The sequence below is a fragment of the Streptomyces sp. WMMB303 genome (genome assembly GCF_029351045.1).
Classification (GTDB): domain Bacteria; phylum Actinomycetota; class Actinomycetes; order Streptomycetales; family Streptomycetaceae; genus Streptomyces.
Window position 1 is genome coordinate 4,526,607 of record NZ_JARKIN010000001.1, and the last position, 224,494, is coordinate 4,751,100.

Annotated in this window: 207 protein-coding genes and 9 pseudogenes (2 of these 216 only partly in view); 100 read left to right on the forward strand and 116 right to left on the reverse strand. The window is 72.5% G+C overall.

What is annotated here, in order from left to right; genetic code table 11:
* Positions 1–841, forward strand: the 3' portion of a protein-coding gene (gene fdhD / locus P2424_RS20100) for a formate dehydrogenase accessory sulfurtransferase FdhD (RefSeq protein WP_276477148.1). 41 nt of this gene lie to the left of the window's left edge; the window shows 841 of its 882 coding nt (coding positions 42–882); the start codon falls outside the window, past its left edge; its stop codon occupies positions 839–841.
* Positions 842–890: 49 nt separating this feature from the next.
* Here the strand turns inward: fdhD and P2424_RS20105 are convergent.
* A pseudogene (locus P2424_RS20105) lies at positions 891–1,927 on the reverse strand (bile acid:sodium symporter family protein).
* Between the two features lie 356 nt (positions 1,928–2,283).
* On the opposite strand from P2424_RS20105, the gene P2424_RS20110 reads away from it, so the two are divergent.
* Both P2424_RS20110 and P2424_RS20115 read left to right on the forward strand, forming a co-directional pair.
* Positions 2,284–4,110 (forward strand): AMP-dependent synthetase/ligase, encoded by a 1,827-nt coding sequence (locus tag P2424_RS20110; RefSeq protein WP_276477149.1) that lies wholly within the window; start codon positions 2,284–2,286, stop codon positions 4,108–4,110.
* A gap of 138 nt (positions 4,111–4,248) precedes the next feature.
* Positions 4,249–5,088 (forward strand): aldo/keto reductase, encoded by an 840-nt coding sequence (locus P2424_RS20115; protein WP_276477150.1) that lies wholly within the window; start codon positions 4,249–4,251, stop codon positions 5,086–5,088.
* A 24-nt stretch (positions 5,089–5,112) separates the two neighbouring features.
* Here the strand turns inward: P2424_RS20115 and P2424_RS20120 are convergent, their stop codons facing one another.
* Complete coding sequence (locus P2424_RS20120; RefSeq protein ID WP_346660107.1) at positions 5,113–5,508, reverse strand: 4a-hydroxytetrahydrobiopterin dehydratase; 396 nt, start codon at positions 5,506–5,508, stop codon at positions 5,113–5,115.
* Between P2424_RS20120 and P2424_RS20125 the strand changes: the two genes are divergently transcribed.
* A complete protein-coding gene (locus P2424_RS20125; RefSeq protein WP_276477151.1) occupies positions 5,507–6,334 on the forward strand; it encodes a helix-turn-helix transcriptional regulator in 828 nt (275 codons plus the stop codon). The genes P2424_RS20120 and P2424_RS20125 overlap by 2 nt on opposite strands.
* A gap of 21 nt (positions 6,335–6,355) precedes the next feature.
* A complete protein-coding gene (locus P2424_RS20130; RefSeq protein ID WP_276477152.1) occupies positions 6,356–6,664 on the forward strand; it encodes a YrhK family protein in 309 nt (102 codons plus the stop codon).
* A gap of 65 nt (positions 6,665–6,729) precedes the next feature.
* On the opposite strand, the gene P2424_RS20135 is transcribed toward P2424_RS20130, so the two are convergent.
* Entirely contained in the window at positions 6,730–7,098 is a 369-nt protein-coding gene (locus P2424_RS20135; protein ID WP_276477153.1) for a VOC family protein, read from the reverse strand.
* A 224-nt stretch (positions 7,099–7,322) separates the two neighbouring features.
* Between P2424_RS20135 and P2424_RS20140 the strand changes: the two genes are divergently transcribed.
* On the forward strand, positions 7,323–8,456 hold the full coding sequence (locus P2424_RS20140; protein ID WP_276477154.1) for an acyl-CoA desaturase: 1,134 nt from the start codon (positions 7,323–7,325) through the stop codon (positions 8,454–8,456).
* 7 nt (positions 8,457–8,463) lie between these two features.
* Here the strand turns inward: P2424_RS20140 and P2424_RS20145 are convergent, their stop codons facing one another.
* Complete coding sequence (locus P2424_RS20145; protein ID WP_276477155.1) at positions 8,464–10,629, reverse strand: phage holin family protein; 2,166 nt, start codon at positions 10,627–10,629, stop codon at positions 8,464–8,466.
* Positions 10,630–10,915: 286 nt separating this feature from the next.
* Between P2424_RS20145 and P2424_RS20150 the strand changes: the two genes are divergently transcribed.
* Both P2424_RS20150 and P2424_RS20155 read left to right on the forward strand, forming a co-directional pair.
* Positions 10,916–11,692, forward strand: coding sequence for an MBL fold metallo-hydrolase (locus P2424_RS20150; protein WP_276477156.1), 777 nt, complete (start codon positions 10,916–10,918; stop codon positions 11,690–11,692).
* Complete coding sequence (locus P2424_RS20155; RefSeq protein ID WP_276477157.1) at positions 11,689–12,354, forward strand: VTT domain-containing protein; 666 nt, start codon at positions 11,689–11,691, stop codon at positions 12,352–12,354. The genes P2424_RS20150 and P2424_RS20155 overlap by 4 nt, the downstream gene beginning before the upstream one ends.
* 49 nt (positions 12,355–12,403) lie before the next feature.
* Here P2424_RS20155 and P2424_RS20160 read toward each other — a convergent pair whose 3' ends face one another.
* Entirely contained in the window at positions 12,404–13,444 is a 1,041-nt protein-coding gene (locus P2424_RS20160; protein ID WP_276477158.1) for an MBL fold metallo-hydrolase, read from the reverse strand.
* A gap of 342 nt (positions 13,445–13,786) precedes the next feature.
* On the reverse strand, positions 13,787–15,061 hold the full coding sequence (locus P2424_RS20165; RefSeq protein ID WP_276477159.1) for an aminotransferase class I/II-fold pyridoxal phosphate-dependent enzyme: 1,275 nt from the start codon (positions 15,059–15,061) through the stop codon (positions 13,787–13,789).
* 482 nt (positions 15,062–15,543) lie between these two features.
* On the opposite strand from P2424_RS20165, the gene P2424_RS20170 reads away from it, so the two are divergent.
* The 3 genes from P2424_RS20170 to P2424_RS20180 all read left to right on the forward strand — a co-directional run bounded on the left by P2424_RS20170 (position 15,544) and on the right by P2424_RS20180 (position 17,399).
* Positions 15,544–16,071: a CBS domain-containing protein gene (locus tag P2424_RS20170; RefSeq protein WP_346660108.1), complete on the forward strand. Its 528-nt coding sequence runs from the start codon at positions 15,544–15,546 to the stop codon at positions 16,069–16,071.
* A gap of 71 nt (positions 16,072–16,142) precedes the next feature.
* Positions 16,143–16,952 (forward strand): methyltransferase domain-containing protein, encoded by an 810-nt coding sequence (locus tag P2424_RS20175; protein WP_276477160.1) that lies wholly within the window; start codon positions 16,143–16,145, stop codon positions 16,950–16,952.
* 84 nt (positions 16,953–17,036) lie between these two features.
* The gene (locus P2424_RS20180; RefSeq protein WP_276477161.1) at positions 17,037–17,399 is read left to right on the forward strand and encodes a VOC family protein; all 363 of its coding nucleotides are present in this window, start codon (positions 17,037–17,039) and stop codon (positions 17,397–17,399) included.
* A gap of 70 nt (positions 17,400–17,469) precedes the next feature.
* On the opposite strand, the gene P2424_RS20185 is transcribed toward P2424_RS20180, so the two are convergent.
* The 10 genes and pseudogenes from P2424_RS20185 to P2424_RS20230 form a co-directional block, all read right to left on the reverse strand.
* The gene (locus P2424_RS20185) at positions 17,470–19,482 is read right to left on the reverse strand and encodes a DUF5107 domain-containing protein (RefSeq protein ID WP_276477162.1); all 2,013 of its coding nucleotides are present in this window, start codon (positions 19,480–19,482) and stop codon (positions 17,470–17,472) included.
* Positions 19,483–19,605: 123 nt separating this feature from the next.
* Positions 19,606–19,722: pseudogene (locus P2424_RS20190) on the reverse strand (AraC family transcriptional regulator); the annotation flags it as partial.
* A 17-nt stretch (positions 19,723–19,739) separates the two neighbouring features.
* A complete protein-coding gene (locus P2424_RS20195; protein ID WP_276477163.1) occupies positions 19,740–20,432 on the reverse strand; it encodes a 4'-phosphopantetheinyl transferase superfamily protein in 693 nt (230 codons plus the stop codon).
* Positions 20,433–20,562: 130 nt separating this feature from the next.
* The gene (locus P2424_RS20200; RefSeq protein WP_276477164.1) at positions 20,563–21,096 is read right to left on the reverse strand and encodes a DinB family protein; all 534 of its coding nucleotides are present in this window, start codon (positions 21,094–21,096) and stop codon (positions 20,563–20,565) included.
* Positions 21,093–23,117 carry a prolyl oligopeptidase family serine peptidase gene (locus P2424_RS20205; RefSeq protein ID WP_276477165.1) on the reverse strand — a complete coding sequence of 675 codons (2,025 nt, stop codon included), beginning with the start codon at positions 23,115–23,117 and terminating at the stop codon, positions 21,093–21,095. Before P2424_RS20205 ends, P2424_RS20200 begins: the two co-directional genes overlap by 4 nt.
* 4 nt (positions 23,118–23,121) lie before the next feature.
* A complete protein-coding gene (locus tag P2424_RS20210; RefSeq protein ID WP_276477166.1) occupies positions 23,122–24,600 on the reverse strand; it encodes a M20/M25/M40 family metallo-hydrolase in 1,479 nt (492 codons plus the stop codon).
* Positions 24,593–25,426, reverse strand: a complete 834-nt coding sequence (locus P2424_RS20215; protein ID WP_276477167.1) for a M55 family metallopeptidase — start codon at positions 25,424–25,426, stop codon at positions 24,593–24,595. The genes P2424_RS20210 and P2424_RS20215 overlap by 8 nt, the downstream gene beginning before the upstream one ends.
* Before the next feature lie 74 nt (positions 25,427–25,500).
* Positions 25,501–26,196: a hypothetical protein gene (locus P2424_RS20220; protein WP_276477168.1), complete on the reverse strand. Its 696-nt coding sequence runs from the start codon at positions 26,194–26,196 to the stop codon at positions 25,501–25,503.
* 271 nt (positions 26,197–26,467) lie between these two features.
* A complete protein-coding gene (locus tag P2424_RS20225; protein WP_276477169.1) occupies positions 26,468–29,209 on the reverse strand; it encodes a DHA2 family efflux MFS transporter permease subunit in 2,742 nt (913 codons plus the stop codon).
* Between the two features lie 326 nt (positions 29,210–29,535).
* Entirely contained in the window at positions 29,536–29,988 is a 453-nt protein-coding gene (locus P2424_RS20230) for an SRPBCC family protein (RefSeq protein WP_276477170.1), read from the reverse strand.
* A gap of 172 nt (positions 29,989–30,160) precedes the next feature.
* Here P2424_RS20230 and P2424_RS20235 point away from each other — a divergent pair, with 172 nt between their 5' ends.
* Both P2424_RS20235 and P2424_RS20240 read left to right on the forward strand, forming a co-directional pair.
* Positions 30,161–31,246, forward strand: a complete 1,086-nt coding sequence (locus tag P2424_RS20235) for an Rv2578c family radical SAM protein (RefSeq protein WP_276477171.1) — start codon at positions 30,161–30,163, stop codon at positions 31,244–31,246.
* Between the two features lie 12 nt (positions 31,247–31,258).
* Positions 31,259–31,657 (forward strand): RidA family protein, encoded by a 399-nt coding sequence (locus P2424_RS20240; RefSeq protein WP_276477172.1) that lies wholly within the window; start codon positions 31,259–31,261, stop codon positions 31,655–31,657.
* Between the two features lie 116 nt (positions 31,658–31,773).
* On the opposite strand, the gene P2424_RS20245 is transcribed toward P2424_RS20240, so the two are convergent.
* Positions 31,774–32,328 carry a pyridoxamine 5'-phosphate oxidase family protein gene (locus P2424_RS20245; RefSeq protein WP_276477173.1) on the reverse strand — a complete coding sequence of 185 codons (555 nt, stop codon included), beginning with the start codon at positions 32,326–32,328 and terminating at the stop codon, positions 31,774–31,776.
* A 131-nt stretch (positions 32,329–32,459) separates the two neighbouring features.
* Here P2424_RS20245 and P2424_RS20250 point away from each other — a divergent pair, with 131 nt between their 5' ends.
* The gene (locus P2424_RS20250; protein WP_276477174.1) at positions 32,460–33,029 is read left to right on the forward strand and encodes a GNAT family N-acetyltransferase; all 570 of its coding nucleotides are present in this window, start codon (positions 32,460–32,462) and stop codon (positions 33,027–33,029) included.
* A gap of 92 nt (positions 33,030–33,121) precedes the next feature.
* Here P2424_RS20250 and P2424_RS20255 read toward each other — a convergent pair whose 3' ends face one another.
* Positions 33,122–33,706 carry a HEAT repeat domain-containing protein gene (locus P2424_RS20255; protein ID WP_276477175.1) on the reverse strand — a complete coding sequence of 195 codons (585 nt, stop codon included), beginning with the start codon at positions 33,704–33,706 and terminating at the stop codon, positions 33,122–33,124.
* Positions 33,707–34,065: 359 nt separating this feature from the next.
* Between P2424_RS20255 and P2424_RS20260 the strand changes: the two genes are divergently transcribed.
* From P2424_RS20260 to pssA, 10 genes are all read left to right on the forward strand, one after another.
* Complete coding sequence (locus P2424_RS20260; RefSeq protein WP_276477176.1) at positions 34,066–35,850, forward strand: 3-hydroxyacyl-CoA dehydrogenase; 1,785 nt, start codon at positions 34,066–34,068, stop codon at positions 35,848–35,850.
* 101 nt (positions 35,851–35,951) lie between these two features.
* Complete coding sequence (locus P2424_RS20265) at positions 35,952–36,743, forward strand: TetR family transcriptional regulator (RefSeq protein ID WP_276477177.1); 792 nt, start codon at positions 35,952–35,954, stop codon at positions 36,741–36,743.
* Positions 36,744–36,962: 219 nt separating this feature from the next.
* Positions 36,963–38,492: an amino acid permease gene (locus P2424_RS20270; protein WP_276477178.1), complete on the forward strand. Its 1,530-nt coding sequence runs from the start codon at positions 36,963–36,965 to the stop codon at positions 38,490–38,492.
* Positions 38,493–38,806: 314 nt separating this feature from the next.
* Complete coding sequence (ccrA, locus tag P2424_RS20275; RefSeq protein WP_276477179.1) at positions 38,807–40,180, forward strand: crotonyl-CoA carboxylase/reductase; 1,374 nt, start codon at positions 38,807–38,809, stop codon at positions 40,178–40,180.
* Between the two features lie 10 nt (positions 40,181–40,190).
* Positions 40,191–42,290 carry a protein meaA gene (locus tag P2424_RS20280; RefSeq protein WP_276477180.1) on the forward strand — a complete coding sequence of 700 codons (2,100 nt, stop codon included), beginning with the start codon at positions 40,191–40,193 and terminating at the stop codon, positions 42,288–42,290.
* On the forward strand, positions 42,287–43,258 hold the full coding sequence (locus P2424_RS20285; protein WP_276477181.1) for a CoA ester lyase: 972 nt from the start codon (positions 42,287–42,289) through the stop codon (positions 43,256–43,258). Before P2424_RS20280 ends, P2424_RS20285 begins: the two co-directional genes overlap by 4 nt.
* A 3-nt stretch (positions 43,259–43,261) precedes the next feature.
* Complete coding sequence (locus tag P2424_RS20290; protein ID WP_276477182.1) at positions 43,262–43,786, forward strand: MaoC family dehydratase; 525 nt, start codon at positions 43,262–43,264, stop codon at positions 43,784–43,786.
* Position 43,787: 1 nt separating this feature from the next.
* A complete protein-coding gene (locus tag P2424_RS20295) occupies positions 43,788–45,002 on the forward strand; it encodes an acyl-CoA dehydrogenase family protein (protein WP_276477183.1) in 1,215 nt (404 codons plus the stop codon).
* 170 nt (positions 45,003–45,172) lie between these two features.
* The gene (locus P2424_RS20300; protein ID WP_276477184.1) at positions 45,173–45,865 is read left to right on the forward strand and encodes a phosphatidylserine decarboxylase; all 693 of its coding nucleotides are present in this window, start codon (positions 45,173–45,175) and stop codon (positions 45,863–45,865) included.
* On the forward strand, positions 45,852–46,772 hold the full coding sequence (pssA, locus tag P2424_RS20305) for a CDP-diacylglycerol--serine O-phosphatidyltransferase (protein WP_276477185.1): 921 nt from the start codon (positions 45,852–45,854) through the stop codon (positions 46,770–46,772). Before P2424_RS20300 ends, pssA begins: the two co-directional genes overlap by 14 nt.
* Before the next feature lie 394 nt (positions 46,773–47,166).
* Here pssA and P2424_RS20310 read toward each other — a convergent pair whose 3' ends face one another.
* From P2424_RS20310 to P2424_RS20320, 3 genes are all read right to left on the reverse strand, one after another.
* Positions 47,167–48,300 (reverse strand): glycerate kinase, encoded by a 1,134-nt coding sequence (locus P2424_RS20310; RefSeq protein ID WP_276477186.1) that lies wholly within the window; start codon positions 48,298–48,300, stop codon positions 47,167–47,169.
* Between the two features lie 176 nt (positions 48,301–48,476).
* On the reverse strand, positions 48,477–49,907 hold the full coding sequence (locus P2424_RS20315) for an NAD(P)/FAD-dependent oxidoreductase (RefSeq protein WP_276477187.1): 1,431 nt from the start codon (positions 49,905–49,907) through the stop codon (positions 48,477–48,479).
* A 35-nt stretch (positions 49,908–49,942) separates the two neighbouring features.
* Positions 49,943–50,785 carry an inositol monophosphatase gene (locus P2424_RS20320; RefSeq protein ID WP_276477188.1) on the reverse strand — a complete coding sequence of 281 codons (843 nt, stop codon included), beginning with the start codon at positions 50,783–50,785 and terminating at the stop codon, positions 49,943–49,945.
* A gap of 52 nt (positions 50,786–50,837) precedes the next feature.
* Here P2424_RS20320 and P2424_RS20325 point away from each other — a divergent pair, with 52 nt between their 5' ends.
* Positions 50,838–51,605: a Sir2 family NAD-dependent protein deacetylase gene (locus P2424_RS20325; RefSeq protein WP_276477189.1), complete on the forward strand. Its 768-nt coding sequence runs from the start codon at positions 50,838–50,840 to the stop codon at positions 51,603–51,605.
* A 50-nt stretch (positions 51,606–51,655) separates the two neighbouring features.
* Here the strand turns inward: P2424_RS20325 and P2424_RS20330 are convergent, their stop codons facing one another.
* Entirely contained in the window at positions 51,656–52,348 is a 693-nt protein-coding gene (locus P2424_RS20330; protein WP_276477190.1) for a phenylalanine--tRNA ligase beta subunit-related protein, read from the reverse strand.
* Between the two features lie 249 nt (positions 52,349–52,597).
* Here P2424_RS20330 and P2424_RS20335 point away from each other — a divergent pair, with 249 nt between their 5' ends.
* From P2424_RS20335 to P2424_RS20345, 3 genes are all read left to right on the forward strand, one after another.
* Positions 52,598–53,356, forward strand: coding sequence for an SDR family oxidoreductase (locus P2424_RS20335; RefSeq protein ID WP_276479041.1), 759 nt, complete (start codon positions 52,598–52,600; stop codon positions 53,354–53,356).
* A 121-nt stretch (positions 53,357–53,477) separates the two neighbouring features.
* Complete coding sequence (locus P2424_RS20340) at positions 53,478–54,023, forward strand: hypothetical protein (protein WP_276477191.1); 546 nt, start codon at positions 53,478–53,480, stop codon at positions 54,021–54,023.
* A 64-nt stretch (positions 54,024–54,087) separates the two neighbouring features.
* Entirely contained in the window at positions 54,088–54,555 is a 468-nt protein-coding gene (locus P2424_RS20345) for a hypothetical protein (protein WP_276477192.1), read from the forward strand.
* A 167-nt stretch (positions 54,556–54,722) separates the two neighbouring features.
* On the opposite strand, the gene P2424_RS20350 is transcribed toward P2424_RS20345, so the two are convergent.
* From P2424_RS20350 to P2424_RS20360, 3 genes are all read right to left on the reverse strand, one after another.
* On the reverse strand, positions 54,723–55,268 hold the full coding sequence (locus tag P2424_RS20350) for a DUF3237 domain-containing protein (protein WP_276477193.1): 546 nt from the start codon (positions 55,266–55,268) through the stop codon (positions 54,723–54,725).
* On the reverse strand, positions 55,265–55,762 hold the full coding sequence (locus tag P2424_RS20355; RefSeq protein ID WP_276477194.1) for a nuclear transport factor 2 family protein: 498 nt from the start codon (positions 55,760–55,762) through the stop codon (positions 55,265–55,267). Before P2424_RS20355 ends, P2424_RS20350 begins: the two co-directional genes overlap by 4 nt.
* Before the next feature lie 113 nt (positions 55,763–55,875).
* The gene (locus tag P2424_RS20360; protein ID WP_276477195.1) at positions 55,876–56,730 is read right to left on the reverse strand and encodes an NAD(P)H-binding protein; all 855 of its coding nucleotides are present in this window, start codon (positions 56,728–56,730) and stop codon (positions 55,876–55,878) included.
* Between the two features lie 225 nt (positions 56,731–56,955).
* Between P2424_RS20360 and P2424_RS20365 the strand changes: the two genes are divergently transcribed.
* Positions 56,956–57,558: a thioredoxin domain-containing protein gene (locus P2424_RS20365; RefSeq protein WP_276477196.1), complete on the forward strand. Its 603-nt coding sequence runs from the start codon at positions 56,956–56,958 to the stop codon at positions 57,556–57,558.
* 61 nt (positions 57,559–57,619) lie between these two features.
* Positions 57,620–57,988 carry a GNAT family N-acetyltransferase gene (locus P2424_RS20370; protein ID WP_276477197.1) on the forward strand — a complete coding sequence of 123 codons (369 nt, stop codon included), beginning with the start codon at positions 57,620–57,622 and terminating at the stop codon, positions 57,986–57,988.
* Here the strand turns inward: P2424_RS20370 and P2424_RS20375 are convergent.
* The 4 genes and pseudogenes from P2424_RS20375 to P2424_RS20390 form a co-directional block, all read right to left on the reverse strand.
* Positions 57,955–58,965 carry a TIGR03842 family LLM class F420-dependent oxidoreductase gene (locus P2424_RS20375; protein ID WP_276477198.1) on the reverse strand — a complete coding sequence of 337 codons (1,011 nt, stop codon included), beginning with the start codon at positions 58,963–58,965 and terminating at the stop codon, positions 57,955–57,957. The two genes, P2424_RS20370 and P2424_RS20375, sit on opposite strands and share 34 nt — an antisense overlap.
* 62 nt (positions 58,966–59,027) lie before the next feature.
* Positions 59,028–60,428, reverse strand: coding sequence for a dihydropyrimidinase (hydA, locus tag P2424_RS20380; protein WP_276477199.1), 1,401 nt, complete (start codon positions 60,426–60,428; stop codon positions 59,028–59,030).
* Positions 60,429–60,571: 143 nt separating this feature from the next.
* A pseudogene (locus tag P2424_RS20385) lies at positions 60,572–60,760 on the reverse strand (aspartate aminotransferase family protein); the annotation flags it as partial.
* Positions 60,757–61,599, reverse strand: a complete 843-nt coding sequence (locus P2424_RS20390) for a nitrilase-related carbon-nitrogen hydrolase (protein ID WP_276477200.1) — start codon at positions 61,597–61,599, stop codon at positions 60,757–60,759. The pseudogene P2424_RS20385 and the gene P2424_RS20390, both read right to left, overlap by 4 nt.
* A gap of 239 nt (positions 61,600–61,838) precedes the next feature.
* Here P2424_RS20390 and P2424_RS20395 point away from each other — a divergent pair, with 239 nt between their 5' ends.
* Complete coding sequence (locus P2424_RS20395; RefSeq protein ID WP_276477201.1) at positions 61,839–63,431, forward strand: alpha/beta fold hydrolase; 1,593 nt, start codon at positions 61,839–61,841, stop codon at positions 63,429–63,431.
* Between the two features lie 30 nt (positions 63,432–63,461).
* On the opposite strand, the gene P2424_RS20400 is transcribed toward P2424_RS20395, so the two are convergent.
* Entirely contained in the window at positions 63,462–65,810 is a 2,349-nt protein-coding gene (locus P2424_RS20400) for a serine/threonine-protein kinase (protein ID WP_276477202.1), read from the reverse strand.
* A gap of 395 nt (positions 65,811–66,205) precedes the next feature.
* Positions 66,206–68,002, reverse strand: coding sequence for a gamma-glutamyltransferase (gene ggt, locus P2424_RS20405; protein ID WP_276479042.1), 1,797 nt, complete (start codon positions 68,000–68,002; stop codon positions 66,206–66,208).
* 264 nt (positions 68,003–68,266) lie between these two features.
* Between ggt and P2424_RS20410 the strand changes: the two genes are divergently transcribed.
* Positions 68,267–68,989, forward strand: coding sequence for a hypothetical protein (locus P2424_RS20410; protein WP_276477203.1), 723 nt, complete (start codon positions 68,267–68,269; stop codon positions 68,987–68,989).
* 12 nt (positions 68,990–69,001) lie between these two features.
* Here P2424_RS20410 and P2424_RS20415 read toward each other — a convergent pair.
* From P2424_RS20415 to P2424_RS20425, 3 genes and pseudogenes are all read right to left on the reverse strand, one after another.
* Positions 69,002–69,232: pseudogene (locus P2424_RS20415) on the reverse strand (amino acid ABC transporter permease); the annotation flags it as partial.
* 70 nt (positions 69,233–69,302) lie between these two features.
* Positions 69,303–69,407, reverse strand: a pseudogene (locus tag P2424_RS20420) (amino acid ABC transporter ATP-binding protein); the annotation flags it as partial.
* Between the two features lie 77 nt (positions 69,408–69,484).
* Positions 69,485–69,928 (reverse strand): DUF6278 family protein, encoded by a 444-nt coding sequence (locus P2424_RS20425; protein ID WP_276477204.1) that lies wholly within the window; start codon positions 69,926–69,928, stop codon positions 69,485–69,487.
* A gap of 177 nt (positions 69,929–70,105) precedes the next feature.
* Between P2424_RS20425 and P2424_RS20430 the strand changes: the two genes are divergently transcribed.
* Positions 70,106–71,950: an SGNH/GDSL hydrolase family protein gene (locus P2424_RS20430; RefSeq protein WP_276477205.1), complete on the forward strand. Its 1,845-nt coding sequence runs from the start codon at positions 70,106–70,108 to the stop codon at positions 71,948–71,950.
* 37 nt (positions 71,951–71,987) lie between these two features.
* Here P2424_RS20430 and P2424_RS20435 read toward each other — a convergent pair whose 3' ends face one another.
* The 6 genes from P2424_RS20435 to P2424_RS20460 form a co-directional block, all read right to left on the reverse strand.
* Positions 71,988–72,767 (reverse strand): exodeoxyribonuclease III, encoded by a 780-nt coding sequence (locus tag P2424_RS20435; RefSeq protein ID WP_019357141.1) that lies wholly within the window; start codon positions 72,765–72,767, stop codon positions 71,988–71,990.
* Positions 72,768–72,814: 47 nt separating this feature from the next.
* Positions 72,815–73,492: an MBL fold metallo-hydrolase gene (locus tag P2424_RS20440; RefSeq protein ID WP_276477206.1), complete on the reverse strand. Its 678-nt coding sequence runs from the start codon at positions 73,490–73,492 to the stop codon at positions 72,815–72,817.
* Complete coding sequence (gene pcaC / locus P2424_RS20445; RefSeq protein WP_276477207.1) at positions 73,482–74,786, reverse strand: 4-carboxymuconolactone decarboxylase; 1,305 nt, start codon at positions 74,784–74,786, stop codon at positions 73,482–73,484. The genes P2424_RS20440 and pcaC overlap by 11 nt, the downstream gene beginning before the upstream one ends.
* 177 nt (positions 74,787–74,963) lie before the next feature.
* Complete coding sequence (ligD, locus tag P2424_RS20450; RefSeq protein ID WP_276477208.1) at positions 74,964–75,866, reverse strand: non-homologous end-joining DNA ligase; 903 nt, start codon at positions 75,864–75,866, stop codon at positions 74,964–74,966.
* On the reverse strand, positions 75,863–76,870 hold the full coding sequence (ligD, locus tag P2424_RS20455; protein WP_276477209.1) for a non-homologous end-joining DNA ligase: 1,008 nt from the start codon (positions 76,868–76,870) through the stop codon (positions 75,863–75,865). Before ligD (P2424_RS20455) ends, ligD (P2424_RS20450) begins: the two co-directional genes overlap by 4 nt.
* Positions 76,867–77,259 (reverse strand): hypothetical protein, encoded by a 393-nt coding sequence (locus P2424_RS20460; RefSeq protein WP_276477210.1) that lies wholly within the window; start codon positions 77,257–77,259, stop codon positions 76,867–76,869. Before P2424_RS20460 ends, ligD (P2424_RS20455) begins: the two co-directional genes overlap by 4 nt.
* A 270-nt stretch (positions 77,260–77,529) precedes the next feature.
* On the opposite strand from P2424_RS20460, the gene P2424_RS20465 reads away from it, so the two are divergent.
* Positions 77,530–77,757 carry a hypothetical protein gene (locus P2424_RS20465; RefSeq protein ID WP_276477211.1) on the forward strand — a complete coding sequence of 76 codons (228 nt, stop codon included), beginning with the start codon at positions 77,530–77,532 and terminating at the stop codon, positions 77,755–77,757.
* A 31-nt stretch (positions 77,758–77,788) separates the two neighbouring features.
* On the opposite strand, the gene P2424_RS20470 is transcribed toward P2424_RS20465, so the two are convergent.
* The 8 genes and pseudogenes from P2424_RS20470 to P2424_RS20505 form a co-directional block, all read right to left on the reverse strand.
* On the reverse strand, positions 77,789–78,118 hold the full coding sequence (locus P2424_RS20470) for a plasmid stabilization protein (RefSeq protein WP_276477212.1): 330 nt from the start codon (positions 78,116–78,118) through the stop codon (positions 77,789–77,791).
* A 101-nt stretch (positions 78,119–78,219) separates the two neighbouring features.
* Positions 78,220–78,534 (reverse strand): annotated as a pseudogene (locus P2424_RS20475) (FAD-binding oxidoreductase); the annotation flags it as partial.
* Between the two features lie 148 nt (positions 78,535–78,682).
* Positions 78,683–79,252, reverse strand: coding sequence for a hypothetical protein (locus P2424_RS20480; RefSeq protein ID WP_276477213.1), 570 nt, complete (start codon positions 79,250–79,252; stop codon positions 78,683–78,685).
* 59 nt (positions 79,253–79,311) lie between these two features.
* Positions 79,312–80,406 (reverse strand): ROK family glucokinase, encoded by a 1,095-nt coding sequence (locus P2424_RS20485; RefSeq protein ID WP_019357145.1) that lies wholly within the window; start codon positions 80,404–80,406, stop codon positions 79,312–79,314.
* Positions 80,407–80,621: 215 nt separating this feature from the next.
* Positions 80,622–81,419 (reverse strand): ATP-binding cassette domain-containing protein, encoded by a 798-nt coding sequence (locus tag P2424_RS20490; RefSeq protein WP_276477214.1) that lies wholly within the window; start codon positions 81,417–81,419, stop codon positions 80,622–80,624.
* The gene (locus P2424_RS20495; RefSeq protein WP_276477215.1) at positions 81,416–82,519 is read right to left on the reverse strand and encodes an ABC transporter permease; all 1,104 of its coding nucleotides are present in this window, start codon (positions 82,517–82,519) and stop codon (positions 81,416–81,418) included. The genes P2424_RS20490 and P2424_RS20495 overlap by 4 nt, the downstream gene beginning before the upstream one ends.
* Positions 82,516–83,511 (reverse strand): sugar ABC transporter substrate-binding protein, encoded by a 996-nt coding sequence (locus P2424_RS20500; RefSeq protein WP_276479043.1) that lies wholly within the window; start codon positions 83,509–83,511, stop codon positions 82,516–82,518. The genes P2424_RS20495 and P2424_RS20500 overlap by 4 nt, the downstream gene beginning before the upstream one ends.
* A 232-nt stretch (positions 83,512–83,743) precedes the next feature.
* Complete coding sequence (locus P2424_RS20505; RefSeq protein WP_276479044.1) at positions 83,744–84,463, reverse strand: GntR family transcriptional regulator; 720 nt, start codon at positions 84,461–84,463, stop codon at positions 83,744–83,746.
* Between the two features lie 143 nt (positions 84,464–84,606).
* Between P2424_RS20505 and P2424_RS20510 the strand changes: the two genes are divergently transcribed.
* Positions 84,607–85,629: a Gfo/Idh/MocA family oxidoreductase gene (locus P2424_RS20510; protein ID WP_276477216.1), complete on the forward strand. Its 1,023-nt coding sequence runs from the start codon at positions 84,607–84,609 to the stop codon at positions 85,627–85,629.
* A gap of 92 nt (positions 85,630–85,721) precedes the next feature.
* On the opposite strand, the gene P2424_RS20515 is transcribed toward P2424_RS20510, so the two are convergent.
* The 4 genes from P2424_RS20515 to P2424_RS20530 form a co-directional block, all read right to left on the reverse strand.
* On the reverse strand, positions 85,722–86,216 hold the full coding sequence (locus P2424_RS20515; RefSeq protein WP_276477217.1) for a GNAT family N-acetyltransferase: 495 nt from the start codon (positions 86,214–86,216) through the stop codon (positions 85,722–85,724).
* A 110-nt stretch (positions 86,217–86,326) separates the two neighbouring features.
* Entirely contained in the window at positions 86,327–87,556 is a 1,230-nt protein-coding gene (locus P2424_RS20520) for a cytochrome P450 (protein ID WP_276477218.1), read from the reverse strand.
* A gap of 149 nt (positions 87,557–87,705) precedes the next feature.
* Positions 87,706–88,338 carry a bifunctional 4-hydroxy-2-oxoglutarate aldolase/2-dehydro-3-deoxy-phosphogluconate aldolase gene (locus P2424_RS20525; RefSeq protein WP_276477219.1) on the reverse strand — a complete coding sequence of 211 codons (633 nt, stop codon included), beginning with the start codon at positions 88,336–88,338 and terminating at the stop codon, positions 87,706–87,708.
* An 85-nt stretch (positions 88,339–88,423) separates the two neighbouring features.
* Entirely contained in the window at positions 88,424–89,353 is a 930-nt protein-coding gene (locus tag P2424_RS20530; protein ID WP_276479045.1) for a sugar kinase, read from the reverse strand.
* Between the two features lie 583 nt (positions 89,354–89,936).
* On the opposite strand from P2424_RS20530, the gene P2424_RS20535 reads away from it, so the two are divergent.
* Positions 89,937–90,464: a sigma-70 family RNA polymerase sigma factor gene (locus P2424_RS20535; RefSeq protein ID WP_276477220.1), complete on the forward strand. Its 528-nt coding sequence runs from the start codon at positions 89,937–89,939 to the stop codon at positions 90,462–90,464.
* Positions 90,461–91,168: a hypothetical protein gene (locus P2424_RS20540; protein WP_276477221.1), complete on the forward strand. Its 708-nt coding sequence runs from the start codon at positions 90,461–90,463 to the stop codon at positions 91,166–91,168. The genes P2424_RS20535 and P2424_RS20540 overlap by 4 nt, the downstream gene beginning before the upstream one ends.
* Before the next feature lie 96 nt (positions 91,169–91,264).
* Here the strand turns inward: P2424_RS20540 and P2424_RS20545 are convergent, their stop codons facing one another.
* The 3 genes from P2424_RS20545 to allB all read right to left on the reverse strand — a co-directional run bounded on the left by P2424_RS20545 (position 91,265) and on the right by allB (position 94,287).
* On the reverse strand, positions 91,265–91,690 hold the full coding sequence (locus tag P2424_RS20545; RefSeq protein WP_276477222.1) for a ribonuclease: 426 nt from the start codon (positions 91,688–91,690) through the stop codon (positions 91,265–91,267).
* A 114-nt stretch (positions 91,691–91,804) separates the two neighbouring features.
* The gene (alc, locus tag P2424_RS20550; protein ID WP_276477223.1) at positions 91,805–92,947 is read right to left on the reverse strand and encodes an allantoicase; all 1,143 of its coding nucleotides are present in this window, start codon (positions 92,945–92,947) and stop codon (positions 91,805–91,807) included.
* Entirely contained in the window at positions 92,944–94,287 is a 1,344-nt protein-coding gene (allB, locus tag P2424_RS20555) for an allantoinase AllB (RefSeq protein WP_276477224.1), read from the reverse strand. Before allB ends, alc begins: the two co-directional genes overlap by 4 nt.
* Positions 94,288–94,617: 330 nt before the next feature.
* Here allB and P2424_RS20560 point away from each other — a divergent pair, with 330 nt between their 5' ends.
* On the forward strand, positions 94,618–95,427 hold the full coding sequence (locus P2424_RS20560; protein WP_276477225.1) for an IclR family transcriptional regulator: 810 nt from the start codon (positions 94,618–94,620) through the stop codon (positions 95,425–95,427).
* A gap of 4 nt (positions 95,428–95,431) precedes the next feature.
* On the opposite strand, the gene P2424_RS20565 is transcribed toward P2424_RS20560, so the two are convergent.
* Together P2424_RS20565 and P2424_RS20570 are read right to left on the reverse strand one after the other, a co-directional pair.
* Positions 95,432–97,228 carry a serine/threonine-protein kinase gene (locus P2424_RS20565; RefSeq protein WP_276477226.1) on the reverse strand — a complete coding sequence of 599 codons (1,797 nt, stop codon included), beginning with the start codon at positions 97,226–97,228 and terminating at the stop codon, positions 95,432–95,434.
* Between the two features lie 63 nt (positions 97,229–97,291).
* Positions 97,292–97,627 carry a DUF5955 family protein gene (locus tag P2424_RS20570; RefSeq protein ID WP_276477227.1) on the reverse strand — a complete coding sequence of 112 codons (336 nt, stop codon included), beginning with the start codon at positions 97,625–97,627 and terminating at the stop codon, positions 97,292–97,294.
* Between the two features lie 210 nt (positions 97,628–97,837).
* Here P2424_RS20570 and P2424_RS20575 point away from each other — a divergent pair, with 210 nt between their 5' ends.
* Positions 97,838–98,503 (forward strand): nucleotidyltransferase family protein, encoded by a 666-nt coding sequence (locus tag P2424_RS20575; protein ID WP_276477228.1) that lies wholly within the window; start codon positions 97,838–97,840, stop codon positions 98,501–98,503.
* A gap of 326 nt (positions 98,504–98,829) precedes the next feature.
* Complete coding sequence (gene aceB, locus P2424_RS20580) at positions 98,830–100,458, forward strand: malate synthase A (RefSeq protein ID WP_276477229.1); 1,629 nt, start codon at positions 98,830–98,832, stop codon at positions 100,456–100,458.
* Between the two features lie 87 nt (positions 100,459–100,545).
* Here aceB and P2424_RS20585 read toward each other — a convergent pair whose 3' ends face one another.
* Together P2424_RS20585 and P2424_RS20590 are read right to left on the reverse strand one after the other, a co-directional pair.
* On the reverse strand, positions 100,546–101,217 hold the full coding sequence (locus P2424_RS20585; RefSeq protein WP_276477230.1) for a GPP34 family phosphoprotein: 672 nt from the start codon (positions 101,215–101,217) through the stop codon (positions 100,546–100,548).
* 74 nt (positions 101,218–101,291) lie between these two features.
* Positions 101,292–102,818, reverse strand: a complete 1,527-nt coding sequence (locus P2424_RS20590; protein ID WP_276479046.1) for a YfcC family protein — start codon at positions 102,816–102,818, stop codon at positions 101,292–101,294.
* Between the two features lie 268 nt (positions 102,819–103,086).
* Here P2424_RS20590 and P2424_RS20595 point away from each other — a divergent pair, with 268 nt between their 5' ends.
* Entirely contained in the window at positions 103,087–103,782 is a 696-nt protein-coding gene (locus tag P2424_RS20595; RefSeq protein ID WP_276477231.1) for a helix-turn-helix transcriptional regulator, read from the forward strand.
* A gap of 112 nt (positions 103,783–103,894) precedes the next feature.
* On the opposite strand, the gene P2424_RS20600 is transcribed toward P2424_RS20595, so the two are convergent.
* The 8 genes from P2424_RS20600 to P2424_RS20635 form a co-directional block, all read right to left on the reverse strand.
* On the reverse strand, positions 103,895–105,250 hold the full coding sequence (locus P2424_RS20600; RefSeq protein WP_276479047.1) for a nucleobase:cation symporter-2 family protein: 1,356 nt from the start codon (positions 105,248–105,250) through the stop codon (positions 103,895–103,897).
* Between the two features lie 355 nt (positions 105,251–105,605).
* On the reverse strand, positions 105,606–107,012 hold the full coding sequence (locus P2424_RS20605) for an 8-oxoguanine deaminase (RefSeq protein WP_276477232.1): 1,407 nt from the start codon (positions 107,010–107,012) through the stop codon (positions 105,606–105,608).
* Between the two features lie 111 nt (positions 107,013–107,123).
* A complete protein-coding gene (gene pucL / locus P2424_RS20610; protein WP_276477233.1) occupies positions 107,124–108,059 on the reverse strand; it encodes a factor-independent urate hydroxylase in 936 nt (311 codons plus the stop codon).
* 4 nt (positions 108,060–108,063) lie between these two features.
* The gene (locus tag P2424_RS20615) at positions 108,064–108,519 is read right to left on the reverse strand and encodes a hydroxyisourate hydrolase (RefSeq protein WP_276477234.1); all 456 of its coding nucleotides are present in this window, start codon (positions 108,517–108,519) and stop codon (positions 108,064–108,066) included.
* The gene (gene uraD / locus P2424_RS20620; RefSeq protein ID WP_276477235.1) at positions 108,516–109,034 is read right to left on the reverse strand and encodes a 2-oxo-4-hydroxy-4-carboxy-5-ureidoimidazoline decarboxylase; all 519 of its coding nucleotides are present in this window, start codon (positions 109,032–109,034) and stop codon (positions 108,516–108,518) included. Before uraD ends, P2424_RS20615 begins: the two co-directional genes overlap by 4 nt.
* A 196-nt stretch (positions 109,035–109,230) precedes the next feature.
* Positions 109,231–109,617: a helix-turn-helix domain-containing protein gene (locus P2424_RS20625; RefSeq protein ID WP_276477236.1), complete on the reverse strand. Its 387-nt coding sequence runs from the start codon at positions 109,615–109,617 to the stop codon at positions 109,231–109,233.
* Positions 109,617–109,871, reverse strand: a complete 255-nt coding sequence (locus tag P2424_RS20630; RefSeq protein WP_276477237.1) for a hypothetical protein — start codon at positions 109,869–109,871, stop codon at positions 109,617–109,619. Before P2424_RS20630 ends, P2424_RS20625 begins: the two co-directional genes overlap by 1 nt.
* 38 nt (positions 109,872–109,909) lie before the next feature.
* Positions 109,910–110,815, reverse strand: a complete 906-nt coding sequence (locus P2424_RS20635) for a helix-turn-helix transcriptional regulator (RefSeq protein ID WP_276477238.1) — start codon at positions 110,813–110,815, stop codon at positions 109,910–109,912.
* Positions 110,816–111,337: 522 nt separating this feature from the next.
* On the opposite strand from P2424_RS20635, the gene P2424_RS20640 reads away from it, so the two are divergent.
* The 5 genes from P2424_RS20640 (at position 111,338) to P2424_RS20660 (ending at position 117,781) form a co-directional block, all read left to right on the forward strand.
* Positions 111,338–112,153 (forward strand): TIM barrel protein, encoded by an 816-nt coding sequence (locus tag P2424_RS20640; protein ID WP_276477239.1) that lies wholly within the window; start codon positions 111,338–111,340, stop codon positions 112,151–112,153.
* 74 nt (positions 112,154–112,227) lie between these two features.
* On the forward strand, positions 112,228–113,157 hold the full coding sequence (locus P2424_RS20645) for a 2-hydroxy-3-oxopropionate reductase (RefSeq protein WP_276479048.1): 930 nt from the start codon (positions 112,228–112,230) through the stop codon (positions 113,155–113,157).
* 103 nt (positions 113,158–113,260) lie between these two features.
* A complete protein-coding gene (gcl, locus tag P2424_RS20650; protein WP_276477240.1) occupies positions 113,261–115,039 on the forward strand; it encodes a glyoxylate carboligase in 1,779 nt (592 codons plus the stop codon).
* 167 nt (positions 115,040–115,206) lie between these two features.
* Entirely contained in the window at positions 115,207–116,673 is a 1,467-nt protein-coding gene (locus tag P2424_RS20655) for a catalase (protein WP_276477241.1), read from the forward strand.
* A gap of 352 nt (positions 116,674–117,025) precedes the next feature.
* Entirely contained in the window at positions 117,026–117,781 is a 756-nt protein-coding gene (locus tag P2424_RS20660; protein ID WP_276477242.1) for a hypothetical protein, read from the forward strand.
* 52 nt (positions 117,782–117,833) lie between these two features.
* Here P2424_RS20660 and P2424_RS20665 read toward each other — a convergent pair whose 3' ends face one another.
* Positions 117,834–119,522 carry an AMP-binding protein gene (locus P2424_RS20665; RefSeq protein WP_276477243.1) on the reverse strand — a complete coding sequence of 563 codons (1,689 nt, stop codon included), beginning with the start codon at positions 119,520–119,522 and terminating at the stop codon, positions 117,834–117,836.
* Positions 119,523–119,646: 124 nt separating this feature from the next.
* On the opposite strand from P2424_RS20665, the gene P2424_RS20670 reads away from it, so the two are divergent.
* Entirely contained in the window at positions 119,647–120,672 is a 1,026-nt protein-coding gene (locus tag P2424_RS20670) for an endonuclease/exonuclease/phosphatase family protein (protein ID WP_276477244.1), read from the forward strand.
* A 25-nt stretch (positions 120,673–120,697) separates the two neighbouring features.
* Here P2424_RS20670 and P2424_RS20675 read toward each other — a convergent pair whose 3' ends face one another.
* The 5 genes from P2424_RS20675 to P2424_RS20695 all read right to left on the reverse strand — a co-directional run bounded on the left by P2424_RS20675 (position 120,698) and on the right by P2424_RS20695 (position 127,448).
* Positions 120,698–121,858: an XdhC/CoxI family protein gene (locus P2424_RS20675; RefSeq protein ID WP_276477245.1), complete on the reverse strand. Its 1,161-nt coding sequence runs from the start codon at positions 121,856–121,858 to the stop codon at positions 120,698–120,700.
* A 98-nt stretch (positions 121,859–121,956) separates the two neighbouring features.
* Positions 121,957–123,438 carry an NCS2 family permease gene (locus tag P2424_RS20680; protein WP_276477246.1) on the reverse strand — a complete coding sequence of 494 codons (1,482 nt, stop codon included), beginning with the start codon at positions 123,436–123,438 and terminating at the stop codon, positions 121,957–121,959.
* A gap of 200 nt (positions 123,439–123,638) precedes the next feature.
* On the reverse strand, positions 123,639–126,032 hold the full coding sequence (pucD, locus tag P2424_RS20685) for a xanthine dehydrogenase subunit D (RefSeq protein WP_276477248.1): 2,394 nt from the start codon (positions 126,030–126,032) through the stop codon (positions 123,639–123,641).
* 1 nt (position 126,033) lies between these two features.
* The gene (locus P2424_RS20690; protein WP_276477249.1) at positions 126,034–126,552 is read right to left on the reverse strand and encodes a (2Fe-2S)-binding protein; all 519 of its coding nucleotides are present in this window, start codon (positions 126,550–126,552) and stop codon (positions 126,034–126,036) included.
* The gene (locus P2424_RS20695) at positions 126,543–127,448 is read right to left on the reverse strand and encodes a xanthine dehydrogenase family protein subunit M (RefSeq protein WP_276477250.1); all 906 of its coding nucleotides are present in this window, start codon (positions 127,446–127,448) and stop codon (positions 126,543–126,545) included. The genes P2424_RS20690 and P2424_RS20695 overlap by 10 nt, the downstream gene beginning before the upstream one ends.
* 371 nt (positions 127,449–127,819) lie before the next feature.
* On the opposite strand from P2424_RS20695, the gene P2424_RS20700 reads away from it, so the two are divergent.
* Positions 127,820–129,556, forward strand: a complete 1,737-nt coding sequence (locus tag P2424_RS20700; RefSeq protein WP_276477251.1) for a PucR family transcriptional regulator — start codon at positions 127,820–127,822, stop codon at positions 129,554–129,556.
* A 21-nt stretch (positions 129,557–129,577) separates the two neighbouring features.
* Here the strand turns inward: P2424_RS20700 and P2424_RS20705 are convergent, their stop codons facing one another.
* The 3 genes from P2424_RS20705 to P2424_RS20715 form a co-directional block, all read right to left on the reverse strand.
* Positions 129,578–130,291: a response regulator transcription factor gene (locus P2424_RS20705; protein ID WP_276479049.1), complete on the reverse strand. Its 714-nt coding sequence runs from the start codon at positions 130,289–130,291 to the stop codon at positions 129,578–129,580.
* A gap of 85 nt (positions 130,292–130,376) precedes the next feature.
* Entirely contained in the window at positions 130,377–131,807 is a 1,431-nt protein-coding gene (locus tag P2424_RS20710) for a sensor domain-containing protein (RefSeq protein ID WP_346660109.1), read from the reverse strand.
* Positions 131,801–132,985, reverse strand: coding sequence for a glycosyltransferase family 4 protein (locus P2424_RS20715; RefSeq protein WP_276477252.1), 1,185 nt, complete (start codon positions 132,983–132,985; stop codon positions 131,801–131,803). The genes P2424_RS20710 and P2424_RS20715 overlap by 7 nt, the downstream gene beginning before the upstream one ends.
* Before the next feature lie 500 nt (positions 132,986–133,485).
* On the opposite strand from P2424_RS20715, the gene P2424_RS20720 reads away from it, so the two are divergent.
* Positions 133,486–134,304: a hypothetical protein gene (locus P2424_RS20720; RefSeq protein ID WP_276477253.1), complete on the forward strand. Its 819-nt coding sequence runs from the start codon at positions 133,486–133,488 to the stop codon at positions 134,302–134,304.
* A gap of 28 nt (positions 134,305–134,332) precedes the next feature.
* Here P2424_RS20720 and P2424_RS20725 read toward each other — a convergent pair whose 3' ends face one another.
* Complete coding sequence (locus P2424_RS20725; protein WP_276477254.1) at positions 134,333–135,151, reverse strand: GntR family transcriptional regulator; 819 nt, start codon at positions 135,149–135,151, stop codon at positions 134,333–134,335.
* A 141-nt stretch (positions 135,152–135,292) separates the two neighbouring features.
* Between P2424_RS20725 and P2424_RS20730 the strand changes: the two genes are divergently transcribed.
* Together P2424_RS20730 and P2424_RS20735 are read left to right on the forward strand one after the other, a co-directional pair.
* Entirely contained in the window at positions 135,293–136,144 is an 852-nt protein-coding gene (locus P2424_RS20730; RefSeq protein ID WP_276477255.1) for a (2Fe-2S)-binding protein, read from the forward strand.
* A gap of 209 nt (positions 136,145–136,353) precedes the next feature.
* Positions 136,354–137,472: a DUF2637 domain-containing protein gene (locus tag P2424_RS20735; RefSeq protein ID WP_276477256.1), complete on the forward strand. Its 1,119-nt coding sequence runs from the start codon at positions 136,354–136,356 to the stop codon at positions 137,470–137,472.
* Positions 137,473–137,564: 92 nt separating this feature from the next.
* Here the strand turns inward: P2424_RS20735 and P2424_RS20740 are convergent, their stop codons facing one another.
* Complete coding sequence (locus P2424_RS20740) at positions 137,565–138,809, reverse strand: MFS transporter (protein WP_276477257.1); 1,245 nt, start codon at positions 138,807–138,809, stop codon at positions 137,565–137,567.
* 106 nt (positions 138,810–138,915) lie between these two features.
* On the opposite strand from P2424_RS20740, the gene P2424_RS20745 reads away from it, so the two are divergent.
* Complete coding sequence (locus P2424_RS20745; RefSeq protein ID WP_276477258.1) at positions 138,916–139,320, forward strand: MerR family transcriptional regulator; 405 nt, start codon at positions 138,916–138,918, stop codon at positions 139,318–139,320.
* A gap of 83 nt (positions 139,321–139,403) precedes the next feature.
* On the opposite strand, the gene P2424_RS20750 is transcribed toward P2424_RS20745, so the two are convergent.
* Together P2424_RS20750 and P2424_RS20755 are read right to left on the reverse strand one after the other, a co-directional pair.
* The gene (locus P2424_RS20750) at positions 139,404–140,522 is read right to left on the reverse strand and encodes a serine hydrolase domain-containing protein (RefSeq protein WP_276477259.1); all 1,119 of its coding nucleotides are present in this window, start codon (positions 140,520–140,522) and stop codon (positions 139,404–139,406) included.
* Positions 140,523–140,676: 154 nt separating this feature from the next.
* Positions 140,677–141,180 carry a hypothetical protein gene (locus tag P2424_RS20755; protein WP_276477260.1) on the reverse strand — a complete coding sequence of 168 codons (504 nt, stop codon included), beginning with the start codon at positions 141,178–141,180 and terminating at the stop codon, positions 140,677–140,679.
* Positions 141,181–141,274: 94 nt separating this feature from the next.
* On the opposite strand from P2424_RS20755, the gene P2424_RS20760 reads away from it, so the two are divergent.
* Entirely contained in the window at positions 141,275–141,901 is a 627-nt protein-coding gene (locus tag P2424_RS20760) for a TetR/AcrR family transcriptional regulator C-terminal domain-containing protein (protein ID WP_276477261.1), read from the forward strand.
* Positions 141,902–141,986: 85 nt separating this feature from the next.
* On the opposite strand, the gene P2424_RS20765 is transcribed toward P2424_RS20760, so the two are convergent.
* Positions 141,987–143,099 carry a protein phosphatase 2C domain-containing protein gene (locus P2424_RS20765; RefSeq protein ID WP_276477262.1) on the reverse strand — a complete coding sequence of 371 codons (1,113 nt, stop codon included), beginning with the start codon at positions 143,097–143,099 and terminating at the stop codon, positions 141,987–141,989.
* 201 nt (positions 143,100–143,300) lie between these two features.
* On the opposite strand from P2424_RS20765, the gene P2424_RS20770 reads away from it, so the two are divergent.
* The 5 genes from P2424_RS20770 to P2424_RS20790 all read left to right on the forward strand — a co-directional run bounded on the left by P2424_RS20770 (position 143,301) and on the right by P2424_RS20790 (position 147,704).
* The gene (locus P2424_RS20770) at positions 143,301–143,861 is read left to right on the forward strand and encodes a nitroreductase family protein (protein WP_276477263.1); all 561 of its coding nucleotides are present in this window, start codon (positions 143,301–143,303) and stop codon (positions 143,859–143,861) included.
* 586 nt (positions 143,862–144,447) lie between these two features.
* The gene (locus tag P2424_RS20775; RefSeq protein WP_276479051.1) at positions 144,448–144,726 is read left to right on the forward strand and encodes a MerR family transcriptional regulator; all 279 of its coding nucleotides are present in this window, start codon (positions 144,448–144,450) and stop codon (positions 144,724–144,726) included.
* A 382-nt stretch (positions 144,727–145,108) separates the two neighbouring features.
* Positions 145,109–145,312: a cold-shock protein gene (locus P2424_RS20780; protein ID WP_276477264.1), complete on the forward strand. Its 204-nt coding sequence runs from the start codon at positions 145,109–145,111 to the stop codon at positions 145,310–145,312.
* 349 nt (positions 145,313–145,661) lie between these two features.
* A complete protein-coding gene (locus P2424_RS20785) occupies positions 145,662–147,119 on the forward strand; it encodes a DEAD/DEAH box helicase (protein WP_276477265.1) in 1,458 nt (485 codons plus the stop codon).
* Between the two features lie 162 nt (positions 147,120–147,281).
* Positions 147,282–147,704 (forward strand): PPOX class F420-dependent oxidoreductase, encoded by a 423-nt coding sequence (locus P2424_RS20790; RefSeq protein WP_276477266.1) that lies wholly within the window; start codon positions 147,282–147,284, stop codon positions 147,702–147,704.
* Here P2424_RS20790 and P2424_RS20795 read toward each other — a convergent pair.
* The 4 genes from P2424_RS20795 to P2424_RS20810 form a co-directional block, all read right to left on the reverse strand.
* Positions 147,679–149,199 carry an AlkA N-terminal domain-containing protein gene (locus P2424_RS20795; RefSeq protein ID WP_276477267.1) on the reverse strand — a complete coding sequence of 507 codons (1,521 nt, stop codon included), beginning with the start codon at positions 149,197–149,199 and terminating at the stop codon, positions 147,679–147,681. The two genes, P2424_RS20790 and P2424_RS20795, sit on opposite strands and share 26 nt — an antisense overlap.
* A gap of 32 nt (positions 149,200–149,231) precedes the next feature.
* A complete protein-coding gene (locus tag P2424_RS20800) occupies positions 149,232–149,864 on the reverse strand; it encodes a hypothetical protein (RefSeq protein WP_276479052.1) in 633 nt (210 codons plus the stop codon).
* A gap of 73 nt (positions 149,865–149,937) precedes the next feature.
* On the reverse strand, positions 149,938–150,993 hold the full coding sequence (gene rsgA / locus P2424_RS20805; RefSeq protein ID WP_276479053.1) for a ribosome small subunit-dependent GTPase A: 1,056 nt from the start codon (positions 150,991–150,993) through the stop codon (positions 149,938–149,940).
* A gap of 413 nt (positions 150,994–151,406) precedes the next feature.
* Positions 151,407–152,660 carry a YihY/virulence factor BrkB family protein gene (locus P2424_RS20810; protein WP_276477268.1) on the reverse strand — a complete coding sequence of 418 codons (1,254 nt, stop codon included), beginning with the start codon at positions 152,658–152,660 and terminating at the stop codon, positions 151,407–151,409.
* A gap of 17 nt (positions 152,661–152,677) precedes the next feature.
* Between P2424_RS20810 and P2424_RS20815 the strand changes: the two genes are divergently transcribed.
* The gene (locus P2424_RS20815) at positions 152,678–154,351 is read left to right on the forward strand and encodes an acyl-CoA dehydrogenase family protein (protein WP_276477269.1); all 1,674 of its coding nucleotides are present in this window, start codon (positions 152,678–152,680) and stop codon (positions 154,349–154,351) included.
* A 4-nt stretch (positions 154,352–154,355) separates the two neighbouring features.
* Here the strand turns inward: P2424_RS20815 and P2424_RS20820 are convergent, their stop codons facing one another.
* Positions 154,356–154,991: a TetR family transcriptional regulator gene (locus tag P2424_RS20820; RefSeq protein ID WP_074999979.1), complete on the reverse strand. Its 636-nt coding sequence runs from the start codon at positions 154,989–154,991 to the stop codon at positions 154,356–154,358.
* A gap of 159 nt (positions 154,992–155,150) precedes the next feature.
* Here P2424_RS20820 and P2424_RS20825 point away from each other — a divergent pair, with 159 nt between their 5' ends.
* Both P2424_RS20825 and P2424_RS20830 read left to right on the forward strand, forming a co-directional pair.
* Positions 155,151–156,119: a beta-ketoacyl-ACP synthase III gene (locus P2424_RS20825; protein ID WP_276477270.1), complete on the forward strand. Its 969-nt coding sequence runs from the start codon at positions 155,151–155,153 to the stop codon at positions 156,117–156,119.
* A 35-nt stretch (positions 156,120–156,154) separates the two neighbouring features.
* A complete protein-coding gene (locus P2424_RS20830; protein WP_276477271.1) occupies positions 156,155–156,562 on the forward strand; it encodes an NUDIX domain-containing protein in 408 nt (135 codons plus the stop codon).
* Between the two features lies 1 nt (position 156,563).
* Here the strand turns inward: P2424_RS20830 and P2424_RS20835 are convergent, their stop codons facing one another.
* Positions 156,564–157,529, reverse strand: a complete 966-nt coding sequence (locus tag P2424_RS20835) for a carbohydrate kinase (RefSeq protein WP_276477272.1) — start codon at positions 157,527–157,529, stop codon at positions 156,564–156,566.
* A gap of 59 nt (positions 157,530–157,588) precedes the next feature.
* A complete protein-coding gene (gene murJ, locus P2424_RS20840; protein ID WP_276477273.1) occupies positions 157,589–159,268 on the reverse strand; it encodes a murein biosynthesis integral membrane protein MurJ in 1,680 nt (559 codons plus the stop codon).
* A 266-nt stretch (positions 159,269–159,534) separates the two neighbouring features.
* Here murJ and P2424_RS20845 point away from each other — a divergent pair, with 266 nt between their 5' ends.
* Together P2424_RS20845 and P2424_RS20850 are read left to right on the forward strand one after the other, a co-directional pair.
* The gene (locus tag P2424_RS20845) at positions 159,535–160,518 is read left to right on the forward strand and encodes a GlxA family transcriptional regulator (RefSeq protein WP_276477274.1); all 984 of its coding nucleotides are present in this window, start codon (positions 159,535–159,537) and stop codon (positions 160,516–160,518) included.
* 131 nt (positions 160,519–160,649) lie between these two features.
* Positions 160,650–161,252, forward strand: coding sequence for an isochorismatase family protein (locus tag P2424_RS20850; RefSeq protein WP_276477275.1), 603 nt, complete (start codon positions 160,650–160,652; stop codon positions 161,250–161,252).
* Between the two features lie 43 nt (positions 161,253–161,295).
* Here the strand turns inward: P2424_RS20850 and P2424_RS20855 are convergent, their stop codons facing one another.
* The 5 genes from P2424_RS20855 to P2424_RS20875 all read right to left on the reverse strand — a co-directional run bounded on the left by P2424_RS20855 (position 161,296) and on the right by P2424_RS20875 (position 165,234).
* Complete coding sequence (locus tag P2424_RS20855; protein ID WP_276477276.1) at positions 161,296–162,414, reverse strand: metallophosphoesterase; 1,119 nt, start codon at positions 162,412–162,414, stop codon at positions 161,296–161,298.
* Positions 162,415–162,485: 71 nt separating this feature from the next.
* Positions 162,486–163,919, reverse strand: coding sequence for an MFS transporter (locus P2424_RS20860; RefSeq protein WP_276477277.1), 1,434 nt, complete (start codon positions 163,917–163,919; stop codon positions 162,486–162,488).
* The gene (locus P2424_RS20865) at positions 163,916–164,518 is read right to left on the reverse strand and encodes a TetR/AcrR family transcriptional regulator (RefSeq protein WP_276477278.1); all 603 of its coding nucleotides are present in this window, start codon (positions 164,516–164,518) and stop codon (positions 163,916–163,918) included. The genes P2424_RS20860 and P2424_RS20865 overlap by 4 nt, the downstream gene beginning before the upstream one ends.
* A gap of 33 nt (positions 164,519–164,551) precedes the next feature.
* Positions 164,552–164,995 carry an ATP-binding protein gene (locus tag P2424_RS20870; RefSeq protein WP_276477279.1) on the reverse strand — a complete coding sequence of 148 codons (444 nt, stop codon included), beginning with the start codon at positions 164,993–164,995 and terminating at the stop codon, positions 164,552–164,554.
* Complete coding sequence (locus P2424_RS20875) at positions 164,992–165,234, reverse strand: hypothetical protein (protein WP_276477280.1); 243 nt, start codon at positions 165,232–165,234, stop codon at positions 164,992–164,994. The genes P2424_RS20870 and P2424_RS20875 overlap by 4 nt, the downstream gene beginning before the upstream one ends.
* 181 nt (positions 165,235–165,415) lie before the next feature.
* On the opposite strand from P2424_RS20875, the gene P2424_RS20880 reads away from it, so the two are divergent.
* The 3 genes from P2424_RS20880 to P2424_RS20890 are packed head-to-tail and all read left to right on the forward strand — an operon-like array spanning position 165,416 to position 166,719.
* Positions 165,416–166,300 (forward strand): helix-turn-helix transcriptional regulator, encoded by an 885-nt coding sequence (locus tag P2424_RS20880; RefSeq protein WP_276477281.1) that lies wholly within the window; start codon positions 165,416–165,418, stop codon positions 166,298–166,300.
* The gene (locus P2424_RS20885) at positions 166,251–166,472 is read left to right on the forward strand and encodes a DUF397 domain-containing protein (protein WP_276477282.1); all 222 of its coding nucleotides are present in this window, start codon (positions 166,251–166,253) and stop codon (positions 166,470–166,472) included. Before P2424_RS20880 ends, P2424_RS20885 begins: the two co-directional genes overlap by 50 nt.
* A 28-nt stretch (positions 166,473–166,500) precedes the next feature.
* On the forward strand, positions 166,501–166,719 hold the full coding sequence (locus P2424_RS20890) for a DUF397 domain-containing protein (protein WP_276477283.1): 219 nt from the start codon (positions 166,501–166,503) through the stop codon (positions 166,717–166,719).
* A 276-nt stretch (positions 166,720–166,995) separates the two neighbouring features.
* On the opposite strand, the gene P2424_RS20895 is transcribed toward P2424_RS20890, so the two are convergent.
* Positions 166,996–167,379, reverse strand: a complete 384-nt coding sequence (locus P2424_RS20895) for a hypothetical protein (protein WP_276477284.1) — start codon at positions 167,377–167,379, stop codon at positions 166,996–166,998.
* A gap of 549 nt (positions 167,380–167,928) precedes the next feature.
* On the opposite strand from P2424_RS20895, the gene P2424_RS20900 reads away from it, so the two are divergent.
* The 4 genes and pseudogenes from P2424_RS20900 to P2424_RS20915 all read left to right on the forward strand — a co-directional run bounded on the left by P2424_RS20900 (position 167,929) and on the right by P2424_RS20915 (position 170,123).
* Positions 167,929–168,312, forward strand: coding sequence for a hypothetical protein (locus P2424_RS20900; protein ID WP_276477285.1), 384 nt, complete (start codon positions 167,929–167,931; stop codon positions 168,310–168,312).
* Positions 168,313–168,434: 122 nt separating this feature from the next.
* Positions 168,435–168,821, forward strand: a complete 387-nt coding sequence (locus P2424_RS20905; protein WP_276477286.1) for a hypothetical protein — start codon at positions 168,435–168,437, stop codon at positions 168,819–168,821.
* Between the two features lie 168 nt (positions 168,822–168,989).
* Positions 168,990–169,405 (forward strand): annotated as a pseudogene (locus P2424_RS20910) (transposase family protein); the annotation flags it as partial.
* 151 nt (positions 169,406–169,556) lie between these two features.
* Positions 169,557–170,123, forward strand: coding sequence for a YciI family protein (locus P2424_RS20915; RefSeq protein ID WP_276477288.1), 567 nt, complete (start codon positions 169,557–169,559; stop codon positions 170,121–170,123).
* A 13-nt stretch (positions 170,124–170,136) separates the two neighbouring features.
* Here the strand turns inward: P2424_RS20915 and P2424_RS20920 are convergent, their stop codons facing one another.
* Positions 170,137–170,469 (reverse strand): hypothetical protein, encoded by a 333-nt coding sequence (locus P2424_RS20920; RefSeq protein WP_276477289.1) that lies wholly within the window; start codon positions 170,467–170,469, stop codon positions 170,137–170,139.
* Between the two features lie 601 nt (positions 170,470–171,070).
* Between P2424_RS20920 and P2424_RS20925 the strand changes: the two genes are divergently transcribed.
* Positions 171,071–171,625 (forward strand): GNAT family N-acetyltransferase, encoded by a 555-nt coding sequence (locus P2424_RS20925; RefSeq protein WP_276477290.1) that lies wholly within the window; start codon positions 171,071–171,073, stop codon positions 171,623–171,625.
* A 70-nt stretch (positions 171,626–171,695) separates the two neighbouring features.
* Here the strand turns inward: P2424_RS20925 and P2424_RS20930 are convergent, their stop codons facing one another.
* Positions 171,696–172,199 (reverse strand): SRPBCC family protein, encoded by a 504-nt coding sequence (locus P2424_RS20930; protein WP_276477291.1) that lies wholly within the window; start codon positions 172,197–172,199, stop codon positions 171,696–171,698.
* A gap of 279 nt (positions 172,200–172,478) precedes the next feature.
* Positions 172,479–173,276, reverse strand: a complete 798-nt coding sequence (locus tag P2424_RS20935; RefSeq protein ID WP_276479054.1) for an aminotransferase class IV family protein — start codon at positions 173,274–173,276, stop codon at positions 172,479–172,481.
* A 111-nt stretch (positions 173,277–173,387) separates the two neighbouring features.
* Between P2424_RS20935 and P2424_RS20940 the strand changes: the two genes are divergently transcribed.
* Entirely contained in the window at positions 173,388–173,732 is a 345-nt protein-coding gene (locus P2424_RS20940) for a MerR family transcriptional regulator (RefSeq protein WP_276477292.1), read from the forward strand.
* Positions 173,733–173,751: 19 nt separating this feature from the next.
* Here P2424_RS20940 and P2424_RS20945 read toward each other — a convergent pair whose 3' ends face one another.
* The 3 genes from P2424_RS20945 to P2424_RS20955 all read right to left on the reverse strand — a co-directional run bounded on the left by P2424_RS20945 (position 173,752) and on the right by P2424_RS20955 (position 176,434).
* Positions 173,752–174,366 carry a dihydrofolate reductase family protein gene (locus tag P2424_RS20945; protein WP_276477293.1) on the reverse strand — a complete coding sequence of 205 codons (615 nt, stop codon included), beginning with the start codon at positions 174,364–174,366 and terminating at the stop codon, positions 173,752–173,754.
* Positions 174,367–174,455: 89 nt separating this feature from the next.
* The gene (locus tag P2424_RS20950; protein WP_276477294.1) at positions 174,456–174,914 is read right to left on the reverse strand and encodes a TIGR03618 family F420-dependent PPOX class oxidoreductase; all 459 of its coding nucleotides are present in this window, start codon (positions 174,912–174,914) and stop codon (positions 174,456–174,458) included.
* A 38-nt stretch (positions 174,915–174,952) separates the two neighbouring features.
* On the reverse strand, positions 174,953–176,434 hold the full coding sequence (locus tag P2424_RS20955; protein ID WP_276477295.1) for an MFS transporter: 1,482 nt from the start codon (positions 176,432–176,434) through the stop codon (positions 174,953–174,955).
* A 110-nt stretch (positions 176,435–176,544) separates the two neighbouring features.
* Between P2424_RS20955 and P2424_RS20960 the strand changes: the two genes are divergently transcribed.
* The 3 genes from P2424_RS20960 to P2424_RS20970 all read left to right on the forward strand — a co-directional run bounded on the left by P2424_RS20960 (position 176,545) and on the right by P2424_RS20970 (position 178,418).
* Complete coding sequence (locus P2424_RS20960; RefSeq protein WP_276477296.1) at positions 176,545–177,030, forward strand: MarR family winged helix-turn-helix transcriptional regulator; 486 nt, start codon at positions 176,545–176,547, stop codon at positions 177,028–177,030.
* A gap of 175 nt (positions 177,031–177,205) precedes the next feature.
* Complete coding sequence (locus P2424_RS20965; protein ID WP_276477297.1) at positions 177,206–177,508, forward strand: acylphosphatase; 303 nt, start codon at positions 177,206–177,208, stop codon at positions 177,506–177,508.
* Between the two features lie 25 nt (positions 177,509–177,533).
* Positions 177,534–178,418 (forward strand): Mut7-C RNAse domain-containing protein, encoded by an 885-nt coding sequence (locus P2424_RS20970; protein ID WP_276477298.1) that lies wholly within the window; start codon positions 177,534–177,536, stop codon positions 178,416–178,418.
* Between the two features lie 6 nt (positions 178,419–178,424).
* Here P2424_RS20970 and P2424_RS20975 read toward each other — a convergent pair.
* Positions 178,425–178,859 (reverse strand): annotated as a pseudogene (locus P2424_RS20975) (protein-tyrosine phosphatase family protein).
* Positions 178,860–179,772: 913 nt separating this feature from the next.
* On the opposite strand from P2424_RS20975, the gene P2424_RS20980 reads away from it, so the two are divergent.
* Genes P2424_RS20980 through P2424_RS20990 form a run of 3 tightly spaced genes read left to right on the forward strand, consistent with a single transcriptional unit; the run spans position 179,773 to position 184,894 of the window.
* A complete protein-coding gene (locus tag P2424_RS20980) occupies positions 179,773–180,171 on the forward strand; it encodes a hypothetical protein (protein WP_276477299.1) in 399 nt (132 codons plus the stop codon).
* Positions 180,172–180,195: 24 nt separating this feature from the next.
* A complete protein-coding gene (locus tag P2424_RS20985) occupies positions 180,196–184,407 on the forward strand; it encodes a DUF6531 domain-containing protein (protein WP_276477300.1) in 4,212 nt (1,403 codons plus the stop codon).
* A complete protein-coding gene (locus P2424_RS20990; RefSeq protein WP_276477301.1) occupies positions 184,400–184,894 on the forward strand; it encodes a hypothetical protein in 495 nt (164 codons plus the stop codon). The genes P2424_RS20985 and P2424_RS20990 overlap by 8 nt, the downstream gene beginning before the upstream one ends.
* Positions 184,895–185,133: 239 nt before the next feature.
* On the opposite strand, the gene P2424_RS20995 is transcribed toward P2424_RS20990, so the two are convergent.
* Positions 185,134–185,547 carry a transposase gene (locus P2424_RS20995; RefSeq protein ID WP_276477302.1) on the reverse strand — a complete coding sequence of 138 codons (414 nt, stop codon included), beginning with the start codon at positions 185,545–185,547 and terminating at the stop codon, positions 185,134–185,136.
* A gap of 65 nt (positions 185,548–185,612) precedes the next feature.
* Between P2424_RS20995 and P2424_RS21000 the strand changes: the two are divergent.
* A pseudogene (locus P2424_RS21000) lies at positions 185,613–186,342 on the forward strand (RHS repeat-associated core domain-containing protein); the annotation flags it as partial.
* Positions 186,343–186,388: 46 nt separating this feature from the next.
* Positions 186,389–186,796, forward strand: a complete 408-nt coding sequence (locus P2424_RS21005) for a hypothetical protein (RefSeq protein WP_276477303.1) — start codon at positions 186,389–186,391, stop codon at positions 186,794–186,796.
* A 66-nt stretch (positions 186,797–186,862) separates the two neighbouring features.
* On the opposite strand, the gene P2424_RS21010 is transcribed toward P2424_RS21005, so the two are convergent.
* Together P2424_RS21010 and P2424_RS21015 are read right to left on the reverse strand one after the other, a co-directional pair.
* Complete coding sequence (locus P2424_RS21010) at positions 186,863–188,122, reverse strand: IS66 family transposase (protein WP_276479055.1); 1,260 nt, start codon at positions 188,120–188,122, stop codon at positions 186,863–186,865.
* 138 nt (positions 188,123–188,260) lie between these two features.
* The gene (locus P2424_RS21015) at positions 188,261–188,923 is read right to left on the reverse strand and encodes a hypothetical protein (protein ID WP_276477304.1); all 663 of its coding nucleotides are present in this window, start codon (positions 188,921–188,923) and stop codon (positions 188,261–188,263) included.
* 367 nt (positions 188,924–189,290) lie between these two features.
* Between P2424_RS21015 and P2424_RS21020 the strand changes: the two genes are divergently transcribed.
* The gene (locus P2424_RS21020) at positions 189,291–189,818 is read left to right on the forward strand and encodes an SRPBCC family protein (RefSeq protein ID WP_276477305.1); all 528 of its coding nucleotides are present in this window, start codon (positions 189,291–189,293) and stop codon (positions 189,816–189,818) included.
* 42 nt (positions 189,819–189,860) lie between these two features.
* Here P2424_RS21020 and P2424_RS21025 read toward each other — a convergent pair whose 3' ends face one another.
* On the reverse strand, positions 189,861–190,997 hold the full coding sequence (locus P2424_RS21025) for an MFS transporter (RefSeq protein WP_276477306.1): 1,137 nt from the start codon (positions 190,995–190,997) through the stop codon (positions 189,861–189,863).
* 407 nt (positions 190,998–191,404) lie between these two features.
* On the opposite strand from P2424_RS21025, the gene P2424_RS21030 reads away from it, so the two are divergent.
* The 13 genes from P2424_RS21030 (at position 191,405) to P2424_RS21085 (ending at position 203,809) form a co-directional block, all read left to right on the forward strand.
* Positions 191,405–193,264: an ABC-ATPase domain-containing protein gene (locus tag P2424_RS21030; RefSeq protein ID WP_276477307.1), complete on the forward strand. Its 1,860-nt coding sequence runs from the start codon at positions 191,405–191,407 to the stop codon at positions 193,262–193,264.
* Positions 193,265–193,297: 33 nt separating this feature from the next.
* Positions 193,298–193,879 (forward strand): GNAT family N-acetyltransferase, encoded by a 582-nt coding sequence (locus P2424_RS21035; RefSeq protein ID WP_276477308.1) that lies wholly within the window; start codon positions 193,298–193,300, stop codon positions 193,877–193,879.
* A gap of 292 nt (positions 193,880–194,171) precedes the next feature.
* Positions 194,172–194,255 carry a putative leader peptide gene (locus tag P2424_RS31030; protein ID WP_312000843.1) on the forward strand — a complete coding sequence of 28 codons (84 nt, stop codon included), beginning with the start codon at positions 194,172–194,174 and terminating at the stop codon, positions 194,253–194,255.
* 233 nt (positions 194,256–194,488) lie between these two features.
* The gene (locus P2424_RS21040; protein WP_276477309.1) at positions 194,489–196,183 is read left to right on the forward strand and encodes a nitrite/sulfite reductase; all 1,695 of its coding nucleotides are present in this window, start codon (positions 194,489–194,491) and stop codon (positions 196,181–196,183) included.
* Positions 196,180–196,404 (forward strand): hypothetical protein, encoded by a 225-nt coding sequence (locus tag P2424_RS21045; protein ID WP_276477310.1) that lies wholly within the window; start codon positions 196,180–196,182, stop codon positions 196,402–196,404. Before P2424_RS21040 ends, P2424_RS21045 begins: the two co-directional genes overlap by 4 nt.
* Entirely contained in the window at positions 196,401–197,114 is a 714-nt protein-coding gene (locus tag P2424_RS21050) for a phosphoadenylyl-sulfate reductase (protein ID WP_276477311.1), read from the forward strand. The genes P2424_RS21045 and P2424_RS21050 overlap by 4 nt, the downstream gene beginning before the upstream one ends.
* A 62-nt stretch (positions 197,115–197,176) precedes the next feature.
* The gene (gene cysC / locus P2424_RS21055) at positions 197,177–197,719 is read left to right on the forward strand and encodes an adenylyl-sulfate kinase (RefSeq protein ID WP_276477312.1); all 543 of its coding nucleotides are present in this window, start codon (positions 197,177–197,179) and stop codon (positions 197,717–197,719) included.
* Positions 197,716–198,651 (forward strand): sulfate adenylyltransferase subunit CysD, encoded by a 936-nt coding sequence (cysD, locus tag P2424_RS21060; protein ID WP_276477313.1) that lies wholly within the window; start codon positions 197,716–197,718, stop codon positions 198,649–198,651. The genes cysC and cysD overlap by 4 nt, the downstream gene beginning before the upstream one ends.
* Positions 198,652–198,653: 2 nt before the next feature.
* Entirely contained in the window at positions 198,654–200,003 is a 1,350-nt protein-coding gene (locus P2424_RS21065; RefSeq protein WP_276477314.1) for a GTP-binding protein, read from the forward strand.
* A 176-nt stretch (positions 200,004–200,179) separates the two neighbouring features.
* Complete coding sequence (locus P2424_RS21070; protein ID WP_276477315.1) at positions 200,180–201,301, forward strand: ABC transporter substrate-binding protein; 1,122 nt, start codon at positions 200,180–200,182, stop codon at positions 201,299–201,301.
* Between the two features lie 6 nt (positions 201,302–201,307).
* A complete protein-coding gene (locus tag P2424_RS21075; RefSeq protein ID WP_276477316.1) occupies positions 201,308–202,087 on the forward strand; it encodes an ABC transporter ATP-binding protein in 780 nt (259 codons plus the stop codon).
* On the forward strand, positions 202,074–203,030 hold the full coding sequence (locus P2424_RS21080) for an ABC transporter permease (protein WP_276477317.1): 957 nt from the start codon (positions 202,074–202,076) through the stop codon (positions 203,028–203,030). Before P2424_RS21075 ends, P2424_RS21080 begins: the two co-directional genes overlap by 14 nt.
* Positions 203,030–203,809 carry a sirohydrochlorin chelatase gene (locus P2424_RS21085; protein ID WP_276477318.1) on the forward strand — a complete coding sequence of 260 codons (780 nt, stop codon included), beginning with the start codon at positions 203,030–203,032 and terminating at the stop codon, positions 203,807–203,809. Before P2424_RS21080 ends, P2424_RS21085 begins: the two co-directional genes overlap by 1 nt.
* A 164-nt stretch (positions 203,810–203,973) precedes the next feature.
* Here the strand turns inward: P2424_RS21085 and P2424_RS21090 are convergent, their stop codons facing one another.
* From P2424_RS21090 to P2424_RS21100, 3 genes are all read right to left on the reverse strand, one after another.
* Positions 203,974–205,212 (reverse strand): S8 family peptidase, encoded by a 1,239-nt coding sequence (locus tag P2424_RS21090; protein ID WP_276477319.1) that lies wholly within the window; start codon positions 205,210–205,212, stop codon positions 203,974–203,976.
* 174 nt (positions 205,213–205,386) lie between these two features.
* On the reverse strand, positions 205,387–206,718 hold the full coding sequence (locus P2424_RS21095; protein WP_276479056.1) for an SAV2148 family HEPN domain-containing protein: 1,332 nt from the start codon (positions 206,716–206,718) through the stop codon (positions 205,387–205,389).
* A gap of 349 nt (positions 206,719–207,067) precedes the next feature.
* Positions 207,068–207,964 (reverse strand): LysR family transcriptional regulator, encoded by an 897-nt coding sequence (locus tag P2424_RS21100; RefSeq protein ID WP_276477320.1) that lies wholly within the window; start codon positions 207,962–207,964, stop codon positions 207,068–207,070.
* A gap of 151 nt (positions 207,965–208,115) precedes the next feature.
* Here P2424_RS21100 and lpdA point away from each other — a divergent pair, with 151 nt between their 5' ends.
* Positions 208,116–209,543, forward strand: coding sequence for a dihydrolipoyl dehydrogenase (gene lpdA, locus P2424_RS21105; RefSeq protein ID WP_276477321.1), 1,428 nt, complete (start codon positions 208,116–208,118; stop codon positions 209,541–209,543).
* Between the two features lie 38 nt (positions 209,544–209,581).
* On the opposite strand, the gene P2424_RS21110 is transcribed toward lpdA, so the two are convergent.
* The 6 genes from P2424_RS21110 to P2424_RS21135 all read right to left on the reverse strand — a co-directional run bounded on the left by P2424_RS21110 (position 209,582) and on the right by P2424_RS21135 (position 215,335).
* The gene (locus P2424_RS21110) at positions 209,582–211,066 is read right to left on the reverse strand and encodes an MFS transporter (RefSeq protein ID WP_276479057.1); all 1,485 of its coding nucleotides are present in this window, start codon (positions 211,064–211,066) and stop codon (positions 209,582–209,584) included.
* Between the two features lie 206 nt (positions 211,067–211,272).
* A complete protein-coding gene (locus P2424_RS21115) occupies positions 211,273–211,716 on the reverse strand; it encodes a hypothetical protein (RefSeq protein WP_276477322.1) in 444 nt (147 codons plus the stop codon).
* A 164-nt stretch (positions 211,717–211,880) separates the two neighbouring features.
* Positions 211,881–212,288, reverse strand: coding sequence for a peptide-methionine (R)-S-oxide reductase MsrB (gene msrB / locus P2424_RS21120; protein WP_276477323.1), 408 nt, complete (start codon positions 212,286–212,288; stop codon positions 211,881–211,883).
* A gap of 59 nt (positions 212,289–212,347) precedes the next feature.
* Entirely contained in the window at positions 212,348–213,763 is a 1,416-nt protein-coding gene (gene murC / locus P2424_RS21125; protein WP_276477324.1) for a UDP-N-acetylmuramate--L-alanine ligase, read from the reverse strand.
* A 178-nt stretch (positions 213,764–213,941) separates the two neighbouring features.
* On the reverse strand, positions 213,942–214,412 hold the full coding sequence (locus P2424_RS21130; RefSeq protein WP_019358861.1) for a hypothetical protein: 471 nt from the start codon (positions 214,410–214,412) through the stop codon (positions 213,942–213,944).
* Positions 214,413–214,513: 101 nt separating this feature from the next.
* A complete protein-coding gene (locus P2424_RS21135; protein WP_276477325.1) occupies positions 214,514–215,335 on the reverse strand; it encodes a pyrimidine reductase family protein in 822 nt (273 codons plus the stop codon).
* Between the two features lie 72 nt (positions 215,336–215,407).
* Here P2424_RS21135 and zapE point away from each other — a divergent pair, with 72 nt between their 5' ends.
* The 4 genes from zapE (at position 215,408) to P2424_RS21155 (ending at position 220,833) form a co-directional block, all read left to right on the forward strand.
* Positions 215,408–216,520: a cell division protein ZapE gene (zapE, locus tag P2424_RS21140; protein ID WP_276477327.1), complete on the forward strand. Its 1,113-nt coding sequence runs from the start codon at positions 215,408–215,410 to the stop codon at positions 216,518–216,520.
* Positions 216,521–216,671: 151 nt separating this feature from the next.
* On the forward strand, positions 216,672–218,078 hold the full coding sequence (locus P2424_RS21145) for an alkaline phosphatase PhoX (protein ID WP_276477328.1): 1,407 nt from the start codon (positions 216,672–216,674) through the stop codon (positions 218,076–218,078).
* Positions 218,079–218,230: 152 nt separating this feature from the next.
* Positions 218,231–218,935, forward strand: coding sequence for a peptidyl-tRNA hydrolase (locus P2424_RS21150; protein WP_276477329.1), 705 nt, complete (start codon positions 218,231–218,233; stop codon positions 218,933–218,935).
* Between the two features lie 251 nt (positions 218,936–219,186).
* Complete coding sequence (locus P2424_RS21155) at positions 219,187–220,833, forward strand: alpha/beta hydrolase (RefSeq protein WP_276477330.1); 1,647 nt, start codon at positions 219,187–219,189, stop codon at positions 220,831–220,833.
* A gap of 7 nt (positions 220,834–220,840) precedes the next feature.
* Here P2424_RS21155 and hemQ read toward each other — a convergent pair whose 3' ends face one another.
* A complete protein-coding gene (gene hemQ, locus P2424_RS21160; RefSeq protein ID WP_276477331.1) occupies positions 220,841–221,557 on the reverse strand; it encodes a hydrogen peroxide-dependent heme synthase in 717 nt (238 codons plus the stop codon).
* 32 nt (positions 221,558–221,589) lie between these two features.
* Positions 221,590–223,038 carry a protoporphyrinogen oxidase gene (hemG, locus tag P2424_RS21165; RefSeq protein ID WP_276477332.1) on the reverse strand — a complete coding sequence of 483 codons (1,449 nt, stop codon included), beginning with the start codon at positions 223,036–223,038 and terminating at the stop codon, positions 221,590–221,592.
* Between the two features lie 103 nt (positions 223,039–223,141).
* Between hemG and P2424_RS21170 the strand changes: the two genes are divergently transcribed.
* Positions 223,142–224,494 carry the 5' portion of an FAD-dependent oxidoreductase gene (locus P2424_RS21170; protein WP_276477333.1) on the forward strand. Its footprint extends 60 nt past the window's final position, so 1,353 of the gene's 1,413 nt are visible here — the first part of the coding sequence; its start codon is at positions 223,142–223,144; the stop codon falls past the right edge of the window.

Sequence of the window (224,494 nt, forward strand, 5' to 3'; positions counted from 1 at the left end):
GGAGGGGGCGGTCAGCACCCGGCCGGACACCCTCGTCACCGAGGAACCCCTGGAGATCCGGCTCGGCGGCACGCCGCTGGCGGTCACCATGCGCACGCCCGGCGACGACTTCGCGCTGGCGACCGGGTTCCTGGTCAGCGAGGGAGTCGTCGCCGCGGCCGAGGACGTCGCCGGGATCTCCTACTGCGGAGACGCCCGCGACGAGGAGGGCGCCCGCACCTACAACACGGTCGATGTACGCCTCGCCCCGCACGTTCCGGCCCCCGACCTCGCCGGGCTGGAGCGCAACGTCTACACCACGTCCTCCTGCGGACTGTGCGGCAAGGCCAGCCTGGACGCGGTCCGCACCACGGCGCGCTGGGAGCTGGACCGCGCACGTCCGCACGGCATCGGCACCGGACTGCTGACCCGGCTCCCGGACCGGCTGCGCGCCGCCCAGCGGGTGTTCGACCGCACGGGCGGGCTGCACGCGGCGGCGCTGTTCTCGGCCACCGGCGAACTCCTCGACGTACGCGAGGACGTGGGACGGCACAACGCCGTGGACAAGGTGGTGGGCCACGCGGCGCGGGACGGCGCGCTTCCGCTGCGCGACGCGCTGCTGATGGTCTCGGGGCGCGCCTCGTTCGAACTGGCACAGAAGGCGGTGATGGCAGGCATCCCGGTACTGGCGGCCGTCTCGGCGCCGTCGTCCCTCGCCGTCGACCTGGCGGAGGAGGCGGGGCTGACCCTGGTCGGGTTCCTGCGCGGCTCCTCGATGAACATCTACACGGGGTCGCATCGGCTGGCGCTGCCTGACCCGTCGGCCGAGGCGGACGCCGAGGCGGCCGCGGGCGCCGGCTGAGCCGACTGCCCGTCCGCGGGATGCCGTGCCCGTGCCCAGCGGCCGCCCGTCAGCCGCGGACCGCGCTCGGGCCGGGTGCGGTGTCCCGTCCGGGTTCCGGTTCCGGAGCGAGCTCCGGGACGGCCTCCGGAGCGGACGGCTCCCGGGCCCACCGCCGCGCCAGGTAGGCGCACACCAGCAGTTGCATCTGGTGGAAGAGCATCAGCGGCAGGACGGCCACGCTCGCCTCGGCGCCGAAGAGCACGCTGGCCATGGGCAGTCCGGCGGCCAGGGATTTCTTGGAGCCCGCGAAGCAGATGGTGAGGCGGTCGGCCCGCTCGAAGCCCAGTCGGCGGGCGCCGAACCAGGTCAGCCCCAGCATGGCGGTCAGCAAGGCGGCTTCCACGCCGAGCAGGGCCGGGAGCCGGGCCGGGCTGACCGCGCTCCACACCCCCTCGGTCATGCCCTGGCTGAAGGCGGTGTAGACGACGAGCAGCACCGAGGAGCGGTCCACGTACCCCAGCGCGCGCTTGTGCCGGGCCAGGAATCCGGCCAGGCGGCGGCGGAGCAGTTGCCCCGCGAGGAAGGGCGCCAGCAGTTGGGCGGCGATGCCGAGCAGGCCGTCGGCGGAGAGTGCGGCCCGGCCGCCGATGAGCCAGGCGGCCAGCAGCGGGGTGGCGAGCATGCCGAGCAGGCTGGAGTAGGTGCCCGCGCAGATGGCGGCGGGCACGTTGCCGCGGGCCAGCGCGGTGAAGGCGATCGAGGACTGGATGGTGGAGGGGACGAGGCAGAGGAAGAGCAGTCCGTCCTGGAGCTGCGGGGTGAGTACGTAGGGGACGAGCCCGCGGGAGGCGAGGCCCACCAGCGGGAAGACGACGAAGGTGCACGCCACGACGGCCAGGTGCAGCCGCCAGTGGCGGAGCCCGTCCACCGCGCGCGGGTGGACAGCCGCGCTCCGTAGAGGAAGAAGAGCAGGCCGACGGCCCCCTTGGTGGCCCAGGTGAATCCGAGCGCCACCCCGCCGGACGCGGGCAGCAGGACGGCGACCAGCACGGTGGCCACCAGCAGCAGGATGTAGGGGTCCAGGAAGCGGGCGATGCGGCGCATGGCGACCAACATACCGATCTGCGGAATCGGTCTTCCGAAACCCCGGGTCCACAGCGGGAGGCCCGGGGGAGCACCCTGCGGGGACATCTCCGGCGTCCTCCGGGACGCCGCTCCCCCTCCGTCACACCAGCCTCCGCTGACCCGCACTTCTCGCAAACACTCCGGTTCGCTCGCGAATATTCCGTGCAGAAATCCGACGGGCCGGGAAACGGCCTTGCGGTCATCGGCGAGGAGGTCGTCGAACTGTCCTAATTGACCGACTGACCTGCATCGACACCCCTGCCGATCACGGCCCGCCATCGGATACGGTCCTGGCGCGGTGCCACCTGGTGCCGCGCAGTCGAGGAGCAGAGCCTTTGCGCGAGTTCACCGTTCCGGCCCTGACGACCACCCCCCAGGTCGGCGGAGTGGCCGATGCCGTCTTCGCGCACGCCGAGCGGACGCCCCACCTGCCGCTGCTCGCCCGCAAGGGTCGGGACGGCAGCTGGCAGGACGTACCGGCGGCACAGTTCCGGGACGAGGTCATGGCAGTCGCGAAGGGTCTGCTGGCCCAGGGCGTCCGGTTCGGCGACCGCGTGGCGCTGATGTCGCGTACGCGCTACGAGTGGACGCTGCTGGACTTCGCACTGTGGGCACTCGGAGCCCAGTCCGTGCCCGTCTACCCGACCTCCTCGGCCGAGCAGGTCGCCTGGATGCTGTACGACGCCGAGGTGACGGCTGCGGTGGTCGAGCACGAGGACCACGCGATGACCATCGGTTCGGTCGTCGACGGGCTGCCGCGGCTCAAGAAGCTGTGGCAGTTCGACTCCGGAGCGGTGCAGGAACTGATCACCGCGGGGGCGCACCTCGAGGACGAGGTCGTCCACCGGCACCGGCTCGCCCTCACCCCGGACACGGTCGCCACGATCATCTACACCTCCGGGACCACGGGCCGCCCCAAGGGCTGTGTGATCACACATGCCAACTTCATGGCCGAGACCGACAACATCATCGCCCGGTACGACCGGGTCTTCAGCGCCAAGGCGGGGGAGCAGGGCTCCCTGCTGCTGTTCCTGCCGCTGGCCCACGTCTTCGGCCGGATGGTGGAGGTGGCGGCGGTGCGGGCCGGGCTCAAGGTGGGGCACCAGCCGGAGATGACGGCGCGGGCGCTGCTGCCCGACCTGGCGGCATTCCACCCCACCTTCATCCAGGCGGTCCCGCACCTGTTCGAAAAGATCTTCGCAAGCGCCCGCCGCAAGGCCGAGTCCGAGGGGCGGCTCGGCGCGTTCGAGAAGGCCGTGGAGGTGGCCGTCCGGTACGCCGAGGCCGTCGAGCACAAGGCGTTCGGCACCGGCCCGGGCCCCGGCGCCTCGCTGCGGATGCAGCACCAGTTCTACGACAAGTTCGTCTACGCCAAGCTGCGGGAGGCCATGGGCGGTCGCTGCCGGTACGCCATGTCGGGCGGTTCGGCCATGGAACGGCGGCTGGGCCTGTTCTTCGACGGCGCCGGAATGCGGATCCTCGAGGGATACGGGCTGACCGAGACGACGGCCGCCGCCGTGGCCAACCCGCCCGAACGCCCCCGCTTCGGCACCGTCGGGCAGCCGGTGCCCGGCACCACCGTGCGGATCGCCGAGGACGGTGAGATCCTGGTCAGCGGCGGTCAGATCTTCGCCGGCTATCTGAACAACGCGCGTGCCACCCAGGACACCCTGCGCGGCGACTGGTTCGCCACCGGCGATCTGGGCGCCCTGGACGACGACGGCTACCTGACGATCACCGGCCGCAAGAAGGAGATCCTGGTGACCTCCAGCGGCAAGAGCGTCTCCCCCGGCCCGCTGGAGGACCGCGTCCGCGAGCATCCGCTCGTCGGGCAGTGCATCGTGCTGGGCAACGACCGGCCGTACGTCTCCGCGCTGCTCACGCTCGACGAGGAGGCGGTGCAGCACTGGCTCGCGATGCGCCAGAAGCCCGAGACGGACCCCGCGGACCTGCTGCGGGACGAGGACTTGGAGACCGAGATGCGCAGGGCGGTGGTCGCCGCGAACACCCAGGTGTCCCAGGCGGAGTCGATCCGCACGTTCCGTATCCTCGCGGCGCCCTTCACCGAGGAGGACGGGCTGCTGACCCCGTCGCTGAAGCTGCGGCGCGCCGCGATCGAGGCGGCCTGCGCGGTGGAGATCGAGGCGTTGTACCAGGGCTGAGCGATCCGGCCCCGAACTGAACGAAAATGTGCTCGATACGGAACAGATGTCCGGCGGTGCTCGTTGGCCACGGGGGCGGCGGAACAACCGCCGACAGCGAAGCAACGCACGCACAACACTGAACGTAAGGACCCACGCGTGAGCAACGTTCCCACCATCACGCTCAACAACGGCGTCACGATGCCGCAGCTCGGCTTCGGCGTCTGGCAGGTGCCCGCCGACGAGGCGGCCACGGCGGTGACCACGGCGCTGGAGTCCGGCTACCGCAGCATCGACACCGCGGCGGCGTACGAGAACGAGGAGGGTGTCGGCCGCGCGCTGACCGCCTCCGGCCTGCCCCGCGACGAGGTGTTCGTCACCACCAAGCTGTGGAACGCCGACCAGGGGTACGACACGACCCTGCGCGCCTTCGACGCCTCCCTCACCAAGCTCGGCCTGGACTTCGTCGATCTGTACCTGATCCACTGGCCGATGCCGGAGGTGGACAGGTACGAGGAGACCTGGCGGGCCTTCGAGAAGATCCACGCCGACGGGCGCGCCCGCGCCATCGGCGTCTCCAACTTCCAGCCGACCCACCTCAACCGGATCATCCAGCTCGGCGGGACGGTACCGGCCGTCAACCAGATCGAGCTGCACCCCCGGCTGCAGCAGTCGGTGCCGCGCGCCTTCCACGCCGACCACCACATCGCCACCGAGGCGTGGTCCCCGCTCGGCCAGGGCGGTGACCTGCTCGACGACCCGACGCTGGGCGGGATCGCCGAGCGGCACGGCAAGACCGTCGCGCAGGTGGTGCTGCGCTGGCACCTCCAGCTCGGCAACGTGGTGATCCCCAAGTCGGTCACTCCCTCCCGGGTACGGGAGAACATCGACCTCTTCGACTTCGAGCTGAGCGGCGAGGAGATGGCCCGGATCGCCGAACTCAACACCGACACCCGGATCGGCCCCGACCCGGACACCATGAACTGGACCGGCGACTGACACCCGCCGGGGCCGCCGCGGCCCTCAGCTCGCTCCGTGGCCCGGCGCGATCTCCTCGATCCGCCGGGCCAGGGCGATGTCCAGCTCGGTGATCCGCCCGCCGGCACTGTGCGTGTTGACGGTGACCGAGAGCGTGTCGTAGCCCAGCGTCAGCTCCGAATGGTGGCCGAGTTCCTCCTGCAGCGCCGCGATGTGCATCGCCATCGCCGCCGCGGGAAGGTGCCCCGGCAGGGAGTAGCTGCGCGAGACGCTGTCGCCGTCGGTCGTCCAGTGCGGAAGACCGTCCAGTGCCTGCTCGGTCTCCTCGGGGGTCAGCGGCTGGGGCGCCATGAGGGTCCCTTCCTCGATCGGCTGCGGGCCGGCCGGACGGCGGTCCGGGGCCCCAGCCTGCCACGCGGTGTCGGTTACCGTCTGGTCCATGACGCTTCTGTCCGGGACGCACTCCGACGCCCCCTCCGTCGGGACGCTGCTGCGCGGGTGGCGCGAGCGCGCGGCGCTCAGCCAACTCGAACTGGCACTGCGCGCCGACTCCTCCGCGCGCCACATCAGCTTCATCGAGACCGGGCGCACCGCGCCCAGCCGCGAGATGGTCCTCAAACTGGCGGCCACCTTGGACGTCCCGGTACGCGAACGCAACACACTGCTGCTGTCCGCCGGCTTCGCGCCGGCCTTCGCCGCGACCCCGCTGGACGACCCGGCCCTCCAGCAGGTGCGCGGCGCGCTGGAGCGGATGGTCGCCGCCTACCAGCCCTACCCCGCACTGGTGCTCGACGGCTGCTACACGGTGGTGGCCGCCAACGCCGGCCTGGCCGCACTGCTGGAAGGGGTGGCCCCGCACCTGCTGGAACCCCCGCTGAACGCCATGCGGATCACCCTGCACCCCGAGGGGCTCGCCCCCCGCATCCGCAACCTCGCCGAGTGGCGGGGTCACCTGCTGGACCAGATGAGCCGGCAACTCGCCCTGCACCGCTCCCCCGCGCTGCGGGCCCTGCACGACGAGGTGGCCGCCTATCCGCTGCCGGGCGCGGACGCCGCTGCGCCCGGCGACGCGGCGGCTCCCGTGCCCGGGGACCAGCCGCGGTTCGCGCTGCCCCTGGTCATCGAGCACGGGGGGCAGACCCTCTCGTTCCTGTCCACCATCGCCACCTTCAACACCCCGCTGGATGTGACCGTCTCCGAACTCGCCGTGGAGACCTTCCTCCCGGCCGACGCCGCGACGGCCAAGGCGCTGCACGGCACCGGGTGAGATCCGCTAGCGTTCCTGACCGTGTCTCAGAACCCCCCACACCAGCACAGAAGCGGCAATCTCACCTTGCACCTCGGCAAGGAGGAGCTGGTCGTCCGGCAGCGCTACGAGACGACCAGCATCGCCAACGACGTCCTGATCGCGGTCTGGTTCCTCATCGGCAGCATCATGTTCTTCTCATCCGAGTGGACCCGCACCGGAACCTGGTGCTTCGTGTTCGGCAGCGTGGAACTGCTGATCCGCCCGGTCATCCGGCTCACCCGGCAGCTGCACATCCAGAAGATGCGCGGCGGCACCCGCGGGATGACCGCCTCCGACCAGGACTACTGACGTTCCCGCGCGGATTCCTCGGGTGCTGATGACGGACGACCGGGCACAAGCACCGCGGAACAGGGTCACCGGGCCGGGATCGGCTGCGTGAGGTTCACCGCGTTGCCGTCGGGGTCCTTGATGTGGGCGACACGCTGTCCCCACGGCATGTCGTTGGGCCCGGTGCGTACCGAACCACCCAGCGCCTCCACCCGGCCGAGCATCTCGTCGACGTCGTCGACACCGATGCTGAGCAGGATGCGGGGGGCTGCCCCGGTCCCCGGGTCCGCCTTGGCCACCAGCCCGAGGTCGGTGTCGCCGATGCGCAGGCCGACGTAGAAGGCCGGGCCCTCTACAGGGACCCGGAAGACCTCTTCCGCACCGAACAACTGCGTGTAGAAGCCGAGCAGAACATCCTGGTCGGCGGTGAGAATCACTGGCTGGATGCTGGACATGGCACTCCTGTCGGGAACGGTTGTGTCGCTGGGCAGACCGTCCGAGGACGGAGAACTCATCGGGAGAACCGCAGCGGCCCCGGGGGACGCCCCTGAGGACCGGGCTCAGGGATGTCCCCGAGAGCGGGTGTAGCCAGGTACACCCGGCGGGGCGGGCAACCCCCGCCCCGTCAGGCGGGCTGCGCGGCTGTCGGCGGCGGCCCGCGGCCGGAAGGCTCGCAGGTATGACGACAGCGATCGACGCACCGCAGCCGCGCACCGCCCGGGACTCCGGCAGCATCGCCCCGCGGGCCGCGCGGGAAGGCTCCGGCGGAGGGCGGCAGGGCAGCGACTTCTCCCGGCTCTCGGCTCGGATCTCGGACGCCGGACTGATGGACCGCAGACCGCTCTACTACGCCGTACGCCTCACGCTCGTCGGGCTGGCGTTCGCCGCCGGGTGGGTGGCCGTGTTCGCCGTGGGCGCCTCCTGGTGGCAGCTTGCCGTCGCCGGGTACCTGGGCGTGATCTACGGCCAGCTCGCGCTGGTCGCCCACGACCTGGCGCACCGCCAGGTGTTCCGCGGCCGCCGGGCCAGCGAGGTGTTCGGCCGCCTGGTGGGCAACCTGTGCATCGGGATGTCCTACGGCTGGTGGATGAACAAGCACACCCGGCACCACGCCAATCCCAACCATGAGGAACTCGATCCGGATGTCGCACCCGACATCCTGGTCTGGTCACGGGAGCAGGCGGCCGAGGCGCGCGGGCTGCCCCGGTTCGTGGGACGGCACCAGGCGGCGCTGTTCTTCCCGCTGCTGACGCTGGAGGGCTTCAATCTGCACGTCTCCAGCTTCCGGGCACTGCGCCGGCCGCATCTCAAGCGCAGGCGGCTGGAGGGAGGTCTGCTGCTGGTGCACACCGCCTGCTATCTGGGTGCGCTGTTCTGGGCGCTGCCGGCCGGTACGGCCCTCGCGGTGCTCTTCGTCCACCACGCCGTCTTCGGCGTCTATCTGGGCAGCATCTTCGCGCCCAACCACAAGGGCATGCCCACGCTCAAGGGCGACGAGCGCCCGGACTTCCTGCGCCGCCAGGTGCTCACCTCGCGCAACGTGCGCGGCGGGCCGCTCACCGATCTGGCGCTGGGCGGTCTCAACTACCAGATCGAGCACCATCTCTTCCCGAGCATGCCGACCCCGCATCTGCGCAGGGCCCGCCCGCTCGTCCGCGACTACTGCGCCGAGCTGGGCGTCCCGTACCACGAGACGGGACTGCTCACCTCATGGCGCGAGGCGATGCGCCATCTGCGGGACGTGGGCACGCCGATCCGGCACGGCAGCGGGACCTCCGGGCAGACGGAGGACGCCGGGCAGCCCGCGGCCTGATGCGCAGTCAGCCGCCGGGTGCGGCGGGCAGCGGCTCCTGCGCGCCGGGCGGCCCGGCGGCGCCGGAGACCGGTCCGGGCCCCTCCGAGGCCGCGGCCAACTGGTCGGCGCCCGGCAGCAGGTGCGGCTGGGCCGACTCCGCCAGCCAGCGCCGCAGCACCCGGTGCACGGCCTCGGCACCGACCAGCGACCGCCCCGGCTCGACCGGAGGCGACAGCTCCAAGGGGGAGAGCAGGAACGCGTCGCTCTGCTCACCGCCCAGCCCGCCGTGCGAGCCGATCTGCTCCTCGAACGCGTGCACCGCACCGGTGGCCGGATCGAGCGCGGAGTTGACCATGATGTCCGGGGCGTGCGGGAACCGTGCCGTACGCAGCAGTGCCTGGCGCGCGCCCGCGCCGAACGGGGCCAGCGGGTCGCGGAGGCCGACCACCTCGCCGGTCTCCAGCCGGTGCTCGCATCCGCCCGCGCCCAGCGCCACCGGTCCGTGCTCGGCGCTCAGCACCACCACGAAGCCGATGCCCGGGTGTTCGGCCAGGGTGGGCAGCAGGGCCGGGCGCAGTTCCTGGATGCGCTCGCGGGTCAGCCGCCCGGGGTGCTCGGGGAAGGAGACCAGCCCCAGGTTGCCGGAGGCCAGCACGACCGGTCCGGTGTCCCGGCGCGGGGTGCGCGGCGCTTCCTGGCCGGACTCCTCGGGGCGGCGCAGGGCCGCGCGCGCCGCGGCCCGCGCCTCCGAGCCGCTGGCCGTCCGCCCGGCGCGGCGGGGCACCTGCAGCCCGCTGCCCGCCCGGATCAGGTCCTCCAGGGTCAGCCCGTACGCGTGCTCGAACGTCTCCCCGAAGCTCTGCCCGTGGTCGGAGAGCAGCACCAGCCGGTAGGGCCGCGGCGCGTGCTCGGCGACCTTGGCGATCAGCCGTACCGAACGGTCCAGCCGCCGCAGCACCTGCCGGGTGTCCCTGCCGCGCGGTCCCGAGTGGTGTGCCACCTCGTCGTAGCCGACCAGGTCGGCGTAGACCGCCGTCCGGCACCTGAGCATGTCCCCGAGTACGGCGGCCACCACCACATCCCGCTCGATGACGGTGGCGAACGCGCGGACGAACGGGTACAGCCCGCCGCGGCCCACCCGCGGCCGTTCCCGGCGCAGCAGCGCGCGGGTGGACTGGACCATCTCGCGGAGCACCTCGGCGACGAACGAGATGGCGGTGCGGGTCGCGTTGGCCGGGTCGGAGAAGTAGGCGAAGTAGCCGGCGCGGGAGCGGGTCTCCTTGCCGCGGCGGGCCGAGATCGACAGGACCAGCGCGACCTGCCGGGCGCCGCCCGTGAACAGGTTGCCGCGGCTGGCACCGTCCTGCGCGAGCAGGCCCGGGTCGCCGGTGCGCTCGACGGCACGGCGCTGGAGTTCGGCCGCGCTGGTGGGCCGGTTGCTGACCACGACCTCGCCCGTCTCCTTCTCGTACCAGCGGAACGCGGGCACGTCGGCGTTGCTGCCGTGCAGGATGCCGAGCTGACTGGCGCCGGTCTGGCTGGACCAGTCGGTGCGCCAGCGGGTGAGCCGGTGGGTGCGCCCGTACAGCGCGGCGACCGCGGGCATCAGCGGCTCGCCGCCGGGCGGCGCCTCCAGCGCCTCCCTGAGCACCGCGTGCCCGAGCCCGTCGAGTTGCAGGAAGACCGTGCCGGGAGTGCGAGGCGGCGTGCCCTGGCCCTCGCGCCGCCTTCTGCGGCCCGCGATCCGGGCCAGCCGGTGCCGGTAGCCCCGGTCGTCGCGGACCGCGAGGAGGGCGTTGGTCGCCGAGGAGGCAGCGGACATGGCGGCGGCCACGACGACGGCCATGGACGGATCGGCGCTGCCCCTGCCGTAGGGGATCAGGGACAGCGCGAGCCACAGCAGCGACCCGTTGAGGAAGAAGACGAGCAGGCCGAGTACCAGCGCCGGCACCAGCAGGAAGGCACGCACCAGCAGCGGCCATACCAGAGCGCTCAGCAGGCCGAAGACGCCTGCGCCGACGGCGGCCGTGATGCCGATGACGGTGGCGCTGTCGCCTTCGGCCGACTGCAACCGGAAATCCGGCAGCACCCCGGCGAGCACCAGCATCGTGAAGGTGCCGGCCAGCCAGACGGCTCCGACGCGGAGCGAGGCCGCGCCCAGCCTGCGCCACGGTATGCGGGGAACGCGCACGTCCGTCAGGTCACCTCCCTCACGGTTGACGGAACAACCTCCACTTTTGCACAGTCTCGTCCGGCGGCAGGAGGGCGCTCGAGGCGTGCGCGAGGCTCACACGGCGCAGCGTCCGCGCGGGGCGGCGTGGCCGGAGGGCACCGGCGACGGAAGCAGCCGGGGCCGGAGACGACAGGGCCAGGGGCACGCGGCGGGACCCGGGGCACAGGCGGGCGGTCCGGGCCCCCGACGGGCGCTTAGGCTCGTAGGGGCCGCAGCAGCCGACGAGGTCCGGGGAGGAGCGCACGTGCCGGTCGAGGTCACCTGGTGGGGACATGCCACCGCCACCGTGCGGGACTCCGGGGTCACGGTGCTGACGGACCCGTTGCTGGTACGCCGGCTCGCCCATCTGCGCCGTCGGCGCGGGGCGCTGCCGCCACCGCACGCGGCGCGGGCCGACCTGGTGCTCGTCTCCCATCTGCACGCCGACCATCTGCACCTCGGCTCGCTCGCCATGCTCGCGCCGGGCACCCGAGTGCTGGTGCCGCGCGGTGCGCTGCGGGCCGTGCCCGGTCTGCGGCGGCTGGCGCGGGTGCTGGAGCTGGTCGAAGTCGTCCCGGGCGACGAGGTCGCGGCGGGCCCGCTGACCGTCCGGGCCGTCCCCGCCGCGCACGACGGGCGGCGGCTGCCGCTGGGCCGGCACACGGCTCCCGCCCTGGGGTTCGTGGTGGCGGGCGAGGAGCGCACCTACTTCGCGGGGGACACCGGTCTGTTCGACGGGATGGCGGAAGCGGTCGGGGCCGTGGACACGGCGCTGCTGCCGGTCGGCGGCTGGGGCCCCTTCCTGGGCGAGGGTCATCTGGACGCGGGCCGCGCCACCGAGGCGCTGGCCCGGCTGCGCCCGCGCAGCGCGGTGCCGGTGCACTTCGGCACGTACTGGCCGGTGGGCATGGACGCGGTCAGGCCGCACGAGTTCCACTCCCCCGGCACCGAGTTCAAGCGGCTGGCGGCGCGGCCCGCGCCGGAGGTCGCGGTACACCTGCTGGGGCACGGGGAGAGCGTGCGGCTGGAGGCGGACAGATGACCGGTGCGCTCCCCGACGGCCTCGGCGCGGTCGTGCACACCGTCTCCGAGGCGGTGGTGCGGCCGCCCGAGTCCACCCAGCAGGCGCTGGGCTACCCCTCACTGTTCCTGCTGGTGGTGCTCGGCTCACTGGTGCCGGTCGTCCCGACGGGGGCGCTGGTCAGCGGGGCCGCCGTGGTGGCGCTCCACCAGAGCGTGCCGGTGCTCGCGCTGCTCGCCGTCTTCGGTGTCGCCTCGCTCGCCGCCTTCCTCGGCGACCTGGGGCTGTACTGGCTGGGCAGGCGCGGCGTCGGCTCCAGGAACGGCTCCCGCTGGCTGACGGCGCTGCGCGAGCGGGCCGCCCCCGAACGGCTCGCGCAGGCCGACGCCCGGCTGCGTACGCACGGGGTGACGGTGCTCGTCGTCTCCCGGCTGATCCCCGCGGGACGGATCCCCGTGATGCTCGCCTGCCTGCTGGCCCGGATGCGGATGCGCGAATTCGCCCGCGGGGACGTCCTGGCCTGCCTGGCGTGGGCCGCCGCCTACCAGCTCGTCGGCGTCGCGGGCGGCTCCCTCTTCCCCCAGCCCTGGGAGGGGATCGCGGCGGCTGTCGCACTGACCCTGCTCCTGAGCGCCGCCCCGGCGGTCTGGCGCCGGTTCCGCGGGCCACGCGCCTCGGAGTAGCCGTGCTGCGGGCCGTCCGGTGGCAGGGGGCGGCGCTTCGTCCCGGAAGCTACGCCGCCTCCAGGACCCTGGAGGCTCCCACCGGGAGATCCCACAGGTCCTCGCGGGGGCGCCCCGCCTCGGCCCAGGCCTTCCGTACCCGGGTGAGCGGCTCCAGCGGGGGCTCTCCGGAGAGCAGGAAGGTGGACCAGTGCATGGGTGCCATCCTGTGCGCGCCCACGTCCTGGCAGGCGCGCACGGCCTCCTCCGGATCGGTGTGCACGGGTCGCAGCATCCAGCGCGGATCGTAGGCGCCGATGGGCAGCAGCGCCAGATCGATACCGGCGAAGCGACGGCCGATCTCGGCGAACCAGTGCCCGTACCCGGTGTCTCCCGCGAAGTACACGCGCTGTCCCTGTGGGTCGGTCAGCATCCAGCCGCCCCACAGGGAGCGGCAGGTGTCGGTCAGGGTGCGCTTGGACCAGTGGTGGGCGGGCACGAAGTCGAAGCGCACCCGGGCCCTGCCGCTGCCCTCCGGTGCCGAGCCGTCCCGCCGTACGGGCAGCTCGGCACCCTCCCACCAGTCCAGTTCGGTGACGGTGGTGAAACCGCGCTTGCGGCACCAGGCACCCAACCCGGCCGGGACGAACAGCGGAGTGGAACGCGGCAGTCTGCGCAGGGTGGGAGCGTCGAGGTGGTCGTAGTGGTTGTGCGAGATGACGACGGCGTCGATCGTCGGCAGGTCCTGCCAGGCCACCCCGACGGGGGTGATACGGGCGGGAGTGCCGAGGATCTTCCGCGACCAGACCGGGTCGGTCAGCACTGTGAGGCCACCGATCCGCACCACCCAGCTGGCGTGCCCGGCCCAGGTGACCGACAGGCCGTCAGGCCCGGGCCCGGGAAGCGGGCCCGGTGCGAAGGGGAGCTGCGGGACCTCTTCGGCGAGGGCCGTCGCGACCGGCCGCATCGCACCCTCGCGGGCGAGCCTGGCCAGCGCCCGGACACCGGGCAGCGGCGAGGTGAGCCGGTGCGCGAAGGAGCGGGGCCAGATCCGACGGGCACCGACCGGGCGCGGCGGGGAAAGGGCGGGCGGGGGCGGCTGCAGGAGCACGTCGGTGGGACCGGACCGGGTGCTTCCCCCGGCGCAGGGCGGAGCCGCGGGCCTCTCGGCGACCGGCTGGACACCGTCCTCTCCGCCGTCTCCCCCGGTATCCGGCCGGGCGGCGGCCTCGGAGGACTCGGTCCCGGACGCGCCGGAGACACCGGACGCGTCGGATGCCCCCGCGGCGGGCGTCGCGGGGGACGGCCCCGACGGCCTCCGGGCCGGGGTTCCGGCTGACGGGGTCTGGGCCGAGGGAGCCCGGGCCGGTCCGGAGGTTTCCGAGGCGGCGGCCCCGTCCGGCCGGGGCGAGGCGGGGGAGGGCTCGGAACGCTGCCCGGTCCGTTCGGTCATCTACTGACAACTCCCATCCGTGAGGTCGACCAGCACCGACTGCACCTGTGCAAACGTCGCGGCGGCTCCCGGCCATTCCTGCGGATGCGGTCGCGCGGTCGCCCCGCTCGTCCCCGCGGCCACCGGCTCGCCCGCACCCCCGTCCTGCTCGGTGGGCCGCGCCGCACCGGGCAGGAGGTCCGTGGCCAGCCGCACCCGCAGCTCTCCCGGGTCGTCGCCGAAGCGGTGCCCGCCCCGTGCGCACGGGCCCAGCCGCCGCACCAGCTCGGCCTCCAGTCGTGCTGCGTCGGTGACACCCCGCGCGGCCAGGCGCGGCCGGAAGGGGTCGAGGTCCACGTACAGGTGGCGGCCCAGGTGCGGCGGGCGGCACACCGCACCCGTCGCGGTGACGGCCCGGTGCAGCGCGCGGGCCGACTCGCCACGCAACCGGGCCGCCTCGTCCCGTCGGGACAACAGCTCGGGAGGCTCCCGCAGGGTGGCGGCGGCCACCGCCGCGACCGGGCCGGGCAGCCCGGTGCCGAGTTCGGCCAGCAGGTGGTGCACACGTTCGCGGAACGTCCGACCGCGCTCCGTGGCGGCGAACCGGGCGATCCCCGGGAACGGTCTCGGGGGCGACTCTCCGTGGCGAGGGCCTGCCGGCGGCGCGTCGTCCATCGCGTCGAGTCCGGCGAGCACCACCACATGGTCGGCCCGGCCCGCCTCGGTGAGCATCTCGGCCGGGCTGACGACGACGGTGTCGTGCGGGTCGTGGGAGGTGTCGCGCCAGGTCTCGTCGCTGACAATCAGCAGTCCCTCGGTGACGGCGGCCTCGCACACCTCGTGCAGCAGCTCGGGCGGTGGGGCGGTGCCGGTGATGTCGTCGGCGACGGAGAGCACCAGCGTGTGCGGGACCTCTCCCGCCTCGCGGGACCTGCGGACCGCCTCCAGCAGCGCGAACGGGTCCGGGATGCCGCCGCACTCCGCGGGCACCGGAACAGTGTGCACCCTCCGGCCCAGCTGTCGCGCCTGGGCCATGTGCCAGGAGGGACACGGATGCGGAAGCAGTACGCTGCCGGGCGCCCGCAGGCCCTCGCCGCCGCCCTCGGGCGCACCGGCCGCGGCCGCCAGCACGGTGAGGAGCAGCAGCGGAGCGCCGGGGGCCACGGCGACCTGCGGAGGGTCGGTCGGCAGTCCGCGGCGGTGCCAGTACGCGCAGGCGGCCGCGCGGACGGCGGCCACGGACGGGACGGCGAGCAGCTCGGCGCACCCTCCCCCGCTCTGGTCCGTGCGCCGCATCACGTGACCTCCGCCGCTTATCGGACAACCTTTCTTGCGTACACCTTCGCAGAAGGCGGTGGCACCGGCAGCGCCGACACGTACGGTTTCGCCGGACACGGCTCGGGCGGCGCGCCGGGCCGCGGGGTCGGGACAGGGGCCACGGACCGGGACGGAGCCGACCGGCGCCGGGGCCGGATGGCGGCGGGCCGGACGACGGCGCCGGGAGCCGGACGTGCGGGCGATCCGGCCGGTACGGGTGAGAGCAGCGAGCGGCCGGCCCGGGCGGCACCCGTGCACGACGGTCCGGTAGTCGAAGCGCGCCGGGGAGTGGAAGCGCGCCCGGCGGTGGAAGCGTCGGTCGGGGCGACATCGATCCGGTCGGGCCCGGCTCCCGCCCGGTGCAGGGGTGTCGGCGGCGCGTCGGCGGGTACGCCGTTCTGTTCCACGGAGTGTGGGAGCACACGGCGCGGACGGGGCGACCCGGAGAAGAGGACAGGAACATGACGCGGTTGGTGCGAGACATCATGACGCCCGCGGCGACGACGGTGCGTCCTGACGCGTCCCTGGTGGAGGCCGCCCAGTTGATGCGCGCACAGGACATCGGGGACGTGCTGGTGGTGAAGGACAGCAGACTGCTCGGGCTGCTCACCGATCGGGACATCACCCTGCGTGCGGTGGCCGACGCGGTGGACCCGCTGAGCGTGAACTGCCTCTCGGCCTGCACTCGCGACCCCGTGACCGTCTCGCCGGACACGGAGCTGCGGACGGCGGTGGAACTGATGCGTACGCACGCGGTACGCAGACTGCCGGTAGTGGACGGCGGTCGGCCGGCCGGGATGGTCAGCATCGGCGACCTGGTGCGGGAGAGCGATCCGGAGTCGCTCCTGGCCCACATCAGCCGTGCCGTGCCGGACTCCGGACCGGAACCGGACGTCGGCGGGGCTGCGGACGAGGGCACCGGAGCACCTCGCGGTGCGGAGGTGAGGCCGCCCGCCGGGCACGAGGACAATCCGCCGCACGCCGGGTGAGCGAGCCGCCGACCGTCCATATTGCGGAATATTCTTGCTCGCGTAGCGAGACAGCGGGCTACAGTGCGCGCATGGCACACGAGACCGCCGTGTACACCCACGGCCACCACGAGTCCGTCCTGCGCTCGCACAGGTGGCGCACCGCCGCCAACTCCGCCACCTACCTCCTCGACGAGCTGCGTCCGCACCACCGGGTCCTGGACATCGGCTGCGGACCCGGCACCATCACGGCGGACCTGGCAGCGCGGGTGCCGCAGGGTTCGGTCACCGGCCTCGACGCGGCGTCCGGAATCCTGGACCAGGCTCGCGCCACCGCCCACGAACGCGGGTTGACCAACACCGCCTTCACCACCGGCGACGTGCACGCGCTCGACTTCACGACCGGCGACTTCGACGTGGTGCACGCCCACCAGACGCTGCAGCACGTGGGCGATCCGGTGGGCGCACTGCGCGAGATGCGCCGGGTGTGCGCGCCCGACGGAGTGGTGGCGGTCCGGGACGCGGACTACGGCGGCATGTTCTGGTACCCGCAGTCCCCCGGCATGGACGCCTGGCTGGACCTCTACCGGCGGGTCGCGCACGCCAACGGCGGCACCCCGGATGCCGGACGGCGGCTGCACGCATGGGCCCGTGCGGCGGGCTTCAGCGACATCACCGTCACCACGAGCACCTGGTGCTTCAGCACGCCGGACGAACGTGCCTGGTGGAGCGGGCTGTGGGCCGACCGCACCGTCGCCTCCGGCTACGCGGCACTCGCCGTCGACGGCGGCCTGGCCGACGAGGACGAACTGCGCGGGATCGCGGAGGCGTGGCGGACCTGGGGACGGGAGGAGGACGGCTGGTTCACGGTGGTGCACGGCGAGATCCTCTGCCGCGCGTGAGCGGCCGCGGCTGCGGCCGGCGGCAACTGCGCCTTCGCGCACCGCGGTTCGGCGGGTCGGGCGGTCCCGTTCTAGGGTGGTGCCATGGATATCCTGGGGACCTCGCTGCGTATCTGCGTCGACGATCTGGACGCGGCCGTGCCGGTGTACGAACGGCTGGCCAGTGCGGAGGCGATGCGCTTCCAGAACGGTCCCGTGGAGGTCGCGGCGGTCGGTCCCTTCTTCCTGATGAGCGGGCCCGAGGAGCATCTCAGCGTGCTCGCCAAGGTCAAGGCGACCCTCGCGGTGAAGGACGTGGACGACGCGCTGGCGGATCTGCACACCGTGGGGGCGCAGATCATCGCGGGACCCAAGGCCACCCCGATCGGCCGTAATCTGGTCGCCCGCCATCCGGACGGCAGCGTGTTCGAGTACGTGGACCGCAAGCAGGAAGCTGCCGAGCAGTAGCAGCACCGCGCTCCCGGTGCGGTTTTTCCACCGGGAGCGCGTGCGGCAGCCTCTCCCGCCCCTCCGGTCCCTACGGCCGCATCCGGAAGTCGTACCGGGCCGGGAGCGGATCGGAGGTGAGCGCCGCCCAGGTGTCGCTCAGCACCTCCTCGCCCTCCCGGAGGTCCTCGACCTCGAAACCGGCCTCGAAGAGCGCACGGGCACCCGCGGTGTCGCCCTGCGCCAGCAGGACCCGGGCGCGCAGCAGTCGGCAGCGGCCACGCTCCTGCTGCTGCCGGGACAGGCTCGTCAGCACCTGCTCGGCGTCCTGCGCCCGGTCCTGGGCCAGCAGCGCTTCCACCGCCTCCGCCACGAGAGCGGTGAGTGCCGCCTCGGCAAGCGGGTCGCTCGGGGCGAGCCGCCCGCGTGCGTCGTGCACGGCCGCCAGGCAGCGCTCCGCCGCACGGGCGTCGTTGCCCTCCTCCCGATCGGCGACGGCCAGGCAGCGCAACGCGAACCAGCGCGCCCCCTGCTCGAGGGACCGCTCCCAACTGCGCACCGCCTGCGAGCGGTCACCGGCGTGCCACTGCGCGACGCCCAGGTGATAGTCCACCTCGCGCCGTGAGGCGGCGCCCGCCACCGCGGAGTTCGGATCCGCGTCGGCGGACTCCAGCAGCTCGCGCCACTCCGGTGCCACCAGCGTGGGCCCCGGCGGAAGATGGTCCGGACCGCCGGGCAGTGCGCCGGTGTGCAGCAGCGCGGTCCACGGCCGCTGCTCCTCGCCCAAGGTCTCCGGCGGGAACGGCGTACCGGGCAGGGTGAAACCGCCGCGCTCCACCTCCAACGCCCCCCAGCCCGAACCCGATGCCAGCCAGCCGTCGGCCGGCCCCCCTTCAGGGGCGACGTCCGCGCAGGGCCGCCAGGCCGCGTATGCCTCCTCCACCGCCCCGCGCGGCAGCGCGCGCTCGAGCCGCTCCTCGGTGTGCGCGCGGGCCGCGGCCCAGTCCGCGCCGTGCACCGTTTCCGGATCGGTGCCGAGCGGACCGTACGCCTCCAGCCAGGCGAACTCGCCGCCCGCTTCCAGCGGCAGGTGTTCGAGCTGGGTGCGGGCCAGCCCCGCCTGGATCTCCACGTACCCGGGTGTGCCCGGCTCGGACAGCCACTCCTGCCAGCGCCTGCCGCCCGGTCCGGCACCCCAGACGAACAGCTTGCGGCCGCGCAGCAGGTCGGTCGAGGTCTGCACCAGGCCCTGCCCCGCCTCATCGAGGGCGGCGATCCACTTCCGCGAGCGTGCGGGTACCTCGTGGAAGTAGTCGGCGGGGAACCGACTGCCCAGCGGATAGGTCAGATCGACGCCCTCCCACTCGGGCACGGGTATCCGGCGCAGCGTGCGCTCGTAGGCGAAGTACCAGCTCTCCTCGGCCGGAGCGAGTACCCGCGTCCCCGGGGTCTCGGTCACCGCGATGTTGGACCACCAGTAGACCGGCACGGTGCGGTGGTGCGGGTTGCGGATCCTGGCACCGACGTAGAGGAAGTCCGACTCCTCCGGCAGCCACAGGTCGACCTGGAACGGGGTGTCCCGCAGCCGCTCCCACTCCCACAGCCGCACCATCGCACCGTCTCCGCCGGGCGCGGGCACCCGGGCCGCGTGCAGGGGTGCGCAGGAGAGCGTCGTATGGCCGGTGGCGCCGATGTTCCACTCGACGCCCCCGGAGAACCAGGCTCCGTTGAGGGCGAAGTCGGCGGGCTGGAAGACCGGGTTCGCATACAGCAGCTCCCGCCCGGTCGGCTTGTGGAACAGAGAGGCGAGGCGGCCGCCGAGGCCCGGGTGGACGGTGGCACGCAGTCGTGCGTTCTCCAGGACGATCGTCTCGAGCGCGGTCGGGGTACGCTGCCGCCCGTAGCCGTCCAGCACGCGGGTGGGCAGCACCGACCGCAGCGGGGCGTAGCCCACCTGGCGAGCCATCTCCGGCGGTAGCGCGGCGCGTTCGGGGCCGTCCAGGACATGGGCCTCGTCCCGCGGCAGCAGGGCGGGCAGCGGGTTCTCGGGACCGAGCGGCGCGGCGGGCAGGGTCCGGGTGCTGCGTCGTACGGTCGTGGCCACGGCAACCTCGCTTCTTCCATACCTCCACGGGCGCCGCCGCCTGACCGGGACCCCCCGATGACCATGGAACACGCTCCGTCGGCCACACGCCAGATCCCTTCCGCCGGCGGCACCGCGCCGCGCTCATGAGGGCCCGAAGCAGTCCCGGGGTGTGGTGCCGAGTGCGCGGCGGAACATGGCGGTGAAGGCGCTGGGGGTGGCACAGCCGACGGCACCCGCCACCGCGGTGACGGGGGTGCCCCGCACGGAGCGAGCGCTCACCCGGCCTCGTGCGCGGTGATCTGCCGCAGCGCGCTCGCGGCCGCGTAGCCGGGCGGCGCCGGAAGATCCGCGAGCCGCCACCCCGGCACCGGGGCCGGATCCTCCAGCGCGCTGACGTAGGTGATCGAGGGGTCCTCACCCAGCCCCGTCCCGGTGCCCTTCAGATACGCCTCCTTCCGGGTCCAGCAGCGCGCGAACACGGACGGCAGCGCCGCGGTGTCCGCAACCGCCGCCAGTTCGGCCTGCTCCCGGGGGTGCAGGGCGGTCATCGTCTCGCGCGCCGTCCCGGCGGTGGGGAACTCCTCGACGTCCACCCCGACAGGCACGGCCGCGAAGGCCAGCAGCACCACGTCCCCCGCGTGCGAGAGGGAGAAGTGCACCGGGTTGCCGGGGACGATCGGCCGCCCGTGCGGGCCCTCGCACACGGGGCAGTCCGCACGGGCCAACCGCACCTGCGCCGGGTCCCGACCGAGCAGCGCGCCCAACTCCCTGCGCAGCGCGAGGTGGGCGACGAGGTAGCGGTCACGGTCCGCGGGCCGGACGAAGGCTGCGGCCCGCTCCCGCTCCGCCTCGGACAGCGGCGCGAGCGCACCGGGAACCCTGGTCGCGGCGGCCTGCTCCGAGACCCGGAGCACGTGAACGGCCGGGGAGCTGGCGGGACCATCGATACCGGGTGCGACGCTCGTCATGCCGTGACCGTACCCGAACAGACGAGTGTGGCGCTGCTCCTTCGAGCTACCGAAACCCCGCCCCGGCAGCGATAACGGCCGACAGGCGGGCGGGTGCGGGCACAACTCCGCAATCCGCTCGGGAACAGCGCTACTCCCCTGTTCCGCCGCCCGCCAGCTCCACCACCACGTCGAGCTGCCCGACGTGGCGCGCGTACTCCTGGAGCAGGTGGAAGAGGATCCAGGCGAGCGTGGGTGCCTCCGCCTCGGTGGGAAAGCGGCCGCCGGCCGCCGCGCGCCGGTCGAGTTGCCCGCCGGCCGTGATCTGCCGGGAACGGTCGCACTGCGCCGAGTACGCCTCCAGCACCTCCTGGGTACTCGTCCCCTCGGGCACCTGCCAGCGGCCCGCGGCTTCGCCCGTGCCGTTGTCGCCCCAGGGGTGGGGTACCGGCTCGGCCATGAAGCCCCAGTTCAGCCAGCGCTGTTCAACGTGCTGGAGGTGCCGGACCAGCTCCAGCGGTGTCCAGCCCGAGGGGAGGCGGGCGGCGCGCAGCTCCTCCTCCGAGAGCTCGGCGGCCTTGCGGAGCAAGGTGCCGCGGTAGTAGTCGAGATACCCCTCCAGCAGGCCGTGTGGGTCGGCCAAAGTGGGGGTTGGTTCTCCTGCGGGCAGCGGCGGAATGCTCATGGCCGCAGCTCCACCGGGGTGATGTCCTCCCGCGCCAGGCCGAAGGTCTGGCAGTAGAGCGAGAGTTCGGCCTCCACCGCGCGCACGATCGTCTCGGCACGGCGGAAGCCGTGCCCCTCACCCTCGAAGGCGAGATAGGCGTGCGGGACTCCCCTCCCCTTGACCTGCTCCAAGAAGCGTTCGCACTGCACCGGCGGACAGATCACATCGTCCAGCCCTTGGAGCAGCAGGAAGGGAGCCGTCGTCCGGTCCGCGTGCTGCAAAGGGGAGCGCTCGCGGTACCGCTCCGGCACCTCGGCGAGCGGGCCGACCAGGGACTCCAGGTACTGGGACTCGAAGTCGTGCGTCTCGCCGGTGGCCCACCCCGTCAGGTCGAGGATGGGATAGGTGACGGTGCCGCAGGCGTACAGGCCCTCCGCGAGCGGGGAGGTGAGCGACGCGGCGCTGGTCCAGCCGCCCGCGCTGCCGCCCCGGATGGCGAGCCGCGCCTCATCTGCTGTGCCCTCCGCCGCGAGGGTGCGGGCCACCACGGCGCAGTCCTCGACGTCCACGATGCCCCACTGCTGCCGGAGACGGTTGCGGTATGCGCGCCCGTAGCCGGTGGAACCGCCGTAGTTGACCTCCGCCACGCCGATGCCGCGCGAGGTGAAGTAGGCGATCTCCAGATCGAGCACCAGGGGAGAGCGGCTGGTGGGTCCGCCGTGCACCCACACCACATAGGGCGGCAGTTCCCCCGCGGGTGCGGTGTGGTCGGGATGGTGCGGGGGGTGGAGGTGGGCGTGGATGTCGCGGCCGTCGGGCCCGGTGAAGGTGCGGCTCTGCGGCTCCGGATAGTAGGCCGGGTCCACCTGGTCCTCGTGGTGCGCTGCCACTACGACCGTATGGCCGGTACGGGTGTCCAGTTCGACGATCTCGTAGGAGGTCCGAGGGCTCGCCGCGATCCCGGCGACGCGGGAATCGACGACAGCGAGCGAGGGCGCCCACTCGGTCCACGGGCCGGCGGCGTCGACCAGTTCGCCCGTCTCCGCGTCCAGGACGCCCAGCCGCTGCGCGCCCCGTCCGTGCAGCGTGGCCACGAGTCCGCCGGGCAGCGGTGCGAACCAGCGCTGTCCGATCTTCCACGCGGCCCCCGCGAACTCCTCCTCGCGCGGACACAGCGGCACTCCCCGCGGTGTGGAGCCGTCCGTTTCGGCGGCCCCCGCATCCACCCGGCGGAGATTCCACCAGCCGCTCACGTCGGAGGCGATCAGCAGCGTGCCGTCGGAGGCGAACTCCGCCTGCGCCACCGACTCCTCGGGACCGCCCGCGACGGCACGCGGAGGTTCGAGGCTGCCGTCACCGCTGATCCGTGCGGTCATCACGCGGGTACCGTCCCACGGCATCGCGGGGTGGTTCCACGCCAGCCAGGCCAGGCGCTCGCCGTCCGGGGAGAGCCGCGGGCCGCCCAGGAACCGGTCGCCGTCCCCGGTCAGCTCCCGTACTCGGCCACGGTCGGCGGCGGCCGAACCGTCCAGCGGTACGGCCGCCAGTACCCTGCGCAGTTCGGTGGGGCCCTCACCGGTGAACTCCTCCAGTACGCACCACACCTCACCGCGCTCGACCAGCACCACCGGATCGCACCAGCGCAGCCCGTCCTCGGTGACGTCGGAGAGCGGGGTCAGCGGGCGGGGCGCGGCGTCGGCGGCGTCGGGCTCTACGGCGTAGAGCCGCTGGTCGGCGAAGTGGGTGAAGACGATCAGCGGCCCACCGCTGCTGCGGGCCGCACCGGCCCAGGGCAGACCGCCGTACTCGATCACCCGGTTCCGCACGTTCCAAGGTGCGGGCAGCACGCTGACCGGGGACTGCCGCCCGTCGGCAGGCAGCCGCAGCAGAGCGCGCCGGCCGCCTTCCTCGGGGCGCGGCTCGGTCCACCACAGCTCGCCGCCGACGGAACCGAGGAAATCGGGTCGCCCGTCGTGCGCGGCGACGAGTCCGGCGTCGATCGGAGAGGGCCAGGTGCCGTAGGGGGCCTGGACGGGCATGGGGTCAGCCTCCTGACGGGGTCGTGGTGTCACGGCCGGCCCTGCGGTCGTCGCCGGCCGGGTCGCCGCCGGTGGCGGAAGAGCGAGAGGGGGCGCTCGACCGCGCTGCGGTGCCGAGCAGGGTGCGGTCCAGGACACGGACGCCGAAGTGCAGCGCCTCCACGGGCACACGTTCGTCCACGCCGTGGAACAGCGCCTGGTAGTCGAAGCCTTCGGGGAGCTTGAGCGGGGTGAAGCCGTAGCCGGCGATACCGAGCCGGGAGAACTGCTTGGCGTCGGTGCCGCCGGACATGCAGTGCGGCACCGCGTGCGCGCCCGGGTCGAAGTGCTCGAGCGCCTCGGTCATGGCGGCGAACAGCGGCGTTTCCAGCGGTGCCTGGAGCGGGATCTCCCGGTGCTGGAACTGCCAGTCCACGTCGGGGCCGGTGAGCGCGTCGAGCGTGGCGTGGAACTCCTCCTCGGCGCCGGGCAGCATGCGGCCGTCCACCCGCGCGGTGGCCGTCCCCGGGATCACATTGACCTTGTAACCGGCCTCCAGCACCGTGGGGTTGGCGCTGTTGCGCACGACCGGCTCGACCAGCGCGGCGGCCGGGCCGAGTGCGGCGAGCAGCGCGTCCACCTCGGCGTCCGGCGCATCGGGGCGGAGCGGGCGCAGCCCGTGCAGTTCGGCGAGGCGGACGAGCGCCGCCCGCACCGTCGGGGTCAGCCGCACCGGCCATTCGTGCTCGCCGATGCGGTGGACGGCGGCGGCGAGCCGGCTGACGGCGTTGGCGCGGTTGACCTTGGAGCCGTGTCCCGCCCGGCCGTGCGCGGTCAGCTTGAGCCAGGCCGTGCCGCGTTCGCCGGCCGCCACGGGGTAGAGGCGCATTCCGGGACCGGCGTGGAAGGTGAAGGCGCCGGACTCGCTGATGCCTTCGGTGCAGCCCTCGAAGAGTTCGGGATGCTCCCGCACCAGGAAGTCGGAGCCGAACTCGGCGCTGTCCTCCTCGTCCGCGGTGAACGCCAGGACGATGTCGCGCGGCGGCCGCACCCCGGCCCGGGCCCAGGCGCGGGCCAGCGAGAGGGCCATGGCGTCGGCGTTCTTCATGTCGATGGCGCCACGGCCCCACACCACGCCGTCGCGGACCTCTCCGGAGAAGGGGTGCACTGTCCAGTCGGCGGGCTCGGCCGGGACCACGTCGAGGTGGCCGTGCAGCAGCAGTCCCCCGGCTGCCGGATCGGTGCCCTCGATCCTGGCCACCACGTTGGTCCGGCCGGACTTCTTCTCCAGCAGCCGGGGTTCGATTCCCGCATCGGCCAGCGCGGAGGCGACGTACTCGGCTGCCGGGCGCTCGTTGCCCTCTCCTGCGCCGTGGTTGGTGGTGTCGAGCCGGATCAGTTCGGAGGTGGCACGCACCACCTCGTCGAAGACCTGCGCGTCGAGGTGTCCGCCGTCCGCCGGAGCTGCCCTTCCGCCTTCTTCCCGTGCTGCCCGCTCAGCCATACTGTTCCTCCACTGCGGCGGAGACGACGGTCGTGACGGCCTTGAAGCAGCGGATCATGTCGTAGGCTCCGGCCGAGGTGAAGGCCACACGGCGTTCGCCGCAGCGCTCGACACCGGGCACCACGGTGGCAGCGCCCACCAGGTGTTCGGCGTCGAACTCCAGCTCCACGGTGTGCGGCTCGGGCTCCGGCGGAGTGCGGCGCCCGGCCAGCGGGAGGGCACGCCGGGCGGCATCCCGAATATCGGCCGCGGTACGGGCCGGAGGGCGGCACACCGCGGCGTACCGCGACACGTAGTCCTTGACGGCGACGCCCAGCGCGTCGGGCGCATAACCCTTGGCGTCCTCGACGGTGCGGTCGTCGCCGGTCACCAGCACGACGGGGACGCCGAACTCTGCCGCCACCAGGGTGTTGAGGCGGCCCTCGTCGGCCCGTACCCCGTCGGCCCACACGCCGGTCAGGGAGTTGGCGAGGTAGGTGTGGGCGAGGACGCCCTCGCTGCCGGCACCGGTGTGGTAGCCGATGTAGGCGATGCCGTCCACGTCGCCATGCTGGATGCCTTCGACCATCGACAACGCCTTGTGCCGACCGGTGATCATCTCGGCCCGCTCGTCCAGCTGTTCCAACAGGAGGTTGCGCATCGTCCAGTGGGCCTCGTTGATGAGTACCTCGTCAGCGCCCGCCTCGAAGAAACCCCGGACGGCGGCGTCCACGTCCGAGGTGAACATCGACCGGCAGCGCTCCCACTGCGGGGTTCCCGGCAGGACGTCCGCCGGCCAGGTGACTCCCGTTGCGCCCTCCATGTCGGCGCTGATGAGGATCTTCATGCCCGGCACGTTACGCCGTGGCCAACCGCCATGACACCCCTGTGGATAACTCCACTGGTCCACACCAGCCGATTTCACCCGGGCAGGCGAGGATCTTCCCCACATCTCCCGCTGACCTGCGCGTTCCACGCCGCGAGCGTGGGATCGTCCGGGCTCGCCGGCCGATGCACCTCCACCACGGGGCAGCCCAGTTCCCGGATCCGGGAGGCTGCCGGCGCCGCCGCCGCGCGGGCCGGACGGCCGAGGAGCCGCGGCAGTCGCGCGCCCAGCTCGGTCGCCTCCGGAAACCAGCGGTGGTGGCCGAACGACGGCACGACCCTGGCCCCCCGCAGCGCCCGCTGCCGCTGGAGCCGGGCGGTACCGGTGGCGAGCACCAACAGCCGTACGGGCGCGGGAGCGGCCAGCGGGTAGCTCCACCACAGCACGTCGGCACGGCCCCGACCGGGCACCCGAACGCGGGCCCGCCCCGCCATGGCCGCGCCGGACCCCGTCAGGTCTCCGGCCCCGTCGAGCCAGTGGTGATCACCCGCACGTGCGGAGGCGTTCAACGCGCCCGTCACCGGCAGGATGTCGGCCGCCGGGGCGCCGAGCACGTCCTTGCGGCGGTGTCCGAACAGCGCGCTCGCGCCACTGCCCCAGTGCACGACGGTGCCCCGCACGCCGATGCCGACCGCCGCGAGTGGAAGGCAGCCGCGGACGGCGACCAGGGTCTCCAGCGCGCAGGGACCGGTCCGGCGGATCCCACGGTCAGCGTCCGGCTCGCTTCCCATGAACCAGTCCTCTCTTCCGGCGGCGGCCGCTCCCGCCACGCCGGGCAGCCCTCACCACCGTAGAGCCGGACGGAAACGGCGGGAGAGGCAACGCCCGAACGGGGGACGCGACGGGGGCGCGGTCAGCGCGTCGACCACCCCGCCGACAGCCCCCGGCGCGTCGGGAAGCCGCGCCGGGGGCTGCCCGGTCGGTGGTCGCTCCGGTCTCTCCGGCCCGTCCCGTCGCTCCGATCAGGCCGAGCGCTTCCGACGGTCCGGTCACTCCGGTCTGTCAGTCCTCGTGCCCCAGTTGCAGGTCGCGTTCGGTGCGCCCGCCGCCCGCGATCTGCAGCACGGTCGCGACCGGCGGATAGCCCGCGGCCACCACCGTGTACTCGCCGGAGGCCAGGTCGACGAAGCGGAAGATACCGTCGGCGCCGGTCGTCGCGGTGTCGACGACGTTCCCCGCGGCGTCCAGCAGGGTGACCCGCGCGTCCTCCACGGGCCGCCCGCCGGAGGCCCGGACGGTGCCGCGCAGCACGGCGCCACCGGCGAGTTCGACGTCCTGCCTGGTCTCACGGGACGCCTGGACGGAGACCGGGAGGGCGGCGGGGCGGTAGACGGGAGCGCTGGCCGCCAGCGTGTACTCACCGGCGACCAGTTCGGAGATGACGTAGCCGCCCTCCCGGCTGCTGCGGGTGGTGGCGACGACCTCGCCGCGCACGTCGGTAAGGGTGACGATGGCGTCCTTGACGGGGTTGCCGTCGGCCGTGAGCACACTGCCCGCCAGCCGGCCCGCCCCGCCGAGGACCACGTCGAGGTCGACGGGGCGTTCGCCCACGCTGACGCTGACCGCCCGCGGCTGGTGCCCGCCCGCCGAGGCGATCAGTACGTAGGAGCCCTCACCTGGGGTGCTCAGCGCGTACCGCCCGTCCTCACCGGTGGCCCCCCGCCCGATCTGTCGTCCGGCGGTGTCCACCAGGGTGAGCGCCGCGCGGGGAACGGCGGTGCCGTCGTGGTGCCGCACGGCGCCGCAGACCGGAACACCGGCGGCGTAGGGCGCCGGCGCGGGCTGCGGGCCGGCGCCGTCGGGCGCGGATGCTGCGGGTGCTTCGGCGCTGCGGGCCGGAGGCACGGACGTGTGCTGGGACACCAGTGGTTTCTCCTTGAGAAAGAGGGACAGTGCCAGCCCGAGGACGAGCACCGGAACGAGGTAGAGGAAGATCCGCGGCATCGCTTCCGCGTACGCCTCGATGTAGCCGTCGCGCAGCGGTGCGGGCAGTGCGCGCACGAGTTGCGGGGTCAGGGAGTCGGGGTCGGGCAACTCGCCCTGGTCCCGGGGGAGCTTCCGGGCGAGCGCGTCCGCGAGCCGGTGGGCGAGCAGGGTGCCGAACAGGGCGGCCCCGATGCTGCCGCCGATCTGCCGGAAGTAGTTGTTGGCGCTGGTGGCCGCGCCGATGTCGGTGGCCCGAGCCGAGTTCTGCACGGCCAGCACCAGCACGGGCAGCACGAAACCGATTCCGAGACCGAGGATGCCCGACCAGATGCCGAACATCTGCCGCGAGGTGTCCGCGTCCAGCTTGGAGAGCAGCCACATCCCCTCGGCGGAGAGGGCGCAGCCCAGCACGGGGAAGACCTTGTAGTGCCCGGTGCGGGTGATGAGCTGGCCGGAGAGCAGGGAGGAGACGACGACCCCGGACATCAGCGGCAGCATCAGCAGTCCCGAGGTGGTGGCACTGACGCCCTCGACCATCTGCAGGAAGCTGGGCAGATAGCTGGCGGCGCCGAAGAGCGCGATACCGATGGCCGCGCCCACCAGACCGGTGACGTTGAAGACGGAGTCCCGGAACAGCCGAAGCGGAAGGATGGGTTCGGGCGCGTAGTGCTCGGCGACGAGGAAGAGCCCCCCGCTGACGACGGCGCCGGTGGCCAGGCCGAGGATGACGCGGTCGCCCCAGTCGTAGGTCGTGCCGCCCCAACTGGTGAGCAGGACCAGACAGGTGGAGAAGGCAGCCATCAGCAGCGCGCCGAGGATGTCGAGCCGGGGCCGCACCCGGGGCCTGGGCAGGGTGAGGGCGAGCGCGGTCACCAGGAGAGTGAGCAGGCCGACCGGGACGTTGAACCAGAAGCACCAGCGCCAGGACAGGTCGTCGGTGAACCAGCCGCCCAGCAGCGGACCGGCCACCGAGGCGAGCCCGAAGGCGGCGCCGATTAGGCCCATGTACCGGCCGCGGTCGCGGGCGGGTACGACGTCCGCGATGATCGCCTGCACCCCGATCATCAGTCCGCCGGCTCCGGTGCCCTGCACGGCGCGGTAGACGATCAGCTCCTCCATGGAACCGGACCACCCGGCGAGGGCTGAGCCGACGGTGAAGACGCCGATGGCGAAGAGGAAGAGGCCCTTGCGGCCGAAGAGGTCGCCGAGCTTGCCGTAGACGGGCAGCACGATGGTCGCGGCCAGGAGGTAGGCGGTGACGGCCCAGGACATCCGGCGCAGGCCGTCGAGTTCGCCGACGATCTTGGGGAGAGCCGTGGCCACGATGGTCTGCTCGAGCGCGGCCAGCAGCATGGCCAGCATCAGCGCCCCGAAGACGAGCCGGAGACGGCGCGGTGACAGCAGCGCGTGCGGCGGGCCGCCGTCCGGCGCCGCGGCCCCCTGGGCCACGGCTTCCTGGGCCGTGGCCCCCTGGGCCGTGGCCTCCTGGGCCGTGCTCTGCGCTGCGGCGCCCTGCGGAGCTTCCCGCGGGATCCGCTGGGTCGGGTGCGGCGCTCGGGCGTCGGCCAGGTCGCCCCCGGAGGCGGCCGCCGGCGCGGGCCGGACCGCTCCGTACCCCGGGGCGGCGGAGCCCGTCGATCCGTACTCCGCCGGCCCGGCCGACGCGGCACCTGCGCCTGCCGGGGAGGCGCCCGGGGTCGTCAGCGGGTCGGCGGGGCCCGGCGCGGGCGCCGGGACAGGCGTTGCCGCTGCCGGGGCCGCGGGCCGGCCCGGCAGCTCCACGGTGACCTCGACCGCGGCCGGAGCTGCGGCGGCCACGGGTCCGGAGTGCTGAAGTCCCCTGCCGGATACGGGGTTTCCGTCACCCCTGGTGTCGAGGGTCGCCCCGCCGGTACCGCCCATCCCACTCCCCTTGCCGCTGCTTCTGGGGGAGTATTTCTCGCATTGCACGACAAGCGCGTTCAAGTACGGTTCAGGTGCGCGTCGTGGGACGGATGGGGCTCAATTCGGTTGCCCGGGGCGCCTGTCGGGCTGCCGATCAGGGGTTTTCCTGTGACGGACCGCCGTCTGCGGCAGCGGCGCCCCCCACCGGAAACCACCCGATCCGGTGAGGCGCGCCGCGCGTGCCGAGAGGCGGCGGACGGTCAGCCGCCCTGCTCCGTCCTGGCGGCAAGCCGCTGGAGCACATCGTCGTAGATGCGGGCCAGCCCCTTGGGCGCGAAGGTCCGCTCGAAGAAGCCGCCGATGCCGCCCGCGCCGTTCCAGACGGTGGTCACCGTGACCCGGGCGGTCTTCTCCCGACTGCCGGGGGTCACCCGCCAGGTGGTCACCATCGAGGAGTTGCGGTCGGTCTCCACCAACTCGCCGTCGGCGGGCTCGGTGACGTCGAGCAGGCAGTCCCGGACGCGCTTGCTGGTCGCCTGGAGCTTCCAGTGCACGAGCGTGCCCTCGCCGTCGCCGCCCTCCCTGACCTCGTACTCGCTGAAGGGCGCGGGGAGCAGTTCGGCCCGGGTCCCGCTGTAGTCGGCGAGCGCGTCGAACACCTCGTCGGGTCCGGCCGCGATCTCCCGCTGCGTGGTCGCCTCGACCTGCGCCATGACTCCTCCTGTGACTGGACGGCCTGTGATCGGGGTGGCCAGCCAATCACCCCCGGGTCGGCTCCCCAAATCGAGCTTGACACTTTCCGTACGAACGCGTGTTCTATTCTGGAACCACGGAGAGCAACAGTGGAGCAAGAAGGACGCGACACCACCACCGAGGAGGCCGCGCATGCGCTGGGACGAGCTCAAGGACACCGACGAGCACAGCCGGGACGCGGCGCCCGCCCTCTTCGGCGCTTCCGCCGTGACGCGCCGCACCTTCGACACCCCCGAGTTCCGAGGGATGACCTTTCACGAGATCCGGGCCCGCACCCTGGTGAACAAGGTGCCCGGCGCCTCGCGCATGCCGTTCGAATGGACGGTGAACCCCTACCGCGGCTGCTCGCACGCCTGTGTCTACTGCTTCGCCCGCCGGACCCACAGCTACCTGGATCTCGACCCGGGTGAGGGCTTCGACACCCAGATCGTGGTCAAGGTGAACGCGCCCGAGCTGCTGCGCAAGGAACTGAGCAGCCCACGCTGGCGGGGCCGGCACATCGCCATGGGCACGAACGTCGACTGCTACCAGCGGGCGGAGGGGCGGTACCGGTTGATGCCGGGCATCCTCACGGCCCTGCGCGACCACGCCAACCCCTTCTCCCTGCTCACCAAGGGCACCCTCGTCCTGCGCGACCTCGACCTGCTGCGCTCGGCCGCGGCCGTCACGGACGTCGGCGTCTCGGTGTCGGTCGGATTCACCGACGAGGAGCTGTGGCGCACCGTCGAGCCGGGCACCCCGGCGCCGCAGCGGCGGCTGGATGTCGTACGACGGCTCACGGAGCACGGCATCCCGAGCGGGGTGCTGATGGCGCCGGTGATTCCCTTCCTCGGCGACTCCCCCGCACAACTGCGGACCACGGTCCGGGCCCTGGCCGCCGCCGGGGCGTCCTCCGTCACACCGCTCGCGCTGCACCTGCGGCCCGGGGCGCGCGAGTGGTTCTTCCGCTGGCTGCACCAGCACCACCCGGGGCTGGTGCGGCACTACGAGGCGCTCTACGCGGACGGTGCGTACGCACCCAAGTGGTATCAGCGCCGCATCACCCGGCAGGTGCACGAACTCGCCGCCGAGTACGGCGTGGGCCCCGCGGGCCCCGGCACCGCCCGGCGGACGGCGCCGCCCGCTCCGGCGGACGGCGGCAGCAGCAGCGGCGGCAGCGGGGACGCCCGTGAGGAGTCGGCGGCGGAAAACCGCTGCACTCAGCTCACCCTGCTCTGAGAGCATGCCGGGATGTCATCGCTCACCCACATCACCGCCCCCGAGGGCCTCGCGCCCGGGAACGGCTACAGCCATGTCGTCCTCGCGGAGGGCAAGTTCATCGCCGTCTCCGGCCAGGTGGCGCTCGACGCGGACGGCGAGGTCGTCGGTGCGGGCGACCCCGAGGCCCAGGCGGAGCAGGTGTTCGGCAATCTGCGGCGCTGCCTGGAGGCGGCCGGAGCCGGCTTCGGCGACGTCGTGAAGTTCACCTTCTTCGTGACCGACCTGGCCGTCATGCCCGCACTGCGTACCGTGCGCGACCGGCACCTCGACCCCGGGCGGCTCCCCGCGTGCAGCGCCGTGCAGGTCGCCGGCCTCGTACGGCCGGAACTGCTCATCGAGATCGAGGCGCTCGCCGTGTCCCCCGCCTGACCCTGGCCACCCCAGGCGCGGGGGCACGCCCACGCGCCGGCCGCGCAAGGACCGGGCGCCGGAGCACCGGTGGGAACGCCGGGCACAGACGCCGGGCACAGCGGGCTGCGGCGTCGTCAGCCGGCCGGATCCACACGCGGCGGGACGTCGTCGTTGCCGCGCCTGACCGTGCGCGACCGCCGCACGGGGTGCCAGGTACGGAGGACCATCTCCTCGCCCTCGATGGTGACGTGCACGACCTCCGCCACCACTGCCCGGAAGAGGTGGAACACGTCGGGCAGCTCTCCGTCCGGTGCACCGGCGGCCCAACGGGCGAGTCCGGCCGGATCCGTCACCTCCTCCGCGCGCCCGGAGACCCGGACGTCTCCCCCGCCCATTCCCGTTCCGGAACCGGGGTTGGCGAAGAGCGCGAAGCGAGTGTCCCGCCGCAGATCGAGTGCCTTCCGCGAGTTCGGCATCATCCCCAGCCACAGCTCGCCCGCCCGGAAGTCCGCTTCCAGCCCGGTCAGTCGCGGCGAGCCGTCGGCGCGCAGGGTGGCCAGGACGTGATGGCGGTACTGCCCGAACCGCCGGCGCACGGTACTCGCGAGGTCGGGCTCCACCTGTTCGAATCCAGCCCAGCTCGCACCGGGACCGGAGGGGGCTTCCGTGGCGGTGTGTGTCGTCGTCATGCGCCCACTCTGGCGAGGCAACCGGACACCTCCTGTCGGGTATCCGACGGCGGGCGGGGTGGGACGGCCGGGAAAAGGCAGTGCGGTCCCGGGGTCCGTGGGAGCACGCTCGGCACATGCATGTGCGGGAGATGACCGAGGACGATATCGAGGCCGTGGCGGAGGTGCGGGTGCGCGGCTGGCGGAGCGCGTACCGGGGGCTGGTGCCGCAGACGTATCTGGACGCGATGTCACCGGCGGCGGAGGCGGCGCGGCGGCGGCGCTTCTTCACGGCCGGCCGCGGAGTGGTGCGGAACCTGGTGGCCGCGGACGGGGCCGGAGGCGGGCAGGTCACGGGATGGGCGGCGGCCGGGCCCCGGCGCACCCATGGCGACACCCCGCGCCCCGGACCGCCCGGCGGTGACGAGGAGCTCTATGCGCTGTACGTCCACCCGGACCACATCGGCACCGGGGTGGGCCGGCTGCTCATGGCGGCGGTGCTGGAAGATGCCGCCGCGCGGGGCTGCCCGCGGATGTTCCTGTGGGTGCTGGAGGGCAACGCTCGTGCGCGCCGCTTCTACGAGCGGGCCGGCTTCGCCCCGGACGGGCACACCTCGGGGTTCGAGGTGGGAGGTGCGGAGGTCCCCGAGGTGCGCTACCTCACCGTCCTCGGCGGGGGCCGGGAGCCGGAAGCGGGGACCGGACGGCGGGACCACGGGTAGGTGTGCCGTCCGCGACAGTCCGGGCCGCCGGACACCGGGGCCGCCGGGGACACAGCCGGCCGGAGCGGGGTCCGGCCCCGGCCCGTGGCCGCTCAGCCGGGGATCCGCGCCAGAGCCGCCTTGGCGGAGGGGGACAGCCGGTGGTGCCGGGCCGCCGCTTCGAGGACGGGGATGGCGCGCCTGTCGCCCAGGGCTCCGAGGCCGACGACGCACGCCTCGGCGATCGGCCAGTAGTGCAGGGGCCCGATCAGGAGGCGCTGGAGCACGTTGATCAGGGTGGGCACCGACTCAGGGGCGCGCAGAGCCGTCAGCAGCCGGACCGGGTAGAGCGCGTAGGCGGTGCGCAGTTCGTTGGTGGCCAGGGCTGCAGCGGCTTTGGCCGTGCGGGGGTCGCGCAGCCGCTCCAGCGCCTGGGCGGCACTGGAGCAGCAGACCGGGTCCCGGTAGTTGAGCATGAAGACGAGGGTCTCGAAGGCCCTCCGGTCCCCCGCGCTGCCCAGCGCGAAGGCCGCGATCTCGCGGGCCCACAGGGGCCGTTCGCTCTCCACGAGTACGGCGGCGAGCTGGTCGCGCGCCTCCGTGCTGCGCTGCCTGGCCAACGTGACCAGGCGTGCGTACTCGACGGGCTCGGCCTCGGGCCGCACACGGTCGATCAGCGTTCGGAACGCGTCGGCCACTCCGGCTCCCCCTTCACGTGCTGAGTTCCCCAGCGGTGGAAGTGTTCCTACCCCTGGCTTTATGGTTACCCACGAGTTAAGGTGCTCATCAGAGCGGTATCCCCGCTCAGGCGGTTTGGTGACGCAGCCGCCGAGAGTGACGTCGGTTCGGCAGCGGACCCGGCACGCGCTGAAGCGCGTCGGAGCCGTACGGGCCGCCTCGTGACCGGGCCCCGGGACAGGGCCGCGCAGCGGGGCGTGACCGGTAACTCCCCTGCCCCGCGCGTACGTACGCCCGCGCGCCCGGTAGTGCACGAAACCCTCACCCTCATCACCCGTGCCCCTGCAAGGGCCAGTGTCACACCCTCTGGAGTCCCCTGATGGACCGTCCTCCCCTGCGCACGATCGCCGTCGTCGGCCTCGGCACGATGGGTACCGGCATCGCCGATATTCTCGCCCGCGCCGGGCGTGAGGTCATCGGCATCGACACGAACGAAGCAGCCGCTCGGCACGCCGTCGCCGCACTGGAGTCCTCCACGGCGCGCTCGGTGGAGCGCGAGCGGATGACGCAGAGCGAGCGCCGGGATGTACTGGCCCGGTTCCGCACCTTCACCGGCCTCGCGGCGGCTGCCGAGGCGGACCTGGTCATCGAGGTGGTGCCGGAGGACTACGACACCAAGTGCCAGGTGTTCGCCGAACTGGACACCGTCGTCAAGCCGGACACCGTCCTGGCCACCGGCACCAACGCGCTCTCCGTGACGCGGCTGGCGGCCGACTCCGACCGGCCGGAACGCGTGCTGGGGCTGCACTTCTTCAACCCGGCGCCCGCCATGAAGCTGGTGGAGATCGTCTCCTCGGTGCTCACCTCACCGCAGGCGATCACCGCGGTCACCGAGTTGGCCCGGGACCTGGGCAAGGATCCCATCGCTGTCGGTGACCGCCCCGGGTTCGTCGCCGACGGGCTGCTGTTCGGATATCTGAACCAGGCCGCCGCGATGTACGAGTCCCGCTACGCCACCCGCGAGGACATCGACTCCGCCATGCAACTGGGGTGCGGTCTGCCGATGGGCCCGTTGGCCCTCCTCGATCTGATCGGGATCGACACCGCACGCACCGTGCTGGCGGCGATGTACGAGCAGTCGCGCGACCGGCTGCACGCTCCCGCGCCGATCCTGCGGCAGTTGAGCGAGGCTGGGCTGACCGGCCGCAAGGCGGGCCGCGGCTTCTACACCTACGCGGCGCCCGGCAGCTCGGAGGTGCTGCCCGACGCGCTCACCCCCGACGCGGCGGCCGAACGCGCGCCGGGCCGCCCCGTCGCGGCGGTGGGTGTCGTGGGTTCGGGAACGATGGCCGGGGGTATCGCGGAGGTCTTCGCCAAGTCCGGCTACCCGACGGTGCTGGCGGCGCGCAGCGAGCAGAAGGCGGCGACCGCCAAGGAGCGCGTCGCCCGGTCGCTGGAGCGCTCGGTCCGCAAGGGCCGGATGACGGCCGAGGACCGGGACACCGCGCTGGCGCTGATCACCCCGGCCGGTTCGCTGGACGCGCTGGGTGAGGCCGACCTGGTGGTCGAGGCGGTGGCCGAGGACCTGGAGGTCAAGCGGCGGTTGTTCGAACGGCTGGACGCGGTCTGCAAGCAGGGGGCGGTGCTGGCCACCACCACCTCCTCGCTGCCCGTGGTGGCCTGCGCCCGCGCCACGGCCCGGCCGCAGGACGTCATGGGGATGCACTTCTTCAACCCGGCGCCGGCCATGAAGCTGGTGGAGGTGGTCAGCACGGTGCTGACCGACCCGCACGCCCACACCACCGTCCGCGAGGTGTGCCGGAAGGTCCGCAAGCACCCGGTGGACTGCGGCGACCGCGCGGGCTTCATCGTCAACGCGCTGCTCTTCCCCTACCTGAACAACGCCGTGAAGATGGTCCAGGAGCACTACGCCTCGCTGGACGACATCGACGCCGCGATGAAGCTCGGCGGGGGCTACCCGATGGGGCCCTTCGAGCTGCTGGACGTGGTGGGTCTGGACGTCTCGCTCGCGATCGAGCGGGTGCTGCACGAGGAGTTCCGCGACCCGGGGCTGGCGCCCGCACCGCTGCTGGAGCACCTGGTCGCCGCGGGCTGTCTGGGCCGGAAGACGGGGCGCGGCTTCCGCGAGTACGCACGCCGGTGACCGGCGGTATCGCCGGGTGGGGCGGGCTGTTGGAGCCGTCGGCCGGCGGCCTGCCCCACGGCCCGCCCCCCGACCCCGTCACGGCGTGTAGCGTTCACCACATGCCAGAGCCCGAGAAGAACTCCCGTACGACCGGCCAGCGTGCGAGCGGCGCCGCCACCCAGCGGCTGAGGGTGCGCCGTGAGTTGGCCGCCGCCGCCACGGAGCTCTTCGCCACGAAGGGTTACGAGGCCACCACGGTGGATGAGATCGCGGCCACCGCGGGGGTGGCGCGGCGCACGTTCTTCCGGCACTTCCGCTCCAAGGAAGAGGCGATCTTCCCGGACCACGACGACACCCTCGTGCGCGCGCAGGCCGTGCTGGAGGCCGCGCCCGCGCACGAGCATCCGCTGGACACGGTGTGCCGGGGCATCAAGGAAGTCATGAAGATGTACGCCGCCTCCCCCAAGGGCAGTGTCGAGCGGTACAAGCTCACCCGCGAGGTGCCCGCGCTGCGGGAGCGGGAGATCGCCTCGGTGGCGCGCTACGAGCGGCTGTTCACCCGCTATCTGCTGGGCCATTTCGACGAGGAGGCGCACCGCGACGGCGTCAGCGGCTACGACGAGCCGCTGCTCGCGGAGGTGGCCGCCTCGGCGGTGGTCACCGCGCACAACCATGTGCTGCGGCGCTGGCTGCGCTCGGGCGCCGAGGGTGACGTGATGACGCAGCTCGATCATGCCTTCGCGATCGTACGGCGGACGTTCGGCACCGGTTTCGGCGCGCACCGCCCGTCCGGCGAGCAGCCCGCGGCCTCCGTGGCGCGGCGGGACGAGGTGCTGGTGACCGTCGCGCGCACGGACGCACCCCTCGGGGAGATCATGTCCACCATCGAACGCGCGCTCTCCGGGGACTGACCGCCCGCCCCGCCCCGCGGACCCGGGGCGGCTGCGGGCCGGGCGTCGGGCCGGGCGTCGCCCGCGGAGAGGTTCCGCACCGCCTCCGCACGCCCGGTCGTCCGGCCCCGGCCCGCGGGCGAGGGAGTCGGGTGAATTGCGCCCGCGCACCGCCGCGCGTACCCGCCGCCGGGCCGCCGGGTGGAAACCATGGCGCGAAGGCGACGTGGAGGTGCGGCAGTGTCGGTGGCGCCGGGCGGGAAGAAGAACCCAAGGCAGTGGTTGCGGACCAAGTCCGTCGAAGAGTCGATCATCGACACGGACGACCCCGAGCAGGGGCTGCCCCGCTCGCTGTCGGCGCGCGACCTGACGGTCTTCGGCGTCGGTGTGATCATCGGCACCGGTATTTTCGTGCTGACGGGCCAGGTCGCCAGGACGACGTCCGGTCCGGCGGTGGCCCTCTCCTTCGCCGCGGCCGGGGTGGTGTGCACCCTCGCCGCGCTGTGCTACGCGGAGTTCGCCTCCACCGTGCCGGTGGCCGGTTCGGCCTACACCTTCGCGTACGCCTCGCTGGGTGAACTGCCCGCCTGGATCATCGGCTGGGACCTGGTGCTGGAACTGGCACTGGGCTGCGCGGTGGTGGCGGTCGGCTGGTCCGGCTACGTGCGGTCGCTGCTGGACAGCATCGGCTGGCAGCTTCCCGGCTGGCTCTCGGGCACCAGCGCCACCGGCGGCTTCGGCTTCGACCTGCTGGCCTGCGGCCTGGTACTGCTGCTGACGGGCATCCTGGTGGTGGGCATGAAGCTGTCGGCCCGGGTCACCTCCACCGTCGTGGCGATCAAGGTGGGGGTGGTGCTGCTGGTGATCGTCGCCGGGGCGTTCTTCGTCACGGCCGAGAACTACGATCCCTTCATCCCGCCCGCGCAGGGAACCGCTGACTCCACCTCCGGGTTCGCGGCACCGCTGATCCAGGTGATGTCCGGCTACGCGCCCACCACGTTCGGCGTGATGGGGATCTTCACCGGCGCCGCCGTCGTCTTCTTCGCGTTCATCGGATTCGACGTGGTGGCCACGACGGCCGAGGAGACCCGCAATCCGCAGCGCGACATGCCGCGCGGCATCCTGGGCTCGCTGATCGTCTGCACGGTGCTGTACATCGCGGTCTCGATCGTGGTCACCGGGATGCGCAAGTACACCGAGCTGACCGTGGACGCTCCGCTGGCCGACGCGTTCAAGGCCGTCGGCGAGCCGTTCTGGGCGGGGCTGATCAGTTTCGGTGCGGCGGTGGGGCTGACGACGGTGTGCATGATCCTGCTGCTGGGCCAGTCCCGGGTGTTCTTCGCGATGAGCCGGGACCGGCTGCTGCCGCCGCTGTTCGCCCGGGTGCACCCGCGATTCGGCACGCCCTACCGGTCGACGGTGCTGCTGGGGGTGCTCGTCGCCGTCGTGGCGGGTTTCGTCAGTCTCACGGAGCTGGCCGAGCTGGTGAACATCGGGACGCTCTTCGCGTTCGTGGTCGTGGCGATCGGGGTGATCATTCTGCGGCGCACCAGGCCGGATCTGCCGCGTGCCTTCCGCACGCCGCTGGTGCCGGCGCTGCCGATCGCCTCGGTACTGACCTCGCTGTGGCTGATGCTGAACCTGCCGTCGGAGACCTGGGCCCGGTTCGCCGCGTGGATGGCACTGGGGGCCGTGCTCTACGCGGGATACGGGCGGCGCCGCAGCCGGGTGCGGCGGGGGGACGAGCCGTCGGCGCACCAGGTGCCCTGACCTGCGAGGCAGGCCTATTTGATCGATCATCGCTCAGATGAGAACGATCCACGCCATGTGAGAATTCACGGCACGCGGTGTCTTGTGTGCTGGCACTGGGTGTCATACGTTGGCAGTAGTCCGGGCGCTGTCCCCGCGGCCGAAACCGTGTGCCCCGGACCGCTCGGCGTCACGAGCGACCGCGCGCACCCTCGCGCACCAGCAACAGCCGAACCGACGGCACTGCCTCATCACCGACGTCCCCCGACGGGGTTCCTCCGGCCGCAGCCGGAGGCGTCCCCACGCCACGCTCCACGCTTCGCCGGAGGCATACCGTGAACCAGATCCTCGACGCGATCCTCGCGTCCGACACCTCGCCGGACGACTTCGCCGCCCTGCCGCTGCCCGAGTCCTACCGGGCCGTGACCGTCCACAAGGACGAGGCCGGGATGTTCGAAGGGCTGGAGGCCCGGGACAAGGATCCGCGCAAGTCGCTGCACCTCGACGAGGTGCCCGTGCCCGAACTGGGCCCGGGCGAGGCCCTGGTGGCCGTGATGGCCTCCTCGGTCAACTACAACTCGGTCTGGACCTCGATCTTCGAGCCGCTGTCCACCTTCGGGTTCCTGGAGCGCTACGGCCGCGTCTCCCCGCTGGCGAAGCGGCACGACCTGCCGTACCACATCATCGGCTCCGACCTGGCGGGCGTCGTGCTGCGCACCGGCGTGGGGGTCAACTCCTGGAAGCCCGGCGACGAGGTGGTCGCACACTGCCTCTCCGTCGAACTGGAGTCGGCCGACGGCCACAACGACACGATGCTCGACCCGCAGCAGCGGATCTGGGGCTTCGAGACCAACTTCGGCGGGCTCGCCGAGATCGCGCTGGTCAAGTCCAACCAGCTGATGCCCAAGCCGGCCCACCTGAGCTGGGAGGAGGCAGCGGCCCCCGGCCTGGTCAACTCCACCGCCTACCGGCAGCTCGTCTCCCGCAACGGCGCCGGGATGAAGCAGGGCGACAACGTCCTCATCTGGGGTGCCAGCGGTGGACTGGGCTCGTACGCCACCCAGTTCGCGCTGGCCGGCGGGGCGAACCCGATCTGCGTGGTCTCCAGCGAGGACAAGGCCGAGATCTGCCGGCGGATGGGCGCCGAGGCCATCATCGACCGCAAGGCGGAGGACTACCGGTTCTGGAAGGACGAGCACAACCAGGACCCCAAGGAGTGGAAGCGGTTCGGCAAGCGCATCCGGGAACTGACCGGCGGCGAGGACGTGGACATCGTCTTCGAGCACCCGGGGCGGGAGACCTTCGGCGCGAGTGTCTACGTCACCCGCAAGGGCGGCACCATCGTCACCTGCGCCTCCACCTCCGGCTACGAGCACAGCTACGACAACCGGTACCTGTGGATGTCGCTGAAGCGGATCATCGGCTCGCACTTCGCCAACTACCGCGAGGCGTGGGAGGCCAACCGGCTGATAGCCAAGGGCAAGATCCACCCCACGCTCTCGAAGAGCTACCCGCTGGAGGAGACCGGGCAGGCGGCCTACGACGTGCACCGCAACCTGCACCAGGGCAAGGTCGGTGTCCTCGCGCTGGCGCCCGAGGAGGGACTGGGTGTGCGCGACCACGAGAAGCGGGCCCGGCACCTGGACGCCATCAACACCTTCCGCGACGCCGAAGGCGGGCGGACCGACGGGCACAGCCGGAACGCGTGAGGCCCCCGCGATGACTGATGAACGGGAGCCCAGGAAGCGCGACCGGCCCTGGCTGATGCGGACCTACGCCGGGCACTCCACGGCCGAGGCGTCCAACGAGCTGTACCGGCGCAACCTCGCCAAGGGCCAGACCGGGCTGTCCGTCGCCTTCGACCTGCCCACCCAGACCGGATACGACCCCGACCACGTGCTCGCCCGCGGCGAGGTCGGCCGGGTCGGGGTCCCGGTCTCCCACCTGGGCGACATGCGCAGGCTCTTCGACGGCATCCCGCTGGAGAAGACCAACACCTCCATGACCATCAACGCCACCGCCATGTGGCTGCTGGCGCTCTACCAGGTGGTCGCGGAGGAGCAGGGCGCCGACGTGTCGCAGCTCCAGGGCACCACGCAGAACGACATCGTCAAGGAATACCTCTCCCGCGGGACGCACGTCTTCCCGCCGGTGCCGTCGCTGCGGCTGACCACCGACATGATCGCCTACACGGTCGCCCGGCTGCCCAAATGGAACCCGGTCAACATCTGCAGCTACCACCTGCAGGAGGCCGGTGCCACGCCGGTGCAGGAGATCTCCTACGCGATGGCGACGGCGATCGCGGTGCTGGACGCGGTACGGGACAGCGGGCAGGTGCCGGCCGAGGAGTTCGGGCGGGTCGTGGCACGGATCTCGTTCTTCGTGAACGCGGGCGTCCGGTTCGTCGAGGAGATGTGCAAGATGCGGGCCTTCACCCGCATCTGGGACCGCGTCACCAGCGAGCGCTACGGCATCACCGACCCCAAGCAGCGCCGCTTCCGATACGGGGTGCAGGTCAACTCGCTGGGGCTGACCGAGGCGCAGCCGGAGAACAACGTCCAGCGCATCGTGCTGGAGATGCTGGCCGTGACCCTCTCCAAGGACGCTCGCGCCCGCGCCGTGCAGTTGCCCGCCTGGAACGAGGCACTGGGCCTGCCCCGCCCCTGGGATCAGCAGTGGTCGCTGCGGGTCCAGCAGGTGCTGGCGCACGAGAGCGACCTGCTGGAGTACGACGACATCTTCGCCGGCTCGCACGTGATCGAGGCCGAGGTGGACAGCCTGGTCGAGCAGTCACTGGCCGAGATGGCCCGGATCGAGGAGATGGGCGGGGCGATGGCCGCCGTCGAGTCCGGCTACCTCAAGTCGCAGCTCGTCGCCTCGCACGCGGAGCGCCGCGCCCGGATCGAGTCGGGCGAGGAGAAGATCGTCGGCGTCAACTGCTACGAGGCCACGGAGCCTAGCCCGCTCACCGCGGACCTGGACACCGCCATCCTGACGGTGGACCCGGCCGGCGAGGCGGCGACCGTGGAGGCCGTCAAGCACTGGCGGGAGACCCGGGACGAGCCGTTCTGGCGCGAGGGGGCCCGGGAGCCCGGCCTGCACCCCAGCGCGGAGCAGGCCCTCGCCGCCCTGCGGGAGGCCGCTGCCGGTGACACCAACCTGATGGAGGCGACCCTGGAGTGCGCTCGCGCCGGGGTCACCACCGGGGAGTGGGCGGGCGCTCTGCGCGAGGTGTTCGGCGAGTTCCGGGCACCGACCGGGGTGAGTTCGGCGCCGGTGGCGGTGAGCGCCGAGGAGGGCTCGGAACTGGCAGCGGTACGGCGGAACGCGGCGGACACCGCTGCGGAGCTGGGGGTCGGCAAGCTGCGGCTGCTGGTGGGCAAGCCCGGTCTGGACGGCCACAGCAACGGCGCCGAGCAGATCGCCGTACGGGCCCGGGACGCGGGCTTCGAGGTGGTCTACCAAGGCATCAGGCTCACGCCGGAGGAGATCGTCGCGGCGGCCCTCGCCGAGGACGTGCACTGCGTGGGCCTGTCCATCCTCTCCGGCTCGCACGCCGAACTGGTGCCGGACGTGCTGGAGCGGATGCGGAAGGCGGGCGCGGCCGATGTCCCCGTGGTCGTGGGCGGGATCATCCCGTCGGCGGACGCGCGGACGCTGCGCGAGGCGGGGGTCGCCGCCGTCTTCACCCCGAAGGACTTCGGGATCACCGGGATCATCGGCCGTATCGTCGACGAGATCCGCAGTCAGCACAAGCTCCCGACGCGCGACCAGCGCAGTGAGCGCGATCAGCGAGAACCACTGGAGGTCACCTCGTGAACAGCGACAACCGGCAGCGAGCGCTCCGCCCGCGCCGTTCCTGCCTGGCGGTGCCGGGCAGCAACCCGCGGTTCCTGGAGAAGGCCCAGGGCCTCCCCGCCGACCAGGTCTTCCTGGACCTGGAGGACGCCTGTGCCCCGCTGGCCAAGCCGGAGGCGCGGCACACCATCGTGAAGTTCCTCAACGAGGGCGACTGGAGCGGCAAGACCCGCGTCGTGCGGGTCAACGACTGGACCACGGAGTGGACCTACCGCGACGTGGTGACCGTCGTGGAGGGCGCCGGCGCGAACCTGGACTGCGTGATGCTGCCCAAGGTGCAGGACGCGGCGCAGGTGCGGGCGCTGGACATGCTGCTGACGCAGATCGAGAAGACGGTCGGCCTGGAGGTCGGCGGGATCGGCATCGAGGCGCAGATCGAGAACGCCAAGGGCCTGGTGAACGTCGACGAGATCGCCGCGGCCTCGCCGCGGATGGAGACCATCGTCTTCGGGCCGGCCGACTTCATGGCGTCCATCAACATGAAGTCGCTGGTCGTGGGCGAGCAGCCGCCCGGCTATCCGGCCGACGCCTACCACTACATCCTGATGCGGATCCTGATGGCGGCCCGCACCCACGACCTCCAGGCGATCGACGGGCCCTACCTGCAGATCCGCGACGTGGACGGCTACCGGGAGGTGGCCCGGCGGGCCGCGGCACTGGGCTTCGACGGCAAGTGGGTGCTGCACCCGGGCCAGGTCGAGGCGTCCAACGAGATCTTCTCGCCCTCCCAGGAGGACTACGACCACGCGGAGATGATCCTGGACGCGTACGAATACTGCACCTCCGAGGCCGGTGGCAAGAAGGGCTCGGCGATGCTCGGCGACGAGATGATCGACGAGGCCAGCCGCAAGATGGCGCTGGTCATCTCCGGCAAGGGCCGCGCGGCCGGCATGCGGCGCACCACTTCCTTCACCCCTCCGGAGGGCTGAGCCATGCAGTTCGGACGCACCTACGAGGAATTCACGGTCGGCGACGTCTACAAGCACTGGCCGGGCAAGACGGTCACCGAGTACGACGACCACATGTTCTGCCTGCTGACCATGAACCACCACCCGCTGCACCTGGACAGCCACTACGCCGAGTCGACCACCGACTTCGGCCGGAACGTGGTGGTGGGCAACTACATCTACTCGCTGCTGCTGGGGATGTCGGTACCGGACGTGTCGGGGAAGGCCATCGCCAACCTGGAGATCGAGTCGCTCAGGCACGTGGCTCCGACCTTCCACGGCGACACGGTCTACGGCGAGACGACGGTGCTGGACAAGACGCCGTCCAGGTCGAAGAACGACCGCGGGATCGTGCACGTCGAGACCAGGGGCTACAAGCAGGACGGCACCCTGGTCTGCGTCTTCCGGCGCAAGGTGATGGTGCCCACCGAGACGTACGTCAAGGAGCGCGGCGGGGAGCAGCCGGGCCGCCCCGAGCTGCGGGAGCCGGCGCCGAAGGGCGGTAGGTGAGATGGGCCGGCTGGCGCAGACCGAGGGTCTGACGGAGATACAGCGGGAGATCCTCTCGACGGTGCGCAGCTTCGTCGACAAGGAGATCCTGCCCGTCGCCACGGAGCTGGAGCACAAGGACGAGTACCCCACCGAGATCGTGGAGGGGCTCAAGGAGCTGGGGATCTTCGGTCTGATGATCCCCGAGGAGTACGGCGGGCTGGGTGAGTCGCTGCTCACCTACGCGCTGTGCGTCGAGGAGATCGCCCGCGGCTGGATGAGCGTGTCGGGCATCATCAACACGCACTTCATCGTGGCCTACATGCTCAAGCAGCACGGGACGCAGGAGCAGAAGGACCACTTCCTGCCGAGGATGGCCACCGGTGAGATCCGCGGCGCCTTCTCGATGTCGGAGCCGGGGCTGGGCTCGGATGTCTCGGCCATCACCTCGAAGGGGTCGCCCGCAGCGGACGGTTCCGGGGACTTCCTGCTGAACGGCCAGAAGATGTGGCTGACCAACGGGGGCTCCGCCACCCTGGTGGCGGTGCTGTGCCGGACGGACGAGGGCCATCCGGAGGGAACCGCTCCACACAAGTCGATGACGACGTTCCTGGTGGAGAAGGAGCCCGGTTTCGGCCAGGTCAAGCCCGGGCTCACCATCCCCGGCAAGATCGACAAAATGGGCTACAAAGGCGTCGACACCACCGAGCTGGTCATGGACGACCTGCGCGTTCCGGCCGACCGCGTGCTCGGCGGCGCGACCGGGCGCGGCTTCTACCAGATGATGGACGGGGTGGAGGTCGGCCGGGTGAATGTGGCGGCGCGTGGCTGCGGCGTCGCACAGCGTGCGTTCGAGCTCGGTATCGACTACGCACAGCAGCGCCATACGTTTGGGAAGCCCATCGCCGGGCATCAGGCCATTCAGTTCAAACTCGCCGACATGGCCACGAAGGTCGAGGCGGCACACGCCCTGATGGTGGGCGCCGCGCGCAAGAAGGACTCCGGCCAACGCAACGACCTGGAAGCGGGAATGGCGAAATATCTCGCCTCCGAGTACTGCAAGGAGGTCGTGGAGGACGCCTTCCGTATCCACGGCGGGTACGGTTTCAGCAAGGAATACGAGATCGAGCGACTCTACCGGGAGGCGCCGATGCTCCTGATCGGCGAAGGAACCGCGGAGATCCAGAAAATGATCGTGGGTCGACGGCTCCTGGAGGAGTATCGCAGCCAGGGCTGAATGTCCTTTTCGGGGTGTTTTCTTGACTTTCAAGATCACACCCCGAACCGGGACATCGGCCACGGACTGGCTGGCCGGCTTGCCCAGTTGCCATCAGAAACCGATAGCATCCCGGGAAAGCCGCCGTCCCCCTGTCACCTACGCGGCTCCCTCCGCTACGAAGGTCATTCATGCCCCACAGCCCAACCACCACACCCAGCGGCTCTCCCTCGTCCGGCCCGGACGGCTCCGGCACCCCCGGCGGACCCGGGGTCCGCCTCGCGCGCGGTGCGTCGCCGTGGCTCGCGCCGACCGTCGCGACGGCGGCACTCAGCCTGGTACGCGCCCGCAGGTCGAAGCGCGCCGCGCTGGTCGCCGTACCCGCGACGGCGCTCGCCGCCGGGATGCTGTGGTTCTTCCGGGACCCGGAGCGGGAGATCGGCCAGGGCCGGGTGATCTCCCCGGCCGACGGCGTGGTGCAGAGCATCATGCCGTGGCAGGACGGCCGTACCCGCGTCGCCATCTTCATGAGCCCGCTGAACGTCCACGTCAACCGCGCGCCGCTGGCGGGCACGGTGACGTCCGTCGAGCACATCCCCGGCGGCTTCGTTCCGGCGTTCAACAAGGAGAGCGAGAACAACGAGCGCGTCGTCTGGCACTTCGAGACCGAGCTGGGCGACATCGAGATGGTCCAGATCGCCGGCGCCGTAGCCCGGCGGATCGTTCCGTACGTGCCCAGTGGTGCCAAGGTCGAGCAGGGTGAGCGCCTCGGGCTGATCAGGTTCGGCTCCCGCGTGGACGTCTACCTTCCCAAGGGTGTCGAGACGGCCGTGGAGGTCGGTCAGACCACGACAGCGGGGGTGACTCGCCTTGACCGTGATTGATCCCGACGCCCAGGCCGCCTGGGGCCCCGGAGCCGAGCGCTCCACGGACCGCGACGGCTACCCGCGCTACGCCGAGTACGCCGAATACGCCGACGAGGACTACGCGGACGACGCCGACGACGAGATGCCGCTGTCGACCCGGCTGTCCATCGCGGACACCCTCACGCTGGGCAACGCGACCTGCGGCTTCATGGCGGTGTACTTCACCACCACCGGCGTCCTCATCCCGCATCTGACGGGCAGCGAGGACGGCGGCATGGCCCGGCACAGCGCCGCCACCGCCGTGGTCCTGATGCTGATGGCCGCCGTCTTCGACCTGTTCGACGGCCTGGTCGCGCGCAAGCTGCGCAGCTCGGCCATGGGCGCCGAGCTGGACAACCTCTCCGACCTGATCAGCTTCGGACTGGCACCGGCCTACTTCGTCGCCGTCTGGGGCATGGTGGCCAACGACGCGCACCAGCGGATCTCCGTGGTCGCCGCGATCGTGGTCCTGCTGGCGGTGGTGCTGCGGCTTGCCCGGTTCTCCTGCGTGCCCATGCGGAACGGAATGTTCCAGGGCATGCCGGGGCCGTTCGGCGCTCTCACCGTCGTCTCCGTGGTGCTGCTGGAGCTGCCCTTCGTCCCGACGGCGCTCGGCATCCTGGGGGTCGCCTGGCTGATGGTCAGCCGCGTCGAGTACCCCAAGCCACGAGGCAGGCTCGCGGTGGCCATGCTGTGCTGGATCGTCCTGAGCATGGGGCTGCTGGCCTCCTGGGCGTTCGACGCGCCCGGGGGCGAGCTGCTCCTGCAGACCGGCTGCGCCCTCCAGGTCGTTCTCGGCGCGGTGATTCCGCTGTTCGCCACGGCCCGCCGGGTCAACGCCTTCCGCGACAACCGCCGCGAAGCGCGGGCCGCCGCGCAGGGCTGACCGGCTGCCGCCGGGGGCTGACAGGGCCCCTTCCCCAGGGACGACGCCCGTGAGGGGCCCGCCAGAAGTGGCGGGCCCCTCACGCGTGTGCCGGGCCCTTCCGGCCTCCCCGGGTCTTTCCGGCCCACCCGCGCCCCTCCGGCTTCCCTCCAGGCTCTTCGGGCACCGTCCCGTCGGCTGCGGGGGCCTGGCACCGGCCCGGCCGGGCTTCCGCGCCCCCGAGGGCCCCGTGCGCGCCCGCAGGCCGGCAGGGGGGCGCTACGGCGCCGTACCGGCGCCGACGTCCGCCCAGGAGGCTGCCGGCGGCCTTCGGCGACCTCCCGACGGGGCACCGACAGTGGTCCGGGCACTCCCCAAAACGCTGCCGCCGCCCGGCGCCGGCCCGGGGCCGGTGCTACAGGCGGTCGGCCGCGAGGCGTTCGCCGAGGGTCTCCAGCAGGGGACCGGCCTCGGCGATGCAGCGCTCGACGTCGGACTCGAGATCCGTGAGCGCGTACGCCTTCTCGATTCCGGCGGCGGCCAGCTCCTTCTTCCCGATGGCGACCCGGCCGCAGACGGCGACCACCGGCTTCCCCGCGTCGCGGGCCGCCGCGGCGACGCCGGCGGGTGCCTTCCCGTGCAGCGTCTGCTCGTCCAGCGAGCCCTCCCCCGTGACCACCAGGGAGGCACGCCCAATGGCGGCCTCGACGCCGAGCTCCTCCATCAGGATCTCGATGCCGGGCCGGAACCGGGCACGCAGCCCGACGAGCGCGCCGAACCCGATGCCGCCCGCGGCTCCGGCCCCGGGCGAGGCGGCGGCCTCCTGCTCGCCGAGGGTCTCGGCGAGGTGGGCGAGTGCGGCGTCCAGCAGCTTCACGTCCTCGTCGGTGGCGCCCTTCTGCGGGCCGTAGACCGCTGCGGCGCCCTTCGGGCCGGTCAGCGGGTTGTCGACGTCGCTGGCCAGAACGACCTCGACGTTCTTCAGCCGCGGATCCATTCCGGACAGGTCGGCGGAGACGAGTTCGCGCAGCCCTCCGCCGCCCCACGGGATGGAGTCGCCGTCCTGGTCGAGCAGCCGGGCCCCCAGCGCGTCGAGCATCCCGGCACCGCCGTCGGTGGTCGCGGAGCCGCCGACGCCGAAGATGATCGTGGTCGCGCCCGCCTCGATGGCGGCCAGCAGCAGCTCACCGGCGCCGTAGGTGGTGGCCGTCAGCGGTACGAAGACCCCGGGCGGCAGGTGCTGGAGCCCGGCCGCCTCGGCCATCTCCACGACCGCGGTGCCCTCGCGGAGCGCGAAGGCGGCCGTGACGGAGGCGCCGAGGGGCCCGGTCACCTCGACCTCGTGGCGGGCGAAGCCGTTGGCGACCGCCGCCGCGACGGTGCCGTCGCCGCCGTCGGCCACGGGCAGAGCCTCGACGTCCACCTCCGGGCGCGCTTTCCGGATGCCCGCCGTGAGATGCTCTGCGACCTCGACGGCCGTCAGCGATCCCTTGAACTTGTCCGCGGCGATCAGCACGCGCGCCGATGTGGTTCGCGCCGTCGTTGTCATGGTTCTGCCCCTGGGTCTCTCTGTTGTTCGAACAGGCAGTCGCGCCTTGGGGACCCTATCTTTCCGACGCCTCTCCCGACCATGGCGCCATGGCCGCAGGGGCGCGTCCCCTCCGCCGCGCACGCGCCGCACCGCACCCTACGCGCCGCGCGGCCGGTCGCCGTACGGTCCCCGGCTCACCGCTCCCGGCGGAGGCGGCGCCACACGGCGCGGGCGGCGTGATGGCCCGCCATCCCGTGCACCCCGGGGCCGGGCGGCGCCGCGGAGGAGCACAGATAGACGGACGGGTGCGCGGTCTCGTACGGGACACGCTTGAGCTTGGGCCGGATCAACAGCCGCAGTCCGGCGGCCGACCCGCAGGAGATGTCACCGCCGACGTAGTTGGCGTTGCGGGCGGCGAGCTGCGGCGGCCCGGCGGCGGCCCGGGCCAGCACCCGGTCGCGGAACCCCGGCGCGAAGCGCTCGATCTGGCGTTCCACTGCCTCGGTCGCGTCCCCCTGCCAGTTGTTGGGCAGATGGCCGTACGCCCAGAAGACGTGCTTGCCCTCGGGGGCCCGGGTGGGGTCGGTCAGGCTGGGCTGGGCGGTGATCAGGAAGGGCCGCTCGGGGGCGCGGCCGCGCACCACGGCGTCGCGCAGCGCGGTGTCGATGTCCCCCAGGGTCGGCCCGATGTGCACCGTCCCGGCCCGGGCCGCGTCCGGAGAAGTCCACGGGACGGGCCCGTCCAGGGCGTAGTCGAGCTTGAAGACGCCGGCGCCGTAGCGGACCGAGTCGTAGGCGCTGCCCAGTCCGGCGATCCGGGCGAGCGCGGTCGGCGAGGTGTCGAAGACGTAGGCGCGGGCGGGCGGCAGCTCGTCCAGGCGCTTGACCTCGGTGCCGGTGTGGATGGTGCCCCCCAGCGCCCGCAGGTATCCGGCCAGCGCGTCGGAGATCGCCTGCGAGCCGCCGCGCGGGAACGGCCAGCCGACCGCGTGCGCGGCGAGCGCGAAGACCAGGGCGGGAGCTGTCATGAACAGGTTGCTCAGGGGTGCGATGACGTGGCCGGCCATGCCCGCCAGCAGCGCCCGCGCCTTCTCGTCCCGGAAGCGGGCCCTGGCCCAGGTGACCGGCTGCAGCCCGGTCAGCCCGAACCGCACGAGCTGGAGCGGATCGGTGGGGAAGCGGCCGTTGAAGGCGGAGCCGTAGCCGAGGAAGTCCTCCGCCAGGCTGTCCCACCGGCCGAGGTAGGGCCCGACCAGGCGACGGTAGGCGCCCGCGTCGCGCGGGCCGAGGGAGGCCGCCGTCTCCCCCACCGACCGGGCCAGCACGGCGGCGGTACCGTCCGGGAACGGGTGTGCCAGCGGGAGTTCGGGATGCAGCCACTCCAGCCCGTACCGCTTCAGTGGCATCGAGCCGAAGGCGGGTGACCCGGCGCCGGTGGGGTGGACGGCCGAGCAGGGGTCGTGCCGGAAGCCCGGCAGCGTCAGCTCCTCGGTACGGGCGCCGCCGCCGACGGTGCCGCCCGCTTCGAACACCTCGACCCGGAAGCCGCGCCGGGCCAGTTCCACGGCTGCCGTCAGCCCGTTGGGGCCGGCTCCCACGACCACCGCGTCCCGGATCGATGGCACTTGCGGCTCCCCTCGCCCGGCTCGCCGGACCCCGGTCAGCGGGGTCGGCTCCGGTGGTCCTCGCTCTTTTCCCGCAGGAGCTCCACCATACGCCGGGTCGTGTCCGCGTCACGCGCGGCGGTGAACGGCAGCGCGTTGCCGCCCGCGAGGCGGAAGGGCACGCCCTCGACGGTGCTGCCGGCGCCCCCCGCCTCGGCCACCATCAGCAGCCCCGGGGCGTGGTCCCAGGCGGCCTCCCAGGTGTAGGCGACGGCGTCCAGCCGGCCGCGGGCGATGGCGAGGTACTCCAGCCCCGCCGAGCCGGTGGACCGCACCTGCAGTCCAGCGGTGTGCAGTCCGCGCAGCGAGCGCTCCTGCCACTCGTCCGTGTAGTCCGGATGCGAGACGGCGACGCGCAGCGGGGCCCCCGCTCGGGGGGAACCGGCGTACAGCGGCTCCCCGTTGAGCAGCGCCCCGCCGCCGCGCCGCACCGTGGCGGTCAGGCCGAGGGCCGGCGCCTGAATCCATCCCGCGAGGGTCTCACCGTGGTGGGCGAGCGCGACCATGGTGCAGAAGCCCTCCCCGCCCGCGACGAACTGGCGCGTGCCGTCGACGGGGTCGATGATCCACACCGGATCCGGGCCGGAGAGCGCCCTGTAGGAGGCCGGGTCGGCGTGCACGCCCTCCTCCCCGACCACCGCGGAGCCGGGCAGCAACCGGCGCAGTGCGTCGCCCAGTTGCCGCTCCGCCTCCCGGTCGGCGACCGTGACCAGATCGTGGCTGCCGGTCTTGGTGGTGATCTCGTGCTCGGCGAGTTTCCGCCAGCGCGGCACGACCTGCGCGTCCACGGCCTCGCGGACCGCCCGTTCCACCGCTGTCGTCAGCTCGTCGTCGATCACCCCACCATGGAAGCACGCGTCCGCCGGTGCGGAGGCGAACTAGGCTGGCCGCATGGCCGAACGTGACAGAACGCCACGGGACGGGGAGCCCGCGGGCGGCACACCGCTGGTGGCGATCCTCAGCGGCGCCGGGATCTCCACCGACTCCGGCATCCCCGACTACCGCGGGCCGCAGGGGGTGTGGCGCACCGATCCGGAGGCCGAGAAGCTGGTCACCTACGACTCCTACATGGGGGACTCCGACATCCGGCGCCGCTCATGGCGGATGCGTGGCGAGAGCCCGGTGTGGGAGGCCGTCCCCAACGCGGCGCACGAGGCGGTGGCCGGGCTGGAGCGCTCCGGCACCCCGGTGCGGGTCATCACCCAGAACGTCGACGGACTCCACCAGGCCGCGGGCGTTCCGGACCGCAAGGTGCTGGAGCTGCACGGGAACGCCCGTACGGTGCTGTGCACGGCGTGCGGAGCCCGCTCGGCCATGGCGCGGGCGCTGGAGCGGGTCGCGGCGGGCGACCCGGACCCGTTGTGTGAGGTGTGCGGGGGCGTGCTCAAGTCCGCGACGGTGATGTTCGGCCAGCAGCTCGACGGGGAGGTGCTGGCCGAGGCGGTGGCGGTGGCCCGGGCCTGCGACGTCTTCCTCGCCGTGGGCACCAGTCTCCAGGTGCAGCCCGCCGCGTCCCTGGCCGGTCTGGCCGCCGAGCACGGGGCCCGGCTCGTCATCGTGAACGCCGAGCCCACGCCCTACGACCCGCTCGCGGACGAGGTGGTGCGGGAGCCGATCGGCACCGCTCTGCCCCGGCTGCTCTCCGCGCTGCAACGCTGAGGCGGACCCGCCGCGCCCCTGCGCGCTGGGGGCCGGGGCGCGGTCGGGGCTCAGGCCGCGCGCAGCAGCCTGGACGCGGTCACCGCTCCCGGCGCGGCGGCGCACAGCGCGTCGGTCAGAGCGCGGCCCGCCTCCCGCAGCGCGGTGTCGTCCATCGCGCCGAGGGCGTCGAGGAGGAAGACGGCGCGGGTGGTCCCGGTCGTCAGCCGGGTGCGGACGCACTGCCGCCAGTTCCAGCGCCGGCAGGTGACACCCTCGTCGTCGCGCCAGATCACTTCCCCGGCCCGCGGGTACTCCGTCACCGGCTCGCCGCCCGACATCAGCTCGAAGGGCTCGGTGCCCTCGGCGCGGGTGAGCCGGAGGGGCCCCGCGTAGCGGTCCAGGTCCTCGCCGCCGAGCGGGACGACGTGCGCCACGGAGACCGCGTTGTAGATGTCCGTGAGCCGGTCGATGCGGGGCAGGCCCTCGGGGGCGCGCCGCAGCAGCGCGTCGACGCTGGGCCGGGTGCGCTTGGGCTTGGCACCGAAGGCCCGGAACGCCTCCCGCCACGCCTCCGTGTGCGGGTGCAGATCAGGATCGCAGGCCGTCGCCTCGGCTTTGGCGAGGAGTTCCTCGCTGACGGCGTCGCTCGGCCCGGGGACCAGCCCCTCCGCGACGATCAGCAGGGCGCGGTAGTCGGGGCGCAGGGCGCCGACCGACGGGTCGATCCGGGCGGCCGCCAGCCAGTCCTCGGTCATGCTCATCTCTGCGTCGCTCCTCGTTCTCGCCGTTCTCGCCGTTCCCGGCGTTCCCGGCGTTCCCGCCGTGCCCGGCGCCTTGGCCGCCCGGGGCCGGGATGCGCGAGCGGCACGACTGGTTCAGTCTACCGTACTACGCAGTGCATCATACGTGACTCGCAAGGTGGCGTCCGAAGAGCGCCAGCATCGCGGAGGACACCGCACCAGGATCGAGTCATGTCAACCGGAGCAACACTCGACGGACGGGAAGAATCCATGCACAGCAGCGTCTCGGACAAGCCCCTCGACGGCAGGGCCGCCCTCGTCACCGGCGGCAGCCGCGGCATCGGAGCGGCCGTGGCCCTGCGCCTGGCGGCAGACGGCGCGGACGTGGCGCTGACCTACGAGGCGAACGCCGAGCGGGCCCGCGACGTGGCCACGCGGATCGAGGAACTCGGCGGCCGGGCCTGGGCGGTGCGCGCCTCGCTGGACGACGCGGACTCGGTACGGGCGGCCGCGGACGGGGCGGTTGAGACGTTCGGACGGCTGGACATCCTCGTGAACAACGCGGGGACCGGCAGCCAGGGAGAGCTCGGTTCGGTGCCGGTCGGGGAGGTGGACCGGGTGCTGGCGGCCAACGTCCGGGGCGCCTACCTCGTGGCACAGGCGGCAGCCTCCCGGATGGCCGACGGCGGCCGGATCGTCAACGTCGGGAGCTGCGTCTCGGCGCACGTGCCCTTCCCCGGGATGGCGCTCTACGCCATGAGCAAGGCGGCCGTCACCGGGCTCACCAAGGGCCTGGCCCGCGAGCTGGCACCGCGCGGCATCACCGTCAACCAGGTGTCGCCGGGCCCGGTCGACACCGACTTGAACCCCGCGGACGGCGAGAGCGCCGCGGCGCAGGCCGCCCTCACCCTGCTGGGCCGGTACGGAACGCCGGAGGAGATCGCCGACTCGGTGGCCCACCTCGTCGGCGACGGCGCCCGCTACGTCACCGGCGCTGTGCTCGCGGTGGACGGCGGTTTCGCCGCCTGAAGCGGCGGGGGCCGTCCGCGCGGACGGCCCCCGCCGAGTGGCCGCTCCCTTCGGCACATGGTGCGCTGGTCCCGCGGCCTGCTGCGGGCCGCGCGACCGCGGGGCGACCGGAGGAGCCTTCATGCGGAAGACCAGCAGGACAGCCGTGTACGCCGGGACCGCCGTGCTGTGCGCCGCCGCGCTCGGCGGCTGCTCGGACGACGGCGGCGGGGACGGCGGCTCCTCGCCCTCCCCCTCGGCCTCGAAGAAGGCGGGGACTGTCCAGGTGCGCTCCACCGACCTGGGCAGAATCCTGGCCGACGGCTCCGGCCGCACCCTCTACCTGTTCGAGGCCGACAAGTCGCGCAAGTCGACCTGCGAGGGGAGCTGCGCAGCGGCGTGGCCCCCGGTCGTGGTCGAGGGGAAGGACGAGCCGGGCGCGGGGGACGGTGCCGAGAAGGGACTGCTGGGCACCACCGAGCGGAAGGACGGCAGTCGGCAGGTCACCTACGACGGCCATCCGCTCTACCGCTACCAGGGGGATGACAAGCCCGGGGACACCGCCGGGCAGGGGCTCGACCAGTTCGGCGCCGAGTGGTTCGTGCTCGACCCGTCCGGCAGGAAGATCACCGACGGCAAGAAGAAGAAGCCCTCCGAGAAGCCGCGGAAGAGCGACGGCGGGTACTGACGCGAGCGGGTGCCCCGCACGTCCGACGGCAGGCGCACGCGCGGACGGCAGGAGAGGAGCGGCCATGACCACGCAGAGACCCACGCCTCCACCGGCACCCCACGGAGGGGCGTACCGCATCGTCCAGGGCGGCGCCCGGGTGCTGTCGGCGGGCGGGCTGGTGGTGAACGCCTACATCCACGCCGCCCTCGCCGACCAGTACGACGCGGTGGGCGCGACCATCAGCCAGGGCGACCTCTTCCGCGTCGAGGCCGGGCTGGCGTCGCTCGCCGCGCTGCTGGTCCTGGTGTGGTGGCGGATCCCCTCCGACGCGTTCGCCTGGCTGGTCTCCGCCGGCGGGTTGGCGCTGCTGCTCGTCTACCTCTACATCGATGTGGGGAAGCTGGGGCCGTTCCCGAACATGTACGACCCGGTCTGGTTCGACGACAGGAGACTCGCCGCCGTGGCCCAGGGCATCACGCTCGTGATGTCCACGTTCCTGCTGGTCAGTCACACGCGCCACGCGCGACGACTGGTCACCGACGTAGGCTGAGCGGCCGGGCGCGGACGGTCGGCGGTGGCGGCCGGAGGGCCACGTGGAAGCGGCCCGCGCCGAGGAGTCCGCCCCCGGCCAGGTACGGCAGCGAGGGACGGACCGCCAGGGCGCCCTGAGGGATGCCGCGCCCCCGTCCGCAGGGCGGCCCTGCCGCAGGAGGCCCGCTACAGCACCTCGGAGACCCGGTAGGCGACCCCACCCTCGACGAAGCGCCCCGAGCCGATGCCGACGGTGCCGTTGAGCCAGGCGTAACGCTCGGCCCCGGTCTCGAAGAGCGGGTTGGTCCGGAAGTAGTAGCCGGCCGGGTCGACACGGTGCCGTCCGGCGGGGTCGCCCAGCGCGTCGCGTACGGCGGGCGGCGTGACCAGGCGGCCCCCGTAGGACATGTGCAGCAGCGCCCCGTCGTGGGTGCGCAGGGTCAGCCGGACGTCCAGGGTCATCGTTCCGTCCGGGCCGAACAGCGCCCAGTCGCCGCCCCCGGGCAGCACCTCGCCGTACAACCGGGGGCCGCGGAAGGCGCCTCCGGCGGCCCCGAAGAGGACCCGACGGCCGTACGGGCCCCGTCCGACGGACAGCGCGGGGTCCAGATCGACGACCAGATCGAAGAGGTGCGCGGTGCGGAACCCGTCCGCGTACCGGGCACCCTCCGCGGACTGCGCGTGCGGGCCGGTGGCCGGAACGGGGGCGGCGGGGTCCGGGCTCCGGTTCATGCCACGCTCCGCTCGGCCTCGCCGACTCCGGGCGCTCCGGGGCCTTCGGGGGCTCCGGGGAAGAGCGTGCGCCGGACGGCATCCGTGGAGACCCCGCACCCGGCGCAGAGCACCGACAGGTCGAAGAAGAACCGCTCGCTCGCGATGAGATCGTCCCGGAAGGTGAACCGGATGAACACCGGCAGCACGGCGCGGTTGCCGTCGGGACGCACCCCGAACCGGTCTCCGGTCATCGTCAGCCGCGCGGTCCCCCAGCAGACGAGCGATTCCCCGTCGCTCGCCGAGCCCTCCAGCGTGACGTCGTAGTCGGGGAACGAGGCGAAGAACCTCCGCAGCGCCTTCTCGTTCGCGGCCGGGCCCCGGGCGGTGGTTCCGAACGCCGGGACTTCCAGCAGGATGTCGGGGTGGAAGAGCCGCACCGCCGCGGACACGTCCTGCCTGCTCTTGGCGACGGCCAAGGCCTGCGCCAGCTCCACCATGCGCCGCTTGTGCACGGGTGCCTCCTTCGGATCGAACTAAAAGTACGATCGTTCGCACTCTTTGGCAACCGTGTCGTCACGCCGGATCGCGGCGCGTCCCGCCGCCAAGCGGCGCGGTGCACTCGGTCTCAGCGGAAGTCGGCGGCGTGGTCCGCGACCCAGCGGCGGAAGTCCCGAGGCGGGCGGCCCAACAGTGCGGCGGCTCCGGGGGCGACCGTCTCGGGCCGGGTCTCCATCGCCTCGTGCGCGTCGAGGATGCCGTCCGCGTAGGACTCCGGCAGCCCCGCCGCGACGAGATCGGCACGGGCCTCCTCACGGGTGATCTTCTCGACCGGTACGGAGCGGCCGAGCACCTCGCCGATGAGGGCGATCTGTTCGGCCTGGGTGAGCAGTTCGGGCCCCGTCAGCTCGGGTGCCGCCCCGACCAGGTCGTCGGTCAGCAGCGCGCGGACCGCGGCGGCGGCGATGTCGGCCTCGTGCACCAGCGTGCGGGCCGCTTGCGGCGAGGCGGTGCGCACGGGTGCCCCGGCGCGGATCTGCGGGGCCCACATCAGGGTGTTGCCCGCGAAACCGCCGGGCCGCAGCAGCGTCCACTCCGCCCCGGAGGCGCGCACGAGACGCTCCAGCGCCGCATGGGTGCCGAGGATGTCCTCGGCGGGCTCGACCGTGTCGTCCTGCGGAACACCGCGGGTGGAGAGGTAGACGATCCGGCGGGTGTGCGCGGCCAGGGCGCCGACCACCTCGGCCGCACCGCGCGGACCGGCCAACGGCCACATGAGGAAGACGCCGGCCACCTCCTCTCCCGCGAGGGCACGGGGCAGGCCCGCGGGGCCGGCCAGATCGCCGCGCACGGCTTCGACGCCGTCCGGGAGGCGGGCGGCGGCCGGGTCGCGGACGAGGGCGCGCACCCCGGCCCCTCGGGCCGCGAGCTGCGCCGCCACCTGTCCGCCGACCTTGCCTGTCGCTCCGATGACCAGATACACGCGCTTCTCCTTCGTGGCTGCGGACGGATGCCCCGGCCGCGGACGGATGTCCGGATGCACCCCGGTCCAGTGGAACCGGGATGCCGGAAGGGCTCCAGCCTGCAAGCTGAAGTGAGGTTCAAGTCAATGCGAGGCGGCGTCACCCGGGCCGCGCGACGGCCCGGAGCCCACTCCGATGGGCGCTCCTCCATTGCCGGGCGCGGCCGGTACGGCGAGGCTGGACGCATGATCCCGGCGAACACGATCGGCGTAGGCGGCACGACGGTGGTCTACGGGACCGGTCCTGAGACTCCCGAGCCCGGACCGCCGGTGCTGGACCTGTACCTGGATCTGCGCTGCCCGTACTGCGCCCGCACGGAGAACACGCTGGGCGGCACGCTGCAGCAACTCGCCGACGACGGCGAAGTGGTGCTGCACCACCACTTCGGCACGTTCCTCGACGACCAGCTCGGCGGACGGGGCTCGCACCACGCGCTGGCAGCCGCGGGGGCCGCGGCCGATGTGGGCCAGGCCCAGTTCCTGGGGTATCTGCGCACCCTCTTCCGCAACCAGCCGCACGAGAGCCACGACGGATTCGCCGAGGACCGGACGCTGCTCGGCCTGGCCAACGACGTACCCGGGCTGCGCCGCCACACGTTCGACGACGCGGTGCTGGAGGGCGCGTACCGCGTGTGGGCCAGGCGGGTCAGCCGCGTCTTCGACGAGAGCGGCGTCGCGGCCACCCCGACCGTGCTCTTCCGCGGGGAGCCCGTCGCCGTGCTCGACGACCGGGGGCAGGCCGTGCCTCCGGAACGGTTCCTGGCACAGATCCACCACACCGCCGAGTGACGGCGCGCGGCCGGACCGCCGGGCAGGAAGCCGCCGGGACCGCCGGGAAGAACGAGGAGGGATGGCCGTGGACGAGCAGTTCGAGATCTCCGACAACACCGCCGAGGGCCGCTTCGAGGCCCGGATCGACGGCGCCCTCGCGGGCGTCGCACAGTACCTCCGCGCTCCCGGCGTGCTCGCGGTGACACACACCGAGGTCGAGCCCGCCTACGAGGGCCGGGGGGTGGGCGGCGCTCTCGCGCACCACGTCCTGGAGTCCGCGCAGGAAGCGGGCGAGAAGGTGGCGCCGGTCTGCCCGTTCGTGGCGAACTACATCCGCAGGCATCCCGACTACCAACCGCTGGTCTACGAGAAGCAGCAGGACAGCGCCGGGCTCCCGGGGACCGGTTCCGCACCTCAGTCGAACTCCGGGACGACCGAGGCGCCGTAGGCGTCGACGGTCGCCTCCTTCGCGTCATGCATGGCGTAGAGAGCGAACTGGTCCACCCCCAGCTCCGCGAGCTCCCGCAGCCGCGCCAGTTGCGCGGAGACGGGGCCCAGCAGACAGAACCGGTCGACGATCCCGTCGGGCACGAACGCGGTGTCGGGGTTGCCGGCCCGCCCGTGGTGCGCGTAGTCGTATCCGTCCCGCTCCTTGATGTAGGAGGTGAGCGCCTCGGGCACGGCGCCGGAGTGCTCGCCGTAGCGGGCGACGAGGTCGGCGACATGGTTGCCGACCATGCCGCCGAACCAGCGGCACTGCTCCCGGGCGTGCGCGAGCGCTTCCGGGGTGTCCTCGCACACGTAGGCGGGCGCGGCCACGCAGACGGTGACCTCCGCCGGATCGCGGCCCGCGCCCGCGGCCGCCTCCCTCACCGCGCGCACCATCCAGGCGGTCAGCAGCGGGTCGGCGAGTTGGAGGATGAATCCGTCCGCCTCCCGTCCCGCCAGGGCCAGCGCTTTGGGCCCGTAGGCGGCCATCCACACCGGGAGCCGGCCGCCCACCACCCACGGCAGCCGCAGCGGGGTGCCGTCCACCACGGTCTCGCGGCCCTCGGCCAGTTCACGGATGGTCCGCATGGCCTCACCCAGCCGAGCCAGGGTGGTGGGCGCGTGTCCGGCGACCCGCATCGCCGAGTCGCCCCGCCCGATGCCGCACACGGTGCGGTTGCCGTACATCTCGTTGAGGGTGGCGAAGGTGGAGGCGGTGACCTCCCAGGAGCGGGTGCCCGGATTGGTGACCATGGGCCCGACGGTGAGCCGGTCCGTCTCCGCCAGAATCCTGCTGTGGATGACGTACGGCTCCTGCCACAGCACCGGCGAGTCGAAGGTCCAGCCGTAGCGGAACCCGTTGCGCTCGGCGCGCCGCATCAGCCCGACGGTCGCGGCGCCGGGGGGATCCGTCTGGAGGACGATGCCGAAATCCATGCAGTTTCCCTCAGTTCGACGTGGTGACGCCGCGGCTGCGGCGGATGGGCGGGTCGGCGCCGTCAGCCGAGGAACTGGCAGGTCCCGCGCGGGACGTACCGGCCGTGCCCGGCCCTGCCCGTGTACGTGCCCCGCTCCAGCACGGTCTCGCCGCGGGAGAGGACCGTCTCGACGCGGCCGGTGAGCCGCTTGCCCTCGTAGGCGGAGTAGTCGACGTTCATGTGATGCGTCGCGGCGGAGAGGGTCTGCTCGGCGTACGGGTCGTAGATGACGACGTCGGCGTCCGCGCCGGGGGCCAGCGTCCCTTTCCTGGGGTGCAGCCCGAACATCCGCGCCGGAGTGGCGCAGGCGAGGTCGATCCAGCGGCGCCGGGTGAGGTGCCCCTCGACCACCGCCTGGTGGAGCAGGTCCATCCGGTGCTCCACCCCGGGCATCCCGTTGGGGATCCTGGAGAAGTCGCCGCGGCCGAGCTCCTTCTGGCCCGTGAAGCAGAACGGGCAGTGGTCGGTGGAGACGACCTGGAGATCGTTCGTCCGCAGCCCCCGCCACAGCGCCGCCTGGTGCTCGCGCGGCCGCAGCGGGGTGCTGCACACGTACTTGGCGCCGCCGAAGTCGGGCTCGGCGAGGTTGTCGGTGCTCAGGTAGAGGTACTGCGGACAGGTCTCGCCGAAGACCGGAAGGTCCTTGCCGCGGGCGATGGCCAGTTGCTCGACGGCTTCCGCGGCGGACACGTGCACGACGTAGAGCGGCGCCCCGGCGACCCGGGCCAACTGGATGGCCCGGTGGGTGGCCTCTGCCTCCAGCAGCGCCTTGCGGACCTCCCCGTGGTGGCGCGGGTCGGTGCGGCCCGCGGCGAGGGCCTGCTCGACCAGGACGTCGATGGCGATGCCGTTCTCGGCGTGCATCATCGTCAGGCCGCCGTTGTCCGCGGTGCGCTGCATGGCGCGGAGGATCTGGCCGTCGTCGCTGTAGAAGACGCCGGGGTAGGCCATGAACATCTTGAAGGAGGTCACACCCTCCTCGACGAGGGTGTCCATCTCCCGGAGCGTGCCGTCGTCGACGTCGGAGAGGATCATGTGGAAGCCGTAGTCGACGGCGCACCGCCCGTCGGCCTTGCCGTGCCAGCGGTCCAGCCCCTCGCGGAGCGCCTGGCCCTTGGTCTGCACGGCGAAGTCGACGATGGTCGTGGTGCCGCCCCAGGCGGCGGCCCGGGTACCGGTCTCGAAGTCGTCGCTGGAGAAGGTTCCGCCGAAGGGGAAGTCCATGTGGGTGTGGGCGTCCACACCGCCCGGGATGACGTACTTGCCGGTGGCGTCCAGGGTCCGGTCGGCGGTGAACGCCGCGGCGGCTGCGCTGTTGCGGGCGGCGAGGGCGGCGACCCGGCCGTCCTGGACGAGGAGGTCGGCCTGCGTCTCCTCGGCGTCGGTGACGACGAGGCCGCCCTTGATCAGGGTCGAGGTCATGCGGTCTGCCCTCCTGCCAGTGCGGACTCGGCGGTGCGCAGCCGCTCCAGCAGCAGTCCGCCGACCCGCCGCGCGTTGCCCTGGAGGTCGTGGTCGAGGAGGTGGGTGAGGTTGGCGTCGGCGGCGGCCGTCGTCACGCGACTGCCGCCGAAGAAGTCGGGACAGCGGCGTCCTTCGGCATCCCACACATGGCGGCCCTCGCCGTGGGTGATCTCCAGCGGCTCGGCGTAGTGGAGGGCCGGCCAGTCGGGCAGCACGGCCCGGTGGCGGGCGAGCAGTGCGCGGTGGGCGCCGGATTCCGCGGCGGCCGGGGCCGCTTCCCCGCGGCTCACGGCTGCACCAGGCCCTGGTAGGCGTCCGGCCGCCGGTCGCGGTAGAAGGCCCACTGTCGGCGCACCTCGTCGATCAGGCCCAGGTCCAGGTCGCGGACCAGCAGCTCCTCCTCCTTGTCGGAGGCGACGTCACCGACGAACCGGCCGCGCGGGTCGACGAAGTAGCTCGTGCCGTAGAAGTCGTTCTCGCCCAGTTCCTCGGTGCCCACGCGGTTGATGGCGGCGATGAAGTACTCGTTGGCCACGGCGGCCGCCGGCTGCTCGAGCTGCCACAGGTAGGCCGACAGTCCGCGGGAGGTGGCCGAGGGGTTGTAGACGAGCTGCGCACCGGCCAGGCCGAGCGCACGCCAGCCCTCGGGGAAGTGCCGGTCGTAGCAGATGTAGACGCCGACCTTGCCGACCGCTGTGTCGAACACCGGCCAACCGAGGTTGCCGGGGCGGAAGTAGTACTTTTCCCAGAATCCCTCGACCTGCGGGATGTGGTGCTTGCGGTAGGTACCCAGCACGGTGCCGTCGGCGTCGATGACGGCGGCGGTGTTGTAGTGGAAGCCGGAGCCGTCGGTCTCGAAGACGGGCGAGACGATCACCATGCCGGTCTCCCGCGCCAGCCGGCACATCCGTCGGGTGGTGGGCCCGTCCGGGACCGGCTCGGCCCAGCGGTAGTGCTCGGGGTCCTGGACCTGGCAGAAGTAGGGCGCGTTGAAGACCTCCTGGAAGCCGATGATCCGCGCGCCCCGGCGAGCGGCCTCCCGGGCATGCTCCTCGTGCTTGGCGATCATCGACTCGGTGTCGCCTGTCCAGGTCGCCTGCACGAGTGCGGCGCGTACGAGGTCGGGCATGAGCAGCTCCTTCACGAGGTGTTCTCTCGGGGCGGCAGCCTGTTCGACACGCGTAGATATACGTGAGATTGAGACCGTAAGCCCCCTCTGCCCGCCCGACAAGAACCCGTACGGGGCGGCGTGCACCCCGCCTCTATACCCGTCCGTAACCTACTGACGGGTTACCCCCGGTAGCCCAACCCGCCTACTCTCCAGTCACTTTCCCCCACCCGGGTCGCCGACGACATCTGGAGCAGTGCATGCGCCCCTCCCCCACCTCCGTGCGTACCGCCTCAGCCCTCCTCGCCGGAACGCTCGCCGCCACCGGTCTGGCCGCCGCCCCCACCGCCGCCGCACAGCCGGCGCGGACCCCGGCAACCGCCTCCCTGCCGGACTTCGTCGACATCGAGGGCGCCGGCGGCATCACCCTCAAGGCGAACGTGCTCCTCCCCGCGGGCGCCTCCGCCGACAGCACCCGGCAGTACCCGCTGATCGTGCTGCCCACCAGTTGGGCCACCCCGCAGATCGAGTACTTCGCCCAGGCCCGCAAGCTCGCCGACTCCGGCTATGTCGTGGTCACCTACAACTCACGCGGCTTCTGGCAGTCCGGCGGCCGGATCGAGACCGGCGGGCCGAAGGACATCGCGGACGCCTCCCGCGTCATCGACTGGGCGCTGGCCCACACCCCGGCCGACGAGGACCGCGTCGGCATGGGCGGAGTCTCCTACGGTGCCGGCATCAGCCTGCTGGCGGCCGGCCACGACCCGCGGATCAAGGCGGTCACCGCACTCAGCGGCTGGGCCGACCTGATCGGCGCCATCTACAGCGGCCGCACCCAGCACCTCCAGGCGGCCGGGCTGCTCGGCGCCTCGGGCGAACTCACCGGCCGCCCCAGCGCCGAACTGCGGGAGATCCTCAAGAACTTCCTCTCCTCCGACCTGGACAAGGAGGACGAGATGATCGCGTGGGGCGAGAAGCGCTCACCCGCGACCTACCTCGACCAGATCAACGACAACGGTGCCGCCATCATGCTCGGCAACGCCTGGAACGACTCGATCTTCCCGCCCAACCAGTACGCCGACTTCTACGAGAAGCTGCGCGGACCCAAGCGGCTGGAGTTCCGCCCCGGCGACCACGCCACGGCCGAGGCGACCGGTCTGCTCGGGCTTCCCAACGACACCTGGTCGCACGCCCGCCGCTGGTTCGACCGCTATCTGAAGGGCGAGCACAACGGCATCGCCACCGAGGCCCCCGTACAGCTCAAGTCCCGCTCCGGCGGCGGCTACGAGGGCTTCGGAAGCTGGCGGGAGGTCTCCACCGGCAGCCGCACCGTCCCGCTGGACAGGACGAAGAAGTTGGCCACGGGCAAGGACTCCGGCGCCAACGGCGGCACGGTCCTGCTCACCGGCGTCCTCGACCAGTTCCTCAAGCTGCCGCCCCTGGTGTACGTACCGCTGCTGCCGCGCTCCCGGGCCGCCGTATGGCAGTCGGAGCGCTACCCGGAGAAGACCGCGGTGCGCGGAACGGCGACCCTGCACACGACGGTGACCAGCACCGAGGCGAACGGCACCGCCTACGCCTACCTCTACGACGTCGGCCCGCTGGGCACCGGCAGGCTGATCACCCATGCCCCCTTCACGTTCCACGACCGCACTCCCGGACAGCCGTTCCCGGTGGATCTGGAGCTGTTCTCCACCGCGTACGACGTCCCACGGGGCCACCGGCTCACCGTCGTCGTCGACACCGTCGACCCGCTGTACGCCGAGTACAACCCGGACGGCGCCCGGCTGGAGTTCACCTCACCCGCGCACGACCCCTCGCGGCTGACGGTGCCGACGGGAGGTGGGCGCTGACCTTCCGGGCCGGGCCCGGCCGCGGGGGCCTCAGTCCGAGCCGGCCCGGCGGTAGACGCGCCCCGCCCCGTCGGGCTCCCCCACCGGTGAGACCCGGATCGCGTCGCCGCCGACCGCGGTGATCCGCAGCGACTCGACCGACGCCGCGCACCCCGGTGCCGAGGCCCCGTCCACCCGGTCCGGCCCGTACGTCAGGGTCTCTCCCTCCGCACCGCCGAGGGTGTTCTCCCACACGCAGGACACGCCCGCGTGCTCCCCGGTCAGCCGGAGGGTGGCGGTCCCGACCCGGCCGCGGCGCAGGGTGAGGGTACGTTCCTCGCCCTGCTCCGTGGTTCCCTGCCACTCGCCCGCCATGCTGCGGGGCACGGGGGCCGCGGCGTCGCCCACCTTGCGCAGCTTCGCCGAGAGCGACCCGCTCGGATAGATCCAGGAGAGGGTGCCGTCGGCGCGCAGCCGCAGCGTCTGCTCCTGATAGGGGGAGCAGGTCCTGGACGCGGGATGGCTGCCGGTGATCCGGCTGGTGATCCGCAGCCCCGTGTCGGCGCCCTCGAAGGCCACCAGCGTCGCCTCGCCCTCGCACATCATGTCGGCACGGATGTTGACGGTCTTGGCCACGACCTCGCCCTGCTCGCCCTGCCGGATCTCGAACCGCCGGGTGATCGTGGAGCCGTCGGCGTCCTGGACGCTGCCCTGCCAGGCGCCCAGATACCCCCTGGGCAGCGCGCCGTCCGGAGCCGGGCTGCCGATGTCCTCGGGCGACGGAGTCCGCGACCCGTCGCCGGGGGACGCCTTCACCGCTGGATCCGGTTGCTGCCGTGCGGCATCCCCGCCGTTGTCGTACACGCGCAGCGCGACGAAGGTGCCGAGACCGGACACCAGCGCCAGCACCACACCGAGCGCCCCCAGCAGCATGCCGCGCCGGTGCGCGCGTTCGGGCCGGGCCGCGGCCGGGCCGTGCACGGTGTACCCCGGCGTGGCGGGCCGGCCGGGCCCGGGGGGCTCGCCACCGTGCGGAGGATGTGGGCCGGCGGGCGCGGTCGGCGGTCCCGTGACGGTCAACATGCCGTGCATCTGCGCCTCGCCGGGCGCCGGGGGCGGCGCCCCGGCCCCGGACGCGGTCTCGCCGCCCTCGGCGGCCGCTCCCCCGGCGCCGGACGCCGCGGGGTCGCCGGAAGCGGGGGTGTCACCGGGAGCGGGGGCCGCTGCGAAGTCGGTACCCGCCGGATCGGACGGAGTGACGGCGGTGGCCGGAGAGCCGGTCGCCGCAGTGGCCGCCGCCTCGGCACCGGCCGGATCGGGGCCGTCGGTCCCCGTGGCGCGCTCCTTCGGCTGCGGAGCGTCCGGCGCGGCCGGGGGCGGTGACTCCGGTGACTCCGGGTGTCCGGCGCCGGGAGCGGGCGGGACGGCGGGCGCCTCGGCGACCCGGGCCGCCGCTGCCCGGGCGCCGGGCACCTCCGCGTCCAGCAGACGTGCCGCGTGCCGGCCCAACCGGGCCACCAGGCCGGCCGGGAGCCAGGGTTCGGCGGTCTCCGCACCGGACGTACCGGGGCCCGGCTCGTCCTCGGGGTCCGCAGTCCGGTCCAGGATCTCCGACAGCCCCGGCCGCTGCGCGGCGGGCTTGGCCAGGCAGTCGGCGACCAGACCTCGCAGTTCCCCGGGAACGCCCGCCAGGTCGGGCTCCTCCTGGGTGATCCGGTACAACTGCACGTGCCCGGCGGCTCCGTCGCCCCCGAAGGGGGTGCGTCCCGTCGCGGCGAAGGCGAGCACCGAGCCGAGCGAGAAGATGTCGCTGCTCCCGGTCACCCGGTCACCGCGCACCTGCTCGGGGGACATGAACCCGGGCGAGCCGACGACGGCGCCCGTCCGCGTCAGATGCGCGTCCGCCACGGTCTCCAGTGCCCGCGCGATACCGAAGTCGATGACGCGCGGGCCGTCGATGGTGACCAGGATGTTCGAGGGCTTCACGTCGCGGTGTACCAGCCCCGCTTCGTGGACGGCACCGAGCGCGCGGGCGAGCCGGTTGGCCAGGATGCGGAGGGTGCGCGCGGGCAGCGGCGTCCCCCGGTCCGCGACGGCCTCGTAGAGGGTGATGCCCGGTATGTAGCCGGTGGCGACCCAGGGCGGGTCCGCCTCGGTGTCCGCGTCCAGTACCGGCGCCGTCCACTCGCCGCCGACCCGGCGCGCGGCACCGACCTCCTGCTCGAAGCGGTGCCGGAACTCGGCGTGTCCGGCCAGCTCCGGCCGGACCAGCTTGACGGCGACCGTACGGCCGCGCGGGGACTGGGCGAGGTAGACGCTGCCCATCCCGCCTTCGCCGAGCCGTCCCAGCAGCCGGTACTGGCCGATGCGTTCAGGATCGTCCGCACGCAGGGACCTCATGCCCTCTCCCCCGGTCCGTTCGGCCGCGACGGGCCGTCACACAGCTTTGCAGAGCGATCGTACGGCCTGTGATCAGGCGACAACCACGCACGGTGCACACCGATCCGTCCCGGTTCGGCGCCTCGGGGCCGCGGGCCGGGCCGCCTCCGCGTGGTGCACCTACCGGGCTCGTACGGTCGGCGTAGGGGATTCGGAGCGGAGGACGTACGCGCACCGGGCGGCAGCAGCCGAACGGGCCGCCGCACGCGAGGCGTTCGGCGGCCGGTCGCGGGCCCGCCCCTTCCCGGAGCGGGTGGTGCGGCCGATCCCGGCGGCGGCCGGGCGACCGCGCGGCTGGGGCCCGGCGGGCGGGGCGGCCTCGCGGCCCCGCCCGCCGCCGGGTCCATGCCGCTCCGTCAGTGCCGTGCGGGGTGTACGACCATCGCGGAACCGCCGCCGCGGCGCGCCGGCTCGGCCGCCGCGCGCCAGCGCCCCGTCCCGGGCAGCCGTCGCACCCCGGTGACGGCGCCGATCTCCGCCGTCTCCTCGAACGAGTGCCCGAGCGCGGCCAGTCGGCGGCGTACCGGGCTGTCCATCAGCGCGGGCTCGGCGACGGTCTTCGCCGTGTTCCGCTGGCTGGCCCGCGGCGCGGCGATCGCGTCGACGAGCGGCATCCCGCGGTCCAAATGATTGGTGAGGGTCTGCAGCACCGTCGTGATGATCGTCGAGCCGCCCGGCGAGCCCAGCGCCAGCACCGGCTCGCCGTGCCGCAGGACGACGGTCGGCGACATCGAGGAGCGCGGACGCTTCCCCGGGCCGGGCAGGTTCGGATCGTGCACCCCGGGAGCGCTGGGCACGAACGAGAAGTCGGTCAGCTCGTTGTTGAGCAGGAACCCCCGGCCGGGCACGGTGATGCCGCTGCCGCCGGTCTGCTCGATGGTGAGGGTGTAGGCGACGACGTTGCCCCACTTGTCGGCGACGGTCAGATGAGTGGTGTTCTCCCCCTCGTAGGTGGTGGGCGCCGCCTGGTCGGCGTCCCCGCGCTCGCAGGACTCCGGCCGGCGCGGGTCGCCCGGCGCCACCGGGCTGCGGAGGGCCGCGGCGTCGTCGATCAGGCACTCCCGTGCGTCCGCGAACCGCTGCGAGGTCAGTCCCCGGGTCGGCACGTCCTCCTGGGCCGGGTCGCCCACCCAGCGGCCCCGGTCGGCGAAGGCGATCCGGCTCGCCTCCAGATAGCGGTGCAGATACGCCTTCTCGCCGAGGGAGCCCAGATCGCTGCGTTCGAGGATGTTGAGCGCCTCGGCGACGGTGGTGCCACCGGAAGAGGAAGGCGCCATGCCGTACACGTCCAGGCCGCGGTAGGCGGTCCGGGTCGGGCGCTGGGAGAGCACCCGGTAGGCGCGCAGGTCCTCGGCCGTCAGATCGCCGGGCCGCACGGTGCGGTCCGTGCCCTCGGCCACGGGCGGCTTGCGCACCGCCTGCACCAGGTCGCGGCCGATTCCGCCGCGGTAGAGCGCGTCGGTGCCCTCGCGGGAGAGCTCCCGGTAGGTGCGGGCGAGATCGGGGTTCCGCAGCCGGGAGCCGACCTCGGGCAGTTCACCGCCGGGCAGGAACAGGTCGGCGGTCGCCGGGAAGTCGCGGAAGCGGTCCTCGTTCTGCGCGGTCTGGTCGCGGAAGGTCCGGTCGACCGTGAAGCCCCGCCGCGCCAGTTCGGTCGCCGGGCGCAGCGCCTGGGCGAGCGACTTGGTGCCGTAGGCGCGCAGCGCCTTCTCCCAGGTGGCGGCGGTGCCCGGGGTGCCGACGCCGAGTCCGCTGGTGACGGCCTGGTCGAACGGCAGGGGTTCGCCGTCCTCGGTGAACAGGTTCCGGTCCGCGCTGCGGGGCGCCGTCTCACGACCGTCGAGGGTGTGCACCCTGCGGGTGGCGGCGTCGTAGTACACGAAGTACCCGCCGCCCCCGATGCCCGCCGAGTACGGCTCGGTCACCCCGAGCGCCGCGGCCGTGGCCACCGCCGCGTCCGCCGCGTTGCCGCCGTGCTTGAGTACCCTGATGCCCGCCGCCGAGGCGTCGGCGTCCACGCTGGAGACGGCGCCGCCGTAGCCGGTCGCCACCGGCGACTTGCCGGGCGGGTGACCGTGCCCGGCCGGGTGCCGGTCGGGCTGGGCCGGCGCCGCACCCAGCAGGCCGGCCACCACGGCGCCGGTGCCGAGCATCGCGGCCAGACGGCGCGCCGTACGGCGGGGGGCGGGTACGGCCGCGGTGTACCCGCCCGGGCGGACGGGTGGGCCGTCGTCGGGGCGCGGCGGGTGGCCGGCGGGAGAGGGCGTCATGCGGGCCTCCTTGAGGCGTACTCCGGGGAACGCGCGTGATCCGCGCAGCGTAATGCGGTCGACTCGGCTGCGTCAGCACCCCGCGGCGAGCCGCCGGACGGCCACCCGGCCGGACTCCGCCGTTCCGAGGGCCTACGCTGCGCCCCCATGGACGAGAACCTGAGAGAGATCGCACTCGGACTGATCGCCGCCGCCCTCACGGCAGCCGCGGGGTGGCTGGCCCGCAGCTCCCTGTGGCGCCGCAGACTCCACCGCAGGCAGCGCTTCTTCGGCATGCCGGAGAACTCCTCCTGCCTGCTCGTGGTCAACCGGGACCCGGGGGTGGAGGAGTGGAAAGTGGCGCCCGACGACGTGTTCGCGCTGCTGGAGCTGTCCGGCATCATCAAGGACTGCGGTGCCCGGGCGGACATCGTCGGGCACGACACGACCCGTCAGGGGTTCGGTGAACGCACCGAGTTCTGTCTGGGCGGCCCGGCCTCCAACCGGCGGACCGCCGCGCATCTGCAGTCGCTGCTGCCGGGCGTCTCGGTGGTCATGGAGGGCGAGGCGCCGGGGGTCTTCGCCATCGGCAGCGAGCGCTACCGGGCGGAGAAAGGGGCGGTCGAGCATGTGCTGCTGGCCCGGCTGACCGGGAATCAGGACGAGCCCGGGGCACGGCCTGTCTTCCTCATATGCGGACAGCGGCCCGTCGACAACCAGGCCGCCGCCCGGTATCTGGTGCGCCACCATGCCAAGCTCGCCCGCAAGCACGGCCGCAACGGCACCTTCTGCCTGCTGCTGAAGGTGGTCAACTCGCGGGCTTACGGGCCGGATGTGGTCGAACTGGTCGCCGACGTGACCCGCGCGGCGACGGCGCCGGCGGCGGAGTGAGGCGGGCGGTGCTCACGGTTCGGAGCCGGGCATGGTGGGGGCGGCTTCGGCAGGAGCCACCGGAACGGCCTCGTTCTTGACGTTGCCGCGCTCGCGCCGTGCGACCCAGTCGACGAACCAGGACAGCAGCATGCACAGCCCGATGTCGAGATCACGACCACGACGGGGATGAACAGCATGGTGGAGTCCATGTTTCTGGCTGACGATCGCCGGCAGCATGGCCCGCACCGCCTGCGGCACCAGGACATGGCCGCGCAGCTGGACTGGCACACCATGCCGACTTCGCTGCGGAGCCGGGCCGGCTCCCGGCCCCGATGACGACGACCCCGCCGCGGCCGACGCTCAGGTCGATGTCCCTGAGCGGGTGCTGCATGCCGTAATGCTTGTTGACCTCGCGCAGCTCGATCACCAGTTCCATAGGAAACAGAACCTATCGGGCCGAATGGGTCATCACCGGGATGACACGCAGCACGGCGATATACCGGTCGGCTCGCGTCAGTCCTCGCTGACCTCGGCGTATGCCTGGGACAACTCCGGCGAGCCCGTCTCTGCCCAGTTGGTGCCCTCCTCCAGCACGTCCGCCTCCCGTCCGGACGGCAGCCGCACCACCGGCTGCCCGTTCGGCCACCGCACCCAACGGGCTCCCGGCACCGAGCGCACCATCACGGTCCCGAGGTAGAGCCCGGCGTCCGTGCCGAGCCAGGGGGTGACCTCGGGGTCCTCGCGCCAGTGCGGCAGTAGTTGGTCCAGCGCGGCCAAGGACTCCACCGTGTCGTCGAGTTCGACACCCGCCCCGCGTGCCTGCTCACGCAGGAGTTCGCATTCGGAGAGGAGCTGCGTCGCGTCTTCCGGGTCGTCCGTCAGCCGGCGGCTCGATGCGACCGCCCCTTCGGCATCCGGGTGGGGCTTGCGCCAGTTGTCCAGAAAGGGGAAGTGCATGCGCATCAGCGTGGCATCCTCGCGCCCGTGGGCACTATAGGCGCGCTGGGTGCGAAGTCCGGCCGGTTTGGGCCGCCGGACACCTTGACGCCGCGTCAGGGCCTCTCTAACTTCACCCCGCCTCGGTGGAATCCGGGGTGCACGCACCGCAGCAGAAGTCCCACGAGAGGGCATCACGTGCGCAGACGTACCTGGACCCGATCCCTCACCGTCCTGGTGACCGCCGTGGCCGCGACGGCACCCACCCTGGTGGCGACGGCCACCGCGCAGCAGAGCACCCGGCAGACGGCGCCCGCCGACCCCGGCGCCGAACGGCCGCTCCCCCTGGAACGCCTCTACGACAACCGTGCGGTCAGCGACGACACCGCACCGGACGCCGCCGACTTCGACGGCGCCGGACGCTCCCTCTCCGCACAGGACCTCAAGGCCGCGGGCTGGGGCCCCGGCGCCCGGCTGAACCTGGACGCGGCCGGGCTCCGCTGGCCGGACCGGGCCCCCGGCCGCCCCGACAACGTACGCGCCGACGGACAGCGGGTCCGGGTCGGCGGCCGGGGCGAAGCGCTCACGTTCCTGGTGGCCGCCACCTCGCCGAACGGCCCGGCGGACGCCGCGGGCGGCCAGGGCACCGTCCGGTACCGGGACGGCTCCCGCAGCAGCTACACGCTCACCGCGGGCGACTGGCGCGGCGGCACGCTGGCCACCAAGGCCGTCGCACTGCCCCATCTCAACACCCGGCAGGGCGGGCAGGTCGCGGAGAAGGCCCGGCTCTACGCGGTCACCGTCCCCCTGGAGCGCGGCCGCACAGTGGGTTCGGTCACCCTGCCCCGGGACCCCGGCGCCGACGCCGACCTGCACGTCTTCGACCTCGCCGTGCGGCCGGAGGCCACCGGATGGACGGGAAGCTGGTCCGCCGGCACCGGCGGCTACACCGGCACCGGTGAGTGGCGGGACCGGACACTGCGGCTGGTCGTGCACACCTCGGCAGGTGGCCCCCGGGCACGGATCCGCCTGGAGAACACCTTCGCCGCGCAGCCCGTCCGGATCGGGCACGCCTCGATCGCGGTGCAGAAGAACGGCGCCGCCGCGCACCGGCGTCCGACGCCGCTCACCTTCGACGGCGGTCGTCCCGGCACCCGGATCCCGGCCGGGACCCGCGCCGTCAGCGACCCCGTGGGCTTCGACGTACCCTCCGACACCAATCTGCTGGTGAGCATCCATCTGCCCGGCCCGGTGTCCGCGGCGCCGGTGCACAGCAAGGCGCAGCAGCGGTCGTACCTGAGCGAGGACGGCAGCGGCGACCGCACCGGCGAGACCGGGGGGTCGGCCTTCACCGGCTCGCTGTCCATGTGGCCGTTCCTGACCGGGGTCGACGTGCGGGGCGGCCCCGGCTCCGTCGTCACCCTCGGGGACTCCATCACGGACGGCGTCCGCTCCACGGAGGGGGCCAACCGGCGCTGGCCGGACGTGCTGGCCGGGCGGCTGCTGGCGCAGAGCAGGGTGCCGCGGCTCGGGGTGCTCAACGAGGGCATCTCCGCCAACCGCATCGTCACCGACCGCTATCCCGGCGACGGCGTCAGCAGCGACACCGCGGGGGTGAGCGCGCAGCACCGGCTGGAGCGGGACGTACTGGCCCAGACCAACGTGCGGACGGTGGTGCTCTTCGAAGGCATCAACGATGTGCGCTGGGGCGCCTCGGCCGAGCAGGTGATCGCGGGGATGAGGGCGATCGCCGCGCGGGCGGCCGAGCGCGGGAAGCGGGTCGTGGTGGCGACGATCACGCCGTGCGAGGGCTACCACGACTGCACGGCCGAGGTGGAGGCCAAGCGGGCGAAGGTCAACGCCTTCATCCGGGACAACGGCGGCCGGTTCGACGCCGTGCTGGACTTCGACAAGGTGGTGCGGGACCCCTCCCGCCCGGAGCGGATGGCGCCCAAGTACGACTCGGGCGACCATCTGCACCCCGGTGACGCGGGGCTGCGCGCCCTCGGCGAATCGGTCGACCTGCGGCTGCTCGCCGGCTGAACCGCACCGCCGGGCCCCGGCCGGGAAGCGCGGGGCGTCACACCTCCAGGTCGACCACCACCGGAGCGTGGTCGGAGGCGCCCTTGCCCTTCCTGGCCTCCCGGTCGACGTAGGCGTCCGAGACCGCCGTGGTGAACGCCTCGTTCCCGTAGACGAGGTCGATCCGCATGCCGCGGTTCTTCGGGAAGCAGAGCTGCCGGTAGTCCCAGTAGGTGAACGGCACGTCGTACTTCAGCGGACGCGGGTGGACGTCCGAGACGCCCGCCGCCTCCAGGGCGGCGAGCGCCTCCCGCTCCCGGGCGGTCACATGGGTGGCGCCCTCGAACTCGGCGATGTCCCAGACGTCCTCGTCGGTGGGCGCGATGTTGAAGTCGCCCAGCACCGCGAACGGCGTCGCGGCCGAGGCGAACTTCTCCGCCGCGTCCCGCAGGGCCGCCAGCCACTCCAGCTTGTACTCGTAGTGCGGGTGCCCCACCTCGCGCCCGTTGGGTACGTACAGGGACCACACGCGCACCCCGCCGCAGGTGGCCGCGGCGGCGCGGGCCTCGACGGCGCCTTCCCACGCGGGCGCACCGGGCAGGCCCAGCGCCGGGTCCTCGATACCCACGCGGGAGAGGACGGCGACGCCGTTCCAGCGGCCCTGCGCGCTGACGACCGACTCGTAGCCGAGCGCGCGCAGCTCCTGCTGCGGGAAGGCGTCGTCGGACACCTTGAGCTCCTGCAGGCAGAGCACGTCGGGCTGGGCGGACTCCAGCCACTGCGTCAGGCGGGGCAGTCTGGCCGTTATCGAGTTGACGTTCCAGGTGGCAATTCGCATGCGGACTCCGTCGGGGTCACGGGGGTCGTCCCCCGGCAGAATGCAGGCTACCGCGCCAGTCGGACACTCTCGCCGGGCCGAAGCTGGGTGTGCGCCGCGCCACCCGTTCCGGGGCCGCCCTCGCCGAGCATCCGGCCGAAGAAGGCCAGCCCGAGGTCGCCGAGCAGGCCGTCGTGCACGTCGTAGACCTGTGCGGGGCTGACGGTGCGCACGTAGTCCAGCACCTCGGCGTACTTGTTCCAGGGCGCGTACACCGGCAGCAGCAGCGTTTTGACGGGCCGCTCGGGGACGGTGAGCGCGTCGCCGGGGTGGAAGACGAGGCCGTCGACGACGAAGCCGATGTTGGTGATCCGCGGGATGTCGGGGTGGATGACCGCGTGCAGCTCCCCGTGCACCTCGACCTCGAATCCGGCCGCCTCGAACGTGTCACCGTGGCCCACGGTGTGGACGCGGCCCGGAAAGGCGCCGGAGAGCTGGTCTGCGACGCTGCGCAGTGTCCAGATCTCCGCCTCCGGGTTGGCCTCCATGGCGGCGCGCAGCCGCAGCTCGTCGAAGTGGTCGGGGTGCTCGTGCGTGACGAGCAGCGCGTCCGCGCCCAGCCCGGCCTCCTGCTCGCTGAAGCCGCCCGGGTCGATGACGAGGGTGCGGCCGTCCTTCTCCAGCCGGACGCTGGCGTGGCCCTGCTTGGTGAGCTTCAGCGGGGTGTCGTTGGCATCAGTTCCCATGGGGCGCATTCTCCTCCGGCGGCTGCCGGTGGTCCTCCGGGGTGGTCTCCTCCCGGATCACCCGCTGGGCGACGGCGAAGGCCGAGTTGGCCGCGGGCACCCCGCAGTAGACCGCGATCTGCAGCAGCACCTCCTTGATCTCGGCGGGGGTCAGCCCGTTGCGCAGCGCGGCCCGGATGTGGAAGGCCAACTCCTCCAGATGGCCGCGGGCCACCAGCGCGGTCAGGGTGATCACCGAGCGGGTGCGCCGGTCGACCCCCGTACGGGTCCACACCTCGCCCCAGGCGTACCGCGTGACGAAGTTCTGGAAGTCCTCGGTGAAGTCGTCGGCCCGCTCCAGGGAGCGGTCCACATGGGCGTCGCCGAGCACCTCGCGGCGCACCTTCATCCCCGCGTCGTAGGCGTCGGTGCGCAGCGCGGCCGCGGCTCCTGACTCCAGTTCGGCGACCGCGGACGCCTGCGGCGGTACGGGGCTGATGACGGGTGCCGGAGCGGGCGGACCGGCTGCCGAGTCCTGCCAGGTGGTGGTGAAGTGCCGGATGAGCAGGTCGGTGACGGCTCCGGGCTGCTCGACGGGCGTCAGATGCGAGGCCCCGGGCACGATCGCGAGCCGCGCGTCGGGAATGCCCGCGACCAGCGCCCGGGCTTCGGCGGGCGGGGTGACCTGGTCCTCGGCTCCGGCGACGACCAGCGTGCCCACCCCTATCCGGTCCAGCGAAGTCTTGACGTCGAAGGAGGCCAGCGCCTCGCAGGCGGCGATGTAGCAGCCGGGATCGGTGGTGCGGACCATCTGCACCGCCCACTCGACGATGGCGGGCTGCGCGGCGGCGAAGCCGGGGGTGAACCAGCGGTCGGGGGTGGTGCGGGCGATCGGATCGAGCCCGTTGGTCCGGATGACGACTCCCCGCTGCCGCCAGCTGTCCGCGGTGGCGAACCGGGGCGAGGAGGAGATCAGCGCGAGCGAGGTCACGCGCTGCGGGGCACGCAGCGCGAGCTGGATACCGATCGCGCCGCCGAGGGAGCAGCCCGCGTAGCCGAAGCGCTCGATGCCCAGCTGGTCGAGGGTGGCCAGCAGCCGCTCGGCGTAGGCGTCGGCGGAGTCCGCGGAGTAGGCCGGGGAGCCGCCGTGTCCGGGCAGGTCGAATCTGAGCACCCGCCAGTTCCGGGTCAGCTCGGGGATCTGCCGGTCCCACATGTGCCAGGTGGTGCCGAGGGCGGGGCCGAGGACGAGCAGCGGGGCACGTTCCGGCCCGTCGAGGCGGTGCTGCAGGGTCTTGGCGGTTGTGTCGCTCACCTGCTCACGCTCCCATATCGCACAGAATCCCACGGCACGGGGGTCTCGGCCTCCACGAGACCGCCGCAGGCTTCCGCTGCCGGGCGCAGGTCCTCCACGTCCCCGGCGGGCGGCCTTCCGGCCCCCGCCCCGGCGAGGCTGCACGCGCCGCCTCCGGGGAAGCGCAGGCCAGGGGGGCTACTCTTCGCGCAGTTTCGCGAGCCGGCGTGCCGGTTCTGTCAAGGAGCGGGCATGGGCGGCCATCCCCGACCAGGGATCGCCGTGGTGTGCCAGCCGGTCGGGGAGGGAGGTGAGGGTGTGGTCCCGCGGGTCGGTGGTGTCCAGCTCCGACCACTCGAGCGGGGTGGCGACGGGGGCGGAGGGGCGGGCGCGGACGGCGTAGGGAGCTGCGGAGGTCTGACCGTAGGCGTTGCGGAGGTAGTCGATGAGGACCCGGTCGCCGCGCTGGTCCTTGCGCTGGGCCGTGGTGAGGGTGCCCGGGTGCCGGGCGGTAGCTGCTTCGGCGACGCGATGGGCGAAGTCCCGTGCGGTGTCGAAGTCGGCGCCGCCGTCGAGCGGGACGTAGACGTGATAGCCGCGGGAGCCGCTTGTCATGGCGTATGCGGGCAGCCCTACGTCGGCGAGCAGGTCGTGGACGGCGTGGGCGGCCGTGCGTACGGGAGCGAGGTCGGTGGTGGAGGGGTCGAGGTCGAAGACGAGCCGGTCGGGGTGGTCGAGGCGTGCGGCGGTGGAGAGCCACAGGTGCGGAGTGACGCAGCCCTGGTCGGCGAGGTAGGCGAGGTCGGCGGCGCGGTGGAGGATGACGTGGTTGGCGGTGCCGTCGCTGCGCAGCGGTACCTCGAGGCGGTCCAGCCAGTCGGGGAAGTGGTCGCCGGCGCGCTTCTGGAAGAAGGCCTGGGCCTTGATGCCGTCCGGGTAGCGCTTCATCGCGACTGGCCGGCCGGCGGCGTGGCGGAGCAGGGTGGGGGCGACATCGGCGTAGTAGCGGACCAGTTGGCCCTTGGTGATGCCGTCGTCGGGGAAGAAGAGCTTGTCCTCGTTGCTGACGTCGACGACGTACGAACCGAAGGTGAGTCTCATGACGGCTGCTCCCTGACGACCTCTCGCGGGTCCTTGTCCTGCCGTTCGCCGAGGAACCGGGGGTGGCGCAGCTTGCTGTCCACGGTCCACTCGGTGAAGCCGAACTCGGCGACCAGTTCGGGGGCGACCCAGTGGGCGCCGGATTCACGGATCTGCCCGGCGTCGGCGAACGGGGACCGTGACCGCTCGAGCTCCTCGAGCCTGTCGCCGAGCCGGTCCAGGGTGGCCTGGTCGTATCCGGTCCCGACCTTGCCGGCGTAGACCAGGTCGCCGTCCCGGTAGTAGCCGACCAGGAGGGCGCCGAAGCGGCTGCGGCTGCCGCGGGGTTCGGTGTATCCGCCGATGACCAGCTCCTGCTGGTTGACGCACTTGAACTTGAGCCAGTCCCGGGAGCGGTCCTGCCGGTAGGGCGCGTCCGCCCGCTTGGCGATCAGGCCCTCCCAGCCCTTGCGGCACGCCTGGTCGAAGTACGCTTCACCGTGCTCGTTGCGGTGCGGCAGGTAGCGCAGCGGGTCCTGGAAGCGCAGTGCCCGGCGCAGCAGCCGCTTGCGGTCCCGCAGCGGGAGCCGGGTGGTGTCCTGCCCTTCGAGGTGAAGCAGGTCCAGGACGTAGTAGTAGACGGCGATGCCGGTGGCGCGGGCCTGCTCGGGGTCGGTGAGCTGCATCCGGCCCTGCAGTCGCGAGAAGCTGGTCAGCCTGCCCTCGAAGGCCACGATCTCGCCGTCCACCACGAAGTCCTCGCACTCCAGGGCGGCCAGTGCCTCGGCCAGCTCCGGGTAGGGGCGGTTGAGGTCCTGGTCCTTGCGGGAGGCGAGGCGGACCCGGTCGCCGTGGCGGTAGGCCAGCGCCCGTTCGCCGTCCAGTTTCCGCTCGTAGATCCAGCCCGGGTCGGAGAAGTGCTGGTCGGTCAGGGTGGCCGACATGGGTGAGAGACGGCGGGGTGGCTGCTGCGGGCGGAGCCGGCGGGCGGCCTGCGGGGCGAGGATGTCGAACGGGGTGCTCACGGCCGGCCCTCCCGTTCGATCCGGGCCTCGGTCCTGCCGGTCGGCACGGACTCGAGCTGGGTGCTGACCGGGTTGTGGCGGCGGTGTGGCGGGGGATTCCCCCCGTCGGCGCCGCTCGCCGCGCGGAGCGGGCGCCGCGCCCTGAGCGAGCTCCGCCGGCCGGGCGCCGAACAGCCAGAACGCCTGCTCCGGTCGGCGTGCTCCCGCGCGTAGGCGCGCAGCGCGGTCGGCTCCTGGCCGGTCAGCCACCACCGGGTGCGGTGCGCCGGTTCACCGAGGGTGAGGTGGTCGGGGCGGGGCTCCATGGGCTCCGTGTCGCCGGGGTGGCGCTGTTGCAGCTGCGGATACCCCGGCGCGGGGTGCTGGGCGGAGGGGTGTTCGCTGCTCACGGTCACTCCCTGGCGGGTATGAGGTGGGGCGAGGGTTCAAGGGGTGTGCGCCCGATGGGCTTCGGATGCGCGTCCGGTCGGCAAGAGCACCGGTCGGCGCGGGGGTGGGGCCGGCTCTTCCGGGCCGGCTCTTCCGTATGCGGGGCTCAGGCCGGCTGCGCCGGGCACCTGGGTGGCTCCCCCACACCTGTCGCTCGCCAGGGCTGAAGAAAGGCTGCGGCCCGGGCGGGGCTGACCTGCGGACGGCCGGTTGTGGCGCACACTGGGGGCATGACTCCCTCCCCACCGATCGTGGTGTACCCACCCGAGGGCGGGGGCGGGCGCCGGGTGCTGCTGGACGGGCAGGAACTCGGCCGCGCTTTCAGTCTCTATGACCTGGTGGAACTCCTGAACGGCGCGGGGCTCGACGCCGCGGCCACCGAGTTCGAGGACCCCAGGGTCTTCGAGTGGCGCGGCGGGGGGCCCTACAGCTGGGAAGGCGACGACTCGGGCGGCTGACCGGCTGGGGTCCACCTGCGCGGGCGTGGGTTCAGCGGCGGACGGCCCGGGCGAGTTGGTCCTTGTTCATGCTGGAGCGGCCCTCGACGCCCTGTCGGCGTGCCTCGTCGTACAGCTGGTCCCGGGTGGGGCTGATGGGCCCCTTGCCCTTCCCCGACCGCTCGCCGCCGCGTCGCGAGGCGGGCTTGTCCTGGACTGAGGTACGGCTTGCCCGGCGGGCTTCACCCGTCTGGGCGCGTTCCTTGTTCACTGTGCGTGCGGCGATCTCTTCTGCCCGGCTCTCGGAGGCGCCGCGCTTCTTCTGGCTTTCCTTGATGTCTTCGTACTGCCGCTCTCGCTTGCGGCTCGATCCCGCGGGCATGGTTCCTCCTCGCTGCCGTCTCGTTGCGTTGCCGGGTGGGCAGCACCCGGCCCGTTAAACGTCTCCCCGCCCGTTGCCCACGTCCGTGGTCGACGGCCTCGCCGGTCCTCGCCGCTGAACTGGATCAGCCGCCGGCTGCCGCCGCGTGGCAGTTCCTCCAGCGAGGCGAGATGGGAGCGCTCCTCGCGCATCAGCTGGGCCATCCGCCCGTCCAGGGCCTCCAACTGCTGGGGGGAGCTGCGCTCCAGGATCTGCGGTACCTCGTCGGCCGCCGCGCAGATGTCCTCGTGCCCGAGCACGACCAGCGCCTCGAACGGCGGCACCGGCACCAGATCCAGCTCGGCACGCAGCACCGTCACCAGGGTGCCTTCGCTGCCCACCAGCGCCCGCGCCAGCTCGAAGCCGTTCTCCGGCACCCGTCCGGCACGGGAGCCGCTGTTGCGCGCCGGACGGAGGGAGACACGCGCAGCGACGCATCCGAGGCTGGACGGCTCCGGCACCGGCACGCCGTTGGCCGGTTCCCGCACGCCAGGCGCGTCCGTGGCGCAGAAAACGGGCGCGGACTCAGAACTCGGCGGTGGAGACGACGTAGACGCGGGGCCTGCTCTGGTATGTCGTGTCCACGGTGACCACCAGGTCGGGCTCGCTCCCGGGCTGGTCGAGTCGCAGGCTCCGATAGTGGCTGCTGGGCTCGTCGAACCGCCAGCCGACCACTCTGGCCTTGCGTCCGCTGATGGCGACCTCGCCCTCGGTCAGCTCGGTGCGGCTGCTCCCGATGTCCTGCAGGAACTCGGTGAGCCGCTTGGGGCTGGTGCGGAACTGCACCCACATGGTGCTCTTCTGCCAGGCGTTCGCCTCGTAGAAGGCCACCCGGGTCGAGGAGACCGGTACCGGGACGCTGTAGATCCGCTGGCTGACCCTGGGAGGCCGCGCGTAGGTGAGGCTGGTCGCGGCGGCGGCGCGCTCCTTGTCCCTGCCGCTGGCGCGGCTCTTGAACGCCGACTGCACCAGGTAGCCGGCCGGCAGCGCGATGAGCAACACCACGATCGCCAGTACGGCGAGGCGGTGGCGGGGCCGGTGCGGGGGGCGCTCGCGGGATGCGGAGGGGCGGGGGCTGTCGTCGGTGTGCAGCATGGCGCTGGGCGTCTCGGAGAGTGTGGTGGATGTTCGGCGGGGCGGCGGTCCCGGCCCCGTCACTGACCGACGGCCCGGCGCAGGTTGTCCGCCGCCCGCTCGTAGCGCTCGTAGCGCTCCAGCCGGCGCCGGTTGGCACGCCGGAAGCGGCGGGCCACCAGCCGAGCCAGGTCCGCAGCACCGACCATACCCGCCTCGGGGCCCAGCTGCGCCTTCACGATCCGGGCCTCCGGCCGGTAACCGCGGCCGGTGAGCTGGCGCCGGAACGCCTCCCGGGCGGGTTCGATCAGCAGTTCGTCGGCCGCGCTCACCCCGCCGCCCACCACGAAGCAGGACGGGTCCAGGGCAGCCGCCAGATTCGCCAGCCCCACCCCCAGCCAGGAGCCGACCTCGTGGAAGAGTTCCGTGCACATGGCGTCGCCGGAGCGGGCGAGCTCGGTGATCAGCGGTCCGGTGATGTCGCCGACCTGGCCGCCCACCCGGTCGATGATGCCGTAGGCGACCGGCGACTCGGCGGCCGCGAGCTCGCGGGCCTCCCGGACCAGCGCGTTCCCGGAGCTGTACTGCTCCCAGCACCCTCTGTTGCCGCACGGACACCGATGGCCGCCGGGCACCACCTGCATATGGCCGAACTCGCCGGCCACCCCGTACTTGCCCCGCTTGACCCGGCCGTCCTCCAGGATGGCGCCGCCGATCCCGGTGCCCAGCGTGATCATCACCAGGTGGTCCTCGCCGCGCCCGGCGCCGAACCGCCACTCGCCCCACGCCGCGGTGTTCGCGTCGTTGTCCACCATCACCGGCACCGCCAGCCGCGCCGTCAGCGCGTCCTTCAGGGGCTCGTCGCGCCAGGCGAGGTGCGGCGCGAACAGCACCCGGGAGCGGTCCGCGTCGATCCACCCCGCCGCGCCGATGCCTACCGCGTGCACGTCGTGCCGGTCCGAGAGGTCGAGCACCAGCTCCGCGATGGTGTCCTCGACCACCTTCGGGCTCTTCGACTTCTCCGGCGTCTCGGCCCGCACCTTCTCCAGGATCACCCCGTCGGCGTCCACGACACCGGCCATGACCTTGGTGCCGCCGATGTCGATACCGACGGTGGGAACGCGGGGTGCCGACAGATGGGAGCGGCGCTCACGCGTGCTGACGGTCCTCAGCACGCTCGGGCTGGGGCCCGTCCGCCGTCGGTGGACCCGGTCTGCTCGCTGAAAGCTGTCCGCGTTCAAGAGGTGGTCGTCTCTCTGGGAGGGGTCTCACGGGTGCGCCCGCTGCTGCCAGGGGTCAACGGTACGTCGTCCGGCGCACGGGCGCTCGGAGTCCCGGGCACCGCCGGGCCCGCACCGGCACGCGGCCGGCGGGCCCGGGGCACCGGGGCTCAGTCGCGCTGCAGTTCGTGGCTGAGCTGGTCCAGTTCGGATCCGCCCGCCATCTGCCGCACCAGTTCCTCCAGCTCCAGCCCGTCCTTCACGTAGGACCCGGCCATGGCGCCGCGCTTGAGCAGCACGAAGCGGTCCCCGACGAGAAAGGCGTGGTGCGGGTTGTGGGTGATCAGCACGACGCCGAGGCCGGCGTCCCGGGCTGCGGCGACGTACTTGAGCACGACCCCGCTCTGCTTCACCCCGAGCGCGGCGGTGGGCTCGTCCAGCACCAGCACCCTGGCCCCGAAGTGCACGGCGCGGGCGATGGCGACGGACTGCCGCTCGCCGCCGGACAGCGTCCCGATCGGCTGGTCGACGTCGCGCAGGTCGATGCCCATCCGCAGCAGTTCGCTGTGCGTGGTGCGCCGCATGCGCTGCACATCGAGCCGGCGCAGCGGCCCGCGGCCGATCGTCGGCTCGGAGCCGAGGAAGAAGTTCCGCCACACCGGCATCAGCGGGACCACGGCCAGGTCCTGGTAGACGGTGGCGATACCGCGGTCCAGCGCCTGGCGTGGGGAGGAGAGCCGGGTCTCGGCACCCTGGATGCGGAAGGTGCCGTCGTCGTGCTGGTGCAGCCCTGAGATGATCTTGATCAGGGTGGATTTGCCCGCCCCGTTGTCACCGAGCACACAGGTGATCTCCCCGGGCCGCACCGTCAGGGAGATGCCCTCCAGGGCCCGGATGTTGCCGTAGAACTTGCTGACGTCGGACAGCTCGACGAGCGCCCCGTCGTCAGCCGGCTGTACCTCGCTCATCGGGTCGCCTCCGCCCGCTTCCGGATCCACGCGTTCAGCAGCGTGGCGAGCAGCAGCATCGCGCCGAGGAAGAACTTGAACCAGTCCGGGTCCCACTGCGCGTAGATGATGCCCTTGTTGGCCATGCCGAAGATCAGGGCGCCCACGGCGGCGCCGACCGCGGAGCCGTAGCCCCCGGTCAGCAGGCAGCCGCCGATGACGGCCGCGGCGATGTAGATCAGCTCGTTGCCGACGCCCTCGCCCGACTGGACGGCGTCGTAGTTGAACAGCAGGTGCTGCCCGGAGATCCAGGCGGCGAACGCGACGCCCAGATACAGACCGATCTTGGTGCGGGCCACCGGGACACCGACGGCGCGGGCCGCGTCCACCCCGCCGCCCACCGCGAAGATCCAGTTGCCGACCCTGGTGCGCAGCAGGATCCAGGTGGCCGCCGCGACCAGCAGCAGCCACCACACGATGGTGATCTGCAGATCGACGCCGCCGAGGGTGAGCGTGGAGGCGAAGACGGCCTTGGCCGAGTCGAAGCCCTCCATGTCGCTGATGCTCTTGGTGGTGACCTTGTCGCTGATCAGCTTGGTGAGGCCGAGATTGAGCCCCGTCAGCATCAGGAAGGTGCCCAGCGTGATGATGAAACTGGGGAGTCCGGTGCGGGTGAGCATGACCCCGTTGAAGAGCCCGATGGCCAGCGTGACCAGCAGCGACACCCCGACACCGACCCAGGTGTTGGCCGTCATCTGGTAGCTGAACATCGAGGAGGCCAGCGCTGAGGAGGTCACCATCACGCCGGTCGACAGGTCGAACTCCCCACCGATCATCAGCAGCGCCACCGGCACCGCCATGATCCCCAGGGTGGAGGAGAAGTAGAGGACCGTGGAGAGACTGGAGGGGCGCAGGAAGCTGTCCGCGACCAGCGCGAAGAACACGAACAACGCGAGGGCGCCGACCACGGCGCCCAGCTCCGGACGCCGCAGCAGCCGCACCGCCAGCGGACGGTGCACCAGCCGCTCGTCGGCCGCCGCGGGGGCCGGCGGGCGGGAGTCCGCCGGCTGCGGGGAGCCGTCCTGGGCGTCCTGGCCGCCGGGCCGGGCCGGGGCCGTCATCGGGTGCCCCGCTTCGTCAGCTCGGCCAGCTTGCCCGCGTCCTTCTTGGTGAGGATCTGCGGGCCGGTGAGCACGGGCTTGCCGCCGCCGAGCATGTCGGCGTTGTAGCGGTAGAGCCAGAGCAGGTCGACGGCCTCGTAGCCCTGCATGTAGGGCTGCTGGTCGACGGCGAAGCCGATCGTGCCGTCCTGCAGCCCGGCGGCGACCTTGTCGTTGAGGTCGAAGGTGTCGATCTCGGCCTCGCTGCCCGCGTTCTCCTTCGCCTTCGCCGCGGTGGCCGCGAAGGGCGCGCCGAGCGTGACGACCGCGTCGATCTTCTTGTCGGACTGGAGCTTGGCCTCGACCGACGACTGCACGCCGGGCATGTTGGTGCCGTCCACGTACAGGTTCTTGATCTTGCCGTCGAACGTCTTCTTGATGCCGTCGCAGCGCTGCTCGTGGCCGACGTTGCCCTGCTCGTGGATGAGGCAGACGGCCTTCTTCCGGCCCCGTTCGTTCAGCTCGCGGCCGACGGCCTCACCCGCGAGCACCTCGTCCTGGCCGATATGGGTCAGCGCACCGAAGTCCTGCGAGACCTCCTGGCCGGAATTGATCGTGATGACCGGAATTCCGGCCTTCACGGCCTTCTTCACCACGCGCTTCATCGCGTCCGGCTTGGCGAGCGTGACGATCAGGCCGTCGACCTTCTTGTCGATCGCCGTCTGGACGAGCTGCGCCTGGCGGCCGGCTTCCTTGTCATGCGAGTACAGGAACTCGATGTTGTCCTTGGCGGCGGCCTGCTCGGCGCCGCTCTGCACGATGTCCCAGTAGGTGTCCCCGTCGCCTGAGTGCGTCACCATGGCGACCTTCCAGCGCGGGGTGGACACATTGGCCTTGCCCGAGGCCGCCTGCTCGCGTGCCTCCTCCGCCCGCTTGCCGCCGGTGCTGCTGCACCCGGCGAGCGCGGTCAGCGCGACGGCCGTCGCCGCCACCGCGGCCCCTGTCGTACGTATGGACCTGCGGAACCTTCGCCGGGACCTCTGCACGCTGGCCACCTGTCCTGCTCTCTGGGTAGGTATACGGTCGGGAACCGCCCTGGATCTTCGCACACATATCCGCCACGGTGGCCGGAAACCCCCCACCGGGCCCGCGGCCACCCCTTCCGACCGGGATGTGTAGCGGCGCGCAGGACGGCCGTCAACGTCGTCGGCACGGGGTTCTCGCACAGCGGCACCTCTCACGGACTCAGGGACGCACCAGGAGCTGGAAGTCGAAGGAGTAGCGGGACGCGCGGTAGAGGTGCGAGCCGTACTCGACGGCGCGCCCGGTGTCGTCGTAGGTGGTGCGCTCCATCGTCAGCAGCGGAGCACCCTCGACCTCCCCCAGCAGCTCCGCCTCGGCGGCGTCCGCGATCCGCGCCCCCACCGACTGCCGGGCCGAGTGCAGCGTCACTCCGGCTCCGCGCATCAGCCGGTAGAGGCCCGTGGTCTCCAGCTCGCCCTCCCGCGGAGTGAGCAGATCCACCGGCAGATGGTTGCGCATGTGCGCCATCGGCTCCCCGTGCGCCAGCCGCAGCCGCTCCACCAGCCGCACCTCGGCACCCTCGGGCACCCCCAAGGCCGCCGCGACCTCCCCCGACGCCTCCTCGACGCCGTGCCGCAGCACCCGGGTGGCCGGACGCTGGCCCGCCGCCTCCAGATCGTCGTAGAGGCTGCTCAGTTCCATGGGACGCTTGACCTGGCTGTGCACGACCTGGGTGCCGATGCCCCGGCGCCGCACCAGCAGTCCCTTGTCGACCAGCGACTGGATGGCCTGCCGGACGGTGGGGCGGGACAGCCCCAGGCGGCCGGCCAGCTCGATCTCGTTGCCCAGCAGGCTTCCGGGCGCCAGCTTGCCGCGCTCGATGGCGCTCTCCAGTTGCTGGGCGAGCTGGAAGTAGAGCGGGACGGGGCTGGCGCGGTCCACACTGAGCTGCAGGTCCACCGGATCATTCTTGGCCACGAACGGGAGCGTAGTGCCCTTCGGCGGTCGCGTGAACCGTACATTCGATTGTCAGGACGAAAAGACAAAACATTGACAGTGCGGAGCGCACGGGCGAGCGTGGGCCCATGCGCATCGGACTCATCGGCACCGGCCGGATCGGCACCCTGCACGCGCGCACTCTCGACGCGCATCCCGAGGTGAGCGGACTGGTGGTCGCGGACGCGGACGCCGCACGCGCCCGTGAGGTGGCCGCCGGACTCGGCGCCACCGCCGTACCCGAGGTGGCGGACCTCTTCGCCGCGGAGCTCGACGCGGTCGTGATCGCCTCGGCCACCGCCTCGCACGCCGAACTGATCCGCACCGCGGCCCGGCGCGGACTGCCGGCCTTCTGCGAGAAGCCCATCGCCCTGGACCCGGCCGGCACCCGGGCGGCGCTCGCGGAGGTGGCGGCGGCCGGAACCCTGCTGCAGATCGGCTTCATGCGGCGCTTCGACGCCGGATACACGGCCGCCCGGGAGGCGGTGCGCGCGGGCCGCCTGGGCCGGCTGCACACGGTACGGGCGATGACCTCGGACCCGGCGCCGCCGCCCGCCGCCTACCTGCCGCACTCCGGAGGGCTCTACCGCGACTGCCTCGTCCACGACTTCGACGCCGTGCGGTGGGTGACCGGGCGGGAGATCGTCTCCGTCTACGCCACCGGCTCCGCCGCGGGCCCCGCCATGTTCGCCGAGGCGGGCGACGTGGACACCGCGGCCGCGCTCCTCACCCTGGACGACGGCACCCTGTGCACCGCCACCGCGACCCGGATGAACGGCGCGGGCTACGACGTGCGGATGGAGCTCGCGGGAGAACGGGACCAGTTCGCGGTCGGGCTGGACACACGCACCCCGCTCACCTCACTGGAACCGGCCGCTCCCCCACCGCCGGAGCGGCCGTGGCCCGGCTTCCTGGAGCGGTTCGGGCCGGCGTACGAGGCCGAGATCGCCGCCTTCGTCCGCGCCCTGCGCGGCGAGATCCCCAACCCCTGCGACGGGCGCGAGGCCCTCGCTGCGCTGCTGGCCGCGGAGGCCTGCGAACTGTCCCGCGCCACCGGCGCCCCGGTGGAGCCGGCCGCACTCGACGGCGCCGAGCCCTCCCGGACCGGCTGAGCCGGGGCCCGCCCACCGGGTGGGCCCCGGTGCCGGCACCCCGGCGACGGGCCCTCCGGGCATGCCGAGGTACCGGCGCGCCCGGAGGGCGGTCACAGCTTCTTGACCATGAACAGGCAGGCGTCGGCCACCCGGTGGACCACCCCGGCCCCGTCCTGGTAGCTCCAGCAGTCCAGGTACGGCACGGAATCGCGATAGCCGAGGTGGCCGTAGAGGGCGCTCGCCCGCGGATTGTTCTTCTCGACGCCGAGCCCGACCGCGCGACAGCCCCGCTCCCCGGCGAGGCGCTCCACCTCACGGAGGAGCGCCGTGCTGATGTTCTGGGAGCGGAGGGCCCCGTGCCACACTCCGAGCCCGTGCACCTCGGGGCAGCCGGGATGCGCTGCCCGCACCTCGGGCGCCTCGCACCCCGCCCAGCTGATCTCGCAGCTGCCGACCGGCCGCCGGTCCTGCCAGGCCAGCAGGAACGTGGCGCTGCCCTGCCGTTGCCGCGCGTAGCGGGCCTCGTGTGGGGTGGCCGCCCCGCGCAGCGGCTTGTGCGCCTCGAGCAGTTCGAGGTCTTCTTCCCGGCACTGACTGATCCGCATGCCGGTACCCTACGAGCCTGGTACGGACCTGTGTCCATGCTTCACAACACGTCCCCCTGCCGGGAGCACAGCCCGCACCCGATCGCGCTCCCGGGCCGGGAACGCACTGGTCAGCCGAACCGTACCGGCACGCTCTTCACCCCGCGCAGCACGGTGCCCTGCCGCCACTCCAGTGCGGCGGGACTGGCGTCCAACTCCAGCCGGTCGGTGCGCTCCAGCAGCATCTCGAAGGCGATCCGAGCCTCCAGGCGGGCCAGCGGGGCACCCAGGCAGAAGTGGATGCCGTGCCCGAAAGCGAGGTGGCCGCCGCTCTCCCGGCGGATGTCGAAGCGGTCGCCCTCGGGGAAGCGCGCCGGATCCCGGTCGGCGTCGGCAAGGACCGGCAGCACGAGCCGCCCGCCGCCGGGGATCAGGGTGCCGTCGATCTCCAGGGGTTCACGGGTGAAGCGGTAGGTGGACATCTCGACCGGACCGTCGTAGCGGAGCATCTCCTCGACGGCTCCGTCGAGCAGCGCCGGATCGGCGCGCAGTGCGGCGAGCTGGTCGGGGTGGCACAGCAGCGCGAGCGCGCCGTTGGCGATGAGCCCCACCGTCGTCTCGTACCCGGCCACCAGCAGCAGCCAGGCCATGCCGTGCAGTTCGCCGGTGGAGAGCCGGTCGCCGTCCTCGTCGCTGGTCCGGATCAGGAGGCTGAGCAGGTCCTCGCCCGGGCGTGCGCGCTGCCGCTCCAGCAGGTCGGTCAGATAGCCGCTCAGCGCCTCCACCGAGCCGCGCTTCTCCTCCTCCGGGGCCGCGCTCAGCACGTGGTCGCTCCAAGCGCTGAACCGCTCGCGCTCCAGGTCCGGCACGCCGAGCAGTTCGCAGATCACCGCGATCGGGAGCGGGAAGGCGAGCGCCTCGACCAGGTCGGCGCGCCCGTCGGGGTCTGCCAGCATCCGGTCCAGCAGCCCGGCCGTCAGCTCCCTGATCCGGGGCTCCAGCGCGGCGATCCGACGCGGGGTGAACTGCCTGCTGACCAGCTTGCGCAGCCGGGTGTGGTCGGGCGGATCGCTGATCAGCATGTGGGTGCCGGGGGAGATCGAGAGGGTTCCGGCCTCCGGCGAGGCGTTGGCCCAGTCCTTGGAGAGCCGCGGGTCGTTCAGGGCGGCCCGCGCCGCCTCGTGGCCGACCACCAGCCAGCCGAGCGCGCCTTCCGGGGTGCGCACATGGTGCACGGTGCCGCGGCGGCGCAACGCGGCGTAGACGGGGTAGGGGTCGCGGACGAAGTCGTCCCCCAGCACGGCGAGGTCGACGATGCCGTCCGTGTCCGGGGTCAGGTCCAGCACACTCCGGTCAGCCATGGGGAGAGCCTAGAAGCGGGTACGCGACGGGTCACCGGGGCGTTTTCGGCCGGCGAGGGCAGCCCCGTCCACCGGCGGAGGGCTGCCGCCCCGATCCGCCGACGGACGGGCGGCCCGTTTCCGTCTCCGGGCGGGCCCCGGTGCGCTGCTCAGGCGGGTGCGGCGTCCTGGAGGCGCTTGAGGAGTTCGGTGACCCGCTTGGTGGTCGTCTCCCGGTCGTGGCCGTCGCTGAGCGCGGAGCCCATGCCGCAGGCGACGGCGCCCGCGGCGATCCATTCGGGCGCCTCCTCCAGGGTGATGCCACCAGTGGGCAGGAAGGGCGCCTGCGGCAGCGCTGCGCGCACGTCCCGCAGCCAGCCGGGCCCGTGCTGCGAGGCGGGGAAGAGTTTGAGCCCGTCGGCGCCCAGTTCCAGCGCCCGGACCGCTTCGGTGGGGGTGGCGACGCCGGGGAACACGGGAACCCCGTAGCGGTGCCCGGTGCGGATGACCTCCTCGTCCAGGGCGGGCGCGACGAGGAAGCGGGCACCGGCGTCGACGGCGAGGCGGGCCGAGGCGCTGTCCAGAACGGTTCCCGCGCCGATCACCGAGTCCTCGCCGGTCTCGCGGCGCAGCGTGCTGATGGCGTCGAGCGCATAGGGCGTGGTCAGCGAGACCTCCAGGCTGGTGAGCCCGGCGGCGAGCAGGATGTCGGCCGTCGCGGCCGCCTTCTCGTAGCTGTCCGCGCGGACGATGGCGAGGACGCGCTGTTCCAGCGCCGCTCTGGTGATCTCCCAGCGGTACACGGCAGTTCGCCGCCTCTCTCGGTCTGTGGGATGTCGGCCGGCCGGCACCGCGCCGGACCCTGCGGAAGCGGGGCCGGTAGCAGCGTCAGCGGTGCACCGGGTCGGTGCCGCGGGTGAACGCCGCGAGCGCGCGGTCGCGGGCGGCGGCAGTGGGCAGGCCGTCGATGTCGCCGGGCGCCTGGACGACGAGCGCCGCCACGCACGCGGCCTCGGCCAGGGCCCGCTGGTGGTCCAGCCCGCGCAGCCGGGCCGAGAGCCAGCCGGCCGCGAACGCGTCGCCCGCGCCGACCGGATCGGTGACCGGCACCTCGAAGGGCTCCTGCCGCCACTGGCCTTCGGCGGTGTGCGCGACCGCGCTGTGGTCGCGGTGCTTGACCACGACCGTGCCGGCCCGGCCGAGCGTCAGCAGGGCTTTGGCGCCCTCGTCCGGGCCCGCGCCCAGCAGGAGTTCGATCTCGTCCTCGCCGGCGAGGACGAGATCGGCCTCGCGCAGCAGCGGACCGACGCGCCGGATCCACTCGTGGTCGGTGCCCAGTTTGCGCCGCACGTTGGGGTCGAAGCAGACGGTGGCGCCGGCCTGCCGGGCGCCTTCGATCAGGGCATGGGTGGCCTTCTCGGCGTCCTCGGAGAGCATCGGGGTGATACCGGTGACATGCACGAGCCGCACACCGGCCAACGCCTCGGGGGTGATCTGTGCGGGGCTGAGCAGCGAGGCGGCCGAACCGGTCCGGTAGTACTGCACGTCGACGGCGCGGCGGGGGTGGCTGTCGCGCAGCAGCAGTCCGGTCGGCGATTCCGGGTCCATCTCGGCGCAGGAGACGTCGACGCCGTCGGCCCGCAGTTCCCGCAGTACGGCCTCGCCCGCGGGGTCGTCCCCGACCCGGCCGATCCACCGTGCCCAGTGGCCCAGCCTGGCGAGTCCGGCCGCGACGTTGGATTCGGCCCCGGCCACGGAACGCCGGAAGTGCGTCGCGCGTTCCAGGGGGAGGCCGGGTTCGGCGAGCATCAGCAGCATGGCCTCACCGCAGGTAACCGCTTCCGGGCCGTTTCTCACCGTTGACTCCCCATATCTACCGCCCGCGCATCACTCTCTGTGGGGAACGTTACCCGCTCACGCCGGGTAAGCCACCCCCGGGTGGCGCGACAACCTCAGGTACGGCGTCGACTCACCTGGCGAGTCGAAGGTAGCCGATCGGGCGTGCGGTGTGCCGACCTCTGCCACACTCCCCGGCCGGGAGGACGCGGCCGCCGGGACGGCAGCCTCCCCCTGCCGTACCGGGCCCGACTCGGCGAGGACCGCGACGCAGGAGCGGGCGCTCCGCAGTCGATACGCATATGCCTGATATGGCATACGTCACGCACTGCGGAGCGAGAGGTGTAGACCTTGCGGGAAGGGCGGCATCGAAGCTCCAGCTCATGAGCGACTACCCGAGGAGTACCTCATCACGGTGCGCCCACCCGTGGCAGCACTGTGTGATTTCCATGCCCATCGGTATGCGTGTGGGCGGTGTTTCGGGGGTTGAGTGGTCGTCATGCACACGCGATACGACGTGACTTGTTCACAGGTTGTCGCTTCCACCCCTCGACGAAGAGGACCCATGAGCGAAGATGCCCACCCGCACATCGTCTTCGGCACGGCCACGGAGACGGCGCCGCTGCCGCTGCCGCTGGAGTTCGAGGCCCTCTGGGTGGCCAACCAGGCGGACTTCCACCAGTACGCCCGCGTGGTGTCCGGAAACTGGCAGGCCGCCGAAGCCACCGTGCACCGCGCGTTCCTGGAGATCCTGAACCTCTGGGACGAACTGCTGCAGTCGAGCAACATGCAGGGCGAGGTCTGGGCGATCTTCCGCAAGACCGTGGTCTCCCAGGAACTGAACTCCTTCCGGGAGGGCCTCTCCCGCCTGGAGCCGGACGAGGAGATCGGCCTCTTCCGAGCGCTGCGGAAACTGCCTCCGCGCCAGTTCGACGCCGTCGTCCTCAAGCACGTGATGCACCTGGAGACCAGCAAGATCGCCTGGTACCTGGGGGTGACCACCCGCACCGTCGACTACCACTGCCGCAAGGCCAAGGAGCGCCTGGAGCAAGCCGTCCCCTCGCACGTGAAGCACAGGAAGGATCCCAAGTGACCGGCAGCCGCGTCGAGAGCATGCTGGGCTCCCTGGGCCGGGCGCTGCGCGCCGAGGAGCGCATCTTCGACGAGCCCACCGCGCTGCGCCGGCTCGCCGAGGACTCCGGACTGGTCCCGCTGCGCGATCTCCCCGCAGTGGCCGGACAGCAGTTGACGGTCGTGGTGCGCTGGGCGCTGGAGCACCCCGGGGCTGCCGCGCATCTGGAACGTCTCGCCGAGGCGATCGGCGAGAAGAAGAACTACGGCGGCGAGCAGGACGACTGGATGCTCCTGGTCCGCGTCAGCGACCTCACCGAGATCGACGTGGACGGTGCGCACCTCTTCGCCTGCATGCTCTACCTGGCCCGGCATCACGACAGCGCCCAGTTCTGGTGGCAGTTCGCCGCCGGCGCCGGATTGCGCGTCGCCGCCTTCTGCCTGCACCTCCACCACCTCGGGCGGGGCGAGACACCCGAGGCCGAGCACTGGCTGGAGATGCTGAAGAGCATGGACACCCCGGAGATGGTGGACGAGGAGTTCCTCTACGGCCTGCGCAGGTTCGCCGCCTGGGAGTGGCGCAACGGCAGCCTGGCGTCCGGGTATGTGGCCGCTCTGATCGACGAGGTCTACCGGCTGGCCACCATCGACAACGCGGACGAGATGCTCGTGTGCCGCCCCGACCACGAGCTGGCCCTGCGGCTGAACGGCTGCGGCTCAATCTGACCCGGTACGACGAGCGGTCAGCGCCGCGCCCGCAGGCGGCCGTCGCCCTGGTACGGGGCGACGGCCGCCTGCGGGGTCGGTGTGGGGGCGAGTCCGTCAGCAGGTGTGGTCGACCAGGTCGAAGGAGGCGTAGTGGTCGGCCGTGTAGTAGTCCTCCGCCTGCTGCTCCCCGGTGACGATGCGTCGGGCACCGCGGTCCTCGGAGCCGGGGGTCTCCACGGTGTACTCGTGGTAGTAGCCCTGTTCGTGGTCGGGCAGGATGCCCTCACGGTTCTCGAAGACCGTGCCGTCCTGCGGATAGGGGTAGGGGCCGCCCTGCTCGATGAGGTCCAGGGTGTCGTGGGCCTCGGACGGGAGCTCGGAGGCGCAGATGTCGCCGACGGCGGCGATCCGCGCCGCCGCGGCCGCGGGGTGCGCGGCGGGCGCGGCCGAGGCGGTGGTGAGGGCGGGGCCACCGACGAGCATCGCGGCGGCGAGGGCTCCGGCGGCGCCGATACGGGTCCAGCGTGGGGGGAACGTCATGCCACCCCATGGTGACGCGCGTAGAAGACGTGTCAATGCCAACTCGCGGGGTTTTGCCGCACGTTCACCGGTCCGACGCCGGAGGGGCGCGTGGGCACCCCTCCGGCAGCCGAATCAGCTCGACTCGGCGTGGCGGGCCGCCAGCCGGCGGGCGCCCTCATCCGTCAGGGAACCGTGCAGCCGGAGGCGGGCGACCGCACCGTCCGGGTGGATGTCCATCCGCACATGGGTGACCGCGGGTGCGTCGGTCAGCAGGAAGCGGTGGATGGTGTCGGGCTGGAGGCGGGTGCGCGGCAGCAGTTCGGCCCACTCCCCCGTCTCGCCGTCCTTGCCCACCAGGCTCACCCAGCCCGCGGCGTTGCCCCGGTAGCAGGCGGTGTCGACCTCCACGGCGCGGATCCGGCCCTGCCCGGCGAGCGCGTAGGAGACCCAGTCGTGCCCCTTGTCGCGGCGGCGGCGGGTCTCCCAACCTTCGTCCATCTTCTGCGAACGGCCGGGCAGGATGCTGTTGACCGGCGGGGAGAAGAAGCGGTCCGAGGCGTCCTCGGCGAGGCCGCCGTTCTCCAGCGCCACCAGGTCGAAGGTGCCCAGCGCCGCCAGCCATCCGGGGTCGGCGAGCACCTGACCGTGCACCCGGAGCCGGGCGATGCCGCCGTCGGGGTACTGGCGCAGCCGCAGGTGGGTGAAGCGGCGCTCCTCGGTGACGGCGAAGCCGTTGGCGGCGTGGCCGCCGACGCGGGTGCGCGGGACGAGGGTCGTCCACTTCACGTCGTCGGCGAGCAGTTCCTCGGGGGAAGGCGCCCCCGGCACGGAGGTGGCCTCCACGGAGATCTCGGGCGGGTAGTTGCCGCGGAAGTGCGCGGTGTCCACGACCAGCCCGCGGATCACCCCGGGGGCGCCGAGCTTGACCAGCGCCCAGTCGTGTTCGTCCGCGGCCGGGTGGGGCTGCGAGGCCGAGGGGCCGCGCCGGCGGCGGGTCTCCCAGCCGTCCATGACCTTGCCCTTGTGCTGGAAGGCGTGCGGATCGAACTCGGGACGCCCGGAGTTGAGCAGGTTCTCGCGCTCGGCGAAGAACTCGTCGTTGGCCGCGATGACAGTGGCGCCCAGCCTGCGGTCGGCCAGGTCGGGAAGGTGGGCGAAGGGGAACCCGGCCTCCGGCGCACGGTAGTCGGCGTAGGTGTCGCCGCCCGAGTAGGGCGCGGCGTCTCCCGTATAGCCGGTGGAGCTGGTTGTCCCTGCGGTCTGCGCCGCTGTCATGCGGTCTTCCTTTCGATGAGCCGTCCGGTCTTTCCGGTGGGAACTCCGTGGTCGGCGACCCGCTCGCCGCGCAGCCAGGCGGAACGCACCACGCCGTGCAGGGTCCTGCCCGCGTAGGCGGTCACCTGGTTGCGGTGGTGGAGCCGGGCGGGGTCCACGGTGAAGGTCTCCTCGGGGGCCAGGACCGCGAAGTCGGCGTCCCGGCCCGGGGCGATGCTGCCCTTGCCCTCCAGCCCGGCGAGCCGCGCCGGTTCCCGGGACATCCAGCGGACGACGTCGGCCAGCGCGAACCCGCGGCGGCGGGCCTCGGTCCAGACGGCGGGCAGGCCGAGCTGGAGGGAGGAGATACCGCCCCAGGCGGTGCCGAAGTCGGGTGTCTTCAGGTCGGTGGTGCAGGGCGAGTGGTCGGAGACGACGCAGTCCAGGGTGCCGTCGGACAGTGCCTGCCAGAGCGCGTCCTGGTTGGCCCGCTCCCGGATGGGCGGGCAGCACTTGAACTCCGTCGCGCCGTCCGGGACCTCCTCCGCGGTGAGGGTGAGGAAGTGCGGGCAGGTCTCGGCGGTCAGCCGGAGCCCCGCGGACCGGGCCTCGGCGAGCATCGGCAGCGCGTCGCCCGAGGAGAGGTGCAGCACATGGACGCGGGTGCCGTGCTCGGCGGCCAGTTCGATCAGCAGCGCGATGGCGTCGTTCTCCGCCGAGCGGGGGCGGGAGGCGAGGAAGTCGGCGTAGGCGGGACCGTTCCGCTGCGGCGCCGCGGCGAGTCGGCCGGGGTCCTCTGCGTGCACGATCAGCAGCCCGTCGAAGGAGGCGATCTCGGCCATCGCGGCGGCGAGCTGCGCACGGTCGAGTTCGGGGAACTCGTCCACTCCGGAGGGCGAGAGGAAGCACTTGAAGCCGAAGACTCCCGCCTCGTGCAGGGGGCGCAGCTCGGGGACGTTGCCGGGCACGGCGCCGCCCCAGAAGCCCACGTCGATGTGCGCCTTGGGCCCGGCCACCTCGCGCTTGGTCCGCAGGTTGTCCGCTGTGGTGGTCGGCGGGAGGGAGTTGAGCGGCATGTCGAGGAGCGTGGTGATACCGCCGGCCGCGGCGGCGCGGGTGGCCGTCCAGAAGCCCTCCCACTCGGCGCGGCCCGGATCGTTGACGTGGACGTGGGTGTCGACCAGGCCGGGCAGCAGCACGTCATTCCCGATGTCCTCCAGCGCCGCCCCCGGCGGCACCGGGGCTCCGTGCGCCGACACCTCGGTGATGCGGCCGCCGCCGTCGACCGCGACGTCGGCGGGACGCTCTCCCTCCGGGGTGATCACGCGCCGGGAGCGCAGGACGAGCCGCACGTCGGACACACCGACCTCCTTCGTACTCCGCGAGCCCTCGGATTCGGACCCTCACCCTCCTTCAACGTTCTGTTGAAAGACCGGCTGTACGAATCTTCGTGCGAGGGAGGGGGTCAGTCAAGAGCCGACCCCTTGGAGAACTCCACAAAATGGAACTAGACTTTCGCCATACAGAAGAAGAGCGCCGCCAAGGCCGGGCGGGACAGCGAACGCGTCGCCGCAGGAAACCGGTGTCCGCGCCGGGGCGTGTACGAGAGAGGTGACCGCGCGGGAGACCGCCGCCCGGCCCCGAGCCCCCGATACCATGCGCCTGACCGCAGGCCAGGAAAGGAACGCGACGTGCCGCCGTCCGCAGAGCACACAACCACCCCCCAGGCTGCCACGCCGCCCGCCGCGACCGGCGGGGTGCAGTCCCTCGAGCGGGCCTTCGACCTGCTGGAGCGGATGGCCGACGCCGGGGGCGAGGTCGGTCTCAGCGAGCTCTCGACCGCCAGCGGCCTGCCGCTTCCCACCATCCACCGGCTGATGCGCACCCTCGTCTCCTGCGGCTACGTACGCCAGCAGCCCAACCGGCGCTACGCCCTGGGCCCCCGGCTGATCCGGCTCGGGGAGAGCGCGGCCCGGCTGCTGGGCACCTGGGCCCGCCCCTACCTGGCCCGGCTGGTGGAGGAGACCGGCGAGACGGCGAACATGGCACTGCTCGACGGCGACGAGGTCGTCTACGTCGCGCAGGTGCCCTCCCGGCACTCCATGAGAATGTTCACCGAGGTCGGCCGCCGGGTGCTGCCGCACTCCACCGGTGTCGGCAAGGTCCTCCTCGCGCACACCCCGGACGACCAGGTCCGGGCGCTGCTGGCCAGGACGGGCATGCCCGCCGCCACCGAGAAGACCATCACCACCCCGGAGGGCTTCCTGGAGGCCCTCGCGCACGTGCGCGAGGCCGGGTACGCCACCGACGACAACGAGCAGGAGATCGGCGTGCGCTGCATCGCCGTCTCCGTGCCGGACTCGCCGACCTCCGCCGCCGTCTCCATCTCGGGCCCCGCGGGCCGGGTCACCGACGCGGCCACGGACAAGTTCGTCCCCCTGCTGCACGAGGTGGCCGGCGACCTGTCCACGGCCCTCGCCAGCTCGGGGAACGGCCAGTGACCGCTTACCCGTCCTCCGACTCGATCGCGTCGCGCCAGACCGTCACGTCCAGCTTGACGTAGTCGCTCGGGTCGCCCTGCGGCGCGTGGCCCCGGTAGGTGACCAGGGCGATGTGCCCGGAAGTCGTCTGCAGACACAGCCGGGAACCGGGCGCGAGCTGCTTCAGCGCGACATCGTCGGTGAAGCGCGTCTCGGCCCGGCAGGTCTTGAGCGAGCCCTTCTGGGACTTGTCCAGCAGGGCGAGCTTGCCGTTGGGCTCGTCGATGCCGAGGTTCGCGCCGTCGATGGTCGTGTTGAGGTACGTCAGCTCCGAGGGAATCCCGCCGTCGTCCAGGTCCCGGGGCTTGAGGGGGTCGTCACCCATCGCCAGGAAGTAGCCGTCGGGCAGGTTCAGGCCCTTGTACGTCTCGGGCTTCGGGGCCCGCTTCGCCGCCTCGCCCTTCGCGTCGGGGCCGGACGCCCCGTTCCGGTCGGACTCGTCGGACCCCAGGGAGAAGACGGCACCCCAGAAGAGCACCATCCCGCCCACGACCACGGCCGCGATCGTCTTGCCCCGGTCCCACCGGCGCCGGGGCGGCAGCGGCCGGGGGTGGACCGGACCGTACGGGCCCGCACCGTACGGGCCCGCACCGGGCGGGCCCGGATGGCGCGAGCCCACCGGGCGGGCGGCCATGGTGGGAGCCGCGGCGAGCGGCGGCGGCGCCGGGGGCGGCGGATGCGGCCCGGACAGCGGGGGCGGCGACGGCGCGGGCGGCACCTGGGCGGTCAGCGGCGCCGTTCCGGCGGGGCTGGGGCCGACCCCGGGCGCCGCGGCCTGCGTCGGTGCCGCGGCCTGCGTCACGGGCGCGGTCGGTGGGGCGCCGTGCGCGGGCGGCGGCGTCTGCGCGGGCGCCGGTGCCGCGGCGCGGTGGGTGATGTCGGCGGCCACCGGCGAGGGCAGCCAGTCCCCCGGGCGCCGCAACTCACCACCCTCGGACGCCTCCTGGCACAGCCTCAGCACCTCCTCGAGCCCTGGCCGGTCGTCCGGGCGTTTGGTCAGACAGCGGGTGACCAGCTCCCGCAACTCGTCCTGGACGCCCTCCAGCGCCGGTTCGGCGTGCACGACACGGTAGAGGACCCCGTGCGAGGTGCCCTCGCCGAAGGCCGGGGTGCCCAGCGCGGCGAAGGCGGCTATCTGCCCCAGCGCGAAGATGTCGGTGGCCGAGGTGACCCGCTCCCCCGCCGCCTGCTCGGGCGCCATGAACGAGGGCGTACCGATTGTGACCCCGCTGCTGGTGAGCGAGGTGGCGTCGGCGGCGCGGGCGATACCGAAGTCGATGACCCGTGGCCCGTCGTCCGCGAGCAGCACATTGGAGGGCTTGAGGTCCCGGTGGACGATGCCCGCCCTGTGGATGACCTGGAGGGCCTCGGCGACTCCCGCGACCAGGAAGAGCACGGTGGGCACCGGCAGTCTCCCGTGGCCGCTCACCGCGTCCGCGAGCGAGGGGCCCGGGACATAGGCGGTGGCCAGCCAGGGCTGCGGGCCCTCGGTGTCGCTGTCGATCACCGGCGCGGTGTGCAGCCCCTGCACCCGCTCGGCGGCCCGGACCTCCTGCTGGAACCGGCGGCGGAACTCCGGGTCCTCGCTGAAGTCGGGACGGATGACCTTGATGGCGACGGGACGTCCGCCCGGGGTGTAGGAGAGGTAGACCTTGCCCATGCCTCCGGAGCCGAGCCGGGCCGCCAGCCGGTATCCGGCGACCGTCGCCGGATCGTCCGGCGCGAGCGGAGTGAAGACCTGCGCCGCCGCACCGTCACCCATGAATCACTGCCCCCGATAGAGTCGTTGCGCGTTGCTGACGCCCCGACACTATCGGTGGAGCACTCAGCTTTCGGGGCGCGGGCCGGTCCCGAAGAGTTCGACGGCCTCCCGGACGCCGACCAGCGGGCGCGCCAGGGCGCTCACCGAGCCGACGGCTGCCGCCAGCAGCAGCAGCGGATAGCGCAGCTCCTCCGCGGCGGGCGCTCCGGAGCGGACCGCGGCCGTCAGCGCGTCCAGCCCGCGCTCGGCCTCGCGGCGGTCGGGCAGCTCGGCGGGGTGCGCGTCCAGCGCCCGCCGCATCCGCTGCACGGCCCGGCCCAGCGCCTCGACCCGCGGGTCGGAGCCGGTCTCGTGCGCGGCGGTCACGGACCGCCGCTCACCCACAGCCTCGCTTCGCACGTTCTCCCCCCACATGGGATGTCCCGCGCCTTCCGGCACGGGATTTCCGCCTTCCTCCGAGGAAGTGACCACTCCTGTCGGAGGTTCCGACAGTAAACGCCACTCTACGCGTGTGCCGCCACACGGAACGCAAGATTTCGGGTCACCTTTCCGATGATCATCCCCAAGGATGACGGCCGCATCCCCCTTACGTGCGATATCCATGACCGTATGACGCACAGCGGACAGACTTCCCACGACCCCGAGCGCGATACGCCGCCCCGGGTGGCCGGGCTGCTGCTGGCCGCCGGCGCGGGGCGGCGGCTGGGCGGCCGGCCGAAGGCGCTGCTGCGGCACTCCGGCCGCCTCCTGGTGGAGCACGCGGCCCGGGCCCTCCGGGAGGGCGGCTGCGGACCGGTGTACGTGGTGCTGGGCGCGGCCGGTGAGCGGGTACGGGAGACGGCGGCCCTGCCCGGTTGCGTGCTGGTGGACAACCCGGACTGGACCCGGGGCATGGGCAGTTCGCTGCGGGCAGGGCTGACGGCCGTCTCCGCGGCGGATGCTGCCGCGGGGGACGAGGGGACGGGCCCCGGCGCCGAGGCGGTCCTGGTGTCCCTGGTGGATCAGCCGGGTATCGGCGCGGACGCGGTGGCCCGGGTGCGAGCCGCCTACCGCTCCCCGGTCACCCTCGCCGCCGCCGCGTACGGGGGCCGCCGCGGCCACCCCGTGCTGCTGGGCTGCGCACACTGGACCGGCGTCGCGCGCAGCGCACAGGCGGACGCGGGAGCGCGCGGGTATCTGCGGGAGCGGCAGGACGCGCTGGCACTCGTGGAGTGCGCGGACCTCGCCGACCCGTCCGACATCGACACCCCGGACGATCTGCACCGCCTGCGGTAGCAGCCACCCCGGCGGCGGCCGCACGGGGCTCGGGAGACAGGGCACCGGGCCGCGGCACCGGCCATGACACCGGGTCGTGGCACCCGAGGACAGCGGAAGGAGCTGTTCCGGGGGCGAATCGGGGTGAGAGATATCTCGACGTCAACAAACTCTTGAAGTTCCACTATGAGGAAACTAATCTCCACTGATCAGAAGCGCCTTCCTGTCCCGAAGGCGCCCACGCCCGCGTTCCGTGCGCCCGGCACGGAACGCGGCACCCCGTGCCGCCCCGCACCGGACCTCGCCCGGCGGCCTCTCCACACCGCTCGCTGAAGGAGTGACCCACCATGTCCGCACCAGCGCCCTCCCCGCTGGAAATCGTCGGCGTCGAGCCAGGGCGGCGGCCCGAGAGGCAGGACGAGGTTCTGACCGGTGCCGCGCTCGACTTCGTCGCCGCGCTGCACCGCAGGTTCACCCCGCGCCGGGACGAACTGCTCGCCCGCCGCGCCGAGAAGCGCGCCGAGATCGCCCGCACCAGCACGCTGGACTTCCTCCCGGAGACCGCGGAAGTGCGGGCAGGCGACTGGCGGGTGGCCGACTGCCCGCCCGCGCTGCTGGACCGCCGGGTCGAGATCACCGGCCCCACCGACCGCAAGATGACGATCAACGCGCTCAACTCCGGCGCGAAGGTGTGGCTCGCCGACTTCGAGGACGCCTCGGCGCCCACCTGGGAGAACGTGATCGGCGGCCAGCTCAACCTGAGCGACGCCTTCGAGCGGCGCATCGACTTCACCGACGAGCGCTCCGGCAAGAGCTACGCGCTGCGCCCCGCCGAGGACCTGGCCACCGTCGTGGTGCGGCCGCGCGGCTGGCACATGGACGAGCGGCACCTGGAGTGCGACGGGCAGCCGGTGCCCGGCGCGCTGGTCGACTTCGGGCTCTACTTCTTCCACAACGCGCAGCGGCTGCTCGATCTGGGCAAGGGGCCCTACTTCTACCTGCCCAAGACCGAGTCGCACCTGGAAGCGCGGCTGTGGAACGAGGTGTTCGGCTTCGCGCAGGAGTACTGCGGCATCCCGCACGGCACCGTCCGCGCCACCGTGCTGATCGAGACGATCACCGCGGCCTACGAGATGGAGGAGATCCTCTACGAGCTGCGCGAGCACGCCGCCGGACTGAACGCGGGCCGCTGGGACTACCTCTTCTCCATCGTCAAGAACTTCCGGGACGCGGGCTCCCGGTTCGTGCTGCCCGACCGCAACGCGGTGACGATGACGGCGCCGTTCATGCGGGCCTACACCGAGCTGCTGGTGCGCACCTGCCACAAGCGCGGGGCCCACGCGATCGGCGGCATGGCGGCCTTCATCCCCTCCCGCAAGGACGCGGAGGTCAACGAAGTCGCCTTCGAGAAGGTCCGGGCCGACAAGGACCGGGAGGCGCGGGACGGCTTCGACGGCTCCTGGGTCGCCCACCCGGACCTGGTGCCGGTCGCCAAGGCGTCTTTCGACGCCGTCCTCGGCGACCGCCCGCACCAGAAGGACCGGCTGCGCGAGGACGTCGAGGTGAAGGCCGCCGACCTGATCGCGGTCGACTCGCTGGAGGCCCGCCCCACCTCCGAGGGCCTGCGCAACGCCGTCCAGGTGGGCATCCGCTACATCGAGGCGTGGCTGCGCGGCCTGGGCGCCGTGGCCATCTTCAACCTGATGGAGGACGCGGCCACCGCGGAGATCTCCCGCTCCCAGATCTGGCAGTGGATCAACGCGGGCGTCGTCCTGGACGACGGCCGGCAGGTCACCGCGGAGCTGGCGCGGCAGGTCGCGGCCGACGAACTCGCCGCGCTCCGCGCCGAGATCGGCGAGGAGACCTTCGCAGCCGGTCGCTGGCAGGAGGCGCACGACCTGCTGCTGCGGGTGGCCCTCGACGAGCAGTACGAGGACTTCCTGACCACTCCGGCCTACGCGGCCCTGCGCGACTGAGGCGACCGGGCACGGTGCGGGGTCCGGGGCAGGAGCCCGGGACCCCGCACCGGAACCCGCCCGTCAGGGTGCCGGGGCCGACGACCGTCACATCGTGGCGACCGTGGTGGCTGCCGTGGTCGCGGTCATGACGGCCACCAGGACCGCCTGCATGTCCTGGATGGCCTGGCGGATGTCCTCGGCCACCCACTGTCCCTCGGCGATGGCCTCCATCCGCGGAGCCACCTGCTTCCTGGCCACCCCGGGGAAGGCCACTCCGTGCAGGCCGGCGGCGTGCAGCAGGGCGATCAGCCCGGTCGTGCGCTCGTCCGGCTCCGCGCCGTAGCGCACGACGTCCTCCAGCCGGTGCCGCAGCTCGCGTTCGGCCGTGCCGTCCACCTCGGGGTAGCGGCGGGTGGTGAAGATGCCGAGTGTGCGGTGCTTGTGCTCGGTGACGACGCCGCGTGCGCAGAGGTTCTCGACGGCCGCCTCGAGCGCCTTGGACTGGTCCTTGCCGAGCCAGTCGCCGACCTTGGCCTTGGTGTCGCGCTCGGCCCATTCGGTGATCTTCGCCAGCCGTCCGTCCAGCAGCGCGTCGCCCGTCGGCGTCGGGTCGGTCACGGTGAGCCGCTCGTCGACGACGGCGACCCGGCCCGCCAGTGTCAGGTCCAGCAGCACGCCACCGGCGACGGCCCAGCCGGCGGCTGATCGGTTCTTCGCGGCGCCGGAGTGGTCGTCCAGTGCGAGCAGTGCCACTTCCTCACCCAGTGTGACCGCCATGAGTCCCCCTTCGCGCGTCCCCGTACTCATCCGGATTCCGCTGCCCATCCTCGGGCGGCGCAAACCTCGGCCCGCTACGTCAGCACCGCGCCCAGCGCCAGGAAGCCCGTGATCAGCAGCGCCAGCAGGCCCAGCAGCGGGAGCGCGAAGCGCAGGTACCGGTCGTAGCCGACCCTGGCGAGGGAGATCCCGCCCATGATGACGGCGGAGGTGGGGACCCACAGGTTCATCCAGCCGCTGGCCGCCTGCCAGCCGGTGACGACGACCGCGCGGGAGACTCCGGCGAAGTCGGCGAGCGGCGCCAGGACCGGCATGGCCAGAGTGGCGTGGCCGGACGTGGAGGGGATGAGGAAGGCGAGGGGCAGATTGACGACGTAGATCATCACGGTGAAGAGCGCCGAGGGGACACCGGTGACCGCTCCCTCGATGGAGTGCAGCAGGGTATCGGTGATCTTGGCGTTGTTCATGATGGCCGTCACCCCGCGGGCCAGCACGATCACCAGGGCCGGCGGGACGAACTCGCCCACGCCGCGGACGAAGGTGCTGGTGAACCGCTGCTCCCCCATCCGGGTCAGCACTCCCACCAGGATCGCGGCGCAGAGGAACAGCGCGGCCAACCGCGGGAAGGACCAGCCCAGTTCCCAGCCGTAGGGAGCGGCCCGGGCGTCCCCGGTCAGCGCGCCCGACCACGGGATCACCGAGAAGATCATGAAGGCGAAGACCAGCGCGACGGTCACCAGGACGAGCATGTGCAGCCCGGTGAGCGGCGGCGGTTCGGCCGCGTCGTCGCGCACCGCGGCCTGCTCCCGGTCGCCGGGCCGGTAGCCGGAGAGGGAGAGCTCGGGGTGGTCCCGCACCCGACGCGCGTACCGGACGACGTAGCCGACGGTGACCGCGGTCAGCACCACCCACATCAGCGCCCGCAGCGCGATGCCGTCACCGAGTGAGATGTCCGCGGCCGAGGAGGCCACGCCCGTGGCGAAGGGGTTGACGGTCGAGCACAGCACCCCGATCCCGGCGCCCAGCACGATGGTGCCGATCGCCACCATCCGGTCGTAGCCCAGCGCGAGCATCAGCGGGACGACGAGTCCGTAGAACCCCAGCGTCTCCTCGGCGAATCCTTCCACGGTGCCCAGCAGCGAGAAGACCAGCATCACGCCGACGATCAGCAGGACGCCCCGGTCGCGCAGCCGGTGGGCGAGGCGGCCGATCCCGCGGTCCATGGCACCGGTGGCGAAGACGACGGTGATGAAGGCGCCGATGGTCAGGACGAAGAAGAACACCCCGGCGGCGCCGAAGAGTTCCCCGGTGAGGTCGGGGCCGATCCGGCCGGTCCTGGTGTCCTGCACACCGTAGAGGCCGTTCACCGGGGAGAGGAAGAGGTCGGTGAACCGGTCCGCGAGGCCGAGTCCGGACGGCTCGCGATGGTAGGTGCCCTGCACGGGCGCGCCGTCGGCGTCGCGGTCGTAGCTGCCGGAGGGGACGAAGAACGCCACCGTCCAGACCAGCAGGGTGACGAGTGCGAGCACCGTGAGCGCGCTCGGAAAGGTGAAACCGCGCTGCGGTTCGGTCTCCTCCTGCGGCTCGGCCTCCGTCCGCATGCCGTGCGCCCCTTCCTGGGTCACCTGTCGAGGAAACCGCAGCATAACGGGCACAAGGTGGATAAGAGGGGTACCACGGGCAGGACATCGCCGCCGGTGTCCCGGAAGCCGGCGCGGGCGCCGCGCGCTGCCGGGTACGGGACCGCCGCGCGGGCTCCGATGCCTTCCGCTCGGTGTATTCGCCCACGTCGGTGGAGGTTTCTACGAGCGCGGGCTTCGGGCGAACGCACTGTAGGCAGCCGCGAATCCGGCTCCGTACGGTGAGCGGATGCACTACGGCACGTCACGGGGGCAGGCAGGAAGTTCGTTCGACGGCGCGGCCGCACGACGGCTGCGGGAGGGGTTGGGGCTCTCCGCGGAGGATGTCGCGTACGGGATGCGTGCCGCTTACGGCACCGGCGTCGACGCCCGTACGGTCGCGGCGTGGGAGGCCGGAGCGGCGGCGCCCGATGAGCGGCATCTGGCCGCCCTCGCGGGCGCGCTGTGGTGCGCGGCAGCCGATCTGATGGGCGACCCCGGAACGCTGCGCGAGTACCGGCTGGCCCGAGGTGTCTCGCTGACCGATGTCGCCCGGGAGACCGGGATGTCCCCCGAGGAGTACGCCGCCGTCGAGGAATCCGGCGACTGGCCGGGGAACGCCCGGCAGGCCGACGCGCTGGGCGCGGTGCTGCGGCTGCCGGTACCGGCGTTGATCGAGTTCACCGGACGCGGCGAGGAGCTCGCGCGCCTGTTGCGGAAGGCCGCGGCGACCCGGTGGCAGGCGTACACGGATCCGGTCTGCGCGTTGGTGCCGCTGCCCCGCGAGTACGTCGCGGACGGGCTGCGGGCGCTGCACGCGGCGTACCACTCCACGACGGCAGCCTCCCTCGGTTGGGGGCAGCCCGCCTCGGCCTCGTCCCGCGACGCGGGCCGGGCCTTCATGGACGAGATCCTCGCGCACTTCTGGCAGGCCGTGGAGGCCTGACGGCTGCGGTGCGGGACCGGCGGTCGCGACAGGGCGGCAGTGCGCCACCGGCCGGTGGCGCACTGCCGCCCTGCTGTGTCTCCGCGGTTCAGCGGTTCCGCGCGCAGTCCGGCTACGCGGGGGCACCCTCACGCGGGTGCGGGATGCCCTCGCCGGGTTCCATGGGGTGTGCCACCACCTCGTCGTCACGGCGGGAGCGTCCGAGGTGGTTGAAGACCAGGTTGAGGACGACGGCGGTGACGCAGCCGGTCGAGATCCCGGAGTCGAGGATGATCTTCGCGCCCTCGGGGAACGCGTGGTAGAAGTCCGGCGCCGCGATCGGGATGATGCCGACGGCCAGCGCCGTACCCACGATCAGCACGTTGTTGTCCTTGCCGAGGTCCGCCTTGAGCAGGGTCTGGATGCCGCTGGCCGCCACGGAGCCGAACAGCACGACGCCGGCTCCGCCCAGTACCGGCTGCGGCACGGCCGCGACCAGCCCGGCGGCGAGCGGGCAGAGACCCATGACGATGAGGATGCCGCCCCCGGTGGCGACCACGAACCGGCTGCGGATGCGGGTCATCGCCACGAGGCCGATGTTCTGCGCGAAGGCGCTGCACAGGAAGCCGTTGAAGAAAGGGCTGACGAAGGAGCCGAGGGTGTCGGCGCGGAGTCCGGCGGCGATGGTCTGCTCCCCGGAGGGGCGGTCCACGACCTCGCCGAGTGCCAGCATGTCGGCGGTGGATTCGGTCATCGAGACCAGCATGACCACGCACATCGAGATGATCGCGGCGAGTGCGAACTGCGGGGCGCCGAAGTGGAAGGGGGTGGGGAAGCCGACGATGTCGGCCTGCTCGACCGCGGTGAAGTCCGTGATGCCGACCGGTATCGCTATCAGGGTGCCGACGACGAGGCCGATCAGCACGGCTATCTGCTTGAGGAAGCCGGAGGTGAACCGGCGCAGCAGCAGCACGATCAGCAAGGTGGCGCCCGCCATGCCGATGTTGTCGAAACCGCCGTAGTCGGGATCCTTCGCGTTGCCGCCCTGGGCCCAGTTGAAGGCGACGGGCATCAGCGAGACGCCGATGAGGGTGATGACGCTGCCGGTGACCACCGGCGGGAAAAAGCGGACGAGCTTGCTGAAGAACGGGGCGATGACGAAGCCGAGCGCGGCTGCGACCATCGTCGCGCCGAAGATGACCGGCAGCGCGTCGGCCGGGCCTTCGGACTTGTTGATGGCGAGCATGGGGGCCACGGTGGCGAAGGTGACGCCGTTGACGAACGGCAGCCGCGCGCCGACCTTCCAGAAGCCGAGCGTCTGCAGCAGGGTCGCGATGCCGGCCATGAAGAGGCTGGCCCCGGTGAGGAACGTCAGTTCGGACGGCGAGAGGCCCACGGCCGCGCCGATGACGAGCGGCGGCGCCACCACTCCCGCGTACATGGCGGCCACATGCTGCAGGCCGGTGGTGAACAGCTTGAGCGGCGGCATGCCTTGGTCGACCGGGTGCTTCTCCTGCGCCGCCGGTTGCTGCTGGTCGGGGTCGTGCGAGCCGCGGCCCGGTTCGTCCCCACTGCCGTCCGCCGTCTTTCCTTGCCTGGTGAACCTGGGCGTCTTGGCCACGGGGTCCTCCTGTCGCTGTCTGCGCCGTGTGGCACTCGTTTTCCGGAGGTGTTGCGCTGTGCAAGGTGGTGCTGTCGCTGCGATGTCCTACTGGTGCGCCCGTCATTGGTGTCCGGAACATGACAGGAGTCCGGATGGGGGTCGAACCGGCCGGGAGCCGTCCCTCCCGGCCGGTGTCTGTGGGGTGTGCCGGAGCGGTGCTCCGGCCTCCTGGCGCGGGTCGTCAGCCCGCGTCGGCCGCGATCCGGGCCAGGCGCCGCGCCTCGTCCCGTGCGGTGCCGGAGATCTCCTCCTCGTCGGCCCGGACGAGGCGGCCGTCCTCGACCACCGGCCGGCCGTTGACGAGGGAGAGGGTGACCGGAGCCGCCGCGCCCAGCACGAGGGCGGCGACCGGGTCGGCGATGGAGGAGTGCCCGATGCCGTCGAGCTTCCACAACACCAGGTCGGCCAGCTTCCCGGCCTCCAGCGAGCCGGTCTCCTGGGCCCGGCCGAGCACCTGGGCGCCGCCGTGGGTGCCCAGCCGCAAAGCCGAGCGCACGGTCAGCGCGTCCTGCCCGCGCGGGCCGAGCCGGTTGATCAGCAGCGCGTTGCGCAGCTCGGTGTGCAGCTCGCCCGACTCGTTGGAGGCCGTACCGTCCACGCCGAGCCCGACCGGGATCCCCGCGTCCAGCATGTCCGGGACCCGGGCGATCCCCGCGCCCAGCCGCGCGTTGGACGAGGGGCAGTGCGCCGCGCCGGTCCCGGTGCGGGCGAAGGCTGCGATGTCCGCGTCCGTCATATGGACGCAGTGGGCCATCCACACGTCCCCGCCCAGCCAGCCGACCGACTCGAAGTAGTCGGTCGGGCCCATGCCGAACAGCTCGTGGCAGAACTTCTCCTCTTCCGCCGTCTCCGAGCCGTGGGTGTGCAGCCGCACGCCCTTGCGGCGGGCCAGCTCGGCACCCTGCCGCATCAGTTCGGTCGAGACGGAGAAGGGGGAGCAGGGCGCGACGGCGACATGCCGCATCGAGCCGAAGGAGGCGTCATGGTGTGCGTCGACGGCCTTCTCGGTCTCCGCGAGCGCGCCCTCCAGGGTCTCCACGGCGAAGTCCGGGGGCAGCCCGCCCTCCGACGCGCCGCGGTCCATCGAACCCCGCGCCGCGGTGAAACGGACGCCGAGCTCACCGGCCGCGCGGATCTCGGCTCCCAGCAGGTCGCCCGCACCGCGAGGGAAGACGTAATGGTGGTCCATCGCGGAGGTGACGCCGCCCCGGGCCATCATGCCGAGGGATCCGCGGGCCGCGGCGTACACCATCTCCTCGTCGATGCGCGCCCAGACGGGGTAGAGGGTCACGAGCCAGTCGAAGAGGTTGCAGTCCTGGGCCAGACCGCGGGTGAGCCACTGGTAGAAGTGGTGGTGGGTGTTGATCAAGCCCGGGGTGAGGAGATGGCCGGTGCCGTCGATGCGGCGGGTGACGTCCGCCAGGCCCTCGGGCGCGTCGCCCGGGCCGAGGGACTCGATCCGGTTGCCGTTGACGACGAGGTGGCCGCTCGGGTATTCGGTGTCCGCGGCGTCGACGGTCGCGATCGCGCACTTCTCGATGACGACGCGCCCGGTGGGTGGTGGCTGCTGTGGTCCGGTGTCGACCATGGGGATTCCTCGCTTGGGATCGGTCCCTGCCCCGCCCCCGCCCGGCCCCTCGGGGACTCGGGCCCCGAGAACCTCCCGGTTCCGGGAAGGGGCGGGGCAGGGTGAGGAAGATCAGAGGTTGGTCATGTCCACCGGGATGCGGGGAGTGACCCCGTCCCGCAGGACCGTGGCCTCGATCAGGCCGTACGGCCGGTCCGCCGCGTAGTAGACGGCACCGTCGGCCGCCTCGTTCTTGATGTCGAACGGCGACAGGTCCACCTTGAAGTGGTGCTTGTTCGGCATCGAGAAGCGGATCTCGTCGACCTCGGGCCGGCTGTTGATGACGCGCGAACCCATCTGGTAGAGCGTCTGCTGGAGCGAGAGCGAGTAGGTCTCCGCGAACGCCTGCAGCATGTGCCGCTTGGTCTGCGCGTAGGACTTGTCCCAGTTGGGCGTCCGCTCCCCCGCCGTGCCGGTCCAGTTGTGCCGCCACACGGCGGCCACCTCGGTGGCGAGGATGCGGTCGTAGTCCTCCTTGAGCGTGGTGTACCGGTCCTTGATGTAGCCCCAGAACTCCGAGTTGGTGGAGTTGAGGACGGTCAGTTCCTTCAGGCCCGACAGCACCTCGACGCGCTCACCGTCGAAGGTGATCTGGGCCGTGCGTATCTCCTGGCCCTTGCGCACGAAGGAGTGCTTGACCTCGTCGGCGCCGATGAACCTGGAGTTGGCGTCGGAGGTCTCGATACGCTCCCAGTCGTACTGCTCGATCCGGATGCGCGCCCTGCTGATCGGCTCGCAGCTCTCCACGAAGTGCCGGGCCAGCAGGACGCCGTACGCCTCGGCCGACTCGATCCCGTGCTCCTTCGCCTTGGCGAACACGGTGTTCTTGGTGGTGTCGGTCGGCAGCACATGGGCGTTGGAGCCGGAGTAGTGGACGTCGTCCAGATCGCCGCTGAGGGCGACCGAGACGTTGAGGTCCTTGATGTGGTGGGTGTCGCCGTCCCGCGTGATCTTGACGACGCGGTTCTCTGCCTTGCCGTACTGGTTCTGGCCGAGAATCGTGGGCATGGTGTCAGCTCCCTCGGTACACGGAGTAGCCGAACGGGTTGAGCAGCAGCGGCACGTGGTAGTGCTCCCCCGGGTGCACCGCGAAGACGATGGTCACCTCGGGGAAGAAGCTGCCTGGCGCGCTGTCCCTTACGCGGGGGGCGTCCTGCTGTTCCGCGGCTTCGCGCTGGCTGCGCGGATTCGAACTGTGCTCTGTCACCTCCGGTCGCTCCGAGCCGGACCCGCCGCAGAAGTACGGCTCCGTCTCGAACCACAACCGGACGTGGGTGGTGCCTTCCGGCAGCGCCGGAAAGTCCTTGCAGCGCCCGTCGGCGTCGGTCCTCGACGCCCCGTGCGCGACCCATCCGGCCTGCTCGTCGCCCTGGCGTACGGACAGCCGCACCCCGACCCCGGCGGCCGGGCGGCCGCGGCTGGTGTCCAGGATGTGGGTGGACACCGACGTGCTCGTCGCGTCGCTCATGCCGTGGGGGCTCCTTCCTCCGCGAGACGGGTGAGCCGGAGGCGGTTGATCTTCGCCAGCTCCCGCCGCACGATCTCCCGCTCCTGTTGCGGAGTGTTGTCGATCCGGTGACGAACGGCGTCCCTCATCTCCTCGGCACTCCTGCCGGTGGCACAGATGAGAAAGACGTGCCCGAATTTTTCCTGGTACGCCAGGTTGAGTTCGAGCATCTCGGCCTTCAGCTCCTCGGCGGCCCCCGCCATCCCCCGCTGTTCCCGGGAGGAGGTGGGGTCGCCGGGCTTCGGTCGGCCGATGGGCGGATGCCCGGCCATGGCCTCGGCCAGCCCGTCGTCCGTGAGGGCCCCGGTGGCCTCGTCACTCGCGACGAAGAGGGCTTCGACGGTGTCGTAGGGACGCCGGGCGAGCAGCGCGCTCCCCCAGCTCCGGGCGGCGCACATCTCGTGGAGCGCGGCGCGCGCCTCGGCGTCCGCTGCGGAGTTGAACCAGGTCAGACCTGGCGTGGAGCGCGAAGTCACGGGACCTCCGTGGCCGTGGTGCTGTTCGGGCTGGGAATAGCTAAGTCCTCAGGCCACACCACGTCAACACTTTGTTGAATGCTTTTCGGCATCCCGGAAAACGGCGCCCGCCATACGGAAGCCCCACGGGTGGCACCTCGGAGGCCCCGCACGCCCGCCGGAGAGCCTCAGCAGCCGCCTCCGGAGCACGCGCCCCTCAGTTCGTGGAACGCCCGTTCTCCCGGTTGAGGTAGTTGTAAACCGTGAAGCGCGAGACGCCCAGCGCGCCGGCGACGGTCTCGACACCGTGCCGGACCGAGAAGGCCCCCCGGGTCTCCAGGATCCGCACCACCGACTGCTTGGTCCTGCGGTCCAGCTCCGCGAGCGGCACCCCGTGCCGCCTCTCCAGCTCCGCCAGGATGTGGTCGAGGGAGTCCGACAGATGCGGCAGCCGCACGGCCACCACGTCCTCACCCTCCCAGGCGAGCACCACATCGTCGCCCTGCGCCTCCTGCGGGGCGACCATGGCCCCGCCCATGGCGTCCACCAGCGGCTTGATCGCGACGATGAACGGATGCCCCGCGGCGCGCGCGTCCTCCCCCATCAGTCCTCGTCCTCCCCGAGCACGTTCACCTGCAGCGAGACCCGGGTCGCGCCGGCCTCCAGCGAGCGGCGCAGCAGTGCGGTGACCGCGCCCAGCACCGCGTCGGCCGAGCCCTCGGCGGTGTTGCCGAACGGACCGACATCCACGGCATCCAGTGCCGCCGACTGGACGACCTCCCGCGCCACGACCGCGTGCTCCGGCGCCTCGTCGAGGTCGAAGGGCTCGGTCGTGAACTCCACTCGCAATCGCTCCATGACCCCACAGTACCGAGAACGCCCTGGCCCGCCGCAGGTCAGCGCAGCTCGGCGAGCATGTCCTCGATGAAGGCAGCCGTCTCGGCGGGCTGCCGGGCCTCCGCGCACAGCCGGTCCATGATCAGCGTGTACTGGTCGATCTCCGAGGGCTTGTCCAGATAGACCGCGTTGGTCAGATGCTCCAGGTAGACCTTGTCGGGCAGATCGTGGTCGATGAAGCGCAGCAGGGTCACCGGGGTGCCGGCCGCGGCGGCCGTCACCTCGAACGGCGCGACCTGCAGCGTGATGTGCGACAGTTCGATCATCTTCAGCAGGTGCTCGAGCTGCTCGCGCATCACCTCGGTGCCGCCGAAGGGACGGCGCAGCACCGCCTCGTCCACGACGGCCCACAGCCGAGGCGGCTCGGGCCGGTGCAGCAGCTTCTGCCGGGCCATGCGCAACGCGACGATCCGGGCCACCTTGCGTGGCTCGGTGTTCGGATAGCCGAGCTTGCTGACGGCGTACGCGTAGTCCTCGGTCTGCAGCAGTCCGGGCAGGAACTGGACCTCGTAGGTGCGGATCACCGATGCCGCGTCCTCCAGCCCGAGGTGCAGCTCGAACCAGTCCTCCAGCACGTCCGAGTACTGGCACCACCAACCGGGCGAGTTGGCCTGCCGGGCGAGGTCGAAGAACTCCTCGCGCTCGTCCTGGTCATGGATGCCGTAGAGCGTCAGCAGGTCGCGCAGATCGCGTTCCTTGGCCCCGACCTGGCCGCGCTCCAGCCTGGTGATCTTCGCGTGCGAGCCGCGGATGGCCCGTCCGGCGGCTTCCCGGGTGATCTCCCGGCGCTGCCGGAGCCTGCGCAGCTTGACACCCAGGATGATCCGCAGCGCGGTGGGACCGTTCGACTGCTCCTGCGCAGCCCCTCGCGACGCGTCACCGGACGGCTGCATCATGGCGGTCATTCCGACTCCCAAGGGTGATTGGGCGGTCACAACAGTGTGGCACCGGTGCACCGGTCAGGTACAGGTACCTGGAGAATACGCCGCCGGCGCACGGGGGTTGCGCTCGGAGCCCTCCGCATTGCGCCGTTGGCTCCCCCGCAACAGGTCATCCCGACACGGTAGTTGAAGCATCCGGAGGCCAGGCGGCCGACCGACGGCTCCGGCCCGGCACCGGAAGCCGCCCCGGAGCGGGCCTGCCCCCGGCGGTCCGCGCCGCCCTCCCCCCGCACCCGCGGAGTCCGCGACCTCCTCCCACAGGCGTGCCCGGCAGCGGTCCCGCGCAGGTCCGGGCCGGACCGCGACCGGAGGCCCCGGCTCCGACGCGGCAGCGGATCCGACCTCGGGCCGCCGGGGCGCCCGGCGGGGTGGCGGCGGGTCCGCTCTTGACAGGACCGGCACCGACCCCGCAATCTTCCAATGAGCAGAAAACAAGTTTCACGATACGAAATCTTTCGGTCCCCGACGGAAGGGAGGGCGGTCGCAGTGGTCTCCTCGGACCGGTTCACCGTCAACGCCTCGATCCTCTTCACCGAACTGCCCCTGCTGGAGCGCCCGGCGGCGGCCGCCGCCGCGGGCTTCGACAAGATCGAACTGTGGTGGCCCTGGGTCGACGCGCCCGTGCCCGAGCCCTCCGAGCTCGATGCGCTGCGCGGCGCGCTGGAGGACGCGCAGGTGCAGCTCACCGGGCTGAACTTCTACGCGGGACAGCTCCCCGGACCCGACCGCGGCGCCCTGTCCGTGCCCGGCGAGGAGTCGGAGAAGTTCCGCGCCAACATCGATGTGACCGCCGACTTCGCCCGGTCCGTGGGATGCAAGGCGCTCAACGCTCTCTACGGCAACCGCGTCGAGGGCGCCTCCGAGGCCGAGCAGGACGCGCTCGCGCTGGAGAACCTGGGGCTGGCCGCGCGGGCTGCGGACCGGGTGGGAGCGGTACTGCTCATCGAGGCGCTGAACGCCCCCGAGTCGCCCAAGTGCCCGCTGGTGAGCGCGCCCCGCGCACTCGAGGTGGTCGACGCCGTCAACACGGCCACCGGCCTGGACAACGCACGGTTCCTGATGGACCTGTACCACCTGTCCATGAACGGCGAGGACCTGCCGGCCGTCATCGAGAACTCCCTGGACCGGACCGCGCACGTCCAGATCGCCGACAACCCCGGGCGCGGGGCGCCGGGAACCGGCTCGCTGGACTTCGGCGACCTCTTCGAGCGGCTGGACAAGGCCGGTTACGACGGCCTGGTGGGGCTCGAGTACAAGCCCGGCGACAACGGCAGCGCCGCCTCCTTCGGCTGGCTGAAGTAACTGACCGCCCTCCGCCCGGGCAGGGCGGCGCCAGGCATCGCGCGGGGCCTCAGGGGCGGCCCCGGCATTCGGAACTGCGAAAGGCACAAGAGATGGCTCACACCGCCGGCAACACCAAGATCGCCTTCATCGGACTCGGCATCATGGGCGCGCCCATGGCACGCAACCTGCTGAAGGCGGGGTACGACGTCACGGCGTACACGCTGGAGACGGAGAAGGTCGAGGCATTCGTCAAGGACGGCGGCAAAGGCGCGGCGTCCATCGCGGAAGCGGTCGGCGGCGCGGACGTCGTGATCACGATGGTCCCCGCCTCCCCGCAGGTCGAGCAGGTCGTCCTGCACGAGGGCGGCGTGCTGGAGAACCTCCGCGAGGGCGGCACCCTCATCGACATGTCGTCGATCACCCCGCAGACCTCCGTCGAGGTCGCCGAGGCCGCGCGGGCCAAGGGCGTCAGGACGCTCGACGCTCCGGTGTCCGGCGGCGAGGCGGGCGCCGTCGAGGGCGTGCTGTCCATCATGGTCGGAGGCGACCGGGAGACCTTCGACGCGGCCAAGCCGGTGCTGGAGGCACTCGGCAGGACGATCGTGCTGTGCGGCCCGGCCGGCTCCGGCCAGACCGTGAAGGCCGCGAACCAGCTCATCGTGGCGGTCAACATCCAGGCCGTCGCCGAGGCGGTGGTCTTCCTGCGCAAGTCCGGCGTCGACCTGGAGGCGGGTCTCGAGGTGCTCAACGGCGGGCTGGCCGGCTCCACGGTGCTGACCCGCAAGAAGGACAGCATCCTGGCCGGCGACTACAAGCCCGGCTTCAAGATCGACCTGCACCACAAGGACATGGGCATCGTCACCGACGCGGCCCGCGCGGTCGGTGCGGCCGTGCCCGCCGGTGCGCTGGTCGCCCAGCTCGTCGCGGCGCTGCGGGCGCAGGGCGACGGCGGGCTCGACCACTCGGCGCTGGTCCGCGGCGTCAAGCGGCTCTCGGGCGAGAACCCCGACGGCGCCAACTGAGGACCGCACTCCCCCAGAGACTCCGGGCGGCGGCGCCGACACTGTCCTGTCGCGCCCAGGCGCCGCCGCCCGGATACCACCTGCACCGAACCAGGAGAGTCCGATGGCTCGTATGACCGCTGCCCGCGCGGCAGTTGAGATCCTCAAGCGCGAGGGTGTGGACACCGCTTTCGGGGTGCCGGGTGCGGCGATCAACCCCTTCTACGCCGCCCTGCGGGCCGCGGGCGGCGTCGAGCACACGCTCGCCCGGCACGTCGAGGGCGCCTCGCACATGGCCGAGGGCTACACCCGCACGGCACCCGGCAACATCGGCGTGTGCATCGGCACGTCGGGCCCGGCCGGCACCGACATGATCACCGGCCTCTACTCGGCGATCGGCGACTCGATCCCGATCCTGTGCATCACCGGGCAGGCACCGGTCGCGGTGATCGAGAAGGAGGACTTCCAGGCCGTCGACATCGCCTCGATCGCCAAGCCGGTCACCAAGAAGGCCACCACCGTCAAGGAGGCGGCCCAGGTCCCGGGGGTCTTCCAGGAGGCGTTCCATCTGATGCGCTCGGGCCGCCCGGGCCCGGTGCTGATCGACCTGCCGATCGACGTCCAGCAGACGGAGATCGAGTTCGACCCGGACACCTACGAGCCGCTGGTCCCGCACAAGCCCGCCGCGTCCCGCAGGCAGGTCGAGAAGGCGATGGACATGCTGGCGGCGGCCGAGCGGCCGCTGATCGTGGCGGGCGGCGGCGTCATCAACGCGGACGCCTCCGAACTGCTGGTCGAGTTCGCCGAGCTGACCGGCATCCCCGTCGTGCCCACACTGATGGGCTGGGGCATCATCGGCGACGACCACCCGCTGCACGCGGGCATGGTCGGCCTGCAGACCTCGCACCGCTACGGCAACGCCACGTTCCTGGAGTCGGACTTCGTCCTCGGCATCGGCAACCGCTGGGCCAACCGGCACACCGGCGCGCTGGCCACCTACACCGAGGGCCGCACGTTCGTGCACGTGGACATCGAACCGACCCAGATCGGCAAGATATTCGCACCGGACTACGGCATCGCCTCGGACGCTCACGCGGCCCTGGCCCTCTTCGTCGAGGTCGCCAGGGAGCGGGCCGCGGCCGGTGGGCTGCGCGACCTGTCGGAGTGGGCCGCCGGGGCGCGCGAGCGCAAGGGCGCGCTGCAGCGCCGTACGCACTTCGACGACGTGCCGCTGAAGCCGCAGCGCGTGTACGAGGAGATGAACCGGGCCTTCGGGCCGGAGACCCGCTATGTGTCGACCATCGGCCTCTCGCAGATCGCCGGCGCGCAGTTCCTGCACGTCTACCGGCCGCGGCACTGGATCAACTGCGGCCAGGCCGGCCCGCTGGGCTGGACCGTGCCGGCCGCGCTGGGCGTGGCCAAGGCGGACCCGGAGGCGAGCGTCGTGGCACTGTCCGGCGACTACGACTTCCAGTTCATGATCGAGGAGCTGGCGGTCGGTGCGCAGCACCGCGTCCCCTATGTGCACGTGCTGGTCAACAACTCCTACCTCGGGCTGATCCGGCAGGCCCAGCGCAACTTCGACATGGACTTCCAGGTCAACCTGGAGTTCGAGAACCTGAACGCGCCCGAGCTGGGCGCCTACGGCGTGGACCACGTCAAGGTCGCCGAGGGCCTGGGCTGCAAGGCGCTGCGGGTGACCGAGCCGGAGCAGCTGCTGCCCGCGTTCGAGGAGGCGAAGAAGCTCGCCGCCGAGCACCGGGTGCCGGTCGTGGTGGAGGCGATCCTGGAGCGGGTCACCAACATCTCCATGAGCGGCAGCGACATCGCCTCGGTCAACGAGTTCGAGGAGCTGGCCACCGAGGCGGCGCACGCGCCGACGGCCACCGTTCCGCTGGGCTGAGGACGGCACCGCCCGCCCCCTCGGCCGCCCCTTCTCCGGCCCCCGGGAACGGTCTCCCGGGGGCCGGAGGACCGAGTTTCAACAAAGTGTTGACGCCCCGATGAGGCGTCCTTACGCTCCAACATGCGGAAACCGTTTTCCGTGAATCAGCCCCAGGAAGGTCGTCCATGTCGAAGTCGTCGAAGCCCACGCTGACCACCGAGGCGGGCGCGCCCGTCGCCGACAACCAGAACTCCACCTCCGCCGGCATCGGTGGGCCGCTCCTCCTCCAGGACCAGCACCTGCTGGAGAAGCTGGCGCGGTTCAACCGCGAGCGCATCCCCGAGCGTGTGGTGCACGCCCGCGGCTCCGGCGCCTACGGCTACTTCGAGGTGACCGACGACGTCACCGCGCACACCAGCGCCCACTTCCTCGGCGAGGTCGGCCGCCGCACGGAGACGTTCATCCGCTTCTCCACCGTCGCCGACAACCTCGGCGGCCCGGACGCGGCCCGCGACCCGCGCGGCTTCGCCCTCAAGTTCTACACCGAGGAGGGCAACTACGACCTCGTCGGCAACAACACCCCGGTCTTCTTCATCAAGGACCCGCTGAAGTTCCCCGACTTCATCCACTCGCAGAAGCGGGACCCCTTCACCGGCAAGCAGGAGCCGGACAACGTCTGGGACTTCTGGGCCCACGCACCCGAGGCCACCCACCAGGTCACCTGGCTGATGGGAGACCGCGGCATCCCGGCCTCCTACCGGCACATGAACGGGTACGGCTCGCACACCTACCAGTGGACGAACGCCGAGGGCGAGGTCCTCTTCGTCAAGTACCACTTCAAGACCAACCAGGGCATCCGCTGCCTGTCCGGCGACCAGGGCGCAGAGCTGTCCGGCACCGACCCCAACAGCCACCAGACGGACCTGCTGCAGTCCATCGAGCGCGGCGTCTTCCCGTCCTGGACGCTGTACGTGCAGATCATGCCCGCCGACGAGGCCGCCGACTACCGGTTCAACCCCTTCGACCTCACCAAGGTGTGGCCGCACAGCGACTACCCGCTGCAGCGCGTGGGCCGGCTGGTGCTGGACCGCAACCCGGACAACGTCTTCGCCGAGGTCGAGCAGTCCGCCTTCTCGCCCAACAACTTCGTGCCCGGCATCGGCCCCTCGCCGGACAAGATGCTCCAGGGCCGGCTGTTCGCCTACGCCGACGCGCACCGCTACCGGCTCGGCGTCAACCACACCCAACTGCCGGTCAACGCGCCCAGGGCCACCGAGGCGAACAACTACGGCAGGGACGGCCTGATGGCCGCCAACGCCTACGGGCGGCACACCAAGAACTACGAGCCCAACTCCTACGGCGGCCCGGTCGAGAGCGGCTCCCCGCTGTCCGCACCGCGCCCGGTCACCGGGTACTGGGGCACCCACGAGGCGCCGCAGCACTCCAAGGACGACGACTTCTTCCAGGCCGGGGAGCTCTACCGGCTGATGTCGGAGGAGGAGAAGGGTCGGCTGGTCGCCAACATCGCCGTCGGCCTCGCGCAGGTCTCCCGCGAGGACGTCATCGAGAAGAACCTGGCCCACTTCAGCGCCGCGGACCCGGAGTACGGGCGCCGCGTGGAAGCCGCCGTGCGGGAGCTGCAGGAGGGCTGACACCGTCCGCCGCAGGGCGCGTCCCGACAGCGGGCGCGCCCGCGCGGGGCGCTCCGCGCGGGCGTACCGCGCCAATCGCGCGGTGAACGGCGTACCGGGGTGATTGGGAGGTCGGCCCGGCACGCGCCCCCGTGCGGAACGGTCCTTGTGATGAGGGGTGACCGTTCCGCGCGGGGGCACACTTCTGTCCTCCCGATGTCCTCACCCACCCTCGCCCGCCTCCTCGCCCATCTTCCGGGCCCGTCCGGCACTCGCCCCTTCGGAAAACCCGCTCCATCGGCGACGATTGGAGAGCGGCCGGGCACAGCAGCCCCACCGTGCCCACCGGACCACCCGTGCCAGGAGCCGAACGATGGCTGAGAGAGTGCTTGTGCGCTGCCCCGTGTGCCGGCGTGAGCACAGCTACACCGCGCCCGTCTACCCGTGCGGCTGCGGTGCGCCGGTTGCCCTGCCGCTGCTCTCCTCCGCTGCCGCGATCCAGGTGCGGCACCGCACCTGGGCGGGCTCCTGGATCTCGGTGAGCTGCCCGGCCTGCGGGCGCGTGGACGAGTGGCCGCAGCCCGAGCTGGGCTGCGGCTGCGGCACCACCCTGCGGGTGCCGGTCTCCCGCAGCCGGACCGGGGTGGCGGCACCGTCCGCCGAGCAGCCGCCGCCGGTCGCCCGTACCGCGGCGGAGCCCGCGCCGAGCGCCGCGGACCCCGCGCCCGCCGCGCGGGGACCGGTCCCGCGGCCCGCCTTCCGGCCCGTCACCATCCGCACGGCGCAGGACGCGAAGCTGGCGGCGGCGCAGTATCTGCGGTGGCTGGGCTTCGCGGACGTACGCATCGCCGAGCGGACACCGGCCTCGGGAGTGGACGTACGCGGGCCCGGCGTGGTCGCGCACGTCGACCCCTCCACCTCCCCGGCCGCGCTGCGCGACGTGGAGACGCTGTGGCTCAACGGGCTGAACGACTCGGTCGCCGCCGTCTGCTTCGCCCTCGCCGGGTACGGCGAGGACGCCCGAGCCCGCGCCGACGAACTGCGGCTCCCGCTGTTCGTCCTGGACCTGACGGGCACCCCGCGGGCGGTGAACGAGGCCGCCGAGCAGCTGATCCGCACCCCGCGGTGACCCCGCCGCGACGTCGGCGCCGTACTCCGGCCCGCTCGGCCCGCTCGGCGCGCTACCGGTCGCGGTGCTCGGTGCCGGGCGCTCCCGCCTCGCCCGCCGCGTGGGCGCGCAGCTCGACACGGCGGATCTTCCCGGAGATCGTCTTGGGCAGCTCGGCGAACTCGATCACCCGCACCCGCTTGTAGGGGGCGAGCCGCTCCCGGCAGTGCGCGAACAGCGCGGCGGCGGTGTCCGCGTCCGCGGCGGCGCCGTCCGCGACCACCACATACGCCTTGGGCACGGCGAGCCGCACCGGGTCCGGCGACGGCACGACAGCGGCCTCCGCCACCGAGGGATGCTCCAGCAGGACGCTCTCCACCTCGAACGGGGAGATCTTGTAGTCGCTGGCCTTGAAGACGTCGTCGGCGCGCCCCACATAGGTGAGATAGCCCTCCTCGTCCCGCGCCCCGATGTCGCCCGTCCGGTAGGTGCCGTCGGCCATCACCTCCGCCGTGCGCTCGGCGTCGCCCCGGTAGCCGACCATCAGGCCGACCGGGCGGGTGGACAGGTCGAGGCAGATCTCTCCCTCCTCGACGCCGGTCTCGCCCGTGACCGGGTCGCGCAGGGTGACGTCGAAGCCGGGCGTGGGCCGGCCCATGGAGCCCGGCTTGAGGGGCTGGCCGGGGGTGTTGGCGACCTGGACGGCGGTCTCGGTCTGGCCGAAACCGTCCCGGATGGTGACGCCCCACACCCGGCGGACATGCTCGATGACCTCCGGGTTGAGCGGCTCGCCGGCGGCGACGACCTCCCGGGGGACGGCCGAGAGGCTGCTGAGGTCGGCCTGGATGAGCATCCGCCAGACGGTGGGCGGGGCGCAGAAGCTGGTGACGCCGCCGCGCTCCATCTCGGTGAGCAACCGCCCGGCGTCGAACCGGCTGTAGTTGTGGATGAAGATCGTCGCCTCGGCGTTCCAGGGCGCGAAGAAGTTGGACCAGGCGTGCTTGGCCCAGCCGGGCGAGGAGATGTTGAGGTGGACGTCGCCCGGCCGCAGACCGATCCAGTACATCGTCGCCAGGTGCCCGACCGGGTAGGACACGTGGGTGTGCTCGACCAGCTTGGGCAGCGCGGTCGTCCCGGAGGTGAAGTACAGCAGCAGGGTGTCGTCGGCACGGGTGGCGCCCTGAGGGTCGAAGCCGGCCGCGGCCTCGTGGGCGTCCTCGTAGGCCAGCCAGCCCGCTGCCGGGGTGCCGCCGCTGCCGACGGCGATCCGGGTGTAGTCGCCCGGCACCTCGTCGGTGAACTTCCCGGTGTCCTCGGCACGTACCACCACATGGCGGGCCGCGCCGCGGGTGATCCGGTCGGCCAGGTCGCGCGGGCCCAGCTGGGGTGTCGCGGGGATGACGACGGCGCGCAGCTTCATCAGCGCGAGCAGCGTCTCCCACAGTTCGACCTGGTTGCCCAGCATCAGCACGACCCGGTCGCCGGGCGCCACGCCCCGGCCGCGCAGCCAGCCTGCGACCTGGTCGGAGCGGGTCCGCATCTGGTCGTAGGTGACGCGGCGCTCCAGCCCGTCCTCCTCGACGATGTGCAGCGCGAGCCGGTCGTTGCCCCGGGCGATGTGGTCGAACCAGTCCAGCGCCCAGTTGAAGTGCTCGGGCCGGGGCCAGTCGAAGGCGGCCCGCGCGGCCTCGTAGTCCGTCCGGTGCCGCAGCAGCGTGTCGCGGGCGGCGCGGAACTGATCGGTAGGCGTGGACGGGACCATGTTTCCTCCTGCTCAGGGGGTGCTGCGGGCGCTGGCAGCCATCGTGTACGCCCACCCGCGTGCCGCACCACCCCCGGCCGGGGGCTTACGCCCATGTGACGGGAGGTACGGCATCATCGGAGAGATGTACACGGGGGCCGACACACGCCGGGACCGGGATGCGGCGGACGGCGGTACGCGCGGCGGCGGACGGCGGCGCGCACGGCGCCATCCGTTCCTCACCGCGCTGGCGGTGCTGACCCTGCTGGTGCTCAGCGTGGCGCTGGCCTTCCGGGCCGGGGACGAGGACGGGCCCACCCCCGTGCCGCAACTGCTGGCGTTCCTGCCCTGGTTCCTGGCGCCGGCCTGGCTGGCGGCGCTGGTCGCGACGCTCTCCCGCCGCTGGCTGGTGCTGCTGTGGGCGCTGGCGGTGCTGGCGGGCACCGGCTGGTTCCTGCGCCCCTACGGGCAGCCCGCACCGGCGGACACGGCGGCCCGGCCGGCGAAGGCCCAGTTCCGGGTGCTGACGGCCAACCTGGACCACGGCGGCGCCACCCGCGACCTCGTGGCGGCACTGCGCCGGGAGCGGCCGCAGGTCGTCTCGGTGCAGGAGTGCGACGCACGGTGCGCGGCGGCGTTGCGTGCCCCCGCGCTGCGCGAGGAGTATCCGCACCGCATCATCACCGACGACGGCGGCGCCCGCGGCTCGGCACTGCTGAGCGTCTATCCGCTGGAGGGCCGCGGCGAGGTGCGCGGTCGGCTGGCGATGCCCGGCGCGATCGCGGACGTCCACGGCGAGCGGGTCGCCCTCCAGGTGGCGCACCCGATGCCGCCCGAGCCGGGCCGGACGGCGGCCTGGCGGGTGGAGCTGGACCGGCTGCGGGCCGCGGCGGCTGCGCGGGGCAGGCTGCCGATGCTGATCGCGGGCGATTTCAACTCCTCGCAGGACCACGCGGCCTTCCGGACGATCCTGCGCACCGGCATGCACGACGCGGCCCGCATGCTGGGCAACTCGCGTACCCCCACCTGGCCCACCCGCACCACTCCGGTGCTCGGCGCACAGCTCGACCACGTGCTGCTGAGCGAGGCGATGCTGCCGGTGGACGGCGAGTTCGTGGATCTGCGCGGCACCGACCACCGCGCCCTGCTGGTGAACGTCAAGCTGTTCTGAGCCCGGCCGCGCCCCGCACGGGCGTTCAGCCCGCGGCCCGCCCTGCGCCTCCGGTGATCGAGGCGGCGGGGCCGCCGTCGTGGTGGATGGGCGTGTGGGCGCCGTCGAGGGGGACGCCGGTGCCGCCGTGCCGGGCGGCGACGATCTCCGCGGCGATGGAGAGCGCCGTCTCCTCCGGAGTGCGGGCGCCCAGGTCCAGGCCGATGGGTGAGCGCAGCGCGGCCAGCTCCAGCGGCGTCAGCCCCACCTCGCGCAGCCGCTCCAGCCGGTCCAGGTGGGTGCGGCGGGATCCCATGGCGCCGACGTAGGCCACCGGCAGCCGCAGCGCCCGCTCCAGCAGCGGCACGTCGAACTTGGCGTCGTGGGTCAGGACGCAGACGACCGTGCGCGGATCGAGGTCCTGGGAGTCGAGATAGCGGTGCGGCCAGTCGACGACGACCTCGTCGGCCTCGGGGAAGCGGCCGGGTGTGGCGAACACGGGCCGCGCGTCGCACACCGTCACGTGGTAGCCGAGGAACTTGCCGATCCGGGCCAGTGCGGCGGCGAAGTCGATGGCGCCGAAGACGAGCATCCGGGGCGCCGGGACGCTGGACTCCACCAGCAGGGTCACCGGACGGCCGCACCTGCTGCCGTCCGCGCCGATGGTGACGGTGGCGGTACGGCCGGCGGTCAGCAGCGCCCGGCCCTCGGCCGCCGCGGTGGCGTCCAGTTCGGGCGCCCCGCCCAGGGCGCCGTGCGGCCGCCCCTCGGCGTCCAGCCGCAGGGCGCCGCCCAGCAGCTCCGCGGGCCCGTCCACGATCCGGACGAGCGCCGCGGTGCGTCCCTCTACGGCCTCGGCCGCGATCCCGGCGTACACCGAGCGGGCCGGCGTTCCGGCGCGGACCGGGGTGATCAGGATGTCGACCGTCCCGCCGCAGGTGAGACCGACGGCGAAGGCGTCCTCGTCGCTGTAGCCGAAGGTCTGGCGGACGCTCGCGCCGGAGCCCAGCACCTCCTGGCACAGCGTGTAGACCGCGCCCTCGACGCAGCCGCCGCTCACGCTGCCGACGGCCTCGCCGTCCGCGTCCACGGCCAGCGCGGCGCCCGGCTGCCGCGGTGCGCTGCCGCCCACGCCGACGACGGTGGCGACGGCGAAGTCCCGCCCCTCCTGGCACCAGCAGTGCAGCTCAGCGGCGATGTCCAGCATGTGTCTCTCCTCGGCGGTGGTATACGGCCAGGTGGGAGCGGGAACGGCCAGGGGACCGCACCCGCTCCCACCTGAACGGCTCCTGGAGGGCCGGCCGGCTACTTGACCCCCAGCCACTGTTCGATCGGGTTCAGTGCGAAGTAGGCCAGGAAGACGAGCCCCAGTACCCACATCAACCATCCGGGCTCACGAAACTTTCCCTGGACGGCCTTGATCAGAACGTAGGCGATGACTCCGGCGCCGATGCCGGCGGTGATGGAGTAGGTGAACGGCATCAGCACGGTGGTCAGGAAGACCGGGATCGACGTGGCCGGGTCGGTCCAGTCGATGTGCATGGCGTTGGTCATCATCATCGAGCCGATGACGACCAGTGCCGCGGCCGCGACCTGCGGGGGGATCACCTGTGCGAGGGGCGTGAAGAACAGGCACAGGGCGAAGCCCAGGCCGGTGACGACGCTGGCCAGGCCAGTGCGCGCGCCGTCGCCGACCCCGGCGGTCGACTCCACGAACACGGTCTGCCCCGAGGCTCCGGCCAGCCCGCCGGCCACGCCGCCGGCGCCGTCGATGGTCAGTGCCTTGTTCAGCCCGGGCATCCGGCCCTGCTCGTCGGCGAGTCCGGCCTGCTGGCCGATGCCGATGATGGTGCCGATCGCGTCGAAGAACCCGGCCAGGACGAGGGTGAAGACGATGACGCCGACGGTGATGCCGCCGACGTCCCCGAGCCCGCTGAAGGAGACGTTGCCCAGCAGCCCGAAGTCGGGCGAGCTGACCAGCGATCCGGTGATCTCCGGGGCGTTCCTGCCGCCCCAGTCCTTCTTGTCCAGGCCGGCGAACTGGTGGATGAGCGCCGCCAGCACGGTGCCGCCGACGATGCCGATGAGGATCGCTCCGGGCACCTTGCGCACCTGGAGCGCGAAGATGAGCAGCACGGTGACGGCGAAGCACAGCACCGGCCAGCCGGTGAGCATGTCCGCGGTGCCGAGCTGGATCGGCTTGGCGCCGGGCAGTCCGCCGGGGCCGGGCATCGAGGTGACGAAGCCGGCCTGGACAAGACCGATGAGGCAGACGAACAGGCCGATGCCCATGGTGATGGCGTGCTTGAGCGCCAGCGGGATCGCGTTCATGATCAGTTCGCGGAGTCCGGTGACCACCAGCAGGATGATCACCGCGCCGTAGATGAGGCACATCGCCCAGGCGTTGCCCCAGGTCATCTCGGGCACGACCTGGAACGACAGCACCGCCGAGACGCTGAGTCCGGCCGCCAGGGCCAGCGGTACGTTGCCGATGATGCCCATCACGATGGTGGTCGCGGCGGCGGCGAACGCCGTGGCCGTGGTGACCTGCCCGGCGTCCAGCGTCTGCTGGTTGGCGTCGGGCACCGAGAGGATGACCGGGTTGAGCAGGACGATGTACGCCATCGCCATGAAGGTGGTGATACCGCCGCGTATCTCCCGGCCGTAGGTCGACCCTCTCGCGGAGATGTGGAAGTACCTGTCGAGCCAGGAGCGGCCCGCGGGGATGCGCGAGCCGGGGCCCGCGTCCTCCGCCGACGTCGTCGGCTCCACTGTGGACTGGGTCATTGTGCTGACTCCCAAGGTTCAAAGGGGCACCTCGGCGACTGCCGAGGATTTGGGAAGCACGACCCGGGGGACGGCCCGTGTCCTGCCATGTCCTCGATCCCGCCCCGAACCGGACGGAGGGGCCGCAGCCGCTCCGCCGCTCGGGCCCGGGTTCCGGGGGCAGTGCCCCCGACGCCCGATTGCGGCGGGACCGGGGAAGATCACACGTCGACGATGTGCTCCGGCCGGACGGGTACGCGCCGCAGCGCGCGCCCGGTCGCGGCCCGGACGGCCGCCAGTACGGCGGGCGTCGACGAGAGGGTCGGAGCCTCGCCGGCGCCGCGCAGCCCGTAGGGCGCGTGCACGTCGGCGAGTTCCAGCACGTCGACCGGGATGGTCGGCGTGTCGAGAAGGGTGGGGATCAGATAGTCCGTGAAGGACGGGTTGCGGACCTTGGCCCCGGGGTCGACCACGATCTCCTCCATCAGGGCGAGCCCGAGGCCCTGCACGGTGCCGCCCTGGATCTGGCCCACCACGGCCTGCGGGTTCATCGCCTTCCCCACGTCCTGTGCGCAGGCCAGTTCCACGACCTTGACCAGACCGAGTTCGGTGTCGACCTCCACCACGGCGCGGTGCGCGGCGAAGGAGTACTGCACATGGCCGAAGCCTTGGCCGGTCCTCAGGTCGAAGGCTTCGGTCGGCCGGTGCCGCCACTCGTCCTCGGCCTCGATCGGCTCGTCGCCGAGCACGTCCGCCAGCGGGGCCAGCACCTCGCCGCCGTCGGTGACGACCTTGCCACCCTCCAGCAACAGCTCGGCCGTCGCCCAGGCGGGGTGGTGGGTGCCCAGCCGCTCCCGCCCGCGTTCCAGCACCTTCTCGCGCACCAGGGCGCACACGTGCTGGACGGCGCCGCCGGTCACATACGTCTGCCGGGAGGCGGAGGTGGAACCGGCCGAACCGACCCGGGTGTCGGCCGGCTGGATCGTCACCTGGGTGACGCCCAACTCGGTCCGGGCGATCTGGGCGTGCACGGTGATGCCGCCCTGTCCCACCTCGGCCATGGCGGTGTGCACCAGGGCCACCGGCTCGCCGCCGACGACCTCCAGCCGCACCCGCGCGGTGGAGTAGTCGTCGAAGCCCTCCGAGAAGCCGACGTTCTTGATGCCGACGGCGTAGCCGACGCCCCGCACGACCCCCTCGCCGTGCGTGGTGTTGGACAGCCCGCCGGGCAGCGCGCGGACGTCCGGCGCACCCCCGACGGTCTCCCACTGCGCCTCCGGTGGCATCGGCATGGCCTTGACGCGGCGCAGCAGTTCGGCGACGGGCGCCGGGGAGTCGACGGTCTGCCCGGTGGGCAGCACGTCGCCCTGCGCCATGGCGTTCCGCTGCCGCAGCTCGACCGGGTCCATGCCCAGTTCGGCGGCGAGCTTGTCCATCTGCGCCTCGTAGGCGAAGCACGCCTGCACCGCGCCGAAGCCGCGCATCGCCCCGCAGGGCGGGTTGTTGGTGTAGAGGGCCAGCGCCTCGATCTCGACGTCGTCGACCACGTACGGCCCGACGCTGAGCGAGGCGGCGTTGCCGACCACCGCCGGGGAGGCGGAGGCGTAGGCGCCGCCGTCCAGCACGATGCGGCACTTCATATGGGTGAGCTTGCCGTCCCGGGTGGCGCCGTGCTCGTACCGGAGCGTGGCCGGGTGGCGGTGCACATGTCCGAAGAACGACTCGAACCGGTTGTAGACGATCTTGACCGGCCTGCCGGTCACCAGCGCCAGCAGGCAGGCGTGGATCTGCATGGACAGGTCCTCGCGGCCGCCGAAGGCGCCGCCGACACCGGAGAGCGTCATCCGCACCTTCTCCTCGGGCAGCCCGAGGACGGGGGCGATCTGCCGCAGGTCCGAGTGCAGCCACTGGGTGGCGACGAAGAGGTCCACCCCGCCGTCCTCGGCGGGCACGGCCAGCCCGGACTCGGGTCCCAGGAACGCCTGGTCCTGCATCCCGACCTCGTACTCGCCGGTGACGACCACGTCGGCGCGCCCGGCCGCCACCGCGGCGTCGCCGCGCACGATCGGCTGGCGGTGCACGATGTTGGGGTGCGGCACATGACCCGCGTGGTGGTCGTCCCGTCCCGGATGGAGCAGGGGCGCGTCCGGAGCCGTCGCGGAGTCCTCGTCGTGCACGACGGGCAGCTCGCGGTACTCCACCCGGATCTTCGCGGCGGCACGGCGCGCGGTCTCCGGGTGGTCGGCCGCCACCAGCGCGACGGGCTCACCGTGGTGCCGGACCCGGCCCTGTGCCAGGACGGGCGTGTCCCGGATCTCCAGGCCGTAGTTCTTCACCGCGGCCGGGAGGTCGTCGTGGGTGAGCACCGCGTGCACCCCGGCCTGCCGCAGGGCCTCGCCGACGTCGAGGGAGACGATCTCCGCGTGCGCGTGCGGGCTGCGCAGGGTGCAGCCCCAGAGCATGTCCTCGTGCCACATGTCCGAGGAGTAGGCGAACTCCCCGGTCACCTTGAGGGTGCCGTCGGGCCGCAGCGGCGAGTCGCCGACTCCGGCCCGGGCGCCGACTGCCTGGTCGAGGGTGGAGGGGGCCCCGCTGGGGCCGTCGGCGGGAGCCATCTCAGACCACCTCCCGCGCGCCGCCGCCGTCGGCGCGGGCGGCCGCGAGCCGGACGGCGTCCATGATCTTCTCGTAGCCGGTGCAGCGGCACAGGTTGCCCGAGAGCGCCTCCCGGATGTCCGCGTCGGAGGGCTGCGGGTTGCGCTCGATCAACTCGTCCGCCGCGACCACCAGGCCGGGGGTGCAGAAGCCGCACTGCACCGCACCGGAGTCCAGGAACGCCTGCTGTACGGGGGCCAGGTCGCCGGTACGCGCGGTACCGTCCCGCTCCCGCGCGTACCCGGCCAGTCCCTCGACGGTGACCACCTCACGGCCCTCGGCCTGCCCGGCGGCCACCAGGCAGGCGCAGACCGGCTCGCCGTCCAGGCGGACCGTGCAGGAGCCGCACTCACCCTGCTCGCAGGCGTTCTTGGAGCCGGGCAGGCCCATCCGCTCGCGCAGCACGTACAGCAGGGACTCGCCCTCCCACACGTCGTCCGCCTCGTGCCGGCGCCCGTTGACGGTGAATGTCACGCGCACTGTGCGCCTCCTTCGGTGGTGGGGCCGCTCCCGGTGGTGCGGTAGCTCTCCCAGGCCCAGCCCAGGGTGCGGCGGGCCATGACACCCACGGCGCGGCGCCGGTAGGCGGCACTGCCGCGTACGTCGTCGATCGGGTTGCAGGCACCGGAGCACAGCTCGGCGAACTCGCGGGCGACGGCCGGCGGGATCGTCCTGCCGCTGGTCCAGAGGCCGCCCTCGTCCAGCGCCGCGGTCAAGAAGTCCTCCGCGACCCGGGCCCGCAGCGGGGTCGGTGCCGCCGAGCCGATACCGGCGCGGACGGTACGGGTCGCGGGGTGCAGCGCGATACCGAAGGCGCACACGGCGATGACCATGGCGTTGCGGGTGCCGACCTTGGAGAACTGCTGCGGTCCGTCCGCCTTCCGGATGCGGACGGACCTGATCAGCTCGTCCTCGGCGAGCGCGTTGCGCTTGACCCCGGTGTAGAACTCCTCGACGGGGATCGACCGGGTGCCCCGCACCGACTCCGCCTCGACCTCGGCGCCCGCTGCGAGCAGCGCGGGGTGCGCGTCCCCCGCCGGGGAGGCGGCGCCGAGGTTGCCGCCGACGCTGCCCCGGTTGCGGATCTGCGGGGAGCCGACGGTGCGCGAGGCCAGTGCGAGGCCCGGCAGCTCGCGGGAGAGCCCGTCGATGATCTTCGCGTAGGGCACGGCGGCGCCGAGCCGGACGGTCTCGCCGCCGGTCTCCCACTCGTGCAGCTCCCGGACCCGGCTCAGATCCAGGAGGTGGGTGGGGCGGCGGTGATCGAAGTTGATCTCGACCATGACATCCGTGCCCCCCGCGAGGGGCACGGCCGAGGGGTGCTCCGCCTTCGCGGCGAGCGCCTCCTCCCAGCTTGCCGGGCGCAGGAACTCCATGGTGTCTCTTCTCGGTGTGCTGGCGGGGGGGCTGGCAGGTGCCTGCGCGGGTGCGACGCGGCGGGATGCTTCCCAGCGGATGCGGCCCGGGAGGTGTGGTTCCGGGTGCGGGGGACGCTGTGGATGCTGTCGAGGGGGGTCGAGACTTCTCGAGGGGGTGCGGTCAGTACACCGAGAGGTACCCGCTGCGGTGCAGTCACCGAAACCATGAAGCGTTTGGCTGGTCGGCCACCCCGTCTTGTAGATTCAGACGAAAGCAGGGAAGCGGTAACCTCACGGCTTTCTCCCGGTCACACCCCGGTGCCACGACCACGTGCTGCGCACGACCCACCCACCCGGCAGACGAAACACGAACGGCAGGCGACGAGACGATGCGGCTGCGCGCCCTCCTGGAGAACGACTCGCTGGGCCTCCGGCTCCTCGGCGGCGACGACGAGCTGGACCGGACCGTACGCGGCGTGATGACCACCGACCTGCGCGACCCCAGCCGCTACCTGTCCGGCGGCGAACTGGTGCTCTCCGGGCTGGCGTGGCGGCACGCGCCGGAGGACTCCGAGCCGTTCGTCCAGATCCTGGCCACCGCGGGCGTCGCGGGGCTGGCAGCGGGCGAGGCGGAGCTGGGCCCTGTCCCGCAGGACCTGGTCGACGCCTGCGCGCGGCACCGGCTCCCGCTGTTCGCGGTGACCGAGTCGGTCGCCTTCGCCACCATCACCGAGCACGTGGTCCGGCAGGTCTCCACCGAGCGCGCCGGGGATCTGGCCGCCGTCGTGGACCGGCACCGGCGGCTGATGTCCTCCGGCCCCGCGGGCGGCGGACCCGATGTGGTGCTCGACCTGCTCGGCTCGGACCTGGACCTGGCCGCCTGGGTGCTCTCCCCCACCGGCCGGCAGATCGCCGGCCCCAGCGAGGGACCGGAACTGCCGCACGCCACCGCCACCAGGCTGGCGGGCGCGCATCTGGCCGCCGTCCGTGCCGGGCGGCGCGCCCCGCACCGGAGGACCGAGGACGGTGCGGCCTACTCGCTCTTCCCCGTCGGCCGGGGCACCGGCGACCCGCGCCGCACCGTGCTCTCGGACTGGCTGCTGGCGGTCGCCGACGACACCGGTGACTGGCCCGCCGAGCGCCTGGACCTGCTGCACGGCGTCACCCAGCTGATCGCGGTCGAACGCGACCGGCGGGACGCAGCCCGCACCGTGCGCCGCAGGCTGGCGCAGGAAGTCCTGGAGCTGGTGCAGGCCGGCGCGCAGCCCGCCGAGATCGCCGCGCGGCTGCGCGTCGCCGCGCCCGTCCTGCTGCCGGGGCAGGGTGCGGCCCCCGCCTGGCAGGTGATCGTCGCGCGGGTGGAGTGGGACGAGCCCGACCCGGCCCGCGCCCTGGACGGCGGCGCCGTCGCCCAGTCCCTGCTCGAGGAACTTCTGGTGGACCCGCGCACCGGCGGCCCGGACGGCTCGGACCGGATCGCCGTCGCGCACGTCGACGGCGAGGCGGTCGCGCTGGTACCGCTGACCGGCGAGGGCCCGCAGGACGACACCGCCGAGGACGGCGCCGGGACGCAGGGAGCGGCGGCCGAGGTCGACGAGACACCCGCGCACCCCGGGACACGCGCCGGCGAGGGGCTGCACGCGGAGGCGCTGCTGGCCGAGGCCGGGGAACCGCTGGGGCGCGCCCTCGCCGACGACGGGCGGCTGACGTTGGGGGTGAGCGCCCCGGTGCACTCCGCCGAAGGGCTGCGGGGCGCCCTGGAGGAGGCCCGGCACGCCCGCCGGGTGGCGGCAGCGCGCCCCGGTGCGGTGCGCGCGGCCGGGCACGAGGAACTGGCCTCCCATGTGCTGCTGCTGCCGTTCGTCCCGGACGACGTGCGCCGCGCCTTCACCGCCCGGCTGCTGGACCCGCTGCGCGAGTACGACCGCAAACACCGGGCCGAACTGGTGCCCACCCTCGAGGCGTTCCTGTCCTCGGACGGTTCCTGGACGCGCTGCGCGGGCCGCCTCCATCTGCACGTCAACACCCTCCGGTACCGGGTCGGCCGCATCGAGCAGCTCACCGGCCGCGATCTGTCCCGCCTGGAGGACAAGCTGGACTTCTTCCTCGCGCTGCGGATGAGCTGAGTCGGCGGGCCGGAAGCCGCCTCACCGTTCGGAGGGGATCCTCCCGCCGGAGGGTGGTGCCGGCGGTACCGCCGCGCCGGTCGCGGTGCCGGCGCCCGGGCCGGCACCGCGCAGATAGGCGAGGACGGCCAGCACCCGGCGGTGGTCGTCGGGCGCGGGCGGGAGGTCGAGCTTGGCGAGGATGGAGCGGACATGCTTGACGACAGCCGCCTCGCTGACGACCAGCGCACGGGCGATGCCGCCGTTGGAACGCCCCTCGGCCATGGCGGCCAGCACCTCCCGTTCCCGGGCGGTCAGCCGCCGCAGCGCGGCCGGTTCACGGTCCGGGGTCAGCAGCCGCCGGACCACCTCGGGGTCGATGACGGTGCCGCCGGCCGCCACCCGGCGCAGCGCCTCGACGAACTCCGCCACCTCGCCCACCCGGTCCTTGAGCAGGTAGCCGACACTGTCGCCGGTGGCCAGCAGGTCCGCGGCGTAGGAGTTCTCGACGTACTGGGAGAGCACCAGCACCGGCAGGCCGGGGTGTTCGGTGCGCAGTCGGAGCGCGGCGCGCAGCCCCTCGTCCCGCAGCCCCGGCGGCATGCGCACATCGGTGACGACGCAGTCCGGCGCGTGCGCGGCCACGGCCTCCAGCAGCGCGGGCCCGTCGCCGACACCCGCGCACACCTCGTGGCCGAAGCGGGCCAGGAGCTGGGTCAGCCCCTCGCGCAGCAGTACGGAGTCCTCGGCGAGCACCAGCCGCACAGCCGTTCCCCCTTCTCGCTGGTTCCCGTGTGGCCCGGCGGCCCCGCGATCCCGACGGGTTCCCGCCGCCCGCACATCATCGCCGATGTGTGCCCACGTCGGTCCAGGGCAGTTCCATCCGCAGCAGCGTCGGGCCACCGGGCGGGCTGGAGAGACGCAGCCGCCCGCCGTGCACCGCGAGCCGGTCGGCGAGCCCCGTCAGGCCGGTGCCGTCCGCCGGGTCGGCACCGCCCCGGCCGTCGTCGCGGACCTCCACCGTCAGCGTCCGCCCGCCCGCCACGGTCACCTCGGCGTGTGCGGCGCCGCTGTGCTTTGCCACGTTGGCCAGCGCTTCAGCGGCGGCGAAGTAGGCGGCCACCTCCAGTGCCTCGGCGGGCCGCCGGGCGCCGAGCCGGTCCGTCACCCGTACCGGCAGGGGCGCCTGCTCGGCCAGCGCGCCGAGCGCCGCGCCCAGACCCCGGTCGGTGAGCACCGGGGGATGCAGCCCGCGGACGAGGTCCCGCAGGTCGCCGAGGACGGCCCGGGCCTCCTCCTGCGCTTCGGCGACCAGCGCGGGGTCGGCGTCCAGCCGTGCGAGGCCCAGCTTCATGATCAGTCCGGTGAGCCGCTGCTGCGCGCCGTCGTGCAGATCGCGTTCGATACGGCGCCGCTCCCCCTCGAACGCGTCCGCCAGCCGGGCCCGGGAGGCGGTCACCTCCGTCAGCCGGGCGTCCAACTCCCGCTCCCGGCGCGGCCCCACCAGCACGGCCCGGGTGAGCGCCGCCCGCATCCCGGCCAGGCAGGCGAGGGTGTAGCAGGCGAGCACCGCGAAGACCGGCGTCAGCAGGAGCCATGGCAGCACCTGGGCCGGTTCCGTCAGCACGATGCCCGGCCCGTACATCACCCGGTCCCCGTCCGCGACGGTGAGCAGCGCGAACGGCTGGCTGACGACCAGGCCGAACGCCAGCAGGACCGCCAGCAGGTCCAGCAGCGCCAGCGCCGCGTTGAGCAGGGCGAAGCCGAACTCCGTCCAGGTGGCCGAGGACGCGGCGCGCTGCCGCAGCCCGCAGAGCGCGCGCCGGATCGCGCTACCGCGCGCGCTCCGATCCGCTCCCGCAGGCACGCGCGGGCGGCTGTCCCGCGGGCCGGGCAGACGCAGTCGGCGTCGTTCGAGTTCGGCGAGACCGGCGGCCGAGGCGGGGACGCCCAGCAGCACGACCGCGCCGATCCCGACCGGCAGCAGCAGCATCCCGGTCACCGTGAGCGCGACCGCGAGGCAGAGCCAACCGACTCCCAGCACGCCGCCGACCAGCAGGTGGCGCACCGCGCGCAGCGGCCACGTCGAGCACAGGAAGGCCCGGGGCCCACCCGCCAGCGCCTGCCACACTCCGAAGTCGGCGGCGCCCTGCCGACCGGCGGCGGCTCCGCCGGTCCCGCGGTGTGCGGACGCCCCCGGCCCGGCCGGGCTCCCCGCGCCACGGCCCCCCTCGAACGTCGGCTGCGCTGCGGGCTTCTCGCCGGTCACCACGGGTCGACCGTACGCGACAACAGCGCACGCAGCTGCCGGACCGCGGACTCCCAACTCCATTCCGCCACGACCCAGGAGCGGCCCGCCGCACCCATCGCGGCGGCCGCCCGCGGATCGGTGAGCAGGCCGGTGAGGCGCTCGGCGACGGCCCGGACGTCGCGACCCTCGACGAGGTACCCGGTCTCACCGTCCCGGACCGCTTCCGGCACCCCGCCGGAGTTCCCGGCCAGCACGGGCAGCCCGGCAGCGGCGGCCTCCAGACAGACGATGCCCAGCCCTTCGGCCTCCAGGCCGAGCCGGCGAGTGCGGCAGGGCATGGCGAAGACATCGGCTGCCGCGTAGTAGGGCGGCAGGTCGCCGTGCGCCCGGGACCCGGTGAAGACGACGGCGTCCTCGGGCACGTCCGGCAGCCGCCGCGCCAGTCTGCGCAGCGCCCGTTCGCGGGGGCCGGAGCCGACGATCAGGAGCGTCGCCCCGGGCACCGCGGCACGCACTCGGGGCATGGCGCGGATCAGGGTGTCCTGCCCCTTGCGCCGGACCAGCCGCGAGACGCTGAGTATCACCGCTCTGTCCTCCAGGCCCAGTCGGCGACGCACGGCCCGCTCTTCGCCGTCCGGACGGAAGCGCGCGCTGTCGACTCCGGGCACCAGCCGGGCCGTGCGGGCGCGCGGGCCGAATGCCCGAGCGGTGCGGGCCCGCGAGTAGGCGGTGAGATGGGTGACCGTGTCGACGCGGTCGCCGATCCTGCGCAGCGCTCCCCGGGTTCCGGGGAGCGCGGCCCACCACATCTCGTGCCCGTGGGTCGTGGCGACGGAGGGCAGTCCGAGACGTCCGGCGAGCAGTCCCAGCGGGGCGGCGGCGCCGAACCACACGCGGTCGCACCCGTAGCGGAAGGCCAGTGCCCGGGCCGTCGCGGCCACCCGCGGGGTGGGCAGCAGCGTCCGGGCCCGGTCGCGGACGACGGGGAAGGGCTGCGTGGCGTCGAACGCGTCGGAACCGGGCTGGGCCGCCGTGTAGACGACGACCTCGGCGGGCGGGAACCGGCGGGCGATCTCGTGGACGAAGGTCTCGATGCCGCCTCGGCGGGGCGGATAGTCGTTCGTCACGATCAGCGTGCGGCCGCGGTCCGCGTCCGGGGGCCGGTGCCGGGACGCGGGCGGGTTCGGGTCGTGGGGCATCGGCAGCCTCCGGAGTGCGCCCGCAGAGGGGCAGGGGATGGGTGGGCGCCCGGCGCGGGGAGCTGTGAACACGCGCACGAGAGGCACGCGGGGCCCGCGCCGAGCGGTGGCACACGGCGAAGTACAGGCGTACGGCCGCTCTTGCGCTGGTCCGCGGAACGTCGCGACCTGCGGCGATGGGGTTCACTCCGCCAGCCAACCGCCGATCGGCTGGGAGTTCACTGCAGCAGGTTGCCGACCTGGGGTAGAGCAGGCACTACCCCGCCGCTCCCCCGAACCGCCGGGAGCCCGGCGCTTGTCGATCCGGCCTCGCCGGTAAAACTTTGTGAACTGATTCACACCACCCCCTTGGCCGGGCGGCGCAACCCGTGCTGTGATGCGCTCACATCCGGCTCGACGGCGCGCTTGGGGAGGGCACTGTGGCGGACACCGCCATGTCACGTTCGGAAAGGCTGGATCCGACGGGCCCGACAGGTCACGGCGGCCCCACGGGCCCCGACATGGGCCCGGAAAGCCCGCTGGGACAGGCGGTGTGGCGGCTGCGGTCGCGGGGGTGCTGGGAGGACGCGGCGGCGCTGCTGGAGCCGTACGTGCAGGAGCATCCGCAGGCGGCCGTCGGACGGGCCGGGCTGCTCGTCGAACGGTGCATGTACACCGGGGGCGGTTGGCCCGCGGCGGAGGACGCGCTGCGGGTCGCCGAAGCCGTGGCCCGGGTGGACGACGACCGCGGGGCCGCGGCCTGCGAACGCGGCCAACTCGCCTATGCGGCCACCGTGCTGGGCGTCCGCGACCGCACCGACGAGGCGCGGGCGGCGCTCGGCCGGGCCGCCGCGCTTCTGGAGCCTGGCGCACCCGGCCGGGCGCTGCTGGACTTCCGGCGCGGGCTGCTGGCGGAGAACCTGAGCGACACCCCGGAGTCCGCGCGCGCCGCCTACCGCAGGGCGCACGCGGGCGCGACAGCCCGCGGCGACCTGCTGCTCTGCTCCTCGACCTGGCGGCATCTGGCCGGACTCGCGGCCCGCGAGGGCGAACTGGCCGAGGCCCGGCACGGTTTCGCCGAGTCGCTCCGGCTGCGGGAGGAACTGGGGTTCCTCGTCGGCATGGCGCCCGCTCTGGCCTCGCTCGCCGAGGTGCAGCCGGAGCCGGAGGCCACCCGGCTGCGCGAGGAGGCCGGGCGGCTGTTCCGGCTGCTGGGCGGCGTGCCCTCCTGGCTCGCCGACCGGCTGCCGGAGTCCGAACGGGGCGAGGAGCGGGGCGAGGAGGCGGACGGCGGGACCTCCGGGGAGGCCACGCCGGCGGTGCCTCCGCACCGGGCGTGACCCGCGCCCGGGCGGGCCGCGTCGCGCCTCAGATATGGCCGCGGACCAGTCGTTCGACGGCCGAACAGTCCTGGTCGGCCAGCGCGTCCAGCAGCGCGAGGTGATCGGCCGCCTCGGCGAGCAGGTCGGTGGTGCGCGGGGCGGGCGCCGCGCGCAGGGCCGACAGCTGCGCCCGGCGCTGCACGTCCTCGGCGACGGCGACCAGTTGCCGGTTCCCGGTGGGCTCCAGCAGGGCGCGGTGGAAGGCGAGGTCGGTCTCGGCGTAGGCGGTACGGTCTCCGCACGCCGCCGCCCGCAGGGTGTCGTCCGCGAGCGGCCGCAGTTCGGCCCAGTACCCGGGGGGCAGGGTCCGTGCGAGCCCCAGGATCGCCGGGACCTCCAGCAGCGCCCGGATCTCGGTGAGTTCGGCCAGGTCGCGGGGGCTGTGCGCGGCGACACGGAAGCCCCGGTTGGGCACCGTCTCTACCGCGCCCTCGCTCGCCAGGAGCTGCATGGCCTCCCGTACGGGAGTGGGCGAGACGCCGAAGCGCTCCCCCAGCGCGGGTGCGGAGTAGACCTCACCCGGGGCCAGCTCTCCGGAGAGCAGCGCGCCGCGCAGGGCTTCGAGGATCTGGTCGCGTACGGAATGACGCTGCGGCACCACCCTCGGGGCCGCCGGTTCGCAGTGGGTGTGCTCACCGCGGGCACTGCCCTCCGCCCGCCGGGCGCGGGCGGCGGACGGCACGGTGGCGCGCCGGGCCGGTCCGGAGCCGGCCGGGGCGAAGGGCCGGGGTACGACGGACGACGGGCCGGCCGCCGGCGGGACGACGGCGGGCCCCGCAGGTGGCTCCGCTCGGCTCTGCTCCATGGGGCCCCCAGCACTCTGCGTACATGTCTTCGCCATGCAGGCTGCCGTGCACCCTAGGCCGAGGCGACACGAGATCAAACCTCGGGCCTGATCAGTTAAGGTAAGGCTTACCTGCTGACGCTCGTCGATTCGGTGGTCCCCATGACCGTGCCCACCCTCGCCTCCGTAGCCTCTGACGTCTCCGCTTTCCGTACGGCCTACGCCCGGCTGACCGAGGTGCTCCCGTCGCTGGGTGTGACCGAGACCACGGCTCGGGAACCGCTCCCCGAGGGCCCCGGCTGGGTACGCGCCGCGGCGCTCGCGGACGGCGGCGAGGCACTCGACGCGTTCCTCGTCTGGGACGAGGAGCAGATCCTGCGGGACCACGGGCGGCCCGGACGCCCGGACGTCGTCGCCAGCTTCGGGCTGCACCGCTACGCCTGGCCCGTCTGCCTGCTGGTCACCATCCCGTGGTTCCTCCAGCGGCGGGTGCCCCGGCTGCCGGTGGAGGCCGTGGCGGTCCAACGGTCCCGGGGACGGCTCGCGGTCCGGATCGAGGAGTTCGCCTGCCTGCCGGACGACCCCGCGGCGGCCGCACCGGGCGCGCGCGTGGTGCCCGGCGAGGAGGCGCTGCGTGCCGAGGTGCGCGACGCGGTGGCGACCCATCTCGCGCCGGTGCTGGAGGGGTTCAGGCCCCGGATGCGGCGCGGCGCGCGGGCGCTGTGGGGGATGGTGACGGACGAGATCACCGAGGGACTCTGGTACCTCGGCCATCTGCTGAGCGAGGAACCGCGCGCGCGGGCGGAGGCCGAACTGCTGCTGCCCGGCGCGGTCGCGCCCTTCGCCCAGGGTGCGGGCTTCCGCGAGCTGCCCGGCCCCGGAGGGGCGGCGCTGACCACTCGCGACCGGGCGAGCTGCTGCCTCTACTACACCCTCCGGCCCGAGGACACCTGCGTCACCTGTCCCCGGACATGCGACGCGGAGCGAATCGAGCGGATGACCGTGATCCGCTGAGCTGTTCGACCCCAGGCCCCTCTCCCGGCCCTCTGCGCCCTCATTTCGCGTGCTCTTCCCCTGAAACCTCCCGGCGGAGTGGCGCTCTGCCGTAAGCATGCTCGGGACGAAGCAAGCCAGAGCGCGAGCGCGACACCGCCTCGCACGCGACGGGGCCTACTCGGCGTCCCCGGCGTGCGCCCGCGGTACGCGCGGCAAGGGGCACCCCGATGAGACTGACCGACATACCGCTGAACTGGGTGCTGCCGGGCGCCGTGCTGCTCGTCGGCACTCTGGCCGCGGTGCTGGTGATGGCGCGCTCGCGCCGGCACGGCTCCGCCTCCGAGAGCGAGAGCGCGACCGCGCACGGCCAGCCCGACTCCGCTGAGCGGGCTGAGGAACGGCGCCGCCGCAAGGAGACCCTCTACGCGACGGCCGCCTACCTGCTGCTGTTCTGCTGCGCCGCGGTCGCCGCAGCGCTTTCCTTCCACGGGCTGGTCGGATTCGGCAGGCAGAACCTGGGCCTGGGCGGCGGCTGGGAGTACCTGGTGCCGTTCGGACTGGACGGCGCCGCGATGTTCTCCGCCGTGATCGCCGTCCGGGAGGCCAGCCACGGGGACGCCTCGCTGGGTTCGCGCCTGCTGGTGTGGATCTTCGCGGGAGCCGCGGCGTGGTTCAACTGGGTGCACGCGCCTCGCGGCACCGGACACGACGGCGCGCCGCAGTTCTTCGCGGGGATGTCGCTCTCGGCCGCGATCCTGTTCGACCGGGCGCTCAAGCAGACCCGCCGCGCGGCGCTGCGCGACCAGGGCCTGGTGCCGCGTCCGCTGCCGCAGATCCGTATCGTCCGCTGGCTGCGGGCCCCCCGGGAGACGTTCGGGGCCTGGTCGCTGATGCTGCTGGAGGGGGTGCGGACGCTGGACGAGGCCGTCGACGAGGTGCGCGAGGACCGGCGGCGGAGCGAGCAGGAGCGGCAGCGCCGCAAGGACCAGGAGCGCCTGGACCGGGCCCGGGTCAAGGCCCTCAACCGGCAGCACCGCCGGTGGAGCCGGGGAGGCGCCGCGGCGCCGCACGTGGAGGTCGAAATCGGCACGCCCGCGCCGGCCGCGCCGTCCGGGGGAGGTGAACCGTCCGGCGAACTGCCCGCCGTGGCCCCCTCTCCCGTACCGCCCCGCGGCAGGCCCGCATTGCAGGCGGTCGGGGACGACGGTGCCTCGCCACGCGGCCGCCGGGAGGGTGACGAGTCCGCGGGCGAGTCCGGCCGGGAGGGCGGCGAGAAGGGCGCGGCCAGCCCGCGGTTGGACAGCCTGGAGGAGAAGCTGGCGGAGATCGAGCGGCAGTTCGGCTGACGGTATTGCAGTCCGCCGGTGTGGTGCGGCAGCCCCGACAGGGTTGCTTCTCCGCACCGGCGGTGCCGGCCGACCGCGCCGCGCCGGGCTCCTCAGCCCTCCGCCCCGGGGCGCCGGGCGGGGAAGGCGCGGCTGCGGGCCGCGTACACCAGGGCCAGTACCGGCAGCATCAGCGCCAGGACGCTCCAGGGGAACGACGCCGCGCCCAGCGCGTCCAGCAGCACCCCGCCCACGACGCCCCCGCCCGCCATGGCCGCGTTCCACAGCGTGACGAGCATCGCCTGCGCGGCGTCCGCGGACTCACCGCCCGCCTCGCCGGCGGCGGTCTGCAGCAGCGTCGGCGCCCCTCCCCAGCCCAGCCCCCAGAGGGCGACCGCCGCGTAGACGAGCGGTGTGCTGTCGGCCGCCACCGCCAGGGCGGCTGCCGCGAGGGCGACCAGCAGGGCGCCGCCGAGTGTCAGCGCGCGGAGTCCGCGGCCGATGTGCGCGCCGACGTACCAGATGCTGAGCAGCGAGGCGGCGCCGAACACCAGCAGGACGCGGTCGACCGAGCCGCCCAGGCCCGCGTGGTCGAGGAAGGCGGCGATGTAGGTGTAGAGCACCGTGTGGGCGAGTACCCAGCCGAGCGTGGTGAGCAGGACCGGCAGCACTCCGGGGATGCGCAGCACGGCGGCCATGGGAGTGCGGTCGTCCGGCTGCTGCCCGGGCTGGTCGGGAACGGCGGCGGTGATCCAGCCGAGCAGGACGGCGGTCAGCGCCGTCATGGCCCAGAAGGCGGTGCGCCAGCCGAGTGCGTTGCCCAGGAAGGTGCCCGCGGGAACGCCCAGCGACAGCGCGAGGGGGATACCGGCCATGGCGATCGCGATGGCCCGGCCGCCCAGGTGAGCGGGGACCAGGCGGCGTGCGTATCCGGCGAGCAGCGCCCAGGCGAGCCCGGCCGCCACACCGGCGACGAAGCGCGCCGTCATGGTGAGGGTGTAGTCGGTGGAGACGGCGGTGACGGTGTTGGCCGCGGCGAAGCCGGCCATCGCGGTCAGCAGCAGCCGCTTGCGCCGCCATCCGGCGGTGAAGGCGGTGAGCGGGACGGCCGTGAGCGCGGTGCCGACGGCATAGATGGTGACGCTCTGGCCCATGGCGGACTCGCTGACGGCGAGGTCGCCGCTCATCGCGGGCAGCAGACCCGCGGGCAGGGTCTCGGTGAGGCTGGTGACGAAGACGGCGGTGGCGAGCGCCAGCAGGGCGGCGAGCGGGAACGCCCGGCGCTCGGGGCCGGCGGGGCCGGACGGCCCCGGAGCGCCGTCGGGGGTGAGCGCGTCGTGCGCGGTGTCGGTTCGCATGACCGGTATGCTCGAACCCTCACACAGATGTGAAGGTCAAGTCGGCGGCTGCGGAGCGTCTTCGGAACGGGTCCGGAGCGTGCCGGGGAGGGCGGGGAGGCGTCGGATGCGGATCGGAGAGCTCTCGGAACGGACCGGGACACCCCGGCGGCTGCTGCGCTACTACGAGGAGCAGGGGCTGATCGCCGCGGACCGGGCGCCCAACGGCTACCGCGACTACGACGACCGGTTCGTCGACCGCGTACTGCAGATCCGGGGGCTGCTGGACGCCGGGCTGCCCACCCGGATCATCAAGCAGATCCTGCCGTGCCTCGACAAACCCCGGGTCATCCACTTCCGGGACGCCACCCCGGAGATGCTGGCCACGCTGGAGGACCAACTGCAGCGGATGACAGCCCGGGTGCAGTGCCTGGCCCGCAACCGGGACGCCATCGCGGCCTACCTGCAAGAGGTCCGGGCCACCCGCGCACCGGCATTCGGGGACGCTCCCGGGGAGCCGTCGAACCATTGACCCCGGCCGTTCGGCACAGCGGCGGGATGCGGTGTCAGGTGCTCGGGAAGTTCGGTGGGCCCCTGCCCGGGCAGTCGGCCCGGTCAGCCGTGCAGGGCCACGCGGTGGAGAGTCGCCAGCGCGTCGTCGACAGGATGGGGCTGCGGCCTGCCGGAGGCGTCGAGCCTGTTCCACCTCTGCAGGTTCACCGCGACCGCCAGCTGCCGCCTGCCGTCGGCACCGGCCATGGCCAGCGTCCCACCGCCCCATACCGTGCCGCCATGGCCCCAGAAAGTGCCCTGGCCAGGACCCTCCATCGGGTGCAGACCGAGGCCGTAGTCGATCGTCCTCCCCTCTTGTGAGATGACCGGGACGGTGCGCTGCATCTGCGCCAGCGACGACGGGCTGACGATCTCTCCGGCCAGCAGCATGCCGTAGAAGCGGTTGAGATCCGCGACGGTCGAGATCAGCGAAGCCGCCGGGCCCACCCACGACATGTCGTAGACGCTGTAGTCGCGCGGCGGATCGATCATGCCGAACCACACTTCGTAGAGCCGCGAGTGCGGCCCGTCGACATACGGTCCGTCAGGGAGTCCGGTGTCCCGGAGACCAGCGCGCTCGATGACGTGCCGGGTGATGTACTGCTCGGCCGTCATGCCGGTCACCTGTTCCAGAAGCCGACCGAGGAGCAGGTAGTTGGTGTTGGAGTACACCCCGGGCGTACCGCCCGGTGCGCCGACTGCGGGTGCGGTGACTCCCGTCTCGATCAGCTCGAGGGAGTCGAACCGCGTGAACCGGTGGTCGTCCAGGCTCTGGGGCCGGGTCTCGGCGAGGGCGGGGAATGCCTTGAGGGAGGGGTAGACGTACGGGAGGTATTCGGCGAGGCCGCTCGTGTGATTGAGCAGCATCCGGACCGTGACCGCGTCACCGCGTTCTCCCGGAACCAGCCTCGGGAGGTATCGGCTGATCGGTGCGTCGAGCCCGACCTGACCGCTCTCGACCTGCTGCAGAACCGCGGCGGCCGTGAAGGTCTTGGTGATGCTGCCGACCCGGTGCCGCATTCCGGCGGTGACGGGGCGACCGGTGGCGATGTCGGCGACCCCGGCGGCGCCGCGCCAGACCTGGTCGCCGTCCCGCACCTCGGCGAACAGACCCGGTACTCCCGCGCGGTGAACGGCTTCGACGGCGGCATCCAGCGCCGCACTCTCCGATGGCTCTGTCATGTCGTACGTCCTTGTCGGTCAGGAGAGTCGGCCGTGCGGCAGACTCCGGTGCTGCTCGGCGGAAGGCGAGGGTCGCGCCGCAACAGGCCCTGGGAACTCCCGGGGTGGGGTCCGTGTCGGTCGACGGCCGACGGCGGGGCTCTGCTGGACCAGGTCAGCGGGCGGCGGGGCCGCCGTGCACGCGCGCACCCCTGCGGCGCCACAGTCGGAGGACCGCGGCGCCCCCGGCCACGCATGGCAGCAGTGTCAGCAGGCCGTAGCCGACAGGCACGATCACCTCGTAGTGCTCACCGCCCATACCGAGGTTGGCCATCGCCACCGTCACACCGGCCCCCCATGCCGAGGTCGCCCCGGCCCGGGCCCAGCGCCGGTCTGCCGCGACCGCACGGATCACGACGAGCCACAGCAGCACACCCAGCCCGCCGGTGAGGGCGAGATAGAGGGTGATCGCGGTACGGTCCCGGCCCACCGCCCCCGGACCCCATTGCGGGTACGCCGCGCGGACGTGCCCGGCGATGGTGTCGACGGTGGCCACGTCCACCAGCGGAGCGAGTGCGGACACGGCGGTCAGCGCGAGTCCGATGTACATCGCGCCGAGGGGGGCGCCCGGTGGGCGCGCGTCGTACGCGGGCCGCGGTGGAGCGTCAGCGGCGGTCATGGTGTCCCTCCCTGCGATCAAACCTACGTTGTAGATTTCTCTTGCACGGTATGTTCTACGCCGTAGGTTTGACAAGCGGCGACGGGAGCATGGCGTGGCACGACGCGCACGAGGCACCTCGGCAGGGCTGGATCGCGCGAGTATCGCGGCTGCCGCAGTCGGCCTGGTCGACCGCGACGGACTGGAACATTTCGGGGTACGGCGGCTGGCCGACCAGCTCGGGGTGGACCCGATGTCGATCTACCACCACGTCAAGGGCAAGGCAGCGCTGCTGGACGCGGTTTGCGAGGCGGTCCTGGCCGAGGTCCGGATCACCGAGGGCGGACCGGAGGACTGGCAGACCATCGCCCGCCGCACCGCCCACGCGTATCGGGACATGGCCCAGCGCCACCCCCGGGTCTTCCCCCTGCTCGTCGGCCGCGCTCAGACCTCCGCCCCGGCGCTTGCCGCGCTGGAGCGGCTGGTTGCGGCGATGCGGGACGCGGGTATGCCCGAACAGGCGGTCGCGGACACGCCATCGGTGCTCTTCGGATTTCTCAACGGCCACCTGTTCGCGCGCACCGCGGCGAAAGTCCACGGGGCCGCGGCGGTGCCGGACTTCGACGCCGACACGTATCCGGCGCTGGCCGAACTCGCACCGCGGCTGGCCGGATTCGGCTCGGAGACGGAGTTCGATCGCATGCTGGACACCGTCCTCGCGGGCGTCGCGTCAGGATGCTGACCGCCACCCCGGTCTTCCTGCACGACGGCACACACACCGCGTGGGCCCGACAACCGCCGGGCACCGGCCGGCCCGGAGCCCCGCGTCAGCTCTCCCACACCGTGACCGCGGTGCGGTCCCCGGAGTGCCCCTCCAGCGCGCACAGGAGGCCGTCCAGGTAGGCCGCGGCCCCCGGAGGACCGCCGTCCGCGCCGGTCCAGCGAGTGGCGAGCCGCTCCCCGAAGGCGGGCTCGGCCCGCAGCGGTTCCGCCACGCCGGGACCGCACAGCAGCAGCACGTCTCCCGGCTCCGCGGCGCGGGAGCGGAAGTGGAACGGTTCCCCGGCCGCCTCTGCGGTCCGCTCGGCCGGAGCGAAGCCGTCCCGGGCCGCTGCCGCGCCCGCGGTCGGATCGCGGCCTGCCGGCGGGTCCGGAGGCGGTGGCGCGTGGATGCCGACGGGCTCGATGTCCTGCCAGCCGTCGCCGCTGCGCCGAAAGGCTCCGCCCGCACCGGCACCGAAGAGCACCCGGGTGCGGCAGCGCGGGTCGGCGGGCAGCAGCAGGCAGCGCAGATCGACGGTGTGCCGCTCGGGTTCCAGTCCGAGGGCAGCGGCCTGGGCGCGCAGTCGGCCGAACGTGCGGTCCGTCAGCCGGTGCAGGCCAGGTTGCAGCGCGCTGGTGCGGTCGTCCCGCAAGTCCCGGGCGAGCCGCACGCGGCTGCGGCCGACCGCCTCCGCCAGCGCGTGGCACGCCTCGCGCGCGGCGCGGTGCCCCTCCGGCCCCGCACGGCCCCCGGCCGCGACGGCCACCAGCAGCAGCCCGTCCTCCTCGGCGCCGAACCGCGCGACCAGCAGTGCGTCCGTCCGCGGCCGCCCCTCCTGCCGCCCGGCGGCGCCGCGCACGGAGACCGCGTACAGCTCCGCTGACCCGGACCGCGCCGACTCCAGCACGGTCTCCGGCACCCACTCCCCCGGTGCCTCCGGTGTGGCGGGCGGCAGCACCCCGGTCGGCAGCGCGGCCACCGGAGCGGCGTACACCGGCGCGGTGGCGGGTCCCGGCGCGGTGGCGGGCGGACCGGTCAGCGTGCGGCTCACCGAGCGGTAGCGCTCGTCCAGGGTGTCCCGGGCGCCTGCGCGGCCGGTGTCCGCAGCGTGCGGATCGTACAACTGGGCCCACCAGTCGCGGTGTTCGCCTGCGTCCTGCGCCCCCTGTCCACTCATCGACTCATTGTCCCGCGCACGGGCCGGCTGGGAAGGGCCTGCGCCGGACACGGTCCCGGGGCCGCACGTCGCACACCGGAGAAGCCCGTCGGTGGCTCTCAAGGCTCCGCAGGCGGCGGTGCTCCGGGCCGGCGGGCATGGCCGGTGCCTGCGCCCGCACCAGCCGGAATACGGGCCCGAGGGTGCCGGTTGCAGCAGACCATGCACCGTCCACAGGAGCCGTCCAGCGGCATACACCCCCTGCTCGCCGGGCGCTTCAGCCCCTATCGGTTCGACCCGGCGGCGGCTGTCGACGACCACGCCCTGGGGCTGCTGCTGGAAGCCGCGCGGTGGGCGCCGTCGGCGGGGAACTCCCAGCCGTGGGGCTTCTTCACCGGCAGGCCGGGTGAGCCGGAGCACGACCGGATACTCCCTCACCTCGCGCCGAGCTCGGCCCGCTGGGCGACGGACGCGGGCCTGCTCGTCGTCACGCTGACGCGCCGGTACGTCGACGACACGCAACTGCTCTACTCCGAGTTCGCCGACTACGACCTCGGCCAGGCCATCGCCCACATGACGGTGCAGGCCCAGGCCATGGGGCTGGCCGCGCACCAATTCCGGGCCTTCGACCTGGAAGGCCTCACCAAGGAACTGGACCCGAGCCCGGGCTGGGTGATCGTCTCCATGGCCGCGGTGGGCAAGGCGGCCGACGGACCTCGTGAGGGCCGTGTCCGGCGCAGCGTCGCACAGCTGCGCTCCGCTCCCTGGTCACCAGCGGGGTAGCACGCACAGGGGTGAGCAGTGCGGGTGTCTCGCCCGAAGAAAATCTGCACTCGCGAGAGTAGACATTGGAGAGTCTGAGGAGTAGCGTTCCTCTCGTACTCGCAGAGATCAGTTCGGCGGGGCAGATGACGGAACTGCCCCGCGCGCAGGTCGAGGAAGCTGTGGAACGGCAGTCGAGTGGTGTGGCCGGACATTGGGGGCTCCACCGCTGACTGCCGGGCCAGGGCGACCCTCGGGGTCGCCGGTGGTTCTGCAAGATCAAGCAGTACATGACAGAGCAGAGAGAAGGAGGAGAGAGCGCCATCAGGATCGCCCGGGCAGGGCAGACCGCCCGGGTACCGCAGACCCCGGATTGGAAGGTGGTCCCCGGTCACGCAACCGCGATCCCTGCGCCGCCGTCCTGTCAGACCGCGGCGCGGAATACAGAAGCCGGCACAGGCAGCCGGTAGATGGTGTTGATCCCCTCGGGGCCCTGGTGCCGCATGGCACCAGGGCCCCTCGACGCGTGAACCGAGAGGTGCCAGTGGCCGCAGACAAGCCCACCCCGTCGAGCAACCTCGACGACGACGACTACCCCGCCTACACCATGGGGCGGGCAGCCGAGATGCTCGGCACCACACCCGCCTTCCTGCGAGCCATCGGCGAAGCGAAGCTGATCGTGCCGCTGCGCTCGGAGGGGGGCCACCGCCGCTACTCCCGCTACCAGCTGCGGCTGGCCACCCGGGCCCGCGAACTGGTCGACCAGGGAACCTCCGTGGAGGCGGCCTGCCGCATCATCATCCTCGAGGACCAGCTCGAAGAGGCCCGGCGTATCAACGACGAGCTGCGCAACGGAACGTCCTCGGACTCGAAGACCGACGCCTGACAACCTCTGTCACACCCCACCGGACGAGGCGCCGCGGCGAACGGGGGCAGGCCGGGGTGGCGAGCACACCACCTCTGGCCAGGCCGGCCAATTCCGTCAACTGCCCGGACACAGAAATCTATTTTCGCCGCTACAGAAACATGAGTAATGCGCGAGGAGAAGTTTTGCCCCGGCAGGCCCGGCGCGAGAAGCGGTCGTAACCCGGGAAGTGGCCGTGCTACGGTTGCGTCCAGTTGCAGTTGTGGTTCCCTGAAACTTCAAGTCGCTCTCCCGGACCCCGGAAAGAGGCTTGTATTCATCCGTTGCACGGAGGGTTATCATCGCGGCAACCCTGGTTCCCGCGCAGTGCGGATTCCGGGCACCGCCTTGAAGGAGATATATTTTGGCTACTGGCACCGTCAAGTGGTTCAACGCGGAAAAGGGCTTCGGCTTCATCGAGCAGGAGGGCGGCGGCGCAGACGTGTTCGCCCACTTCTCGAACATCAACGCCACCGGCTTCCGTGAGCTGCTCGAAGGCCAGACAGTGAACTTCGATGTCACGCAGGGCCAGAAGGGCCTCCAGGCGGAGAACATCGTTCCCGCCTGACGCTGACATGCATGACGAGCTGGGGCACGCACGTGCGTGCGGCCCCGGCTCGTTGCGTTTTCCCCGCTCGCCCCTCTCCGACAGTGGCGAGTGTGAGCGGCAGCGGACCGTCAGTCCGTCTGCCGCGTCGCCGAACTGTGGAGCGGCACATGGTCCTCTCCACTGCTCACCCGCACCGTTATTTTCCGACCGCCCCCGCGGGGCAACGTACCGGTGCATTTCCTGACGACTCCGTAGCTATTCTTGCCACGGGTTGGTCGTCCTTTTCTTCGGCCCGGTCCTGTGAATTCATGTGCGGCGCATGCTGCGGTGATTCCCTCGATTCGTGCCGCATCGAGGAAGGTTCTGCATGAACCGTACTGCTCGCACCACTGCCGGCTCCTCCCGCGGTTACGGCCGCGAAAGCCGCCGCTCCCAGGCCACGCACCGGGCCGGGCCCCCGCGTCCGACCAAGCGCCCGGCACGGGGACGGCCCTCGGGCCCTCCGAAGGAGTTCGCGCCGCCGGTCACCCACACCCCGCCGCTGCCGGCCGTCGAGACGTTCGCCGGCCTCGACATGCCCGACCGCCTCAAAACCACGCTGCGCGCCCAGGGAATGAGCGCCCCGTTCCCCATCCAGGCAGCGACGCTGCCCAACGCGCTGGCCGGCCGGGACGTCCTGGGCCGCGGCCGCACCGGCTCGGGCAAGACCCTCGCCTTCGGTCTCGCCCTGCTGGCCCGAACCCATGGGCAGCGCGCCGAACCCCGGCACCCGCTGGGGCTGGTCCTCGTTCCCACCCGGGAGCTGGCCCAGCAGGTGACCGCTGCACTCACCCCCTACGCACGCCCGCTGCGACTGCGGCTCACCACCGTCGTCGGCGGCATGTCGATCAGCCGTCAGGCACGCGACCTGAAGGCCGGCAGCGAAGTCGTGATCGCCACCCCCGGCCGGCTCAAGGATCTCGTCGAGCGCGGCGACTGCGCACTGGACCAGGTGGCCATCACGGTGCTGGACGAAGCCGACCAGATGGCCGACATGGGCTTCATGCCCCAGGTCACCCACCTGCTCGACCAGGTACGTCCCGGCGGGCAGCGGCTGCTGTTCTCCGCCACCTTGGACCGCAACGTCGACCTGTTGGTGCGCCGCTACCTGAGCGACCCGGTGGTCCACTCCGTCGACCCCTCCGCGGGCGCGGTGACCGCCATGGAGCACCACCTGCTGCATGTACAGGGGGTCGACAAGCAAGCGGCGGTCACCGAGATCGCGGCCCGCGACGGGCGGGTGATCATGTTCCTGGACACCAAGCACGCGGTGGACCGGCTGACCCGGGATCTACTGGCGGTCGGGGTGCGCGCCTCCGCGTTGCACGGCGGGAAGTCGCAGGCTCAGCGCACCCGGACCCTCGCCGGGTTCAAGTCCGGTCACGCGAACGTCCTGGTGGCCACCAACGTCGCGGCGCGCGGCATCCACGTCGACGATCTCGACCTCGTGGTCAACGTCGACCCGCCGAGCGACCACAAGGACTACCTGCACCGCGGCGGTCGCACCGCCCGCGCCGGCGAGTCGGGCACCGTCGTCACCCTGGTCCTTCCCGGACAGCGGCGCGGCATGAACCGTCTGATGTCGGACGCCTCCATTACGCCGGAGCAGACCCGAGTCCGCTCCGGCGACGCCGATTTGGGGCGCATCACCGGTGCGCGGACGCCTTCGGGCATCCCGCTCACCGTCGCGGACACCGAACCGCCCAAGCCTGCACCCACGCAGCGGACACGGCGTGGGAGGTCCGCCGCCCGCCGGGGGCGCCGCTCCTTCAGGACGGCCGCATGATCCAGGCCCCCGTCGTGCGGCAGGCCAGTCGGTCATGACGGCGGTCGAGGGAGAAAGGTCCTGCGAGGCTAGGACACCGGCCGCGGTCGCAGGTCCCAGGGCGGAGGCCGGGTACGACCGGCATCCGATGCGCGTCCGAGCACGGCGTGTGACGCTGCTCGTATGACGGAGACGAGACCCGCCGACCCTCCCGGCACCCCGGGCGACCCCCGTGACCAGGCATTCGACGCCGCCGAGTGGGAGTATCTGGCCTCCCAGCGGCTGGGGCGGCTGGCGACTGTGGACTCCCACGGCCAGCCGCAGAACAACCCCGTCGGCTTCTTCCCGCAGCAGGACGGCACCATCCTGGTGGGCGGCTATGCGCTGGGGACGACGAAGAAGTGGCGCAACCTGCGGGCGCAGCCGCGGCTCGCCCTGGTGGTGGACGACATCGTCAGCTTCTCGCCGTGGCGGGTGCGCGGCGTGGAAGTGCGGGGCGTGGCCGAGCTGCGTGAGGGGCCGCACGGCCTCGGTCCGCACTTCAGCGACGAGCTGATCGTCATCCACCCGCGCCGGGTGCTCAGTTGGGGCCTGGAGGAGGCGTGAGGCCGGTCGCGGCCCACAGGTGGTGCAGCGCGTAGGAGCGCCAGGGGCGCCACCGTTCGGCCTGCCCGGCCTCCGCCCCGATCAGAGCCAGCCCGTGCCGCACTCCCGCGTCGCCGGGGAGGAAGACGTCCGGGTCGCCCAGGGCGCGCATCCGGATGTAGCCCGCCGTCCACGGCCCGATTCCGGGGAGCGCCAGCAGGGCGCGTGCGGTCTCCTCCCGGTCGGCGCCGGGGTCGAGTGCGACGGTGCCGTCCGCGAGTGCCGCCGCGACGCTCCGGATGGTGCGGCGGCGGGTCTGCGGCATGCCCAGCTCGCCCAGCGGCGCCTCGGCGAGCGTTCCGACGTCCGGGAACAGGTGGGTGAGGGTGCCGTCGGGGGCCGCCAGCGGTTTCCCGTAGGCGGCGACCAGCGTGCCGCCCAGCGTCCGTGCGGCACCCACGGTGACCTGCTGGCCGAGCACGGCGCGGACCGCCAGCTCGTGCGCGTCGGCGGCGCCGGGTGAGCGCAGTCCGGGCGTCCGGGAGACGAGCCTGCCCAGGTTCGGCTCACCGCCGAGCCGCTCGACGACCGCATAGGGGTCGGCGTCCAGGTCGAAGAGGCGCCGCACGCGCTGCACGGCGGTCGTCAGGTCCCGCAGGTCCCCCAGGTGCAGCCGGCAGTCGAGCCAGCCCTTGCCGCTGCGTGCCGCGCACTCGTCGACCTCGGCGATCCCGATGCCGTAGGGCAGGTTCAGGGTCCGCCGGTAGGTGCGGCCGCCCGGGGCACCCCGCACCTCCTCGACGCCCGGCACGGCGCGGCGTGCCAGGAATCCGAAGACCTGCCCGGTGTCGTAGCCGCCGCGGTAGGCGAGCCGCAGCGGCACCCCGGCGACGGCGGCGCCGCCGTGCGCCGCCGCCTCGCGCACCTCGGGGCGGCCCGCGGGGCCGTGTCCGCCGCGTGCGGAGGCCGCGCGCAGTGCGCTCGGGGTGCGGGCGTAGATCTCGCGGACGGTGTCGTTGAACTGCCGCACGCTGGCGAATCCGGCGGCGAACGCGACCTGGGTGACGGGCAGCGGCGTCGTCTGGAGCAGCACCCGGGCGGTGTGCGCCCGCTGGGCCCGGGCGAGGGCCACGGGGCCCGCGCCGAGTTCGGCGGTGAGCTGCCGCTGCACCTGGCGGGAGCTGTAGCCCAGCCGCCGGGAGAGGCCCGCCACGCCCTCGCGGTCCACCACCCCGTCGGAGATCATCCGCATCGCGCGGCCCACCAGGTCGGCGCGTACGTTCCACTCGGCGGATCCGGGCACCGCGTCCGGGCGGCATCTGCGGCAGGCGCGGAAGCCTGCGGCCTGGGCTGCCGCCGCGGTGGGATAGAAGCGGACGTTCTCCCGCTTGGGGGTCACCGCGGGGCAGCTCGGGCGGCAGTAGATCCCGGTGGTGCGCACCCCGAGGAAGAACACCCCGTCGAAGCGCGCGTCTCTGCTGCGTACCGCCTCGTACCTGCTGTCTTCTGTGGTCACGTGTCCAGTGTGAAAGAGCGCCGGGCCGGGAGCTAGCGGAAATCGGACGCGACCGTCGACGCCTCACCGGGCGGCTCCGGCCCGGACGGGAGGCGCTGCAGCAGGCCCCAGGTGAACTCCGCGACGACCTCGTGCGGGGCGCCGGTCCGGTCCGGCGCCGTGAACGCGAGCCGCTGGCGGTTGGGGGCCGAGCCCTCGCGCGGCTGCACGCGCGCGAAGGCGCGGGCGGCCTCGTCGACGGTGCAGGACCAGGGGACCAGGTCTTCGACGGTGCGCAGCAGCGGCCCCGGGACGCCGGGGGCACGCACCAGCCACGCGTTCCACGCGGGCCCGCCGCCGGGCGCGGTGAGCACCTCGAAGCGCAGGTCCCTCCAGAGCGGCAGGGTCCAGTGGTGCGCCCGGCACCCGAGGTCGCCGAGCCGGCGCTGCTCGGTGCTCTCGGGCGGGCCGAGGACCGAGCGGTAGGGCGCGGAGGGGCCGCGGGGTGCGTGGCGCATCGCCTGCCAGCGCTTGTTGGCCTCGCGCATGGCCGCCCGGTCGACGCCGAGTTCCCGCAGCGCCGCGTCCACTCTGCCGGGCTGGAAGTCCGCCATTCTGCGCAGCAGTACGAGCTGGAACTCCAGCGCGCCGAACGCCGCCGGGCGGCCGGTGGAGGGGCCGGTCATCCGGGTGGCCGGGGTGGCGGAAGCAGCATGGTGGGGACGGTACCAACCCGTCCCCACCATGCTCCCCGGTGCGCTACGCCTTGCGGCGCGGGCCGCGCTTGCGCTCGCCCAGGTGGCGGCCGAGCTCCTGGCGCTGTTTGAACAGCTTGCGCTGCTGGGCGCGCAGCCGCGCGTCCGTGCGGGCGGCCAGCCGGGTGTTCTCCCGCAGCAGCTTGCGGTAGCTGTGCAGGCGCCGTTCGGGCAGCGCGCCGTCCTCCACCGCGGCGAGCACCGCGCATCCGGGCTCCGCCTGGTGGGCGCAGTCCTGGAAGCGGCAGTCGGCGGCGAGCTCCTCGATCTCGGAGAACGCCTGGCCGAGCCCCTCCTCGGCGTCCCACAGGCCGACGCCCCGCAGTCCGGGGGTGTCGATGAGGACGCCTCCGCCGCGCTCCGCGGCCAGCGGCAGCAGATTGCGGGTGGTGGTGGTGTGCCGACCCTTGCCGTCCTGGTCCCGGATGGTCTGCACACGCTGCGTCCGGTGCCCCAGCAGCGCGTTGGCCAGCGAGGACTTGCCCGCCCCCGACTGGCCGAGCAGCGCTGTGGTGCCGCCCGCGAGGGTGGCCGCGAGGGGGTCGAGCCCCTCGCCGGTCTGCGCGCTGACGGGGAGTACCCGGACGCCGGGGGCGGAGGTCTCCGCGTCGGCGACCAGGTGCGCGACGGTGGCCTCGTCGGGTACGAGGTCCGCCTTGGTGAGGGCGAGCAGCGGCTGCGCGCCGCTGCTCCAGGCCAGCGAGACGAACCGCTCGATCCGGCCCAGATCCAGTTCCGCGTCGAGGGACACGGCGATCAGCGCGTGGTCCACGTTGGCGGCCAGGACCTGGCCTTCGGAGCGCTTGGAGGAGGTGGAGCGGACGAAGGCGGTCCGCCGGGGCAGCAGGGTGCGGACGTACGGCGGGGTGCCCGTGGCGTCGACGACCGCCCAGTCGCCGGTGCACACGACCCGCATCGGGTCGCGCGGGACGACGTACTCGGTGTCGGCGCGGAGGGTGCCCGCCGGGGTGATCAGATCGCACTGACCGCGGTCGACCCGCACCACTCGGCCCGGCAGCGGGTCGGGCCCGGCGGTGGCCGGGTCCGCGGTCGCCCGCAGGAACTCGGTCTGCCATCCGGCGTCCCAGCCGTATGCGGTCAGCGCAGGGTGCTCAGGGTGTACGGGGGTGTTGGACGTGCTGGGTGACGTGCTCTGCGACGTGCTCGGTGACAAGGGAGGACCCTTCACATGGGTGGCCCCGGCCCGGCGCAGGAAGGGTCGGCCGGTTCAGCCGGTGGCCACGGAGGTGGGTGTGACGGACTGGATGCGGGCAGCGCCCGGCTCGATGGCGGCCATCGGTCGCACCTCCGTTCTCGTCGCAGGGCACGGCGGTCGTGGTGCCGCCGTGCGGAATGTGAGGACAGTAGCGGGCTCCGGCGTCCGGCCGCCACTGATTTCCGGCTTCCCTCTCGGGTGCCGCTGCCCGCCCGGCCGCCCGCGTCCTGCGTGGCGGTACCCGGCCGGCTCGGCGGTCAGTTGCCGGAGCCGCCGCTCCCGGGGTCGCGCCGGGCGGACTCGGCGGGTTCCTTGAGGTCCTCGCGGTCGTGCCCGCGGGGGCGCAGCAGCCGGCCGCGGACGTCCGACGGGGGCAGGAACTTGGTCCAGCGCTCCGGGAACTCGGCGGGCGCGTCCAGGTCGAAGGGGTCGTCGCCCTCGTCGCCCTCGTCGCCCTCGTCGCCCTCGTCTCCGGTGCGGCGGCGCCGGGCCTGGACGGCGGCGACGACCTCGGCCGCCGCCTCCTCGCGGCGCCGCTCGTTGGCGCGCCGCGCCGCTGCGGTGGCCACCGAGGGCCACACGTGGTCGATCGCCGCGTTGACCGCGGCCCCCACCAGCACCGCGAACGCCGAGACGCCGATCCACAGCAGCACGGCGACGGGTGCGGCCAGGGAGCCGTAGATCGTGGGCCCCTCGACGGTGTTGGTCAGATACAGCCGCAGCAGGAAGCTGCCGAGCACCCACATCACGAGCGCCACCGAAGCGCCGGGGATGTCCTCGCGCCAAGGGGAGCGCACGGGTACGGAGACGTGGTAGAGCGTGGTGAGGAAGACGATGGACAGCAGCAGGACGACCGGCCAGTAGAAGGCGCTGACCAGCCACTGGGCCTGCGGCACCAGGCGCAGCATCGCGTCCGGCCCGGCCACCATGAGGGGCAGCGCCACCGCGCCGATCACCAGCGCGACGAGGTACAGCACGAAGGCCAGCAGCCGGGTCTTGACGATGCCGCGCCGTCCGTCCAGTCCGTACATCACGGTGATGGTGTCGATGAAGACGTTCACCGCGCGGGATCCGGACCACAGGGCGAGTGCGAAGCCGAGGGAGATGACGTCGGGTCCGCCGCCCCGGATGACGTCGTCGATCAGGGGGCGTGCGAGCTGGTCGACGCCCCGGTCGGAGAGCACGGTTGCGGAGGCGTCCAGGAAGTTCCGCCGGATGGTCTCGATCGTGTCGGCGCCCACCCAGTCGAGGTAGCCGAGCGAGCCGATCAGGCCGAGGAGCAGCGGGGGGATCGAGATCAGGGTGAAGAACGCCGCCTCGGCGGCCAGCCCCAGGACGCGGTACTCCATGCAGGAGTTGACGGTGTCCTTGAGCAGCAGCCAGGCCATCCTCCTCTTGGGGACGTCCCGGTACTTCACCCGCGCCCTGCGGAACTGGTTGCGGGACCGGCGGGGAGCCCACTTCAGGGCCCGTCCACCGGTCTGCTCAGGGGTTTCCTCGACTGCACGCACCTCTTTAACGTATCTGTATGCCACCCTCGACACACACCGTGACCAACCAGGCCCCGCCGCTGACCGACTACGACGTCTTCTCGACCGACGCCGCGCTGGCCGAGGGCGTCGCCCGGCACATCGCCCCCGAGCAGGCCGAGGAGGCCCGTGCCGAGCTGGCCGGACTGGGCCGTGCGGCGGGCTCCGCGCAGGCACAGGAGTGGGGCCGGCAGGCGAACGAGAACCCGCCGGTGCTGCGTACCCACGACCGGTTCGGGCACCGGATCGACGAGGTGGAGTTCCACCCTGCGTGGCACCACCTGATGGAGCGGGCGGTGGACGCCGGGTTGACGGACGCCTGGTCGCGGCCCGACGGGCAGCTGCGCCGCACGGCGGGTTTCTACGTGTGGTCGCAGGTGGAGGCCGGGCACAGCTGCCCCGTCTCGATGACGCACGCGGCGGTACCCGCGCTGCGCAAGGAGCCGGAGCTGGCCGCCGAGTGGGAGCCGCGGCTGAGCGCGCACCGCTACGACTACGGTCTGGACCGGCCGGCGAGCGCCAAGCTCGGGGCGATCGCCGGCATGGGCATGACCGAGAAGCAGGGCGGCAGCGACGTGCGGGCCAACACCACCGAGGCCGTACCGCTCTCCGGCGAGGGCGAGTACACGCTGCTGGGGCACAAATGGTTCTGCTCGGCACCGATGTCGGACGTCTTCCTGGTGCTGGCGCGGACAGCACCTGCGGCCGGGGACGGCGGTCTGACGTGCTTCCTGGTGCCGAGGGTGCTGCCGGACGGCACCCGCAACGCGTTCCGCATCCAGCGGCTGAAGGACAAGCTGGGCAACCGCTCCAACGCCTCCAGCGAGATCGAGTTCGACGGCACGACCTGGGCGCGCCGGGTGGGTGAGGAGGGCCGCGGGGTGGCCACCATCATCGAGATGGTGGCCGCGACCCGGCTGGACTGCGTGACGGGCTCGGCCGCGCTGATGCGGCAGGCGGTGGCGCAGGCCACGCACCACACGGCGCACCGTTCGGCGTTCGGCAGGCCGCTGGTCGAGCAGCCGCTGATGCGCAACGTGCTGGCGGACATGGCGCTGGAGTCGGAGGCGGCCACCACGCTGGCGCTGCGGCTGGCGGCGGCCTACGACAGCGCGGCGGGTGAGGGCCCGCAGGCGGCGGCCGACCGCGCGTTCCTGCGGCTGGCGCTGCCGACGGCGAAGTACTGGGTGACCAAGCGGTGCGTACCGCTGACCGGCGAGGCGCTGGAGTGCCTGGGCGGGAACGGCTATGTGGAGGAGTCGCCGATGCCGCGGCTGCTGCGCGAGGCGCCGCTCAACTCGCTGTGGGAGGGCTCGGGGAACGTGCAGGCGCTGGACGTGCTGCGGGCGCTGCAGCGCTCGCCGCAGTCGCTGGACGCGTTCCTGACCGAGATCGGGCGGGCGCACGGCGCGGACCACCGGCTGGACGCCGCCGTCAAGGACGTGTTCGCGCAGTTGGCGGACTTGGAGGGGATCGAGGCGCGGGCCCGGCGGCTGGTGGAGCGGATGGCGCTGGTGCTGCAGGGCTCGCTGCTGGTGCGGTTCGCACCGACGGCGGTCTCGGACGCGTTCTGCGCCTCGCGGCTGGGCGGCGACTGGGGCGCCGCCTTCGGCACGCTGCCCTCGGGTGCCGATCTGGCGGCGCTGGTGGAGCGGGCCCTGCCGCAGCAGTAGCCGCTCAGTTCCGGGGTGCGGTGCCCGCCGGGGGTGCCGCACCCAGCATCCGGTCCAGGGCCCGGCGGGTGCGGGCCGGCGCCGTGGCGTCGGCGAAGAGTTGCAGTTCCTGGTTGAGTCCCATGTAGAGCCCGTGCAGTTCGAAGGCGAGCTGTTCGGGATCCTCGCCGCGGCCGAGTTCTCCCACCTCGACGGCGATCCGCAGGTCGTTCACCAGGAGGCGCCGTCCGCGCAGCATGAACCGGGCCACGGTGTCGTGGACGGGGCCGCCGCGGGTGTCGAACTCGACGGAGGCGGCGGTGAACAGGCAGCCGCCGGGGAAGGCCGTGCGTTCCTGTTCCAGGTAGCGGATCCACGCCTCGCAGAAGGCGCGCAGCCGGACCAGGCCCGGTTGCAGGTCGGCGACCGGTTCCCAGACCAGCCGGGTGAAGAGTCCGGAGGCGCCGTGCAGGGCGGCGAGTTGCAGCGCCTGCTTGGTGCCGAAATGTCCCAGCACACCCGCCTTGCTCATGCCGAGGTCGGTGGCGAGTCGCCCGATCGTCAGCCCCTCCAGCCCCTCCACGGAGCCGATGGCGACGCTGCGCTCGATGATCCGCTCCCGCGTGCGGCGGGCCTCGGCGGCGGACTTGCGTGGGCTCATGCCTCCATCGTATCCGGCCTCCCCAAATTAACTTCCGATCGATCGGTTGCTATATTTCCGGTGCCGGACGCCCCTCGGGGGTGTCCGGTCGCCGGGCGCTCCCCGCACACGACGAGGTGCCGCCCGGCACTCATCCACCACAGCGAGGAGAGCAGCACCGTGCCGGGAACCCGCATCGCCGCCCTGGGCCACCACCAGCCCGACCGCGTCCTGACCAACGACGACCTGGCAGACCTGGTCGACACCGACGACGCCTGGATCCGGCGGCGCACCGGAATCGCCACCCGGCGCATCGCGGCCGCGGGCGAGACGGTCGCCGACCTGGCCGCCCCGGCCGCGGGCAAGGCGCTGGCCGGCGCGGGGCTCGCTCCCGAGGACATCGATCTGGTCGTCCTGGCCACCTGCTCGGCGCGGGACCGCTGCCCCAGCAACGCGGCCCAGGTCGCCCGCGTGCTGGGGATCCCTTCCGCGGTCGCCTACGACCTCAACAACGGCTGCGCGGGCTTCTGCACCGCACTCGCCTCCGCGAGCCACTCGGTGCGCGCGGGCGCCGCCCGGCACGCGCTGGTGATCGGCGCGGAGAAGATGTCCGACGTCACCGACTGGACGGACCGCAGCACCTGCGTACTGCTCGGCGACGGCGCGGGCGCGGCGGTCGTCAGCGCCGTCCCGGACGGAGCGGCGGCGACCCACGGGCCGGAGGGGATCGGGCCCGTCGAGTGGGGCTCGGACCCGACGCGGGGCGAGCTGGTGCGGCTGCTGGACGACTGGCAGCCGCACTTCGCCCAGGAGGGGCAGGCGGTCTTCCGCTGGGTCACCACCGAACTCCCTTCCGTGGCCCACCGCGCCTGCGAACGGGCCGGGCTGGCACCCGGCGACCTGGCCGGGGTGGTCACCCACCAGGCCAACCTGCGGCTGATCGAGGCCCTGCTGGAGCGGCTGGGCCTGCCCGAGGACGCGGTGGTCGCCCGGGATGTGGTCGAGTCCGGGAACACCTCCGCCGCCTCCGTGCCGCTGGCGCTGGCCAAGCTGGTGGAGCGGCGGGAGATCGCACCGGGCGCGCCCGTGCTGCTGCTCGGCTTCGGCGGCGGCCTCTCCTGGGCGGGCCAGGTGGTGCGCTGCCCGTGACGGCGTCTCCGGCGGCGACTGGCAGGATCGGCCCCATGGATACCGGAGCTGTCGGGGAGACCGTCGCCGAACTCGTGGTCGCGGCGGCGGCCGTCGTCGAGCAGGGGCGGCTGCTCGTGGTGAGCAAGCGCGCCGCGCCCGACCTGTTCTACCTGCCCGGCGGCAAGCCGGAGCCCGGCGAGAACCTGCGTACCGCACTGGATCGCGAACTGCGTGAGGAGTTGGGCGTTCCGCCGTCGTCCGCCACCCCGCTCACCGAGGTACGGGCGACGGCGGCGCTGGAGGGCGTGCCGATGCGGCTGGTGGTCTTCCGGGCCGACCTGGCCGGACGGCCCGCACCGGCCGCCGAGATCGCCGCGCTCCGCTGGACCGGCGCCGCCGTCTCCCCGCAGCTCAACCTGGCCCCGGCCGTCCGGAACCACGTCCTGCCACTGGTGGTGTGAGTCAGTCCGCCAGGTCCGCCGCCCACGGCGGATTCGCGCCGCGCACCGAGACGACCGCGGCGGCCACCCGAACGCCGAACTCCAGGGCCTCGGTGACCTGCTGCCGGGTGAGGCCGTCCAGCCGGCCGCCGAGCGCCCCGGCAGTCCGCAGGGCGTGCAGGAAGCCCGCCATGAACGAGTCGCCCGCACCGACCGTGTCCACGACCGGAGTGGGCGCGGTCGGGACGCGGACCCGGGCTCCGTCCAGCGAGGCCAGCACTCCCTCCGCGCCGAGGGTGACCACGACCAGCGGCACGCCGTCCGCGTGGAAGGCGTCGGCGCCCTCCTCCGGGGTGGCGCCGGGGCGCAGGTGGGCCAGGTCGTCGTCGGACAGCCGCAGGATGTCGGCCGCCGCGCACCAGCGGGGCAGCGCCGCCCGGTAGTCGGCGGGCTCGACGAGCAGCGGCCGGACGTTGGGGTCGACCGAGACGGTCGCCCGCTCGCGTATCCCCGCCAGCAGGCGTTCGACGGCCGCCGCGCCGGGCTGCCGGACCAGCGCGAGCGAGCCGGTGTGCAGGCAGCCGACGGGATCGGCGGTGGCGGCGGCGAGTTCGGCGTCGGTCCACTGCCAGTCGGCGGTCCGCTGTGCGTGGAAGGAGTAGTCGGCGCTGCCGTCGTCGGCCAGGTCCGCCACGGCCAGGGTGCTGGGTTCGGGCGCCGCGCGTACCGCGTGGCCCAGGTCGACGCCGGACTCCGCGAGCCGGGAGGCGAACAGCCGCCCGAAGACGTCGTGTGAGAGCCGCCCCAGGAAATGGGTCGGGGTACCCAACCGGGCCAATGCCACCGCCGTGTTGGCGGGCCCGCCACCGGGGAAGACGTCCAGCGCGAGCGGCGCCGGGGCGGCGTCCCCGGAGCTGCGGCGCGGCTCGGCCACGAACGCGTCGGCGACGCACTCGCCCAGCACGGCGATGGGAAGTTCAGCGGTCATCTCGGCCCTTCCGTTCTCACAACTCGGCGCCCTCCGGCCCTGTCGGCACCACGGTACGGTCACGGGGTGCGCCGGGCGCGGCCCGGCAGGGTCCGCAGTTCCGGCACCCCCAGCAGCCGCCCCAGCACGAGGTAGCCGACGGCCAGTGCGAGGACTCCGGATGCCAGGGACAGCGCCGCGGGCAGCGTGCCCCCGCCGAGGGTGCGCCGCACCGCGTCCGCCGCCGCCCAGCCGAGCCCGGCGGCCAGGGCCGACGCGAGGGCCACCTTCCCGTAGGCCCGAGCCAGTCCTCCCGAGGCGTCGAGCCGGCCGGACAGCCTGCGGCGCAGCAGCCGGAGCGTGAGCAGCAGTCCGGCGGCGTAGGCCAGTGCGTACCCGGCGGCCATGCCGGTCACCGCCCAGCGGGGCGGCAGCAGCAGGTGGCAGCCGGTGGCCAGGGCGATGTTGACGGCCGCGATGAACGCCGCCGTCCAGAACGGGGTGCGGGTGTCCTCGAAGGCGTAGAAGCCGCGCAGCAGCAGGTACTGCGCGGAGAAGGGGATCAGGCCGAGTCCGAACGCCTGGAGCATCTGCCCCAGGGGACGGGCCGATTCGGCGTCTGCGGCGCCGTGTGCGAACAGCAGCGCGGCGATCTGCGGGCCGAGCGCGAGGAAGAGGAAGGCGGTGGGGACGATGGCGGCGCCGGTGAGCCGGAGCCCGCGGGTCAGATCGGCCCGCAGGTCCGCGTGCCGCCCCTCGGCCACCGCGCGGCTCATCCGGGGCAGCAGCGCGGTCACCAGCGAGACGGTCACGATGGACTGCGGCAGCATCCAGATGGTCTGCGCGTAGGTGTAGGCGGAGTATCCGGCGCCCGCGTCGGGGAGCGCCTGGTCGGCTGCGTTGGCGTAGTTGGTGACGACGGTGAGCGCGACCTGGTTGGCCAGCACGAACAACAGCGTCCACTTGGCTGCGTGCGCGCTGCGGCCCAGCCCGGTGCCGCGCCAGTCGAAGCGCGGCCGGAAGCGGAACCCGGCGGCGCGCACGAACGGGACCAGCGCGAGGGCCTGCAGGGCGATGCCGCCGGTGGTGCCCAGGCCCAGCAGCCGCACCTGGGTGCCGGTGATGTCGGCGACCCGGTCGGGAACGGTCATCATGCCCAGGTAGGCGCCGAACATGGCGATGAGGACGACGTTGTTCAGGATCGGGGTCCACATCATCGCGCCGAACTTCTCACGCGCGTTGAGGACCTGGCCGAGGATGGCGAACAGCCCGTAGAAGAAGATCTGCGGCAGCAGGAAGCGCGCGAAGACGACGGTCAGCTCGAACGCCTCGTGCTGTGCGGGCGTGTCCCGCATGTAGAGGCCCACGATCTGCGGCGCCGCCCAGACGGCGAGCGCCGTACCGAGCGCGAGCACGGTGACGACGAGGGTCACCAGCCGCTGCTCGTACGCCCTGCCGCCGTCGGCGTGCGTGGCGCGCGCCCGCACGAGCTGCGGCACCAGTACGGCGTTGAGGGCCCCGCCGATCAGCAGGGTGTAGAGGCTGGTGGGCACGGTGTTGGCGGTGTTGTACGTGCTGGCCAGCAGCCCGGTGCCGAGCGCCGCCGCCTGAAGCACCTGCCGGATGAGTCCGGTGGCCCGCGAGACGACGGTGCCCGCCGCCATCAGCAGCGACGAGCGGGCGAGTCCCGTCCGGCCGGGGGCTGTCGGGGACTCGGGCGCTGTCCGCGCAGCGGCCACCGGCCGCGTTCCGTCTGCCATCCGGACAATCTAAGGGCAGTTGATCACCTTCCGTGAATCATCGCTGAGGGGCATCGGCGGTTCCCCGCTCCCGCCTCTCGGACGGGACGGGCCGCGCACTGCGTGCCCGGTGCGGCGGTGCCGGGCGGCCGGCGGCCGAACGGATACCGAGCGGTCGGCGGTCGGGCGGGGGTCTGGCGGCCGGCGGCGCCCGGCGAGCGAGCGATGGCCGGATGTGACAGGGAACCGTCATTGCGGACATCGGAGCGCGCGCCGAGGATGGGGGCATGTCCACTTCCCACCGCGTCGTCATCGCGGTCTTCCCGGATGTCGACCTGCTCGACGTCACCGGCCCGGCCGAGGTCTTCGCGCTGGCCAACCGGGAGAGCGGGGGCCGGGCGGACTACCGGGTCCGGCTGGCCGGACCGGACGCCGACCCGGTCACCACCTCCGCCGGGGTGCGGCTGCTGGCCGATCTGACCTTCGCCGAGGTCGGAGCCGCGGTGGACACCCTCCTGGTGCCCGGCGCCGTGGACCTGCACCCGGACGGGCCGGTGGCCCGGGTGGAGGAGAGCGTCGTGGAATGGGTCAGGGACACCGCGCCGCACGCACGGCGGATCGCCTCGGTGTGCGTGGGAGCCCATGTGCTCGCGGCGGCGGGACTGCTCGACGGACGGCGGGCGACCACACACTGGTCGACCGCGGCGCAGCTCGCGGCGGAGCACCCCCGGGTGCGGGTCGACGCCGACCCGATCTTCGTGCGCTCCGGCCGGGTGTGGACCGGCGCGGGCATCAGTACCTGTATGGATCTGGCACTGGCGCTGGTGGCCGAGGACCACGGCGAGGACCTCGCGCTGGCCGTGGCACGGCAGTTGGTCGTCTACCTCCGTCGGCAGGGCGGCCAGAGTCAGTTCAGCGTGCCGCTGAGCGTTCCGGCCACCGCCCGGCGGGAGATCGACGAGCTGCGCGTGTTCATCGCCGAACACCTCGCGGAGGACCTGTCCGCGCCGGTGCTGGCGGACCGGATGTGCCTGAGTGAACGGCACTTCGCGCGGGTCTTCCGCCAGGAGACGGGCAGCAGTCCGGCGGCCTACGTGGAGTCGGCGCGGGTCGAGGCGGCGCGCAGGCTGCTGGAGACGACCGACCGGTCCCCGGCGCAGATCACGGCGGCCACCGGGCTGGGTTCGATCGAGACACTGCACCGCGCCTTCCGCAAGCAGCTCAACACCACTCCGGCCGCCTACCGCCGCCGCTTCCGCACCACGAGCTGACCGCTCGGGCCTGGCTGCACGTCACTGGCCACCGCGCCACTGACCGCTCCTTTTCTGAGCACCGCTCGCCCGCGCCCGCGCTGCGCCGGCTCCGACGTGCTCCTACGCAACCCGAAAGGAACCTTCTGCCCATGAATAAGTCCACGACTCTGCGTGACGTCATCGGTCTCGACAACACGCTGCCCCGGCTGGGCGACGCCACCGTCCTCATGATCGACTTCCAGCAGACGTACCGCACCGGCGTCATGACCCTGGAGGGCGCCGAGCCCGCGCTGGCCGCGGGAGCCCGCCTGCTGGCCGCCGCCCGCGAAGCCGGTGCGCCGGTCGTGCACATCGTCAACGACGGTGGCGAGGGCTCGCCCTACGACATCCGTGCCGACATCGGTGCCGTCAGCCCGGAGGTGGCGCCCGCCGGGGAAGAGCCCGTCGTGGTCAAGCAGTTCCCCGACGCGTTCCGGGACACCGGCCTGCAGCAGACCCTGCGCGATCTGGGCGCGGGTGACGACCTGGTGCTGGCGGGGTTCATGACCCACATGTGCGTCACCTTCACCGCGCAGGGCGCCTTCAACCTCGGTTACCGGCCCACTGTCGTCGCCGAGGCGACCGCGACCCGCCCGCTGTCCGCACCCGACGGCAGCACCCTGCCCGCCGCAGCGTTGCAGACGGCGAGCCTGACCATCGTCGCCGACCTCTTCGGAACCGTGGCTCCCACGGTGGAGCACCTGCTGCGGTGACGTTCCCGGCCGGTCGCCGAGCAGCCGGCCGCGGTGTCTGCGGTCAGCCGGTCGCGTCCGCGCGGCCGGCCCCGGCGGGCAACCGGTCGGTGCGGGTGTGCCGGTAGGCGTGGACGGGCTCGCCCGTACCCGGTTCGAGGGTGTAGGCGTCCACCACGACCTGCTGCGCGTTGACGGTCAGCAGCATGAAGCCGAGGGTGTCGTACGCCTCCCAGAACGCCCTGTTGCTCGGCTCGTCCGCCCTGCCCTTGGTCTTGGCGGCGGCCCCGCAGACGATCTGCTGGGTGCCCTGGTACCGGGCCGCGGTGTCCAGGATCTGCAGGGTGTGGTCGTGCCCGCCCAGCAGGAACTCCGCCTTCCCGACCACGGCGTCCTCGTACAGCTCTTTGACGTGCTTGCCGCTGAGGTAGTCGCCGCAGGAGATGCCCTCGTATTCACCGGCGTTGCGGTGCGTGCCGTTGTTGCGCAGCGGGTGGTGCGCGAAGACGAACTTCCAGCGGGCCCGGGAAGCGGCCAGCGACTGCTGTAGCCAGGCGCGCTGTTCACGCGCGAACGGACCGTTCCAGTAGTACTCGGGATCGGTCTGCAGCACGTAGGAGGCCAGCGGGGTGGTGTCGATCGCGAAGAACTCCGCCACCGGCTCGTCGGCACCGCCGGGCACGGCGACCGAGTAGTAGCGACTGGGCATGTACCAACGGGCCGAGTGCGCGTGGTAGGCCACCTCGTGGTCGCCGCGCGAGGGCCACCCGCCGCTGCCGGGGATGATGCCGCTGGTGTCGTGGTTGCCGAGCACCATCAGCCAGGGCACGTCGATGCCCGTGTTGGGGCGTTCGAACTTGGACTGGAACTCGTCGTCGGTGTCGCTCTCGGGACCGTTTTCGTAGATGTTGTCGCCGAGTCCGATCGCCAGGTCCACTCCGCGGCGTGCACACACCGTGCGGGCGGCGTCGGCGACCTGCCACTGGCCGTCCTCGCCGGTACCCGCGTCGCCGGTGAGCAGCACGGTCAGTTCGGCCTTGTCGGGTATCGGCAGCTTGTCGGCCCCGGCGGCGAGCGCCTGCGGCACCGACGCGCCGCCCAGTACGGCGGCCGCGCCCACCCCGCCGGCTCCCGCGAGCACCGTCCGCCTGCTGACGCCGGTGCCGGCCCCCAGAGTTCCCATGCGTCTCTCCTCGTGTGTGTCTGGCACAGACACCACCCCCTACGGGTGAAGGTGGCATGTACACAGCGCAGCTAAGAGTGGGCGCGGTCAGAAACACTGTCAACTCGTCGGTAACCACGAATTTCCCGGTCAGGGCCGAGACGGACGGCCAGCAGCAGGCCGGTGGCGGCCAGGAGCGCCAGCACGGTCAACGTCGGGCCCATCGCCGTCAGAAACCCGGCACCGTCCCCGGACCACCGCGCGGGCGTCCAGAGGGACAGCAGTGTCGTCGCCAGCGCCACTCCCGCCGCCGGCCCGACGTTCATCGCCGTCTGCTTCACCCCGCCCGCCACCCCGGCCTGTTCGGCCGGAGCCCGCCCCACGACGACGGACGTGGCCGTCACCAGCACCGCGGCGAAACCCGCACCCAGCGCGAAGAACGCGACGCCGACCGCACCGGACCCCGCCTCCGCGTCCAGCCGGGACAGCAGCCACACCCCGGCCGCCAGCGAAGCGGCTCCCGCCCCCGCCGTACGGCGCGGACCGCAGCGCCGCAGCAGCACGGCGCACAGCGGCGCCCCGAGCACCATCGTGGCGGCGAGCGGCAGCGTGCGCAGTCCGCAGACGAAGGGGTCGAGGCCGAGGACGTCCTGGAGGAAGAAGGTCCCGACGAACAGCGTCCCGAACAGTGCGGCCGAGGAGACCACCAGGAGTGCCAGCGCGGGGCCGATACCGGGCGCCCGCAACAGACCGACGGGCATCAGGGGATGGACGGCATGGTGTTCGTGCCGTACGAAGGCGACCGCCGCGGCCGCACCGCCGACGGCCAGGATCCCGTTCACCACCGTCCAGCCGTCCCGGATGACGAAGACCAGCGTGTGCACCAGGCCCAGCAGCGCACCGCCCAGCAGGCAGGCGCCCGGCAGGTCGAGGGCTCCGCGCGGCGCCGGTTCGGGCCGACCCCGGCGGCCGGCCAGCAGGACCAGCGGACCCACCGCCGCCGCGGGGACGTTGAGCAGGAACACCGCACGCCACCCCGGTCCCGCGACGAGCAGCCCGCCGAGCACCGGCCCGCACGCGGCGGCCAGCCCGATCACGCTGGTGCGGACCGCGATCGGCGCCGCGAGGCGTTCAGGCGGGAACGCGGCGCGCAGCATGCCGAGCGTGGCGGGTTGCAGCAGTGCGCCGAAGACGCCCTGGACGACGCGCAACGCGACGACCGAGCCGATGCTTCCGCACAGCCCGATGCCTGCGGAGGCGGCACCGAAGCCGAGCATGCCCAGCGCGAACAGCCGCTGGTGCCCGTACCGGTCGCCGAGCCGGCCGGCGAAGACCAGCAGACTCGCGACGGCGATCAGATATCCGGTGCTCGTCCACTGCACCTGTGTGAACGTGGCGCCCAACTCCTGCTGCAGCCGGGGCTGGGCGACGGTGAGGACCGTGCCGTCCAGCGCCACCACCGCCGCCCCCGTGACGCTGCCGAGGAAGGTCAGCGCCCGCACCCGGCGCTCCGGCGGCGCACTCACCCGCCCACCGGGGCGAGATGGGCGTCCAGGGTCGCCTCCAGCACCTCGTCCTGCCCGGCCGCGGTGGCGAGCGGGAGGCTGCGCCAGGCGCTCAGTTGGGCGATCCCGTGCAGGTTCGCCCACAGCGCTCCGGCCCGGGCCCGCGGGTCGCCCCCTGGCCCGGCTCCGCCCTCCCGGCCCGCACGCGCGACGAGATCCACCAGCACCTCGAAGAGCGGCAGGCTCACCTCTCGCAGCCCCAGCTCTCCGCTCTCCAGCAGGTCGTGCCGGAACATCAGCTCGTACATGCCCCGGTGGTCCCGGGCGAAGGCCAGATAGCTGCGGGCCAGCGCGGCGAGCTGGGCACGCGGGCCCTCCTGCGGCCGGCCGGCCAGCACCTCCCCCGCCTCGGCCGCCAGTTGGCCGAACCCCTCCCGGGCGATGGCCGAGAGCAGTGCGAGGTACGTCGGGAAGTACCGGCGGGGCGCCCCGTGGGAGACCCCCGCATGCCGGGCGATCTCCCGGAGCGAGACTCCCCGGGCCCCCTCCGCCGCGACCAGTTCGACCCCTGCGCTGACCAGCCGCCCGCGCAGCCCGGCATCCGTGTTCGGTTCATCCATAGACACTGTCTACCAGGCGTGCGTAGACAGTGTCTACACCGGCTGCCGGTCCTCGTTCCCGCAGGCCAGCTCACACCACACCGTCTTCGCGTACGCGCCCTGCTCCACGCCCCAGCGCAGCGCCAGCGAGTCGACCAGCGCGACCCCTCTGCCGGACTCGGCCTCCGGCGCGGCGGCGAGCAGCAGCGGGAGCGGCCGCGGGTCCGGATCGGTCACCGCGAGCCGCACCCGCTCACCGCCGCACCACGAGACCCGCACGGTCACCGGAACCCCCTCCCCCACATGCACGACCACGTTGGTGAGCAGTTCACTGACGCAGAGCGCCACCGCCTCGGCCGCCCTTTGAGCACCCCACCGCGCACAGTGCCCCGCCACCTGGTGGCGCACCGCGCCGACGTCCGCGGCCCGCGCCAGCAGCGCGAGCGAGAGCGCCGGACGCTGCGGCGCCTCGGCGATCCGCCACGTCTGGGTCCTCACCCTCCCGCCTGCCTCTCCCCCGCCGCGGCACGCAGCACCGCCGCGAGAGCGCGGGCGGTCTCCACGTTGCAGTTACCGAGCGAGACGAGCGGGCGAGGCTGCCTTCCGGCGTACGTCACGGGATCGACACCGAGGGACGGGAGCGTGAGCCCGTGCGCACGCAGCGCCGCGCCCAGTTCCGCGATGCATTCCTCACCTTCGTCGCCGTTTTTCGATCGCCCGTACGCACACTCGTTCATGTGTCGCACCTTCCTTGAGCAGTGTGTGACTGACACCCCACACAATGGCCGGAGGGCGGGTAACGTTGCGGCCGATCGGGCTTCCGCAAGCGAACTGCCCATCAGCTACGACCAATTGCGGACCCCCCGGGAATGGCTCCCCAGCGAGCGAAAACAGCCAGCACTCTCTCGGCGGTGAACCGTGCCAGGACCCAAGGACATCGACGGCTCGGCGGGCGTGCCCACCTTCTACGGCAAGGAGCTCCGCTGGAAGCGCGAGCAGGCCGGACTGACCCAACCCCAACTGGTGGAGGGCAGCTTCTACGGCCACGGCCACCTGAGCGAGATCGAACGCGGCGAGCGGCGCATGCCGCCGGACCTCGCCGCACACGTGGACAAGGTACTGAAGACCGACGGCTTCTTCAGCCGCCGCTGCGAGGATGTGCGGAACGCGCGATTGAGGGGGCACGCCCCGTACTTCGAGAAGGCTTTGGAGGCTGAAGAGCGCGCCGACTCCATCGAAGAGTGGAGTCCTATGCTCTTGCCAGGCCTGTTGCAGAACGAGACATACGCGCGAGCGGTCGTTGAAGCGGCTCATCCGCTGGCAGAGCCAGATGTGGTCGACGCCAAAGTTCAGGCTCGGCTCACCCGTGCCGAGCTCTTCGAAAGAGAACGCGAGCGTCCTGAATTCTGGGCCGTACTACACGAATATCTGCTGCGGCACCCCATCCTCCCGCCCAGGGCTATGGCCGAACAGCTTGACAGCGTTGTGAGGCTGGTCCGCAGGAGGCGCGTCGTTCCACAGATCCTACCGTGGAGTGCCGGAGCCCATCCGTTCATGATGGGCATGGCCACTATCATGACATTCCCTGACGCTCCGCCCATGGTCTACACGGAGTCGATGTACAGCGGAGAAGCCATCGACGATCCGGCACTCGTGAGGCCGTACCGTAAGGCATACGATCGGTTGAGGGCCGCCGCACTGTCGCCACAGGCGTCCCTGGCCATGATCGAGGCAGCGGCAGAGGAGTACCGGAATGGCGAGCCGAGAGTTCGACCTGAGCGCTTTCCGCTGGCGGAAGAGTAGTTACAGCAACGGCGACGGGGGCAGTTGCGTCGAGATCGGCACACTCGCCGCGTCAGACATCGTCCCGGTGCGCGACACCAAGAGAGCGCCCACTGATCCCGTCCTCGTGTTCCCCGCAACCCAGTGGGCCCGCTTCGTCACCACACTGCACAACGGGCACAGAAACGCCTGACCTTCCCGCAGTCAGAGGAGCGCCGGAGATGACCGTGCAGCCCCACCCCAACTCCACGCAGTGGCGCAAGAGTAGCTACAGCAACGGCGACGGCGGCGACTGCGTCGAGGTCGCAGTTCCGGCACAGGGTGGAGTCGTCACGGTGCGGGACACCAAGGCGGGGCCCCGAGGCCAGGTGCTGACTTTTCCCGCGCCGCAGTGGGGGTGCTTCGTGGCGACGGTCTGCCGTGGGGGCTTCGAGGGCTGATCAGCGAATGCCCCTTCTGCACGAGGGCCCCTCGACGGGCGAGTGACATCTGCACACAGCGCGGCGGGGGGGGGCGAGGTGGGGCGGGCTGTTCTCCTACGGCCGTGGCAGTTCACCCCAGCCGGTGACGCTGGTACGACGCCGCGATGGCGACGTCCAGCGCCGGCGTTCGAGGGCGCCACTTTCGGTGGGCCGGGTGGTGGTACCGGGCAGCGGAATGGCGCACGCAACGCCGGCGGGCCTCTCACCGGCCCACCCGGCCCCGCCGGACCGGCCTCAGCAGGTGATGCGGCGCTCGGCGCTCTCGTAGACGCCGAGGGAACCGACAGCAACTTGCGTCTTGTAGGTGTAGGTGCCGGAACCCGTGCAGGTCCACCAAGCGATTTCGGAGTCGCTCTCGAGGCGGACCCAGTCCATCTCCTCCCAGCCGTACCAGCGGTGGCGCTGCAGGGAGATCGTGGCGTCATTGCAGCTGCTGCGGGCCTTGCTGGCCGCACCGATGACCTCGCTGATGCCCTTGTACGGGGCTGAGATGTGGTAGCAGCTCCGATCCCAGTCCGAGGCGGCGGCCGGTGTGGTCGGCATCAGCAGCGTGGCCGCGAAGGCGAAGGCGATGGCGGCGCAGGACTTGCCGGCGAACCCGAGAGTTCTGGTTCTCATGACAGAAACTCCTGTCTGCGTGATTGTACGGTGTACAAGACGCAAGAACCCTGTCACCGGGGTCGGGACGGAATCAACACCTCGCACTGAGCTGACGCTTCATCAATCTTCGCCAACGCTTGCTCGTTGACGCCTGCTCGCCTCGGAAGCAATGAGCACTGTGCATCGTGAAGTTGCTGGTCACGTGCCTGGCGTGCGTGGGGTTCGGGATGCTCAGGCTGGTCACGGGCGGAGGACTTCGTCGAAGGTCATCGGTGCGCGAAGCCGTGCACGACCGGTCCGCACGGCCGCCACCGCTTGGCTCGACGCTGCGGAGATGCTGATGGACGGCGACTCAGGGCTGATCGAGTGGCGGGGGCGAGCCTCATGATTTTGAGTGGGACCTGGTGTTGCTGGTTCCCCGCCCCCGCCCAGGCAGCGGACACGGGTGAAACGAGGAGGTGTTCGCGGCTTGCAGGAAGGCTGGCCGCAGCCTAGTGGTGGCCTCAACTTCCTGACAGACAGTTAGTAATCACATAGAATGTGGTGACACAAGCAACGGAGGACCCTGTGGACCCTGAGCTGATCACTGTCGCTTCGACGACCCTAGTCGGTGTCATGGTTTCCGACGGTTGGGACGCCTTGCGAGGCCGAGTCGTGGCCTTGTTCAAACGGGGCGAAGCGGACGCACAGAGTGGCATCGAGGAACAACTCGACGGTTCCGTGGAATGGCTCCGGCAGCATCCCACAGACAGGCAAACAGTCGAAAGTGCCTGGCGTGACCGCTTCGAGCAGTTGCTGACCGCCCACCCTCAGGCTGTAGCCGACGTGGAGAAACTCTTCCCGGGAGCCGCCAACCGAAACCAGTCCGGAGCCAAGAACCTATTTCACAACAGCACGGTCAACGGCCTGCACACGGGAACGGGTGACCAGCACAACACCTTTCGGTCCTGAGGTCCGTCGTGAGAGTTGTCTTCTACAGGTCTCGGGCGTACGGCGTTCACCTTGGAACTGGTGATCAACACAACCACATCGAAAGTGGTTTTTGGAAGCTCTGTAAAGCCATCGGGCGCGGAGTGATCCTGCTCAACATTCTGACGGTCTGGCTGTTCGGCTGGGGCATGCTGTACGTGATTTCCTTCTCGGCTTTGGAGGCGCTGACTGGAGGTCAACACGGCACGTACACGCCACTGTTGGCCTTGCCGGGCATGATGTGTGGAGTCTTTGCCGCATGGGGATTCACAGCTCGCCGGCAGGACGCTCAAGTGGCCCACAGTTGGGGTATCGCGGCGAGCTTCATGTACGCCTGGCTGGGCCTCGCCCTGCTGATGGAGACCTTCAGCAACACGCCTGGCCTGGTGCCTGACGGAACCGCGCACTGGAGCACGGGTGTCGTCGTTGCCGTCGAGGGCATCCTGTTGTTCTGCTTCTTTCGTGCCAAGCTCCGACGGGCCTTTGAGTAGGGGCGGCACGAGGCCCTGCGGACAGGTCTCTCCCTTCGCAGGGAATGTCGGCGCGCTCCCGCGTCCGTGCACCCGAGCCGGACCGACAAGAAGCACGCGACCGCGTATGCCGATGCCTGCCACATTGAGCAGTGCGCATCGTGAACTACTCCGGCAAGCACAAATCACCATGGCCTGCTGGTGATCGCGCTCACCGACGACCGGGGCCGACTACTGTGGGTCTCCGCGGCCCGGCCCGGGCGGACCTCGGAGATCACCGCCTACCGTCACGACAATTCACCGCCCATCTCCGCGCGGCCAGCCTCGGAGCCATCGCTGACCTGGGATTCGTCGGCCTCGACGACAGCGGCCCGGACGCCGACCCGGCGGTGATCACCGGCTACAAGGCCGCCCGGAACCTGTCGCCGACCCGTGGCCAGAAGCTGTCCAACAAGGCACTGGCCGCAGTGCGCGTCCCGGTCGAGCACGGCTTCGCCCACCTGAAGAACTGGCGCGTCCTGGGCAAGGTGCGCACGGATCCGACGTGGGCGACCGCGCTGGTGCGGGCCCTGCTGGTCCTCACGAACAAGGAAATTGCCCGATGACGGACGATCTTGTCGCTGGACTACCGGCCCGGACCTGGCCGAGCGTCCCGACACCTACGCACACCAGCCCACCTGACGGGCAGTCTTCACGATGCGCACTCCTCAATGGTCCGACCTGGCCGAATCTCCGCCCACTGGTGCACTCTTCGGCATGGAGTCTTTCTGCTACCACCGCGATCGTCCCGGCTCGGCCGCACTGCGGTACCAGTTGCTGGAGGAGCACTGGTCCTACATGGACGGATACGCAGAGGGCTTGATCGCACGTGGCCCGACCCTCGCCGCCGACGGCGAGACACCCACCGGCAGTGTGCATGCCGTCGACCTGCCGGACCCGGCGGCGGCCCGGGCGTTCGCGTTCGAGGAGCCCAACCATCAGGCGGGGATCTACCGGGACGTGCTGCTCTTCCGGTGGCGCAATCTGCTCGGACGCACGATGTGGGAGTTCCCCGGTGGCCGTACCGGCGGCGACCGGTATCTGGTGCTCGGCCTGGGGCCGGCGCGGGCGGAGCACGGCGCACAGCCCACCGGCCCGACCGTCCCGCCCGGTGAGGACGAGCTGATCGCATTCGGAGCGCTGCTCTCGGACGACGGCACCGCCTGGCTCGGTACGGCGGCCCTGGTGCGGGCGCCGGACGCGGACGCGGCGCGCGCCACCCTCGCCGCGGAGCAGTACACCGGCATCGAGGTCCACGACTGGGAGTTCGGCGGACGGCGATGAGGGCGGGGGGGCGTCAGGTGAGGAGCGAGCGGCCGGTGGGCGCCAGCCGGAGTCTCCGGGGTGCCGCTGTCTGCAGACGGGCGAGTCCCGGCAGGATGGCGTCCCGCACGTGGGAACGGGCGGCTGCCTCGTCCAGGTGCCGACGGTGCGCGCTCTCGTCAGGGTACGAGAAGAGGAGCACGGCGCCGTTCTCGCCGACGCGGACCGGCAGTCCGGGGAAGGTGTTGGGGGCTTGCTCCGTGATCAGGAAGGCGAGCGGCGCGGGCTCGGACTCCCTGAGGGCCGGCAGGAGGCGGTCGCGGATCATCGCGACGCCCTCGTGCTGCCCCAGCGGGAAGGACCACACGGTCGCCGAGACGAACCGGTCCGGTGCGGGGGCCGCACAGGCGGCGAGGGCCGCGCGGCGAGAGGCCGTTTCCCGCGGACCACGCGCCGCGGGGCGAGGGCGAGTTGTGCAGTCGGAAGGCGCCCGGCAGGGCCTGGCTCCACGTGCCCGGCACACCGAGACGGCCGGTGGAGTGACGGTCGGCGCATCCGGTTCCCGGCCGACACGGTTGAGCTGTGCAATCACCTGAGCCCGTAACAGCAGCGGTCTTGAGCATCTGTCACACCCATGGGCTCCGGAGGTGTGACATCTGTACATAGTCCCGGGGGTGCGGTCCGTCCTACCTTCGGTGTGCGCGAGATCTCACGCCGGGTGACCCCCGGCCTTCTCGGTCGGCCGCCCGGTCCACGGCGGACGGGGGGAGGTTCCCGTCCGCGCTGCTCGCAGCCTCATGCGCACGCCGGTACACCCCGGCGTCGGGAGGCGACGTCCGAGGGCAGCGGCGCGGACCGGGCGGCCGTGCGCCGCGCATCCCGCACCCGGGCCCGCAGGGCGGTCCGCGACCGCCTCGCCGGGGCGAAATGCTCTCGCCGCCCCGCACCCGGACCGCTAACTTGGCGGCGTGACGACCGAGCTGCTGACCGAACGCCTGCTGCTCCGCGCGTGGCGGGAGAGCGACCTGGCTCCCTGGGCCGCGATGAACGCCGACCCGCAGGTGCGGGAGCACTTCCCCGGGGTGCTCGACCGGGCGCAGAGCGATGCGTCGGTGGCCCGCTTCCAGGCGGATCTGGAGGCGCGGGGCTGGGGCTGGTGGGCGGTCGAAGTGCGCGCGAGCGGGGAGTTCATCGGCTTCGCCGGGCTGGACCCGGTGGAGGAGGAGCTGCCGGTCGAGGGGGTGGAGGTCGGCTGGCGGCTGGCCCGCTCCGCGTGGGGGCACGGCTTCGCGACGGAGGCGGGCCGCGCGGCGGTGGAGTTCGGATTCGCGTCGCTGGGCCTTCCGGAGATCGTGGCGATCACTCCCGTCGGCAATGTGCGCTCCCAGGCGGTGATGCGCCGGCTGGGTATGACCCACGACCCGGCCGACGACTTCGAGGATCCCACCGTGCCGCCCGGCCCGCTGCGGCACAGTGTCGTGTACCGCCTCCGCCGCGGCGGCCACTCGGGGGACGCGGGGTGATCGGCTGCTGCGGCGGGCCGTCGTCCCGGCCGCGCCGGATCGCCGGACGAACCTCCCCGGCAGGTCACCGTCAGGAGGGCGCGGAGGAGGGCCGCGGTTGCGGCTCGGGGCCTTCCGGTGGGGTGCGTCCGATGCCGCGCATGTGTTCGCGTGCGGCGATGCGGGCCAGTTTGGTCAGCATCATGCCGTTGCGGACTGCGACGACGTAGTCGACGGGAAGACCGTGCATCCGCGTACCCGGACCGCGGAGCGGATGCCATTCCAGGACGACGAGGGTGTGCTCGCCCCAGGGGATCAGCTCCATGGCGATGCGGGCCGCGCCGAAGGGGTCGGCCTTGGCTTCCAGTTCCAGGCGGCGCTCGGGTTCGCAGATCCGGACGACAGAGGTGTCGTCGAGGGTCAGGGCACCGATGCCGACGCGCACCCGGAGCCGGGCGCCGACCTCCGGCCAGTGCGGGTCCGCGTCGAGGACGCGCTGGGTTCCGGTGACCCACTCCCCGTACCGGCTGCCGTCGGACAGCAGGCTCCAGACCTCGGGCGGTGGACTCATGATCAGGCGGCGGTTCCGCGACACTCCGACCAGGCTCCTCAGGACAGCTTCGCCGCAGGCGGGGCGGTTTCCCGGATACCGCCGTCGGTCACGTCCGGCATGGACTCCCTCCTCGCAGGGGCAGAAGCGGTACCCATGCACTCCGCAGTGCCGACGCGCAGTGCCGCCGACCGGGCGGCCGGTATCCGGGGCAACTACCGAAGACCCTGTGCGATGCCGTCGGAACAGTCGCGTCGAACGTGGCATCCGGGTGCCGTGAGGTCGGCGGCACGCGTCGTCCACCGCCTCCGCCGCGGCGGCCACTCAGGGTGACGTAGGCGGCTCCGCTTCATGTGCACGGTGCAGCAGTTCCAGGAAGCCGGGCGCGGCCGGCAGCGGTACGGAGCCGATGCGGTGCACCGGGATGCCCGGGGTCCAGGAGTTCAGCACGACCGCTCCGCGCAGAGCGGGCAGGTCGGCCGGGGTGATCTCACGCTCGTGCTGCGGGATGCCGAGCCGGTCGAGCTGTCGGCGGACGGTGCCCATCATGGTCCCGGCCAGCACGTCGGCGTCGGGCCAGAGCACGGTCTCGCCGTCCCAGAAGGCCAGGTTCCAGATCGTCGCCTCGCTGAGCCGGCCGCGCCGGTCGACGAAGGCGGCGTCGTCGAACCCCTGGGCCCCGGCCTGGCGCAGGAAGTGGGTCTTGGCCACCTCGCCGACGTGCTTCACGGACGCGAGGGGACGTTCGTACTCGACCGTTCCCAGGCTCAGCGGGCCTTCCGGGCCGTAGGCGGCGGGTGCGGTGCGTACCAGGACGGACAGCTCCGCGTCCGCCTGTCCGGAGGTGAATTCGGGGGCCGCGGAGTAGACCACGGCGGTGAGGGAGACATCGGCGGGACCGGCCTTCAGCGCCGCCCGCAGGTGCGCCCGCAGGCGGTCCTGGGACGGCGCCGTGCCGTACAGCGCCACGGAGGCGTTCCGCAGCCGCTCCAGGTGCAGGTCGAGTCCTCGCACCCGGCCGCCGCGCACCTGCATCGCGGTGAAGTGCGCGTATCCCGCGAATGCGAGCGGGGCCAGTTCCTCGGGTGTGGCCGGGCGGCCGTCCCGGTGCACTGCGTACATGTCTGCTTTGCGGGACGGTTCCAGGACGGGTTCGGAATGGTGGCTCATAATCCGGACGTTAAGGTCTGACACCGGTGTGAAGGTCAACACGGTCGGACAGGGGACGGGCACATGCTGATCGGCGAGTTGTCGGAGCGCACCGGAGTCAGCTCCCGGATGCTGCGCTACTACGAGGCGCAGGGGCTGCTGGTGGCCGGGCGCGGGCCGAACGGCTACCGCGACTTCGGGGAGGAAGCCGTGGTCACCGTCGCACAGACCCGCGCCCTGTTGCGCGCGGGTCTGTCCACGGAAGTGATCCGTTCGGTGCTGCCGTGCGCCCGGGGCGAGAGGCCGGAAATCCGGTGGTGCGCGGAGCTGCGGGACATTCTCAATGGCGAGCTGGCCGAGATGGACGAGCGGATCGACGCGCTGCAGCGCAGCCGCGGCGCGCTCGCCGGGCTCCTGGACCCGTCCTGAGGCGCGAGGCAGGGAGCCGTCAGCGGACGTCGTAGATCAGATGCGTGGCGGTCGAGGTCGCCGTCACGGCGCGCTGCACCAGCGTGCGCGGCGTCCCGCCGGTGAACAGCGGCGTCCCGGAGCCCAGCACGACGGGTGCGAGGTGCAGTTGCAGCACGTCGACCAGCCCGGCGTCGAGCGCCGAGCCGACCAGTGCGCCGCCGCCCATCAGGAATGTGTCCAGCTCCCTGCCGCTGCGCGACGACGCCTCCTCGGCGCGAGCGCGCGCGGCGGAGACCGCGTCGGACAGGCCGGTGGTGACGAAGGTCCAGTCGAGGTCGGTGAGCCGCACCGACTCCGGCGGCGTGCTCGTGACGACGAAGAACGCGGGCTTGCCGACCTCGCCGGCGCCGTAGCCGCTCCGGTCGTCCCAGCCGTGGGGCCCGTCGACCACGTCGAAGAGCCGGCGGCCGAGGACCACGGCACCCGAGCGGGCGGTCGCCTCGCGCAGGATCCGGCGGTCGTCGGGGTCGTCGGAGAACGCCCAGGTGTGCAGGGCCTCGCCACCGGTGCCCAGCCCGTTTTCGGGGCCGGGGTCCGGGCCGGTGACGAAGCCGTCCAGAGAGACCGAGATGTCGGCGATGATGCGTGTCATACAGAGGCGGACCGGCTCCGTCGCCGGAACTCATCGCTCAGCCCGGAAGAAATCCGCAGCCGTTCCCGGCCGCCGTGTCCCGGTGCGGGTCAGCCGGCGCCCTCGACATCGAGCGCGGTGCCGTAGAGCCGGGACACCCGGAGGCGGATGACGACACGCCGTTCCTGTACGGCTTCGGCCAGGAACCTCTCCTCGTCCTCCGGGGTGGCGAAGCCCGAGGCCATGGCGGCGAGCTCACGGCCGACGGCGTCGCCGGGATCGGCGGTGGGCTCGGAGACCTCGGCCTCGCCCTCGGCGACCGCGAAGGTCCACACGTCGCGGCTCACGTGCAGGGCCGCGTGCGGGTCGGCGCGGAAGTGCCGGGGCTTGAGGCGGTCGCGGGTGGTGGAGATCCGCAGGACGCGTGCCGCCGCGTCCCAGCGGTACAGCACCGTGGTCAGGTGCGGGTGGCCGCTGCTGCGGACGCTGGCCAGCGTGCCGAACTGCTGCTCGGAGAGGAGCTGGTCGAGCTCGGAGTCGGTGAGCGGGCGGGGGGCGGGGCCGGGCATGGCGGTTCCTTCGGGGTGGTGGGACGGGAGGTCGGCTGTCAGTTCGCGGGTTGCTCAGCGGCGGCGACCGGGTCCGGGGCCGGTGCCACGGGAGTGCCGCCTTCGGATCCGGGCTTGCGGAGTGCCGCGAACGCGAGGACGAAGGCCAGGACGAGCAGCCCGGTGCCGGTGGCGAACGCCGCGTGGTAGCCGCCGGTCAGTGCGGCGGCGCGGCTGCCGCCGGCGGCGGTGAGGCTGTCGGTGCGGGCGGCCGCCAGGGTGGAGAGGGCGGCGACGCCCAGCGCCATGCCGATCTGCTGGGTGGTGTTGAACAGCCCGGAGGCCAGCCCGGCGTCGCTCTGGTCGGCGCCGCTCATACCCAGCGAGGTGAGGGCGGGCAGGGCCAGGCCGAAGCCCGCCGCGAGCAGCATCACGGGCAGCAGGTCGGTGGCGTAGTGCGCGTGCACCGGCAGCCGGACGAGCAGTCCCAGCACGCCGATCAGGAGCGCGATCCCGGTCAGCAGCACGGCGCGTTCGCCGTACCGCGCGATCAGCCGGGCGGAGGCGCCCAGCGAGACCGCCCCGATGATCACGGCGGCGGGCAGCATGGCGACGCCGGTGCGGGCGGCGCTGTAGTCGAGGACGTTCTGCAGGTAGAGGGCGAGCAGGAGCTGGAAGGAGAAGAGGGCCGCGACCATCAGCATCTGCACGAGGTTCGCCACGGCCACGCTGCGCGAACGCAGCACGCGTGGCGGCATCAGCGGGGTGCGGGCCCGCACCTGGCGCCGCGCGAAGCCCGCGAGCAGGACGGCGCCCGCGAGTGCGGGCACCAGGGTGTGCGGCGAACCCCACCCGTGGCCGGTGGCATTGACGACTCCGTAGATGCCCGCCATCAGCCCCGAGGTGATCAGGAGCGCGCCCCAGCCGTCGGCGCCGGCCCGCAGCCCGATCCCGGCGTCCGACGGGAGCGAGGGGAGGGCGAGCGCGAACACGAGGGCGCCGATGGGCAGATTGATGAAGAAGATCCAGTGCCAGTCGAGCAGGTCGGTCAGGACGCCGCCGAGGACCTGGCCGATGGAGGCCCCGGCGGCGCCGGTGAAGCTGAAGACGGCTATGGCCCCCGCTCGTTCCTTGCTTCCGGGATAGAGCGTGACGAGGATGCCGAGCCCGACGGCGGTCGCCATGGCGCTGCCGACGCCCTGCAGGAAGCGGGCGGCCAGCAGGAGGGCGGGGGTGGTGGCGAGTCCGGCCAGCAGCGAGGCGGCGGTGAAGACGCCGGTCCCGGCGAGGAACATCCGTTTGCGGCCGAGGAGATCGCCGAGCCGGCCGGCGAGCAGCAGCAGGCTGCCGAAGGCGACGAGGTAGGCGTTGACGACCCAGCTCAGCTCCGAGGCGGCGAAGTCGAGGTCCCGTTGGATGGCCGGGAGCGCCACGGTGACGATGGAACCGTCCAGGATGATCATCAAGGTGCCGGCGGCGATGACGCCGAGTGCGAGGCCGCGGGGGCCTCTGGCTGCGGAGGGTGAGGGGGATGCGGACATGGCGGCCTCTCGGTTCGCACGGCGGAGGGAGCGGAACGAGACATGACCGTAGCAGATAGTTTTGTTGCAGACGATATTCTTGGGGACGATCCTCCCGGTAGGCTGACCCCATGACCGCCATGACGCCACCGGCCCGCACCCAGCCGGACCTCTCCTACCTGCTGGACCACACCAGTCATGTGCTGCGCACCCGGATGGCGGCGGCGCTCGCGGAAATCGGGCTGACGGCGCGCATGCACTGCGTACTGGTGCACGCGCTGGAGAGCGAGCGCACCCAGAGCGAGCTGGCCGGGATCGGCGACATGGACAAGACCACGATGGTGGTCACCGTCGACGCGCTGGAGAAGGCCGGACTCGCCGAGCGCCGCCCCTCCAGCACCGACCGCCGAGCACGGATCATCGCCGTCACCGAGAAGGGCGCCCGGACGGCCGAACGCAGCCAGCGGATCGTGGACTCCGTGCACGGACAAGCGCTCGACGCGCTGCCGGACGGCGACCGGGAGACGTTCCTACGGCTCCTGGAGCACCTGGCCACCGGCCACCTGAGCACCCCCTCCCCCGCGCCCGCCCGCCGGGCCCGGCAGCACAGCGGCTGACCCTCTCGTGCGCGGGCGGGGCTGCGAACCCGGCGCCGAGCGGCCGCAGAACGCCCGGAACAACCGCGTCCGGCCCGGAGCACCGCGTCCATGAGAGACGCGTGAAGCCGGGATGCCCCCGGGCGGGGTTCGCGCGACCATGGCCGGGCCACCACCCGAGGGCTGGAGTGAACCGATGGCTGTGCGATCCCGGCGGGTCGTCGTGACGGGGCAGGTGCAGGGCGTCTACTTCCGGGACACCTGCCGCCGGACGGCCGCCGCGCAAGGAGTACGCGGATGGGTGCGCAACCTGCCGGACGGCGGTGTCGAAGCCGTCTTCGAGGGTGCGCCGGAAGACGTCGACGCCCTGGTGGAGTGGGCCCGCGAAGGACCACCGGCCGCGTTCGTCGACGACGTGTGGATCACCGAACAGGAACCGCAGGGACACACCGCCTTCCAGGTACGCACCACCGCGCCCGCACCGGAGGAGGACCGGTGACCGCCCTGACACCGGACCTGGGCCCGTGACCGCCCCCACCCCGGGGCGGGACCCGGTGACCACCCCGGCGCGGCCGCCGGCCTCCGCGGCCCGGCTCCGCATCCTGGTACCCGAGGAGTTGCGCCACTTCCTCCCCGCGCGGCGGCGCGGCCCGGCCCGGGACCCGGACGGCATGCCCTGCCCCTACGACGGTGCCGCCTCGCTGGGCCACGTGGTGCAGTCGCTCGGCGTACCGCTGACGGAAGTGTCGCGGCTGCGGGCCGACGGCGAGCCTGTTCCCGCCGCGTACCGCCCGCCGGACGGCGCCCGTATCGAACTGTTCCCCGTGCCCCGCCCGCAGCCGCTGCCGCCTACGGCACCCATGCCGCCCCGGTTCGTGCTCGACGTGCACCTGGGAGCGCTGGCCCGACGGCTGCGGCTGCTGGGCGTGGACACCGCCTGCCGCAACGACGCGGCCGACCCGGAACTGGTGGAGCAGGCCGCGGCAGAGCGTCGCATCCTGCTGACCCAGGACCGCGGCCTGCTGCTCCGACGAGCACTGTGGCTGGGCGCCTATGTGCGCGGGAGCCGCCCCGACGAGCAGCTCACCGACGTCCTGGACCGCTTCGCCCCGCCCCTGGACCCGTGGACCCGCTGCCCGGCGTGCAACGGGACGCTCGCGTCCGTCCCCAAGGAGGAGGTCGCCGAGCAGCTCCCGCCCGGCACCCGGCGCACCTACGACACGTTCACCCGCTGCACCGCCTGCGGACACCTCTACTGGCCCGGCGCCCACCACCCCCGGCTCGCGGCCCGCGTCGCCGCCGCCCGGCGCGCGTCCGGCGGCGGGCCGGCGTCCGGCGACGGGTCCGCGCCCCGCGGCGCGTCCGGCAGCGGGTCCGGCGGCAGCACCTCCGGCGACGACGCCGGGTGAGGCTCGCTACGTCCGCCAGCACCGCCGCACATACCGGCGCTGCCACGGGGTCTCGACCGCGCGGCGCGCGTAGTGCTCCCTGACGTAGCCGACAGCCCGGTCGGCCGGCACCCCGTCGAGCACGGCCAGGCAGGCGAGGACCGTACCGGTGCGGCCCACCCCGCCACCGCAGACGACCTCCACCCGTTCGTCCGCCGCCCGCTCCCACACCTGGCGCAGCGCGGACCGGGCCTCGGCGCGGTCACTCGGCAACCGGAAGCCGGGCCACCGCAGCCAGCGGGACTCCCAGCCCGCCGGATCCGGAGGCCGCCCCAGCAGATAGAGGCCGAACTCCGGCTCCATCGCCGGACGGCAGGGCATGACGCAGCCCCCGGCCGCGGACGAGCCTCCTGGACGGCAGACGCAGACCCCCGGAGCACCGGGGTCCCAAGTGGCGGACACAGCACGGGTCCCAAGTGGCGGACACAGCACGAAGCTAGGCGGCTGCCGGCACCACGGACGCGGAGTCCGCAGGGTCCGGCATGGTCATGCCCCCTGATCGGCGAGAAGTTGGGCGTCTCGGCTTCTACGGGGCCACCTGGTTGACACACCGGCTCGGCTCCGACATACAGCTCCTCGCACGCAGAGCTCCGGACGCGACGATCAGCACCTCTCGAGTGAGTACGGGAAACCAAGCACAAGTTGGCGAATCATGCCGTCATAACGCTCGCCCAGCTCGCACCCCCTGTCCGCCACCGACTCGAACGCCTGCACCCACTCCAGGAGAGGCGTACCGCAGCGGCCCGCGCCCTGCCAATGGACATTCATCCAGCTGTCTGAGTGATGGCATGATTACAATCGAGTATGTTTCGGCGTGCGGGGGGGGCTCGAGTGCGATCTGAACCGACCGTGCCGCGCCGCCAGTTGGTCATTCTGGAGTTGAACTCGGTGAGCAAGCGGAGCTTCTGTCACGCCTCGTTGGCCACATCGGCCTCCCCCGCCGCCGAGTCCCTCGCGGTCGACTCCGGCGAGGGCGATGCGGACCCGCGAACCTGCACGTACGTCGCGAGGACGGCTCAGGAGACCGCCGGGCCGAGGCGAGAGACGCTGACTGCAACATCGGTTATGAGCACGCCTCCTTCCACGGTGGCGAAGGTGCCTACGCGCAGACGGCACACCCCGGTATGGGACATGCCCTTTACCGACTCTGCGCACCCCGACGGTCGATGACACCCTTCCGACAGGTAGTCAGTCCTTCCGGCAGGAATTGACCGTCCAGGAGTTCCAGTCTTTCGTCCGCGGCTGACCACGCGGTCGGCTGTCTCGACCAGCTATGCAGGAGGTTGCCTTGTCGCACGGTGATGAGCTTGCGCGGATGCAGTTGAATCACGCCACGAGTTCGGATTACGGGGCGGGGGCGACCAAGGGTGGGGAGGTGCTGGGGATCGAGGTGCCGGAGTTGAAGCTGGCTGCTCCGGTCTTCGGCAAGCAGAGCAAGAAGTTGAGCAGGGCGCTGACGACGCTGATCACCACGCTGGACGGTCTGGGGGAGCCGTGGGGCGATGACCCTACGGGTGAGAACTTCGCCAAGGACTACAAGTCCTACCAGCGGTCTCTCGAGGAGGCGGCGGGGGTGCTGGTGCTCGGGCTGGTGAGTATTCATGAGGCGCTTGACGACATGAAGGACGGGCATGTCGAGAACGAGGACTTGATCAAGGGGATGTTCACCAAGGCTGTCCGTGAGCGCGGTGACCGGGATGCGGACGGCAAGTAGGACCACACAGGGGGGCGGCGGGGCGTGAGCGCTCTGGAGAAGGCGTGGGAGATCCTCGAGCGGATGGGCCTGATCTGGCCCGACGGGGACGAGGGCAAGCTGCGGGATGCGGCCAAGGCCTGGCGGGCGTTCGCGAAGGACGCCGAGGAGGTGCAGGGGGACACCAACCACTCGGCGCAGCGGATCCTGGAGGTCAACAGCGGCGAAGGCGTCGACGCGTTCGAGACGTTCTGGTCCCGCTATGTCGGCCGGGGGGAGAAGGGCTGGCTGCGCAGCCTGCCCGAAGCGGCCCGGGACATGGCCAAGATGCTCGACGAACTCGCCGATGACATCGACGGCACGAAGAAGCAGATCCGCAGCGAGATCGTGGGCAGCGCGGCGGTGATCGCGGCCGGGATCGTGCTGACCGGCCCCACCCTCGGAGCTTCGGACGCGGCGGCGGCGGCAGCGGCGACCGGGATCGTCACCCTCAGCATCGAGAAGTCCACGTCCCTGGCAACCCGTGCCGCTGCGTTGGTCGCACGTATCGCGCGGGGTGCTGTCTTCGCCGGGGTGAGCAGTGTCGCCATGGATCTGGCCGTGGCCCAGCCCGCGCGCATCCTGGCCGGACAGCAGGACGGGATCAGCCTGGAGGAGGTGAGCAACGCCGCGAAGTACGGCACCCTGACCGGTGCGGTCCTGGGACCCTTCGCCCCCGGACCGGGGGCGAGGCCGCCGATGATGCGCCCGCCCGCCTCGCTGCGGGAGAAGCTCATCCCGGGCAAGTCCGCGCGGCCGACGGAGAAGGTGCCTGGTGCTGGTGAGCCGGTGGATGTCGCCACCGGCGCGATGTTCATGCAGTTGACCGACCTGTCACTGCCGGCGTCGCTGCCGCTGCACTTCACCCGCACTCATGTGTCGTCGTACCGGGCCGGGGTGTGTTTCGGCCCGAGCTGGTCCTCCACCCTGGACGAACAGGTCCAACTCGATCCGCAGGGCGTCGTTTTCGCGGCCGCCGACGGCATGCGGCTGGTCTACCCCGTCCCGGAGCCGGGCGTGCCCGTCCTGCCGGAGAAAGGCCCGCGCTGGCCCCTGGAATGGGACGGCAAACCCGACGGCGTGCTGACCGTCACCGACCCCGACAGCGGCGTCACCCGCACCTTCGCCCACCCCGGCCCCACCCAGGACGAGACAACCCTCAGACTGCCGGTGGAATCCTGGCAGGACCGCAACGGCACCCGCATCGAGGTGGACCGCGACGCCGCCGGGATACCCAGCGCGGTGCGCCACTCCGGCGGCTACCACCTCGCCCTCGAGACCGAGGGACAGCGGATCACCGCCCTGCGGCTGCTGGAGGAGGCCCCCTCGGCGTATGAGCGGGAGCAGGCGCCGGCACCGGGCACGCTGGTGATGCGCTATGGATACGACGAGGCCGGCAATCTGGCCGAGGTGATCAACTCCAGCGGCAAGGCGATGCGCTTCACCTACGACGGTGAAGGACGCATGCTCTCCTGGACCGACCGCAACGGGGTGTGGTGCCGCTTCACCTACGACGAAGCAGGCCGCACGGTCCGCACCGCGGGCACCGACGGTATCTACAACGACACCTTCACCTACGACGACACGTCGTGCATCACGACGTATATCGACTCCCACGGTCACCGGACCGTCTTCCGTTACAACGACGACGGCCAGGTCGTGGAAGAGACCGACCCGCTGGGAAATACCACGCACACCGAGTGGGACGCCCGAGGGCACGACCGCCTTTCTCACACGGACGAACTGGGCCATACCACCCGCTACACTTACGATAACGACGGGAATCTCGCCGAGATCCTGCTGCCCGACGGTTCGCATGTCTCTGCGACGTACAACCATCTGCGGCAGCCGACCACCGTGACGGATCCCGGCGGCGCGCGCTGGCAGCACGCCTACGACGAGCTGGGCAACCTCACACGCCATGTGGACCCCACCGGCGCGGCCACCAGCTACGCGTACAACGCGCGCGGCCATCTGGCCTCCCTCACCGACGCCCTCGGTCACACCCGCCACATAGGGCCGAACCCGGCCGGGCTCCCGGCCACCGTGACCGACGCGCTGGGCCACACCACCCACATCAGCCGCGACACGTTCGGCCGTGTCACCGAGATCACCGACCCGCTCGGACACGTCACGCGCATGGCCTGGACGGTCGAAGGCAAACCGCGCTGGCGGGAGGACGCCGCAGGCGGACGCGAGAACTGGACCTGGGACGCCGAAGGCAATCTCCTCACCCACACCGACCCCGCTGGTCACACCACCCGGCACACCCCGGGGCCCTGGGACATGCCGGTCTCGCGTGAAGACGCGGACGGAGCCGTATACAGCTTCACCTACGACTCCACACTCCGCCTCACCAGGGTGACCAACCCACAGGGTCGGCACTGGGACTACGCCTACGACGCGGCGGGCCGTCTCATCTCCGAAACGGACTTCAACGGCGTTGTCCTGACCTACACAGTTGACCCCGCAGGCCGACTGACGGCCCGCACAAATGCGGCTGGCCAGACGCTGCGTTTCACCCACGACGCCCTCGGCCGCCTGACGGAGCAGCACGACGAGGACGCGGACACCGTCACGACGTACGGCTACAGCACAACGGGCGACCTGGTGCGGGCGAGCGGCCCGGACGCTGATATGACACTGACCCGAGACGCCGTCGGCCGCGTGTTGAGCGAAAGGGTCAACGAACGCACGACGACCTTCGCCTACGACTTGCTCGGCCGATGCACCAGACGCACCACGCCTTCGGGCCTCACCTCCACCTGGACCCACGATGCGGAGGGCCAGCCAGCGCAACTCGCAACTGAACACGGCGCTCTGTCCTTCATCTACGACGCCGTGGGCCGCGAGACCGAACGCCGCACAGGCGATGTCGTCCTTACTCAGCAGTGGGACGCGGCGGACCGCGTCACCAGACAGACGGCGCACACCGCCTCGGCGCTCCTCCAGCACCGCGACTACACATACCGACCGGACGGTCACCTGACCGAGATACGCGAACTCACCTCCGGCACCCGGCGCTTCGACCTCGACGGGACGGGCCGGGTGACCGGCGTGCACGCGCACGGCTGGCGGGAGACCTACGCATACGACGCGGCTGGCAACCTCACGTCGGCCGAGGCCCCCGACCACCCCGCTCCGGGTGAACGCACTGTGGAGGGAACGCTCCTCCACCGCGCGGGCCGCACGGCGTACGCCCACGACGCCGCCGGCCGCCGCATATCCAAGACAGTCCGGCTGCTGAACGGCCAGCAGCGCACCTGGACCTATACCTGGAACGCGGAGGATCGCCTGTCGGGGGTCACCACCCCGGACGGTGCGGAGTGGACGTACACGTACGACCCGTTGGGCCGCCGGGTCTCGAAGCACGGGCCGGACGACGAGGCGGTCGTCTTCGCTTGGGACGGCACGCGGGTGGCCGAGCGGACAGCGTCCGACGGCCGCACCACCACCTGGGACTACGCCCCCGACACCCACCGCCCCGTCGCCCAGACCGACCACACCCCCCTTCTCCCCGAGCCGGGCTCTTCCCTCCTCACCAAGCTCACCGGCCCGACAGGCACCCGCCCCCGCTTCCAGGCCGTCCTCACCGACCAGACCGGAACCCCCACGGAGCTGATCTCCCCGACAGGCGAGGTCACCTGGCGTCACCGCACCACCCTCTGGGGCACCCCCCTCCCCCGCCCCACAGTGGAGGGCACCTCCGACTGCCCGCTCCGCTTCCCCGGCCAGCACGCCGACCCCGAATCCGGCCTGCACTACAACTACTTCCGTTACTACGACCCGGAAACCGCGCGCTACCTGACGCCCGACCCCCTGGGGCTCACCCCGGCACCCAACCCACACACGTACGTCCATAACTCCCATACTTGGATAGACCCGCTAGGGCTGAACGCCTGCGAGACGGCACGTAAAATTGACGCCGACAACCTCAAGATGACGCGCACGGTGGAACGTCGCCTTGACGATGTCGCCGACAAGCTCCAGAAAGACGGCGGGCGAGCAAAGATCCAGAACCGCCCTTTCACGGATTCATCCCTGACAGTGCGGGAGATCATGGCGGGAAGCAAGCCTAAAGCTGATCCGCGCGGCACCGAAGGAGCGGTCCGATGGGATACTCCCGGGAGCTTCCGTGGTCGTGAAGGAACATGGGAGCTGGTGATTGACGCGAATACCAACACCATCCTCCATTTCAACTTTGTAAGAGGTGAATAAAATCAAGGCCCAGTGGCGCCCCGCTGCCTCCTTGCCGGGTGAGCTTGTCTACAGTCTCTCAGAGTATGGATTCCGCTTCCGGACCTCAGACGCGAAGGGTCTGCTGTCAGGCGAGAGCAACGACGGTTTTGCCAGCGTGTCGGTCGACACACTCCAGATCGAGGTGAGTGTTCAAACGGGCCGAGCCCTGTATGTATGGGGATACGATCCCTACACCGGCTGGCGGGGGGAAAATGTCAGCGCCCCCGAACCGCAACCAGGGCTCGTAATCCTGCATCCCCGTGAACCCTTCGAAGACGGCATCTCCGTGTCGATTCCAGCTCAGCAATGGAACCGCAGGTTTGACCAATCCACTGGATGGTTCGCAGCCAGCCCACACGATGGAGACGACGCGCAGTGGCACGTCGAAATCGCAACCGGAATTGTGCTGGGTGGCTCCACAGAAGGAATTAGATCAATCTACCTGAGGCCAACCTTCGAGGACTGATGGGCTCGTGCATCAGATTCGGACCAGCCTCAACCACAGCGACGTTTTCTCAGCGAGCTTCACTTCCATTGCTGGCTGAGGACGAGGTACCGTGCGGGCTACGGGGCCGATCCAGCATGGGCTGAGTGTGACGAGCTTGAGCGCTCGACAGCGTTCCTTGAACTCGGCTGACGTGCGTTCACCGAGCGGCCGAGACGCCCACGACAAAGTAATCTTCATGGAGAATGAGCATTTCCGATCTACATCCTCCCGAGTGAAGATCGCTTGCGGATGACAACGAGGAGTGCGTGTATCAGGGGTGTGATGCGGTTCGGGCTGATCCGCACCGTGTCCAGCACGCGCCAGCGCTTGAGGACGGCGAAGGCCCGCTCCGCAGGGGCGCGGAGCTTCGCGAGGGCGGAGTTGGCCTGCTTCTCCCAGCCGTTGTTGCCCTTGCCTTTCGGGCGCTTGACCGGAGTGCGCACGGTGCGGCCGACACCTTGGTAGCCGCAGTCGACGGCGTCCTGTTTGACCCAGTTCCGCAGTCCCTCGGCGCTGACCCCGGTCTCGCGAGCCACCTCGGTAACGGTCCTGTTCGCGGAGCGGACTAGGGCGATCGCGTCGCGCTTGAACTCCTCGGTGTACCGCTTGCTGCGGTTGCTGCTGCTTCCCACCTGGCACTACTTCCTCTGGAACCTCACATCCCAGTCTCCAGGTGCCCAACATCAAGGGGAAGGCTCAGACGGTCGTCTTCGCTTGGGACGGCACGCGGGTGGCCGAGCGGACAGCGTCCGACGGCCGCACCACCACCTGGGACTACGCCCCCGACAGGCACCCGCCCGCTTCCAGGCCGTCCTCACCGACCAGACCGGAACCCCCACGGAGCTGATCTCCCCGACAGGCGAGGTCACCTGGCGTCACCGCACCACCCTCTGGGGCACCCCCTCCCCCGCGCCACAGCGGAGGGCACCTCCGACTGCCCGCTCCGCTTCCCCGGCCAGTACGCCGACCCCGAAACCGGCCTCAACTACAACTACTTCCGCTACTACGACCCGGAGACGGCCCGGTATCTGACCCCGGACCCGCTCGGTCTCGTTCCAGCACCCAACCCGACCACGTATGTCAAGAACGCTCTTTCTGAAATTGACCCTCTCGGGTTGGCCGGTTGCGGGATCGACTTGTCCAAGGCGACTCCGCACAGCGGAAGATTCCCGAAGACGGCAAATCCCGACGAGATCTTGGTGCGGCGAAAGGACGACGGAACCGTGACAGCGTATGCTGTCTATGACACTGAGGGGAAAACCTTGAAACGCGTGGACGTAGACCCAGACTCGAAGCCGCACGCAGGAATCCCGGCACCGCATGTCCTCGAGACGGAGAAACACGTAAACCCGAAAACAGGCGAAGAATTCAGGACCTGGAAAAAGATGCCACGCCCCGCCCGTCCCGATGAACTCCCACCTCTATAAGGGAGAGATAACAGCAAGATCAGATCCATCAAACCGGGAGAATCACGTGGATCAACTGTACGATGATCTCGACTTCTTCGATTACGCTGCATATCGCCTGAATTTGTCAGACTGGGCAGCCGTCGCAAAAGTCTTCCATCCTCGCTTCATCGAAGTCTCTGGGTGCATCATCTGGGAACGTGCGTATGAGGAGCAAAATTTTTCGGACTGGTTTGAAAAACTCAATGGTGACGCCACGGCAGTAGAAAGTACCTTGAATCAGCTAAGACTATGGCAACTTGTCGATAGCGACACGGGCAGTCCAGTCGAGATGGAATCTGAAAAGCAACTCGCACATGAGATTACTTTCTTCTGGAGAGCAGCTCTGGAGTCAGCCTATCCTGATAGAGATTTTGATGGAGGGGTCGTGGAAACCGATGACGGCCCTGTCATCAGGTTCGTCGTCCGCCGATAGGCCAGCATAGAAACATGGTCAGATAGCTCCTTGCAGGTAGCTATTCAGCAGGGTACGGCTGTGTGGTCACACGCCAGCGGGGGTGAGGGCGTGCGGGATCCACGCCCCGGTGGTGAAGAGGCGTTTGAGGGCGTCGTAGCGTCCGATGCCCCACTTGCCGGCCGTGGATAAGTAGGACTGGACGATCGCGAAGTCCGCGAGTCCTTGGAGGGTGCGCCAGCAGCCGCCGGAGGAGCGTTGCTGGACCTTGGTGGGGCGGATGTCGCACTCGGACTGGTTGTTGGTGAAGGGGACGGCGAGGTCGGTGGCGAAGCGGAGGATGGCCTCGCGGTGGTTTCCGAAACGGCGGGCGAGGGTACGGGCGTGAGTGGCCAGTTCGCTTGTGCAGTGCCGGTTGTCGCTGCGGGCACGGGCCAGGGCTCCGGTGTAGAGGCGCTGGACGGCGGTCAGTTCATCGGCGCTCAGCGCGTGGCGGCCCGCTTGGCGTGCGGCGTGTGCGAGGCGGTTGGCCTCCAGCAGGGTGTCGGCCATCGCACGGGCCCACAACTGGCCTTCGGGGCGGGCTTCGTGGATGCCGCGCAGGTCGCGCAGCAGGTGGGCGCCGCACCAGGCGTGCAGGACGTTGTCCAGGTGGGTGTAGCCGGCGTAGCCGTCGCGGACCAGGATCCCGCTGAGGTAGGGCAGGACGTCCCCGGCGTCGATGGTGGCTGCGGAGCGGTCGCCGGTGTGCATGAGAGTGAGGTGTTCGGTGGCGGCGACGTGCAGGTAGCGGGTGGCGCCGGCGGTGCGAGTGAAGGTCTCGTCGGCGTGGACCACCGGGGCGGTGATGAGCAGGGCGCGGACGGCGGGCAGGAAGGTCTCTTCCAGCAGGCGGGCCGCACGCCCCCGCAGGGACGCGGCGAACCCGGTCGACACGCGCGCGGCGCACAGTTCCATGACCAGCAGCGTCGAGCGGTGCACCGGGATGTGGTGGCCCAGTACCGCGTCGGCGACCTTGGTGGTGATCTCGGGCCCGTACTGGGCCGGGCTCTCGATACCGGTGGGGAAGGCCCCCGCGGCCCTGATGCCGCAGCCTGGGCAGGGTTTGACCTCGGCCGCGTACTCGGTGACCTCGACGGGAGCGGGCTCGGGCAGGTCGAAGACCTGCCGTCGGCGCACCGCCGCCACCGGCACCTCGGCCAGTGGGGCAGCGCAGCCCGGGCACGAGGCCGGAGCGGGGATCGTGATCCGGTGGTCCGGTGCTTCGACCTGCCGCAGCGTGGTGCCCGGGTCTCCCGGCTGCTTGCCAGGCTTGCGGCCCGAAGGGGTACGTGACGTTGGTGGTATCGTCGGTCTCGGTCATGCGGTAGTCGCACAGCCAGTCGATGCCGTGCAGGCGGGCGAGGTCCGTGATGGCGTTCTCGATCCGCCGGCGCGAGCGCAGCCAGGCAAGCAGCGACGCGGCGTCGGCGGTCATGTCACTGGTCAGTACCTGCAGCCGTAGCACCCCGTCCTCGAACAGGGAAAGCTGCCGACACACCCCGTAGCCGTCGAACTCCACCAGCTCATCCGCCAGATACACCACCTCACCCGCTTCGGCTTCGGCTTCGGCTCCGGCTCCGGCTCCGGCTCCGGCTCCGGCTCCGGCTCCGAGGCAGGCTCTACGACCGGCTCCGACTGCTCCGTTTCCCCGGCAGGCAGCGGGAGCCGAGGATGTGGCGCTATCGCGCCGTGCCTGGCGAGCAGCAGGCTGATCTGGGAACGGTGGATGTCCAGTCGCACCGCGATCTGTTCCTGGGTCCATCCCTCACCGGCCCACCGCCGGGCCTGCTCGACTTGACGTGCAGTCAGTTTCGGGCGCCGCCCCATCGGCTTGACCAGGCCGGCCGAGCCGTCCCGGCGGGCCCGCCCGCGAAGCATCGAAACGTACTGCGGAGTCAGCCCGAAGGCCACAGCCGCCTCCTGGACCGCGACGCCTGCGTCAGCGACCGCCACCACCGCGAGGTTGCGCATCCCGCGATCCGCCGCGTCGTACACAAACAGCACCGACCCGCCACGGCTGACCAAGCACTTTCCATCGGCCTCGACCCGACGCAGCACAGCGGGTTCCGGCATCCCCGGAAGCTCCGGCGCGGTGGTCTCGGTCACCAGAAGACTCTATCCATCCGGCAGGCATCTCAACGAGTTTCACACAATCGATGCCGCAGAAAGCGCGCAGGTCAGCGAGGTTATCCACAGGCCGCCACCGGAGGTCTGGGACCCGTAGCGGCTCACGTCAGGGCAGACAGAAGCACCCCCGGCACACGCCACGGGATTTACCACGCCCACGGCGCGCGCCGAAGGCGCGCTGCGCTGCTGACCTGCAATGCCGGGAATCGGACCGCCACAGCAGGGCCGACGAAGGACACCGCGGTCCCCCGGACGGGCGCGCACCGGCGGCGGCCGCGCGGGCCCGGCGGGAGACTCGGCGGGACGGTCGCCGCGGCAGCGGGCGAGGCGAAGGGCGTGAGCTGGGATGAGCGTGGAACTGGGGATCTTCGTGGAGCGGGACGGGGAGCCGGCCGTACAGCTGGAGCGCGCGATCCCGGCGGGTGTGCTGGAGGTGTGGCAGGCGCTGACGGAGCCGGGCCGGATGGCGGCCTGGTTCCCGTCGCCGACCGTGCACATGGAGCCGACGGTGGGCGGCCGGGTCGACTTCGCGGGCGATCCGTACGCCGAGGACCAGTCCGGCACGGTCCTGGAGTTCGACGCGCCCCACCGGCTCTCCTACACCTGGGGTGACGACGAACTGCTCTTCCGGCTCACCCGGCGCGGCGAGGGGTGCGTGCTCACCCTCACGGACGTGCTGGAGGCGCGGTCGGCGGCCGCCCGGAACGCGGCCGGCTGGGATGTGTGCCTGGACGAGTTGGTGAAGCTGCTCTCCGGCGGCACCCCCTCCGGGCCGCACGACGGCACGGCAACCGACTGGCGGGGGCGCTACGACGCCTACGTGGCCGCGGGCATGCCCTCCGGCGCTCCGGTGCCGGGCGGCGATCCCGGCTGAGCCGCGCGCCGGGTCAAGGCCGGCGGCGGACCGCTTACCGCGTCACCGCCAGCGGCGGGCGACGTACAGCGTCCAGCAGGTGAGCGCGGCGCACAGGATGCCGCCCGCGGCGAAGACGGTGGCGTGCCGTCCGTCCTGGAGGAGGGACGAGGTGAGGCCGACCGTCGCGGAGCTGGAGAGTATGGCCGAGGCCGAGAAGAGCGACACAGCGCGGCCCCGGACGGGGGCCGGGAGCAGCCAGGGCAGCCAGGTCTGCAGCGTGGTGTGGAGGTAGCTCCAGGCGGTCCCCAGCAGTGCGGCGCACAGCATCAGGACGGCGGTGCCCGGGACCAGCGCGGCCAGGAGGGCGCCGGTGACCCCCATCGACCCGCCGGTGGCCAGCAGCCGCATGGGGCCCCACACGCGCGCGTGGCGGCGCAGCACCAGCGTGCTGGTGAGCACGCCGAGCGCGTAGATGACCAGGACGGCGGAGGTGGAGGCCTGGCTTCCGACGGTGGCCAGGGCGGGGGCGAGGAGGGCGGGCAGTCCGAGCATCACCGCTCCCTCGGCGGCGCCGAGGCCGAGCACCGTGCAGTACGCGGCGGAGGTCCGTCCCGGTACGGCGTCCGGCGGGTCCTCGTACGCGCCGCCGATGTCCACGCGGACGGGCGCCGAGCGGGTGGCGGCCCGGATCCGGCAGACGGTGACCGCGGTGAGCAGGGCGATGACGGCGAACGCCGGCCGCCACGAGCCGCAGCGCAGCACGGTGTCCGCGAGGACCGGCGAGGCGATGCCGCTGGCGGCGGTGACGGAGGTGAGGGTGGCGAACGCGCGCTGTCTGGCCTGCGCGGGCCGCAGGGAGCCGTAGTAGAGCGAGACCGAGGGGATGACGGTGGCGAAGCCCGCACCGGCGGTGGCGCGCAGCGCGATCCACCAGCCGGGGCCGGGACACAGCGCCGAGCCCACGGAGGCGGCCGCCGCCACCAGCAGTCCGGTGCGCAGGCTGCGGCCCGGCCCGTAGCGGTCGGCCAGCCAGCCCCACAGCGGCAGCGCGAGCCCCTGCCCGAGCGAGTAGGCGGCGAGGCCGGTGGTGACGGTGGCGATGTCGGTGTGCCAGGCCGTCGCGAGGGCGGCGAGCAGGGGCGCGGCCAAGTGCCAGTCGGCGTTGCCGAGGGCGGCTGCCCAGCGCAGCGCGGACATGGTGCCCCCTCTCTCGCGCTGGTCCCGGTGGTCGGCCGGGGGGCGTGGGAAGCCGTCCTTGCAACGACCCCCTAGAACGAGAGAATATGGGCGTTTTCCCCAAGAAGAGGGCGAGTGGCAGAATTTGACCCCTTCTGGGGATGCTTGGCCGCACCGACCGGCACTCCCGCTCCTTCCCGCTCCCCGGCTGCTTCCCGATCGCTCCGCGGCTGCGGGGCGGCGGAGCCCCGAACCGCGGGCAGGTTTCGGCCCGGTCGGTTCGGCACCGTATCGTCGGGTTCCGCGCGGCTCCGGTGCCCGGCACGGCGGCCACCGGACCGCACCACGGTCGGCGGCCGCAGCACACCCGGCGCCGGCATCACAGCCGACGGAGAGCAGCCGGAGACACAGGAAGGCAGGCGAGCGGCGTGCGGGAGCAGTCCTCGGGAGCCGGCGGGCAGCGGCGCGGCGGCGGGCGGCCCTACGGACGCGGCGGCCACGGAGGGCCGCGCGGCGGGCAACGCGCCCACGGACACGGCGGCCCCCCGCGCGGCCGTCCGGGCCGCGCCGACCACGGCGAGCACCGGCCGCGCGGTCCGCGCACCGGACTGGCGGACGAGCTGCGGGCGTTGGAGGGCGCGCAGTACGGCCGCTACAAGGGCCTGGTGGGACGCTGGGAGATGCCCGGCGGGGAGACCCTGGAGCTGGTGCGGGGCCAGTCCGACCCCTATGCGCCGCCGGCCCGCGTCGCGGTGCACGTACCGGGCCCGCTGGCCGCGCTCCCGCCCGAGCTGCTGACGACCGCGACCCGGCGCCGCGCGCTCGCCTCGTATCTGGTGCGGCAGGCCGCGCGTGCGGTGCGCGGGGAGCAGGCGCTGCGGGTGGATGCGGGCGGCCAGGAGGTGCTGGAGCGCAGTTCGTGCACCGTCGGCGGCGAGGACGGCTCGGTGACGCTGCGGCTGGGCGCGGCTCTTCCGGGTCACGGGCGGCGGATCGACGCGCGGGAGGCCGAGCGGCTGCTGTGCCGGGTGCTGCCCGGGGTGGTCGAGCAGGCGCTGTGCCACCCGGCGTTGGACGCGGCGGCGGTCGAGCGCTTCGTGGAGACGGTCGAGGACTCCGTGGCGCTGCGGGACGCGTTGGCGGGGCGCGGGCTGGTCGGCTTCGTCGCCGACGGCGCGGTGCTGCCGCGGCGCAGCGGGGTGGACGACCGGCCGGCCGCGGGCGGCGGCGTGGTGCCGTTCGCCTCGCCGGACGGGCTGCGGGTGACGATCGAGCTGCCGCACGCGGGTGCGGTGACCGGCATGGGGGTGCCGGAGGGGGTGAACCTGGTCGTCGGCGGCGGGTTCCACGGCAAGTCGACGCTGCTGCGCGCCCTGGAGACCGGCATCTGGGACCATGTGCCGGGTGACGGACGCGAGTTGGTCGTCTCGCGGATCGACACGGTGAAGCTGCGTGCCGAGGACGGCCGGCGCGTCGAGCGGGTGGATGTGCACGCGTTCGTCGACCACCTGCCGGATGGTTCGGACACCTCGGACTTCTCCACTCAGAACGCCTCCGGGTCCACCTCGCAGGCCGCCTCGCTGTGCGAGGCGGTGGAGGCGGGTGCCCGGGTCCTGCTGATCGACGAGGACACCGCGGCCACGAACCTGATGATCCGGGACGCGCGGATGCAGGCGCTGGTCGCCAAGGACCGCGAGCCGCTGACCCCGCTGGTGGACACGATCCGCTCGCTCCACCGGGACCACGGCGTCTCGAGCGTGCTGGTGATGGGCGGGTCCGGGGACTATCTGGAGGTCGCCGACCGGGTCGTGATGATGGACGCCTACCGGCCCTCGGACGTCACCGAGCGGGCGCGCTCGATCGCGGCGGTGCCCACCGGGCGGCACGCCGAGGCGGAGTCCTTCCCCGGCGTCGTCGCGCGGGTGCCCGATCCCGCGTCCCTGGACGCGGAGGTCCGCGGAAGGGCCCGGATCCGGGCCCGCGGCGAGGACGTGCTGACCTTCGGCGACCACGAGGTGGACCTGCGCGCCGTCGAGCAGATCGCCGATCCGCGCCAGGTCACCGGGATCGGGCTGGCGCTGGAGCTGATGGTGCGGCGTGGGCTGCTGGACGGGCGGCGTCCGCTGGCCGAGGCCCTCGATCTGCTGGACGAGGTATTGGCGGACGGTCCGACGGGGCCGCTGCTCAGCATTCGGGACGAGGATTTCGCCGCACCGCGCCGCTTCGAGACGGCCGCGGCGGTCAACCGGGTCAGAGGGCTGCGCATGCTCCGCCGAGGGGCCGGGTGAGACCGTCCGGACGGGCGTGGTTGGCTGGGGCCCATGAGTGCGACCGTCGACGTCACCACCTGGTATCTGGAGCAGACCTCGGCCGCGGACCGGGTACCGGCGCGGGAGCCCGAGGATGCCGCCGCCGTCCGGGTGGAGCGCGCCGAGGTGCCGAGCCCGGAGTTCAGCCGCTTCCTGTACACCGCGGTCGGCGGGGACACGACCTGGGTGGACCGGCTGCCGTGGACGCGCGTGCAGTGGCGGGACTTCCTCGACCGCCCCGGTGTCGAGACGTGGGTCGCCCACCACCGGGGCACACCGGCCGGGTTCATCGAGCTGGACGGCGCGAGCGGGGCCGCTGAGGGGATGGTGGAGATCAGCTACTTCGGGCTGCTGCCCGCCTTCCGCGGCCGCGGGCTCGGCGGGCACCTGCTCAGCTTCGGCACGGCACGCGCCTGGGACCTGGCCGACCGCTGGGAGGGCCACCTGCCCACCGCCCGGGTCTGGGTGCACACCTGCTCCCGGGACGGGGCCTACGCGCGCGCCAACTACGAGCGCCGCGGTTTCCGGGTGTACCGCACGGAGACGGAGCAGGAGCCGGACGTGCCGACGCCGGGGCCCTGGCCCGGGGCCTGATCCGGGCCGCTCCCGGCCGGGGTGGCCCGAGACCCCCGCGACCGGGCCGCCCCCGGCCACGGGCGCGCCGTGCCGGCCGCGCGTGCACAGGCCCGGCCACGGGTGCGCCGTACTGGCCGGTACAACCTCGCTGACCTGCGTCGCCGCGGCACCGTGCGGGTTCGCCCCGGCCGCGCGCGGCGCCGGGCCGTACCGACACCCGGACCACCCCGGATCTCACCCACCGGGATTCTTTTGTCCAGGATACGGATAGCAGTGGACTGACATCTGACGCGCGTGCAAGGCTTCCGCCATGTCTCGCGCTGGAATCGCCTTGGTGAGTCGACGTCACGTCGACCTCGTTCGCGTGTCCAGCGCCATCTGTCCGGCGGGCTGACAGTCACAGCACCGCCGTTCCGACAGCCCTCCACCGGCGTCCTCCGACGCCGGTCCGGCACCGCCGATCCGCAGCCGCCGCCCTCATCGTCGCGGGCGAGCCGCCCGGAACCGGCGCCGAAACCCCTGCGTACGGGCGCCTGAACCGCTCCACCCGGGTGCGGACCGCCCGGCGTGCCCGCACACCCGCCCGACGTGCGTCGCCCGCGCCCCCTGCCCGAAGGATCCCCCGCCATGGCCGACACCTCCGAGCGCCCCGCAGCCCCCGCCCGCCGCAAGGCAGGACGCCACCGCGGCGAGGGCCAGTGGGCCGCTGGTCACTTCACGCCGCTCAACGGCAACGAGCAGACCAAGAAGGACGACGACGGTCTCAACGTACGGACACGCATTGAGACGATCTACGCCCAGCGCGGCTTCGACTCCATCGACAGCTCCGACCTGCGCGGCCGGATGCGCTGGTGGGGCCTCTACACCCAGCGCAAGCCCGGCATCAGCGGCGGCAAGACCGCGGTGCTGGAGCCCGAGGAGCTGGACGACGAGTACTTCATGCTCCGCGTCCGGATCGACGGCGGACGGCTGACCACCGAGCAGCTCCGCGTCATCGGCGACGTCTCGCAGGAGTTCGCCCGCGGCACCGCGGACATCACCGACCGGCAGAACGTGCAGTTCCACTGGATCCGCATCGAGGACATGCCGGAGATCTGGCGGCGGCTGGAGGGCGTGGGTCTGTCCACCACCGAGGCCTGCGGTGACACCCCGCGCGTCATCCTCGGCTCCCCCGTCGCCGGGATCGCCGCCGACGAGATCATCGACGGCACGCCCGCCGTCGAGGAGATCAACCGGCGCGTCGTGGGCAACCCCGCCTACTCCAACCTGCCCCGCAAGTTCAAGACGGCCGTCTCCGGTTCGCCGCTGCTGGACGTCGCGCACGAGATCAACGACGTGGCGTTCGTCGGCGTGGACCACCCCGAGCACGGCCCCGGCTTCGACGTGTGGGTCGGCGGCGCGCTGTCCACCAACCCCAAGCTGGGGCAGCGGCTGGGAGCATGGGTGCCGCTGGAGGAGGTCGCCGAGGTCCACGAGGGCGTCACCGGCATCTTCCGCGACTACGGCTACCGGCGGCTGCGCACCCGCGCCCGGCTGAAGTTCCTGGTCGCCGACTGGGGACCGGAGAAGTTCCGGCGGGTCCTGGAGGACGAGTACCTCGGGCGGAAACTGACCGACGGCCCGGCGCCCGCACAGCCGCCCCGCGAGTGGCGCGACCACGTCGGCGTGCACCAGCAGCGGGACGGCCGCTACTACGTGGGCTTCGCACCGCGGGTGGGCCGGGTCGACGGCGCCACGCTCAGCAAGATCGCCGATCTGGCCGAGAGCCACGGCTCGGGCCGGGTCCGCACCACCGTCGAGCAGAAGATGATCGTGCTCGACGTCCCGGAGGACCAGGTCGAGTCGCTGGCCGAAGGCCTGGAGGCGCTCGACCTGACGACCCGGCCCTCCGTCTTCCGGCGCGGGACGATGGCGTGCACCGGCATCGAGTTCTGCAAGCTCGCCATCGTGGAGACCAAGGGCCGCGGCTCCTGGCTGATCGACGAACTGGAGCGCAGGCTCCCCGGCTTCGACCAGCCCGTCACCATCAACGTCAACGGCTGCCCCAACTCCTGCGCCCGCATCCAGGTCGCCGACATCGGCCTCAAGGGCCAACTGGTCACCGACGCCGACGGCAACCAGGTGGAGGGCTTCCAGGTGCACCTGGGCGGGTCGCTGGGCATGGACCCGGGCTTCGGCCGCAAGGTGCGCGGGCTGAAGGTCACGGCCGCGGAACTCCCCGACTACGTCGAACGCGTGCTGCGCGCCTTCCAGGACCAGCGCGAGGAGGGCGAGCGGTTCGCCCAGTGGGCGGCGCGTGCCGCGGAGGAGGACCTCAAGTGAGCGAGCGCGCCGCACCCTTCCACTGCCCCTACTGCGGGGACGAGGATCTGCGCCCCAGCGAACTGGAGACGCCCCGGGGCCAGGGCGCCGCCTGGGAGTGCGCCGCCTGCAACCGGGCGTTCCGGCTGAAGTTCCTCGGGCTGCTGGCCTCCGGGCTGCAGGCGGCACACCACGACGGTGCACACACCGACGGTCTCCACGGAGAGGACTCCGAATCATGAGCACCGCGCACATAGCCCGGCGTTCCTCCGACGAGCTGCGCTCGCTGGCCGAACAGGCGGGCCGGGAGCTGGAAGAGGCCGACGCGCTCGAGGTGCTGCGCTGGGCCGCCGACACCTTCGGGCACCGGTTCTGCGTCACCTCCTCCATGGAGGACGCCGTCGTGGCCCACCTCGCCTCCCGGGTCTTCCCCGGGGTGCGGGTCGTCTTCCTCGACACCGGCTACCACTTCCCCGAGACGCTCGGCACCCGCGACGCCGTCCAGGCCGTCATGAACGTCGAGGTCGTCACCCTCACGCCCCGCCGGACGGTCGCCGAACAGGACGCCGAGCACGGTCCCGCGCTGCACGACCGCGACCCCGACCTGTGCTGCGCGCTGCGGAAGGTGCAGCCGCTGGAGGAGGGGCTGCGCGACTACGACGCCTGGGCGACCGGGCTGCGCCGCGACGAGTCGCCGAGCCGCGCGGGCACCCCCGTCGTCGGCTGGGACGAGAAGCGGCAGAAGGTCAAGGTCTCCCCCATCGCCCGCTGGAGCGGGCAGGACGTGGACGACTACATCGCCGAACACGGCGTGCTGACCAACCCGCTGCTGAGCGACGGCTACGCCTCCATCGGCTGCGCCCCCTGCACCCGCCGGGTGCTGGAGGGCGAGGACGCCCGCGCCGGACGCTGGGCCGGCAGCGGCAAGACCGAGTGCGGGCTGCACCTGTGACGGCCGCGGCGCACGCACACGAGACGGACACGGAGAGACGGACGGACGACCGAGGGGGTCCGATGAGCGGGGCGCGCGGAGCGACCGTGTGGCTGACCGGCCTGCCGAGCGCGGGCAAGACGACCGTCGCGACGGCGCTCGCCGAGCGGCTGCGCGGCGAGGGTCACCGCACCGAGGTGCTGGACGGGGACGAGATCCGCACCTTCCTCTCCGCGGGGCTCGGCTTCTCGCGGACCGACCGGGACACCAACGTGCAGCGCATCGGCTTCGTCTCCGAACTGCTGGCCTCGCACGGCGTGATCGTCCTGGTCCCGGTGATCGCGCCGTACGCGGACAGCCGCGAGGCGGTACGCAAGCGGCACATGAGCGAGGGCACCCCCTATCTGGAGGTGCATGTGGCAACGCCGGTCGAGGTGTGCTCGGAGCGGGACGTGAAGGGCCTGTACGCCAAGCAGGCAGCCGGCGGACTGACGGGACTGACAGGGGTCGACGACCCGTACGAGGAGCCGGCCGACCCGGATCTGCGCCTGCTCGCCCACGGGCGCGAGGTGGCGGAGTCGGCCGCGGCCCTGCACACGCTGCTGAAGGAGAGGGGACTGCTATGACCACGGCGGTGAGCGCACCGGAGGAGACCGACAACCCCTTCGCGCTGACGCATCTGGACGCGCTGGAGTCGGAGGCGGTGCACATCTTCCGCGAGGTCGCGGGCGAGTTCGAGCGGCCGGTGATCCTCTTCTCCGGCGGCAAGGACTCCATCGTGATGCTGCACCTGGCGCTGAAGGCGTTCGCCCCGGCGCCGCCGCCCTTCGGGCTGCTGCACGTGGACACCGGGCACAACTTCCCCGAGGTGCTGCGGTTCCGCGACGAGACGGTGGCCGAGCACGGGCTGCGGCTGTTCGTGGCCTCGGTGCAGGAGTACATCGACGCCGGCAGGCTGCGCGAGCGCCCGGACGGCACCCGCAACCCGCTCCAGACGCTTCCGCTGCTGGAAGCCCTCGGCGAGCACCGGTTCGACGCGGTCTTCGGGGGCGGGCGCCGGGACGAGGAGAAGGCGCGGGCCAAGGAGCGGGTCTTCTCGCTGCGGGACGAGTTCGGCGGCTGGGACCCGCGCCGCCAGCGCCCGGAGCTGTGGCAGCTCTACAACGGACGGCACGCGCCGGGCGAGCACGTGCGGGTCTTCCCGCTGTCGAACTGGACCGAGCTGGACGTCTGGCAGTACATCGCGCGGGAGGAGATCGCGCTCCCCTCGATCTACTACGCGCACCACCGGGAGGTCTTCTCCCGGTCCGGCATGTGGCTGGCCCCGGGCGAGTGGGGCGGCCCCGCGGACGGGGAGCGGGTGGAGCAGCGCCTGGTGCGCTACCGCACCGTCGGCGACATGTCCTGCACCGGCGCCGTGGACTCGGACGCGGACACGGTGGAGAAGGTGATCACGGAGATCGCCGCCTCCCGGCTGACCGAGCGCGGCGCCACCCGGGCGGACGACAAGCTCTCCGAGGCCGCGATGGAAGACCGCAAGCGGGAAGGCTACTTCTAGAGATGAGTACGACAGCCGGAGCCGGCCACGCCGCAGAGGCGCTGGCGGCCACCTCGCTGCTGCGGTTCGCCACCGCCGGAAGCGTCGACGACGGAAAGTCCACCCTGGTGGGCCGTCTGCTGCACGACTCCAAGTCGGTGCTCTCCGACCAGTTGGAAGCCGTCTCGCGGGCCTCCCAGGCCCGCGGGCAGGAGGCACCCGACCTGGCGCTGCTCACCGACGGGCTGCGCGCCGAGCGGGAGCAGGGCATCACCATCGACGTGGCCTACCGCTACTTCGCCACACCCAGGCGGCGGTTCATCCTGGCGGACACGCCGGGCCATGTGCAGTACACCCGGAACATGGTCACCGGCGCCTCCACCGCGGAGCTGGCCGTCGTCCTGGTGGACGCGCGCAACGGGGTCGTCGAGCAGACCCGGCGGCACGCCGCCGTGGCGGCGCTGCTGCGCGTCCCGCACGTGGTGCTGGCCGTCAACAAGATGGACCTGGTGGGCTACGCGGAGGACGTCTTCGCCGCGATCGCGGACGAGTTCTCCCGCTACGCGACCTCCCTCGGGGTGCCGGAGGTGACGGCCGTGCCGATCTCCGCGCTGGAGGGCGACAACGTGGTCGCGCCTTCCGCGCACATGGACTGGTACAGCGGGCCGACCGTGCTGGAGCACCTGGAGACGGTGCCGGTCACCCACGACCCGACCGACGACCCGGCCCGCTTCCCCGTGCAGTACGTCATCCGGCCGCAGACCGCCGAACACCCCGACTACCGGGGCTATGCGGGCCAGTTGGCCTCGGGCGTGCTGCGCGTCGGGGACCGGGTCACCGTCCACCCCTCGGGCCGCTCCAGCACCGTCGAGGCGCTGGACGTGCTGGGCCGGCCGGTCGACGTGGCCTGGGCCCCGCAGTCGATCACGGTCCGGCTCGCCGACGACCTGGACATCTCGCGAGGCGACCTGCTCGCTCCCGCGGACGCCTCGGTGCGGCCGAGCCAGGATCTGACCGCGACCGTCTGCCATCTGCACGACCGGCCGCTGCGGCCCGGCGACCGGGTGCTGCTCAAGCACACCACCCGCACCGTCAAGGCGCTGGTCAAGGAGATCCCCTCGCGGCTGACCCTGGCCGACCTCTCGCAGCACCCGGAGCCCGGCGAACTGGCCGCCAACGACATCGGCCGGGTCGTCCTGCGCACCGCCGAGCCGCTGCCCGTCGACCCGTACACCGACTCGCGGCGCACCGGATCGTTCCTGCTGATCGATCCGGCCGACGGCAGCACGCTGACCGCGGGTATGGCCGGCGGAGCGTTCGCCGACGCGGACATCCCGGCCGCCGAGGCACCCGACAGCGGCTGGGACTTCTAGACCGATGGGCATTCCAGGAGAGGTCTTCTCGACCTTCGACCAGACCGGTGGCCGCATCGGCAGCGGCGCACGCGGCAGCGGCCAGGGCGGAGTGGGGCGCTGCGGCAGGTGACGAGCGCCACCTGCGCGCACCGTCCCCGCCGACGTCCGACTTCCCCGCTTGAGAGGACTTCCCCGTGCCCCGTCTCCGCGCTCCGCGCAGCCGCTCCTCCGGCCGCACCCGCGCCGCCCTGCTGGTCGTGTCCGCGCTGCTGTGCGCCGCGGGCTGCGGCTACGGGTCCAAGGCCGTGGAGCACGCCGACCCGGCGGCCGCCGGGGGCCGCAAGGTCGACGGGCTGGACGAGGTGAGGATCGGCTACTTCCCCAACGTCACCCACGCCACGGCGCTGGTCGGACTGCGCTCGGGCGGGCAGATCCCGGAGGAGCTGGGCGGCACCCGGGTGCGCACCCAGGTGTTCAACGCGGGTCCGGCGGCGATCGAGGCGCTCAACGCCAAGGCCGTGGACCTGGCCTGGGTGGGGCCCTCGCCCTCGGTCAACGGGTACACCCAGTCCGGCGGGAGGAATCTGCGCATCGTGTCCGGCGCCACCTCCGGCGGCGCCTCGCTGGTCGTCGATCCGCGGAAGATCGCCTCACTCGGCGACCTGAAGGGCAAGCGCATCGCCTCCCCGCAGTTGGGCAACACCCAGGACGCCGCGCTGCTGCACTACCTCAAGACCAAGGGCCTCACCGTCGACCCGCAGACGGGCGCGGGCGACACCTCGGTACTGCGGCAGGACAACAAGGAGATCCCCACCACCTTCCGGCAGGGCGGCATCGACGGCGCCTGGGTGCCCGAACCGACCGCCTCCGTCCTGGCCGACCGGGGCGGCAAGGTCCTGCTGGACGAGAAGAAGCTGTGGCCGGGAGGGTCGTTCGTCACCACCAACCTGGTGGTGCGCCAGGACTTCCTCCGGCAGCATCCGAAGGCGGTCGAGGCGGTGCTGCGCGGCTCGGTGAGGACCAACACGTGGATCCGTGCGCACCCGGAGGCGGCCAAGGAACGTATCAACCGGGCGCTGCGGCGGGACGCGGGCAAGCCGCTGCCCGGCAAGGTCCTCGACTCCGCCTTCGCCCGGATCGAGGTGACCGACGATCCGCTGGCCGCCACGCTGCGCGAGCAGACCGACCACGCGGTCTCGGCCGGGCTGCTGGAGAAGCCGCGGCTGAAGGGGATCTACGACCTCGCCCCGCTGAACCGGGTACTGCGGCGCGAAGGCCGCCCCACCGTGTCGGACGCCGGGCTCGGAGCGCGGTGAGCGCCCATGACCACCGCAGGAGGTGAGACAGTGACCGCGACCACCACGACGCGCCCCGCAGCGCGGCTCACGCACGTCTGCAAGTCGTTCGGCCCCCAGCAGGTGCTCGACGACATCAGCATCGACGTCGCCGACGGCGAGTTCGTCACCCTGCTGGGCGCTTCCGGCTGCGGCAAGAGCACCCTGCTCAACCTGGTGGCCGGGCTGGACACGCCCAGCGCGGGCGCCGTCGAGGTGCCCGGCGGGCGCCCGGCGCTGATGTTCCAGGAGCACGCGCTCTTCCCCTGGCTGACGGCGGGCGGGAACATCGAGCTGGCGCTCAAGCTGCGCGGGATGCCCAAGGCCGAGCGGCCGGCGGAGGCCGAGCGGCTGCTGGAGCTCGTCCGGCTCAAGGGCGCGCAGCGCAAGCGGGTTCACGAGCTGTCCGGCGGGATGCGGCAGCGGGTCGCGCTGGCCCGCGCCCTGGCACAGGACAGCGAACTGCTGCTGATGGACGAGCCGTTCGCCGCACTGGACGCCATCACCCGGGATGTGCTGCACGAGGAGCTGACCCGTGTCCGGGCGGAGACGAACGTCGCCGTCCTGTTCGTCACCCACAACGTCCGGGAGGCGGTACGCCTGGCGGACCGTGTCGTCCTGCTCTCCTCACGGCCCGGGAGGGTCGCCCGGGAGTGGCAGGTCGGCATTCCGCACCCGCGCCGCATCGAGGACGCGGACGTGGCCGCGCTGTCCGTCGAGATCACCGAAGAGCTCCGGGGGGAGATCCGCCGCCATGGCCGACACTGAGACGCGACCGAAGACCGAGGAAGGGCCGGTGGCGCCGGCTGCCGCTGCGCCGGAGGCGGCCGCCGGCCGCCGGGAACAGCACGACGCGCCCGGCGGGGACCTGGCCGGACTGGAGGCGGGGCTCGACGCGCTCGACACCCGCACCGCGGCCCGCACCCCGCTGCCGGTGCTGCTGCGCCGCAAGGCGCTGCCGCCGCTGGTGGCGGTCGTCCTCGTACTGGGGCTGTGGCAGGCCGCGTTCGCGCTGCAGCTGAAGCCCGACTACCAGTTGCCCAGCCCGCTGATGGTGTGGGACGCGCTGGCCGAGGAGTGGTACAAGGGCACCATCCTGAGCATCGTCTGGCAGAGCGTCTCCCGCGGTGCGCTGGGCTTCGCGGTCGCGCTGCTGGCGGGTACCCCGCTGGGGCTGCTGGTGGCGCGGGTCGGCCCGGTGCGGGCCGCCATCGGGCCGATCCTCTCCGGACTGCAGTCGCTGCCGTCGGTGGCGTGGGTACCGGCGGCGATCATCTGGTTCGGACTGACGGACGCGACGATCTACGCCGTGGTACTGCTGGGTGCCGTGCCCTCCATCGCCAACGGCCTGGTCGCGGGCGTCGACCGGATCGATCCGCTGCACCTGCGCGCGGGCACCGTGCTGGGCGCCACCGGACTGCGCGGCGTGCGGCACGTGCTGCTGCCCGCGGCGCTGCCGGGCTACATCTCGGGGCTCAAACAGGGGTGGGCGTTCTCCTGGCGCTCCCTGATGGCGGCCGAGCTGATCGCCACCTCGCCCGAGCTGGGCGTGGGGCTGGGACGGCTGCTGGAGACGGGGCGCGCCTACCAGGACATGCCGCTGGTACTCGGCGCGATCCTGCTCATCCTGCTGGTGGGCATCGGTATCGAACTGCTCGTCTTCGCGCCCCTCGAGCGGCGGGTGCTGCGCCACCGGGGGTTGCTGCGCTGATGCTCTCCGCACCGTCCCCCTCCGCACCTGCGCTGCTCCTCGTCGCGCACGGGAGCCGCGACGCACGGCACTCCGCGACGGTCGGGGCGCTCGCCGCGCGGGTCCGGCTGCTGCTGCCCGGCGTCCGGGTGGCGGCCTGCTATCTGGACTTCGACTCCCCTTCGGTGCCCGCCGCGCTGGCGGAGCTGCACGCTGCGGGGGTGCGCGAGGCCGTCGCCGTTCCTCTCCTGCTGACCCGGGCCTTCCACGCGAAGACGGACCTCCCCGCGGTACTGGCCGAGGTGGCCGCCGCGCTGCCGGAACTGACCGTCCGGCAGTCGGCGGTGCTCGGCCCGCACCCCCTGCTGACCGCCGCCCTGGAGCGGCGGCTGTGCGCGGCCGGGCTGAGCCCCGGCGACGCGCCCTCGACCGGCGTCGTCCTGGCGTCCGCCGGTTCCTCGGACCCGGAGGCGAGCGCAGTGATCGCCGACATGGCGCGGGAGTGGCGGCGAACCACCGGTTGGTGTGCCGTGCGACCTGCGTTCGCCTCCGCTGCTCGACCCGGTACGGCCGACGCGGTGCGGGAGTTGCGCGCCGCCGGTGTCCGCCGGGTGGCCGTCGCGCCCTACGTGCTGGCCCCGGGCCGACTGCCCGACCGGATCGTGGCCGGTGCCCGGGAGGCCGGTGCCGAGGTGCTCGCGCCGGTACTGGGTGCCGCGCCGGAGGTGGCGCGGGTGGTTCTGGAGCGTTACACGGCGGTCGCCTCCGGCGGGAGCGCGGCGGTCGGCGCCGCGGCCTGATCCGCGACGTATCCGGCGGCGACCGCCGGGCGGGCGCCGCCTCCCGGGCACGCAACAGGCCCGCCGTGCCCCGTGGGGGAAGGGCGCGGCGGGCCTGGAGGTGCGCTTACCCGGAATTCCGGGGTTACGCACGGACAGGGCTCAGAATTGACCGTGAATGTGTGTCACCTGACCACGCGCAGTAGTTTGTTGGGCGTCCCGTCGCCGATACCGGAGAGGGCGCCCTCGGTGGTGCCGTCGAGCAGCGCCTCGGTGACCTGTGCCGGGGTGGCGTCCGGGTGTCCGCTCAGATAGAGGGCCGCGGCTCCCGCGACGTGCGGGGTGGCCATGGAGGTGCCCCACCCGGCCATCTTGGCGGTGTCGTTCTTGTTGCTGGCCGAGACGACATCGATGCCCGGCGCGAACAGGTCGACGCTCTTGCCGTAGTTGGAGAACTCCGTGCGCCGGTCCTGCTGGTCGCTCGCGGCGACGGTGAGGGCCTCCGGCACCCGGGCCGGGGAGGCGGCGGAGGCGTCGCCGCCGTCGTTGCCGGCGGCCACCACGCAGGTGATGTTCGCGTCGACGGCCCGCTCGACGGCCTCGTCCAGCGCATAGTCCTTGAAGCCGCCGATGCTCATGTTGGCCACGGCGGGGCCGCCGTCGTCCTTGTGGTCCTCGATCATCCAGTCGATGCCCGCGACGGCGTCTGCCGTGGTGCCCTTGTTGTCGTCGCCCAGGATGCGCACGGCGACGACCTTCGCCTTCTTGGCGATGCCGTACTCGGTGCCCGCGAGGGTGCCGGAGACGTGCGTGCCGTGGTTGGCGCCGTCCTGCGCGGTCGTGTCGTCGTCCACGGCGTCGTAGCCGTCGACGGCGCGGCCGCCGAAGTCCTCGTGGCTGACGCGTACGCCGCTGTCGACCACATATGCCGTGACGCCTTCGCCCGCGCTGTCGGGGTAGGTGTACTTCTCGTCGAGTTCCGGTGTGGGCTGGTCGACCCGGTCCTGTCCCCAGGACGGCGGCTCGGCCTGGGTCTCCTGGCCGGTGATCACGCGGCTCTGGACGACCTTCGCGACCCTGTCGTCCGCCGCCAGGCGCCGGGCGTCCCGGGCGCTGAGCCCCTTGGCGGACCAGCCGTCCAGCGCGGCATGGTAGGTGTGCTCGACCTTTCCGCCGTACTTCCCGGCGAGGTCGCGGGCCTCGGTGGCGGCCGCGGCGCGGGTACCGGCGGCGGCGTCCCGCTTCAGCAGCACGATGTAGTCGCCCTCGACCGAGCCCCGGGCCCCCGCGCCCAGGACGGTGCCCTCGGGGGGCGCGGCGTCGGCGGGGAGCGTCAGCAGCGTCGCTCCGCCCGCGACGGCGACAGCGGCGCCGAGCGCGACGGATATCCGGCGTTTCGTGTGGCGTGCCCCGTGGTGTGCCATGCCGAGGGAGTCCTCCGAGTGTGCGGTCCGGCGATCCGCGGTGGATCGTTTCGAAACCCTGTCGGATTGCCCGGTGCGGCTCAAGTGACTTGGCGGACTGTGACGCACGACACCGCTTGCCTCGTGGGCCACACCCCCCGGGCCGGCCGCCCAGCCGCGCCCCGGCTCGGACGGCTAGGACACCGGACGGGAGTCGGCCCAGAAGGCGTCGAACTCCTCCCGGTACGTGGGGAAGAGCACGCCCTCGCCCACACCGCGCGCGGACACCGTGCGGCCCGGCCCGCGCAGCACCAGGACCGGCGTCTCCATCCCGCGCGCGCCCCGCAGATACGACTGGACGACCGCCAGTCCGTCCGCGCCGTCCCCGTCCACCAGGTACGCGGTGAACCGCGGGGTCTCGTCGAAGACATGGATCTCGAAGGCCGCCTGGTCGCGCAGTCGGGAGCGCACCCTGCGCATGTGCAGGATGTTGGTCTCCACCGAGCGGGCCAGCTCGCCCTTCTTCAGTCCGAGTTCGCGCTCCCGCCGCTTGACCGCGCTGCTGGCCGGGTTCAGGAACAGCAGCCGCACCCGGCAGCCCGCCTCCGCCAGCCGGACCAGCCGCCGCCCGCTGTAGTTCTGCACCAGCAGGTTGAGACCGATACCGATGGCGTCCAGCCGCCGCGCCCCGCCGAACAGGTCCTCGGCGGGGAGCTGGCGCTGCAGCCGCACCCGGTCGCTGTGCACGCCGACCACGTCGCAGAAGCGGTCCCCCACCAGCTCCTCGACGGCGTCGACCGGCAGCCGGCCCGTCGCGGCCGCCCCCTCGGGCGCGGCCCCCAGCAGTTCCAGCAGCCGCCGGCACATCCGCTCGGCCTGCGCGAGCACCGTCTCGGACAGGGCCCGGTTGCGGGCCACCGCGCTGCGGGCGACCTCCAGCTCGTCCAGCGCCAGCTCCACCTCGCGGCGGCCCTCGAAGTAGGGCTCGAAGCAGGGCCAGTGCTGCACCATCAGCTCGCGCAACTGCGGCAGGGTCAGGAAGGAGATGAGGGTGTCGTCGGCCGGGTCGAGCAGATAGCCCTTCCGGCGGCTGACCTCCCGTACCGCCACGGCCCGCTGCACCCACTCCTGCCCGGCGGGCCCGGCCGCCGCGATCACCCACTCGTGGCCGTGCACCGGTTCGTAGATCGGCCGCAGCACGGCGGCGACCACCGCCCGCATCCGCTGTTCGACCAGGTTCAGCCAGACATACGCCCGCCCGGCGCGCTGCGCCCGGGTGCGTACCTCGGCCCAGTCCTCCTCGCCCCACCCCACGTCCGCGCCGATCTCCATGGGCCGGGCCAGCGGGACAGCGCCGGGTTGCCCGGCGCCTCCCAGGCTCCGGCCGGGAGGTCCCCCCAGGCCGAGCCCGCCGCCCGGATCGTCCGCCGCTCCGGCCTCACCGGCAGGGCCGCCCTCCGGCTCCTCACCGCCGTCGCCTGGGGGGAGTTCAAGCCCTCCCGCGCCCAACTGCGCACCGCCTTCCACACCCGCTCTCGGCCCCCGCTGTTCGATCAAGGAAGACTACTTCGGCCGCCCCCGCGGGTGCACCCGGAACACCTGTCAACTTCCCGTGCTCGTACGGGTGGACGGGGTCCGGCCGGCTCCCGGGGGACGGCTCGGCGGCAGCGGCGGAGGCGGGCGCCGCAGCGCGCGCGACGCAGGGCCCGTGTCCCGCGCCCGGAGCGTGCCGACCGGGCGGCACGACGGCGTCCGCCTGGCTGCGCGCTCCTTCCCGGAATCGGTCCACGCCCCGTCCTACCGCCTCGCGGCTGCTTCGCGCCAGCACCCGGACAGGACCGGTACCAGGAATTCACACCCGCCACGCGCCGCGCCGTCACCGGCGCTCCTCCCGCAGCACACGGAGGAAGGCCTCCGCCGCCCCGGTCGGCTCCGCCCGGCTGAAGGCGATCAGCGGGCGGCGCCACGGAGGCCCGACGGGGACGAGCTGCCGGGCCGGCACGAGGGCGGGGGCCAGATGCTCCGCGACCAGGCAGATACCCGCGCCGGCCGCAGCCATCCGCGCGGCGGTCGTCGCGTGCTCGACCCGCAGCGCCGTCCGCGGCACGAACCCGGCCCGGCCGCAGACCAGATCGACGAAGGGGCGCCCCTCGATCCGGGGCTCCATCCCGCACCGCACCCAGCCGCGGTCGGCCAGCTCCGCCAGGCCGACCGGTACGCGTCCGGCGTCGGAGCCGGCGCGGTCGCACAGCGGGTCGTCCGGCGGCACTGCGAGGACGATCCGCTCCTCGCCGATCTCCCAGCAGGGGCCTGTCCAGGCGTCGTTCCGATAGCCGACGGCGAGGTCGGCGACCCCGCGGGCCATCTGCTCGTACAGGTCGTCCTCCGTCGCGTACTCGCGCAGCCGCAGCGTCACCCGCGGGTGGAGCCGCCGCATCCGCGCCACGGCCCCGGTCAGCACGCCGACCGCGACACCGTGCACGGTGGCGATCTCCAGCTCGCCGCCCTCGGCACCGGCCGCGGCCCGCGCCGCCCGACGGGCCTGCCGCCAGCTACGGACGGCGAGTTCGGCGTCCGGGAGGAAGGCGCGGCCCATGGGGGTGGGCCGCACGCTGCGCGGCAGCCGCTCCAGCAGCGGCCCGCCCACCTCCCGCTCCAGGGCCTTGATCTGGTGCGAGAGCGCGGACTGGGTGACGTGCAGCGCCTCGGCGGCACGGGTGAAGGAGCCCTCCTCGAGGACCGTCACGAGGTACTCCATCTGCCGCAGACTCACAGTGCCCTCCCGCTCTTCGCGGCTCTCTCGCCCGCTCCGCCGCACCCGGGCGTGCGCTGCGGGCCCGCGACGAGAAGCCATGAACATTCTTCATCACGAGCATCGAATCATTGCGTTGGACTCATCGAACCGGCGGCGGAAGCCTGAGGCCATGAGCGGGAACACCACGGATGTCATCGTCATCGGCGGCGGAACGGGCGGATACAGCACCGCACTCCGCGCCGCGCACCTCGGACTCGGCGTCACCCTCGTCGAACGCGACCTGGTCGGCGGCACCTGCCTGCATCGCGGCTGTGTGCCCAGCAAAGCCATGCTGCACGCCGCCGAACTGGTCGACGGCATCGCGGAGGCGCGCGAACGCTGGGGGGTCGCGTCGAGGCTGGAGGGCATCGACTGGAAGGCGCTGACCGCCACCCGCGACGCCATCGTCGCGCGCAACCACCAGGGCGTGGAGGGGCAACTCTCGGCCGCGGGAGTGACCGTGGTGCGGGGCACCGCCGCGCTGACCGGTCCGCGCACCGTCCGGATCGACGCCCCCGGCGAAGCCGGCACCCGGTGGACGGCGCGACGCGGTCTCGTCCTGGCTACGGGTTCCCGCCCCCGGACCCTGACGGGCCTGGAGACCGCCGGGGAGCACGTCGTCACCAGTGACGACGCACTGTTCGCGGCCGAACTGCCGCGGAGCGTGCTGGTACTGGGCGGCGGCGCGATCGGGGTCGAGTACGCCTCGTTCCACCGCTCCATGGGAGCCGAGGTCACGCTGGTGGAGGCGGCGGAGCGGCTGCTGCCGCTGGAGGACGCGGACGTCGGGCGCCGGTTGGCCCGCGCGCTGCGCAAGCGCGGCATCACGGTACTGACCGGCGCCCGGCTCTTGGCCGCCGACCGGGCGGACGACGGGGTCCGGGCGCGGGTGCGGTCGGCGCGCGGCGGGGAGTCCGCGGTCGCGGCGGAGCGGCTGCTGGTCGCCGTGGGCCGGGTCCCGGTCACCGACGGGCTCGATCTGGCGGCGGCCGGTCTGGCGACGGACGCGCGGGGCCATCTGCCGCCCGCCGACTGGGCCACGCTGGAGACCGCCGTTCCCGGTGTGCACGTCGTCGGCGACCTGCTGCCGCCGCCCTCCCCGGGGCTGGCGCACGCCTCGTTCGCGGAGGGGCTGGTGGTCGCGGAGGTACTGGCCGGGCTCTCGCCCCGACCGGTGGACTACGCCGCCGTGCCGCGGGTGACCTACTCGGCACCGCAGACGGCGTCGGTCGGGCTCGGCGAGGAGGCCGCGGCAGCCGCCGGATACGAGACGGCGGTCAACGTGCTGCCGCTGGCCGCCACGGCCAAGGGCATGGTGCACGGCCAGGACGGCATGGCGAAGGTCGTCGCCGAACCGGGCCCCGGGGGCCGGGTGCTGGGGGTGCATCTGGTGGGCCCGCACGTCTCGGAGATGATCAGCGCCTCCCAACTGGCGGTGGGCTGGGACGCGTCACCCGCGGACATCGCCCAGCACATCCACCCGCACCCGACGTTGAGCGAGGCGGTGGGCGAGACCTTCCTGACGCTGGCGGGGCGCGGGCTGCACCAGCACCGGTGAGCCGGGGGCGGAGCCGGCGGCGCGACCCCTGCGCCCGGTCACGGCCGTCGCAGGCCCGCGGGGCTCTCGGCATCCCGGGCGAGAGCCACCTCCGGACCGGGGCCCCTGCCCGGCACGGGCACCGCCTCCGTGCGCCGCTCGGCGCCGGTCGACGAGGGGAGGAACGCCGCGATCCCCAGCCCCAGCAGCGCGGCGCCCGCCGCGATGAGGAACGCCGTGCGGAAGCCGTCCAGGTCGGGCACCCGGGTGGGGCCCAGGGGGATCGACATCCGGGCGAGGACGACGCCGACGACCGCGCTGGAGGTCGAGGTCCCGATCGACCGCATCAGAGTGTTCAGCCCGTTGGCGGCGCCGGACTCGGACGGGTCGACGGCGCCGAGAATGAGTGCCGGCATCGCGGAGTAGGCGATGCCGATGCCCACGCCGATCAGCACGGACAGCACGACCGTCTGCCACACGGCGGCCATCAGCTGCGTCCCCAGCAGATAGGAGGCGGCCAGCACGACCAGCCCGGTCATCAGCGACACCTTGGGCCCGCGCGCCCTGGAGAGCCGCGCGGACAGCGAGGAGACCGCCATCATCGCGAGGCCCATGGGAGCCACGCACAGCCCGGAGACGACCATGGACTGCCCCAGCCCGTAGCCGGTGGCGGCGGGGAGTTGCAGGAGCTGGGGCAGGACGAGGGTGAGCGCGTAGAAGGCGAGGCCGACCATGATGGAGGCGAGGTTGGTCAGCAGTACTTGACGGCGGGCGGTGGTCCGCAGGTCCACCAGGGGATCCGCGGTCCGCAGCTCCAGCATCCCCCATCCGGCGAAGAGCACGGCGGACGAGGCGAACAGCCCCAGCACCGTCGGGCTGGACCAGCCCCAGTCGCCGCCCTTGGAGATGGGCAGCAGCAGTGTCACCAGCCCGGCCGCCAGCCCCAGGGCTCCCAGCACGTCGAAGCGGCCCGGGGCCCGCAGCGGGGACTCGGGTACCAGCAGCGCGACGAGCAGCATGGCCAGCGCGCCGATCCCGGCGGAGCCGAAGAAGAGCATGTGCCAGTCGGTGTACTGCGCCACGTAGGCGGCCAGCGGCATACCCAGCGCGCCGCCCACGCCGAGCGAGGAGCTCATGAACGCCATCGCCGAGCCCAGCCGTTCGGGCGGCAGCGCGTCCCGCATGATGCCGATGCCCAGCGGGATGGCCCCCATCGCGAACCCTTGCACGGCCCGCCCGGCGACCATCGGTACCAGTGCCGAGGTGAGGCCGCACACCAGCGAGCCCAGGACCATCAGGCCCAGGCTCAGCAGCACGATCCGGCGCTTCCCGTACAGGTCCCCGAGCCTGCCCATGATGGGCGTGGCGACCGCGCCCGCGAGCAGCGTCGAGGTGATCACCCAGGAGGCGTTGGAGGTGGAGGTGTCCAGCAGGGCGGGCAGCCGTGCGACGATCGGGACGATCAGTGTCTGCATGACGGCGACGGAGATTCCACCGAACGCCAGTACGGGGACGATCCAGCGCTCGCTCTCCGCCGCCCGTATCGGCCCGCCCGCCCCCGCTGTACTGCTCTCCCCCACGCGTTCCGTCCTCTCCCTGTTGAGCTGTCGAGTCCCTGCCGAAGCGTCCATCGCTGCCGCCGGCGGTGCCGGCAGTCGCGTTCGACCAGCAACATGCAGCGTACAAATGAACTGCCCGGGACCGCCTCGTATTCCGCTGGGAGCCGGGGGCCGGAAAAGCGTTCGACAGGTCAGGGGGAGCCCGGGCCCGGCACCGATCCGTCGCGCCGCCGGGCGCCCACGCCCACCGCGACGATCAGCACGGCCATACCGCCCGTCCCGAAGATGCCGGTCCAACCGAGCCGGGTGATCCGCGCCGTGTCACACACCCGCGTGTGCCACTGCACCGCGGTATTGTCCCATTTGTCCGCACTCCAACTGGCCGGGCTCAGCACCGAGCCGCACTGCACCGGCGGGCGCCTCGCACCTTCCCCGTCCACGGCAGCGGCGTCCCGCGCCTCGATGCCGGTCCACAGCGACAGCCCGGCGGCAACGAGGAAGCCCGCCGCGACGAGCAGCCAGATCAGCGCGGGATGTCCGCCGAGGGGAGCCCGCCACTGTGCGGGGGCTCTCGCCGCTTCGCCGTCCAACTGCAGATGCGCGTGCTCCGCACGCATCGACTTCTCGAATCGCATGAGTCCCCCTGCACGGCGTCCGACGAGTGCCGGGAGCGTACTGCATCGGGGAATCGCGGCCCCTGTCGGCGCCCTGCCGTACGGGAGGCCCCCTCCACGGCAGGGGGCCTCCCGAACGCTGCGGGCATCAGGGCACCCCGGCACTCCGCAACCGGGCTCGGACGTCAGCCCTCGGTGGGCTCCAGCCGCAGGGAGAGGGAGTTGATGCAGTACCGCTGGTCGGTTGGGGTCGGGTAGCCCTCGCCCTCGAAGACGTGGCCCAGGTGGGAGCCGCAGCGGGCGCAGCGCACCTCTGTGCGGACCATGCCCATGGAGCGGTCGGTCAGCAGCTCGACGGCGTCCGAGTCCGCCGGGTCGTAGAAGCTGGGCCAGCCGCAGTGGGAGGCGAACTTGGTTCCGGAGCGGAACAGCTCGGCGCCGCAGGCCCGGCAGGAGTAGACACCGGTGGTCTCGGTGTCGGTGTACTCCCCGGTGAAGGGACGCTCCGTACCGGCCTCGCGCAGCACCTGGTACTCCTCGGGCGTCAGCTCCGCGCGCCACTGCTCCTCGGTCTTGTCGATCTCGTAGGCCATCTCGGCTCCTCAGCGCTGTTCGGGATACGGGCCCGGAGCGGGCCGTGCGGACGTGAGCGTCATTCGGCGAGCCGGGCGAGAATCCGCGGACCCAGCTCCGTGACGTCACCCGCGCCCATGGTGAGAACGAGATCGCCGGGCTCCGCCATTCCCACGACCGCCTCGACCGCCTCGTCCGGGGTGGCCATGGGCCGCACGGCGGCGCCCGCCGCCTGCGCCGCGTCGGTGATCAGCGTGCTGGTCACGCCCGGGATGGGGTCCTCGCGCGCCGGGTAGATCGGCAGCACGACCGAGCCGTCGGCCAGCGACAGCGCCTCTCCCATCTCCTTGCCGAGTTCCTGGGTGCGGCTGAAGAGGTGCGGCTGGAAGACCACCAGTACCCGGCCGTCCTCCGCGCCGCCGCGGATGGCCTCCAGGTCGGCGGTCATCTCGGTGGGGTGGTGGGCGTAGGAATCGATCACCTGGACGCCGCCGGTGAGCCCCTTGAGCTGGAGGCGGCGCTTGACGCCGGTGTAGGAGCCCAGCGCGCGTCCCAGCTCCGCGGCGGGCACGCCGAGCGCCGCACCCGCCGTGAGCGCTGCCACCGCGTTGAGCGCGTAGTGGTTGCCGGGCACCGAGACGTCGAAAGTGAGCTCCTCGCCGTCGAGTACGACGGTGACCTCGCTGGCCAGCCCCCTCGGTGTGATCTTGGGGACCCGTACGTCGGCGTCCTCGGCGACGCCGTAGGTGCGGATGGTGAGCGCGCGGTCGCGTGGGGTGGCGCGCAGCCTGCGGACCAGTTCCCGCGCCCCGTCGTGGTCGGCGGAGACCACGAGGGTGCCGCCGTCCACCACGCGCTCCACGAACGTCTCGAAGGAGGTGTAGATCTCCTCCATGGAGGCGTAATTGGCGTGGTGGTCGAGCTCCACGTTGAGGACGATGGCGACCTCGGGCAGGTATTTGTGGAAGCTGCGGTCGCTCTCGTCCGCCTCCGCGACGAAGATCTCCCCGGTGCCCTGGTGCGCATTGGAACCGGGCCCCTCCAGATCGCCGCCGATCGCGTACGAGGGGTCCAGGCCCAGGTCGGCGAGGCTGACGGCGAGCATCGAGGTGGTGGTCGTCTTGCCGTGCGTGCCGGCCACGGCCAGCGGCCGCAGCCCCGCCATCAGCGCGGCCAGCGCGTCGGCGCGGTGCAGCACCGGGAGCCCGCGCCGGTTCGCCTCGACCAACTCGGGGTTGTCCTCGCGGATCGCGCTGGAGACGACCACCGTCGTGGCGTCCGGCGCCAGGTGCGCGGTGGCGTGCCCCACATGGACGGTCACCCCGAAGCCGCGCAGCGCGTCGGCCGTCGCGGACTCGCGTGCGTCGCTGCCCGCGACCCGCGCACCGCGCACCGCCAGGATCTTCGCGATACCGGACATCCCCGCGCCGCCGATCCCGATGAAGTGCGGCCGCTCCATGGCGGAGGGGAGGGAGGGGGTGGCGGCAGCGGTCATACGGACTTCTCCTGGCTGGCTCGGGCGGGCGCCGCACACGCGCGGGCGCGGCAGACGGGGGACGGCGCAAGCCTATGCGGTGCGGGCCGCCACCTCACGTGAGCCCCGGCCGCTCCGCGCCGGGTGCGCGCCCGCGCCTCCGGGCCCGTGGGCACCGGAGGCGCGGGGGCGGCCGGGCTCACTCCTCGTTGTGCGCGAACAGCTTCAGTACCGGAACGCCCACCTTGTGCCGGGCCCGGGAGGCCCAGTCCCGGTGGAAGAACTCCTCCACCAGGTGCGGAGCGGTCAGCACGATGACCTCGTCGGCCCGGGTCTGCTCCGCGACCGACTTCAGGACGTCCAGCGGGTGGTCCTCGATGATCTGGCCGACCGCCTCGCAGCCCGCGTCTCTGAGGTGCTTGAGGGACAGCTCCAGAGCCTGCTCGGCGGGCCCGACGGCTTCTCCGCCCTCCGGCTCGTCGGCCTCGCGCACCACCTGCTCCAGTTCGCCGAGCGCGACGTCGTCCAGCGCCCGCAGCAGCCGGTCCTGGTCGCCGCGCGGTTGCAGGAGCACGACGAAGGAGACGGTCTCCTCGCCGTGCAGCGTCGTCACCATCTCGGTGTCGGCCGCCACCAGCGGCTTCTCGATCATCAGCACTGTCGTGATCACGACTGGCGCTCCTCCTCCGGTCGGAAAGAAACCCTGCGGCCCCGTACTCCCAAGGGTCCTGCGGTTGTCAGTCTGCCCAGCGACACGAAAAGCGGAACGTCTCATTCCGCAATGCTTCGCGACCGACGGTAGCGGGTGAAGAGGAATCCCTCTTCCTCCAGCACCCCCTCCAGCGCGTACGCGTCGGGGTCGGGCAGCACGGGCCCGTTCATGATCCGCGGAGCGGACCCGGCGACGACCCTGGGTGCGATGGACAGGCACAGTTCATCGAGTACCCCCGCATCGGCGAATTCCCCGAGCAAGGTGGGACCGCCCTCGGTCAACTGCCTGCGCAGCCCCCGGTCCGCGAGCAGGCCCGGCACCCGGGCCGGGTCGGCGTTGCCGCCCTCACCCGCGAAGACCACCTCCGCACCGGCCTGCCGGGCGCGCTCCACCCGGTCCGGCGGCGCGCCGCCCCCGGTGATCACCAGGGTGGGTACGACGGGCTCGGTGAACAGTGGAGCCGAGAAGTCCAGCTCCAGCCCGGCCGAGACCACGGCGATGACCGGTGCGGGCGGCTGTCCGGCGGCGGCGCGCCGCTCGGCGAAGGCCCGGCGCTGCTTGGCGGGCCGGTAGCCCTCCTGCCGCACGGTCCGGGCGCCGACGACCACCACGTCGGCGAGCGCCCGCAGCACGCCGAAGATCCGCATGTCGGCCGGCGAGGAGAGCGGCTGGGAGCGCCCGCCATGGTGGATGGCACCGTCCAGGGAGGCGACCATGTTGCCGCGCAGCCACCGCGCGGCTTCCTCGGCTCCCCCGCCCACCGGCGGATAGGCGTACTCCGCTGCGATCTCCTCGAGGCTCCACTCCGGCGCGGGGGCCGCTGCTCCGGAGGCAGGTGAGGGGGAGACCGGGGCTGTGCGGGATGGGAACAGGCGTTGCATGCGCGCAGTGTGGCACGGCGCACGCCCGGTGAGCGGCACGCCCGCAGGGGTGAGCCGACTAGCATGACAATCGTGTCAACGACCGCAGCGCACATATCCGAGGCCGGCTCCGACTCCCCCGGCGGCGCCCCCGCCGCCCTCACCGCACGCGAGCCGCACGTCCCGGCCGACCAGTTGGTGGCCGAGATGGTGCCGCCGCCGCGCTTCGACAGTGTGCGCTTCGCCACCTATCTCCCGGACCCGGCCCAACCGAGCCAGAGCGAGGCGGTCACGGTGCTCGGCGGATTCGCCGAGAGCCTCGGCGGCGCCGCGCGGACCGGCGGCAGCGGCCCCAGGCGCTGGTTCCGGCGGGCGCCGAAGCAGGCCGCCCCCGCCGGACCCCGGGGTGTGTACCTGGACGGCGGCTACGGCGTCGGCAAGACACACCTGCTCGCCTCGCTGTGGCACGCCGCACCGGCCGCCCCCGAGCGCAAGGCGTTCGGCACCTTCGTCGAGCTGACCAACCTGGTGGGCGCGCTGGGCTTCCAGCAGACCGTGCGCACCCTGGGCGACCACCAGCTGCTGTGCATCGACGAATTCGAGCTCGACGACCCCGGCGACACCGTGCTCGTCTCCAGCCTGCTGGCCAAGCTGGTGGAGAACGGTGTGGCACTGGCGGCGACCTCGAACACGCTGCCGGGCAAGCTGGGCGAGGGGCGGTTCGCCGCCGCCGACTTCCTGCGCGAGATCCAGGGCCTCTCGGCGCACTTCCGCACCCTGCGCATCGACGGCGAGGACTACCGCCACCGAGGGCTGCCGCAGGCTCCCGAGCCGTACGCCGAGGAGCAGGTCACCGGCGCCGCGCGGCGGATACCGGGAGCCTCGCTCGACGACTTCCCGGCGCTGCTGGGCCACCTCTCCCGGGTCCACCCCAGCCGCTACGGCGCGCTGGTCGAGGACGTGCGGGCCGTCTGCCTGACCGACCTGGCGCCGGTTCCGGACCAGTCGACGGCCCTGCGCCTGGTGGTGCTCGCCGACCGGCTCTACGACCGGGAGATACCCGTGCTGGCCTCGGGCGTGCCCTTCGACGAACTGTTCGGCGAGGACATGCTCAAGGGCGGCTACCGCAAGAAGTACTTCCGGGCGATCTCCCGGCTGACAGCGCTCGCCCGCGACGGCGGCGCGCTGGTCGGTGCGGAGGGCTGACCCCGCGGCGCCCCCGCCATGGAGCGTCCCCGCGCCGTGCATACCGTCCGGTGCCCAGTTCGCGCCGGTCGTGTCCTGAGCGCTGTGCGCACACTGGTGCGCGTGGTACACACACTCGGGTCACCTGTCCGCCAACAGGGGAGAGTGCCCGATGCCCACGACCCGACGTCAAGCGCTGGCAAGAACCGGAGCCGCCGGAGCGGCAGTCGCCTTCAGCGGCGCGCTCTCGGAACTGTTCACAGGGACCGCCGTGGCTCAGGCCACCGGCGGCAGCGCGGGCTACGGCCCGCTCGTACCCGACCCCGACGGACTGCTCGACCTGCCCAAGGGTTTCCGCTACAAGGTGCTCTCCCGCGAGGGCGACCCGCTCCGCTCCGGTGAGGGCCCGGTCCCCAGCAACTGCGACGGCATGGCCGCCTTCGCGGGCGGACGCCACGGACACGGCCACCACGGCCACGGCCATGGCAGGGAGCGCACCTGGCTGGTGCGCAACCACGAGAACCGGATGGAGTCGCGGGTCCCGGTCCCCACCGTCGAGGGGCTGACCTACGACCCGGCGGGCGAGGGCGGCTGCACGGTCCTGGAACTGGACGGCGACAACGACGTGCTGGCCGAACGCGTCGGCATCGCGGGGACCTCCACCAACTGCGCCGGCGGGCCCAGCCTCTGGGACACCTGGCTGACCTGCGAGGAGACCGAGTACCGGGCCAGCGAGGAGGGCTACACCAAGGACCACGGCTTCGTCTTCGAGGTCGGCTTCGACCGCCGCCGCCCCACCTCCGTCGAACCGCTCACCGCGATGGGCCGCTTCCAGCACGAGGCCGTCGCCTTCGACCCGCACACCGGCGTCGTCTACGAGACCGAGGACGCCTTCGACGAACCCTTCGGCCTCTTCTACCGCTTCCTGCCCAGGAAGCCCAAGGGCGGCTACGGTTCACTGCACGCCGGGGGCAGGCTGGAGGCCATGCGGGTGCCCGGCGTGCCCGACCTGTCCGCCGTCACCGAGACGGGCACCTCCTTCGACCGGATCGAGTGGGTGGAGGTCCCCGATCCGCTGGCGGCCGAAACCCCCATCCGCCTCCAGGACTTCGGCAAGGGCGGCATCACCCACGCGCAGAAGCTGGAGGGCTGCTACTGGGGCGGCTCCTGCGTCTACTTCGTCTCCAGCTACGCGCGCACGGCTGAGGGTTCGCAGGGCGACCACTTCGGCCAGATCTGGCGCTACGACCCGCGCCGGCGCCGCCTCACCCTCGTCGTGGTCTTCGGCCCCGACACGGACGTGCAGCTCCCGGGCGAGGAGCCGGACAACATCTGCCTGGCCCCCAGCGGCGGGCTGATGGTGTGCGAGGACGGCGCGGGCGCCCAGCACGTCTTCGGCGTCACCCGGCGGGGCACGGTCTACCCGATGGCGCGGGGTGCCCAGAACATCGGCACCCCGGAGGACCCGGCGTGGGGCGAGTTCGCGGGCGTGACGTTCGCGCCGGACGGCCGCACGATGTACGTCAACTGCTACACGCCGGGTACCACCTTCGCGGTAACCGGGCCCTGGAAGCACTGAGCCCGGGCTGCTGAGCCGGTCCCGCATCCGCGGGGGCGGGGGTGCTCCCGGCCGGGAGCACCCCCGCCGCCCGAAGCCGCCGCCCCGGCCGACTCCCCCACCGGCCGCGGACCGCCCGCCGGCGCGCATCCGGCCGCTGGCAGACTGAACGGGTGACCGTTCCAGACACTCCCGACACCGGCCCAGCGGAGCCCGAGCGTTTCGTCCTGCCCCTCGTCGCGCGGATCGAACGCGCCGAGCCGCCCACCCGGACCGACGCGCTGCAGACCGCGGCCCGGGCGGTGCTCACCCTGCTGGCCGATCCGCGCACGACCGAGCCGGCGGGCGAGTGGCACGAGCGGGTGACGCGCTGGGAGGAGTTGCAGATCCGCAAGGTCGTCCGGCGGGCCCGGGGTGCCGAGTGGCGGCGTGCGGAGGAGCTCCCGGGGATCACCGTGTCCGGGGAGGCGGCACAGGTGCGGGTCTTCCCACCGGTTCCGCTGGACGGCTGGCCCAAGGAACTCGCGCGGCTCCAGGTCTCGGGGACGGAGCTGGCGGACCCGCTGCCGCCCGGAGTCCCCGCCCCCGGTACGCCTGTGCTGTGGCTGAATCCGGAGGTGGAGATGTCCGCCGGAAAGGCCATGGCACAGTCCGGCCACGGCGCGCAGCTCGCCTGGTGGCGGTTGGACGCCGCGGAGCGCACGGCGTGGCGGCGGGACGGCTTCCCGCTGGCGGTGCGCCCGGCCCGGGACCGGGCGCACTGGAGCGAGCTGACCGGCGGTGGCCTGCCCGTGGTGCGCGATGCCGGGTTCACCGAGGTCGCCCCCGGGTCCTGCACTGTCGTCGCCGAGCATCCGGCGCTGCGCACCCGAGGCTGAGCCGCCCCACGGGCGCCGCCGGCCCGGCACCGGACCACTGCGGGACCTGAGCCGAGCCGCCGCCCTCTGACGTGCCCCTGACGCGTGTCCCACTGCGGCGGTACGGGCTGTGAAGACCCGTACGAGGGGCGTTCCGCGACACCGCGAGGCGATGCTTTACATCTACGTATGAGCCGCTGAGCATCCGATATGAACGGCGGTGCCCGCGGGCACGGCTGACGGAGCGACAGCGACACCCAGCGGGAGCCCCAGTGCGCGCAGCAGCGATCCCCTCCACCCTCGGTGCCCTGGCCCTCGTACTGGCGCCCGCCGCAGCGGCGGCACCGCCCGGCGGCGACCACCACCGGCCCGGCCGCGCCGCGGAGCCGGCCGGGACCGCGACCGCCGCCGGGGGCCCGGCGGCGGCCGGGGTCGCAGAGGCCGCCGAGGACGCCGCGGCCGCCGGTATCCGGTGGGGGCACTGCCCGGCCGCCGAGCATCTCCCCAAGTCCGTCGAGTGCGGCACCGTCCGGGTCCCGGTGGACTACACGCGACCGGACGGCACCCACCTCTCCCTCACGGTCAGCAGAGCCCGGGCCACCGGAGAGCCGGACCGACGGCTTGGCCCCCTGGTCTACAACCCGGGCGGGCCGGGCGGCAGCGGGATGAGCTTCCCCCTCTACCCGCGCCTGGGCGGGCTGTGGAAGCGCCTCAACGCCCGCTACGACTTCATCGGCTACGCACCCCGCGGTGTCGGCCGCTCCGACCCGCTCTCCTGCCAGGACCCCGAGGAGTTCCTCCAGGGGCCCAACCGCTCCCCCGCACACCCGTCCTGGGCCTTCAAGCAGACCATGAACGAACGGGCCGCCTCCTACGCCGCCGGCTGCGCCGAGGCACAGCCCGACCGGCTGCGGCACTACACCACGCCGAACAACGCCCGCGACCTGGACGTCGTGCGGGCCGCGCTGGGCCGACACCGGCTCAGCTACCTCGGTGTCTCCTACGGCACCTACATCGGCTCCGCCTACGCCACGCTCTTCCCCTCCCACGTCGGCCGCCTCGTACTCGACAGCGTCGTCGACCCGTCCCGCGACAGCGTCTGGTACCAGGCCAACCTCGACCAGAACCGCGCCTTCCAGCGGCGCTGGGAGGACTGGAAGACCTGGGTCGCCCGGCACGAGGACACCTACCGGCTGGGCGCCACCGCCCGGCAGGTGCAGAAGTCCTTCGACGCCGTGCGGGCCGCCGTGGACCGGAAACCCGCGGGCGGGACGGTCGGCTCCAAGGAGCTGCTGGCCGCCTACCTGGTCACCGGGTACGCGGACGCGACCTGGGCGCCGTACGCGCGGGCGCTCTCCGCCTTCCGCAAGGGCGACCCGGAACCGCTGGTGAAGAGGGCCGCACCCGACATGGCGGCGGCCAAGAGCGAGGAGAACGGCAACGCCGTCTACAACGCGGTCGAGTGCCAGGACGCTCCCTGGCCGCGCAACTGGCTCCGCTGGGACCGGGACAACACCGCGACGGCGGCGGTGGCCCCGTTCAACACCTGGGACAACGCCTGGATGAACCTGCCGTGCGCCTACTGGCACACCCGGCCCGCGGAGCCGCTGCGGGTGCACACCGACCCGGGCGAGCTGCCCGGGGTGCTGCTGGTGGCCGCGACCCGGGACGCGGCCACCCCCTACGAGGGCGCGCTGGAGACCCGGCGCCGGCTGGCCGGCTCCTCGCTGGTGACCGAGCGCGGCGCGGGCAACCACGGGGTGAGCGGCGGCAACCCGTGCGTGGACCGGCACATCGAGCGGTACCTGTTCGAGGGCAGGACGCCGGGCACCGACGCCGAGTGCGCGGCGCGGCCCGCGCCCGAACCCGGCTCCCGGCGCGCCGCCAAGCCCGCCTCCAACACCCGGGCCGCCCGCTGAGGACGGGCTACGCCAGCCCGGCGACCAGTTCGGCGACCGGCTTGCGGCGGCCGGTGTAGAAGGGGATCTCCTCCCGCACGTGCCGTCGCGCCTCGGAGCCGCGCAGGTGCCGCATCAGGTCGACGATGCGGTACAGCTCGTCCGCCTCGAAGGCGAGGATCCACTCGTAGTCGCCCAGCGAGAAGGCGGGCACGGTGTTGGCGCGGACGTCGGGGAAGCCGCGGGCCATCTTGCCGTGGTCGGCGAGCATCCGGCGGCGGTCCTCGTCCGGCAGCAGGTACCACTCGTAGCTGCGTACGAACGGGTAGACGCTCACGTAGGCGCGCGGCTCCTCGTCGGCCAGGAACGCCGGGATGTGCGACTTGTTGAACTCGGCGGGGCGGTGCAGCGCCATGTTCGACCAGACGGGTTCCAGCGCCCGGCCCAGCGCCGTGCGGCGGAACCGGTTGTAGGCGTCCTGGAGTGCGTCGGAGTCCTCGGCGTGCCACCAGATCATCAGATCGGCGTCCGCCCGCAGTCCGGAGACGTCGTAGGTGCCGCGGACCACCACGTCCTTCTCGGCGAGCCCGGCGAACAGCTCCTCGACCTCGTCCGCGTATCCGGCCCGGTCCTCGGGCAGCAGGTCGCGCAGCCGGAAGACCGACCAGAGGGTGTAGCGGATGACCTCGTTCAGGTCCTTGGCCTTCTTGCCCGCGTTGGGCTCCTTGTGCGGTGCCTCAGTCATCACTTTCCTCATTCACCGTTATGCAGCGTTGTTCAGCGGTGTCGGCGTCGTTCAGCGGTGCCGGCGTTCGCGTCGCCCGGCTCGGCGGGCCCGGCCGATTCCACTACCTCGTGCGCCGCGCGCCGGCCGCCCGCCACGCAGGCGGGCACCCCCACCCCCTCGTACAGCGCACCGGCCACGGCCAGGCCCGGCACCGCGCCGACGGCGGCGCGGACGGCGGCGACCCGGTCGAGGTGGCCCACCGGGTACTGCGGCAGGCCGCGGTCCCAGCGGGAGACGACGGAGTCCACGGGGCGCGCGTCCAACCCGGTGGCGGCACGCAGATCGCGCAGGGACAGCTCGACCAGTTCGGCGTCGTCCCGCTCCAGCATCCGCTCCTCGCCGTACCGGCCCAGCGAGGTGCGCAGCACGAACAGCGAGGGGTCCTGTGCCGCGACCCAGCTCCATTTGTGCGCGGAGAAGGTCGCGGCCTTGATGGCGCGGCCGTCGACAGGCGGCACCAGAAAGCCGCTCCCATCCGGGACCCGGTCCGCCTCCGACCGCCGGAAGGCCAGTGTGACCAGGGCCATCGAGGCGTACTCGACCTCGTCGAGCGCCGTGGCGGCGGTGGGAGCGTGCGGGGCCAGCAACCGGGCCGCGGCCGCCGCGGGCGCTGTCAGCACGACACCGTCGGCGGGCAGCGCCTCGTGATCGGTCACCGCGAGCCACCCCGGCCCGCCGCCGTCGGCGGCCACCCGGCGCAGCTCGCGCACCGGCGTGTTCAGCCGGATGTCGGCGCCCTGCTCCGCGCACGCCTCGGCCACGGCGAGGGGGAGCCTGCCGACGCCGCCCTCGATCCCCATGAAGACCGGCCCCGCGGGGCCCGGCCGGGCCGCGGCACGGTCCTGCACGGCGCGGACGGCGGCCAGCAGGGAGCGCTCCGCGCGCACGGCCTCGAACAGTTGCGGCACGGCGGCACGCATCGAGATCCGGTGGGCGTCACCGGCGTACACCCCGCCGAGCAGGGGTTCCACGAGCCGGTCGACGACTTCGCGGCCCAGTCGCCGCGCCACATGGCCGCCCACCGACACGTCGTCGCCGACCTCGGTGCGCGGCAGCCTCCCGTCCTCGGCGATCCGGGCCAGCCCCTCGGGCGAGAGCACTCCGCCGAGTGCGGCCGGGTCGCCCGGCACGCCCATCAGGTGGCCCCGGGGCATGGCGCGCACCGCGCCGCGGGTCCAGATCGCTCCTCCGGCGACGGACGGCGGCTGGAGCTGCCCGCCGAGTCCGACGGCGCGGGCCAGCTCCACGGCCTCGGGGCGGCGCGCCAGCAGCGACTCGGCACCCAGGTCGACGGCGGCGGCGCCCGCGATGCTGCCGGTGAGCAGCTTGCCTCCGAGGCGGCCGGCGGCCTCCAGCACGGTCACCCGCCTACCGAGGGCCAGCAGTTGGTGCGCGGCGGCCAGCCCGGAGATTCCGCCCCCGATGACGAGTACGTGCATACGGGCAAGTCTCGCAGAACGGGTTCCGGCGCATAGCGTGGGCCCTGGTAAGGGCAGCAGGTCCGGTGGCGGCACGGCCCGCCCGGTGAGAGGAGTGTCCGCGATGGCGGCAGCGGAGCGGATGGTGGTCGTCGGCGGCGACGCGGCGGGGATGTCGGCCGCGTCGCAGGCCCGCAGACGCCGCGGACCGGAGGAGCTGGAGATCGTGGCCGTTGAGCGGGGCCGCTTCTCGTCCTACTCCGCCTGCGGCATCCCGTACTGGGTGGGCGGTGACGTCACCGAGCGCGACGCGCTCATCGCCCGCTCGCCGCAGGAGCACCGGGCGCACGGCATCGATCTGCGGATGTGCACCGAGGCGGTCGAGCTGGACGCGGCCGGGCAGCGGGTGCGGCTGCGTGACCCGGAGGGCGCTGAGCAGTGGCTGGGCTTTGACCGGCTGGTGCTGGCCACCGGCGCCGTCCCGGTGCGCCCTCCGCTGCCCGGGATCGACGCCGAGGGGGTGTACGGGGTGCAGACGCTGGAGGACGGCCAGGAACTGCTGGACGCGCTGGAGCAGCGCGTCGACGGGACGCACGGCTCGGGACCGGAAGCCGGCGGCCGGAAGCCGAGCGCGGTCGTCGTCGGCGCGGGGTACATCGGCGTCGAGATGGCCGAGGCGTTCGTACAGCGCGGATACGCGGTGACGGTGCTGGAGAAGGCCGAGCAGCCGATGTCCACCCTCGACCCGGACATGGGCCGGCTGGTGCACGAGGCGATGTGCGCGCTGGGCATCGAGACGGTATTGGGCGCGGCCGTCACCGAGGTCCGTACCGACGGGCAGGGGCGGGCCTGCGGCGTGGCGACGGAGGAGGCCGACTACCCCGCGGATGTCGTGGTGCTGGGGCTGGGGGTGCGGCCGGAGACGGAGCTGGCCCGGCAGGCGGGCCTACCGCTGGGGGAGTCCGGTGGACTGCTGACGGACCTGGCGATGCGGGTCCGCGGCCGGGAGGACATCTGGGCGGGCGGGGACTGCGTGGAGGTGCTCAACCTCGTCTCCGGCCGGAACCAGCACGTTCCGCTGGGGACGCATGCCAACAAGCACGGCCAGGTCATCGGCGCCAACATCGGCGGCGACTACGCCACATTCCCCGGCGTGGTGGGCACGGCCGTCAGCAAGGTGTGCGACCTGGAGATCGCCAGGACGGGACTGCTGGAGGCGCAGGCGGCAGCCGCCGGACTGCAATTCGAGAGTGTGGTGATCGAGTCGACGACCCGGGCCGGCTACTATCCCGGCGCCCGGCCGGTTCACGTCAAGATGATCGCCGAGCGCCGGTCGGGGCGGCTGCTCGGTCTCCAGATCGTCGGCCACGAGAACGCGGGCAAGCGCGTGGACATCGCCGCGGTGGCCCTGCACGCCGGTATGACGGTGGAGCAGATGACGGCGCTGGACCTGGGCTACGCGCCGCCCTTCAGCCCG

Excerpts from the sequence above, each read along its gene's own strand:
- P2424_RS21025 (WP_276477306.1), bottom strand. The coding sequence starts at position 190,997 with ATGTCCGCGCTGCGCTGGGCAGCCGCCCTCGGCAACGCCGACTGGCAC.
- cysC (WP_276477312.1), top strand. The coding sequence starts at position 197,177 with ATGAGCGGGGCGCGCGGAGCGACCGTGTGGCTGACCGGCCTGCCGAGC.
- murC (WP_276477324.1), bottom strand. The coding sequence starts at position 213,763 with ATGACCGCTGCCGCCACCCCCTCCCTCCCCTCCGCCATGGAGCGGCCG.
- P2424_RS21115 (WP_276477322.1), bottom strand. The coding sequence starts at position 211,716 with ATGCGATTCGAGAAGTCGATGCGTGCGGAGCACGCGCATCTGCAGTTG.
- P2424_RS20465 (WP_276477211.1), top strand. The coding sequence starts at position 77,530 with ATGACTCCCTCCCCACCGATCGTGGTGTACCCACCCGAGGGCGGGGGC.
- P2424_RS20545 (WP_276477222.1), bottom strand. The coding sequence starts at position 91,690 with ATGACGTTCCCCCCACGCTGGACCCGTATCGGCGCCGCCGGAGCCCTC.
- P2424_RS20370 (WP_276477197.1), top strand. The coding sequence starts at position 57,620 with ATGGCCGTGGACGAGCAGTTCGAGATCTCCGACAACACCGCCGAGGGC.
- P2424_RS20770 (WP_276477263.1), top strand. The coding sequence starts at position 143,301 with ATGCACCGTCCACAGGAGCCGTCCAGCGGCATACACCCCCTGCTCGCC.
- P2424_RS20300 (WP_276477184.1), top strand. The coding sequence starts at position 45,173 with ATGCCCCACAGCCCAACCACCACACCCAGCGGCTCTCCCTCGTCCGGC.
- P2424_RS20660 (WP_276477242.1), top strand. The coding sequence starts at position 117,026 with ATGGCTGAGAGAGTGCTTGTGCGCTGCCCCGTGTGCCGGCGTGAGCAC.
- P2424_RS20295 (WP_276477183.1), top strand. The coding sequence starts at position 43,788 with ATGGGCCGGCTGGCGCAGACCGAGGGTCTGACGGAGATACAGCGGGAG.
- P2424_RS20915 (WP_276477288.1), top strand. The coding sequence starts at position 169,557 with ATGGAGTCTTTCTGCTACCACCGCGATCGTCCCGGCTCGGCCGCACTG.
- P2424_RS20535 (WP_276477220.1), top strand. The coding sequence starts at position 89,937 with ATGAGCGAAGATGCCCACCCGCACATCGTCTTCGGCACGGCCACGGAG.
- P2424_RS20605 (WP_276477232.1), bottom strand. The coding sequence starts at position 107,012 with ATGGTCGACACCGGACCACAGCAGCCACCACCCACCGGGCGCGTCGTC.
- P2424_RS20240 (WP_276477172.1), top strand. The coding sequence starts at position 31,259 with ATGTCATCGCTCACCCACATCACCGCCCCCGAGGGCCTCGCGCCCGGG.
- P2424_RS20945 (WP_276477293.1), bottom strand. The coding sequence starts at position 174,366 with ATGACACGCATCATCGCCGACATCTCGGTCTCTCTGGACGGCTTCGTC.
- P2424_RS20815 (WP_276477269.1), top strand. The coding sequence starts at position 152,678 with ATGCCACCCTCGACACACACCGTGACCAACCAGGCCCCGCCGCTGACC.
- P2424_RS21020 (WP_276477305.1), top strand. The coding sequence starts at position 189,291 with ATGAGCGTGGAACTGGGGATCTTCGTGGAGCGGGACGGGGAGCCGGCC.
- P2424_RS20125 (WP_276477151.1), top strand. The coding sequence starts at position 5,507 with ATGACGCTTCTGTCCGGGACGCACTCCGACGCCCCCTCCGTCGGGACG.
- P2424_RS20850 (WP_276477275.1), top strand. The coding sequence starts at position 160,650 with ATGAATAAGTCCACGACTCTGCGTGACGTCATCGGTCTCGACAACACG.
- alc (WP_276477223.1), bottom strand. The coding sequence starts at position 92,947 with ATGACAGCGGCGCAGACCGCAGGGACAACCAGCTCCACCGGCTATACG.
- P2424_RS20435 (WP_019357141.1), bottom strand. The coding sequence starts at position 72,767 with ATGCGAATTGCCACCTGGAACGTCAACTCGATAACGGCCAGACTGCCC.
- P2424_RS20855 (WP_276477276.1), bottom strand. The coding sequence starts at position 162,414 with ATGGGAACTCTGGGGGCCGGCACCGGCGTCAGCAGGCGGACGGTGCTC.
- P2424_RS20600 (WP_276479047.1), bottom strand. The coding sequence starts at position 105,250 with ATGCCGCCGCTCAAGCTGTTCACCACCGGCCTGCAGCATGTGGCCGCC.
- P2424_RS20955 (WP_276477295.1), bottom strand. The coding sequence starts at position 176,434 with ATGTCCGCATCCCCCTCACCCTCCGCAGCCAGAGGCCCCCGCGGCCTC.
- P2424_RS20630 (WP_276477237.1), bottom strand. The coding sequence starts at position 109,871 with ATGGAGCGATTGCGAGTGGAGTTCACGACCGAGCCCTTCGACCTCGAC.
- P2424_RS20700 (WP_276477251.1), top strand. The coding sequence starts at position 127,820 with ATGCGGCTGCGCGCCCTCCTGGAGAACGACTCGCTGGGCCTCCGGCTC.
- cysD (WP_276477313.1), top strand. The coding sequence starts at position 197,716 with ATGACCACGGCGGTGAGCGCACCGGAGGAGACCGACAACCCCTTCGCG.
- P2424_RS20665 (WP_276477243.1), bottom strand. The coding sequence starts at position 119,522 with ATGGTCCCGTCCACGCCTACCGATCAGTTCCGCGCCGCCCGCGACACG.
- P2424_RS20635 (WP_276477238.1), bottom strand. The coding sequence starts at position 110,815 with ATGACCGCCATGATGCAGCCGTCCGGTGACGCGTCGCGAGGGGCTGCG.
- P2424_RS21085 (WP_276477318.1), top strand. The coding sequence starts at position 203,030 with ATGCTCTCCGCACCGTCCCCCTCCGCACCTGCGCTGCTCCTCGTCGCG.
- ggt (WP_276479042.1), bottom strand. The coding sequence starts at position 68,002 with ATGCTCGGCACCGGCGCCGTGGTGGCCGGCCTGCTGGGTGCGGCGCCG.
- P2424_RS21090 (WP_276477319.1), bottom strand. The coding sequence starts at position 205,212 with ATGGCACACCACGGGGCACGCCACACGAAACGCCGGATATCCGTCGCG.
- P2424_RS21080 (WP_276477317.1), top strand. The coding sequence starts at position 202,074 with ATGGCCGACACTGAGACGCGACCGAAGACCGAGGAAGGGCCGGTGGCG.
- P2424_RS20180 (WP_276477161.1), top strand. The coding sequence starts at position 17,037 with ATGGATATCCTGGGGACCTCGCTGCGTATCTGCGTCGACGATCTGGAC.
- P2424_RS20820 (WP_074999979.1), bottom strand. The coding sequence starts at position 154,991 with ATGAGCCCACGCAAGTCCGCCGCCGAGGCCCGCCGCACGCGGGAGCGG.
- P2424_RS20625 (WP_276477236.1), bottom strand. The coding sequence starts at position 109,617 with ATGGGGGAGGACGCGCGCGCCGCGGGGCATCCGTTCATCGTCGCGATC.
- P2424_RS20395 (WP_276477201.1), top strand. The coding sequence starts at position 61,839 with ATGCGCCCCTCCCCCACCTCCGTGCGTACCGCCTCAGCCCTCCTCGCC.
- P2424_RS20350 (WP_276477193.1), bottom strand. The coding sequence starts at position 55,268 with ATGAACCGGAGCCCGGACCCCGCCGCCCCCGTTCCGGCCACCGGCCCG.
- P2424_RS20120 (WP_346660107.1), bottom strand. The coding sequence starts at position 5,508 with ATGGACCAGACGGTAACCGACACCGCGTGGCAGGCTGGGGCCCCGGAC.
- P2424_RS20425 (WP_276477204.1), bottom strand. The coding sequence starts at position 69,928 with ATGCACTTCCCCTTTCTGGACAACTGGCGCAAGCCCCACCCGGATGCC.
- P2424_RS20895 (WP_276477284.1), bottom strand. The coding sequence starts at position 167,379 with ATGAGAACCAGAACTCTCGGGTTCGCCGGCAAGTCCTGCGCCGCCATC.
- P2424_RS20280 (WP_276477180.1), top strand. The coding sequence starts at position 40,191 with ATGACTGATGAACGGGAGCCCAGGAAGCGCGACCGGCCCTGGCTGATG.
- ligD (WP_276477208.1), bottom strand. The coding sequence starts at position 75,866 with ATGAGACTCACCTTCGGTTCGTACGTCGTCGACGTCAGCAACGAGGAC.
- pucL (WP_276477233.1), bottom strand. The coding sequence starts at position 108,059 with ATGCCCACGATTCTCGGCCAGAACCAGTACGGCAAGGCAGAGAACCGC.
- P2424_RS20400 (WP_276477202.1), bottom strand. The coding sequence starts at position 65,810 with ATGAGGTCCCTGCGTGCGGACGATCCTGAACGCATCGGCCAGTACCGG.
- P2424_RS20235 (WP_276477171.1), top strand. The coding sequence starts at position 30,161 with ATGCGCTGGGACGAGCTCAAGGACACCGACGAGCACAGCCGGGACGCG.
- P2424_RS20345 (WP_276477192.1), top strand. The coding sequence starts at position 54,088 with ATGACCACGCAGAGACCCACGCCTCCACCGGCACCCCACGGAGGGGCG.
- P2424_RS20830 (WP_276477271.1), top strand. The coding sequence starts at position 156,155 with ATGGATACCGGAGCTGTCGGGGAGACCGTCGCCGAACTCGTGGTCGCG.
- P2424_RS20775 (WP_276479051.1), top strand. The coding sequence starts at position 144,448 with ATGGGGCGGGCAGCCGAGATGCTCGGCACCACACCCGCCTTCCTGCGA.
- hydA (WP_276477199.1), bottom strand. The coding sequence starts at position 60,428 with ATGACCTCGACCCTGATCAAGGGCGGCCTCGTCGTCACCGACGCCGAG.
- P2424_RS20730 (WP_276477255.1), top strand. The coding sequence starts at position 135,293 with ATGACCGTGCCCACCCTCGCCTCCGTAGCCTCTGACGTCTCCGCTTTC.
- P2424_RS20845 (WP_276477274.1), top strand. The coding sequence starts at position 159,535 with ATGTCCACTTCCCACCGCGTCGTCATCGCGGTCTTCCCGGATGTCGAC.
- P2424_RS20785 (WP_276477265.1), top strand. The coding sequence starts at position 145,662 with ATGAACCGTACTGCTCGCACCACTGCCGGCTCCTCCCGCGGTTACGGC.
- gcl (WP_276477240.1), top strand. The coding sequence starts at position 113,261 with ATGGCTCGTATGACCGCTGCCCGCGCGGCAGTTGAGATCCTCAAGCGC.
- P2424_RS20740 (WP_276477257.1), bottom strand. The coding sequence starts at position 138,809 with ATGCGAACCGACACCGCGCACGACGCGCTCACCCCCGACGGCGCTCCG.
- P2424_RS20495 (WP_276477215.1), bottom strand. The coding sequence starts at position 82,519 with ATGACGGCCCCGGCCCGGCCCGGCGGCCAGGACGCCCAGGACGGCTCC.
- P2424_RS21135 (WP_276477325.1), bottom strand. The coding sequence starts at position 215,335 with ATGCAACGCCTGTTCCCATCCCGCACAGCCCCGGTCTCCCCCTCACCT.
- murJ (WP_276477273.1), bottom strand. The coding sequence starts at position 159,268 with ATGGCAGACGGAACGCGGCCGGTGGCCGCTGCGCGGACAGCGCCCGAG.
- P2424_RS20950 (WP_276477294.1), bottom strand. The coding sequence starts at position 174,914 with ATGCCCGGCCCCGCCCCCCGCCCGCTCACCGACTCCGAGCTCGACCAG.
- P2424_RS20745 (WP_276477258.1), top strand. The coding sequence starts at position 138,916 with ATGCGGATCGGAGAGCTCTCGGAACGGACCGGGACACCCCGGCGGCTG.
- P2424_RS20335 (WP_276479041.1), top strand. The coding sequence starts at position 52,598 with ATGCACAGCAGCGTCTCGGACAAGCCCCTCGACGGCAGGGCCGCCCTC.
- P2424_RS20935 (WP_276479054.1), bottom strand. The coding sequence starts at position 173,276 with ATGTACGCAGTGCACCGGGACGGCCGCCCGGCCACACCCGAGGAACTG.
- P2424_RS20155 (WP_276477157.1), top strand. The coding sequence starts at position 11,689 with ATGACCGGTGCGCTCCCCGACGGCCTCGGCGCGGTCGTGCACACCGTC.
- P2424_RS21040 (WP_276477309.1), top strand. The coding sequence starts at position 194,489 with ATGGCCGACACCTCCGAGCGCCCCGCAGCCCCCGCCCGCCGCAAGGCA.
- P2424_RS20615 (WP_276477234.1), bottom strand. The coding sequence starts at position 108,519 with ATGAGCGACGCGACGAGCACGTCGGTGTCCACCCACATCCTGGACACC.
- P2424_RS20490 (WP_276477214.1), bottom strand. The coding sequence starts at position 81,419 with ATGAGCGAGGTACAGCCGGCTGACGACGGGGCGCTCGTCGAGCTGTCC.
- P2424_RS20325 (WP_276477189.1), top strand. The coding sequence starts at position 50,838 with ATGGCCGAACGTGACAGAACGCCACGGGACGGGGAGCCCGCGGGCGGC.
- P2424_RS20885 (WP_276477282.1), top strand. The coding sequence starts at position 166,251 with ATGGCGAGCCGAGAGTTCGACCTGAGCGCTTTCCGCTGGCGGAAGAGT.
- P2424_RS20835 (WP_276477272.1), bottom strand. The coding sequence starts at position 157,529 with ATGACCGCTGAACTTCCCATCGCCGTGCTGGGCGAGTGCGTCGCCGAC.
- hemG (WP_276477332.1), bottom strand. The coding sequence starts at position 223,038 with ATGCACGTACTCGTCATCGGGGGCGGAATCTCCGGGCTGGCCGCCGCG.
- P2424_RS20170 (WP_346660108.1), top strand. The coding sequence starts at position 15,544 with ATGACGCGGTTGGTGCGAGACATCATGACGCCCGCGGCGACGACGGTG.
- aceB (WP_276477229.1), top strand. The coding sequence starts at position 98,830 with ATGTCCGCACCAGCGCCCTCCCCGCTGGAAATCGTCGGCGTCGAGCCA.
- P2424_RS20330 (WP_276477190.1), bottom strand. The coding sequence starts at position 52,348 with ATGAGCATGACCGAGGACTGGCTGGCGGCCGCCCGGATCGACCCGTCG.
- P2424_RS20200 (WP_276477164.1), bottom strand. The coding sequence starts at position 21,096 with ATGAGCATTCCGCCGCTGCCCGCAGGAGAACCAACCCCCACTTTGGCC.
- hemQ (WP_276477331.1), bottom strand. The coding sequence starts at position 221,557 with ATGACTGAGGCACCGCACAAGGAGCCCAACGCGGGCAAGAAGGCCAAG.
- P2424_RS20140 (WP_276477154.1), top strand. The coding sequence starts at position 7,323 with ATGACGACAGCGATCGACGCACCGCAGCCGCGCACCGCCCGGGACTCC.
- P2424_RS20965 (WP_276477297.1), top strand. The coding sequence starts at position 177,206 with ATGGCTGTGCGATCCCGGCGGGTCGTCGTGACGGGGCAGGTGCAGGGC.
- P2424_RS20340 (WP_276477191.1), top strand. The coding sequence starts at position 53,478 with ATGCGGAAGACCAGCAGGACAGCCGTGTACGCCGGGACCGCCGTGCTG.
- P2424_RS20375 (WP_276477198.1), bottom strand. The coding sequence starts at position 58,965 with ATGGATTTCGGCATCGTCCTCCAGACGGATCCCCCCGGCGCCGCGACC.
- P2424_RS20755 (WP_276477260.1), bottom strand. The coding sequence starts at position 141,180 with ATGACCGCCGCTGACGCTCCACCGCGGCCCGCGTACGACGCGCGCCCA.
- P2424_RS20565 (WP_276477226.1), bottom strand. The coding sequence starts at position 97,228 with ATGGGTGACGGTGCGGCGGCGCAGGTCTTCACTCCGCTCGCGCCGGAC.
- P2424_RS21145 (WP_276477328.1), top strand. The coding sequence starts at position 216,672 with ATGCCCACGACCCGACGTCAAGCGCTGGCAAGAACCGGAGCCGCCGGA.
- P2424_RS20390 (WP_276477200.1), bottom strand. The coding sequence starts at position 61,599 with ATGCCCGACCTCGTACGCGCCGCACTCGTGCAGGCGACCTGGACAGGC.
- P2424_RS20720 (WP_276477253.1), top strand. The coding sequence starts at position 133,486 with ATGGGCCCGGAAAGCCCGCTGGGACAGGCGGTGTGGCGGCTGCGGTCG.
- P2424_RS20695 (WP_276477250.1), bottom strand. The coding sequence starts at position 127,448 with ATGGAGTTCCTGCGCCCGGCAAGCTGGGAGGAGGCGCTCGCCGCGAAG.
- P2424_RS20765 (WP_276477262.1), bottom strand. The coding sequence starts at position 143,099 with ATGAGTGGACAGGGGGCGCAGGACGCAGGCGAACACCGCGACTGGTGG.
- P2424_RS20940 (WP_276477292.1), top strand. The coding sequence starts at position 173,388 with ATGCTGATCGGCGAGTTGTCGGAGCGCACCGGAGTCAGCTCCCGGATG.
- P2424_RS20440 (WP_276477206.1), bottom strand. The coding sequence starts at position 73,492 with ATGGGAACTGATGCCAACGACACCCCGCTGAAGCTCACCAAGCAGGGC.
- P2424_RS20590 (WP_276479046.1), bottom strand. The coding sequence starts at position 102,818 with ATGCGGACGGAGGCCGAGCCGCAGGAGGAGACCGAACCGCAGCGCGGT.
- P2424_RS20195 (WP_276477163.1), bottom strand. The coding sequence starts at position 20,432 with ATGACGAGCGTCGCACCCGGTATCGATGGTCCCGCCAGCTCCCCGGCC.
- P2424_RS31030 (WP_312000843.1), top strand. The coding sequence starts at position 194,172 with ATGTCTCGCGCTGGAATCGCCTTGGTGAGTCGACGTCACGTCGACCTC.
- P2424_RS20215 (WP_276477167.1), bottom strand. The coding sequence starts at position 25,426 with ATGAAGATCCTCATCAGCGCCGACATGGAGGGCGCAACGGGAGTCACC.
- P2424_RS20735 (WP_276477256.1), top strand. The coding sequence starts at position 136,354 with ATGAGACTGACCGACATACCGCTGAACTGGGTGCTGCCGGGCGCCGTG.
- P2424_RS20595 (WP_276477231.1), top strand. The coding sequence starts at position 103,087 with ATGCACTACGGCACGTCACGGGGGCAGGCAGGAAGTTCGTTCGACGGC.
- P2424_RS20575 (WP_276477228.1), top strand. The coding sequence starts at position 97,838 with ATGACGCACAGCGGACAGACTTCCCACGACCCCGAGCGCGATACGCCG.
- P2424_RS20515 (WP_276477217.1), bottom strand. The coding sequence starts at position 86,216 with ATGCGGATCAGTCAGTGCCGGGAAGAAGACCTCGAACTGCTCGAGGCG.
- P2424_RS20135 (WP_276477153.1), bottom strand. The coding sequence starts at position 7,098 with ATGTCCAGCATCCAGCCAGTGATTCTCACCGCCGACCAGGATGTTCTG.
- P2424_RS20750 (WP_276477259.1), bottom strand. The coding sequence starts at position 140,522 with ATGACAGAGCCATCGGAGAGTGCGGCGCTGGATGCCGCCGTCGAAGCC.
- P2424_RS20875 (WP_276477280.1), bottom strand. The coding sequence starts at position 165,234 with ATGAACGAGTGTGCGTACGGGCGATCGAAAAACGGCGACGAAGGTGAG.
- P2424_RS20230 (WP_276477170.1), bottom strand. The coding sequence starts at position 29,988 with ATGGCGCAGGTCGAGGCGACCACGCAGCGGGAGATCGCGGCCGGACCC.
- P2424_RS20165 (WP_276477159.1), bottom strand. The coding sequence starts at position 15,061 with ATGCGGCGCACGGACCAGAGCGGGGGAGGGTGCGCCGAGCTGCTCGCC.
- P2424_RS21075 (WP_276477316.1), top strand. The coding sequence starts at position 201,308 with ATGACCACCGCAGGAGGTGAGACAGTGACCGCGACCACCACGACGCGC.
- P2424_RS20655 (WP_276477241.1), top strand. The coding sequence starts at position 115,207 with ATGTCGAAGTCGTCGAAGCCCACGCTGACCACCGAGGCGGGCGCGCCC.
- P2424_RS20250 (WP_276477174.1), top strand. The coding sequence starts at position 32,460 with ATGACCGAGGACGATATCGAGGCCGTGGCGGAGGTGCGGGTGCGCGGC.
- P2424_RS20290 (WP_276477182.1), top strand. The coding sequence starts at position 43,262 with ATGCAGTTCGGACGCACCTACGAGGAATTCACGGTCGGCGACGTCTAC.
- P2424_RS20890 (WP_276477283.1), top strand. The coding sequence starts at position 166,501 with ATGACCGTGCAGCCCCACCCCAACTCCACGCAGTGGCGCAAGAGTAGC.
- P2424_RS20725 (WP_276477254.1), bottom strand. The coding sequence starts at position 135,151 with ATGGAGCAGAGCCGAGCGGAGCCACCTGCGGGGCCCGCCGTCGTCCCG.
- P2424_RS20675 (WP_276477245.1), bottom strand. The coding sequence starts at position 121,858 with ATGCTGGACATCGCCGCTGAGCTGCACTGCTGGTGCCAGGAGGGGCGG.
- P2424_RS20410 (WP_276477203.1), top strand. The coding sequence starts at position 68,267 with ATGGACGAGAACCTGAGAGAGATCGCACTCGGACTGATCGCCGCCGCC.
- P2424_RS20365 (WP_276477196.1), top strand. The coding sequence starts at position 56,956 with ATGATCCCGGCGAACACGATCGGCGTAGGCGGCACGACGGTGGTCTAC.
- P2424_RS20865 (WP_276477278.1), bottom strand. The coding sequence starts at position 164,518 with ATGGATGAACCGAACACGGATGCCGGGCTGCGCGGGCGGCTGGTCAGC.
- P2424_RS20530 (WP_276479045.1), bottom strand. The coding sequence starts at position 89,353 with ATGCTGCTGATGCTCGCCGAACCCGGCCTCCCCCTGGAACGCGCGACG.
- P2424_RS20790 (WP_276477266.1), top strand. The coding sequence starts at position 147,282 with ATGACGGAGACGAGACCCGCCGACCCTCCCGGCACCCCGGGCGACCCC.
- lpdA (WP_276477321.1), top strand. The coding sequence starts at position 208,116 with ATGAGCGGGAACACCACGGATGTCATCGTCATCGGCGGCGGAACGGGC.
- P2424_RS20670 (WP_276477244.1), top strand. The coding sequence starts at position 119,647 with ATGTACACGGGGGCCGACACACGCCGGGACCGGGATGCGGCGGACGGC.
- P2424_RS20980 (WP_276477299.1), top strand. The coding sequence starts at position 179,773 with ATGCAGTTGAATCACGCCACGAGTTCGGATTACGGGGCGGGGGCGACC.
- P2424_RS20520 (WP_276477218.1), bottom strand. The coding sequence starts at position 87,556 with ATGGCTGACCGGAGTGTGCTGGACCTGACCCCGGACACGGACGGCATC.
- P2424_RS20220 (WP_276477168.1), bottom strand. The coding sequence starts at position 26,196 with ATGGGAAGCGAGCCGGACGCTGACCGTGGGATCCGCCGGACCGGTCCC.
- P2424_RS21065 (WP_276477314.1), top strand. The coding sequence starts at position 198,654 with ATGAGTACGACAGCCGGAGCCGGCCACGCCGCAGAGGCGCTGGCGGCC.
- P2424_RS20245 (WP_276477173.1), bottom strand. The coding sequence starts at position 32,328 with ATGACGACGACACACACCGCCACGGAAGCCCCCTCCGGTCCCGGTGCG.
- P2424_RS20800 (WP_276479052.1), bottom strand. The coding sequence starts at position 149,864 with ATGACCGGCCCCTCCACCGGCCGCCCGGCGGCGTTCGGCGCGCTGGAG.
- P2424_RS20265 (WP_276477177.1), top strand. The coding sequence starts at position 35,952 with ATGCCAGAGCCCGAGAAGAACTCCCGTACGACCGGCCAGCGTGCGAGC.
- P2424_RS20470 (WP_276477212.1), bottom strand. The coding sequence starts at position 78,118 with ATGCCCGCGGGATCGAGCCGCAAGCGAGAGCGGCAGTACGAAGACATC.
- P2424_RS20210 (WP_276477166.1), bottom strand. The coding sequence starts at position 24,600 with ATGGCTGAGCGGGCAGCACGGGAAGAAGGCGGAAGGGCAGCTCCGGCG.
- P2424_RS20585 (WP_276477230.1), bottom strand. The coding sequence starts at position 101,217 with ATGGCGGTCACACTGGGTGAGGAAGTGGCACTGCTCGCACTGGACGAC.
- P2424_RS20680 (WP_276477246.1), bottom strand. The coding sequence starts at position 123,438 with ATGACCCAGTCCACAGTGGAGCCGACGACGTCGGCGGAGGACGCGGGC.
- P2424_RS21050 (WP_276477311.1), top strand. The coding sequence starts at position 196,401 with ATGAGCACCGCGCACATAGCCCGGCGTTCCTCCGACGAGCTGCGCTCG.
- P2424_RS20480 (WP_276477213.1), bottom strand. The coding sequence starts at position 79,252 with ATGCTGCACACCGACGACAGCCCCCGCCCCTCCGCATCCCGCGAGCGC.
- P2424_RS20260 (WP_276477176.1), top strand. The coding sequence starts at position 34,066 with ATGGACCGTCCTCCCCTGCGCACGATCGCCGTCGTCGGCCTCGGCACG.
- P2424_RS20205 (WP_276477165.1), bottom strand. The coding sequence starts at position 23,117 with ATGCCCGTCCAGGCCCCCTACGGCACCTGGCCCTCTCCGATCGACGCC.
- P2424_RS20175 (WP_276477160.1), top strand. The coding sequence starts at position 16,143 with ATGGCACACGAGACCGCCGTGTACACCCACGGCCACCACGAGTCCGTC.
- P2424_RS20510 (WP_276477216.1), top strand. The coding sequence starts at position 84,607 with ATGCGCATCGGACTCATCGGCACCGGCCGGATCGGCACCCTGCACGCG.
- msrB (WP_276477323.1), bottom strand. The coding sequence starts at position 212,288 with ATGGCCTACGAGATCGACAAGACCGAGGAGCAGTGGCGCGCGGAGCTG.
- pucD (WP_276477248.1), bottom strand. The coding sequence starts at position 126,032 with ATGGCTCCCGCCGACGGCCCCAGCGGGGCCCCCTCCACCCTCGACCAG.
- P2424_RS20310 (WP_276477186.1), bottom strand. The coding sequence starts at position 48,300 with ATGACAACGACGGCGCGAACCACATCGGCGCGCGTGCTGATCGCCGCG.
- P2424_RS20715 (WP_276477252.1), bottom strand. The coding sequence starts at position 132,985 with ATGCCCCACGACCCGAACCCGCCCGCGTCCCGGCACCGGCCCCCGGAC.
- P2424_RS20960 (WP_276477296.1), top strand. The coding sequence starts at position 176,545 with ATGACCGCCATGACGCCACCGGCCCGCACCCAGCCGGACCTCTCCTAC.
- P2424_RS21035 (WP_276477308.1), top strand. The coding sequence starts at position 193,298 with ATGAGTGCGACCGTCGACGTCACCACCTGGTATCTGGAGCAGACCTCG.